This window comes from Stappia sp. 28M-7, assembly GCF_014252955.1.
GTDB lineage: Bacteria > Pseudomonadota > Alphaproteobacteria > Rhizobiales > Stappiaceae > Stappia.
The window spans coordinates 454240-679448 of sequence record NZ_JACMIA010000001.1; the positions used below are offsets into that span (position 1 = coordinate 454240).

The 225209-nt window shown below is 66.8% G+C and carries 208 protein-coding genes, 1 tRNA gene and 1 pseudogene (2 of these 210 only partly in view); 112 read left to right on the forward strand and 98 right to left on the reverse strand.

What is annotated here, in order from left to right; translation table 11 throughout:
- Both H7H34_RS02055 and cobA read right to left on the reverse strand, forming a co-directional pair.
- Positions 1-40, reverse strand: the beginning of a protein-coding gene (locus H7H34_RS02055) for a cobyrinic acid a,c-diamide synthase CobB (protein ID WP_185924078.1). It extends 1274 nt beyond the left edge of the window; only the first 40 of its 1314 coding nucleotides appear in the window; the start codon lies at positions 38-40; its stop codon lies beyond the left edge, outside the window.
- Position 41: 1 nt separating this feature from the next.
- A complete protein-coding gene (gene cobA / locus H7H34_RS02060) occupies positions 42-980 on the reverse strand; it encodes a uroporphyrinogen-III C-methyltransferase (protein ID WP_185924079.1) in 939 nt (312 codons plus the stop codon).
- A 78-nt stretch (positions 981-1058) separates the two neighbouring features.
- Here cobA and H7H34_RS02065 point away from each other — a divergent pair, with 78 nt between their 5' ends.
- Both H7H34_RS02065 and H7H34_RS02070 read left to right on the forward strand, forming a co-directional pair.
- Positions 1059-2189: a cobalt-precorrin-5B (C(1))-methyltransferase gene (locus tag H7H34_RS02065; protein ID WP_209006133.1), complete on the forward strand. Its 1131-nt coding sequence runs from the start codon at positions 1059-1061 to the stop codon at positions 2187-2189.
- Positions 2186-2932 carry a cobalt-precorrin-6A reductase gene (locus H7H34_RS02070; RefSeq protein WP_185924080.1) on the forward strand — a complete coding sequence of 249 codons (747 nt, stop codon included), beginning with the start codon at positions 2186-2188 and terminating at the stop codon, positions 2930-2932. The genes H7H34_RS02065 and H7H34_RS02070 overlap by 4 nt, the downstream gene beginning before the upstream one ends.
- A gap of 4 nt (positions 2933-2936) precedes the next feature.
- On the opposite strand, the gene H7H34_RS02075 is transcribed toward H7H34_RS02070, so the two are convergent.
- The gene (locus H7H34_RS02075) at positions 2937-3710 is read right to left on the reverse strand and encodes a WecB/TagA/CpsF family glycosyltransferase (protein ID WP_185924081.1); all 774 of its coding nucleotides are present in this window, start codon (positions 3708-3710) and stop codon (positions 2937-2939) included.
- 252 nt (positions 3711-3962) lie between these two features.
- Here H7H34_RS02075 and H7H34_RS02080 point away from each other — a divergent pair, with 252 nt between their 5' ends.
- Together H7H34_RS02080 and H7H34_RS02085 are read left to right on the forward strand one after the other, a co-directional pair.
- Positions 3963-5969: a GumC family protein gene (locus H7H34_RS02080; RefSeq protein WP_185924082.1), complete on the forward strand. Its 2007-nt coding sequence runs from the start codon at positions 3963-3965 to the stop codon at positions 5967-5969.
- Positions 5970-6021: 52 nt separating this feature from the next.
- Positions 6022-7239 (forward strand): UDP-phosphate alpha N-acetylglucosaminyltransferase, encoded by a 1218-nt coding sequence (locus H7H34_RS02085; protein WP_185924083.1) that lies wholly within the window; start codon positions 6022-6024, stop codon positions 7237-7239.
- Here H7H34_RS02085 and H7H34_RS02090 read toward each other — a convergent pair.
- Both H7H34_RS02090 and H7H34_RS02095 read right to left on the reverse strand, forming a co-directional pair.
- Positions 7206-8351, reverse strand: coding sequence for a glycosyltransferase family 4 protein (locus H7H34_RS02090; protein ID WP_185924084.1), 1146 nt, complete (start codon positions 8349-8351; stop codon positions 7206-7208). The genes H7H34_RS02085 and H7H34_RS02090 overlap by 34 nt on opposite strands.
- Complete coding sequence (locus tag H7H34_RS02095) at positions 8348-9457, reverse strand: polysaccharide deacetylase family protein (protein ID WP_208996862.1); 1110 nt, start codon at positions 9455-9457, stop codon at positions 8348-8350. The genes H7H34_RS02090 and H7H34_RS02095 overlap by 4 nt, the downstream gene beginning before the upstream one ends.
- 355 nt (positions 9458-9812) lie before the next feature.
- Here H7H34_RS02095 and H7H34_RS02100 point away from each other — a divergent pair, with 355 nt between their 5' ends.
- The 4 genes from H7H34_RS02100 to H7H34_RS02115 are packed head-to-tail and all read left to right on the forward strand — an operon-like array spanning position 9813 to position 15226.
- A complete protein-coding gene (locus H7H34_RS02100) occupies positions 9813-11006 on the forward strand; it encodes a glycosyltransferase (protein WP_256431569.1) in 1194 nt (397 codons plus the stop codon).
- Positions 11003-12400: a lipopolysaccharide biosynthesis protein gene (locus tag H7H34_RS02105; RefSeq protein ID WP_120270309.1), complete on the forward strand. Its 1398-nt coding sequence runs from the start codon at positions 11003-11005 to the stop codon at positions 12398-12400. Before H7H34_RS02100 ends, H7H34_RS02105 begins: the two co-directional genes overlap by 4 nt.
- Positions 12387-13439 carry a glycoside hydrolase family 5 protein gene (locus H7H34_RS02110; protein ID WP_185924086.1) on the forward strand — a complete coding sequence of 351 codons (1053 nt, stop codon included), beginning with the start codon at positions 12387-12389 and terminating at the stop codon, positions 13437-13439. Before H7H34_RS02105 ends, H7H34_RS02110 begins: the two co-directional genes overlap by 14 nt.
- A complete protein-coding gene (locus H7H34_RS02115) occupies positions 13415-15226 on the forward strand; it encodes an alpha/beta hydrolase (protein ID WP_185924087.1) in 1812 nt (603 codons plus the stop codon). The genes H7H34_RS02110 and H7H34_RS02115 overlap by 25 nt, the downstream gene beginning before the upstream one ends.
- Here the strand turns inward: H7H34_RS02115 and H7H34_RS02120 are convergent.
- The 5 genes from H7H34_RS02120 to H7H34_RS02140 are packed head-to-tail and all read right to left on the reverse strand — an operon-like array spanning position 15211 to position 21096.
- Entirely contained in the window at positions 15211-17688 is a 2478-nt protein-coding gene (locus H7H34_RS02120; RefSeq protein ID WP_185924088.1) for a glycoside hydrolase family 2 protein, read from the reverse strand. The two genes, H7H34_RS02115 and H7H34_RS02120, sit on opposite strands and share 16 nt — an antisense overlap.
- A gap of 40 nt (positions 17689-17728) precedes the next feature.
- The gene (locus H7H34_RS02125) at positions 17729-18736 is read right to left on the reverse strand and encodes a DUF1839 family protein (protein WP_185924089.1); all 1008 of its coding nucleotides are present in this window, start codon (positions 18734-18736) and stop codon (positions 17729-17731) included.
- A 2-nt stretch (positions 18737-18738) separates the two neighbouring features.
- Entirely contained in the window at positions 18739-19650 is a 912-nt protein-coding gene (locus tag H7H34_RS02130; RefSeq protein WP_245164943.1) for an amino acid--[acyl-carrier-protein] ligase, read from the reverse strand.
- A 13-nt stretch (positions 19651-19663) separates the two neighbouring features.
- Positions 19664-20845 (reverse strand): acyl-CoA dehydrogenase family protein, encoded by a 1182-nt coding sequence (locus tag H7H34_RS02135; RefSeq protein ID WP_185924090.1) that lies wholly within the window; start codon positions 20843-20845, stop codon positions 19664-19666.
- Complete coding sequence (locus H7H34_RS02140; protein ID WP_067337794.1) at positions 20845-21096, reverse strand: acyl carrier protein; 252 nt, start codon at positions 21094-21096, stop codon at positions 20845-20847. Before H7H34_RS02140 ends, H7H34_RS02135 begins: the two co-directional genes overlap by 1 nt.
- 413 nt (positions 21097-21509) lie before the next feature.
- On the opposite strand from H7H34_RS02140, the gene pcaF reads away from it, so the two are divergent.
- Complete coding sequence (gene pcaF, locus H7H34_RS02145; protein WP_185924091.1) at positions 21510-22715, forward strand: 3-oxoadipyl-CoA thiolase; 1206 nt, start codon at positions 21510-21512, stop codon at positions 22713-22715.
- A 136-nt stretch (positions 22716-22851) separates the two neighbouring features.
- On the forward strand, positions 22852-23142 hold the full coding sequence (locus tag H7H34_RS02150) for a PilZ domain-containing protein (RefSeq protein ID WP_158592741.1): 291 nt from the start codon (positions 22852-22854) through the stop codon (positions 23140-23142).
- A gap of 2 nt (positions 23143-23144) precedes the next feature.
- Here the strand turns inward: H7H34_RS02150 and H7H34_RS02155 are convergent, their stop codons facing one another.
- The 4 genes from H7H34_RS02155 to H7H34_RS02170 form a co-directional block, all read right to left on the reverse strand.
- The gene (locus tag H7H34_RS02155) at positions 23145-23963 is read right to left on the reverse strand and encodes a hypothetical protein (protein ID WP_185924092.1); all 819 of its coding nucleotides are present in this window, start codon (positions 23961-23963) and stop codon (positions 23145-23147) included.
- Positions 23960-25030, reverse strand: coding sequence for a glycosyltransferase family 4 protein (locus H7H34_RS02160; protein ID WP_185924093.1), 1071 nt, complete (start codon positions 25028-25030; stop codon positions 23960-23962). The genes H7H34_RS02155 and H7H34_RS02160 overlap by 4 nt, the downstream gene beginning before the upstream one ends.
- Positions 25030-25428 (reverse strand): 6-pyruvoyl trahydropterin synthase family protein, encoded by a 399-nt coding sequence (locus tag H7H34_RS02165; protein ID WP_185924094.1) that lies wholly within the window; start codon positions 25426-25428, stop codon positions 25030-25032. The genes H7H34_RS02160 and H7H34_RS02165 overlap by 1 nt, the downstream gene beginning before the upstream one ends.
- Before the next feature lie 114 nt (positions 25429-25542).
- On the reverse strand, positions 25543-26574 hold the full coding sequence (locus tag H7H34_RS02170) for a zinc-dependent alcohol dehydrogenase (RefSeq protein WP_185924095.1): 1032 nt from the start codon (positions 26572-26574) through the stop codon (positions 25543-25545).
- 105 nt (positions 26575-26679) lie between these two features.
- Here H7H34_RS02170 and mdoH point away from each other — a divergent pair, with 105 nt between their 5' ends.
- The 4 genes from mdoH (at position 26680) to H7H34_RS02190 (ending at position 32204) form a co-directional block, all read left to right on the forward strand.
- Positions 26680-28575, forward strand: a complete 1896-nt coding sequence (gene mdoH, locus H7H34_RS02175) for a glucans biosynthesis glucosyltransferase MdoH (protein ID WP_120270300.1) — start codon at positions 26680-26682, stop codon at positions 28573-28575.
- A gap of 156 nt (positions 28576-28731) precedes the next feature.
- A complete protein-coding gene (locus tag H7H34_RS02180) occupies positions 28732-29226 on the forward strand; it encodes a hypothetical protein (protein ID WP_185924096.1) in 495 nt (164 codons plus the stop codon).
- Between the two features lie 57 nt (positions 29227-29283).
- Complete coding sequence (locus H7H34_RS02185) at positions 29284-30576, forward strand: CaiB/BaiF CoA transferase family protein (protein ID WP_185924097.1); 1293 nt, start codon at positions 29284-29286, stop codon at positions 30574-30576.
- Positions 30573-32204 (forward strand): thiamine pyrophosphate-binding protein, encoded by a 1632-nt coding sequence (locus H7H34_RS02190; RefSeq protein ID WP_185924098.1) that lies wholly within the window; start codon positions 30573-30575, stop codon positions 32202-32204. The genes H7H34_RS02185 and H7H34_RS02190 overlap by 4 nt, the downstream gene beginning before the upstream one ends.
- Positions 32205-32231: 27 nt before the next feature.
- On the opposite strand, the gene H7H34_RS02195 is transcribed toward H7H34_RS02190, so the two are convergent.
- The gene (locus tag H7H34_RS02195; RefSeq protein ID WP_185924099.1) at positions 32232-32708 is read right to left on the reverse strand and encodes a DUF302 domain-containing protein; all 477 of its coding nucleotides are present in this window, start codon (positions 32706-32708) and stop codon (positions 32232-32234) included.
- A gap of 195 nt (positions 32709-32903) precedes the next feature.
- The gene (locus H7H34_RS02200; RefSeq protein WP_185924100.1) at positions 32904-34064 is read right to left on the reverse strand and encodes a YeeE/YedE family protein; all 1161 of its coding nucleotides are present in this window, start codon (positions 34062-34064) and stop codon (positions 32904-32906) included.
- Between the two features lie 272 nt (positions 34065-34336).
- On the opposite strand from H7H34_RS02200, the gene H7H34_RS02205 reads away from it, so the two are divergent.
- Both H7H34_RS02205 and H7H34_RS02210 read left to right on the forward strand, forming a co-directional pair.
- Positions 34337-35719, forward strand: coding sequence for a tetratricopeptide repeat protein (locus tag H7H34_RS02205; RefSeq protein WP_185924101.1), 1383 nt, complete (start codon positions 34337-34339; stop codon positions 35717-35719).
- Positions 35720-35864: 145 nt separating this feature from the next.
- On the forward strand, positions 35865-37145 hold the full coding sequence (locus H7H34_RS02210) for an OpgC family protein (RefSeq protein WP_185926404.1): 1281 nt from the start codon (positions 35865-35867) through the stop codon (positions 37143-37145).
- 73 nt (positions 37146-37218) lie between these two features.
- Here H7H34_RS02210 and H7H34_RS02215 read toward each other — a convergent pair whose 3' ends face one another.
- The 4 genes from H7H34_RS02215 to H7H34_RS02230 form a co-directional block, all read right to left on the reverse strand.
- Positions 37219-38076 carry a CE1 family esterase gene (locus H7H34_RS02215; RefSeq protein WP_185924102.1) on the reverse strand — a complete coding sequence of 286 codons (858 nt, stop codon included), beginning with the start codon at positions 38074-38076 and terminating at the stop codon, positions 37219-37221.
- A gap of 133 nt (positions 38077-38209) precedes the next feature.
- Positions 38210-38332 (reverse strand): DUF2474 family protein, encoded by a 123-nt coding sequence (locus tag H7H34_RS02220; RefSeq protein WP_185924103.1) that lies wholly within the window; start codon positions 38330-38332, stop codon positions 38210-38212.
- Positions 38332-39339 (reverse strand): cytochrome d ubiquinol oxidase subunit II, encoded by a 1008-nt coding sequence (cydB, locus tag H7H34_RS02225; protein WP_185924104.1) that lies wholly within the window; start codon positions 39337-39339, stop codon positions 38332-38334. Before cydB ends, H7H34_RS02220 begins: the two co-directional genes overlap by 1 nt.
- Before the next feature lie 4 nt (positions 39340-39343).
- The gene (locus H7H34_RS02230; protein WP_120270290.1) at positions 39344-40750 is read right to left on the reverse strand and encodes a cytochrome ubiquinol oxidase subunit I; all 1407 of its coding nucleotides are present in this window, start codon (positions 40748-40750) and stop codon (positions 39344-39346) included.
- 316 nt (positions 40751-41066) lie between these two features.
- Between H7H34_RS02230 and H7H34_RS02235 the strand changes: the two genes are divergently transcribed.
- Positions 41067-41837, forward strand: coding sequence for a sterol desaturase family protein (locus tag H7H34_RS02235; protein ID WP_185924105.1), 771 nt, complete (start codon positions 41067-41069; stop codon positions 41835-41837).
- A 16-nt stretch (positions 41838-41853) separates the two neighbouring features.
- Here the strand turns inward: H7H34_RS02235 and H7H34_RS02240 are convergent, their stop codons facing one another.
- Positions 41854-42672 carry a potassium channel family protein gene (locus H7H34_RS02240; RefSeq protein ID WP_120270288.1) on the reverse strand — a complete coding sequence of 273 codons (819 nt, stop codon included), beginning with the start codon at positions 42670-42672 and terminating at the stop codon, positions 41854-41856.
- 218 nt (positions 42673-42890) lie between these two features.
- Here H7H34_RS02240 and H7H34_RS02245 point away from each other — a divergent pair, with 218 nt between their 5' ends.
- Positions 42891-43181 carry a hypothetical protein gene (locus H7H34_RS02245; RefSeq protein ID WP_120270287.1) on the forward strand — a complete coding sequence of 97 codons (291 nt, stop codon included), beginning with the start codon at positions 42891-42893 and terminating at the stop codon, positions 43179-43181.
- 16 nt (positions 43182-43197) lie between these two features.
- Here the strand turns inward: H7H34_RS02245 and H7H34_RS02250 are convergent, their stop codons facing one another.
- The 4 genes from H7H34_RS02250 to H7H34_RS23350 all read right to left on the reverse strand — a co-directional run bounded on the left by H7H34_RS02250 (position 43198) and on the right by H7H34_RS23350 (position 47328).
- Positions 43198-44247, reverse strand: a complete 1050-nt coding sequence (locus tag H7H34_RS02250; protein ID WP_120270286.1) for a dipeptidase — start codon at positions 44245-44247, stop codon at positions 43198-43200.
- 128 nt (positions 44248-44375) lie between these two features.
- A complete protein-coding gene (gene mtnA, locus H7H34_RS02255; RefSeq protein WP_185924106.1) occupies positions 44376-45479 on the reverse strand; it encodes an S-methyl-5-thioribose-1-phosphate isomerase in 1104 nt (367 codons plus the stop codon).
- A gap of 206 nt (positions 45480-45685) precedes the next feature.
- Positions 45686-46000, reverse strand: coding sequence for a heme-degrading protein HmuQ (gene hmuQ / locus H7H34_RS02260; RefSeq protein WP_120270284.1), 315 nt, complete (start codon positions 45998-46000; stop codon positions 45686-45688).
- Positions 46000-47328: a DUF2325 domain-containing protein gene (locus tag H7H34_RS23350; RefSeq protein ID WP_185924107.1), complete on the reverse strand. Its 1329-nt coding sequence runs from the start codon at positions 47326-47328 to the stop codon at positions 46000-46002. Before H7H34_RS23350 ends, hmuQ begins: the two co-directional genes overlap by 1 nt.
- Positions 47329-47636: 308 nt before the next feature.
- On the opposite strand from H7H34_RS23350, the gene hemP reads away from it, so the two are divergent.
- The 5 genes from hemP to H7H34_RS02290 all read left to right on the forward strand — a co-directional run bounded on the left by hemP (position 47637) and on the right by H7H34_RS02290 (position 53916).
- Complete coding sequence (gene hemP, locus H7H34_RS02270; protein ID WP_120270282.1) at positions 47637-47867, forward strand: hemin uptake protein HemP; 231 nt, start codon at positions 47637-47639, stop codon at positions 47865-47867.
- Between the two features lie 507 nt (positions 47868-48374).
- Positions 48375-49457, forward strand: a complete 1083-nt coding sequence (gene pheS / locus H7H34_RS02275) for a phenylalanine--tRNA ligase subunit alpha (RefSeq protein WP_120270281.1) — start codon at positions 48375-48377, stop codon at positions 49455-49457.
- Positions 49454-50128: a phenylalanyl-tRNA synthetase subunit alpha gene (locus H7H34_RS02280; RefSeq protein ID WP_185924108.1), complete on the forward strand. Its 675-nt coding sequence runs from the start codon at positions 49454-49456 to the stop codon at positions 50126-50128. Before pheS ends, H7H34_RS02280 begins: the two co-directional genes overlap by 4 nt.
- A 70-nt stretch (positions 50129-50198) precedes the next feature.
- The gene (pheT, locus tag H7H34_RS02285; RefSeq protein ID WP_185924109.1) at positions 50199-52619 is read left to right on the forward strand and encodes a phenylalanine--tRNA ligase subunit beta; all 2421 of its coding nucleotides are present in this window, start codon (positions 50199-50201) and stop codon (positions 52617-52619) included.
- A gap of 190 nt (positions 52620-52809) precedes the next feature.
- Positions 52810-53916, forward strand: a complete 1107-nt coding sequence (locus H7H34_RS02290; protein WP_185924110.1) for a nucleotidyltransferase family protein — start codon at positions 52810-52812, stop codon at positions 53914-53916.
- On the opposite strand, the gene pabB is transcribed toward H7H34_RS02290, so the two are convergent.
- Together pabB and H7H34_RS02300 are read right to left on the reverse strand one after the other, a co-directional pair.
- Positions 53844-55730, reverse strand: a complete 1887-nt coding sequence (gene pabB, locus H7H34_RS02295) for an aminodeoxychorismate synthase component I (protein ID WP_185924111.1) — start codon at positions 55728-55730, stop codon at positions 53844-53846. The two genes, H7H34_RS02290 and pabB, sit on opposite strands and share 73 nt — an antisense overlap.
- Before the next feature lie 115 nt (positions 55731-55845).
- Complete coding sequence (locus H7H34_RS02300; protein ID WP_185924112.1) at positions 55846-56871, reverse strand: class I SAM-dependent methyltransferase; 1026 nt, start codon at positions 56869-56871, stop codon at positions 55846-55848.
- Positions 56872-57058: 187 nt separating this feature from the next.
- Between H7H34_RS02300 and H7H34_RS02305 the strand changes: the two genes are divergently transcribed.
- Positions 57059-59059, forward strand: coding sequence for an SLC13 family permease (locus H7H34_RS02305; RefSeq protein WP_185924113.1), 2001 nt, complete (start codon positions 57059-57061; stop codon positions 59057-59059).
- Positions 59060-59095: 36 nt separating this feature from the next.
- On the opposite strand, the gene H7H34_RS02310 is transcribed toward H7H34_RS02305, so the two are convergent.
- A complete protein-coding gene (locus tag H7H34_RS02310) occupies positions 59096-59695 on the reverse strand; it encodes a cytochrome b/b6 domain-containing protein (RefSeq protein WP_371811341.1) in 600 nt (199 codons plus the stop codon).
- On the reverse strand, positions 59692-59994 hold the full coding sequence (locus H7H34_RS02315; protein WP_120270274.1) for a PepSY domain-containing protein: 303 nt from the start codon (positions 59992-59994) through the stop codon (positions 59692-59694). Before H7H34_RS02315 ends, H7H34_RS02310 begins: the two co-directional genes overlap by 4 nt.
- A gap of 138 nt (positions 59995-60132) precedes the next feature.
- Here H7H34_RS02315 and H7H34_RS02320 point away from each other — a divergent pair, with 138 nt between their 5' ends.
- The 3 genes from H7H34_RS02320 to H7H34_RS02330 are packed head-to-tail and all read left to right on the forward strand — an operon-like array spanning position 60133 to position 62551.
- Complete coding sequence (locus H7H34_RS02320; RefSeq protein WP_199681482.1) at positions 60133-60465, forward strand: PepSY domain-containing protein; 333 nt, start codon at positions 60133-60135, stop codon at positions 60463-60465.
- Positions 60465-61130, forward strand: coding sequence for a response regulator transcription factor (locus H7H34_RS02325; RefSeq protein WP_185924114.1), 666 nt, complete (start codon positions 60465-60467; stop codon positions 61128-61130). Before H7H34_RS02320 ends, H7H34_RS02325 begins: the two co-directional genes overlap by 1 nt.
- On the forward strand, positions 61127-62551 hold the full coding sequence (locus H7H34_RS02330; protein WP_185924115.1) for a sensor histidine kinase: 1425 nt from the start codon (positions 61127-61129) through the stop codon (positions 62549-62551). Before H7H34_RS02325 ends, H7H34_RS02330 begins: the two co-directional genes overlap by 4 nt.
- A 28-nt stretch (positions 62552-62579) precedes the next feature.
- Here H7H34_RS02330 and H7H34_RS02335 read toward each other — a convergent pair whose 3' ends face one another.
- Entirely contained in the window at positions 62580-62999 is a 420-nt protein-coding gene (locus H7H34_RS02335) for a cupin domain-containing protein (protein WP_185924116.1), read from the reverse strand.
- 134 nt (positions 63000-63133) lie between these two features.
- Here H7H34_RS02335 and H7H34_RS02340 point away from each other — a divergent pair, with 134 nt between their 5' ends.
- Positions 63134-63727 (forward strand): TetR family transcriptional regulator, encoded by a 594-nt coding sequence (locus H7H34_RS02340; protein ID WP_185924117.1) that lies wholly within the window; start codon positions 63134-63136, stop codon positions 63725-63727.
- Between the two features lie 87 nt (positions 63728-63814).
- Here the strand turns inward: H7H34_RS02340 and H7H34_RS02345 are convergent, their stop codons facing one another.
- Positions 63815-64360, reverse strand: coding sequence for a hypothetical protein (locus tag H7H34_RS02345; RefSeq protein WP_185924118.1), 546 nt, complete (start codon positions 64358-64360; stop codon positions 63815-63817).
- Between the two features lie 178 nt (positions 64361-64538).
- Positions 64539-65177 carry a class I SAM-dependent methyltransferase gene (locus H7H34_RS02350; RefSeq protein ID WP_185924119.1) on the reverse strand — a complete coding sequence of 213 codons (639 nt, stop codon included), beginning with the start codon at positions 65175-65177 and terminating at the stop codon, positions 64539-64541.
- A 111-nt stretch (positions 65178-65288) separates the two neighbouring features.
- Between H7H34_RS02350 and H7H34_RS02355 the strand changes: the two genes are divergently transcribed.
- The gene (locus tag H7H34_RS02355) at positions 65289-66179 is read left to right on the forward strand and encodes a LysR family transcriptional regulator (RefSeq protein WP_120270267.1); all 891 of its coding nucleotides are present in this window, start codon (positions 65289-65291) and stop codon (positions 66177-66179) included.
- Positions 66180-66485: 306 nt separating this feature from the next.
- On the opposite strand, the gene rplT is transcribed toward H7H34_RS02355, so the two are convergent.
- The 3 genes from rplT to infC all read right to left on the reverse strand — a co-directional run bounded on the left by rplT (position 66486) and on the right by infC (position 67933).
- Positions 66486-66845 carry a 50S ribosomal protein L20 gene (gene rplT / locus H7H34_RS02360; RefSeq protein ID WP_120270266.1) on the reverse strand — a complete coding sequence of 120 codons (360 nt, stop codon included), beginning with the start codon at positions 66843-66845 and terminating at the stop codon, positions 66486-66488.
- A 39-nt stretch (positions 66846-66884) separates the two neighbouring features.
- A complete protein-coding gene (gene rpmI, locus H7H34_RS02365; RefSeq protein ID WP_120270265.1) occupies positions 66885-67082 on the reverse strand; it encodes a 50S ribosomal protein L35 in 198 nt (65 codons plus the stop codon).
- A 308-nt stretch (positions 67083-67390) separates the two neighbouring features.
- Complete coding sequence (gene infC, locus H7H34_RS02370) at positions 67391-67933, reverse strand: translation initiation factor IF-3 (protein WP_120270264.1); 543 nt, start codon at positions 67931-67933, stop codon at positions 67391-67393.
- A 431-nt stretch (positions 67934-68364) separates the two neighbouring features.
- On the opposite strand from infC, the gene H7H34_RS23355 reads away from it, so the two are divergent.
- The gene (locus H7H34_RS23355; protein ID WP_185924120.1) at positions 68365-70341 is read left to right on the forward strand and encodes a methyl-accepting chemotaxis protein; all 1977 of its coding nucleotides are present in this window, start codon (positions 68365-68367) and stop codon (positions 70339-70341) included.
- 30 nt (positions 70342-70371) lie between these two features.
- Here H7H34_RS23355 and H7H34_RS02380 read toward each other — a convergent pair whose 3' ends face one another.
- Positions 70372-71544 carry a glycosyltransferase family 4 protein gene (locus tag H7H34_RS02380; protein ID WP_371811342.1) on the reverse strand — a complete coding sequence of 391 codons (1173 nt, stop codon included), beginning with the start codon at positions 71542-71544 and terminating at the stop codon, positions 70372-70374.
- A gap of 133 nt (positions 71545-71677) precedes the next feature.
- Between H7H34_RS02380 and H7H34_RS02385 the strand changes: the two genes are divergently transcribed.
- The 4 genes from H7H34_RS02385 (at position 71678) to lepA (ending at position 77086) form a co-directional block, all read left to right on the forward strand.
- Positions 71678-72496, forward strand: a complete 819-nt coding sequence (locus H7H34_RS02385; protein WP_120270261.1) for an alpha/beta hydrolase — start codon at positions 71678-71680, stop codon at positions 72494-72496.
- Positions 72497-72679: 183 nt separating this feature from the next.
- Positions 72680-73717, forward strand: coding sequence for a patatin-like phospholipase family protein (locus H7H34_RS02390; protein ID WP_185924121.1), 1038 nt, complete (start codon positions 72680-72682; stop codon positions 73715-73717).
- Positions 73718-73852: 135 nt separating this feature from the next.
- Entirely contained in the window at positions 73853-75157 is a 1305-nt protein-coding gene (gene mepA, locus H7H34_RS02395) for a penicillin-insensitive murein endopeptidase (protein ID WP_371811343.1), read from the forward strand.
- Positions 75158-75280: 123 nt separating this feature from the next.
- The gene (lepA, locus tag H7H34_RS02400; protein ID WP_120270718.1) at positions 75281-77086 is read left to right on the forward strand and encodes a translation elongation factor 4; all 1806 of its coding nucleotides are present in this window, start codon (positions 75281-75283) and stop codon (positions 77084-77086) included.
- A gap of 19 nt (positions 77087-77105) precedes the next feature.
- Here lepA and H7H34_RS02405 read toward each other — a convergent pair whose 3' ends face one another.
- The gene (locus tag H7H34_RS02405; RefSeq protein ID WP_185924122.1) at positions 77106-78713 is read right to left on the reverse strand and encodes a B12-binding domain-containing radical SAM protein; all 1608 of its coding nucleotides are present in this window, start codon (positions 78711-78713) and stop codon (positions 77106-77108) included.
- Between the two features lie 439 nt (positions 78714-79152).
- On the opposite strand from H7H34_RS02405, the gene H7H34_RS02410 reads away from it, so the two are divergent.
- A complete protein-coding gene (locus tag H7H34_RS02410) occupies positions 79153-79353 on the forward strand; it encodes a cold-shock protein (protein WP_120270258.1) in 201 nt (66 codons plus the stop codon).
- A 116-nt stretch (positions 79354-79469) separates the two neighbouring features.
- Here H7H34_RS02410 and H7H34_RS02415 read toward each other — a convergent pair whose 3' ends face one another.
- Entirely contained in the window at positions 79470-80636 is a 1167-nt protein-coding gene (locus tag H7H34_RS02415; protein WP_209006135.1) for an MFS transporter, read from the reverse strand.
- Between the two features lie 242 nt (positions 80637-80878).
- Between H7H34_RS02415 and glpK the strand changes: the two genes are divergently transcribed.
- The 5 genes from glpK (at position 80879) to H7H34_RS02440 (ending at position 86175) form a co-directional block, all read left to right on the forward strand.
- Positions 80879-82375 carry a glycerol kinase GlpK gene (glpK, locus tag H7H34_RS02420; RefSeq protein ID WP_185924124.1) on the forward strand — a complete coding sequence of 499 codons (1497 nt, stop codon included), beginning with the start codon at positions 80879-80881 and terminating at the stop codon, positions 82373-82375.
- Positions 82376-82536: 161 nt separating this feature from the next.
- The gene (locus H7H34_RS02425) at positions 82537-83475 is read left to right on the forward strand and encodes a bifunctional helix-turn-helix transcriptional regulator/GNAT family N-acetyltransferase (RefSeq protein ID WP_185924125.1); all 939 of its coding nucleotides are present in this window, start codon (positions 82537-82539) and stop codon (positions 83473-83475) included.
- Positions 83472-84386 (forward strand): DMT family transporter, encoded by a 915-nt coding sequence (locus H7H34_RS02430; RefSeq protein ID WP_185924126.1) that lies wholly within the window; start codon positions 83472-83474, stop codon positions 84384-84386. Before H7H34_RS02425 ends, H7H34_RS02430 begins: the two co-directional genes overlap by 4 nt.
- Before the next feature lie 146 nt (positions 84387-84532).
- Positions 84533-85255: a hypothetical protein gene (locus H7H34_RS02435; protein WP_185924127.1), complete on the forward strand. Its 723-nt coding sequence runs from the start codon at positions 84533-84535 to the stop codon at positions 85253-85255.
- A 143-nt stretch (positions 85256-85398) separates the two neighbouring features.
- A complete protein-coding gene (locus H7H34_RS02440) occupies positions 85399-86175 on the forward strand; it encodes a DUF1194 domain-containing protein (protein WP_185924128.1) in 777 nt (258 codons plus the stop codon).
- Positions 86176-86184: 9 nt separating this feature from the next.
- Here H7H34_RS02440 and H7H34_RS02445 read toward each other — a convergent pair whose 3' ends face one another.
- The 3 genes from H7H34_RS02445 to H7H34_RS02455 are packed head-to-tail and all read right to left on the reverse strand — an operon-like array spanning position 86185 to position 88866.
- Positions 86185-87051, reverse strand: a complete 867-nt coding sequence (locus H7H34_RS02445; protein ID WP_185924129.1) for an SDR family oxidoreductase — start codon at positions 87049-87051, stop codon at positions 86185-86187.
- A 25-nt stretch (positions 87052-87076) separates the two neighbouring features.
- Positions 87077-87925, reverse strand: coding sequence for a TrmH family RNA methyltransferase (locus H7H34_RS02450; protein ID WP_120270250.1), 849 nt, complete (start codon positions 87923-87925; stop codon positions 87077-87079).
- Positions 87922-88866, reverse strand: coding sequence for a class I SAM-dependent methyltransferase (locus tag H7H34_RS02455; RefSeq protein ID WP_185926408.1), 945 nt, complete (start codon positions 88864-88866; stop codon positions 87922-87924). Before H7H34_RS02455 ends, H7H34_RS02450 begins: the two co-directional genes overlap by 4 nt.
- A 288-nt stretch (positions 88867-89154) precedes the next feature.
- Here H7H34_RS02455 and H7H34_RS02460 point away from each other — a divergent pair, with 288 nt between their 5' ends.
- From H7H34_RS02460 to H7H34_RS02475, 4 genes are all read left to right on the forward strand, one after another.
- Positions 89155-89892, forward strand: coding sequence for an SRPBCC family protein (locus tag H7H34_RS02460; protein WP_185924130.1), 738 nt, complete (start codon positions 89155-89157; stop codon positions 89890-89892).
- A 125-nt stretch (positions 89893-90017) separates the two neighbouring features.
- On the forward strand, positions 90018-90509 hold the full coding sequence (locus H7H34_RS02465) for a (2Fe-2S)-binding protein (protein ID WP_120270924.1): 492 nt from the start codon (positions 90018-90020) through the stop codon (positions 90507-90509).
- A gap of 226 nt (positions 90510-90735) precedes the next feature.
- Complete coding sequence (locus tag H7H34_RS02470) at positions 90736-93105, forward strand: xanthine dehydrogenase family protein molybdopterin-binding subunit (RefSeq protein ID WP_185924131.1); 2370 nt, start codon at positions 90736-90738, stop codon at positions 93103-93105.
- Positions 93106-93242: 137 nt separating this feature from the next.
- Positions 93243-94043: an FAD binding domain-containing protein gene (locus H7H34_RS02475; RefSeq protein ID WP_185924132.1), complete on the forward strand. Its 801-nt coding sequence runs from the start codon at positions 93243-93245 to the stop codon at positions 94041-94043.
- Positions 94044-94146: 103 nt separating this feature from the next.
- Here H7H34_RS02475 and H7H34_RS23255 read toward each other — a convergent pair whose 3' ends face one another.
- Both H7H34_RS23255 and H7H34_RS02485 read right to left on the reverse strand, forming a co-directional pair.
- Entirely contained in the window at positions 94147-96582 is a 2436-nt protein-coding gene (locus H7H34_RS23255) for a methyl-accepting chemotaxis protein (protein WP_208996908.1), read from the reverse strand.
- Between the two features lie 200 nt (positions 96583-96782).
- Positions 96783-98498, reverse strand: coding sequence for a methyl-accepting chemotaxis protein (locus H7H34_RS02485; RefSeq protein WP_185924133.1), 1716 nt, complete (start codon positions 98496-98498; stop codon positions 96783-96785).
- Positions 98499-99022: 524 nt separating this feature from the next.
- Between H7H34_RS02485 and H7H34_RS02490 the strand changes: the two genes are divergently transcribed.
- The gene (locus tag H7H34_RS02490; protein WP_120268410.1) at positions 99023-99256 is read left to right on the forward strand and encodes a (2Fe-2S)-binding protein; all 234 of its coding nucleotides are present in this window, start codon (positions 99023-99025) and stop codon (positions 99254-99256) included.
- On the forward strand, positions 99246-99731 hold the full coding sequence (gene bfr, locus H7H34_RS02495) for a bacterioferritin (RefSeq protein WP_185924134.1): 486 nt from the start codon (positions 99246-99248) through the stop codon (positions 99729-99731). The genes H7H34_RS02490 and bfr overlap by 11 nt, the downstream gene beginning before the upstream one ends.
- A gap of 14 nt (positions 99732-99745) precedes the next feature.
- On the opposite strand, the gene H7H34_RS02500 is transcribed toward bfr, so the two are convergent.
- The 4 genes from H7H34_RS02500 to H7H34_RS02515 form a co-directional block, all read right to left on the reverse strand.
- Positions 99746-100381, reverse strand: a complete 636-nt coding sequence (locus H7H34_RS02500; protein ID WP_185924135.1) for an ATP-binding cassette domain-containing protein — start codon at positions 100379-100381, stop codon at positions 99746-99748.
- Positions 100378-102060, reverse strand: coding sequence for an ABC transporter permease (locus H7H34_RS02505; RefSeq protein WP_185924136.1), 1683 nt, complete (start codon positions 102058-102060; stop codon positions 100378-100380). Before H7H34_RS02505 ends, H7H34_RS02500 begins: the two co-directional genes overlap by 4 nt.
- 31 nt (positions 102061-102091) lie before the next feature.
- Entirely contained in the window at positions 102092-103339 is a 1248-nt protein-coding gene (locus H7H34_RS02510) for an ABC transporter substrate-binding protein (RefSeq protein ID WP_185924137.1), read from the reverse strand.
- Positions 103340-103443: 104 nt separating this feature from the next.
- Positions 103444-103929 (reverse strand): Lrp/AsnC ligand binding domain-containing protein, encoded by a 486-nt coding sequence (locus H7H34_RS02515; protein WP_067220041.1) that lies wholly within the window; start codon positions 103927-103929, stop codon positions 103444-103446.
- A 158-nt stretch (positions 103930-104087) separates the two neighbouring features.
- Between H7H34_RS02515 and putA the strand changes: the two genes are divergently transcribed.
- Positions 104088-107231, forward strand: coding sequence for a bifunctional proline dehydrogenase/L-glutamate gamma-semialdehyde dehydrogenase PutA (gene putA / locus H7H34_RS02520; protein ID WP_185924138.1), 3144 nt, complete (start codon positions 104088-104090; stop codon positions 107229-107231).
- A 26-nt stretch (positions 107232-107257) separates the two neighbouring features.
- On the opposite strand, the gene hrpB is transcribed toward putA, so the two are convergent.
- The 4 genes from hrpB to H7H34_RS02540 form a co-directional block, all read right to left on the reverse strand.
- Positions 107258-109759, reverse strand: coding sequence for an ATP-dependent helicase HrpB (hrpB, locus tag H7H34_RS02525; protein WP_185924139.1), 2502 nt, complete (start codon positions 109757-109759; stop codon positions 107258-107260).
- Positions 109756-110811 carry a glucokinase gene (glk, locus tag H7H34_RS02530; protein ID WP_185924140.1) on the reverse strand — a complete coding sequence of 352 codons (1056 nt, stop codon included), beginning with the start codon at positions 110809-110811 and terminating at the stop codon, positions 109756-109758. Before glk ends, hrpB begins: the two co-directional genes overlap by 4 nt.
- Complete coding sequence (locus tag H7H34_RS02535; protein WP_256431572.1) at positions 110811-111221, reverse strand: methylglyoxal synthase; 411 nt, start codon at positions 111219-111221, stop codon at positions 110811-110813. The genes glk and H7H34_RS02535 overlap by 1 nt, the downstream gene beginning before the upstream one ends.
- 217 nt (positions 111222-111438) lie before the next feature.
- A complete protein-coding gene (locus H7H34_RS02540; protein WP_120268418.1) occupies positions 111439-112311 on the reverse strand; it encodes a DUF1194 domain-containing protein in 873 nt (290 codons plus the stop codon).
- A 578-nt stretch (positions 112312-112889) separates the two neighbouring features.
- Here H7H34_RS02540 and H7H34_RS02545 point away from each other — a divergent pair.
- The 19 genes from H7H34_RS02545 to H7H34_RS02630 all read left to right on the forward strand — a co-directional run bounded on the left by H7H34_RS02545 (position 112890) and on the right by H7H34_RS02630 (position 131556).
- The gene (locus tag H7H34_RS02545; protein ID WP_209006136.1) at positions 112890-113867 is read left to right on the forward strand and encodes a sugar-binding transcriptional regulator; all 978 of its coding nucleotides are present in this window, start codon (positions 112890-112892) and stop codon (positions 113865-113867) included.
- A 36-nt stretch (positions 113868-113903) separates the two neighbouring features.
- Complete coding sequence (locus H7H34_RS02550) at positions 113904-114896, forward strand: BMP family lipoprotein (RefSeq protein ID WP_185926410.1); 993 nt, start codon at positions 113904-113906, stop codon at positions 114894-114896.
- A 79-nt stretch (positions 114897-114975) separates the two neighbouring features.
- Positions 114976-115971 (forward strand): BMP family ABC transporter substrate-binding protein, encoded by a 996-nt coding sequence (locus tag H7H34_RS02555; protein ID WP_185924141.1) that lies wholly within the window; start codon positions 114976-114978, stop codon positions 115969-115971.
- Positions 115968-117506 (forward strand): ABC transporter ATP-binding protein, encoded by a 1539-nt coding sequence (locus H7H34_RS02560; RefSeq protein ID WP_185924142.1) that lies wholly within the window; start codon positions 115968-115970, stop codon positions 117504-117506. The genes H7H34_RS02555 and H7H34_RS02560 overlap by 4 nt, the downstream gene beginning before the upstream one ends.
- Positions 117503-118609, forward strand: coding sequence for an ABC transporter permease (locus H7H34_RS02565; RefSeq protein ID WP_120268422.1), 1107 nt, complete (start codon positions 117503-117505; stop codon positions 118607-118609). Before H7H34_RS02560 ends, H7H34_RS02565 begins: the two co-directional genes overlap by 4 nt.
- 13 nt (positions 118610-118622) lie before the next feature.
- Positions 118623-119591: an ABC transporter permease gene (locus H7H34_RS23260; RefSeq protein WP_120268423.1), complete on the forward strand. Its 969-nt coding sequence runs from the start codon at positions 118623-118625 to the stop codon at positions 119589-119591.
- Positions 119592-119611: 20 nt separating this feature from the next.
- Positions 119612-120022: a cytidine deaminase gene (gene cdd / locus H7H34_RS23265; protein ID WP_209006137.1), complete on the forward strand. Its 411-nt coding sequence runs from the start codon at positions 119612-119614 to the stop codon at positions 120020-120022.
- The gene (locus tag H7H34_RS02575; protein ID WP_185924144.1) at positions 120019-120831 is read left to right on the forward strand and encodes a purine-nucleoside phosphorylase; all 813 of its coding nucleotides are present in this window, start codon (positions 120019-120021) and stop codon (positions 120829-120831) included. Before cdd ends, H7H34_RS02575 begins: the two co-directional genes overlap by 4 nt.
- Positions 120824-121600 (forward strand): deoxyribose-phosphate aldolase, encoded by a 777-nt coding sequence (gene deoC / locus H7H34_RS02580; protein ID WP_185924145.1) that lies wholly within the window; start codon positions 120824-120826, stop codon positions 121598-121600. The genes H7H34_RS02575 and deoC overlap by 8 nt, the downstream gene beginning before the upstream one ends.
- A 4-nt stretch (positions 121601-121604) precedes the next feature.
- The gene (gene deoA, locus H7H34_RS02585) at positions 121605-122927 is read left to right on the forward strand and encodes a thymidine phosphorylase (protein WP_185924146.1); all 1323 of its coding nucleotides are present in this window, start codon (positions 121605-121607) and stop codon (positions 122925-122927) included.
- A gap of 84 nt (positions 122928-123011) precedes the next feature.
- Positions 123012-124232 carry a phosphopentomutase gene (locus tag H7H34_RS02590; RefSeq protein ID WP_185924147.1) on the forward strand — a complete coding sequence of 407 codons (1221 nt, stop codon included), beginning with the start codon at positions 123012-123014 and terminating at the stop codon, positions 124230-124232.
- Positions 124233-124299: 67 nt separating this feature from the next.
- Positions 124300-125163: a phytanoyl-CoA dioxygenase family protein gene (locus H7H34_RS02595; protein ID WP_185924148.1), complete on the forward strand. Its 864-nt coding sequence runs from the start codon at positions 124300-124302 to the stop codon at positions 125161-125163.
- Between the two features lie 3 nt (positions 125164-125166).
- Entirely contained in the window at positions 125167-126189 is a 1023-nt protein-coding gene (locus H7H34_RS02600) for an adenosine deaminase (protein WP_185924149.1), read from the forward strand.
- 143 nt (positions 126190-126332) lie between these two features.
- Positions 126333-126962, forward strand: coding sequence for a uracil phosphoribosyltransferase (gene upp, locus H7H34_RS02605; RefSeq protein WP_067220079.1), 630 nt, complete (start codon positions 126333-126335; stop codon positions 126960-126962).
- A 48-nt stretch (positions 126963-127010) separates the two neighbouring features.
- Positions 127011-127775 carry an SDR family NAD(P)-dependent oxidoreductase gene (locus tag H7H34_RS02610; RefSeq protein ID WP_185924150.1) on the forward strand — a complete coding sequence of 255 codons (765 nt, stop codon included), beginning with the start codon at positions 127011-127013 and terminating at the stop codon, positions 127773-127775.
- A 49-nt stretch (positions 127776-127824) separates the two neighbouring features.
- A complete protein-coding gene (locus tag H7H34_RS02615) occupies positions 127825-128748 on the forward strand; it encodes a ribokinase (protein WP_185924151.1) in 924 nt (307 codons plus the stop codon).
- 148 nt (positions 128749-128896) lie between these two features.
- Entirely contained in the window at positions 128897-129409 is a 513-nt protein-coding gene (locus tag H7H34_RS02620) for a retropepsin-like aspartic protease family protein (RefSeq protein WP_185924152.1), read from the forward strand.
- A 93-nt stretch (positions 129410-129502) separates the two neighbouring features.
- Complete coding sequence (locus H7H34_RS02625; RefSeq protein ID WP_185924153.1) at positions 129503-130528, forward strand: aldose epimerase family protein; 1026 nt, start codon at positions 129503-129505, stop codon at positions 130526-130528.
- Positions 130525-131556, forward strand: a complete 1032-nt coding sequence (locus tag H7H34_RS02630; protein WP_185924154.1) for a histone deacetylase family protein — start codon at positions 130525-130527, stop codon at positions 131554-131556. Before H7H34_RS02625 ends, H7H34_RS02630 begins: the two co-directional genes overlap by 4 nt.
- 8 nt (positions 131557-131564) lie before the next feature.
- Here the strand turns inward: H7H34_RS02630 and H7H34_RS02635 are convergent, their stop codons facing one another.
- Positions 131565-132182, reverse strand: coding sequence for an HAD family hydrolase (locus H7H34_RS02635; protein WP_185924155.1), 618 nt, complete (start codon positions 132180-132182; stop codon positions 131565-131567).
- A 104-nt stretch (positions 132183-132286) separates the two neighbouring features.
- Between H7H34_RS02635 and H7H34_RS02640 the strand changes: the two genes are divergently transcribed.
- The gene (locus tag H7H34_RS02640; RefSeq protein WP_185924156.1) at positions 132287-133351 is read left to right on the forward strand and encodes a phosphate/phosphite/phosphonate ABC transporter substrate-binding protein; all 1065 of its coding nucleotides are present in this window, start codon (positions 132287-132289) and stop codon (positions 133349-133351) included.
- A gap of 7 nt (positions 133352-133358) precedes the next feature.
- Here the strand turns inward: H7H34_RS02640 and H7H34_RS02645 are convergent, their stop codons facing one another.
- The 3 genes from H7H34_RS02645 to H7H34_RS02655 are packed head-to-tail and all read right to left on the reverse strand — an operon-like array spanning position 133359 to position 135078.
- Positions 133359-133973, reverse strand: a complete 615-nt coding sequence (locus tag H7H34_RS02645; RefSeq protein ID WP_158592663.1) for a TadE/TadG family type IV pilus assembly protein — start codon at positions 133971-133973, stop codon at positions 133359-133361.
- Positions 133974-133975: 2 nt separating this feature from the next.
- Positions 133976-134548 (reverse strand): TadE/TadG family type IV pilus assembly protein, encoded by a 573-nt coding sequence (locus H7H34_RS02650; protein ID WP_185924157.1) that lies wholly within the window; start codon positions 134546-134548, stop codon positions 133976-133978.
- Between the two features lie 50 nt (positions 134549-134598).
- Entirely contained in the window at positions 134599-135078 is a 480-nt protein-coding gene (locus H7H34_RS02655) for a pilus assembly protein N-terminal domain-containing protein (RefSeq protein ID WP_185924158.1), read from the reverse strand.
- A 396-nt stretch (positions 135079-135474) separates the two neighbouring features.
- On the opposite strand from H7H34_RS02655, the gene H7H34_RS02660 reads away from it, so the two are divergent.
- The 9 genes from H7H34_RS02660 (at position 135475) to H7H34_RS02700 (ending at position 144526) form a co-directional block, all read left to right on the forward strand.
- On the forward strand, positions 135475-135654 hold the full coding sequence (locus H7H34_RS02660; RefSeq protein WP_067339852.1) for a Flp family type IVb pilin: 180 nt from the start codon (positions 135475-135477) through the stop codon (positions 135652-135654).
- Positions 135655-135871: 217 nt separating this feature from the next.
- Positions 135872-136378 carry an A24 family peptidase gene (locus H7H34_RS02665; protein ID WP_185924159.1) on the forward strand — a complete coding sequence of 169 codons (507 nt, stop codon included), beginning with the start codon at positions 135872-135874 and terminating at the stop codon, positions 136376-136378.
- 202 nt (positions 136379-136580) lie between these two features.
- A complete protein-coding gene (gene cpaB / locus H7H34_RS02670; protein ID WP_120268441.1) occupies positions 136581-137357 on the forward strand; it encodes a Flp pilus assembly protein CpaB in 777 nt (258 codons plus the stop codon).
- Between the two features lie 39 nt (positions 137358-137396).
- Positions 137397-138806 carry a type II and III secretion system protein family protein gene (locus tag H7H34_RS02675; protein WP_120268442.1) on the forward strand — a complete coding sequence of 470 codons (1410 nt, stop codon included), beginning with the start codon at positions 137397-137399 and terminating at the stop codon, positions 138804-138806.
- Positions 138807-138817: 11 nt separating this feature from the next.
- The gene (locus H7H34_RS02680) at positions 138818-139579 is read left to right on the forward strand and encodes a CpaD family pilus assembly protein (protein ID WP_185924160.1); all 762 of its coding nucleotides are present in this window, start codon (positions 138818-138820) and stop codon (positions 139577-139579) included.
- Between the two features lie 19 nt (positions 139580-139598).
- Complete coding sequence (locus tag H7H34_RS02685) at positions 139599-140921, forward strand: CpaE/TadZ family protein (protein ID WP_245164947.1); 1323 nt, start codon at positions 139599-139601, stop codon at positions 140919-140921.
- 46 nt (positions 140922-140967) lie between these two features.
- Complete coding sequence (locus H7H34_RS02690) at positions 140968-142485, forward strand: TadA family conjugal transfer-associated ATPase (protein WP_120268444.1); 1518 nt, start codon at positions 140968-140970, stop codon at positions 142483-142485.
- Positions 142478-143503, forward strand: a complete 1026-nt coding sequence (locus tag H7H34_RS02695; protein ID WP_185924161.1) for a type II secretion system F family protein — start codon at positions 142478-142480, stop codon at positions 143501-143503. The genes H7H34_RS02690 and H7H34_RS02695 overlap by 8 nt, the downstream gene beginning before the upstream one ends.
- A 42-nt stretch (positions 143504-143545) precedes the next feature.
- Complete coding sequence (locus tag H7H34_RS02700; protein ID WP_120268445.1) at positions 143546-144526, forward strand: type II secretion system F family protein; 981 nt, start codon at positions 143546-143548, stop codon at positions 144524-144526.
- A gap of 115 nt (positions 144527-144641) precedes the next feature.
- Here the strand turns inward: H7H34_RS02700 and H7H34_RS02705 are convergent, their stop codons facing one another.
- On the reverse strand, positions 144642-145469 hold the full coding sequence (locus H7H34_RS02705; RefSeq protein WP_120268446.1) for a tetratricopeptide repeat protein: 828 nt from the start codon (positions 145467-145469) through the stop codon (positions 144642-144644).
- Between the two features lie 200 nt (positions 145470-145669).
- On the opposite strand from H7H34_RS02705, the gene H7H34_RS02710 reads away from it, so the two are divergent.
- From H7H34_RS02710 to H7H34_RS02725, 4 genes are all read left to right on the forward strand, one after another.
- A complete protein-coding gene (locus H7H34_RS02710) occupies positions 145670-147061 on the forward strand; it encodes a leucyl aminopeptidase family protein (protein ID WP_185924162.1) in 1392 nt (463 codons plus the stop codon).
- Positions 147062-147169: 108 nt separating this feature from the next.
- The gene (locus H7H34_RS02715; RefSeq protein ID WP_067339870.1) at positions 147170-147520 is read left to right on the forward strand and encodes a MarR family transcriptional regulator; all 351 of its coding nucleotides are present in this window, start codon (positions 147170-147172) and stop codon (positions 147518-147520) included.
- A gap of 61 nt (positions 147521-147581) precedes the next feature.
- Entirely contained in the window at positions 147582-148463 is an 882-nt protein-coding gene (locus H7H34_RS02720; protein WP_120268448.1) for a C40 family peptidase, read from the forward strand.
- Between the two features lie 421 nt (positions 148464-148884).
- Complete coding sequence (locus tag H7H34_RS02725) at positions 148885-149268, forward strand: response regulator (protein ID WP_185924163.1); 384 nt, start codon at positions 148885-148887, stop codon at positions 149266-149268.
- Positions 149269-149301: 33 nt separating this feature from the next.
- Here the strand turns inward: H7H34_RS02725 and H7H34_RS02730 are convergent, their stop codons facing one another.
- Together H7H34_RS02730 and H7H34_RS02735 are read right to left on the reverse strand one after the other, a co-directional pair.
- Entirely contained in the window at positions 149302-150246 is a 945-nt protein-coding gene (locus H7H34_RS02730) for a 2-hydroxyacid dehydrogenase (protein ID WP_120268450.1), read from the reverse strand.
- A 430-nt stretch (positions 150247-150676) separates the two neighbouring features.
- Positions 150677-151942: a DNA recombination protein RmuC gene (locus H7H34_RS02735; RefSeq protein ID WP_185924164.1), complete on the reverse strand. Its 1266-nt coding sequence runs from the start codon at positions 151940-151942 to the stop codon at positions 150677-150679.
- A gap of 205 nt (positions 151943-152147) precedes the next feature.
- On the opposite strand from H7H34_RS02735, the gene def reads away from it, so the two are divergent.
- The 5 genes from def to truA all read left to right on the forward strand — a co-directional run bounded on the left by def (position 152148) and on the right by truA (position 155875).
- Entirely contained in the window at positions 152148-152666 is a 519-nt protein-coding gene (gene def / locus H7H34_RS02740) for a peptide deformylase (RefSeq protein ID WP_120268452.1), read from the forward strand.
- A 41-nt stretch (positions 152667-152707) separates the two neighbouring features.
- A complete protein-coding gene (locus H7H34_RS02745) occupies positions 152708-153340 on the forward strand; it encodes a MarC family protein (RefSeq protein ID WP_120268453.1) in 633 nt (210 codons plus the stop codon).
- Positions 153341-153427: 87 nt separating this feature from the next.
- The gene (fmt, locus tag H7H34_RS02750; RefSeq protein WP_185926411.1) at positions 153428-154363 is read left to right on the forward strand and encodes a methionyl-tRNA formyltransferase; all 936 of its coding nucleotides are present in this window, start codon (positions 153428-153430) and stop codon (positions 154361-154363) included.
- A gap of 96 nt (positions 154364-154459) precedes the next feature.
- Positions 154460-154987, forward strand: a complete 528-nt coding sequence (locus tag H7H34_RS02755) for a GNAT family N-acetyltransferase (RefSeq protein WP_185924165.1) — start codon at positions 154460-154462, stop codon at positions 154985-154987.
- Positions 154988-155017: 30 nt separating this feature from the next.
- Entirely contained in the window at positions 155018-155875 is an 858-nt protein-coding gene (gene truA / locus H7H34_RS02760; protein ID WP_185924166.1) for a tRNA pseudouridine(38-40) synthase TruA, read from the forward strand.
- On the opposite strand, the gene H7H34_RS02765 is transcribed toward truA, so the two are convergent.
- From H7H34_RS02765 to H7H34_RS02775, 3 genes are all read right to left on the reverse strand, one after another.
- The gene (locus H7H34_RS02765; protein WP_185924167.1) at positions 155788-156705 is read right to left on the reverse strand and encodes a DUF2189 domain-containing protein; all 918 of its coding nucleotides are present in this window, start codon (positions 156703-156705) and stop codon (positions 155788-155790) included. The genes truA and H7H34_RS02765 overlap by 88 nt on opposite strands.
- A 140-nt stretch (positions 156706-156845) precedes the next feature.
- Positions 156846-158024, reverse strand: coding sequence for a succinyl-diaminopimelate desuccinylase (gene dapE, locus H7H34_RS02770; RefSeq protein WP_185924168.1), 1179 nt, complete (start codon positions 158022-158024; stop codon positions 156846-156848).
- Between the two features lie 49 nt (positions 158025-158073).
- Entirely contained in the window at positions 158074-158502 is a 429-nt protein-coding gene (locus H7H34_RS02775) for a DUF805 domain-containing protein (RefSeq protein ID WP_120268458.1), read from the reverse strand.
- Positions 158503-158707: 205 nt separating this feature from the next.
- Between H7H34_RS02775 and H7H34_RS02780 the strand changes: the two genes are divergently transcribed.
- Positions 158708-159373 (forward strand): class I SAM-dependent methyltransferase, encoded by a 666-nt coding sequence (locus tag H7H34_RS02780; RefSeq protein ID WP_199681134.1) that lies wholly within the window; start codon positions 158708-158710, stop codon positions 159371-159373.
- Positions 159374-159404: 31 nt separating this feature from the next.
- On the opposite strand, the gene dapD is transcribed toward H7H34_RS02780, so the two are convergent.
- A complete protein-coding gene (gene dapD / locus H7H34_RS02785; RefSeq protein ID WP_067339890.1) occupies positions 159405-160265 on the reverse strand; it encodes a 2,3,4,5-tetrahydropyridine-2,6-dicarboxylate N-succinyltransferase in 861 nt (286 codons plus the stop codon).
- Between the two features lie 164 nt (positions 160266-160429).
- Here dapD and H7H34_RS02790 point away from each other — a divergent pair, with 164 nt between their 5' ends.
- Complete coding sequence (locus tag H7H34_RS02790) at positions 160430-161335, forward strand: EamA family transporter (protein WP_185924169.1); 906 nt, start codon at positions 160430-160432, stop codon at positions 161333-161335.
- 34 nt (positions 161336-161369) lie between these two features.
- Here the strand turns inward: H7H34_RS02790 and H7H34_RS02795 are convergent, their stop codons facing one another.
- From H7H34_RS02795 to H7H34_RS02810, 4 genes are all read right to left on the reverse strand, one after another.
- On the reverse strand, positions 161370-161894 hold the full coding sequence (locus tag H7H34_RS02795; protein ID WP_185924170.1) for an alkylphosphonate utilization protein: 525 nt from the start codon (positions 161892-161894) through the stop codon (positions 161370-161372).
- 173 nt (positions 161895-162067) lie between these two features.
- Positions 162068-163084, reverse strand: a complete 1017-nt coding sequence (locus H7H34_RS02800; protein WP_185924171.1) for a zinc-binding alcohol dehydrogenase family protein — start codon at positions 163082-163084, stop codon at positions 162068-162070.
- A gap of 5 nt (positions 163085-163089) precedes the next feature.
- A complete protein-coding gene (locus tag H7H34_RS02805; RefSeq protein WP_120268461.1) occupies positions 163090-163446 on the reverse strand; it encodes a cupin domain-containing protein in 357 nt (118 codons plus the stop codon).
- A complete protein-coding gene (locus tag H7H34_RS02810; RefSeq protein ID WP_185924172.1) occupies positions 163443-164546 on the reverse strand; it encodes an alkene reductase in 1104 nt (367 codons plus the stop codon). The genes H7H34_RS02805 and H7H34_RS02810 overlap by 4 nt, the downstream gene beginning before the upstream one ends.
- Before the next feature lie 132 nt (positions 164547-164678).
- Between H7H34_RS02810 and H7H34_RS02815 the strand changes: the two genes are divergently transcribed.
- Positions 164679-165599 carry a LysR family transcriptional regulator gene (locus tag H7H34_RS02815; RefSeq protein ID WP_185924173.1) on the forward strand — a complete coding sequence of 307 codons (921 nt, stop codon included), beginning with the start codon at positions 164679-164681 and terminating at the stop codon, positions 165597-165599.
- On the opposite strand, the gene H7H34_RS02820 is transcribed toward H7H34_RS02815, so the two are convergent.
- From H7H34_RS02820 to rpmH, 9 genes are all read right to left on the reverse strand, one after another.
- Positions 165559-166458: a DUF817 domain-containing protein gene (locus tag H7H34_RS02820; protein WP_185924174.1), complete on the reverse strand. Its 900-nt coding sequence runs from the start codon at positions 166456-166458 to the stop codon at positions 165559-165561. The two genes, H7H34_RS02815 and H7H34_RS02820, sit on opposite strands and share 41 nt — an antisense overlap.
- Positions 166459-166473: 15 nt before the next feature.
- Positions 166474-167211, reverse strand: a complete 738-nt coding sequence (locus tag H7H34_RS02825; RefSeq protein ID WP_185924175.1) for a pyrimidine 5'-nucleotidase — start codon at positions 167209-167211, stop codon at positions 166474-166476.
- Positions 167208-168122 carry an acetylglutamate kinase gene (gene argB / locus H7H34_RS02830; protein ID WP_371811344.1) on the reverse strand — a complete coding sequence of 305 codons (915 nt, stop codon included), beginning with the start codon at positions 168120-168122 and terminating at the stop codon, positions 167208-167210. Before argB ends, H7H34_RS02825 begins: the two co-directional genes overlap by 4 nt.
- 112 nt (positions 168123-168234) lie before the next feature.
- Entirely contained in the window at positions 168235-170430 is a 2196-nt protein-coding gene (locus tag H7H34_RS02835; protein ID WP_185924176.1) for a sensor domain-containing phosphodiesterase, read from the reverse strand.
- A 241-nt stretch (positions 170431-170671) separates the two neighbouring features.
- Entirely contained in the window at positions 170672-171340 is a 669-nt protein-coding gene (gene yihA / locus H7H34_RS02840; RefSeq protein ID WP_185924177.1) for a ribosome biogenesis GTP-binding protein YihA/YsxC, read from the reverse strand.
- Positions 171341-171423: 83 nt separating this feature from the next.
- Positions 171424-172062, reverse strand: a complete 639-nt coding sequence (locus tag H7H34_RS02845; RefSeq protein WP_185924178.1) for a CatB-related O-acetyltransferase — start codon at positions 172060-172062, stop codon at positions 171424-171426.
- A gap of 300 nt (positions 172063-172362) precedes the next feature.
- Positions 172363-174228, reverse strand: coding sequence for a membrane protein insertase YidC (gene yidC, locus H7H34_RS02850; RefSeq protein ID WP_185924179.1), 1866 nt, complete (start codon positions 174226-174228; stop codon positions 172363-172365).
- An 18-nt stretch (positions 174229-174246) separates the two neighbouring features.
- Positions 174247-174693, reverse strand: coding sequence for a ribonuclease P protein component (gene rnpA, locus H7H34_RS02855; protein ID WP_371811345.1), 447 nt, complete (start codon positions 174691-174693; stop codon positions 174247-174249).
- A gap of 36 nt (positions 174694-174729) precedes the next feature.
- Positions 174730-174864, reverse strand: coding sequence for a 50S ribosomal protein L34 (gene rpmH / locus H7H34_RS02860; RefSeq protein WP_067220180.1), 135 nt, complete (start codon positions 174862-174864; stop codon positions 174730-174732).
- Between the two features lie 401 nt (positions 174865-175265).
- Between rpmH and H7H34_RS02865 the strand changes: the two genes are divergently transcribed.
- The 5 genes from H7H34_RS02865 to H7H34_RS02885 all read left to right on the forward strand — a co-directional run bounded on the left by H7H34_RS02865 (position 175266) and on the right by H7H34_RS02885 (position 180376).
- Positions 175266-176102 carry a DUF547 domain-containing protein gene (locus H7H34_RS02865; RefSeq protein ID WP_185924180.1) on the forward strand — a complete coding sequence of 279 codons (837 nt, stop codon included), beginning with the start codon at positions 175266-175268 and terminating at the stop codon, positions 176100-176102.
- Entirely contained in the window at positions 176092-176940 is an 849-nt protein-coding gene (locus H7H34_RS02870; RefSeq protein ID WP_371811346.1) for a TVP38/TMEM64 family protein, read from the forward strand. Before H7H34_RS02865 ends, H7H34_RS02870 begins: the two co-directional genes overlap by 11 nt.
- A 60-nt stretch (positions 176941-177000) precedes the next feature.
- Positions 177001-178431: a dihydrolipoyl dehydrogenase family protein gene (locus tag H7H34_RS02875; RefSeq protein WP_185924181.1), complete on the forward strand. Its 1431-nt coding sequence runs from the start codon at positions 177001-177003 to the stop codon at positions 178429-178431.
- A 103-nt stretch (positions 178432-178534) separates the two neighbouring features.
- The gene (locus H7H34_RS02880; protein ID WP_209006139.1) at positions 178535-180109 is read left to right on the forward strand and encodes a sensor histidine kinase; all 1575 of its coding nucleotides are present in this window, start codon (positions 178535-178537) and stop codon (positions 180107-180109) included.
- Between the two features lie 190 nt (positions 180110-180299).
- A tRNA-Arg gene (locus H7H34_RS02885) sits at positions 180300-180376 on the forward strand.
- A gap of 114 nt (positions 180377-180490) precedes the next feature.
- Here the strand turns inward: H7H34_RS02885 and H7H34_RS02890 are convergent.
- The 3 genes and pseudogenes from H7H34_RS02890 to H7H34_RS02900 form a co-directional block, all read right to left on the reverse strand.
- Positions 180491-181006, reverse strand: a pseudogene (locus tag H7H34_RS02890) (replication initiator protein A); the annotation flags it as partial.
- The gene (locus tag H7H34_RS02895) at positions 181007-181276 is read right to left on the reverse strand and encodes a helix-turn-helix transcriptional regulator (RefSeq protein ID WP_185924182.1); all 270 of its coding nucleotides are present in this window, start codon (positions 181274-181276) and stop codon (positions 181007-181009) included.
- Positions 181277-181481: 205 nt separating this feature from the next.
- Positions 181482-181703, reverse strand: coding sequence for a helix-turn-helix domain-containing protein (locus H7H34_RS02900; RefSeq protein ID WP_092715099.1), 222 nt, complete (start codon positions 181701-181703; stop codon positions 181482-181484).
- Positions 181704-181838: 135 nt separating this feature from the next.
- Here H7H34_RS02900 and H7H34_RS02905 point away from each other — a divergent pair, with 135 nt between their 5' ends.
- Positions 181839-182144, forward strand: coding sequence for a DNA -binding domain-containing protein (locus H7H34_RS02905; protein WP_185924183.1), 306 nt, complete (start codon positions 181839-181841; stop codon positions 182142-182144).
- Between the two features lie 2 nt (positions 182145-182146).
- On the opposite strand, the gene H7H34_RS02910 is transcribed toward H7H34_RS02905, so the two are convergent.
- The 4 genes from H7H34_RS02910 to H7H34_RS02925 form a co-directional block, all read right to left on the reverse strand.
- Positions 182147-182656: a DUF2285 domain-containing protein gene (locus tag H7H34_RS02910; RefSeq protein ID WP_185924184.1), complete on the reverse strand. Its 510-nt coding sequence runs from the start codon at positions 182654-182656 to the stop codon at positions 182147-182149.
- Between the two features lie 70 nt (positions 182657-182726).
- Positions 182727-182930, reverse strand: coding sequence for a transcriptional regulator domain-containing protein (locus H7H34_RS02915; RefSeq protein WP_185924185.1), 204 nt, complete (start codon positions 182928-182930; stop codon positions 182727-182729).
- A 307-nt stretch (positions 182931-183237) separates the two neighbouring features.
- Complete coding sequence (locus H7H34_RS02920) at positions 183238-184080, reverse strand: DUF932 domain-containing protein (RefSeq protein ID WP_185924186.1); 843 nt, start codon at positions 184078-184080, stop codon at positions 183238-183240.
- Positions 184081-184460: 380 nt separating this feature from the next.
- Entirely contained in the window at positions 184461-184778 is a 318-nt protein-coding gene (locus H7H34_RS02925) for a DUF736 domain-containing protein (RefSeq protein ID WP_185926414.1), read from the reverse strand.
- A gap of 889 nt (positions 184779-185667) precedes the next feature.
- On the opposite strand from H7H34_RS02925, the gene H7H34_RS02930 reads away from it, so the two are divergent.
- Together H7H34_RS02930 and H7H34_RS02935 are read left to right on the forward strand one after the other, a co-directional pair.
- A complete protein-coding gene (locus tag H7H34_RS02930) occupies positions 185668-186555 on the forward strand; it encodes a hypothetical protein (RefSeq protein ID WP_185924187.1) in 888 nt (295 codons plus the stop codon).
- A 340-nt stretch (positions 186556-186895) separates the two neighbouring features.
- On the forward strand, positions 186896-188272 hold the full coding sequence (locus tag H7H34_RS02935; RefSeq protein WP_185924188.1) for a hypothetical protein: 1377 nt from the start codon (positions 186896-186898) through the stop codon (positions 188270-188272).
- Between the two features lie 162 nt (positions 188273-188434).
- On the opposite strand, the gene H7H34_RS02940 is transcribed toward H7H34_RS02935, so the two are convergent.
- Positions 188435-190528 (reverse strand): ParB/RepB/Spo0J family partition protein, encoded by a 2094-nt coding sequence (locus tag H7H34_RS02940; protein ID WP_185924189.1) that lies wholly within the window; start codon positions 190526-190528, stop codon positions 188435-188437.
- Between the two features lie 521 nt (positions 190529-191049).
- Here H7H34_RS02940 and H7H34_RS02945 point away from each other — a divergent pair.
- The 3 genes from H7H34_RS02945 to H7H34_RS02955 are packed head-to-tail and all read left to right on the forward strand — an operon-like array spanning position 191050 to position 193896.
- Positions 191050-191844, forward strand: a complete 795-nt coding sequence (locus H7H34_RS02945; RefSeq protein WP_185924190.1) for a helix-turn-helix domain-containing protein — start codon at positions 191050-191052, stop codon at positions 191842-191844.
- Positions 191819-193354 (forward strand): GNAT family N-acetyltransferase, encoded by a 1536-nt coding sequence (locus H7H34_RS02950; RefSeq protein WP_185924191.1) that lies wholly within the window; start codon positions 191819-191821, stop codon positions 193352-193354. Before H7H34_RS02945 ends, H7H34_RS02950 begins: the two co-directional genes overlap by 26 nt.
- Positions 193351-193896 (forward strand): ATP-binding protein, encoded by a 546-nt coding sequence (locus H7H34_RS02955; protein WP_185924192.1) that lies wholly within the window; start codon positions 193351-193353, stop codon positions 193894-193896. The genes H7H34_RS02950 and H7H34_RS02955 overlap by 4 nt, the downstream gene beginning before the upstream one ends.
- Positions 193897-193923: 27 nt before the next feature.
- Here H7H34_RS02955 and H7H34_RS02960 read toward each other — a convergent pair whose 3' ends face one another.
- Positions 193924-194724, reverse strand: a complete 801-nt coding sequence (locus H7H34_RS02960) for an HNH endonuclease (RefSeq protein ID WP_185924193.1) — start codon at positions 194722-194724, stop codon at positions 193924-193926.
- A gap of 410 nt (positions 194725-195134) precedes the next feature.
- Here H7H34_RS02960 and H7H34_RS02965 point away from each other — a divergent pair, with 410 nt between their 5' ends.
- A complete protein-coding gene (locus tag H7H34_RS02965; protein ID WP_013654810.1) occupies positions 195135-196340 on the forward strand; it encodes an IS256 family transposase in 1206 nt (401 codons plus the stop codon).
- An 82-nt stretch (positions 196341-196422) separates the two neighbouring features.
- Positions 196423-198666, forward strand: a complete 2244-nt coding sequence (locus H7H34_RS02970; protein WP_185924194.1) for a hypothetical protein — start codon at positions 196423-196425, stop codon at positions 198664-198666.
- Positions 198667-198982: 316 nt separating this feature from the next.
- Here H7H34_RS02970 and H7H34_RS02975 read toward each other — a convergent pair whose 3' ends face one another.
- Positions 198983-200164 carry a Shedu immune nuclease family protein gene (locus tag H7H34_RS02975; protein ID WP_185924195.1) on the reverse strand — a complete coding sequence of 394 codons (1182 nt, stop codon included), beginning with the start codon at positions 200162-200164 and terminating at the stop codon, positions 198983-198985.
- A gap of 206 nt (positions 200165-200370) precedes the next feature.
- Here H7H34_RS02975 and H7H34_RS02980 point away from each other — a divergent pair, with 206 nt between their 5' ends.
- Together H7H34_RS02980 and H7H34_RS02985 are read left to right on the forward strand one after the other, a co-directional pair.
- A complete protein-coding gene (locus tag H7H34_RS02980; RefSeq protein WP_185924196.1) occupies positions 200371-201345 on the forward strand; it encodes a hypothetical protein in 975 nt (324 codons plus the stop codon).
- 47 nt (positions 201346-201392) lie between these two features.
- The gene (locus H7H34_RS02985; RefSeq protein WP_245164949.1) at positions 201393-202370 is read left to right on the forward strand and encodes a DUF4365 domain-containing protein; all 978 of its coding nucleotides are present in this window, start codon (positions 201393-201395) and stop codon (positions 202368-202370) included.
- Here the strand turns inward: H7H34_RS02985 and H7H34_RS02990 are convergent.
- Entirely contained in the window at positions 202328-203818 is a 1491-nt protein-coding gene (locus H7H34_RS02990; RefSeq protein ID WP_185924198.1) for a DUF6035 family protein, read from the reverse strand. The genes H7H34_RS02985 and H7H34_RS02990 overlap by 43 nt on opposite strands.
- Before the next feature lie 76 nt (positions 203819-203894).
- Between H7H34_RS02990 and H7H34_RS02995 the strand changes: the two genes are divergently transcribed.
- Together H7H34_RS02995 and H7H34_RS23670 are read left to right on the forward strand one after the other, a co-directional pair.
- Positions 203895-204350 carry a hypothetical protein gene (locus H7H34_RS02995; RefSeq protein WP_185924199.1) on the forward strand — a complete coding sequence of 152 codons (456 nt, stop codon included), beginning with the start codon at positions 203895-203897 and terminating at the stop codon, positions 204348-204350.
- A 361-nt stretch (positions 204351-204711) separates the two neighbouring features.
- Positions 204712-205335, forward strand: coding sequence for a M24 family metallopeptidase (locus H7H34_RS23670; protein ID WP_209006140.1), 624 nt, complete (start codon positions 204712-204714; stop codon positions 205333-205335).
- A 292-nt stretch (positions 205336-205627) separates the two neighbouring features.
- Here H7H34_RS23670 and H7H34_RS03005 read toward each other — a convergent pair whose 3' ends face one another.
- From H7H34_RS03005 to H7H34_RS03015, 3 genes are read right to left on the reverse strand one after another with little or no spacing between them, the layout of a single operon-like run.
- Entirely contained in the window at positions 205628-206188 is a 561-nt protein-coding gene (locus tag H7H34_RS03005; protein ID WP_185924200.1) for a GNAT family N-acetyltransferase, read from the reverse strand.
- Positions 206185-209352 (reverse strand): multidrug efflux RND transporter permease subunit, encoded by a 3168-nt coding sequence (locus H7H34_RS03010; RefSeq protein ID WP_185924201.1) that lies wholly within the window; start codon positions 209350-209352, stop codon positions 206185-206187. Before H7H34_RS03010 ends, H7H34_RS03005 begins: the two co-directional genes overlap by 4 nt.
- Positions 209353-209364: 12 nt before the next feature.
- Complete coding sequence (locus H7H34_RS03015) at positions 209365-210543, reverse strand: efflux RND transporter periplasmic adaptor subunit (RefSeq protein WP_245164952.1); 1179 nt, start codon at positions 210541-210543, stop codon at positions 209365-209367.
- Positions 210544-210708: 165 nt separating this feature from the next.
- Here H7H34_RS03015 and H7H34_RS03020 point away from each other — a divergent pair, with 165 nt between their 5' ends.
- Entirely contained in the window at positions 210709-211380 is a 672-nt protein-coding gene (locus H7H34_RS03020) for a response regulator (protein ID WP_185924203.1), read from the forward strand.
- A gap of 46 nt (positions 211381-211426) precedes the next feature.
- Positions 211427-212491 carry an ATP-binding protein gene (locus tag H7H34_RS03025; RefSeq protein ID WP_245164954.1) on the forward strand — a complete coding sequence of 355 codons (1065 nt, stop codon included), beginning with the start codon at positions 211427-211429 and terminating at the stop codon, positions 212489-212491.
- 26 nt (positions 212492-212517) lie between these two features.
- On the opposite strand, the gene H7H34_RS03030 is transcribed toward H7H34_RS03025, so the two are convergent.
- A complete protein-coding gene (locus H7H34_RS03030) occupies positions 212518-213156 on the reverse strand; it encodes a DNA alkylation repair protein (RefSeq protein WP_185924205.1) in 639 nt (212 codons plus the stop codon).
- Positions 213157-213315: 159 nt separating this feature from the next.
- Complete coding sequence (locus tag H7H34_RS03035) at positions 213316-213996, reverse strand: class I SAM-dependent methyltransferase (protein ID WP_185924206.1); 681 nt, start codon at positions 213994-213996, stop codon at positions 213316-213318.
- Positions 213997-214180: 184 nt separating this feature from the next.
- On the opposite strand from H7H34_RS03035, the gene H7H34_RS03040 reads away from it, so the two are divergent.
- Complete coding sequence (locus H7H34_RS03040) at positions 214181-214624, forward strand: Rrf2 family transcriptional regulator (protein WP_185924207.1); 444 nt, start codon at positions 214181-214183, stop codon at positions 214622-214624.
- On the opposite strand, the gene H7H34_RS03045 is transcribed toward H7H34_RS03040, so the two are convergent.
- On the reverse strand, positions 214580-215014 hold the full coding sequence (locus tag H7H34_RS03045; protein WP_185924208.1) for a hypothetical protein: 435 nt from the start codon (positions 215012-215014) through the stop codon (positions 214580-214582). The genes H7H34_RS03040 and H7H34_RS03045 overlap by 45 nt on opposite strands.
- Positions 215015-216492: 1478 nt before the next feature.
- Here H7H34_RS03045 and H7H34_RS23370 point away from each other — a divergent pair.
- The gene (locus tag H7H34_RS23370; RefSeq protein ID WP_245165214.1) at positions 216493-217131 is read left to right on the forward strand and encodes a ZinT family metal-binding protein; all 639 of its coding nucleotides are present in this window, start codon (positions 216493-216495) and stop codon (positions 217129-217131) included.
- Positions 217132-217197: 66 nt separating this feature from the next.
- Here the strand turns inward: H7H34_RS23370 and H7H34_RS03055 are convergent, their stop codons facing one another.
- Both H7H34_RS03055 and H7H34_RS03060 read right to left on the reverse strand, forming a co-directional pair.
- Positions 217198-218268, reverse strand: coding sequence for a D-alanine--D-alanine ligase family protein (locus H7H34_RS03055; protein ID WP_185924210.1), 1071 nt, complete (start codon positions 218266-218268; stop codon positions 217198-217200).
- A gap of 140 nt (positions 218269-218408) precedes the next feature.
- Positions 218409-219305: a LysR family transcriptional regulator gene (locus H7H34_RS03060; protein WP_185924211.1), complete on the reverse strand. Its 897-nt coding sequence runs from the start codon at positions 219303-219305 to the stop codon at positions 218409-218411.
- Between the two features lie 87 nt (positions 219306-219392).
- Here H7H34_RS03060 and H7H34_RS03065 point away from each other — a divergent pair, with 87 nt between their 5' ends.
- Positions 219393-220136: a sulfite exporter TauE/SafE family protein gene (locus H7H34_RS03065; RefSeq protein WP_185924212.1), complete on the forward strand. Its 744-nt coding sequence runs from the start codon at positions 219393-219395 to the stop codon at positions 220134-220136.
- 29 nt (positions 220137-220165) lie between these two features.
- Entirely contained in the window at positions 220166-220501 is a 336-nt protein-coding gene (locus H7H34_RS03070; protein WP_185924213.1) for a hypothetical protein, read from the forward strand.
- Between the two features lie 2 nt (positions 220502-220503).
- On the opposite strand, the gene H7H34_RS03075 is transcribed toward H7H34_RS03070, so the two are convergent.
- Positions 220504-221412, reverse strand: a complete 909-nt coding sequence (locus H7H34_RS03075; protein ID WP_185924214.1) for a LysR family transcriptional regulator — start codon at positions 221410-221412, stop codon at positions 220504-220506.
- A 187-nt stretch (positions 221413-221599) separates the two neighbouring features.
- On the opposite strand from H7H34_RS03075, the gene H7H34_RS03080 reads away from it, so the two are divergent.
- A complete protein-coding gene (locus H7H34_RS03080) occupies positions 221600-222784 on the forward strand; it encodes an MFS transporter (RefSeq protein ID WP_185924215.1) in 1185 nt (394 codons plus the stop codon).
- Between the two features lie 52 nt (positions 222785-222836).
- Here the strand turns inward: H7H34_RS03080 and H7H34_RS03085 are convergent, their stop codons facing one another.
- The 3 genes in view from H7H34_RS03085 to H7H34_RS03095 are tightly spaced (at most 22 nt apart) and all read right to left on the reverse strand, a layout consistent with a single transcriptional unit that may run on beyond the window.
- Positions 222837-223556 carry a GntR family transcriptional regulator gene (locus H7H34_RS03085; protein WP_185924216.1) on the reverse strand — a complete coding sequence of 240 codons (720 nt, stop codon included), beginning with the start codon at positions 223554-223556 and terminating at the stop codon, positions 222837-222839.
- Between the two features lie 22 nt (positions 223557-223578).
- Positions 223579-224745 carry an alpha/beta hydrolase family protein gene (locus tag H7H34_RS03090; protein WP_185924217.1) on the reverse strand — a complete coding sequence of 389 codons (1167 nt, stop codon included), beginning with the start codon at positions 224743-224745 and terminating at the stop codon, positions 223579-223581.
- Between the two features lie 18 nt (positions 224746-224763).
- On the reverse strand, positions 224764-225209 hold the 3' end of the coding sequence (locus tag H7H34_RS03095) for an ABC transporter ATP-binding protein (RefSeq protein WP_185924218.1). The gene runs 649 nt beyond the window's last position; only the last 446 of its 1095 coding nucleotides appear in the window; its start codon lies off the right edge, out of view — the gene reads right to left on this strand; the stop codon is at positions 224764-224766.

Consider the following 225209-nt stretch of genomic DNA (forward strand, 5'->3'; position numbering starts at 1 on the left):
CGATGACGAGGCCGCTGGCCGGCCCGGATCTGGTGTTCATGTCAGCCGCCGCTCGCCGGCCGTGCGGTGGTCGTCTCGCGCAGGTCCAGCGGGTCGGGGTCGAGCTCCCGTCCTTCCAACGCGCCGAGCCAGTCGAGCCCGGCACGCAGCCGCACCACTTCGCCCACCACGACGATGGCCGGCGGTTCCAGCCCGGCGGCTTCCGCATCGGCGGAGGCGCTGGCCAGCGTCGTCTCCAGCACCTTCTGGTCGGGCAGCGAGGCATTGCAGACGATGGCGACAGGTTCCTCGCCCTGGCGTCCGCCGGACAGCAACTTGGAGACGATCAGGTCGAGATGCTTCATCGCCATGTACATGACGATCACCGGAGACCCGCGCGCCACCGCGTCCCAGTCGATGGCCGAGGGCGTCAGGCCGGTCTGGTCGTGACCGGTCAGGAAGGTGACGGCCTGGTTGGTGTCGCGATGGGTGGCGGGAATGCCGGCATAGGCAAGGCCGCCGATGCCGGCGGTCACGCCGGGAATGATGCGGAACGGCACGCCGTGCGAGACCAGCGTCAGGGCTTCCTCGCCGCCGCGGCCGAAGACGAACGGATCGCCGCCCTTCAGGCGCAGAACCCGTTTTCCGGCCCGTGCGTAGTCGACGAGCTTCAGCGAAATGTCGCGCTGCTTCGGGCTCGGCTTGCCGCCGCGCTTGCCGGCATAGTCGATGATCGCGTCCGGCCGGGCGAGGCCGAGGATCGAGGCATCGACCAGCGCATCGTGCACGATGACGTCTGCCTGGGCGAGGCCGTTGAGGACATGCAGCGTCAACAGGCCTGGGTCGCCCGGTCCGGCGCCGGCCAGCCATACCCAGCCGGGCAGGAAGTCCGGCAGCGGAAAGCCGCGCCGGGCCAGCCCTTCGAGCGCTTCACTGAGCGGCGGGCAGGAATTGGGCGCCACGGTCGGGGCGGGCTGATCTTTGTGCTTCTCGTTTGACATCCTGATCGTTTTTACGCCGCTCCGCCCGCCGCGCCAAGGTCGGTTGACGTCGGCTTCCATAGCAATTGCGACCTTGCCATGCGCGCCCCTATAGTCCGGCGCATGAACCGCAAGGAAACATCCGCGCTTCGCCGGGGCTGGACCACCGGCACCTGTGCGACCGCCGCAGCCAAGTCGGCCTATCAGGCCTTGCTGACGGGCGTGTTTCCCGATCCCGTCGAGGTGACCCTGCCGAAGGGCGAGCGGCCCGCCTTCGCCCTTGCGCTGGAGGAACTGGGGCAGGGCTTTGCTCGCGCCGGCATCGTCAAGGATGCGGGCGATGATCCCGACGTCACCCACGGCGCGACGGTGATCGCCAGCGTGCGCCTCGCGCCGGTCGGCTCGGGCGTCCTGTTCCGCGCCGGCGAGGGGGTCGGCACGGTGACGCGCGCCGGCCTGCCGATCCCGCCGGGCGAGCCGGCAATCAATCCGGTGCCGCGCGAAATGATCCGCGGCGTCATTGCCGAGGTGGCAGCCCTGTTCGGTGCGACCGGCGATGTCGAGGTGGAGATCTCGATCCCCGGCGGCGAGGCGTTGGCGCAGCGCACAATGAACCCGCGCCTCGGCATTCTCGGCGGCCTTTCGGTCCTCGGTACCACGGGCATCGTGCGCCCGTTCTCCTGCGCGGCCTGGATCGCCTCGATCCATCGCGGGGTCGATGTTGCACGCGCCGCAGGCCAGTCGCATGTGGTCGGAGCCACCGGCTCGACCTCGGAGGACGCGGTGAAGGCCCGCTATGATCTTCCCGAGATGGCCTATCTCGACATGGGCGATTTTGCCGGCGGCCTGCTGAAGTATCTGCGGGCCCATCCCGTGCCGCGGCTGACGCTGGCCGGGGGCTTTGCCAAGTTCGTCAAGCTGGCGCAAGGAGCGCTAGACCTGCACTCGGCGCGCAGCCAGGTGGACTTTGCCGCGCTCGCCTTGCTGCTGGAGCGGGCCGGGGCACCGGCGGAGATCGTCGAGGCGGCGAGGGGCGCCAACACCGCCAAGGAGGTTCTCGACCGCGCCGAAGCCGCTGGCATCGATGTCGCCGCCGAGGTCGCGCGCGGCGCCCAGGCTGCCGCCCGGGCCGTGCTGCGCGACGCGCCGGTCGATGTCGAGGTGCTGGTGGTCGACCGGGCCGGGGCCGTCGTTGCGCACCGTCCGTTCGATGCGGAAGGCGCTGCATGAGCCTGCCGCTCCCCGTCCTTCTGTTGGCCGGCACCGGCGATGCGCGGGCCCTTGCCGGCCGGCTTGCCGATGATCCCCGTTTTGCGGTCACAGCGTCGCTGGCCGGCGCCGTCGAACGGCCCGAGGCCTATCCGGTTCCTGTTCGCATCGGCGGCTTCGGCGGGGCGGAGGGGCTGGGCGCGTGGCTGCGGGGCGCGGGCATCGCTGCAGTGGTCGATGCCACCCACCCTTTCGCCGCGCGCATCTCGGCCAATGCCGTTGCAGCCGCGCGTATCGCCGGCATTCCCCTGTTGCGGCTGGAGCGTCCGGCCTGGCAGGCGGAAGGGGGCGACGACTGGCAGGAGGTTGCCGATCTGGACGAGGCGGCCGCAATTCTGCCGTTGCGCGCAAGGCCCTTTCTCGCGGTCGGCCGCAAGGAAATCTCGCGCTTCGCCGCGCGCCGCGATCTCGACTGCCTGATGCGGATGATCGATCCGCCGGAGGCCGGCACCCAGCTGCCGCCGGGCCGGCTGGTGCTTGCCCGTCCCTCCAGGGACGTGGATGCGGAGGTCGCCCTCTTGCGCGAGCACGGCGCGACCCATGTGGTGACGAAGAACAGCGGCGGCCCTTTCGGCGAGGCGAAGCTGCTGGCCGCTCGTCGTCTCGGCCTGCCGGTGGTGGTGGTGCGCCGGCCGGTTGTTGCCGGCGGCGAGGTGGTCGAGGAGGTCGCTTCCGCGCTCGCCTGGCTGGAAGCGCGGCTTTGATGCCTCAGGCGCGGGCGGACTTTCCCGACAGCTTCAGGCACAGGATCTTCCACAGATAGCGGATGATGCCGCTCGTATAGCGTTGGCCCAGACGCTTGGGCTCCTGCCACAGGCGGTAGACCCACTCCAGCCCGTTGTGCCGCAGCAGCGAAGGCGCGCGCGTCACCTCGCCGGCGGTGAAGTCGAACAGCGCGCCGACGCCCAGAGCCAGCGGCACGTCGAGATCGCTCCATAGCCGGTTGATGAGAAATTCCTGGCGCGGATTGCCCATTGCCACCAGCAGGATGTCGGGGCGGGCGGCGTTGATGTCGGCAATGATCTCCGGGATCTCGTCCTCGCCGAAATACCCGTTGCGCCACCCGCAGATGGTGATTGTGGAGTGGCGGGCGGCGAAGACACCGGCGGCCTTCTCCACCACTTCGGGCCGGGCACCGAACAGATAGACGCGGGTGCCGTGAGGTGCGGCGTCCAGCAGTGCGGGCACGAAGTCGGTGCCGTTCAGATTGTCCTCGAAACCTGCGCCGGACAGAACCCTTGCGCCGATTTCCGCGCCGATCCCGTCATTGAGCACGAGGAACTGGGCGAGCGCCTTGGCGAAGGCCGGATCGTCCATCGCCAGCAGCAGGCCGTGGGCATTGGCAAAGGCAACGGCAAGACGGGTGCCGGAGCCGGGAACGGCAAGCAGGCGGCGGATCGCGTCCGTGCGGCTGAGGCGCGCGATGGCCACCGGGCCTATCTGCACGCTGTCCTGGTCTGTCTTGGCGATTTCGCGCGTCATCCGCTTCCGTCCGTTGCCTTCGCCCGGCACTGTCACAGGTATGGGGTGTTCCGATCAACAGCAGTCTAACGATACTCCGCAGGAATTGGGGCAGCATGAACACCCGGTTAACCGCGCGGACGGGCTCGCTGTTTGCAGCTGCCCTTTGGGGAAATGTTAACCATGACGGACGAGACTGGAGAACATGCCGGCCATGTGGCGTGGCGGTGAGCCGGGCCTCCGGCGCGTGAGAACAGCGATGGCTTCCCGAGCATGATCGATATCTACCAGATCCCCGGCATTCTGAAGAAGCGCATGATCTGGCTGATCATCCTGCCGTTGCTCTTCATGACCCTTGCGCTCGTCTATCTGACCATGCGCACCCCGAACTATCGGGCGGTGGTCGAATTGCTGATCGAGCCGCAGGCGCTGCAGATCGTCGGCAACGAAATCGTGTCGCGCCAGGGCGGAGACAGCGTCCAGCGTCTGGCCATCGACAGCCAGACCTATGTGATTCTCTCCAATTCCGCGCTCAACGAGGTCATCGACAAGCTCGACCTGGAGAACGACCCGGCGATCCTGCCGAAGTCCGGCGGACTTCTGTCGCGGCTCCTGGGCAGCGGCAAGGAGCCGTCGGCGCAGGACCGGCGCGCGGCGGCCGTCAACGCCCTGCGCGAGCGCCTCCAGGTGATGCGCATCGAGAACTCCTTCGTCTTCAACATCTTCATGCAGCACCCCGACCGCTTCAAGGCTGCCGAGATCGCCAACGAGGCGGCCCGCATCTATCTCGACGAGCAGCGCACGCGGCGCACCGAGTCCACCTTGCGCGCCTCGGTCGAACTGCAGGCCCAGGCGGATGGCTTGCGCAAGCGCGTCGAGGAAGCCGAGGCGAAGGTCGAGGCCTTCCGCGCCGAGAACGGCCTGATCCGTACCAGCGAGCGCGGACTTGTCGTGGGGCAGCGGTTGCAGGAGCTGAACTCGCAGCTCACCCAGGCGCGGGTGGAGCTGGAGGGCGCGCGTGCCAATGCCGAACTGCTTGCCGGGCTGACCGCCGATGCCATCGAGGGCGGCTCCCTGCCGGTCCGCCTCCAGACCTCGACGCTCGGCTCCCTGCGTGTCCAGTATGCCCGTATCGCCGAACGCGAGGCGCAGGCGGCAACGACGCTCGGTGCCAATCACCCCCAGCTGCGCGAGCTGCGCTCCCAGTTGACCAACACGCGCGAGATGATCGACGACGAGCTCAGCCGGGTTCGTCGCTCCGCCAATGCCGACCTGCAGCGCGCGGAAGCCAATGTCGCGGCGCTGGAAACCCAGCTTCAGGGCGTGACCTCCACCAGCGTCGACCAGAGCAGGGCCGAGATCCAGCTGCGCCAGCTTGAAAGCGAGGCGGACTCGCTCGCCACCGTCTATCGCGCCTTCCTCAGCCGGGCGAAGGAACTGGACGAGCAGAGCAGCATCGACACCAGCAATTCCCGCATCATCTCGCCGGCGGTGGCGCCGCTTCGCTCGATGGGCCCCTCCGGCCTTATCGTCCTGCTGGCGGCCGGCGTCTTCGGCACCATCATGGCGGCCGGTTGTGCCGTCGGCTGGGAGATCCTCAACGGCAAGCTCGGCTCGGAGCGCGAGCTGGTCGACATCACCGGCGTTCCGCTCATCGCCAGCATGTCGGTGCCCGGTACCCGCCGCGGCCTGCGTAAACGCGCCGACGACAACGTGGCGGAGCGCCAGTTGGCCGTCACCCGCATCGCCTTCGCGCTGCGCCATGCCTTCGAGAACGAGCGGCCTGCGCATGTGCTCGTGCTGGCAACCGGCAGCGGGACCGATATCGCACCGCTGTCGCGCGCGATTGCCGCCAGCCTTTACGACATGGGCGAGGATGTACTGTTGGCCCGTCCGGGCGACGGGACGGAGCGTCTGGCGGCCCCGTCCAGGACCACCGCCGTCGCCGAGGCGGGAGGGCGTTCGCGACTGTCCGCCCGTCGCCGGCAGGCCGAGACCGCCGCGCTGGCGCCGGCCGCGCCCTTTACCGTGGAGCGGCTGGACGGACGTGCCGGCCGGGCGGGTGTCGACGCCTTCGAGACCACGGGGGACGAGTTCCTGATCATCGACGGCGGGTCGGCGCTGTCCAATCCTCACCTCCCGATGCTTCTCGACTACAGCGACGCGATCCTGCTGGTCACCCGGGTCGGCGACACGGCCCGCTCCGATCTCGACCGCACGCTCGCCCTGCTCAAGCCCTGGGAAGAGCGGATGATCGGCAATGTCGCGCTGGCGGCCTGAAACGTCGGGCGGTCCCGTCTGGAGCAGACTTCCTGCTGCACGGCCGACCGCGGTGCGTCGGCCCGACACCTATGACCTGTGGATCCGGGCCGCCGGCCTGCTGGTCATCGGCACCATCGTCTTCAACTTCTTCCTGGCGTTCCTCAACACCCGCGTGATGGGGGTGTCGCAGAACATCGTGATGCTGGCGGAGCTTGTGCTGATCGCCGGCGCCATGATCCTGGCCGCCGACCGGCGCGCCGGGCTCTATGCGCTGCTGGCCGTCTATCTCGCCTATGTGGCGCTGATCCTGGCCTTGCGGCCCGAACTCGACCTGAAGGCGATCCGCGACGGGCTGATCCCGATCGCGTTCTATTTCCTGGGGCGCCGGGTCCGGGACATCGAGAGCGTCGACCGCATCGTGCTGCTGTCGGCAGGCATCGTTGTGGCAATCGGCTTCTTCGAGTATTTCCTGCTCGACGTCTTCATCGCCAATGTCAACGTGCTGAAATACTACATCTCCCGCGGCACGCTGGAGGTCGGCGACAACCTCATCGAGGATTCTTCGCTCTTCATCAGCGGCACCCGCATGCAGGGCCGCAACCTGCTGCCGTTCCTCGGCACCCACCGGGTGTCCTCGGTCTTCCTCGAGCCGGTGGCGATGGGCAATTACGGCGCCTTCCTGGTGCTGTGGGCGGTTTTCCGCAAGGACATGACCCATCGCTGGCTGCTTCTTGCCGCAGCCTCCATCGTCATCGTTCTCGGCGATGCGCGCTTCGGCATGATGGTCTGCTTTGCGCTGATCGCGGTGATCATGGTCTACCGCGTCATTCCCCGGCTGATCTGGGTGCTGGTTCCGGCCTTCATCACGCTGGCCATGGCCGTCTACGGCATGTCGACCGATGCGCTGCGCTGGGAAGACGATCTGGGCGGGCGCTGGCTGCACGCCTCTTGGCTGCTGCTCAAGCTCGACACGCAGGGCGTGTTCGGCATTTCCAGCTATGGCGGCTTCCTGGAGGATAACGGCTATGCCTATTCGCTCCACCAGCTCGGTCTCATCGGCATCGCCGGCCTGTGGTCGCTCTACATTTTCGCGCCGGTGCGCTCGCCCGATGCCTGGCGCTTCCGCGCCCCGCTCGTGACCTATATCTGTCTGCTGATGGTGGTCTCGGCTTCGTTCTATTCGATCAAGACCGCCGGGCTTCTGTGGTTCTGCGCCGGTGCCGTGGACGTGTGGCGCGGCTTTGCAGCTGGCCGTCAGCGCTTCGAAGACCCGAGCGCCTCGCGGTAGAAGTCCGCGTAGCGCTCGGCCGTGCTCTCCCAGGAATAGGTCTGCGCCACGGCCATGACCTCCTCGCGCAATCCCTTCGGATCGGCGGCAAGCCGGTCATGGGCAGCGGCAAGCGCGTTGGCCGCCTGCTCCGCATCGCCGAAATCCGTCAGCGCGATCCCGGGATGGCGCTGCGCGAAGGCGGAAAAGGCGGCATTGGGTTCGACCACCGGCACCAGGCCCGCGCTCATTGCCTCGATCAACGCGATGCCGAAGCCTTCATAGACGGAGGCGCTGGCGAACAGGCTCGCGCGGCCCGCGATCTCCCGCATGGCTGCATCGTCCGGGCCGACATGCAGCCGGGCCCGGCCTGCGAGCCCGCGTTCGCCGATCATCGCCTCCACGTCCTTGCCGCTCCAGTCGAACGGCGTGCCGACGATGTCGAGCGTCCACGCCGGATCGCGCCGGGCGAGGACCGCGAAGGCGTCGAGCACCCGGTCGATGCGCTTGTTGTGCGACAGCCGGCCGATGCTGACGATGCCCTTCACCGGGGCCTTGGCGCCCGCATCGCCGAGCTTGGAAAGGTCGACGCCGTTCTCGATCAAGCGCACCTTGCTGGGCGCGATGGCGTCGAAGCGCTCGTAGTCGCTCTGGCTGCAGCAGGCGATGCCGCGATAGGCGGTCGCGGAAAGCCGCGTCAGGGTGTTGAACCAGACCGTCTTCAGCCCGCCGGCCGTGCCGGAGTGGAAGAAGCCGCCATGGGTGGTGGCGACCAGTGGCCTGCGGTGGAACGGGGCGGCAAGGGCGAGCGCATCGAAGAAGAAGTCGATGGCATGGACATGCACGAGATCCGCGCCGGCAATGGCCTTGAAGATCCCTGGTGTGACGGGATAGCGCGTCGATCCGTGCCAGGGCAGGCGGATCACCTCGATGCCGTCGATGATCTCGCGCGCCGGCAGCTGCTCTCCCGTTCCGCCGCGAAACACCCGGTCGCAGGTCACGATCCTGACGCTGGCGAAACGGTCCTTCTGGCGGGCGGCCAGGCTTGCGACGAAGTCTTCCAGCCCGCCGACGCTCGGCCTGTACTGGCGCACCACATGCACCAGATGGAGCTCGCCGTCTTGCCGTGTCATGCGGCGGGGGCCGTCACGCCGGCCAGCGGATTGCCGCCGCGCGTAGCGAGTGCGCGGAACAGTCCGTCGATGCCGCATTCGGTGTAGGAGGCGGAATCGGTCGTGAACTCGGCATTCTGCCGCGGCAGGGTGAACATGTGGTCGGCATGGGCCGGGAACAGGCAGCCGGGCGTGGTGGTCACGGCGGTACGGAAACCCGCCTCGCGCGCGACCCTCGGCTCGCGCTCGCCGGAGAGCGACGGCGGGCCGTAGGGATAGGCGAAATGCGGCACCTCCCGGTCCAGCAACGCTTCCAGATAGGCCTTGTTGTCGGCGATGTCGGCGCGCAGCTCGTCCTCGTCCAGCAGGGCAAGGGCGCGGTGCGTCGTGGTATGGGCGCCGATCTCGATCAGCGGGTGCCGGTCGGCTGCCCTGACGCCGGCATCGTCCAGCACGTAGCGGGCGACGACGTCGGCAAGGCAGATCCCGTGCGCCTTGAATGTCGGGCCCAGCATCTCGGCCCGGCGGAAGTCTTCCCAGACCCACGCGACGGCGCGCCGCAGCCCGGCGATCTTGCTGTTGATGTCCCGGCAGGTGAACCGCTGCTCCATCGGCTCGATCTCGATCCGCTCGCGCGAGCGGAACAGCTCGGTCAGACCCAACCACCAGGCATTGATGGTGCGGGTCATCATTTCGGTCGGCACATAGATCGTGGCCGGCGCGGCGTATTTCTCCAGAATGGGAAGGGCAAGGTCGATGTTGGAGCGATAGCCGTCGTCGAAGGTGAGAACCGCGAAGGGACGGGGGTCGTTCTGGGCGATGCGCCGTGTCGCCTCGTCCAGCGTCACCACTTCCCGCTTGCGCCGCCGCAGTCCGGCCAGGATCCGCTCGAAGTCGCCGATCAGGCAGCCCTGGTCGAGATTTGCCCGGGTGTCGCGGGTAAAGTGGTGGAACATCAGGATGACGCCGGACCCGCCGTAGCGGTACCCGATCAGCCGGGTGAGACGGCTTTTTGCCAGCATGCGCAGCCCGAACGTCTTGATCCGCCGGCGTGTCCGCTCGCCGGTCGTCAGCTGCGGCGTAACGGTCGGTACGGCTTGCAGCAGGCTGTGTGTTCGTGCCGTCATCTTGTGGCCATCCTGTTGTGCAGGAAGTCTGTCGTTTTCGTGTCTTGTCTGGTCGAAAGCTAGCCGCAGACCATGAACGTCAGGTTGCAGGCACCGCGTCTCTCTTTCGTTTCGATTGCCATGGTAAAGCAAATTTGAAGGCAGGTGCCGATCCCGGTCTCTTGTGTTGCGGCAAGCTCCGGTTAACGCCATTGGCCGGAAACCGCACCCCGTTTGTGCCGGACCTCGCCGCGAACACGGCCGATTAACATGTTTTGGCTAGTCAGGTGGTGAGTTGAAACCAGCACGTACCAGACCCACGGAAATGCCCGGGCCGATGCGAATTTTGATGGCTTGCGCTGCCTTTCCTCCTTTCATGGACGGCGGAGGGCCCATTTCAGCCCTGATGCTGGCCCGCATGCTTGCGGGCGAGGGGCATGTGCTGCGCGTCGTCAATGTCGCGGACGAGGAGGCGCTGGAGCAGGCCGACGGTTTCGAGGTCCGGCGCATTCGCCCGCCCAACGTCTACTGGAACTACCGGCGCCCGCGTCCGACCTGGAAGAAGATCGCCTGGCATCTTTTGGAAAACGGCAACCCGCGCGCCTTCACGGCGATGCGCCGGGAGATTGCGGACTTCCGTCCCGACGTTCTGCTGACCGACAGCATCGAGAACATCAACGTCGCCTCCTGGGCGGCGGCCCGCTCGCTCGGCGTTCCGGTTGCGCATACGCTGCGCAGCGCCTTCCTGATGTGCTGGCGCGGCGTGATGCAAACGTCCGACGGGCGCAATTGCGACGGCCAGTGTTCCACCTGCTGGCTGACCTCGCTCGGCAAGCGGCACTTCACCCGCTATGTCGACGGGCTGTGCGGCGAAAGCCGGGAAGTCATCGAGCGCCATGTGTCGGCCGGCTACTTCCCCAACGCGGTGACCCGGCGCATTCCCGGCGCCATCGATCCGGTGCCCGGCGCGACGGCGCGGCGCTTTCCGGCGGACCGGCCGCTGCGCGTCGGCTTCCTCAGCGTTCATACCCCTTTCAAGGGACTGCAGGTTCTGGGCGAGGCGGCGGCGCGGATCGCTTCCGCGCGCCCGGTGGACTATGTCATTGCCGGCACCTCGCCGGACGGCAGCGATGCGAGGGAGCTGACGCGGGGCTTTCCCACGGACAGGACCCGGTTCCTCGGCTGGGCGGACCCGGCGACCTTCTTCCCGCAGGTCGACCTGCTGGTCTTTCCCTCCATCGGCCGCGAGGCCTTCGGCCGGGTCGCCATCGAGGCCTTCGCCCATGGCGTGCCGGTGCTCGGCTCCGACCTTGGCGGCATTGCCGAAACCGTCATTCCGGACCATAACGGCTTCCTGTTCCCGGCCGGCGATGCAGCATCGCTTGCCGGGCTTATCGAGCAGGTCGCCGGCGACGGCGCCCTCTTCGAACGTATTTCGCAAGGAGCGCTCGCCTCTGCCGAGCTCTACTACCGGCCGCAGATCGCGGCAGCCTATACCCAGTTTCTGGAGACTGCAGTGGAACATGCGGCAGCGCGCGCCAGCGGTGTGCGGGAGCAGGTGGCCTCATGATCGAGCGGATCCGAGCGATCGCCGCCGGCAAGGGCTTTCGGAAGATCTTCTGGTCCCTGGTCAGCCGGGGCAGCAGCACCGTGCTGAGCTTCGCCCTGCTGTTCGTGGCGAGCCATGTGCTCGATACGAACGAGTACGGCCTCTACATCTTCCTCTTCTCCGTGGGGTCCTCGCTGGGCCTGATCGCGGTGTTCGGCCAGCAGGTCCTGCTGGTGAAGCACTTCCGACTGGCGACGCATGCGCGCGGGGAAACCAACCAGTCGCTCCTCTACTACAATGCCTTGTGGCTGGGCATCGGCTGCGGCGGACAGGTGCTCGCCGCCCTCGTCATCTGGCTGTTTTCCGACCGGATTCCCTATCCGTACGACCACCTGCCCATTGCCTTGCTGTTCGGCGCGATCTTCACGCTCAGCGAGTACATGCAGAGCTACTTCATCGTTCATGCGCGGATCGTGCTGGCCCTGGTTCCGCGGGAGAACCTCTGGCGCCTGCTGTCCTGTGTGGCTCTGGCCGTGCTTGCCTGGGCAGGCTTGCTGCAGACAGGTGCGCTCGCCATCGAGATCGTCACCGGCCTGCTCGCGCTGATGGTCGGCTACCAGTTCGTCCGCTTCGTCGCCCATGAAGGGCTCGGCTTCCTGCATGCACCCAGTGCGCGCGCCGAGGTGCCCTCGGGCGAATGGCGGCGCGAGACGCTGACTTTCTCCGCCAACGGCTTCTTCTCCGCAGCGGCGCTGTATTTCGAGACGATCCTGATCGGCGTTGCCATCGGGCTCGACATTGCCGCCTTCTATTTCGTCGCTACCCGCATCGCCTCCCTGCTGATCCTGCCGGTGCTGGCGATCGATACGGTCGGCGTGCCGCTAATCTCCGCCCGCTTTCAGGAGCGGGACCACGAAGGCGCACAAAAGCTCGTCTCCATGCTCTCGGCCGGCAGCTTCGCCCTTGCCCTCATCGGCGGGGTGGTGCTGTTCGTGATCGGCCCCTTCGTGCTGCATCTCTTCGACCCGTCCTTCGTCGAGCATTTTCCGGTGCTCGTGCTGCTGTCCATCGGGGCAATCGCCCATGCCTTTTTCGGCCCCGGCACCTGGCTGATGATGATCGGCGGCGGCGAGGCGCATCTGCTCAAGGCGCGCAGCGTGGTCTTTGTGGTCTATCTCGGATTGCTGTTCGTGCTGGCCAGCCAGTTCGGGCCGGAGGGCGTTGCCATGGCCGGCGTCATCGAGCTGGTGACGCTGCACCTGATCTCGCGGCGCTGGGTCCTGCGCCACTGGCAGGTCGACAATGCAGCCATTTCCTTCCTGACCCTGCGGTGGCGCGAGAAGCGCGCGGCCGCCCGGCCGGTGAGCGAGGAGGCGGCCCAGGCGGCGGGAGCAGGAGACAATGGGCGTTCGTGAGTTCGTCACCGCGGGCGTTCTCGCCTCGCTGTTGCTCGGCCCGGCTGGTGCGAACGCCGCCGAGTGCCTGCGCGGGGCCAATGCCGCCGGAGCCGAGTTCGGCGAGGTCCTGCCCGGCGAGTTCGGCCGCCACTACATCTACCCCTCGGCCGAAACCCTGCGCTACCTGCGATCCAAGGGCATGAACGTCATCCGCCTGCCGTTCCGCTGGGAGCGACTGCAGAAGAAGCAGTTCGCCGAGTTCGACCCGGCCGAGCTGAAGCGGCTTCAGGAGACGGTCGCCACCGCCACCGGTCTCGGCCTGACGGTGGTGCTCGATCCCAGCAACTTCGCCATGTATTACCAGAAGAACATCGGCGGCGAGGACGTGCCCATCGAGGCCTTTGCCGACTTCTGGCGCCGGCTCGCGCCGCTCTTTTCGGGGCGCGACGACATCATCTACCTGATCATGAACGAGCCGGCCTTCGTCACGGCGCAGCAATGGCTGCCGGCGGCGAACGCGGCCATCGCCGAAGTGCGCAAGGCCGGCGCGGACAATTTCATCCTCGTGCCCGGCACGATCTGGACAGCGGCCGTGCACTGGTACGCGGACCAGGAAGGTGGCTCCAACGCCGAGGTGATGCGCGGCGTCGTCGACCCGATGAACCACTACGGCTTCGACATCCACCAGTATCTCGACGACGACTATTCCGGCACCAAGACCGCTTGCAACAAGGTGGACGAGGCGATTGCCGGGCTGGAGCGCGTCACCGCCTGGATGGAGGAAACCGGCAACCGCGCCTTTCTCGGCGAGTTCGGCGGCCATGCCCGCCCCGACTGCTATCGCGGCCTTGCCCGTGTCGTCAGCCTGCTGAACTCGCGCCCCGACATCTGGACCGGCTGGACCATCTGGGCCGCCGGCGACTGGTGGGGCGATTATCCGCTTTCGGTCCAGCCGCTGGAAGACGGCCTCGACCGGCCGCAGATGGTGGCGATCGAGCCGTTCATCGCTCGCAAGACACCGGAGGAGCGCACATGCGAGGCGCTGCGCCGCCGATGAAAGGTCTTGCCCTCGCCCCGCGCCTGCCGGTGGCCTTCGCGGGAACGGTCGGCCTGCTTGACCTGGCCGGCGGCGATGTCGGCGTGGTGATCTGCGAGCCTTGGGGCTACGAGGCGCAATGCGCCCGCCGCGCCCTGCGGGTCCTGTCCGATCGCCTGTCGGCGCTGGGCTGCCCGGTGCTGCGCTACGACCAGCCCGGCTCCGGCGATGCGCTCGCCTCCGCCGCCGATATCGGCGGGCTCGCCCCGTTCGACGCCGCGCTCGCCTCCGCTTGCGAGACCTTGTTGCGGGACACCCGCGCCACCCGCGTCGTGCTGGTCGGTCTCGGCCTGGGTGCGGCCCTGTGCCTGCGCCATGCGGGCGCCCATCCCGACACCGTAGCGGGCCTCGTGCTGCTGGCGCCTCCGGCCAAGGGCCGCATGTGGCTGCGCGAGTTGCAGGCCCGCGCCGTGATGATCGGCGAGGTCACCGGCTCGGCCCCGGCGCCCGGGCCCGGTGAGGCTTTGCGCATCGCCGGCCTGCCGATGTCCGACGCGCTGGCCGCCGAGCTGCGCGCGCTCGATCTGACCGCGCTCGATCAAATGCCCGCCTGTCCGGTTCTGGCGCTGGCGCGCGAAGGACGCGCCGCGGAAGGGACCTTGTGCGAGACGCTTGCCGCTGCCACCGGCGGCGAAGCCGGCATCATGACCGGCTATGACGAGCTGATGACCGACCCGACCGGTTCTCTCGTGCCGGAGGCAGACTACTCTCGCGTCCTGTCCTGGGTGCAGAGCCTGCTGCCGCAGGCTGCTGGTGTCGCTCCCGTTACCACCGATGGCGCGCCGGTGCTGCCTGCCGCCCGGCTTGCCGGGCCGTCCTTCACGGAGACGCTGTGCCTTTTCGGCCCGCAGGAGACGATGGTCGGCGTCTGGTGCGCACCGGCCGATCCGGACCCTCAGGCCCTTCCGGTGATCCTGCTCAATGCCGGCGGCAATCCGCGCGCGGGCTGGGCGCGCGGTGGGGTGGAGCTTGCCCGTGCGCTCGCGGCCTCCGGCGTCCCCTCCTTCCGCTTCGACATTGCCGATATCGGCGACAGCCGGCCGCTGCCCGGCGGGCCGGAGGTGGTCCACTATCATGCGGGCCTGCCGGCGCAGCTCTCCGCCGCCATCGACCTCTGCCAGGCGATGGGCGGCGGCGATCGCGTCGTGGTCACGGGCAATTGCGGCGGCGCCTATCTGGCGCTCAATGGCGCGCTCTCCGACACACGCATCGCCCATGTGGTCGCGGTCAACCTGCAGCGCTTCTTGTGGGACCCGCGCGACGACGTTGCCGAGGTGCTCCGCTTCGGCCACAGCTCGGCGAGCGAATACGGCCGCAAGCTGTTTGACCCCAGCAAGTGGAAGCGGGTGCTCGCCGGAAAGTCCGACCCGCTCGGCATCCTGCGCAGCCTTGCCGTGCGGGCCTGGCGGCAGGGCGAGCGGCGTCTTGCGCCCTGGCTCTTCGGTCTGGCACCGTTCTCGCGGCTCTATCGTAAGGTGCATGCCAATCTCGCGGCGCTGTCTTTGCGCGGCGTTGCCATCGTCCTCGTCTTCAGCGAGGGCGATCCGGGGCTGGTGCAGCTCGACACGTTCTTCGGCGAAGGGTGGAAGCGTCTGGCCGCCTATCCGAATATCGATGTCGTCATGATCCCGGATGCCGACCACAATCTTACGCCCGAGGCCGCCCGTCTGGCCCTGCGCGAGCAGGTGATCGGCGCGGCCCTGGCCGAATCCATGAGTGAAGCCGCGGGCGCTCAGCCCGCCGCGTAAGGCACCGGCTGCCCGCCGAGCGGCAGTAGCACGCCCTGCGGCCTTGCGTCGGTGGGGGCGCCCGCTCGGCGGCGCAGCATCACCGTCTTCACATGCCCCGGTGCCAGGTGGAACCAGTTGTCGAGCGCCAGGAACGCCTCGTCGCGGATCGACACGCTCTGCGCGATCCGGTCGCTCGAAAGCTGCAGGCACCAGCCGCCGTCAGGCGTTGCCACCGCCTCGGCGACGATCTTCGCCCCGCGCGCCAACGCCTTGCGCCCGAGCGGAAAATGGAAGGCCTCGTCCAGCACCGCACCCGTTTCGGGATCGAGAATCCGCACATGCACGCAGTCATGCGAGGGCGGGCCGAAGCGGAAGGCGTAGGTCGTGTCGAAAAAGGCGCCGATCAGCTCCGTTGCCGGCAGGCTCTCGCTGCCATGGGCGGGAATGTCGAGGGTCTTGTTGCCGCCGGCGACGGTCATGTGTCCCTCGCGCAGGCACGCGATCTCGACCCGTAGCGCCCGCGCGTCGGGCCTGTCGTTCTGCAAGTGGATGTCGAGCCCGTTGGTGCCTTCGTCGGTCACGGTGAGGCGCATCGGAGCGAAGGCCCGGCGCAATCCGTGCCAGGCGGATTTCGGCGTGCCGTCGCTGCCGATCACGCCCCAGCCGGCGCCCGGCATCAGGTCCTGGAAGGTCCACACGAGCGCGCCGCCGCAGCCCGATCCCTTGCGCCGCCATTCCGCGAAGGTGGTCTCCATGACTTCGGCCACGGCCGCCCGGCCGTGGTCGAGATAGGAAGCCGGATCGCCATAGCGCAGGTCGAGCGGTTCGGTGCCGTAGAGCTCGCGGACATAGTGGTCGCGCACGTCCTCGAAGTCCCAGCCGACATCCCGGTCGCGCGGCACGCCGCGCTTCCAGTCCGGATGGTGGCAGGGAGCCAGCTCGGAGACGGCGCCGGGCTCCGGTACATTGGAAAAGGCGAGGCATTCGCCGGCAAAGCGCACATTCGCACGCCTTGCATCCTCCAGCGGCCTGCGATAGGCGCCGACGCCGTAGTAATGGGCGATTCCCGCATTGGGCGAAAACGGCATGGCCCCGCCGCTCGGCGAGTTCGGCACATAGGGCACGTCGGGCCGCGCGCTTGCCGCCGCACCCGGCAGGATCTCCTCGGTCAGCACCCCGCGCCAGCGTTCCTCGGGCAGGCCCATCATCGCGCCCTGCTGGTGCATCTCGCTGCCGCCGCAGATGACGGCAAGCGATGGTGAGGCGCTTGTCCTGCCGAGCAGGTCCGATGTCTCGCGGGCGACTTTCGCCGCGAAGTCCGGATCGCTCGCCGGATAGTCGAAATTGGCGAAGGGCAGGTCCTGCCATACGAGAATGCCGAGTTCGTCGCACAGCTCGAAGAAGGCAGGGCTTTCCGGCGCCATCGTTCCGCCGATGCGCAGCATGTTCATGTGCGCGTCGCGCGCCAGCTCCAGCCAGGGGCGATAGGCATCAACGGTGCCGGGCAGGGCGCAGATGTCGGCGCTGGTCCACACCGCACCGCGGCAGAACACCGGCACGCCGTTGACGAGGAGGCCGAAGCCGTTGACGTCCGGACCCCGGTCCACCTCGATCCGCCTGAAGCCGGTGCGTGCCAGCAGCACCTCGCGCCCCTCGCAGACCAGCCGGACCTCGTGCAGGGCGGGCGTGCCGTGGGTATGCGGCCACCAGGGTTCGATATCGGGAAGCTCCAGCGTGGCGGCAAGCTTGCCGTCGGCCTGCTCTTCCAGCGGCGCCTCGATGCCGGCACAGGCGATGCGTGCGCCTGGCGCAAGCCCGTCGCCGGGCCGCAGCGAAACGGTGAGCTGTCCGGTGCCGTCCTCGCTGAGAGCGGTGCGGACGGAAATGTCGTGCAGCAGCACATCGGAGCGAGCGGTGAGCGTCATTCCTCGCCAGGGACCGACCGCATGCACGCTCGGGCACCAGCCCGGCATGTGGCCGAGCAGCGTGGTGCGGACCATCCTCAGGCCCGGCTCGTCGGCAAGGCGCGTGCGCCAGCGCGCGCGCGGGCCCTTGCGGGCGAAGTGCGGCGTCAGCGCGCGAAAGCAGAAGACCAGCTCCGCCGGGCCATCGAGGCCGAATTCGACCTCGAGCGGCTGATACATGCTGTCGGAGGTCAGCAGCGGCGCATCGCCGATCCAGGCCTCGCAGACCGTCGCCAGCCCGTCGCAGCGCAACACATGCGTCCCGGACTTGGACGGTGCGATCCGGCAGCGATACCAGACGTCCTTGTCGTGCAGCGGCGTCGGCGCCTCGCGCGAAAAGCGGCCGGCCGCCTCCAGCGCGGCCGCCGCCGTTCCAGGCACCTGTGCCGGCACCCAGTCTGCCTCGACGTTCATGTCGGAGGGCGTCGTCCAGGCATACGCCGGCGTGACGCAGAGCTGCCAGTCGGCACCGGCGAGACGGTTCGCGGCCTCGGGGAGGGTGGCAAGGTCGATCATCTGGCTCCCCGATATCGGGTCTGGCCGCACCGTGTGCGCGTCACGCGGCGAGCATGCGCAGGCGTGCGGGGAGTTTCTCTTCCAGCCCCGCCATCAGCGTGTCCCAGGCCGTGGCCGCCGGGGTCAAGGCCTCGCCGAGACCCGCGAAGCGCTTGCGCGCCAGCGCCCGTGCCAGCTGGAACTGCAGCGTCTTGCAGCATTCGGAGATGGCGCGTGCAGCCTCCGCCTCCGCCGCAAGACTGCCGTCCTCGGCGAGCCAGTCGAGATGGCTTGCCGCCAGCTCGAAATTGGCGCCCGCCTGGCGCAGCGTGTTGAACGCGTATTTGTGGAAGGCCTCGAAGGGACGCTCCGACAGGGCCTCGATCTCGGCTGCGAAGCTAGACGCATAGGCGGCAAAGGGATTGTCCTTCGGCCGTCGCGCCAGATGCCCGGCGAGCAGCTTCCAGGCGATCTCGCGCGGATTGCCGGCCAGGGAAGCATCGGGCGCCGTCTCGGGCAGCTTGGCGAACTCGGTATAGGGCAGGAAGGGCAGGCGCTGCGCATGCGTGCCGCGCTGGAATACCCCGTCGAAATCCTCGCCCTCCAGTTCGAAGAAGCCGGCATTGTGGAAGTAGCGCAGGCGCTTGGCATCTTCGTCCAGCGCGGTGATCGCCACCGTCGTCTTGCCGTGCTCGATCCGGTAGCTGACGCCCTGCGTGTCGGGCAGGAAATAGCTGTCCACCTCGACGAGGCACAGCCGGCCGCGGGCGATCTGCGTCGCCACATGCTGCTCGACCGGCTCGTAAACCGCCAGTTCCGTCGCGCGGATGCCGTACAGGGTTTCCAGGTCCTCCAGCGGCACCTTGAAGAAGGTGAACTGGTCGCCCTCGAAATCCTGCGCCACGGTGAAGCCGAGCATCGCCTCCACCGGCAGGCCGAGCGCATGCAGCACCTCGATCCAAAGATCGACATAGCAGTTTGTCTCCGGCCACATCCGGCCTGCGTCGTGCAGGGGATGCGGCCGGTAGCCGTCGGCCCGAAGGGCGGAGAGCCTGTCGAACGCGGGCATGGTCAGCCCCACAGCGCCTTGCGCACGTCCGCGGGCCAGTCGGCCGTGTCCAGCCCGTGGCGGGCGAACAGCGCGAGCGCGATCCGCTCCAGGCCGAAGCCGACGCAGGCCGTGTGGGCGGTCTCGCCATCGGCGGTCTTCAGGCCCCAGGTCGTGCCGAAGTGGTCCTGGTGGTAGTTGAAGCTGAGGCAGGCGGTCTTGTTGGCCGACGAGGTCACCGGGATCAGCAGCTCGAATTTCAGCTTCTGCTCGCGCTGGCTGTTGCCCATCATCTTGCCGGCACGGCCGAAGAACGGATCGTTCGCCGTGTCCAGCTCGACATCGAGGCCGACGGCGGAGATCAGCTTCTGCCCGCGCTCCATCCAGTCCTCGCGGAACTCCATCACCTCGTCCGGCGTGCCCATGCGCACGAACTCGCGCATGCGGAACAGCTGCATGCGGGCCGGGTCCTTGGACGGTTCATGGCGGAAGCAGTAGGACTGCAGGTCGAACAGCCCGCCGCCGGCCGGCAGCGGTCCGCGCTTGGACACCACCGGATAGAGCGGGTAGCAGGCGGCCGGCGTCAGCACCACGTCGGTGCCCTTCTGGCCTTCCGTCCAGTCGCCGCCCTCGGCGATGCACTGCAGCAGGTTCATGTGATCGAGCTCGCAGCCGCAGAAGCTGTGCACGGTGCCGGCCAGCTGCGGGAAGCTCTTCATGTAGCCCGAGCCCTCGAAATGGGCGCGGTTCATGCCCGGCGGGAAGCGGATCACCTCCGGGCGCGCGTCTGCCGGCGCATGGGCGTCGATCAGCTTCTCGAAGCGCGCGATCACGTCCTCGAAGGCGCCGCTGCGGCCGTAGAGGCCGTCGATGCCGGTGTCGATCAGCAGGCCGGCGGCAAGCAGCCGGTCGAGCAGCGAGCTCTGCATGTCCATGGTTCCCTCCCGATCAGCCATAAAGGCTGGTGTCCTGCTTGTGCACGAGCAGCATGGTCGACGTGTTGCCGAGGATGCGGTCGTTGGAAATCATCAGCTGGGCCGAATGCGCGTCGCGCAGGTGCCGGCCGAGGCTGAAGGGCGTGCCGTTCTTGTAGGCGAGGATGCCGCAGATCAGCATGCAATGATTGATGATCGACAGGATCGTCTGCGAACTGGCGATCTTCAGGTTGTTCATCGCCACGGCAAAGCTCATGGCCGAGAGCTTGTCCTCGTCCAGCCGTGCCGCGTCGTATTTCTCGATGGCTGCCACGATGCTGGCCTTGACGCCCTGCAGCAGGGCCGAAGCCTCCGCCACGCGCAGCGCGCCGGGGGGCGTCTGGTCGGGGCTGCGGCGGGCGGCAGCACGCACGAAGGCCTGCGCCTTGGCGAAGGCATCGGCCGCGATGCCGTACCACACCGCACTCCACAGGATGTGCGAATGGGCGAGCATCGACTGGGCAGCGATCTCGGCAAAGGGCCGGGGCAGGATCTGCTGCGCCGGAGCCTCGCCCTTGAACAGGAACCCGTCCGAGCAGGTGCCGCGCATGCCCAACGTGTCCCACACATGGGTGCGTTCGAGCGTGTACTGGTCCTTCAGGAAGACGGTCATCACCTGGTCGCTTGAGGCAGCCTGCGGGTGCGCGCGCGATGTGATGAGGATGGCGTCGGCTTCCGTGCCGTAGGAGATGACGGTGGCATCCTTCTGCAGCCGGCAGGTGTCGCCCTCGACCTCGATCGCGCAGATCGAGTTGCGCAGGTTGCCGCCGATGCCCCCTTCCGTGGTCGCCGAGGCCAGCAGCAGCTGCTCCCCCGCGACCCGGCTCATGAAGGCGCGATGCCAGGTGTCGCCTTCGCCGTGGCTGACGAGGCTGGAAACCTTGATCTGGTGCATGGCGAAGACCATCGCCGCGGCCGAGCACGCCTGCCCCAGGATCGTGCAAAGCTCGGAAATCTCCGCGACCGATGCACCGTCGCCGCCCAGGTCCGTCGGGATCTGGCAGCCGAGCAGCCGCTCCTGGCGCATGGCGTCGACCGCCTCGCGCGGGAAGCGCGCCTCGATGTCGACCGCATCTGCGTGGGTGGCGGCGATCGCTGCCACTCGCCGCATGCGCTCGAACAGCGTCATCGCCATTGCGGAGCCGAGCGCGTTCATCACGCCACCTGCTCGCCCGGTGCGAGTTCGGCCACTGCCGAAGAGATCGCGCCGATGCTGGAGAAGGTCTTGCGGTTGAGCATGGTCTCGGGGAACTCGATGTCGAACCGCTCCTCCAGCGCCAGCATCAGCTGGACCGAGGCGAAGGACGACAGGCCAGCGGCATAGAGATCCGCATCATCGGCAAGCGTGGCGACATCCACGGGAAGCTTGCCGTGACTGGCAATGATCTTCCTCACGTCCTCGGTAATCGGCATTGTCGTTCTCCTGTAAATTCGGCGCTCTGCTAAATTGTTTCTGCTTCTTGTGGCGGTGTTGGACGTGTTGTCGCATGTTCGAATTGAAAATATCTAAACTTGAATACAGACGCCGTCGCGAAATTTGTTAAGGTTAAAATTGAACTTCTCCTCCGCGCCGGGCCGTCCTCGCCGTGCACAGGGACACGCTATATCAGCAAGCCCTGCGGGCAGGGCGGAAAAGACGTCTTCTCTTCGCAGCCACCGTCTGCTGGTGGCCGTCCTGCGCCGGAAGTTGGCGCTGCTCGTTTTAATTGACCGTCCGGTCGATCAATTATTAAATGCCGGCGATGGGCGTTGACGCCTGCCCGCATGGCGGGGAAAAAGACGCCGGCAACAACGGCCCGGCCGGACCAGGGAGATTTCTGATGCGCAATGCCTATATCGTCGATTACGTCCGCACGCCGATCGGCCGCTTCGGCGGTGCGCTGTCCTCGGTCCGGGCGGACGATCTGGGCGCGGTGCCGATCCGTGCGCTGATCGAGCGCAATGGCGGCGTGGACTGGGCGCGCGTCGATGACGTGATCTATGGCTGCGCCAATCAGGCAGGCGAGGACAACCGCAATGTCGCGCGCATGGCCGCGCTTCTTGCCGGCCTGCCGGTCGAGGTGCCGGGCACCACGGTCAACCGCCTGTGCGGCTCGGGCATGGACGCGGTGATCATGGCCGCGCGCGCCATCCGCACCGGCGAGGCCGATCTGATGATCGCCGGCGGTGTGGAGAGCATGTCCCGCGCGCCCTTCGTCCTGCCCAAGGCCGACAGCGCCTTTTCCCGCCATGCCGAGATCCACGACACCACCATCGGCTGGCGCTTCGTCAATCCCGTGATGAAGGCGCAATACGGCATCGATTCCATGCCCGAGACGGCGGAAAACGTCGCCGAGGACTACAAGGTCGCGCGTGCGGATCAGGACGCCTTCGCCGCCCGCTCGCAGGACCGCGCCGTCGCGGCCCAGGAGAACGGCCGCCTTGGCCGCGAGATCGTCCCCGTGACCATCCCTCAGCGCAAGGGCGATCCGGTCGTCGTTGACCGCGACGAGCACCCGCGCGCCGGTACCACCGCCGAAAAGCTCTCCAAGCTGCCGACCCCGTTCCGTCAGGGCGGTTCGGTGACCGCCGGCAATGCCTCCGGCGTCAACGACGGTTCTGCCGCGCTGCTGATCGCTTCCGAAGAGGCTGTGAAGGCCTATGGCCTGACGCCGATCGCCCGCATCATTGGCGGGGCGGCGGCCGGCGTGCCGCCGCGCGTCATGGGCATCGGTCCGGTGCCGGCGACGCGCAAGCTGATGGCGCTGCTGGGGCTGTCGATTGCGGATTTCGACGTGATCGAGCTGAACGAAGCCTTCGCGGCGCAGGGGCTGGCGGTGATGCGCGAGCTGGGGCTGGCGGACGACGCGGCGCATGTCAACCCGAATGGCGGCGCCATTGCGCTCGGCCATCCGCTCGGCATGTCGGGCGCGCGCATCGTCGGCACGGCGGCGCTGGAGCTGGCCGAACGCGGCAAGTCGCGTGCGCTCGCCACCATGTGCATCGGCGTCGGCCAGGGCATCGCCTGCGCTATCGAGCGCGTCTGAGGCCTTAGTTATCTGGGAAGAAACTTCCCGCAGTCTCTTGACGGTCGGCGGTCCGCGGGCGGACAACCGCACTGAGATTCCGGAAAATGGGGCAGACCGCGGCGGGTTTCGCCGCGGCCGGAATATGGAGATCGACATGGAAGACGGCGCGGACGATCCACGGCGCAGCAGCCGGGTGAGAACGCTCAAGCAGGGAAGACTGGTGCTGCAGGGCAAGGGAGGGTTCGGCATCGATTGCCGGATCGTCAATCTCTCGCCTCATGGCGCCCGGCTGAAGCTGGAAACGCCGCTGACCCGCAGCGAGGCCGTCGACCTCGTCTTCCTTCCTGAGAATATCCGGACCCCGGTCAAGGTCATCTGGCAGGAGGAAAACCAGATGGGGGTGGAGTTTTCCGAACCCCTCACCTGGCTGAAGAACCTGACCTGATCCTAGCTGCGGGGCAGGGCGGCAAGGTCGAAATGGCCGACCCGGGTCACCAGCTCGCCTGCCCGGATCTGCTCCAGTCGCAGGGCCAGCCACGCCTCCAGCGCAGCGGCATCCGCGCCGGTCTCGCGTGCCGCCTGCGCCCAGCCTTCCACCAGCATCGTCTGGAATGCGGTTTCCCCGGGCAGTGCCTCCCAGTCGGCGGCGCCGTCCGTGACCTGCAGGCCCGCCTTGCGGAACGCGGCTGCGGCATGGGCATGGGCTTTCGGCCCCAGCGCCGGCCCGAAGCCCTTGTCGCTGCCCTGATGCGCCCGCATCGCCGCATGCACGGTCTCGTCGAAGGGATGTTCCGGCTCCAGCGCCTGCCGTCCGTCATAGGTCAGCATGGCGAGGAACGGCAGCCCGCGCGTGGCCAGCGTCTCAGCCAGCCCGTCGATCCACTGCGCCGACACGAGGTCGAGAAAGGCGGAGGTGGTCACCGCGTCGATGCCGTCCAGCAGCCCGGCCGGGAGCCCCGGCGCCAGGTCCGCCGCGACGATCTCCGCCGCCAGTCCGTCGCGTTCGGCCATGTCTGCGGCCAGTGCCATCAATGCCGGATCGTGCTCGGCAAGGCGCCAGCTGGTGGGAAAGCGCAGATGCGGATGCAGCGCGCGCATCGTCGCGCCGGTGCCGGCGCCAAGGTCGAGGATCACCAGCGGCGCGTCGCCCTTCCTGCGCGCACGGGTCTCGAGGTGGCCGAGAAAGGCCTCGCGCACGGCCGCATTGCGGGCCCGCAGGTCCGCCGGTTCGCGCGCGGAAAGCCAGTCGCCGGAAAAGCCGCTCATCTTGCAATCTCCGCAATCAGGGCGGCGAGCCGCCGGGCCTGGTCCTGCCAGCCGGGAAGGCCCTGCGCATGGGCGCGCGCCGCCTGTGCCATTGTTTCGGTGCGCCGCGGATCGTCCGCCAGCTGCCGGATCGCCGCACCCACGTCGTCCGCGTCGCCGGCCTCGCACAGGATGCCTGCCGCACCCGGAACGGTGTCGCGTACCGCGCCGGCGCCGGTCGCGATGACGGGAAGGCCATGCGCCATCGCCTCGACGAAGGCCATGCCGTAGCCCTCGTAGAGCGTGGTCAAGGCGAATGCATCCGCCTGGGCATAAAGCGCCTCGAGCGCCGCCTTCGGCAGGGCGCCGTGCAGGCGCACCTGCCGCGACAGGCCGAGCCGGTCGATCTCCGCGCGCACCCGGCTCGCGTGGGCCGGGTCGAGTTCGGCGCTGCCGGCGATATCGAGGGTGATCCGCGTGTCGCCAAGGCCGGCAAGGGCTGCCAGCAGCGTGGGATGATCCTTGCGCGGCACCAGCGAGCCGACGCACAGCAGTCGGAACGGATCGCCCGGTTGCCGGCGGATCCGAGTGGGCAGCGGCGGCAGGACAAGACCCGGCTCCAGCACGCTCACCTGCTCGCTGGCGACGCCGAACTCGGCGATGACGGCGCCGGCGGTGGCCGCGCTTGTCGTCACCACGTGGCGCGCCAGTGCCAGCGCCCGGCGCTCGCTGGCATGCAGCTCCGCCGCCCGGTCTGCGGGCACGCCGCTCTCATGGGCCAGCGGATGGTGGACGAGGGCGATCAGGCGCAGCCGCTGGGCATGCGGCGCGGCGATGGCGTCCATCACGCCGAAGGCCAGCCCGTCGATCATCACCGCCTCGCCATCGGCAAGGCCGGCGAGAAGGCGTTCGCCGGCTTCAAGCGTGGCCGGCGAGGGCGCAGGATAGCCCTCGCCGAGCGTCAGCGCGGTTGCCTCGACGCCGATGGCGGCCAGGGCCGCGAGCAGCTCGCGGTCGTAGACATAGCCGCCGGTCGGCGTCTCCAGCCGGCCCGGATAGAGAAAGGTGAGCCGGGCTGCGGCCGTCATCAGATCTTGCCTTCGTACCAGGCCCGTGCGGCATGGGACTCGTGCAGCGTCACGCGGATCGAGGTGAGCTCGCTGCCCGGACGGCCGAGACGGTTCTCGCGCGCGGCCTTGGCCAGCGCGTCGAAGATGTGACGGCTCAGGAACTCGGTGGTCGTGTTCTTGCCCTTGAACTCCGGCACGTCGTCGAGATTGCGGTAGTTCAGCGGCGTCAGCGTTTCCTTGAGCACTTCGTGCGCACGGCCGATGTCGATGACGATGCCGTTCTCGTCGAGCTCCTGCGAAAAGAACGCGGCGTCGACCACGAAGGTCGCACCGTGCAGCTGCTGCGCGGGGCCGAAGACGTCGCCCTTGAACGAATGGGCGATCATGATGTGGTCGCGGACTTCGACGGCATGCATGTGTCGGGATCTCCTGTTGGAACCGGGCGGACGCGCTTCTGGCTTGGGGACAATACGCAAGGCGGCCGCATCCGGGTCGGTGCGGCGCGCATGTGACGTCAAATTGCGCCGACTTCAGGGCGCGGCAGCCGGTCCGTCGTTGTTTTGCACGTCGTTTTCCGCTCCATGGCGGATCGGCTGCGCCAGCACCGGCACCCGGCCGGCGAAGATCTCCGGAAGCCGCTCGGCGGCCTGCGCGATGGAAATCGGCGGCGAAATCAGCGTATCGAGTGCCGGGTCACACAGAAGTGACAGGGCGGTCTCCATGCGCCGGCGATAGGTCCAGCGCGCCTGCCGGTCGGGCGGCAGGCTGCCGACCTGGCTGGAACGCAGCGTCAGCCGCCGGCTGTGGAAGCCGCCGCCCAGATGCGCGGTCACCGGCTTGGCGCCATACCAGCTCATCTCCACCACCTTCGCCTCGCGTCCGGCCAGCGAAAGTGCGGTGTCGAGGCCGGATGGGTGGCCCGAGGTGTGAAAGACGAGGTCCTGGTCGAGCGGGGCATCGCCCGGCAGGGCGAAGGCTGCGCCCAAGGCATGCGCATGGCGTTCCTTCGCCGGATCGGTGTCGACCACGGTGACCCGCGTGCCGGGCAGGCGGGCGGCCAGATAGGCGACCAGCAGCCCGACGACCCCGCCGCCGACCACGGCAACGTGATCTCCCGGTGAGGCGCCGCCGTCCCATAACCCGTTGAGCGCGGTTTCCATATTGGCCGCCAGGATCGCCCGCCGCGCGGGCACGCCGGCAGGAATCTTCACGGCGGCGGAACCGGAGACGGTGAAGTGAGTTTGATGAGGATGGAGAACGAAAACGGTTTCGCCGGTTCGCGCCGGATCGCCCTCGACGATTTCGCCGACACAGGCGTAGCCATATTTGACCGGAAAGGGGAAATCCCCCTCCTGGAAGGGTGCGCGCATGCGCTGCCATTCGCTTTCCGGCACCGCTCCGGTGAAGACGAGGCGCTCGGTACCAAGGCTGATGCCGCTCCACAAGGTGCGCACCAGAACCTCGCCCTCAGCCGGCCTCCGTACTTCTTGCAGGCGCAGTTCCAGCGTCTCCGGGCCCGTGGTCCAGAGTGCTTGTGCATCGCAAGAAAATTTATTTGGCATGCTGCGCTGCGTCACAAATCCTCCTTAGTCCGAGGCAACGTATAGCGCAACAGAAGGGGCTGGGCATCCGCTATCGCCGACCATCTGTTTACGAGGCTGTGTTTCATGTTCCAGAGCAGGTTGCCGACTTACCTCACACCGGATTCCTCCGGCACCGGCGTCATTGCGCCGTCCCCGGACCTTCACCAGGCTGCGCCCGCAGATGCCGCAAGGCTCGCGCGCCGGCGCGCCGTTTTCGCCACTCTCGTCCTCGCCTCCATGGCCGGATTGACCACGTTGCTGGGCATCGCCTTTTCCGGCGACGGCGGCGTCACCTGGGCCGAGTGGCTGATGATCGCCTGCTTCCTGCTGACCTTGCCCTGGACGGCAATCGGCTTCTGGAACGCGGTGGTCGGCCTTGCGGTCATGCGCCTGTCGCGCGATCCGCTGGCTACCGTCTCGACCCTGCGCCCGGGTGATGTCACCCGCGACAGCACGTCGTCGACCGCGATCCTGTCCTGCATCCGCAACGAGGATGTCGACGATGTCGCCGCCTCGCTCGATGCGATGGCCGCCGATCTCGTGCGCTCCGGCCGGTCCGCCGGCTTCACGCTCTATGTCCTCAGCGACACCAATGTCGAGGAGATCGCCGGCCGCGAGGAGCGCGCCTTCGCCGAGCTCGCCGCGCGCTGGGAGGGCCGTCTGCCGGTTCTCTACCGCCGCCGGTCGGAGAACCCCGGCTTCAAGGCCGGCAACATCCGCGACTTCCTGGACCGCTGGGGCGCGGCGCACGACTATGCCATCGTCCTGGATGCCGACAGCTTCATGTCGGCCAGGACCATGCTCGACATGGTCGCGCGCATGGATGCCAACCCGCGCGTCGGCATCCTGCAGACGCTCGTCGTCGGCATGCCGACCACCAGCGCCTTCGCCCGCATTTTCCAATTCGGCATGCGTCTCGGCATGCGCTCCTACACGCTGGGCAGCGCCTGGTGGCAGGGCGATTGCGGTCCCTATTGGGGCCACAACGCGATCCTGCGCGTCGCGCCCTTCGCCGAGCATTGCCACCTGCCCAAGCTCCCGGGCAAGGGGCCGCTGTCCGGCTGGGTGCTGAGCCACGACCAGGTCGAGGCGGTCCTGATGCGCCGTGCCGGCTACGAGGTGCGCGTGCTTCCCGTCGAAAGCGAAAGCTTCGAGGAGAACCCGCCCAACATGCTGGAGTTCATCCGCCGCGAGCTGCGCTGGTGCCAGGGCAATCTCCAGTACATCAAGCTGCTCGGCCTGCCGGATCTCAAGCCGGTCAGCCGTATCCAGCTGGTGCTGGCGATCCTGATGTTCGTCTCCGCCCCCGCCTGGCTCACCTTCATGGTCACCGGTGCGTCGCTGGTTGCCTTCGGCAGCGGCGAGCTGATCCGCTTCGACCTGACGGCCGGCTTTGCGCTGTTCCTCATCGTCATGACGATGATCTTCGCGCCGAAGATCGCGACCTTCCTCGACATTCTTGCCGACCGGAAGCTGCGCAACGCCTTCGGCGGCGGTCTGCGGGTGACGGCAAGCTGGGTCGCCGAGCTGGTCTTCTCCATGCTGATGGCGCCGATCGTCGCCGTCGCCGTGACCCTGTTCGTCGCCGGCCTGCCCTTCGGCAAGGCCATCGGCTGGGGCGCGCAGATCCGCGACAACCGCACCCTGCCGCTCGGCCTGTGCGCGTCCAAGCTGTGGCCGCAGACCCTGTTCGGCCTCGCCGGCTTCACCTTTGCGTTCACCGTGACGCCGGATCTGGTCTGGCCGCTGCTGCCGGTCATCCTCGGTCCGTTTCTGGCCGTGCCGCTTGCCCGCCTGACCTCGGGCGAGACCGCCGGCCGCCTGGCGCTCGCCTCGCATCTGTGGCGCCTGCCGGAAGAGGTCACGCCGGCCGAGTGCCTGTTGCCGCTGCGTCTTCCCGCCCATGCCTCGCTCGGCGTCTCCTTCGGCGGGGCGCATGGCGGCGCCATGGCGCCGGATCTCGCCCGCGTCGACGGCTGAGCTCGGCTCTTGCGTCCCGGCGGATCACTCCGGCCTCTCGCCGTGGTGATCCGCCGTGCCCATCCTGTCGCGGGCCGTTGATTTGAGCGGATCGCGCCTTTGCGTCACTTTGTCCCTGCCGCCGGGCGCGCCGCCCGGCCACGGGAGACAGATGCCATGCAATCTCACGCCGCCCCGGCCGACGCCGCTGTCCGCTTCTTTCCGCCGCTCACCCTGGCAACCTTCGTCACCGCGCTCATCGCTGGCGTGCTTGCCGACGGCACCTGGGAGATCTGGGCAAGGGTGATCACGCCGCTATGGGTCGGCGGTCCGCTGCAGCCGGCAGCCCTCGTCCAGTCGGTTTTCGGCTTCAGCAGTTTCGCGCTTGCCGAGGCGATCCACCTCGTCGTCGGCGTGGTGTTCTATCCGCTCGGCTATCTCTTCATCGCAAAGCCCATCGCCGACCGCTTCCTGCCGTTCCTGCCCTGGCCCGTCGTGGCGCTGGGCTATGGCGTCGGCCTGTGGGTCTTCGCGCTCTACATCATGGCGCATCTGTTCGCCGGCCTGCCGCCTTTCCTGAACTTCATCACCTTGACCTGGGCTTCGCTCATCGGTCACCTCCTGTTCGGGCTGGTCGTCGGCATCGTGGTGCGCTGGCGGTTGCCGGCATGAGCCGTCCCCGTTCCGGCCTCCGCCGTTCCTGTCGCCCCTGTTCCCTAACGAGGTGAAATGACGTCGTCCGATACCGCTTCTTCCCCTGCCGATCCGGCTCCCGGCGGCAGGGGGCCGCTTGCCGGAGTGAAGGTGCTCGACCTGTCCCGCATCCTCGCCGGCCCCACTGCCACCCAGCTGCTCGGCGATCTCGGTGCCGATGTGGTCAAGATCGAGCGGCCCGGCAGCGGCGACGACACCCGCGGCTGGGGACCGCCCTTCCTGCGCGATGCGGACGGCAACGAGACCCGCGAAAGCGCTTATTACCTTTCCTCCAACCGCAACAAGCGTTCGCTCGCCGTCGACCTGTCGAGCGAGGAGGGCATTGCCCTAGTGCGCCGGTTGGCGCGCTGCGCCGATGTGCTGGTGGAGAATTTCAAGGTCGGCGACCTTGCCCGCCGCGGCCTCGGCTACGAGGCGCTGTCGGCGGAAAATCCGGGTCTCGTCTATTGCTCGATCTCCGGTTTCGGTCAGGACGGCCCCTATGCGCACCGGGCCGGCTACGACTTTCTCATCCAGGGCATGGGCGGGCTGATGTCGCTCACCGGCCGGCCGGATGCGGAAGGCGGCGAGCCGACGAAGGCGGGCGTCGGCATCGCCGACGTCATGTGCGGCATGTACGCGTCCAGCGCCATCCTCGCCGCGCTGCATCACCGCAGCGCCACCGGCGAGGGCCAGCATCTCGACATCGCCCTGTTCGACACCCAGGTCGCCTGGCTGATCAACCAGGGCGTCGCCTGTCTCACCGACGGCAATGTGCCGCCGCGCCGGGGCAATGCCCATCCCACCATCGTGCCCTACAACGCTTATCCGGCGCGCGACGGGTCCTTCATCCTCGCCGTCGGCAACGATGCGCAATTCGCCCGCTTCTGCGAGGTGGCAGGCAAACCGGAGCTTGCCCGCGACCCGCGCTTTGCGCGCAACGCCGACCGGGTGCGCAACCGGCTGGAGCTGGAGCCGGAGGTTGAGCGGCTGACGGTGACCCGCGACCGCGCCGACTGGATCGCCGCGCTGGAGGCGGTCGGCGTGCCCTGCGGCCCGATCAACGATGTCGGCGAGGTCTTTGCCGATCCGCAGGCCGTTCATCGCGGCATGCGCATCGAGATGGAGCACCCGCTCGGGCCCGACGGACGCGTCGCGCTGATCGGCAACCCGCTGAAGCTCTCGCGCACGCCCGTCACCTATCGCCGTGCGCCGCCGCGCCTTGGCGAGGGCGGCGGCGAAGCGCTGGCCGAATGGCTCGGAGAGGACGACAATGGCATCCGGGCGCTCGCGGAAAGCGGCGCCATCGTGCTGGCGGAGACGGAATGAGCGGGACGGGAGCGGACTTCATCGCCGCAAAGCTGCGGCAGGCCGGCTGCACCCATGCCTTCGGCATGCCGGGCGGCGAGGTGCTGGCGCTGATGGGCGCGCTGGAGGAGGCGGGCATCGCCTTCCAACTGGTGAAGCATGAGAATGCCGGCGGCTTCATGGGCGAGGGCGTCTGGCATGCGCAGGCCCGCGCCGGGCGCGAGGCGCCCGCCGTCCTGCTCGCCACCCTCGGGCCCGGCGTTGCCAACGCGGTCAACGTGGTCGCCAACGCGCTGCAGGACCGGGTGCCTCTCGTCTTCCTGACCGGCTGCGTCGATGCCGGCGAGGCGGAAACCTACACCCATCAGGTCTTCGACCACGGCGCCCTGCTGCGCCCGGTGGTCAAGGCGAGCTTCCGCGCCGCCCCCGGCGCGCTCGGGGCGATGATGGACAAGGCGATCCTCACCGCGCTGGAAGGTCAGCCCGGTCCCGTCCATGTCGATGTGCCCATCGGTGTCGCGGAAGACGCCTGCGGGGAGCGGCTAGCCTCCCTCCCGCCGCGCGTGTCGCCGCGCGATCTTTTGCCCACGGGTCCGTCGCTGGAGGCGGCGCGCGCGCTGCTTGCACGCGCCGAGCGTCCCATCGCCATCGCCGGCGTCGATGCGGTCAACGAGGATGCGGGCGCAGCCATCGCCGCCTTCTGCCGGGCGCACAACGTGCCGCTCATTACCAGCTACAAGGCCAAGGGCCTGCTCGACGAGGCCGATCCGCTGGCGCTGGGCGGTGCCGGCCTCTCGCCGCGTGCCGATGCGCACCTGTTGCCGCTGCTGGCGGCTTCCGACTGCATCCTGCTTCTCGGCTACGATCCGATCGAGATGCGCATCAACTGGCGAAACCCGTGGCCGGCCGATGCGCCGGTGGTGGAAATCGCTGCCAGCCCGCGCCGGCACGGCATGCATGCCGTCCGTCATCTCCTGCCCTGCGGCGTTGCGCCGGCGCTTGCCGCATTGGGTGAGGGGCTTGCGCCGCGTGCCACCTGGCCGGGCGGGGAGATCGCGGCCGCGCGCGCAGCGCTTGCCGGCCAGTTCGCACCCGAGCCCTCGGGTTGGGGTCCGGCCGCCGTGTTCCATACCCTGCGGGACGTCTTGCCGGCTGAGACGGTGGCGACCGCCGACAGCGGCGCCCATCGCATCCTGGTCTCGCAGGTCTGGCGTGCCGGCTTCCCGCGCGCCATGCTGCAGTCCTCGGCCCTGTGCACCATGGCCTGCGCCCTGCCGCTCGGCATCGGCCATGCCATCGCCGAGCCGGAGCGTCCGGTGGTCGTCTTCGTCGGCGATGCGGGGCTGGAAATGGGGCTCGGCGAGCTCGCCACCTTGCGCGACCTCGGCCTGCCGGTTCTGGTCTGCGTTCTGGTCGACGAGAGCCTTGCCCTCATCGAGCTGAAGCAGCGCGCCAGCCAGCGCCCCAATGTCGGCGTCGACTTTGCGGGCACGGACTTTCCGGCCCTTGCCCGCGCGCTCGGCGGCCACGGTGTGTGGGTGGACGATGCCGAAACGCTGGCCCGCGAGGCGCAGGCGGCACTTTCCCGCGACACCTACACCCTGCTCGCCTGCCGCATCGGCCGGCGCGCCTATGACGGCAAGTTCTGAGGGGCACCGGACAAGCGGCGGGCGGCCTCACTCCTTGCCTGCCGCCCGCTCGCCGATTGTCCGGAAGATGAGGTCGAGTTCGCCGGCGAGGGCCGCCAGATCCTCGCCGCCTTCCTCCATGTAGGGAGCGAAGACCCGGCTCGGCTCCTTCCACGAGAGCGTCGCCGTTCCCTCTGCGGTCTCCGTGACATAGAAGCGGATCGGCGCCTCGATGCCGGCAGCAATGCTGGCCTTCAGCATCCGCCGGGCGAAGTCGTTGCGATAGACGCCGATCACCCGGTTGCCCGGGATGGTGATGCCCTGCATAGCCGCCCCGTCGGAGGCGCTCGCCTGCGTCACCAGCCCCATCTTTTCCGCCGCGACCGCGTCTTTCAGCCGCTCTACCAATTCGGCGAAGCCGTGCTGCGTCTCGATCACCGTCCAGCCCGGGCGCGGGGCGATCTGCGCATGCGCGGTGGCGGCAAGCAGCGGCAGCAGGGTGAGGCAAAGCAGCAGCGGGCGCATCGGTTCGGCTCCGGTCGCAAGGAGTGAAAGAGCCTTGAGCCTAGCCCGTGCGCGCCGCCCGCGCCCTGCACGAGCGCTTGAGCCGCGATCACGATTGTCGGAGCCTCCCGGCATTCCGTGGCGGAGGCACCAAAGCAAAAGGGCCGGAACGCGCTGCGCGTTCCGGCCCTCGTGCCGATGTCGTACCTGGCTGTCTCAGCCCATGCCGAGCTTCAGGCGCAGCCGCGTGCCGACCAGGCTTCCCATGAAGCCGAAGACCAGCCACAGCCAGCCGTGCAGCGAGCCGGAGGCGATGCCGCCGAGATAGGCGCCGATGTTGCAGCCATAGGCGAGCCTTGCGCCGTAGCCCATCAACAGGCCGCCGAGGATCGCGGTCGCAAGGTCGCGGCCCGACAGCTTCCACACCGGCGCATACTTGCTGGCGAGCGCTGCGGCCGCCATGGCGCCGAACAGGATGCCGAAATTCATCACCGAGGTCGCATCGGCGAAGACCGAGGCCTCCAGCGCGCCCTTCTGCCACTGCCAGTAGGGCCAGTCGGTGACGGTCACGCCGACGCCCTGCAGGATCTTGGCGCCCCACAGCGCGAAGCCCGAGGTGATGCCCCATGGGCGGCCGAGCACGATGAAGGTGGCGATGCCGACCAGCGCGATGGCGATCGCGCCGAGGGCCAGCGACCACGGGCCGGTCAGGAACGAGACGGTGGCGCGCGGCTCGGCAAGGCTACCATGCGCTTTCTTCTCCATCCGCACGCTCCACAGCGCGATCAGCGCCAGCACGGCAGCGGTCGCGGCATAGGCGCCGAGCGGGCCGAACTCGCTCACCAGGGAGACCGCCGGCAGCTTGGGCAATTGGCCCCACAGGTGCATGTGCGGGGTCGCGGCGACCGAGCCGGCGATGAAGGCCGCCAGCGTCACCATCATGCGGGTCGAGCCGCCGCCGGCGGTGAACAGCGTGCCGGAGGCGCAGCCGCCGCCCAGCTGCATGCCGACGCCGAAGGCGAAGGCGCCGATGGCCGCGGCGATGCCGAAGGGAAACACGAATCCGCCGGTCGGCATGCCGAAGGAGGCACCCCAGGCGATCAGCGGGAAGGAGACCGCGGAGGTCAGCAGGATCAGCAGGAACTGGGCCCGCAATCCGCCGCCGCGCTTCTCCGTCACCAGCCGGCGCCAGGCCGCGGTGAAGCCGAAGCTGGCGTGGTAGAGCGCAAGGCCGGCGAAGCCGCCGATCACGACGGCGGCACCGAGCCGCCAACCGCCGGCATTGGCGGCGAGCACGGCAACGCTCGCAAGGCCGGCGAGCGAAAGCGCCAGCACGTTGCGGTTGGGGCCGGAAAGGGTTTGGGCGAGGCTTGTCATGATCCTCATCTAGCGCGAGCGCGAGCGTTTGCGAAAGGTATCGCATTCCACGACCGGGCGCCTCGGCGCAAATCGGGTTCCGCCATTTCGCCTTCTTTGGAAGATACGTCTCCTGACGGGGAGTGCTGTACACGCCGGCCGCAAGCTTTTGTGTTTTGCTTGTCATCGGAGCGGGCGGGACACTGCTGGGGCTGACAGGACCCACGTCCGCTGCCCGGCTTTCATCGCCGGTCTGCGGCAGGCGGCTTCAAGGCCGCCGGCAGGATGCGACGATGACACTCACCGACGCCTATGGCTACCCGCTCACCCTCTCCCATGCCGGCGCGTTGACGCCTTGGCGGGGAGTGGTGCGCGCTTTCCTCTCCCACGGCTGCGCGACGCCCGATCTCGTTGCCGAGACGCTGCGCCTTGCCCCGGACTTCGCCTTCGGCCACGCCGCCCACGGCCTCTTCTGCATGCTGCTCGGCCGGCGGGAGCTGGTCGCCGTCGCCGCCGAGGATCTGGAGCGCGCGCGCACCGCCTCGGCCGCCGTCGGGGTCAGCCCGCGCGAGGCCGCCGTGGTCAATGCGCTCGGCGACTGGCTCGCCGGCCATCCCGCCCGCGCGGCCGCCCGGCTGGATGCGGCCCTTGCCGATCATCCGGCCGACCCTCTCCTGATGAAGCTCGTCCACGCCATCCACTTCGTGCTGGGCGATGCCGGCGGCATGCGTCGCTCGCTGGCCGGCGTCGAGCAGGCCTTCAACGCCGATCATCCCGAGCGCGGCTACTTCCTCGGCTGCCAGGCCTTCGCGCTGGAGGAGACGGGCGACTACGCGCTTGCCGAGCGCCTCGGCCGCGAGGCCGTGGCGCTTGCGCCGGACGATGCCTGGGGCCTGCATGCGGTCGCCCATGTCTACGACATGACCGCGCGGGCGGAGGAGGGGCGTGCCTGGCTGGAGGCCAACACCGCCGCCTTCTCCCACTGCAACAATTTCCGCTTCCACGTCTGGTGGCACCTGGCCCTGATGTATCTGGAGCGCGGCGACATCACCCGCGTGCTGGAGCTCTACGACGAGGAAATCCGCGCTGAGCGCACCGACGACTATCGCGACATCTCCAACGCGGCCTCGCTGTTGGTGCGGCTGGAGATCGAGGGCGTCAATGTCGGTGGCCGCTGGGACGAGCTCGCCCGCCTTGCCGAGGCGCGGGTCGACGACCGCTGCAACATCTTCGCCGATCTCCACTACATGCTGTCGCTGGAAGGCGGCGACCGGCGCGAGGCTGCCGACGCGATGATCGCCTCCATGGGCGCCCATGCCGGGGAAGAGACCGACATGGGCCGCATCGCCGCCGCCGCCGGCATGCCGGCCGTCCTCGGTCTGGAGGCCTGGGCACGCGGCAACTACTTCTCCGCCTTCCGCCATCTCGACCGTGCCCGCCCGCAGCTCTTCCGCATCGGCGGCAGCCACGCGCAGCGCGACGTGTTCGAGCGGCTGGCCATCGAGGCGGCGCTGCGCGCCGGCCTTTGCATCGATGCGGAACGGCTTTTGCGCGAGCGCGTTACCCTTCGAGGCGGGATCGACCGCTTCGCGGAAGTCCGGCTGGAACGGGCCGAGCGGATGCGACGGGCCACCCGCCTGATGCAGGACGAGGCGCTGCGGGCGATCCCGGCGTGAGCGGTATGGGAAAACCGCGGGAATTCGGTGCAGCCAGGCATGCCTGGGGTTGTTCTGCCCTTATTGGGCCATGATCGGCGGGTGAAAGAACCCGCCTCGCCGGCAGGCTCGCCGGCGGCAGGAAGAGGATCTTCTGCTCGTGAACATGCATGTTTCGCCGGCCCTTAGCCCCCCGCGTCCGCGCGATCCAAGGCTCGATTTCTTTCGCGGCCTCGGCATGTTCATCATCTTCGTGGCACATCTGCCGGGCAACACCTGGACGCTGTGGATCCCGGCCCGTTTCGGCTTTTCCGACGCGACCGAGATCTTCGTCTTCTGTTCGGGCATGGCCTCGGCACTCGCTTTCGGTAAGGTCTTCGATCAGCACGGCTGGCTGATGGGCATCGCGCGCACCGGCCACCGGATCTGGCAGGTCTATTTCGCCCATGTCTGCCAGTTCCTGGTCATCGCCGCCGGTCTCGTGTGGATCCAGCAAAGCGGCTATCTGTCGGAGTGCTGCGGCCTGAGCGAGGACTATGTCGCCTCGCTCAACCTGTGGCCCTTCTTCGAGCAGACGGGCGAGGCGCTGCCGGGCCTGCTGACCCTCACCTATGTGCCGAACTATTTCGACATCCTGCCGATGTACATCGTCATCCTGGCCTTGATGCCGGTGGTGATGGCTTTCTCCCGCATCTCGCGGTGGGCCGTGTTCGCCCTGATGGCCGGTCTCTGGCTGGCAGCGGGGCAGGGGCTGCTCGATCTCCCGGCAGAGCCCTGGTCGGACCGGCCCTGGTTCTTCAATCCCTTCGCCTGGCAGCTCGTCTTCTTCACCGGCTTCGCCTTCATGCGCGGCTGGATCCCGGCTCCCCCGGTCTCGGCGGCGCTGGTCGCCCTGTCGGCGGTCGTCGTGCTGGCCTCCGTGCCCTTCGCCTGGCACGTCGCCTACAACGAGGTGCCGGAATTCCTGGCTGTCCGCGACGCGATCACGCCGCTGTGGGACAAGACCACCTTCGGCGCCTTCCGCTATCTGCACTTCCTTGCGCTGGCCTATCTCGCCTGGGTGGCGGTCGGCGCGGGCGGCGCGCGCCTGCTTGCGGAAAATCTCTGGGGCCGTTTCGTGAATGTCGTGCGGAAGGTCGGCCAGCAGTCGCTCGCCGTCTTCCTGGCCAGCCTGGTGCTGGCCCAGGCCATCGGCATCCTGCGCGACATGGCCTGGGGCCGCGGCGATCCGCTGGCCGAGTTCCTGGCCAATATGGGTGGCTTCGCCGGCCTGATTGCCGTTGCCTATCTCGTCTCCTGGTACAAGAAGCAGCCCTGGCGCCGCTCGCCCGCCGGAAAGTCGGGACCGGGGCCGAAGTCCTCCGACGGCGGCTCGGCCAGATCCGAGCGCAGCCCGGCCGCCCGTGCCGCGCAGCCGGCCCGGACCGACCCGGCCATGACGAACTAGGAAAGATCGGCCGGGCGGGGCGAGGATATCCCGCCTGCCCGGCTCGGTCCTGATTTCGGCGCCAGCTTCAGCCTCAACCGGTCCAGCCGCGCCGCTGCGCGATCAACTGCCAGCCCTGCTCCACCCATTCGGCGCGAATGCTGTGCCCGCCCGCATGCAGGCAGACTTCCAGAAGACCCGGACCCGCGCTCGCCTCCTGCAGCTGGCAGGATAGGCCCTGCGCCGGTGCCTCCTGCGGAAACGCGGGCGCAAGCCCCGCCTGCCGCTGCCACAGGGCAAGGCTCTTGGCGACGTCCGACTGCCGCCAGTGCTCGCCGATGGCCCGGCCCTCCAGCGGCACCGTCTGGTCCGCCGTGCCGTGCACATGCACCAGCATCGGCACGGGCGAGGGGCAGGCCTCCGGCACCGGATCCCAGAACGCTCCGGCCACCGCCACATATCCGGCGAAGAGCTCGCCCTCGCGGCAGGCGATGTTCCAGGCCATCGAACCGCCCATCGAAAAGCCGGTCAGCACGGTCTTCTCGCCGGCAATGCCGAAGCGGTCCTTCAGATCCGCCGCCAGCGCCCGGAAGAAGGCGAACTCGTCGCGCAGTTGCCGGGGCGCGCCGGGATAGGACCAGGTGCCGCCTTCCCCTTGCGGGGCGACGAAGGCAACACCCAGCCGGTCGGCAAGCCGGGCCCAGGCGCTGTTGCGCATCTCGGCTTCTGCCGAGCCGCGCCAGCCGTGCAGAAAGATGATCGCTCCCTTGGGCGCTCCGCCTTGCGGCAGGCGGATGCGGTATTCGCCCCCCGCAATGGTGCAGGGTGTCTCGATGCCGCAGCCCGGCGCGGTGCCGGCGGAGGCGCCAGGGGGGACTGAGAGCACCAGGCCGCTCAGAACGGCGGCGGCGAGCGGGGGAAAACGGCGTGCGAAAGAGGCGGGACGGAACATCGGCAACTCCCGGCAGGACGGATGCGGGCCCCAGCATGAGCCCGTATCCTCCCTCTCGGCAAGCGTGTGCTGCCTGCCGCCCCTCACGCTTCGGTGAGGGGCGCCGGTCGCCCGGGTTTGCAGCTTGCCGAGCTTAGAGGATCGCCCAGCGGATCAGGCTGGCGATCACGAACAGCGTCGCCACGCCCGCCAGCCACAGCCCGGCGAACCAGGCGAGCCGCTGATAAAGCGGCCGCTCGGAGCCCTCCCGCGTCATCAGTGATACCCCTCGTCCGGCCGCACCTTGCCGCGGAACACCCAGTAGGCATAGCCGCTATAGGTCAGGATCATCGGGATCAGCACCACCGCCCCGATCAGCAGGAATTCCAGCGAACTGTCGGGAGCGGCCGCCTGCCAGATGGTGATCGAGGTCGGCACCACATAGGGGAACAGGCTGACGCCCAGGCCGACGAAGGTGACGAGGAAGAGCCCGAGGCTGGCCAGGAACGGCATCCCGTCGCGGGTCGAGCGCAGGCTGGTGAACAGCAGCACGGCGAGCGCGGCCACGAAGATCGGCACCGGTGCGGTGTAGAAGATCTGCGGGACCTCGAACCAGCGCGCGGCGAATTGCGGATGCAGCGCCGGCGTCCACAGGCTGACCACGGCGATCATCGCCAGCAGCAGCCCGCCGAGGACCCTCGCCTTGTCGCGGAAATGCTCCTGCATCGGGCCTTCGCACTTCCACACCAGCCAGGTGGCGCCGAGCAGCGCGTAACCGATCACCACGGCAAGGCCGGTGAGCAGCGAGAACGGCGTCAGCCAGTCGAGCCAGCCGCCCGCATAGGCGCGCCCTTCCACCTCGATGCCCTGAATGATGGCGCCGAGCGCGATGCCCTGCGCCAGTGCGGCGGTCAGCGAACCCAGGAAGAAGGCGACGTCCCAGACCCATTGCCGGTGCGCCGGTGCCTTGAAACGGAATTCGAAGACGACGCCACGGAAGATCAGGCCGAACAGCATCGCCATGATCGGCACGTAGAGGGCGGGCATCAGCACCGCATAGGCCAGCGGGAAGACGGCATAAAGCCCGCCGCCGCCCAGCACCAGCCAGGTCTCGTTGCCGTCCCACACCGGGGCGACGGAATTCATCATCACGTCGCGCTCGGCCTTGGAACGGGCGGTGGGAAACAGGATGCCGAGGCCGAGGTCGAAGCCGTCCAGCACGACATAGAGAAACACGGCGGTGGCGATCAGCAGGGCCCAGATGAGGGCGAGGTCGAAGATCATGGCTCTACTCCGCCGGCTTGGGTTCGTCTGCATAGGCAGGGGCGGGCGTCACGCCCGCCGCGCGGGTCGGCTCGCCCCTTTGCGGCCCTTGCGCATCGCCGCCCGGCCTGTGGCCCATGGCTTTCAGGATGTAGCCGGTGCCGATGCCGAAGACGATGAAATAGACCACGATGAAGACCAGCAGCGAGGTCGCGACCGCCGGTGCGTCGACCGGCGAGATGCTGTCGCTGGTGCGCAGCAGGCCGTAGACCGTATAGGGCTGGCGGCCGACCTCGGTGGTGATCCAGCCGGCCAGCACCGCGATGAAGCCGGTCGGCCCCATCAGCAGGACGGCCCGGTGGAACAGCGGCGTCTCCGCCAGCGTCCCGCGCCAGCGCAGGTAAAGGCTCCACACGCCGATGCCCAGCATCAGGAAGCCGATGCCCACCATCACGCGGAAGGAGAAGAAGACGATGCTCGCGTTCGGCCAGTCCTCGCGCGGGAAGTCCTTCAGCCCCGGCACCCGCCCGTCGAGCGAATGCGTCAGGATCAGGCTGCCGAGCTTGGGCACCTCGATCCGGTAATGCGTCTCGGCCGCCTCCATGTCGGGGATGCCGAACAGGATCAGCGGCGCGCCGTTCTCGCCCTCGAAATGGCCTTCCATCGCGGCGATCTTGGCCGGCTGGTGCTCCAGCGTGTTCAGCCCGTGCATGTCGCCGGCCATGATCTGCACCGGGGTGACGATGGCGGCCATCCACATCGCCATGGACAGCATCACCTTGGCGCCTTCGTTCCCGCGCTCCTTCAGGAGGTGCCAGGCGCCGACCGCGCCGACCACGAATGCGGTGGTCAGGTAGGCGGCCAGCATCATGTGGACGAAGCGATAGGGGAACGAGGGGTTGAAGACGATCTCGAACCAGTTCTCGGGGATGAACTGCCCGGCCTCGTTGATCGAATAGCCTACCGGCGTCTGCATCCAGCTGTTGGCCGACAGGATCCAGAAGCCCGACAGCGCCGTGCCGAAGGCGACCATCGCGGTTGCCATGAAGTGCAGCCGCGGTCCCACCCGGTTGAGGCCGAACAGCATGATGCCGAGGAAGCCGGCCTCCAGGAAGAAGGCGGACAGCACCTCGTAGCCCATCAGCGGCCCGATCACCGGCCCGGTCTTGTCGGAGAAGACCGACCAGTTGGTCCCGAACTGGTAGGTCATCACGATGCCCGAGACGACGCCCATGCCGAAGGCGACGGCGAAGATCTTCAGCCAGTATTTGAAGAGCTGCAGGTAGACCTCGCGCCGGGTCGCCAGCCACAGGCCCTCCAGCACCATCAGGTAGCTGGCGAGGCCGATGGTGAAGGACGGGAAGATGATGTGAAACGACACGGTGAAGGCGAACTGGAATCGCGCCAGGTCGATTGCGGAAAAGTCCATCATACTGGCTCCTTCGCGGGTCTGGCCGGGACGTTGCGACCCTTGCTCGTTCCGCTGGCTCTTGCCCCGCCGGGATGGGCAGGCGGGGTCCTCGGTCCGGAAACTTGCGCGCGCACCGGGGCTTGGCCATGCGACCGATTGAAGCCCGCTGCCTGCCCGCTGGCAACCCCCAGGGCCGGAAATGACCGGTTCCGGCCTTTCCCGGCGTCCGGCGGGCCGGCCTTGCGCGAAATGCCGCAACGCTTGCCGGCCCGCGCCCTTTCGGGGGCGATGCATACCGGCTAGATTGCCGCTACGAAAACTTGCGGCAGGAGGCTGGATGATTTGGCTTCCGATCGGCTGGTCGGGATTTCTTGAAGTCTGGGTGGCGTCCTACGCCGTGCTCTTGCTGCTGTATCTGGGGTTCGGGCTGGCCTTGGTCGCTGCAAACCGCCGCCATCCGGAATGCCGCATCCAGGAGACGCGGCGCTCGGACCGGGCCGGCGCCGAAATCCGCCACAGCCTCGTCGCCCTGATCTCGGTGTCTGGATATTTCGCGGGCGGTCTCTGCCTGCAGGCCAACGGCTATGCGCTGTTCCAGCCGGGAGAGCTGACGGTGCTCTCCTTCCTCGGCTGGTCCTTGGTCTCGGCCATTGCCTATGACACCTGGTTCTACTGGTTCCACCGGGCGATGCACACCAGGGCGCTGTTCCGTTTCCATGCCCTGCACCACCGCTCGGTCACGCCCACGCCCTGGGCCAACAATTCCGATGGGTTCCTCGGCACGGCGGCAGAGCAGGCCTATTTCCTGGTGGCCCCGCTGGTGCTGCCGATCCCGCCGCTCGTCTTGATCCTGCACAAGATCTACGACCAGGGCAGCGGCATGATCGGCCATTGCGGCTTCGAGTATGTCGCCTCGCCGGGTGCGCGAAGGCCCTGGCCGCTGGTCTGCACCACCTTTCACGACCAGCATCATTCGAATTTCCGCTGCAATTTCAGCAACACGTTCTCGGTCTGGGACCGGGTGATGGGCACGCTGCACCCGTCCTACGACCGCAGGGTCGAGGAGATGGAGCATCCCTCGCGCAAAGGTCCGGGCGGCGCGGCCTGAACGCGGCCCGACCGGCTCAGCGCCAGTCGCCCTCGGTCGGGATGTTGAGCGATATGCCGCAATGCTTGCAGTGGACGGCGTCCGGATCGTGCCGGCTCAGCCCGCATTCGGGGCATTTGTGGGCGACCTTCAGCGGCCGGAAGATCGTCTGCACCAGCCGCAGGAACAGCCCGACGCCGACGATCATGATCAGGATGGTCAGCAGCCGCCCGTATTCGTCGGTCATGATGATGTCGCCGAACCCGGTCGTGGTCAGCGTCGTCACCGTGAAGTAGAGCGCGTCGAGAAAGGTATTGATGCCCGGGTTGCGGCCCTTTTCCAGCACATGCACCGCCGCCGAGACGACGAAGATGAACACCGTCAGGTTGACCAGCGCCTGGATCACCTGCTCGTTGCGGCGGAAGAACGGCATGTGCCCCTGCAGCTCGCGGATCAGGTGATAGGAGCGCAGCAGCCGCAGCATGCGCACCACCAAGAGCAGGGCCAGCCCCTCCACGACCGCGCTGGCGAACAGCGAGGCGATCACCACCGCATCGGCCAGCGCCATGAAGCTGACCATCGCCTTGAGCGGCCGGCTGGCTGCGGCCAGCCGCAGCAGGTAGTCGGCCAGCATCACCGCGCCGATGACGTAGTCGAGCCGATTGTCGGTGTCGCTGAGGCCGAACAGGATCGAGGCGAAGAAATAGCCGATGGCGAGAAAGTCGAAGAGCAACAGCCCCATCCGCCAGCGCCGCGAGCGGGCCGAACTGCCGAAATAGAGCCGGCGGACGGCGGATCGGAAACGGGTGAAGGGCGGGTCCTGCGGCTCGGCGTCCGGGCGTGTCTCGGCGGTCATGGCGCGATCATGCGCAGCGCCCCGGCCGGTGGTCAATCGTCCCGGTTCCCGCGCCGCCGGCGGGGCGGACCTGCGGGAACGCAGCGGGCATAAGGGATTCTACACATTGGGCCTTTGGCATTGAGGCTTTTGACTCCGAAGCGAATCGGAGCAAGGTTTCGTTAACCATTTAAGCGGCGGCGGGCCCGACCTGCCGCAGGGTATTTCCGGGGAGCGTCATGTCAGCCTTTGTCCAGTCCCTGCCGACCTTGAACGACAGCCTGCGTTTTGCCGAACAGCATGTGGGGGACATCCTGCACACGCCCAAATCCCGGGACGGCGCGGCCTATCGTTTCATCGTGCGCGGGACGGGACGCTTCGGCAACGGCGCGCGCAGCGGCAGCCCGTGCGAGGTTCTGGCCGCCACCCGCCGCGAGGCGGAGCTGCGCCGCCTGCATGCGGTCGCCACCAGCATCGCGCAGTATCTGGAAGAGCGCATCGCCGCCGAAAGCCCGCTCGGCGACGAGTGAGACAGGCGCGCGCCCCTCAGTTCCAGGTCCGCTCCAGCACCGACAGCCAGTTCTTCCAGGCGATCTTCTCGATCAGCTCCTCGCCGTAGCCCGCCTCGCGGAAGGCCTGCAGCAGCACCGGCAGGCCGGACACGTCGCCGATGGCGCGCGGCACCATGCAGCCGTCGAAATCCGAGCCCAGCGCCACCCCGTCCTCGCCGAGCCGCGACAGCAGGTGGTCCGTGTGCCGCACCATCACCTCCAGCGGCGTGTCGGAGATGTTGGCCCCGTCCGGCCGCAGGAAGGCGACATGGAAGTTGAGCCCGGCAAGGCCGCGGCTTTCGGCGATGGCGTCTAGCTGCCGGTCGGTCAGGTTGCGGGCCGAGGGGCAGACCGCATGGGCGTTGGAATGGGAGGCGACGAGCGGCCGGTCGCTGATCGCCGCCACGTCCCAGAAGCCCTTTTCGGTCAGATGCGACAGGTCGACCATGATCTTCAGCCGGTTGCAGGCGCGCACCAGCTCCTTGCCCGCATCCGTCAGTCCCGGTCCCGTGTCGGGGGAGGAGGGGCAGGTCATCGGCACCCCGTCGCCGAAGATGTTCGGTCGGCTCCAGACCGGGCCGAGCGAGCGCAGGCCGGCGGCGTGCAGCACCTCCAGCGCGGTCATGTCGGCGTCGATCGCCTCCGCGCCTTCCACATGCATCACCATGGCGAGCTTCTTGGCCGCCATCGCCGCGCGGATCTCGTCGGCATCGCGGCAGATTCGCACCTCGCCGGCGCTTTCCCGCTCCAGCCGCAGCGCGCGGGCGAACATGCGCAGCGTGAAGGCGAGCGCGTCCGGCTGCGCCACCTCGGCGAAGTTCGCCGGATCGTCCGGGTCGTAGCGCACCTTCAGCGCATCCCCCAGCTGCGAGGGGACATAGATGGCGAAGAGCCCGCCGGCGAAGCGGCCGTGGCGGGCGCGCGGCAGGTCGATGTGATCGCGCGCCGCGCGTTCGAAGAACGAGCGTTCGCGGGCCGTTCCGGCGCCGAGCTCCAGCTTGAGCAGCGTGTCGTTATGGCCGTCGAAGACGGGGATCTGGCTCATTCGGATGTCGTGTCCTGGGAGAAGGGGCGTGCGAGGCTGGCTGAAAGGCCCGGAACCGTGCCCGGGCCGTTGCCGCCAGTGTCGCCGCCCCTTGCCCGCGGCGCAAGAGGGCGTGCCCCCTTGCGCGGTCAGGACGCGGCGCGGCGCTCCGGGAAGAGGCTCGCGAGCCCGTCGGCGCTGGCCGCGCAGATGCCGCGCTCGGTGATCAGGCTCGTCACCAGCCGTGCCGGCGTCACGTCGAAGGCCGGGTTGGTCGCCTCCGTCGTCGGCGGCGTGATGGCGATGGTCTCGCTGCGGCCGTCTTCCGTCAGGCCGGTCAGGTGCGTCACCTCGCGGCCCGAGCGCTCCTCGATGGGGATCTCGCGCAGGCCGTCGCGGACGGTCCAGTCGATGGTCGAGGAGGGCAGGGCGACATGGAACGGCACGCCGTTGTCATGGGCCGCGAGCGCCTTCAGATAGGTGCCGATCTTGTTGCACACATCGCCCGTCGCCGTGGTGCGGTCGGTGCCGACGATCACCATGTCGACCAGCCCATGCTGCATCAGGTGGCCGCCGGCATTGTCGACCACCAGACGGTGCGACACCCCGTGCCGGCCCAGTTCCCAGGCGGTCAGCCCGGCGCCCTGGTTGCGCGGCCGGGTCTCGTCCACCCACACATGCACGGGGATGCCGGCATCGTGCGCCTGGTAGATCGGCGAGGTCGCCGTGCCCCAGTCGACGGTGGCCAGCCACCCGGCATTGCAATGGGTCAGGATGTTCACCAGTTCGCCTGGGGCCTTGCGCGCGGCGATCTCGCGGATCAGCGACAGCCCGTGCCGGCCGATGGCGTGGTTGACCTCCACATCCTCGTCGCAGATCTCGCCGGCCTTGGCCCAGGCGGCGGCCGCGCGCTGGTCTTCGGGCAGCGGGGCGACGCTTGCGGTCACCGCGTCGAGCGCCCAGCGCAGGTTGATCGCTGTCGGCCGTGTCGCCGCCAGCATGGCGGCAGCCTGTGCCAGACCCGCATCGGAGGGGTCGCGCGCCAGCGCCATGGCCAGGCCATAGGCGGCGGTGGCACCGATCAGCGGCGCTCCGCGTACCCACATGTCGCGGATCGCCGTCGCGGCGGCCTCTGGCGTCGCCAGTTCGGTCGTGACGAAGCGGTGCGGCAGCTGCGTCTGGTCGATGATGTGCACCGACCGGCCATGCTCTGCCGGCCAGATGGAGCGATGGGCAACGCCGTCGATCTTCATGACATCTCCGTTTCGATGGGCCGGCCGGGCAGGGGCACCCGCCTTCCGGTCGCCTTTCTTTCGGGGAGCTAAAGCATCTTTCTCGCCGCTTTGCCACCCGCGCACGGCGAAGCGGCGGTGCGGGGAGGGGAAAACGGAACGGGGCAGGCCCCTTGCGGAACCTGCCCCTGAAAGGACACCGAACCCGTGTCTGCGGAACGGGCTCGTCAGGCCTTTTCGGCCAGCACCGTCTCGAAACCCTCGAATTCCGGATGGCCGAGATACAGCGGCTTGTTGTCGCCCGCGCCCTTGTGGGCATCGCGGAAGGCCTGGCTCTTGGTCCAGGCAACGAAGGCATCCTTGTCCCGCCAGATCGTGTGCGAGGCATAGAGCGTATGGTCCTCGCGGTCCGGTCCCTTCAGCAGGTGGAACTCGACGAAGCCGTCCATCGTGCCCAGATGCCGGTCGCGGTTGCGCCACACCTCCTCGAAGGCATCCTCGTTGCCGGACTTCACGCGAAAGCGGTTCATAGCAATGTACATCAGGCGGTTTCTCCCTCTTCTGACACTGGCCCCTGCAGGGCAAACTGTGCCGCCGACCGCTCGCCGACAAGGTCCTGCAGGGCCTTGCGGAACGCGGTCTGGCCTGTGCTGCGCAGCGGCACGAAAGGCTTGTTGAGCTTCTGGCAGATCTTCTTGGCCCGCAGGCAGGCGTCATGGCTGACGCAGTTGACCGGGCAGAAGACGCAGTCGACGGACGGCAACAGGTGGTCGAGGCGCTGCGGTGCGTCCTCCACCCCGCCGTCGTGGTGGACGAATGTGGTGTTGAAGGCCTCGGCAATGCCGCGCAGCCGGTCGCGGTGGCCGTGCATGCCGCCGACATAAAGGATCGCCTTGGGCCGGGCCGTCGCCTCGCCCTGTCCTGGGAGCGTGCCGACCGCAGAGCCGACGACGGCGAAAGGGGCCGGGCTTGCGGCGAGGCCCGCCATCGGCCGCGCCTGCCGTGGCATGAGCTGGGGCGCGGGGCGCCGGGTCTCGTCGTCGATCTCGCGCAGCCGCGCTTCCGCCTGGCGTGCGCGCACCCGTGCCGATTGCAGGGCACGTCCGGCCTTGTCGAGCCGGCGGCGCAGGGAGGCTGCGTCCGGTGCCGTCTCAGCCGTCTCCGGCTGGCGCGCCTCGTCCGCCGCCCGTCCGGCCTTCAGCTTGGCCAGCGCCGCGCGCAGCTCGATCAGTTCCCGGTCGCGCTGGGCCAATGCCTCGCGCAGCCCGCTTTCCACGCGCCGTGCCCGGTCCTCGGCCTCCTGCAGCTGGTCGCGCAGGGTTGCGGCCTCCTCGTTCTTCTGGCGGAACGAGGCTCCGGCCAGATGCGACCACATGTGTACCTCGCCGAAGATGCGCGCTCGCAAGGCGCCCGGCACGTGCTGGTGCGTCATGAACGCCCAATAGGCGGGGCCGACCTGACCCCGGTCGCACATGTCGCGCCACAGGGCTTCCAGCTCCGCCGCCGTGCGCGCCCGGCCGACCCGGCGCAGCGCGCCCTCGAAGCGGCCGTCGAGCAGTTTCTGAAAGGCGCGGGAGAAGGCGCAATCGGTGGTCGACAGGCGCACGAAATGGCCGTGCACGTCGTAGTCGGGCGTGTCGGGGGAAACGTCGATGCCGGTCTTTTTTGCGGTCCGGCGCAGGTCGGCGACGCTGGCGCAGGTGCCGACGATGGAACAGTGGACGCTGTCGGCCTGCTCCCACAGCGCGATGCGCTTGCGTGCGGCCTGGGCATCGCTCCCGATCTCCTCGCAGGCGAGCGGGGCGCGTCCCGAATGCGCGGCGACCGCGGTCTCGATCGCCTTTCGCAGCTTGTCATCCCTGGCGCACATGGAGCCGTGCCCCTTCCTGAAACAGGTTGAAAACGCTTGGTCACGATTCGGCTGGTCAAGAGCGTGGCTTGCTGTCCGTCGAGGGAGTGGACGGGTAGCTGGCTGGCGCTTGGATCTCCGTCTGCCGTCTCCGGGCACAGCGAGAGGCGAAACGGACATTGCCTTTCGTATAAAACATGAGTATTTCAGTCAAGAATATTCTTGCGAACGGTTCGCAAGTTTAGAGCTATTCCAAACCACGGACGGCTGAACCGGAGTTTCCGGCCATTCTCGTCCAGGGCCCAAGCGATCGAAGGAGCAAGTCGATCATGTCCCAGTCTGCGAACCCCGCCTCTCAGGCCCAGGCCGCCGCCTGCCGGCGGCCGCGCACCCAACAGCGCACCCTGACCCTGCCGAAAACGGCGAAAGTCTCGCAGGAGCCGCTGGAACTGGACAGCTCCGCCCTGTTCCAGGGTGCCCGCGAGGTCCATATCCGCCACAAGGACATGGTCTACCGGCTGTCGATCACCCGCTTCGAAAAGCTGCTCCTGACCAAATAGGTCTGCGGCGGGGCCTGCCCCGCCCTCCCGTCTCCTGCCGCGAGCCTCCCCCGCGAGAGCTGCCGGAGCCGGCGCCGGATGCGTGCCTTGGTGCGCTTCCGGCGCTTGCCTTCCGCCCACCGATCTGCGAAGGAAAGAGCCTTCGAACGGCAACCCGGCAGGACCAGACGTGGCTCTCGGTTACACTCCGGCCGCCCTTTCCGCGGCACCGACGTGCCGGCCTTCATCGGCCGGCCGCGATCTGCTGCCGGGCGAACGTCTCCATGCCGCACGTTTCCGCATCCTGCAGTCCCGCCTGATGCATCAGGGCCCGGCCTGCGGTCGATTTAGGCGGCTGCCGAGCTGACCCCTGTGCCGGGTTCCGTGTCCGGTTCCCGGCCCGTTCCTGTTGCCGGTCTTCGCTCCGCCGCTGGAAAGCGGCCGAAAGTCTGGTAAAAGACCCCCGAATTTCCCTTCACACGTGCCGCGCCGGCATGCCGGCCGCGCGCCGCCAGTCACGACGGTGCCATGTCCGAACTGCAATCCCTTGAAACTGCGATCCTCGCGGCCATCGCGTCCGCGTCGAACGAGGCCGAGCTGGAAGAGGTGCGCATCGCCGCCCTCGGCAAGAAAGGGTCCGTGTCCGAGAAGCTGAAGACCCTGGGCTCCCTGTCGCCGGACGAGCGGCGCGAGATGGGCCCGGCGATCAACGGCCTCAAGACCCGGGTCACCGATGCGCTCGCCGCCCGCCGCGAGCTGCTGCAGGATGCCGCGCTCGACGCGCGCCTGGAGACCGAGCGGGTCGACGTCACCCTGCCGTTGCGCGCCGCTCCGGCCGAGGCCGGGCGCATCCACCCGGTCAGCCAGGTGATCGACGAGCTGACCGCGATCTTCGCCGACATGGGCTTTTCCATCGCCGAAGGCCCGGATATCGAGACCGACCACCTCAACTTCACCCAGCTGAACTTCCCGCCCGACCATCCGGCGCGCGAGATGCACGACACGTTCTTCCTGCCCGAGAAGGCGGACGGCGAGCGCATGCTGCTGCGCACCCACACCTCGCCCGTGCAGATCCGCACCATGATGTCGCAGGAGCCGCCGATCCGGGTGATCATCCCGGGCCGCACCTATCGCTGCGACAGCGACCAGACCCATACGCCGATGTTCCACCAGGTCGAGGGCCTGGTCATCGACAAGAGCAGCCATATCGGCCACCTGAAATGGGTGCTCGAGGAGTTCTGCAAGGCCTTCTTCGAGGTCGACGAGGTGCGCATGCGCTTCCGCCCGTCCTACTTCCCCTTCACCGAGCCGTCGATGGAGGTCGATATCGGCTGCGACCGCTCAGGCAACGAGGTGAAGATCGGCGAGGGCAACGACTGGCTGGAAATCCTCGGCTGCGGCATGGTCCATCCCAATGTCATCCGCAATTGCGGCCTAGACCCGGACGTCTACCAGGGCTTCGCCTGGGGCATGGGCATCGACCGCATCGCCATGCTGAAATACGGTATGCCGGACCTGCGCGCCTTCTTCGACGCGGATGTCCGCTGGATCGAGCATTACGGCTTCCGCCCGCTCGACCTGCCGACCCTGTTCGGAGGCCTGTCGCGATGATCGCCCGTACCCTCGTTTCGCGCCTTCGTGCGCTCGTGCTGCCGCTGCTGGCGCTCGCCGTGCTGGTCCAGGGGCTTGCTGCGCCCCTGACCGCGGCTGCCCAGACGGCCCAGCCCGTCTCCTTCGTCGAGGCCTGCGCCGGCAAGTCGCAGGAGCGCGGACGGCTGCGCTATTGCGACGACTATTTCCGCGAGTCGCTCGGCCCTCAGGCGGACACGATCCTGTATCTGCGCGACCGCATCACCACCTTGCGCGCCAGCCAGGAAGTGAATGCGGAGAGCAATTACGAGAGCTTCCTCACCGCCGTTGCCATCGTCGCCTTCCTGTCGATCGCGACCATGGTTCTGGTCACCGCCGAGCGCCGCATTTCCGGCATCGCCAAGTGGTCGTCGGTCACCTCGGCCGCCGGCGTGCTGGTGATGGTGGCGATCCTGACGCTCGGCTGGCTCGACAAGTACCGGGCCGAGGATGCGGCGATGCTCGAGCTCGGCCTGCTGCGCGACCAGGTGGAGGTCGAGGCCTCCCACGCCATCGCCACCGGGCGCGGCATCGACGAGGCGACGATCCATCGCTGGACCGACCGCCTGCACGAGATCGGCATCCGCTTCGCCAACAATTACGGCAGCGCCTCCATCGTCCCGGACCTGGACCGCTTCACGCCGCAGAACTGACGCGACACGCACCGGCGCGCGGAGCCCCGCCGCGCCGGTCCCGCCAAGACATTCGAAGAGACGCAAGACCATGAAGTTCACCCTGTCCTGGCTGAAGGAACACCTGGAGACCGACGCCACCCTCGACGAGATCGTCGAGGCGCTGACCCGCGTCGGTCTGGAGGTCGAGGATGTCGCCAACCCGGCCGACCGCCTCAAGCCCTTCACCATCGCCAAGGTGCTGGAGGCCCGCCAGCACCCCAATGCCGACCGCCTGCGCGTGCTCACCGTCGATGCCGGCGACGGCCAGCCGCCGCTGCAGATCGTCTGCGGTGCGCCCAATGCCCGCACCGGCCTCGTCGGCGTGCTTGCCCGCCCGGGCGACTATGTGCCCGGCATCGACGTGACCCTGTCCGTCGGCAAGATCCGCGATGTCGAGAGCTTCGGCATGATGTGTTCCGAGCGCGAGCTGGAGCTGTCCGACGCCCATGACGGCATCATCGACCTTCCCGACGACGCCCCGGTCGGCACCTCCTACGCCGCCTATGCCGGGCTCGACGATCCGGTCATCGAGATCGGCCTGACGCCGAACCGCCCGGACTGCACCGGCGTGTCCGGCATCGCCCGCGATCTTGCGGCCGTCGGCCTCGGCAAGCTGAAGGAAAACCGCCCGGCCCAGATCCCGGGCCAGGGCCCATGCCCGGTCGACGTGCGGCTGGAATTCGGCGACACGCCCCCGCTCTGCCCGACCTTCGCCCTGCGCCTCGTGCGCGGCGTGAAGAACGGCCCCTCGCCGGAGTGGATGCAGAAGCGGCTGAAGGCCATCGGCCTGCGCCCGATCAACGCGCTGGTCGACATCACCAACTACGTCACCTTCGACCGGGGTCGCCCGCTGCACGTCTTCGACGCGGCCAAGGTCAAGGGCGACCTCGTCGTGCGGCGCGGCCGCGAGGGCGAGGAGCTGCTCGCACTCGACGGACGCACCTACAAGGTGGACGACGGCATCTGCGTCATCGCCGACGACAACGGCCTGGAATCGCTGGCCGGCATCATGGGCGGCGAGCTGTCCGGCTGCACCGACGAGACCACCGACGTCCTCATCGAATCGGCCCTGTGGGACGAGACCAACATCGCCCGCACCGGCCGCCGGCTCGGCATCAACACCGATGCCCGCTACCGGTTCGAGCGCGGCGTCGATCCCGCCTTCTGCGTGCCGGGCCTCGAGCTTGCCACCCGCCTGGTCATGGACCTGTGCGGCGGCACGCCGAGCGAGGTGAAGCTCGCCGGCGCCGTGCCGGAGACGGACCGCAGCATCGAGTTCCCCTATGCCGAGGTGAAGCGCCTGTCCGGTCTCAAGCTCTCCGAGGCCGAGATCAAGGGCGTGCTCACCCGTCTCGGCTTCTGGGTCACCGGCACGGGAGACACCGTGCGCGTCGCCCCGCCGTCCTGGCGCCCGGATGTCCACGGCAAGGCCGATCTGGTCGAGGAGGTCGTGCGCATCGTCGGCCTCGATTCGGTTGCCTCCACGCCGCTGCCGCGCGGGGCTACCGTTGCCGGCCGCATGCTCACCCCGGCGCAGGTCCGCCGCTCGCAGGCCCGCCGGGCGCTGGCCGTGCGCGGCATGAAGGAAGCAGTCACCTGGTCCTTCATTCCGCAGGATCAGGCCGAGGCCTTCGGCGGCGGCTCGTCCGTCCTGCGCCTTGCCAACCCGATCTCCGCCGACATGTCGGACATGCGCCCCAGCCTCGTGCCGGGTCTGGCCACGGCGGCGCAGCGTAATGCCGATCGCGGCTATCCGGACGTCGCCCTGTTCGAGGTCGGCCAGGTCTTTGCCGATGACACGCCGCAGGGACAGTCGATGGTCGCCGCCGGCCTGCGCCGCGGCACCGCGGTGATGACCGGTGCCGACCGCCACTGGGCCGGCAACGCGCCCCAGGTCGGCGTGTTCGACGCGCGCGCGGATGCCGAGGCGGTCCTGGCCGCCATCGGCGCGCCGGTCGACAAGCTGATGGTCTTCTCCGAAAGCGCGCCCTGGCTGCATCCGGGCCGCTCCGGCGAGCTGCGCCTCGGCCCCAAGACGGTGCTGGCCCGCTTCGGCGAGCTGCACCCGCGCATCGCCCGGGCGCTCGATCTCGACGGCCGGCTCGCGGTGTTCGAGGTCTATCTCGACGCGGTGCCGCTGCCCAAGGGCAAGGCCAGCCGTTCCAAGGGCGCCTTCGCCGCCTCGGACCTGATGCCGGTGCGCCGCGACTTCGCCTTCGTAGTCGAGGAGGCGGTCACCGCCGACCGGCTGCTCAAGGCCGCGCGCGGCGCCGAGAAGACCCTGATCAGCGATGTCACGCTGTTCGACGTCTATCGCGGTGCCGGCGTTGCCGAGGGCCACAAGTCGCTGGCCATCGACGTGACGCTGCAGCCGCGCGAGCGCACCCTCACCGAGGAGGAGATCGACGCGGTCGGCGCCAAGATCCGCGCCGCGGTGGAAAAGGCGACCGGCGGCACCCTGCGCGGCTGACGTCGGCGCCTGCCGCTTGTGCTGCCGCCCCGGATCGGGCGGCGGCCATCACGGGACTTGCGCCGCGCGGGCGTGCCCTTCATCCTTGCGGGCAAGGGGGCGACGCGCGGCGTATTCGCCTGCGGCGATCGGCGTGCGCGTGCATTGCCGTCGGCGCGAGACTGCCTGCGCATCAGGAGAGGGTCATGCGATGAAGCCGGCGCATGCCGTGCCTCCCGCCCTTGGCCAGGGCCTTGCCTTCGGGCGCACCACGCTGGGCGATCCCTCGCTGACGGGCGAGGACGACCGCAGGCGGATCCTGGAGCTCATCCTGCGCACCGATCCGGTGGTGATGCGGGTGCTGCGGATCGCTCGCGGCCTTGCCCTGCCGGACTGGCGTCTGGCCAGCGGCGCCATCTACCAGACCGTCTGGAACGCGCTGACCGGCCGTCCCGCCGGCCATGGCATCCGCGATTTCGATCTGCTCTATTTCGACGGCGCCGACACCAGCTACGAGGCCGAGGACCGGGTGATCACCCGTGCCCGCCCGCGCTTTTCCGCCCTGCCGGCCCCGGTGGAGATCCGCAACCAGGCGCGCGTGCCCCTGTGGTTCCGGCAAAAGCACGGCATCGACTATCCGCCGCTCTCCTGCACCGACGAGGCGCTGGTCAACTATGCCGCGCGCACCCATTCGGTCGCCGTGCGGCTGGAGGCGGACGGCCGTCTGTCGCTCGCCGCCCCGTTCGGCCTCGCCGACATCTTCGCCATGCGGCTGGTGCCGAACCCGGTGCTCGACAATGCCTCGACCTACATGGACAAGGCGCTGCGGATGAAGGCCGCCTGGCCGGAACTGGAGATCCTGCCCTGGCCCTCCGCCTCCAGGTCGCGCGATCCGGCGGAGTCCGCCGCACGGCCCGTGCCGGAGAGCACGCCGGCAGACAGCCGGGACGAAGTGCAGGTCGAAACGCGAGATGAAATGCGGGACGAAATGCGGGACGAAAGTCAGGGGGAGGCCGATGCGCCGGCCCCGGCACTGTCCCACCGCGAGGCGCTGCTGCGGCAAAGCCCGTTCCGCCGCCATCTGGCCGGCGACCGGTATGCCCGCCTCGTGAAAGGCGACTTCCGGCCACAGATCGTGCGGGGCGAGCCTGCGGATGCGGACGGGCGCGAAGGCAGGGGCGAAGGCAAAGGCGCGGATGCGGCACCAGCCCCGGACCGGGACCCGGCCGGGCCCGTGATCCGTGATCAGCCGGCGGCCAGCGTTGCCCGCGACTGGATCCGCGTCTCCACCAGCCCGCGCAGCGAATTCCCCAGATAGATCTTGTCCGCGCGGGCCAGGTCCTCGGGCCGCAGGTCCGCTTCCACCGCGCGCCCGGTGTCCAGCAGCGCCTGCCGCAGCGTGCCCGGCAGCAGCCCGTGCCGCAGCGCCGGCGTCAGCAGCCGGCCGCCGCGCGCGAGGAAGAGGTTCGTGAAGCTTCCTTCGGTCAGAAAACCCTCGGCATTGGCGAAGATCACCTCGTCGCAGCCGGTGGCGGCGCAAAGCCGCGCCCGCGTGCCGTCATAGGTCTCGCGCCGCGTCGTCTTGTGCAGCAGCAGCGGATCATCGGCCGCCATCGTCACGTCGGCGAGCACCGCCGTCCAGCGCGAGACAGCCGGCGGCAGCTCCCGGTCTTCCAGTGACAGCTTTCCGCTGCCGGCCAGCTCCAGCCGCACCCGCCGCGGCCCTTCGAAAGCGCCGGCCCGGCCTGCCAGCAGCGCCCGCCCGGCCTCCACATCGAGCGGAAAGCCGAGCCGCGCGGCGCTGTTGATGAGCCGGCTAAGATGTCGCTCCAGCAGCAGATATCCGCCCAGCGGATCGCCGGTCTCCGCCGGGTGCCAGGCCATCGTCTCGAACAGCGAGAAGTCCGGCGCCCGTCGCTCCAGGAAGGCGAGTTTCAGCCGGCACTCGTCGTATTCCGGTGTGCTGGCGGAATCGAACACCAGCCCCGATCCCGCGCCGGCCTCGAACCGGCCGTCCGCCTCCACCGCCAGGGTGCGGATCGCCACGTTGAAGCGGAAGTCGCCGGAGGGCTCCAGATGGCCGATGCCGCCGGTATAGATCCCGCGCGGACCGCTCTCCAGCCTATGGATGATCTGCATCGCCGACAGTTTCGGTGCTCCGGTGATCGAGCCGCAGGGAAACAGCTCGCGCATGCAGGCGGCGAACCCGGTCTCTGCCGGGACCTCGCCCTCCACGGTCGAGGTCATCTGGAACAGCGTCGCATAGGGCTCGACCTCGAACAGGCGCGGCACCTCGACGCTTCCCGTTTCCGCGATGCGCGACAGGTCGTTGCGCATCAGGTCGACGATCATCACGTTCTCGGCCCTTGACTTCGGGTCGCTCGCGAGCGCCCGCGCGATCCGCCGGTCTTCCTCGTCCGCCCGCCCGCGCGGTGCCGTGCCCTTCATCGGCCGCGTGGCGATGCGCGTGCCGCGTCGCTCCAGGAAGAGCTCGGGCGACAGCGACAGCACGGTATGGGTGTCTGTGCGCAGGTATGCCGCATGGCCGACCGGCTGCGACAGCAGCAACCGGGCGAACAGCCGCGCCGGCTCGCCGGTGATCTGCCCGCGCGCCCGCATGGTCAGGTTGGCCTGGTAGATATCGCCCTTGGCGAGATGACCGCGCACGGCGGCAAAGGCCGCATCGTACTCCTCGCGCGTCAGCTCGAAGCCGTCGACACGGGCATCCGTTCGCCCGCATCCCTCTTGCGCGATGCCGCCGGCACCGATCCGCTCGAGCGCCTCGCCCATACCCAGCTGCTCGGCCGCCTCATAGACGCCGAAGCGCACGAGCTCCAGCGCCGGGTCCTTCGGCGCCAGCGGCCGCAGCTTGTCCTCGAAGGCGAAGCCCGCCTCATAGGCGATGTATCCGGCAACGTGGAAGCCCGCGCGCGCGGCCGCTTCGGCCTCGGCGAGTGCGGCTTCGACCTCGCTTACCTGCCGGCAGGCGATGATCCGCCGCGGCCGGTCGAACAGCAGCGCCGTTCCCGCCTGCGCATCGAAAAGCGCCAGCGTGCCGGGAGCTGGTTGGGGAGCTGTATCGGGAGCCGTTGCGGGGGTTCCCGCCGCGCCCGTGTCGCCGCTCTCGTCCATGTTCTGCCGGCCTCGTCCTGTCAGCCCGTCCCTCCGCTGGCCCTCTTAAGTCAGTTGCCCCGCGTTGCATAGCCGCCGGCGCGACACGGGACCCGCCCGTTTGCGCCGTCCGGCCTCACACGGCGGCGATGACGAAGGTCATCAAGGTGCCGTAGGTCTCGCACATGCGCGCGTGCACCTTGTCGAGGATGCGGCGCGGTGAGCCCATCAGCCGGCCCATCAGGTGGTCGCGCGGATAGCGGTAGAGCTTGCCCAGCAGCCGGACGATGCCGCGCTTGCCGGTCACATGCGCAACGCCCGCATGCTCCGCCGTCAGCGTCTTCCACAGCATCTCGTAGTTCGCCGGTATCGGGCGCGGCATGTCGCAGAACGCCGCCCCCGTCTTGCGGGCGATCAGCGTCGTGCTGCTGCTGCTTTCGGGCAGGATCTCGAAGCCCGCCTTCAGCACCATCGCCTTCAACGTCTCGTGGCTGAAATTGTGGATATGGGCGTAGTGGAAGCGGGTCCAGGGCGCGTGGCTGGCCTGGGAGATGTCGGGCACGGCAACGCACAGGATGCCTTGCGGCCGCAGCAGCGTGTTGAGGAAGCGCAGCGAGGCGAGCGGGTCCGGCAGGTGCTCCAGAACGTGGTTCAGGTTGAGAATGTCGAAATGCTCGCGCGGCAGGTCGGCCTGCTCGTAGTTGCAGTTCTGGACCGGCAGGCCGAGTTCTTCGCGCGTGTAGTCCGCATAGCCGGTGTTCGGCTCCACGCCCGCCACCTCGAAGCCCGCCTTGCGCGCCATGTAGAGGATCTCGCCGCTGCCCGAGCCGATGTCGAGGAAGCGGCGCTGCTGCGGGCCGACCAGCGCGGCCAGCTGCGCCACCCGCTGATACGCGCCCGGGGCGTAGCGGTAGACATGCTTGAGCTTCGGCTTGTGGGTGCCCTTGTAGGCCTTGCGGTAGTCGTCGGCGTAGAACCGCTGCAGCTCCTCGGGCGAGGGGATCGGATGGCTGTGCACCAGGCCGCAGCCGGTGCAGATCACGGTGGTCAGCTTCTGGAACCCGCGCCCCACCAGCGAGACGATCCGTCGTTCGCGCGTGCCGCAGATCGCGCAGTCGCATCCGGCCTTCAGCTTCTGGCCGGTCTTCATCGTATCCCTCACCTTGCCTCCCGCACTGTTCTCCCCAACGAGAGGGGGCGATGGATCCCTCCCGGTGCTTTTGCGGAAGAAAACTAGTAATTCTGACGAGCTTGTAAAGCCTCCCTGACGCGGCGTCACGACTTCCCGTGTTTCCGTGCAACCTTCGGGCCGCTAAACAGTTTTCTGGAGCAACCCTTCGGAGCAGCCCATGACCGGCGACCAGATCGCGATCCTTGTTATCCTCGCTCTTGCGATGGCCGCCTTCCTGTCCGGCCGTCTGCGTCACGACATGGTGGCGATGGGCGCGCTCATCGCCTGTGTCGCCGCCGGCCTGGTTCCTTCCGAGGAGGCCTTCTCCGGTTTCGGCCATCCGGCGGTAATCACGGTCGCCTGCGTGCTGGTGCTCAGCCGCGGCCTGCAGACCTCCGGCGCGGTCGATGTGCTGGCCCGCACCGTGCTGCCGGACAGCGCCGGGCGCACGCTCAGCCTTGCCGCGTTGACCGGCCTCGGCGCCGCGCTCTCCGGCTTCATGAACAATGTCGGCGCCATGGCCCTTTTGATGCCGGTGGCGCTGCAGCTCGCCCGCCGGCTCGACATGACGCCCGGCCGCATGCTGATGCCGCTCGCTTTCGGCACCATTCTCGGCGGCATGACGACGCTGATCGGCACCCCGCCGAACCTGATCGTCTCGGGCTTCCGTGCCTCCGCCGGCGGGGGCGGCGGCAGCTTTTCGATGTTCGACTTCGCGCCTGTCGGCCTTGCCGTGGCGCTGGCCGGCCTTGCCTTCATCGTCACGGTCGGCTGGCGCCTGGTGCCGGTCACCCGCGCGGCCGCCGGCGAGGCCTTCGAGGTCGGCTCCTACCTGACGGAAGTGCGGGTGGAGGAAAAGGGCAAGGCCGACGGCATGAACCTGCACCAGATCGAGGCCGAGCTGGACAAGGCCGATGCCCAGATCGTCGGCCTGGTGCGCGGCGGCCTCAGGGTCAGCGCCCCGCGCGGCAACCGCCGCGTCCAGGGCGGCGACGTCCTGGTGCTCGAGGCGGATGTCGAGGGCATCGCCGAGGCGCTGTCCAAGCTCGACCTCAAGCTGGAGGAGCAGGTCAAGGCGCGCGACGAGGAACTGGAGAAGAAGGAGCGCGTGCGCGAGAAGGAGGCCCGGCGCGAGGAAGACGAGCAACGCCGCCGCGAGATCGACGAGGCCGCGAGCCTCGGCGACGTGGCGCTGGAGCCGGAGCCCGAACCGGTCGAGCCGGAAAGCCCGCAGGAGAGCGAGACGGACGCGGACAAGAGCGAGGCGAGCGAGGGCTCCGCTGAATCGGACGCGCGCGAGGTCCGCCGCGACACGGAAGCCGAGGAAGTGGTGCTGCGCGAGCTGGTGGTGCGGCCCGAATCGCCGCTGGTCGGCCGCTCCGCCCGCGACCTTGCCCTGCGCAGCCGCTTCGGCGTCAACCTGCTCGGCGTTTCGCGCAACGGCCGCCGCTCCACCTCGCGCCTGCGCACCCTGCAGCTGCAGTCGGGCGACCTGCTCTTGATGCAGGGACCGGCCGACGTGCTGGCCGAATTCGCGGCGGAGACCGGCTGCGTGCCGCTGGCCGAGCGCGAGCTGCGCATTCCCGACAAGCGCAAGGCGCTGCTCGCCGCCGGCATTCTCGGCCTGTCGATCCTCGCCACGGTCATCGGCCTGCTGCCTGCGGCCGTGTCCTTCGCCGCCGGCGTGCTGGCCTCCATGCTGCTGCGCACGGTGCCGCTGCGCTCGGTCTACACCGCCGTCGACTGGCCGGTGGTGGTGCTCCTCGCCGCCCTCATTCCCGTTGCCGGGGCGATGGAGGCGACCGGCACGGCCGAGCTCATCGCCACCTTCCTGGTCGGCACCCTGGCGCAGGGCCACCCCGTCGCAGCGCTGGCGATGGTGCTGGTCGTCACCATGTTCCTGTCGGATGTCATGAACAACGCGGCGACGGCGGCCGTCATGTGCCCCATCGCCATCGGCATCGCGGCGACGCTCGGCGTCAACCCGGATGCCTTCCTGATGTCGGTGGCCATCGGCGCCTCCTGCGCCTTCCTCACCCCCATCGGCCACCAGAACAACACGCTGATCCTGGGGCCGGGCGGCTTCGGCTTCGGCGATTACTGGCGCCTCGGCCTGCCGCTGGAGCTGATCGTGGCGGCGGTGGCCGTGCCGACGCTGCTCCTCGTCTGGCCTTTGTAAGGTCGGCGAGGAGCAGGGCGGGCGGGATCGCAGGTCTCAGGCGCGCTTGCGGCCCGTGAACATCGCTGCCACCAGGTTTTCCCGGTGCTCGAAACTGGCCAGCAGCACGCCGGCCACATGCAGGAAGATCAGCGCAAGCGTGCCGTTCGCCAGCACCTCGTGCAGCTCTTCCAGCCACCTCGCGTCGCGATAGGCCAGCGTCTCCATCATGTAGCCGGTGACGCAGATGCCGGCGATGGCCGCGATCAGCGCCAGAACCATGGCTCCCCCGGCCGGATTGTGGCCCAGGTGCCGCCGCGCCTTCAGCCGCAGGCTGTCGGCGAGAAACCGCAGCACCTCGCCCGGCGGGCGCACGAAGTCGGCAAAGCGCGCATGCTGCGGGCCGGCAAAGCCCCAGATGATGCGCAGGGCCAGCAGCGCGGCGATGGTGTAGCCGGCGATCTCGTGCACCTGCTGCACCTCTTCCGCCGTCGCATAGGCGAGGGCGAAAGCCCCCACCAGCGACCAGTGGAACAGGCGCACCAGCGGATCCCAGACCCGCACGGTCCCGCCTGCTTCCGGGGCCGCATCCGCGCCAGCCGGCGTGACGGACGGCATCGCGCCGTCCGTTTCCGCCTGGTTCAGGGGGCTGTTCATCCCCGCTTGCCGCGCGTGTCGTCCCGGCGCAGGATCTCGCCGGTCACCGGATGCACGTCGGCCTCGATGCGCACGCCGTTGGCGTCGTGGCCCTCGACCTCGTAGACGCCGTCGTCGATCTCGACCTCGCGGATCGTGTAGCCGGCGGCTTCCATCTTGGCGGTGACGTCGGCAAGGCTCATCCACTGGTCGCGCGGGGCGTCGATGCCCCAGCGGTTGCGGCCGTCGTCGTCGCCGGCCAGGGCCAGGCCCGGGGCGGCGGCAAGGGCGATGAGGGCGATGGCAAGGGTCTTCTTCATGATGGTCTTCCTGTCTTTGCGGTGCCGCGGCCCGCTGTCGAACCGCGAATGTCGCCATCATGCCCGGGCCGCCCTGACGCCTCGCCGATGCGCCTCGTCAGGCAATTGTCAGGATCGTTGCGCTACAGGGGGAAGGTCATGACCGCACATCCCACCCGCCGCCGTTTCCTCCTTGCCCTTGCCGCAGCGCTGCCCGTTCTGGCCGCCGGCGCATGGCCGGTCGTCTCGATCGCCGACGACGACGATCACGAGCGCGCCCGCCGCCTGCTGCGCTCCGGCGAGATCCGCCCCTTGTCTGAAATTCTCGCCAGCGTCGAAAGCAGCATAGGCGGCCGGGTGCTGGATGTTGACTTCGAGCGCGACGACGGCCGCTATGTCTACGAGCTCAAGATGGTGATGCCGTCCGGGCGCGTGCGCGAGGTCACCGTGGACGCGGCCACCGCCCGCATCATCGAGATCGAGGACGATTGATGCGGCTTCTGCTGGTGGAGGACGACGAGCGCATCGCCCGCGATGTCGCGGCCGCGCTGACGGCCGCCGGCTATGTGGTCGAGCGTGCCGCCGACGGCGAGGACGCCTGGTTCCTCGGCGACACGGAGGATTTCGACCTCGTCGTGCTCGATCTCGGCCTTCCCGTTCTCGACGGACTGTCGGTGCTCAAGCGCTGGCGCGGCGCCGGGCGCACCATGCCCGTGCTGGTGCTGACCGCCCGCGGCGCCTGGGCCGAGCGGGTCGAGGGCATCGATGCCGGCGCCGACGACTATCTCGCCAAGCCCTTCCGCATGGAGGAGCTGGTCGCCCGCGTCCGCGCGCTCATCCGCCGCTCCGTCGGGGTTGCCACCCCCGCCATTGCCGCCGGCCCCTTGATGCTCGACACGCGGCAGATGCGGGTTGCCCGCGATGGCGTGCCGCTCGCCCTGTCGCCGCTCGAATACCGCCTCACCGCCTATCTCATGCACCACAAGGGCCGGGTCGTGCCGCCGACCGAGCTGCTGGAGCATCTTTACGGCGACGACGATGCCCGCGACGTCAACGCGCTGGAAGCGGTGGTGGCGCGGCTGCGCCGCAAGCTCGGGCCGGATGCCATCGAGACCCGGCGCGGCTTCGGCTATCTCGTTTCGGACGCGCCCGCGTGACGCCGCCTTCCCGCTCGCGGGGCGCAAGACGGCGCGGCTCGCTGCGCCTGCGCCTCATCCTGGCCGGCGCCGTCTCTGTGCTCGCCGCGCTGGCGCTCGCCGCCGCCGGTCTCCTGGTGCTGTTCGAACGTCATGTCGAGCGGCGCATCGACCAGGAGCTGTCCGTCCATCTTGACCAGTTGGTTGCCGGCCTCGACCGCGCTCCCGACGGCGCGCTGGTTCTCGTGCGCCCGCCCGGCGATCCGCGCTTTGCCGTGCCGCTTTCCGGCCTCTACTGGCAGTATCAGGGCCAAGATGCGGGCCAGGGGGTGCTTCAGGGCTCCATCCAGCGCTCGCGCTCGCTCTGGGATGTCGAGTTGGCCTTGCCGGCGGAGGAGAAGGGCGATCCGCTGCCCCATCGCCACACGATTGCCGGTCCCGGCGACACCCAGCTCCTGCTGCTGGAGCGGGTGGTCGAACTGCGCGGTACCCCGGTTCGTGTCGCCGTTGCCATCGACCGGCGCGAGATCGACGAGGCGACGCGCGCCTTCGGCCTCGATCTTGCGCCCTATCTTGCCGTGCTCGCCCTGTTCCTGATGGCCGCTGCGGTCGCGCAGGTTTCCGTCGGCCTGCGGCCGCTTGCGGCCGTGCGCGACGGACTGGCCGCCATCCGCTCCGGTCGCCGCGCGCGTCTGGGCGACGATTTTCCCGACGAGATCCGCCCGCTCGCCGGCGAGCTGGACGGCCTGCTTGCCGCCCGCGAGGCGCAGGTGGAGAGCGCCCGCGCCCGGGCCGGCGACCTTGCCCATGGCCTGCGCACCCCGCTGCAGGTGCTTGCCGGCGATGTCGAGCGCTTGCAGGCGCGGGGTGAGACCGAGATCGCCGCCGAGATCGAAACCGTCGCGCTGTCGATGCGCCGTCATGTGGAGCGAGAGCTTGCCCGTGCCCGCCTCGCCTCCGGCCGGGGTACGGCAACGGCCGCCCCTGCCGCTGTGGCACGCGCCGTCGTTGCCGTCGTCTCGCGCACGCCGGCCGGTTCCCGGCTCGACTGGCAGGTGGAGATTGCCGAGGATGCGCGCCTTGCCATCGATCCCGACGATCTGGCCGAGGCGCTCGGCAATTTGGCCGAAAACGCCGCCCGCCACGCTGTCGCCCGGGTGCGCTTCACCCTGGACGAGGCTCCGGGCGAGCAGGGCGGGGAGGCGCCTGGCCTTGTCCGGCTCGCCGTGCGGGACGACGGGCCGGGCATTCCGGCGGACCTGATCGGCGGGCTCACCGCACGCGGGGGCCGGCTCGATCTTGCCGGCGGCAGCGGCGCGGGTCTCGGCCTTGCCATCGTCTCGGAGATCGCCGAGGCTTGGGGCGGCAGTCTCCTCATCGAGAATCGCGCCCCAGGCCTTGAAGCGGCCCTGTGCCTGCGTCCCGCGCCGTCCGGCACCTGAGGACGGCGGGCCTCAGACCTGATGCGCGTCAGGCCGGCGGCGGCAGGATGGTCATGCCGGTCGCGCCGGCCACCTGCATCACCTTCGCCACATCCGGCGGTCCGTCCATCGGCGCGGGCGCTGCCGTCCCCTCGGCCACCGGTGTGCCCAGTTCCGTGAAGAACCGCTCGTGCATGTGGCCCGGCGCGTTCAGGATCAGCACCCGTGCCGGCGTCGTGCCGCGTGCCGTGAAGGCATGCACCGCCCCGTCGGGAATCGGCACATGGCTGCCCGGCCCGGCGACGCGCGTCTCGCCCGCCACCATGAATTCGATCTCGCCTTCCAGCACGTAGAAGGCTTCCGTCTCGCCGGCATGATGGTTCGGCGGGGCGCCCAGTCCCGGCGGCACCACGGCTTCCACCAGACAGTACTTGCCCAGCGTGTCGCCGGGAAAGGCATGAAATTTCATTAAGATGCCGAGTGTCTCATACGTTCTGGCGCGAGTGTCTGCCACGGCCTGTCCTCCACTTGTGAGAGAGTTGGAATGGCCTTATGATACATAAGTCTTTTTATGAGACAAGTGTCTTATTATGAGGAATCAGAGTGGCAACTCGTGAACGCACGTCCCAGAAGAACCGCACCCGCGAGGCGATCCTTGCCGGTGCGCGTGCCCTGATCGAGCGCGGCGAAGCGGTGACGGTCACGGCCGCGGCGGCCGAGAGCGGCATCTCCAAGGCGACGGCCTATCGCTACTTCTCCGATCCGGCGGTGCTGGCGGCCGAGGCGGGCCTTGCGGTCGAGGTGCGCGACTATGCGGAGATCGTGCAGGGCTGCGACACCCCGCGTGCGAAGGTGCTGGCCGTCAGCCTCTACATGTTCGATCTGGCGCTTGCCCATGAGGCGGCCTTCCGCCAGTTCCTGGCGCGCAATCTCGATTGCTGGCTGGCCGAAGGGGGCGGGGAGGCGACGCGTCGCGGGGCCCGCCGTGTCGCCATGTACCGGCAGGCCCTGTCCGAGGTCCGGCCCGCCCTGCCGGCGGACCGTCTTGCCGTTCTGGTCGGCGCGCTGTCGGCGGCAACCGGCACCGAGGCGATGATCGCGCTCGACGACGTTGCCCGCCTGTCGCCGGACATGGCCCGTCAGGCCGTGCGCGAGACCACCGAGGCGCTGCTCGACCGGTTTCTCGGCGCGCCGTGAGGAGGAGCGATCTGGTTCGAGATCATCGACGAAATGCAGAAGGGACTTGAGTTCTAGTAATGACTACTCTGCAGAAATCTCAAAAGATCAATTCTGTACGGGCCTTAGATAAAGAGAGATCCCTGGATTTTTTTGAGCGAATTCATTTATATTTGTAAGAAGATGGTGCATTATTTTTCGGATAAGATCCATTGCTTCAAGACGGTCCCGGAAATCGTGAAAAACCAATCCTTCATCAAACTGTAGATGCGGAATATGGTACGTAAATTCATTAGTGTTACGCTTGTGAATATCCAGGCGGACATGCGCGAAGTTCTCGTCTGAGTGTGCGTACACCTTGTTTCTAAGGTCAATTATTCGTCTGTGCATTATTTTTTCATTGTCAGAAATTTTTACGCCAATTCTTTTCAACGGAAGATTTTGGTAGCGCCCTTTACTGTTTGTGAATGCTCGCCCATATGAAATAATAAAAGCAGTCTCAAAACATTTAATCTTTCGGAGTTCGATTTTTGAATATTTTGCGCCATCATCAACTTCGTCATTCAAAAAGGTAATCGCACTCAGGGCGGTTTGCAAATCGGCGTGCGCGATTACAAGCCTCTTTAAGAGATCGATATTTTCTTCGGAACTCAATTTCGCCCCCACCGAACGAACTGCCTCAATTCCATATCATGCTTGGGGTGCGTCATTCCACGTTGCCCTGCTCGACATCGCCCGCCTGTCGCCGGACATGGCCCGTCAGGCCGTGCGCGAGACCACCGAGGCGCTGCTCGACCGGTTTCTCGGCACCGTTTAGGGCGCGCTTTGCGCCTCAGACCTTCCGTGCCACCAGGAACCGCGCCTTGCGCGAGGCCGGGTGCAGGTCGGCCTCCAGGATCTCGAAGCCGGCATCGACCACCGCCTTGTCCAGCTCGGCGATGGTGAAGAAGCCGACATGCGGCGCCTTGCCGACCAGCTGCATCGCCTTGATCAGCGGCAGCATGTACCAGCCCCAGCTCTTCAGGCAGACGGTCTTGGAGATCAGCAGTCCGCCGGGCTTCAGCCGTGCTTTCAACGCGGCGAGCGCCTTCGGCAGATCCTCCGCCATATGCAGCATGTTGAAGGCCAGCACCGCGTCGAAGGGCGGGGCGCCGGCGTCCAGCTCCGCCTGTCCGGCCTCCATGACGCTGGCCTTGCGGAAGAAGAGGTTTCCGGCCCCTGCGGCCGCCGCCTTCTCGTTTGCGATGGCGATCATCTGCGCCGAAATGTCGGTGCCGAGATAGCTGCCCGTGCCTGCGGCCAGCTGCAAGGCCGTCGTGCCCGTGCCGCAGCCGACCTCCAGCACACGGTCCTGCGGCATCAGCCGCGCGGCCGTCGCCTCCAGCGTCCGCCGGTAGGACGCCTCGTCCTTGATCGGGTCGGCGGCATATTTGCGGGCCGCCTTGTCCCAGAAGTCGTCCTGCCTGCGCATCTCGTGGCTCCGCTGGTGCCGGGGCGGCCCCTTGCCGCCCGGCTTTCGATGTAGCGCGGCCAAAAACCAAATGAAATTGCATAAAAACGCAGCGTCGTTATACGTTTTTGCATGAATTCACGCGCCAACTTCGACTGGAACCGCCTGCGCGCCTTTCTCGTCACCGCCGAGGAAGGCTCGCTTTCCGCCGCCGCCCGCATCCTCGGGCTGACCCAGCCGACGCTGGGTCGCCAGGTCGCCGCGCTGGAGCAGGAGCTCGGCGTTGCCCTGTTCGAGCGGGTCGGCCGCTCCCTCAGCCTGACGCGCTCGGGGCTGGAGCTGCTGGAGCACGCCCGCGCCATGGGCGCGGCAGCGGGCCGCGTCTCGCTTGCCGCCTCCGGGCGGGTCGAGGCGGTGGCAGGGGAGGTTTCCGTCACCGCCAGCGACGTCATCTCCGCCTGGTTGCTGCCGCCGGTGCTGGAGCGCCTGCGCGAGGCCGCGCCCGGCCTGTCGCTGGAGATCGTCGCCACCAACAGCCTGCGCGACATCCGTCGCCGCGAGGCCGACATCGCCATCCGTCATGTCGAGCCGCAGGACGGCGAACTGATCGCCCGCCGGATGCCCGACATGCAGGCCCGGCTCTACGCGTCGCGCGATCTCATCGCCCGCCGGGGCGGGCCGCCGCGCGATGCCGCCGCGCTGTCCGCCTGGCCCTTCGTCGGCTTCGAGCGCTCCGAGCGCTTTCGCCTGGCGCTCAACGCCCAGGGCCTGTCGCTGACCCAGGACAGCTTCCCGCTCGTCAGCGAGAACGGCGTTGTCGCCTGGCACTACGTTCGCGCCGGGCTCGGGGTCGGCGCCATGATCGAGGAGGTCGCCCGCCTCGCGCCGGAGGTCGAGTGCCTGCTGCCCGAGCTTCCCGCGATTCCCGTTCCGGTCTTCCTGGTCACCCACCGCGAGCTGCACACCAGCCGGCGCATCCGGATCGTCTTCGACCATATCACGGCGATGCTGGCCGGGGATTAGCGACGCGGCGCGCGGGGATATAGGCGAGGCGGGCACCCGGCCCGGCAGGCAGGCCCGGGCGGTGCCCCCAGCGCCCGCCGCGCGCACTTGTCCCCGCCCTATCCCCGTTTGCGCAGACGCGGGCGATTTGGCGAGATTGCGACGATTGAGACGCGGAACGCCGATATTGAGACGGGATTTTGCAAAATCCGTCTCGCAATTTCTCAAGTTCCGGCACGCCGTCCGGGCATACAAAAAGGGCGCGCCGTTGGCCGGCGCGCCCTTCGAAACCGTGTGGTCTGCGCGGTGCAGACGAACGCTCGCGCCTTAGGCTGCGAGGGCGCCCTTCGCCTTCTCGGTCAGCTCCTTGAACGCATCCGGCTCACGGATGGCGATGTCGGAGAGGACCTTGCGGTCGATCTCGATGCCGGCCTTGTTGAGGCCGTCGATGAAGCGCCCGTAGGTCAGGCCGTGCTCACGGACAGCGGCGTTGATGCGCTGGATCCAGAGCGAACGGAAGTTCCGCTTGCGAACCTTGCGGTCGCGATAGGCGTACTGTCCGGCCTTCTCGACAGCCTGCTTGGCGACGCGGATCGTGTTCTTGCGACGACCGTAGTAACCCTTGGCGGCCTTGAGGACCTTCTTGTGCTTTGCGTGGGCGGTAACGCCCCTTTTGACACGCGACATGGGATTTAACTCCTTGAAAAGTCTAGAACGCCGTCAGGCTCAGCCGTAGGGCAGGAACTTCTTGACGATGCGGGCATCGGGCTCGGCCAGAGTGGTCGTGCCGCGCGCGTTGCGGATGAACTTGGTGGAACGCTTGATCATCCCGTGACGCTTGCCCGCCTGAGCGGTCTTGACCTTGCCGGTCGCGGTCAGTTTGAAGCGCTTCTTGGCGCCGGACTTCGTCTTCAGCTTGGGCATTTTGCATCCTTTCTCGACCCGGCAGTGCTGATCCGCCGGTTGTTGTTGGAAGCCGTTTTATGAGCCGCCACGGCATGCCCTTTTGTCGCGGGCTCCGGTCGTAACACGACCGGTCCCGTGAAGCCGGGCGGCTCGGGACAGGGGCTTATAGGCAAAGCCGCCGGGAAACGCAAGCGCTCCGGAGGCCTGTGGCGGCCCTGCACGGTTCCGGCGCAGGACTGCCCCCTGAAACTGCAGAACCCGGCCCCTTTCGAGGCCGGGTTCCGCGAAAAACTGCCGCTTGTCGCGGCCGCGTCGGATGGCAGGCTTCAGCGCGCGATCGGCGCCAGCACCATCACCATCTGGCGGCCTTCCAGACGCGGGTGGGATTCGACCTTGGCGAATTCCGCCGTCTCGTCCCGCACCTTGTTGAGCAGCGCGATGCCCAGGTCCTGGTGCGCCATTTCGCGTCCGCGGAACCGCAGGGTGACCTTCACCTTGTCGCCCTCGTCGAAGAAACGCTTCATGTTCCGCATCTTCACCTCATAATCATGGGTGTCGATGTTCGGACGCATCTTGATTTCCTTGACCTCGACGATCTTCTGGTTCTTGCGCGCCTCTGCTGCCTTCTTCTGGCTCAGGTACTTGTACCTGCCATAGTCAAGGATCTTGCAGACGGGCGGCGAAGAGTTCGGAGAAATCTCGACAAGGTCCAGACCGGCCTCTTCGGCCATCCTCAAGGCGTCTTCCGTGGGCGTGACACCGAGGTTCTGTCCATCCTGATCGATGAGCTGGACTTCCCGAACGCGGATCTCTTGGTTTGTGCGCGGGCCTTCCTTGGTCGGCGGCGGTGCGCGGTATGGACGGCGAATGGTCGCAATCTCCTCTAACGTTTCAACGACTTGGCTAAACCGGCCGCAGCCGGCGACTTGCCCTGCAACACGAATACCCCGAACGCCGGGCGTCGGGGAAGCCTGTGTGCGCCGCAGGACGCCATCACCGGAAAATCCAGTGAAAACGGCCCTGAGTCAACCGCTTTCACGCAGCGGCCGCGGGCGGCAACCCGCATCCTGCCTATTGTCACTCCAGGTTGATTGTCTTCGTGACGTATACTTTCCCGATAAATTTAGCCAACATTGAACTTTTTAAGTAATAAAATCAGAAGTTGTGCCTCTGTCCAGTATTAACGTCATGTTCAATTCTGTCTGCAATGAACTGCATGGGGGAATGAAAAGACTGTCCGGACGTCCGCGTGCAGGAGCGCGTCACCGACAGATCATCCGTCGTTGCAGGAGAGTGTACTGTGTCCTTCCCGTTCTTTCGCTCTGGCGTGCCGATGGCCGCCCGTGTCGGCGTGCTTGCGGCAATCGCGGTGATTGCCGTCGCCGTCCTCTCCTTCACCCACTACGCCGGCGACAGGGGCATGAGCACGGCGCTCGACCGGCTTTCGGACAACCGTGCTCTGCAGTCGCTGGCCGCCAGCGTCGCCAACGAGACGCTGCAGATGCGCCGCCGCGAAAAGGACTTCCTGCTGCGCCGGGACGAGGCGGACGTGGCCCGCTACAACGCGTCCGTCGCAACCGCGCTCGAGGAACTGGATGCCATGACCCGGCTCGATGCGGCCGCCCCCGTGCTCGACCGTATCGATACGGTCCGCAGCGAGGTCGAGGCCCATCGCGACCAGTTCGCCAAGGTCGTCGAGGCGTATCGCGTCATGGGCTTCGACGAGAAGAGCGGCCTGCAGGGTGAACTGCGCGGTGCCGTGCATGCGGCCGAAACGCAGCTGAAGGCGGCCGACCTCGACACGCTGACGGTCAAGATGCTGATGATGCGCCGGCACGAGAAGGACCTCATGCTGCGCGGCGACATGAAATATGTCGGCGAGGTCGAGGCCCGCCGTGCCGAGTTCGATGCGCTGCTTGCCGCCTCGCCGCTCGCGGCTGCCGAGCAGGGTGAGATCGCCAAACTGATGGATGCCTATGTCGGCGGCTTCAAGGCCTATGCGACGATCAACGCGACCATCGGTGCCGAGACCGGCGTCCTGGCTGAGATCTTCGCGCGGCTGACGCCCGAGGTGGAAGCCGTCGAACAGGCGGCGGAGGACGGGCTTGCGGCAGCGGAAGCCGATCTTGAGGCAACCCGCGGCACGGTCTCGATCGTCTTCGTCGCCAGTGCTGTCGCCACGCTGGTCATCGCCCTTGGTCTTGCCTGGTTCCTGGGCCGTGGCATCACCCGCCCGGTGATCGGCCTCACCGGCGCAATGCGCTCGCTCGCCGATGGCGACACCTCGGTCGAGATTCCCGATGCCTCGCGGCACCTGGAGATCGGCGCGATGGCCCGCGCGGTGGAAGTGTTCCGCGCCAACGCGATCCGCAACCGCGAGCTGGAGGCCCAGCAGGCGGAAAACGAGAAGCGTGCCGCAGCCGAAAAGCGCGAGGCGATGGAGCAGCTTGCCCGCGACTTCGACGCCAGCGTCGGCCGCATCGTCGGCATGATTTCGCGGGCCTCGCACGACCTGTCGACCGCCTCGCACACCATGGCCTCCCTGTCGGAAGACGTCGACACGCGCTCGGCCAACGTCGCGGCGGCCTCCGAACAGACCGCGGCCAATGTTCACACGGTCGCTGCTGCAACCGAGGAGATGAGCGCTTCGATCTCCGAGATCAGCGCCCAGATCCTGCGCACCTCGGACTCCACCCAGCAGGCGGCGAACGAGATCCAGCGCACGAGCGGGCAGATGGAAGCGCTTGCATCCGTTGCCAACCGCATCGGTGAGGTCGTGTCGATGATTTCCGGCATCGCCGCCCAGACCAATCTTCTGGCGCTCAACGCCACGATCGAGTCGGCCCGCGCGGGCGAAGCGGGCAAGGGCTTTGCGGTGGTCGCGGGCGAGGTCAAGGCCCTGGCCGGCGAGACCGCGAGGGCAACCGACGGCATTTCCGGGCTGGTCGCCGAGATCCAGGCCGAAACCCGCACCGCGGTTGCCGCCATCGACGGAATCGGCCGCCTGATCTCCGACATCAACGGCACGGCAACGGCCATCGCCGCGGCGATGGAAGAGCAGGGCGCCGCCACCCGCGAGGTGTCACGCAATGTGGTCGAGGCCGCCTCGGGCAGCCGCGCGGTCTCCGATGGCATCTCGGGCGTCAGCACCGCCTCGCGCGAGAATCGTCACGCGGTGACCACGGTGACGGCCGCCGCCGAGACGCTGTCGGGTCAGTCGGAAGAGATGCGCCGGGAGGTCGAGCGCTTCCTCGCCCATATCCGAAACGCCGCCTGACGCATGCACTCTCCCGCTGGCGCTTGCGCGTCAGCGGGTCTTCGCCAGCCTGTCGTAGACGGCGAGCGTTGCCTCGCACATCGCCTCGACCGTGAAGTCGCGCCGCACATGGGCGAGCGCCCGTGCGGCCAGCGCCTCGCGCGCCTGCGGCGCGAGCGCCAGCATTTCGGCGAGCGCCGCGGCCAGTGCGGCGGGATCGTTCGCCGGCACGCGCCAGCCGGTGCGTTCGTCCTCGGCGACATCGGGCGGCGCCAGTACCGTCTCGGGCACGGCGCCAAGGTTCGTCGCGACCACCGGCACGCCGGCGGCCTGCGCCTCGACGGCAGCCCGACCGAAGGCTTCCGGCTCGATCGAGGCGACCACCGCGACATCGGCCATTGCAAGGCCGGCGGCAACATCCGCACAGTGGCCGACCAGGCGCACCCGGTCTGAAAGGCCGGCGTTGGCGATTCGCGTCTTCAGCTCCGCCACATAGGTTTCCCGGCCCTGGGCATCGCCGGCCAGGATCGCCGTCCAGCCGGCGGGCGCCCCGGGCGAGGCGGCGAGCCGCGCCAGCGCGTCGATCAGCACCGTCTGGCCCTTCCAGTGGGTGAGGCGGGCAAGGTTGAGGATCACCCGCTCGCCGTCCTGAAGCCCCCAGGCGTCGGCGAGCGCCTGCCGGCGCTCGGTCGAGACCGAGGCCGGATCGAGCGCGGCAAGGTCGGAGCCGCGGTGAATGACGGTGATGCGCTCTTTCACGAAAGGATGCCGCTCGGCGATCAGCGCGGCCGTGTAGCGGGAGTTGGCGATCACCGCATCCCCTCGGGCCATCACGGAATTATAGAGGCCTTTCAAGGCGTTCGTCTGATTGTAGATGCCGTGATAGGTGGTGACGAAGGGAAGTTCCAGCCGCCGCGCCGCGATCAGCGCTGCCCAGGCCGGCGCCCGCGAGCGGGCATGGATCAGGTCCACCCCTTCCTTGCGGGCAAGGCGCGTCAGCGCGCCGGCATTGCGCCAGATCCACAGCGGCGACTTTCGCGCCACCGGCAGGGTCACATGCTCGCCGCCGACAGCCTCCAGCTCCGCCACCAGACGGCCGCCGCGGCTGGCGACGATGGCCCGGTGCCCGGCCGCCACGAGCGCCCGCGCCACGTCCACTGTCGTGCGTTCGGCGCCGCCCGTCTGAAGGTCCGGAATGACTTGCAGCACGGTTCGGCGGGTCACGAGGGCTCCTATCGGATGGGGCAAGCGAAAGCCCGGCGCGGACTTTTCAAGGCACGCGAGCTGTGCCACATCGGGCGGCAATCAGGCAAGACACTCAGACCAAGACACTCAGGCAAGGCAGGCGGAGGCAGCAATGGACGGGCAGGCTCAGGATCAGGTGCGCCATATCGAGGTCGGCGCCGACAGGCGGCGCATCGCCGTGCTGCGCGAGGAGGGCGAACCCGGCCGCTGCGGCGTCCTGTGGCTTTCCGGCTTCAAGTCGGACATGGCCGGCACGAAGGCCGAAGAACTGGCCGCATGGGCCCGCTCGACGGGCCGCGCCGTGACCCGTCTCGACTATTCCGGCCACGGCGTCTCGGACGGCGAGTTCGAGGACGGCACGATCTCGCGCTGGGCCGAGGAGGCGCTGGCCGTGCATGCCGCCTTCTGCCGCGAGCCGACCATCGTTGTCGGCTCGTCCATGGGCGGCTGGATCGCCCTGCTGCTGGCCCGGGCGCTGGTCGCCCGGCCGGTTGAGGCCGCGCCGCTTGCCGGCATGGTGCTGATCGCCCCGGCGCCGGACTTCACCGAAGAGCTGATGTGGAAGCACGAGTTCACCGACGAGATCCGCGAGACGATCCTGCGCGAGGGCCGTTTCGAGCGCCCGTCCGAATATGACGACAGCCCGTATGTGATCACCCGCGCCCTGATCGAGGACGGCCGCGACAACCTGCTGCTCGGCGGCCTCATCGAGACCGGTTGCCCCGTCACCATACTGCAGGGCCAGCGCGACGATGCCGTGCCCTGGCGCCATGCGCTGCGGCTGACCGAATGCTTGGCGCTGGACGATGTGGTGCTGACCCTGATCAAGGACGGCGACCACCGGCTCTCGCGTCCGCAGGACATCGAGCGGCTGATCGCTGCTGTCGAGGTGCGGGCGAGCGAAGCCGAGGCCGGCGCCGGCGGCGCCTGACCCGGACGGACGGGTGAGGGCAGGGCTGCTGCATTGCTATGCCTGTTCTTTTTGCAGGACGGGTCATCGCTTTGTCTTATTTCGCGCAAAGGCTTGAGCAGGCATGATCGGTCCTGCGCAGCCGGCCGGGGAGCGCCCCGCGGGTGAACGCGCGGGCGGACAGCAAGCGGAGGCACGCAATCCATGGCAGCAGCACGCAGGCGTTTCATCCTGGCGATCGACGGAGGCGGCATTCGCGGACTGATCCCGCTGCGGATCCTCGAGACGCTGGAAGCGCGGCTGCGCATGCTGGGCAAGACCGAACCGCTCCATCGCTATTTCGACATGATCGGCGGCAGTTCCACGGGCGGGCTCATTGCCGCGGGCCTTGCCGCACCGCGTCCGGACGACACCAGCGGTGCGCCGGCGGCCAGCATTTCGGACCTGCGCCGCTTCTTCGAGGTGGAGGCGCGCGAGGTCTTCCGCCGCAAGAGCCTGTTCGAGCGGTTCGTTGCCAACCCGCGTGCGATTCTCGACGAACGCTACGACGAACGGCCGCTGGAACGCATCCTCAAGGAGCAGCTCGGCTGGACCTCGCTGCAGTCGGCGCTGACCCGCGTGGTGCTGACGGCCTACGATCTCGGCCGCCGCGAGGCGGTGTTCATGACGAACGGGCGCCAGAGCGACGGCAGCCGGCCGGACGACTACTATTTCTGGCAGGCGGTGCGGGCGACCACGGCCGCTCCGGTCTATTTCGAGCCGATGCGCGCGGAAAACCTGACCCATGGCGACGAGCGCACGCTGATCGACGGCGGCGTGGTGATGAACAACCCGGTGCTGGCGGTCTGGCTGGAGGCGATGAAGCTCGGCTGGAAGCCGGAGGAGATCACCATCCTGTCGCTGGGAACCGGCGCCGATACCCGACGCTCCTGGAGCTTCCGCGAGGCCGCGTCCTGGGGGCCTCTCGGCTGGCTGCTGCCGGCGAACGGCGTGCCGCTGCTCTCCGTTCTCTCGCACGGCCAGGCGACCACCGCCGCCTATCAGGCGCAGCGCCTGCTGCCGGCCGCCGGTATCGGCGAGGTGGTGCGTCTCGACGGCGACCTGCCGGCGGGGGCGGAAGCGATCGACAACACCCGTCCGGGCAACATCATCGAGCTGAACGGCGTTGCCGACCGGATCATCCGCGACAACACGCTGCTGCTCGACCGGTTGGCGCAGGAGATGAGCGAGTGGCCGGAATAGCGAGTGTTCGCCCCGCACCGCGTCCTTTTTGGATTTATGGTTAACCGTTCGTAAACGCTCCGGCGCGAGACTGGATATGACCCTCGGCGCAGTGTGCCGGCGGGCAGGGCCAGCGCGGAACGAAAGGAGCCGGCCATGACACGCATGCGTGCATCAGCCATGTCCTCGAGCAACCGGTCTTGCGGAGCTACGCCGCACCGCGACCGCCGACCGCTCCTGCTCGCGCTCCTGGCCTCCGCCTCCATCGCGGGCCTTGCTCTCCTCTTGCCGGCGCCCGCGGGCGCTGCTCCCCTGCCGCGCGAGAAGCCGGCGAGCCTGATCGCCGCCGAGGCCATGTCGCGGCTTGAGGAACGGCGGGTCACGACGACGCGCGTCCTGCCGGCGACCGATATCGGCGGCCTCGTCGATGCGCGAACCGGCGCCGTCGCGCCGGCTGCCCCGTCCGGCGAGGTCTATTCCAGCTTCGCATCTCCGCCTTTGCCGCGTCCGGCCCCGGCGGAGCGTCCTGTGGCGGTTGCCGCCGCGCCCATGCAGCTGCTCTCCGCCCCGCCTTCCGCTTCGCAGGCGGCCGTGTCGCAGCCCGCCCTGTCGCCCGCCGCCGTGCGGCCGACCGCCGTTGCCAAGGAGCTTTTCGGCGCCATGCGCGCGCCCGCGCCGCTGGCCGCCCGGTCCATCGGCTCCTATGCCAAGGGCTGCCTTGCCGGGGCGACGGCGCTCGCCGTCGACGGGCCGGCCTGGCAGGTCATGCGCCTGTCGCGCAACCGCAACTGGGGCCACCCGCAGCTGATCGACATGTTGCAGCGCCTGGCCGGCGACGCGCCGGCGCTCGGCTGGAACGGCCTGCTCGTCGGCGATCTCGCTCAGCCGCGCGGCGGGCCGATGATCTCCGGCCATGCCAGCCACCAGATCGGTCTCGATGCGGACATCTGGCTGACGCCGATGCCGGACCGCACGCTGTCGCGCGAGGAGCGCGAGAGCATGTCGGCCGTCTCCATGCTGAAAGGTTCGTCCGAACTGCCGGGCGCCGACCGGGGCGTCGATCCGGCGAAATGGAGCGCCTCGCGCGCGCGGCTCATCCGCCGTGCCGCGCAGGACCCGCGCGTCTCGCGCATCTTCGTCCATCCCGGCATCAAGCAGGCGCTGTGCCGCTTCGAGACCGGCGAGCGCGGCTGGCTGCGCAAGGTCCGGCCCTGGTGGGGGCACCACTATCACTTCCATGTGCGCATCGCCTGTCCCGAGGGCAGCATCGGCTGCAAGGACCAGGACGCACCGCCGCCGGGAGACGGCTGCGGCCAGGAACTGGCCTGGTGGCTGTCCGACGAGCCCTGGGTGCCGAAAAAGCCGAAAAAGACCGACAAGCCGGCCGCACCCGCGAAGAAGAAGCAGATGACGCTGGCGGCCCTGCCCAAGGCCTGCACCGAGGTTCTGGTGGCGCGGTAGACGGACCCGCGCGCCGCTCTTCGGCATCTTGTCCGTGGCGGCGTGGACCCGTCCTTGTCTTTTTCGATGATGCGCCGCGCAATCCGCTTTGCCGGCGCATCCGGCGATGGTAAATGGGCGCGCATGAGCACGCAGAAAATCTCCGACATCCGCAACTTTTCCATCGTGGCGCATATCGACCACGGCAAGTCGACGCTGGCCGACCGTCTGATCCAGATGACGGGCACGCTGACCGAGCGTGAGATGAAGGAGCAGGTGCTCGATTCGATGGACATCGAGCGCGAGCGCGGCATCACCATCAAGGCGCAGACCGTGCGCCTGATCTACAACGCCAAGGACGGCAAGCAGTACAAGCTGAACCTCATCGACACGCCGGGTCACGTCGACTTCGCCTATGAGGTCTCGCGCTCGCTGGCCGCCTGCGAGGGATCGCTGCTGGTCGTCGATGCCAGCCAGGGCGTCGAGGCGCAGACGCTCGCCAACGTCTACCAGGCCATCGACAACGATCACGAGATCGTGCCGGTGCTCAATAAGGTCGACCTGCCGGCGGCCGAGCCCGAGCGCGTCAAGGAGCAGATCGAGGACGTGATCGGCCTCGACGCCTCCGAAGCGGTGATGATTTCGGCCAAGACGGGCCTCGGCGTCGAGAACGTGCTGGAGGCGATCGTCAACCGCCTGCCCGCGCCGGAAGGCGATCCGGGTGCGCCGCTGAAGGCGCTGCTGGTCGACAGCTGGTACGACGCCTATCTCGGCGTGATGGTGCTGGTGCGCATCATCGACGGCTCGATGAAGAAGGGCCAGAAGGTCAAGATGATGGGCACGGGCGCGGCCTACGAGATCGACCGGGTCGGCGTCATGACGCCGAAATTCCTGTCGGTCGACGGCCTTGGCCCCGGCGAGATCGGCGTCATCACTGCCTCGATCAAGGAAGTGGCGGACACGCGCGTCGGCGACACGATCACCGACGACCGTAAGCCCTGCGCGCAGGCGCTGCCCGGCTTCAAGCCGGCGCAGCCGGTGGTGTTCTGCGGTCTCTTCCCGGTCGATGCCAACGACTTCGAGGACCTGCGCGCGGCGATGGGCAAGCTGCGCCTGAACGATGCCAGCTTCTCTTTCGAGATGGAGACCTCGGCGGCGCTCGGCTTCGGCTTCCGCTGCGGCTTCCTCGGCCTGTTGCATCTGGAAATCGTCCAGGAGCGTCTGGAGCGCGAATTCGATCTCGACCTGATCGCCACCGCGCCTTCGGTCGTCTATCGCATGCACCTGACCGACGGCACGCTGAAGGAACTGCACAACCCGGCCGACATGCCGGATCCGGTGAAGATCGACACGATCGAGGAGCCGTGGATCCGCGCCACGATCATGACGCCGGACGAGTATCTCGGCGCGATCCTGACGCTCTGCCAGGAGCGGCGCGGCGTGCAGGTCGACCTCAACTATGTCGGCAGCCGCGCCATGGTCACCTACGACCTGCCGCTGAACGAGGTGGTGTTCGACTTCTACGACCGGCTGAAGTCGATCTCGAAGGGCTACGCCTCCTTCGACTACCAGATTACCGACTATCGCGAGGGCGACCTCGTGCGCATGTCGATCCTGGTCAATGCCGAGCCGGTCGATGCGCTTTCCGTGCTGGTCCACCGCTCGCAGGCCGAGCGGCGCGGCCGCGCCATGTGCGAGAAACTCAAGGATCTGATCCCGCGGCACATGTTCAAGATCCCGATCCAGGCGGCCATCGGCGCCAGGGTCATCGCCCGCGAGACCATCGCGGCCCTTCGCAAGGACGTGACCGCCAAGTGCTATGGCGGCGACGCGACGCGCAAGCGCAAGCTTCTGGAAAAGCAGAAGGAAGGCAAGAAGCGCATGCGTCAGTTCGGCAAGGTGGAGATCCCGCAGGAAGCCTTCATCAAGGCCCTGAAGATGGATTCCTGATCCCGCGTCCCGTCGCCGCCTACTCGGCGGCGACGAGGGCCGGCTGCTCCCAGTTGCCTTCCTCGATCTCTGCGATCTGCTCGTCGATGCGCTGCAGGACGAAGCGCGAGAACGGGCCGAGGTGCACGTAGAGTGCCACCATCTGCAGCATCGGGTTGAGCGCCCGCGGATTGTGCCGCAGCGTGTAGGCGATCATGCGCCACAGATGGCCGCGATGCTCGGGCTTGTGCAGGGTGATCGACCAGACCAGCCGGCCCAGCTTCTTCAGGTCGCTGAAAAGCCGCGCATTCATCACGTCGCCGTTCGGCCCGCTCATGTCGAGCATCGAGACCATTTTGCGCAGCCGGGCGAAATAGGCGCCGGGCGAGTAGACCCGCTCGATGACGCGCCGGTAGTCGGCCAGGATCTGGGCGCGCGGGCGCAGGGTCTCGAAATTGAGCCCGGCCGTGCACTGGTCGCCCTTGATGTCTTCGGCATCGGCGATGTCGAACTCGGCATGCAGCCGCCCCTGGGCTGCCAGGCGCCGGGTGAGCTGGGTGTTCGGCAGGGCGTAGAGCAGGCCCGTCATCGCGACGGGAATGGCGGCCTCGTCGATCAGGCCGGCGATCTCGTCCGCCACCCGGTCGCTCTCCTCGTCGAAGCCGACGATGAAGCCGCCGATGACGAAGATGCCCGCTTCGTAGATCTTGTGCACGCTGGCGGCGATGTCGCGGCGCGTGTTCTGCTTCTTGCGGGTGGCGACCAGCACGTCCGGGTCCGGGCTTTCGATGCCGACGAAGACGACGAAGAAGCCGGCCTGCTGCATCATCTTGAGCAGCTCCGTATCGTCCGCCAGATTGAGCGAGGCTTCGGTGGACAGCTCGAACGGGCGTCCATGCGCCTCCTGCCAGGCGATGAGGTCCGGCAGGAACGCTTTCACCGCCTTCTTGTTGCCGATCAGGTTGTCGTCGACGAAATCGACATGGCCGCGATAGCCGAGGTCGTAGAGTGCCTGCAGTTCCGCCAGGATCTGGGCGCTGCCCTTGGTGCGCGGCTTGCGGCCGTAGAGCTCGATGATGTCGCAGAATTCGCAGGTGAACGGACAGCCGCGCGAGAACTGCACGTTGACCTGGACGTAGTCGGAAAACTTCAGCAGGTCGAAGCGCGGGACCGGCGTGGTGGTGACATCGGCCTTGAATTTCTCAGCCTCGAAGGTGCCGTGCCGCTCGCCGCGCTCGAACGCCGCGACGAAGTCGCCGAAGATGCCCTCCGCCTCGCCGACGACGCGAAAGTCGGCCTGGGCGTAGTGGTCCGGGCTGGAGGTAACGTCCGGCCCGCCGACGACGACGGGAATGCCGGCCGCCTGGCACAGCGCGATGATCGCCAGCGTGTCGCGCTGCTGCGGCAGCATCCCGCCGGTGAAGACGACATCGGCCCAGGCAAGGTCCTCGTCGCGCAGTTCCGTCGTGTTGCGGTCGACCAGCCGTGGCTCCCAGCTTGCCGGCAGCATGGCCGCGACGGTGATCAGGCCGAGCGGCGGGGCCGGGTACTTGGCGCCGACCAACGTGCAGGTTTCCTGGTAGTTCCAGAAAGAGCCCGCCTGAAAGCGCGGGTACAGAAGCAGGACGTTGATGGCCGGTCGCGACATGGATCCCTCAAGGATGATGCGGAGCTTTGGTCTTCTCGGTGCAGACTATCAGACCCGGCGAGGTTTGTTGTGTCCTAACGGCATCTGGTCAGGGGATTTGGCGCTCTCTTTCGCTGCCCGGTGCGATGCTCCGGCGGAAGACCTTGCAAAATGGAATTCGCTCACCATTTGTTAACAGTGCCTGTTCATGATTGATTGACGATCACGCGCGCCGAACGGTGTCGCAAGCCTGTCACCCTCTCATTGCATAAGGAGGGTAGGGCGTTTTCGAAAAACGACCCGAAACGACGTTGGCGCAACTCGTCATGCGTCGGTGCGACACGTTCCGCACCGCGATGGACCTTTCGCAGCCCGGCACTTCGCGATGGCGAAGGCGAGCGCGAGGCACTCGCACCGATTGGTGCAAGGTAAAACAAGAACGATAAGAAAGAGACTGACTATGGAACTTGGTAATGTGAAGTGGTTCGACATCAAGGCCGGTATCGGCGCGATCGAGCCCAACGAAGGCGACTATGTTCACGTGGACATGGCGGCGCTGCGCAAGTCGGGTGTCCCGAGCCTTAGCGAAGGCCAGCTGGTGGTCTATGACCTCGCCTATCTTCGCGGCCACACGGTCGCCGAGAACTTGCGCGTCCTGTAACGCGCCCGGCGGCCGGGAGGACCCGGCCGAAGACGACCTTTCACGCAAGGCTTGCGTGATGCGCGAAGCGCCGATGCCCGGACAAGGCACGGCGCTTTTTGCGTTTCAGGGGCGGCTCAGATCTCCTTCGTCCGCGACAGGCGCCGCAGCCGCAGCATCGCGATCAGCCCGGCCGCCGGCCCCAGCGCCAGCAGGGCCAGAAGCACCGCCCAGCCCGAGTGCTCGGCGATCACCGGCGCGGCCTGTACCGTGACGAAGGTCAGCGCGAAGCCGATGGCCGTCTGCAGGGTCATCAGGCTGCCGGCCTGTTCCGGCGGGGCGAAGTCGGCGACGAGGGCCGAGAACTGCGGCGAGTCCGGGATGATCGAGGCGCCCCAGAGCAGAAAGATCGCTGCCAGCAGCCAGACCGGCCCGCCGAAGCAAAGCGCTGCGGCTATCGCGCTGGCGAAACTGACCGCGAGCGCGATGATCGCCACCGTGTCCTTGCCGATCCTGTCGGCGAACCAGCCGCCGACGATGCAGCCGAGACCGCCGAGCGCGATGGCGGCGAAGGTGACGATGCGGGCGAGCGCCAGCCCTTCGCCTTCGCCGAGCACGGGCACGAAGGCGGCGGCCATCGTCACCCCGGCCCAGGTCCACATGGCATAGAGCTCCCACATATGGCCGAAATAGCCGGCATAGGCGAGGCGGATGCGCCGGTCCGTCCAGGCGCGGCGGATCACCGCCGGATCGAAGCGCGGGGAGGTCGCATGATGCGGCCCGAGCCGTACGGCGAGCGCAAGGCCTGCCGCTATGAGCGAGGCGGCGGAGGCGATCAGCACGGTCGCCCGCCAGTCGGCGCCGCCGCCAAGTGCGATCACATGCGGCAGAGCCGAGCCGAGCGTCACGGCGCCGACCAGCAGGCCGACGAGAAAGCCGCGATCCCTCAATCCCCAGCCGACGGCGATCTTCATGCCCACCGGATAGACGCCGGCAAGCAGCGCACCGGTGGCGACCCGCGCCAGGATCGCCCCCGTGCCGCCGATGGGCAGGATCAGCAGAGCCGCATTGACCAGGGCCGCAAGCGCGGCGCAGGCAGCGAAGAGGCGCCCGGGATGCAGCCGGTCGGGCAGGCCGAGAATGGCGGAGGCGAGCGCGCCGATCACGAAGCCGATCTGTACCGCGCTCGACAGCAAGGCCTGGCGCACCGGCGTGATCGGATGCTCGGCCAGCATCTCGGGCAGGATCGCGGCGGAGACGAACCACAGCGACAGCGCCGCGATGACCGCCAGGGCCAGGAGCAAGAGCGAGCGTGTCTTGGGCGCAAGGAACATGGCGGAGCGGCGGCTGGTCGGAAGACTTGCCGGCGATCCGGCGGGGCGGCAGTCTGGCGACAGTAACAGCGGCCGGGCCTTGCGTCGATGCACCGCCGCGCCTGACACGACGCCGGCGGGAGATGGCGGGTTTTCGGGTTGTCGGTTTTCTGCTTCGTTTGACTGTCGATTTGGGGCAATAAGGAAAGAAAGCGAACATTTGGAGGAAACGCGTGAGCGGCGCATACATACTCGCGATCGACCAGGGCACCACCTCGAGCCGGGCGATTGTCTTTGATGGCGCATTCCGGTCTGTTGCCGTCGGGCAGCAGGAATTCGTCCAGCATTTCCCGCGTTCCGGCTGGGTCGAGCATGAGCCGGAGGACCTGTGGACCTCGACGCTTGCCGTCTGCCGCGAGGCGCTTGCCGGCATCGACGGCGGGGCTTCGGTCATCGCCGGCGTCGGCATCACCAACCAGCGCGAGACGACGCTGGTGTGGAGCCGCAAGACGGGCGAGGCGGTGTGCCGCGCCATCGTCTGGCAGGACCGCCGCACGGCCGAGACCTGCGCTGCGCTGAAGCGCGAGGGCCACGAGGAACTCTTCACCCGCAAGACCGGCCTTTTGCTCGACCCCTACTTCTCCGGCACCAAGCTGGCCTGGATCCTCGACAATGTGGACGGCGCGCGGGAACGCGCGGAAAGCGGCGAACTGCTGTTCGGCACGGTCGACAGCTGGCTGATCTGGAAGCTGACGGGCGGCCGGTCGCACGTCACCGACGCGACCAATGCCTCGCGCACGCTGCTCTACAACATCGACGAGAACCGTTGGGACGAGGAGCTCTGCGGCCTGCTCGGCGTGCCCATGTCGATGCTGCCGGAGGTGAAGGACAGCGCGGACGAGTTCGGCACGGTCGATCCGGAGCATTTCGGCGCGGAGTTGAAGATCCTCGGCGTTGCCGGCGACCAGCAGGCGGCAACCGTTGGCCAGGCCTGCTTCCGACCCGGCATGATCAAGTCGACCTACGGCACGGGCTGCTTCGCGCTGCTCAACACCGGCGAGACCCGGGTGGCCTCGCAGAACCGGCTGCTGTCGACCATCGCCTACCGTCTTGACGGGCAGACCACCTACGCGCTGGAAGGCTCGATCTTCGTCGCCGGCAGTGCCGTGCAGTGGCTGCGCGACGGGCTCGGCATCATCGGGGCGGCGGCAGAGAGCCAGAAGCTGGCCGAAGCTTCCGACCCGGCGAACCGCCTCTATCTCGTGCCGGCCTTCGTTGGGCTCGGTGCGCCCTATTGGGACCCGGATGCACGCGGGGCGATCTTCGGCCTGACCCGGGCAAGCGGTCCGGCCGACTTCTGCCGCGCGGCGCTGGAGAGCGTCGGCTACCAGACCCTGGACCTCATCGAGGCGATGCGGGCCGATGCGGCGGACATGGACACCGACGACATCGTACTGCGCGTCGATGGTGGCATGACTGCCTCGGATTGGACGATGCAGTTCCTCTCCGATCTGCTTGCCGCGCCGGTCGACCGGCCGCAAGTGCTGGAGACGACCGCGCTGGGGGCGGCTTGGCTTGCCGGCTACAAGGCGGGCGTGTGGCCGGGAATGGAGGAGTTTTCACGCTCCTGGCACCTCGACCGCCGCTTCGAGCCGCAGATGGAGGAAGGCGAGCGGGCGCGCCTCCATGCCGGCTGGCAGGACGCGGTGCGCAGAACCCGCAGCACCTGACGCGAGGCTGGTCGCCCAGCCTGAGAACCGACAGGAAACGACGCGCAGTCCCTAAGGCTGCGCGTTTTTCGTTCTGCGTAATTCCGCCACGGCCATTTCCGTTGACCAACGCATGCGATCCGATATCTTGACTGAAGCAACACTATTGAGAGATCGGCAACATGTTGGACTCTGCCGTGCGCGACGAGGACGTCGCTGCCGTCCGTCAGTTCAATCGCTTCCACACAAGGCTGGTGGGCGCGCTGAACGAGCGCATGCTCGCCACCGACTATACGCTTGCCCAGGTACGCATTCTCCATGAACTCGCCTGCGCCCGCCCCGATGCGCCGCCTTCGGCGCGCGAGTTGGGAGATGTCCTGCAGATGGATGCCGGTTATCTCAGCCGGCTGCTGTCGGGACTGGAGAGCGACGGGCTGCTGGTCCGTACGCCTTCGCCGGAGAACGCCAAGCGGCTGGCGCTGGCCTTGAGCGATCGCGGGCGCGAGGTCTATGCCGGGCTCAACGAGGCATCGACCAGGGAAGTCGGGGTGCTGCTGGCGCCGCTGTCGCAGGAAGAGCGCAGCCAGGTCACCGGCGCCATGGCCCGCATCCGCCGGCTGCTGGGCGACACGCCGGACACCCGCACCTTCATCCTGCGCGATCCGCGCCCCGGCGATCTCGGCTGGATCGTCCACCGGCAGGCCGCTCTGTATGCCAAGGAATACGGCTTCGACTGGACCTTCGAGGGGCTAGTCTCGGAAATCGCCGGCAAGTTCATCGCTGAGTTCGATCCGGCCCATGAGCGCTGCTGGATCGCCGAGATGGAAGGCGAGATCGTCGGCTCGGTCTTCGTCGTGCGCCAGGACGAGGAGGTCGCCAAGCTGCGCATGCTCTATGTCGACCCGGCAGCGCGCGGACGCGGGCTGGGCCGGGCGCTCGTCGATGAGTGTCTGCGCTTTGCCCGCAGCGCCGGCTACCGGCGCATGGTGCTGTGGACCAACGACATTCTGGTGTCCGCGCGGCGCATCTACGAGGCGGCCGGGTTCGAACTGCTGGAGGAGGAGCGGCACCGCAGCTTCGGCAAGGACCTTGTTGGCCAGATCTGGGGGCGCAACCTGTGAACGGGCCGATCTTCGCCTCGATCTTCACCGGCCTGCAGGTCGGAGCCACGCTGGTGGCGAGCGAGGCGGTGGTCGCCGAAGTCGGCGCCGGGCGGCTGGGTTTCCTGCGCTATGCCATCGCGTTGCTGATCCTGGTGCCGGTCGCGCTGCTCTCGTCCGGCACGCCGGTCTCGCGGCGCGACATGCTTCCCGTGGCGCTGATTGGCATCGGCCAGTTCGGCGTCCTAGTGGCCCTGCTCAACGTGGCGGTGTTGCATACCGGCTCGCCGCGGGTGGCGCTGGTGTTCGCGACCCTGCCCATTGTCACGCTGGCGCTGGGGCTGCGCTTTGCATCGGGGCGCGTTTCGCCGCTGGAGCTCGCCTCCATCGTGCTGTCGGTGATCGGCGTCGTCTTCCTGCTGGCGGGCGAGGCCCTGACTGGCCGCATGCTCGCCTCCGACTGGATCGGCGTCGGCTGCGCGGCGCTGGCGACGCTGACCGGTGCGCTGTGTTCCCATCTCTACCGGCCGTATCTGCAGCGCTGCGGCGTCGCCAAGGTCAGCGTCATCGCCATGCTTGCCTCGCTGGTGCCGCTCGGTGTCATGGCGCTTTTCGAAGGGCAGGGCCTGCCGATGGCCGACTGGTCGCGGCAGACGCTGGTTCTGGTCGGTTTTGTCGGCCTGTCGAGCGGCGTTGGTTTCCTGCTCTGGCTCTATGCGCTGAGCCGGCTGCAGGCCGCGGTGGTGACGGCCTTTCTCGGTCTCAGCCCAGTGACGGCGGTGATCCTGTCGGTGGTGTTCCTGGGGGCGGCGCCAACGCTGACGCTCGCCGTGGCCATGGTGCTGGTGGTCGGCAGCCTTGCCACGACGGCCTTCGCGCAGCGCCGTGGGCGAAAGATGCCGCCCCTGCCGGCAGGAGGCGGCGGAGGTTAGGGTGTTTTGCACTCATTGAGGGCATTACCTAGAGTAAAATTCGTCTCCTGATTGAAAATAGCTCGTGATCGGGATTGAATGCCTCCCGGGGTTTCGCTTGCAGAGACCCCAGGGTGCTTCATTCATGCATTTTTCAGGAGACGATCATGTCCGCGACCAGCCATTCCTTGCATGCGTTGCCGCTTCCCTACGCCGGACTGCCCTATGTCGACGATGTCGAGCGTTTCGATGAGACGGGAGATGGGCATCTGTTTTCGAAGATTGCCGACATTCTTGTCGAGGCTGGCCTCGAAAACACGTTCGGCGTCAGTCTGCTTCATGTTCACTTCACGCTCGGAGCCGGCGAAGTGGTCTGGGAAAGCCACGACAGGCGCGCCAATACTCTCTCGACCGGGGTGTGTGCGCAGGCCTCCGTTCTCTCCCGTGGCGGCCTGCCGACCTCGTGGCGGTTTCTGGACGGCCGCTGGCTGCCGCTTGCCTTCGCGCGTCACGGGCTGGGCGAGGCGGACCTGTCGCGGGCTGCGGCCGCGATGGAGCGGATCGGGCGCGTGCTGGAAGAGACCGGGCAGGCGGGGCGGTTCGGCCTTTGTCTGGCACAGGGCGGGCTTCGCTCCTGGCCGCTGCGCATCCATGTGGAGCGCACCGACGAGGCCGGGCGGCGCCAGGTCCTGGCGCCCGAATGGCTGCCGCTGCGCGACCGCGGGCAGGATCTCGACACATCCTGGACGTTCCGGCCGTCGTTGCTGGCGCGGGCCGGCATTGTCCGCAACTCCGGCAAGCGGTGCCGCACCAAGTGCAAGACCACATGCCTTGTCGGGAGCGTCCACGGCCCCTGGCACGAGGGAAAGACGCATGAATCCGGTGCGTGACCCAGGCGCCAAGGCGGCTGACCTTTGCTAGCCACAGCCGGCTCGGGCTGGCGATAATGTGAAGGGCTGCCGATTGTTTGGCCTTTCGGCTCCGCCGCGGGCCGTGTTTGACTGAAGGTCCCGGACGTTCAGGAGACACGGCCATGCGCGCATTCGCCTGCCTTGCCCTTTCCCTCCTCGTGGCGCTCGCCGCGCCGGTCCACCGGGCAGGTGCCGAGGAGCTCGACCTGGAACTGGTGCTGCTCGCCGATTCCACCGGCTCCATCGATGATGCGGAGATCCGGTTCCAGCGGCAGGGCTATGCCGACGCGATCACCGACCCGATGGTGCTCTCCGCGATCCTCGACAACGTCTACGGCAAGATCGCGGTGACCTATGTCGAATGGGGCAACGACGTCTCGCAGGACGTGGTGGTCGCGTGGACGGTCATCGACGGACCGCAGGCGGCGCAAGACTTCGCGCAGAAGCTGATGGCTGCGCCGCGGCGCGCCTTCGGCCGCAATGCCATCGGCTCGGCCCTGCTGAAGGGCAAGCAGCTGATCGAGGGCAACGACTACACGGGCCTGCGCCGTGTGATCGACGTTTCCGCCGACAGCGCGAACAGCTGGAGCGGGCCGCCGCTGGAAACGGCCCGCGCCGAGGTGGTTGCCTCGGGCATCGTTATCAACGGTCTCGCCGTGCTGTGTCGCCACTGCTCCGGCCGGCCGGTCTCCTACGATCTGGAGGCGGCCTTCGCCGAGCGCATCATCGGGGGGCCGGGTTCCTTCGTCGTCTCGGCCGATTCCACCGCGACCTTCGCCGATGCGGTCCGCAAGAAGCTCATCCTGGAAATCGCCGCCATCCCGCCTCGGCGCAATCTTGCAGCACTCGAGGGACCGAAGGTGCGCTTCGGCGCGGCAGGCGAGACGGCGGTGGACTGACGCGGCGGCTCAGCGCCAGCCGTCGCGGTGGAGGGCGTCAAGCGCGGTCCGGTAGTCGGGATAGCGGAACGTGTAGCCGAGCTCCCGCTTCACGCGCTCATTGGAGACGCGCTTGTTCTCGCCATAGAAGGAGCGGGCCATCGGCGACAGGTCGGCGGTCTCGAAATCCTGCTCCGGCGGCGGCGCAACGCCCAACAGCTTCGCCGCATAGGTGATCACGTCCTGGGGCGGCGCCGGTTCGTCGTCGGTGACGTTGAAGATACGCGTCGCCGGGGTGGCATGGACCGCCGCCTCCAGCGCACCGGCAATGTCTTCCACATGGATCCGGTTGAACACCTGGCCCGGCTTGATCAGCCGGCGGGCGGTGCCCTTCTCGAAATTCATGAAGGCATTGCGGCCCGGACCGTAAATGCCAGACAGGCGGAAGATCTGGACCGGAACGTCATGTTCCGCTGCAAAGGCGAGCCAAGCCTCTTCCGCCTCGACCCGCTGGCGGGAGCGCCGCGATACTGGCCGGCAGGGCGTTTCCTCGTCGACCCAGCCCCCGTCGTGATTGCCGTAGACGCCGACGGTGGAGAGGTAGCCCACCCAGTTCGGGCGCGCGGCGGCAAGGTCGGCGGCGTGATGGGCAAGCACCGGATCGCCGGCCTCGCCCGGCGCGATGGAGACGAGCACATGGGTGGCATCGGCAAGCGCCTCGCGCACTGCCTCGCTGGGCGCAGTGCCGTCGAAAAGGACGGGCACAATGCCCCGCTCGGCAAGCCGCGCGGCCTTCTCCTCGCTTCGCGTAGTCGCCGTGATCGTCTCGCAGCGGCTGGAGACGCGTCGGACGAAAGCATCCGCCGAATAGCCGAGGCCGAAGACGAAAAGGCGCATGGTTCAGGCTCCCGAAAAGGTCTGATCAGGTGAGTGAGAGGTCGCCGCGACGGATCTCGTAGAGCATCACGGCAGTCGCGACCGCCAGATTGAGGCTGTCGGCCTGGCCTGTCTGCGGAATGCGAGCGAGCGCGCTGCAGGCCTCCGCCATCTCCTGCGGCAGGCCGGACTGCTCGTTGCCCATCAGCAGCAGCGACGGGCGGCGATAGTCGATGGTGCGATAGTCGGACGAGCCCTTGAGATGGGTGCCGACGACCGTGCCCGGCCAGCGTGCGGCGAGCTCGCGAAAGCCCTCGCGGGTGAGGCGGGCCAGCGGCACATGGAACAGCGATCCCATGGTGGCGCGCACCGCCTCGACGGCGAAGGGATCCGTGGTGTCGCCGACCAGGATGACACCGGATGCCCCGACCGCGTCTGCGGTGCGGATGATGGTGCCGAGATTGCCAGGGTCGCGCACCTGGTCGAGCGCCACCCACACGCCCTGCGGCGCAGCGGCGAAGGCTTTCTCCAGCGCGGAAGCGGAGAGCAGGCGCTGCCCGTAGACGCCGACGACCATCTGCGGATTGTCGCGCCGGGTCATCGCGGCCAGTACGGCGGTGGAGACCTCCAGGATCGTGGCGCCGCGCGCCCTTGCGGTCGCTGCGACCTCGCGCGCCGGGGCGCTGTCGCGCGCCTCCGGGCCGAGCACCAGCATGTCGACCTCCCAGCCGGCAGCCAGCGCGTCGGTGGCAAGCTTCAGCCCTTCGGCGACGAAGCGCCCGCTCTTCTGGCGGTGCTTGCGCTGGGCGATCAGCGCCTTGATGTCCTTGACCAGCGGATTGGAGAAGGAGGTGACCTGCTTGACCTGTCCGGGACGCGGGAGGTTCGTGCTCATGAGGCGCTCCAGCGGCTGTAGAGCGAGGTGGAGAGCGCGCGGCTGCCGCCTTCCTCGCGCAGCACCAGCTCGCCGGAGGCAAGCACGCCGCCGCGCCGCGACAGGGTTTCGGCCATCAGCTCGTGCAGCGACAGGAAGCTCGCGCGGATCGCATAGGCCGTCAGCACCAGGAAGTCGGCTTCCGGCGACAGGATCTCCTCGATCATCGGCATCAATGCGGGCAGGCTTTCATAGAGGTCCCAGACCTCGCCCTTCGGGCCGCGGCCGTATTTCGGCGGATCGAGCAGGATGCCGTCGTAGCGGTTGCCGCGCTTGACCTCGCGGGCGACGAATTTCACCGCGTCCTCGCAGATCCAGCGCACCGGCAGGTCGTCCAGCCCGGACATCGCCTGGTTCTCGCGCGCCCAGCCGATCGCCTTCTTGGAGGCATCGATATGGGTGACCTCGGCCCCGGCCGCGGCCGGTACCAGCGAGGCAAGGCCGGTATAGCCGAACAGGTTGAGGATGCGCATCGGCTTGCCGCCGGCCGCCTTGCGGGCGGCCACCCGCTCGGCCATCCACTGCCAGTGCGCGGCCTGCTCGGGAAACACGCCGACATGGCGGAACGACATGAACCGGCCGAGGAAGTGGACGTCGTGAAAGCGCATCGGCCAGGTTTCGGGCAGGTCGCGGTTCAGCCGCCAGCGGCCCGGGCCGTCGTCCTCGTCATTGCCGGTGAACACGGCATCGGCCGACAGCCAGCGCTTTTCCGGCAGGCGCGGTGCGCCCATCGCCTGGGGCTCCGGCCGGTCGACGACGATGCGGCCGTAGCGCTCCAGCTTGCGTCCGTGCCCGAAGTCGAGCAGCGCGTAGTCCTCCCAGCCGCGTGTTTCCAGCATCAGCGGCCAGCATGCGGCCGGCGGCTTGCCGGCAGGGGCGGGAGCGGGATCGGAGCCGGGCATGGCGGAGCGAGCGGACACGGGAACGAACTGCCTTTTCGTACGGCCCGGCGCCGCGCCGGGCAAGATCTGGCGCCCACCGTCGCGCGGGTGCCGTTTCCGTTGGCCTTAGGGCGGTTCATGGCGCGGGTCAATCTCCTCGCGTCGCCCGCGCACTGCTGCGCTGCACCAAAGAGAAGTTTGTAGCTGATTTTCTTTCAAGCACTTGAAAGGTGTGATCGGCTTGGCCAAGCTTAGGGAAAGGGTCGGCGTTCCGCAGGGCGCGCGCCGAAGAGAGGGATTGGCGTTTCCATGGATTTGGTTGGCGAGTATCGGATTTTGGCGGGTCGCGGGGCGGTTTGGGCCGCGCTGAACGATGCGGATGTTCTGCGTCGGTGCATTCCCGGTTGCGAGGAGCTTGAGAAGGTTTCGGATCGGGAGATGACGGCGACGGTCGTTGCGAAGATCGGGCCTGTGAAGGCGACGTTCAAGGGCGCGGTGACGCTTGAGAACCTGAACCCGCCTGAGAGCTACACGATTGTCGGCGAGGGCAAGGGCGGGGTTGCCGGCTTTGCCAAGGGCGCGGCGGATGTGTCGCTGGCCGAGGACGGGGCCGAGACGGTGCTGAGCTACACGGTGAAGGCGCAGGTCGGCGGCAAGCTGGCGCAGCTTGGCAGCCGTCTGATCGTGTCGACGTCGCGCAAGATGGCGGACGAGTTCTTCGGCAAGTTCAAGGAGATCGTGGAGGGCGGCGCGGCGTCGGGCGAGACTGGTGCTGCTGCTGGCGCTGGTGCTGCGGCGTTTGCGGACGAGCCGGATGCGGGCGAGATCGAGGCGGCGAAGAGCGCGGCTTTGTCGCGGCTTCCCGGCGATGTCGGCGAGGCGGTCTCTGATGCGGTGCACGAGGCGGAGGAGCGGGTCGTGAAGACGGCGCGCGAGGTCGAGACCGAGGTCGAGGCGGCGGCGGGCCGGGGTTTTCTCGGCGGCCCGATGGTGTGGGGGCTTGCGGCGCTTGCGGTGGTGATCGTGATCCTGGCGCTGACACGGTGAGGTTGGCGCGCTGAGTTTGGCGCGCCGGTGTTGGCGCGCACTGGTTTGGGCAACAGGTTTGAAGATGGCCGGCCGGGTCCTGAAGGGGCGTTGGAACAGGCCTTTTGGAACGAGGGAGGATTTGCATGGCCGAAGTGAGCATGGTCGTGAACGGGCGGACGGTGACGCGGACGGTCGAGGACCGGACGCTTCTCGTTGAGTTCCTGCGCGAGGGTCTTGGCCTGACGGGGACGCATGTGGGCTGCGACACGTCGCAATGCGGGGCGTGCGTGGTGCATGTGGACGGCAAGGCGGTGAAGTCCTGCACGATGCTTGCGGCGCAGGCCTCGGGGTCGGACGTGACGACGATCGAGGGTCTTGCGTCCGGGGGTGAGCTGCACCCGGTGCAGGCGGCGTTCAAGGAGCATCACGGGCTGCAGTGCGGCTTCTGCACGCCGGGGATGATCATGGCGGCGGTGGACATGATCGCGCGCCATGGCGGGGGACCGCTGGACGAGGCGACGATCCGGGCCGAGCTGGAAGGCAACATCTGTCGCTGCACGGGCTACCACAACATCGTCAAGGCGATCGCGGCCGCGAGCCAGACGATGGCCGGGATGAAGACGGCGGCCGAATAGGGCGCTGAAGCCGCCCTGCCGGTGCAAGGCCCGCGGCCGTTCTGGGGCGTTCTGGGGGGAACGGCCCTGCGGCGGGCCTGCCGGGCAGGGTGTCCGGGCGCATCGTCCGGATCAGGGCTTCGGGCCAGAACTTCGGGCAAGGACAGTTCGAGCAAGGACAATGTCGAAGCGGAGTGCGGCGCGGCGAGGAGGCCGGCGGCCGCGGGCATCCGCGAGGGAGGACGAGATGGCAGGTTCGGTTGAAGGTATCGGCGCGCGCGTGCAGCGCCGCGAGGACAAGCGCTTCATCACCGGCAAGGGCCGCTACACGGACGACATGACGGTGGCGGGCATGGCGCATGCGGTGTTCGTGCGCTCGCCCCATGCTCATGCGAAGGTGGTGTCGATCGATGCGGATGCGGCCCGGGCCATGCCGGGCGTGATCGCGGTGCTGAGCGGGCAGGAACTGGTTGCGGACGGGGTGGGCAACCTGATCTGCGGCTGGATGATCCACTCGAAGGACGGCAGCCCGATGAAGATGGGCGCCTGGCGGGCGCTGGAGAGCGAGCATGTGCGCCATGTCGGCCAGGCGGTGGCGGTGGTGATCGCCGAGACGCGGGGCCAGGCGCGCGATGCCGCCGATGCGGTGGAGGTCGAGTACGAGCCGCTGCCCGCGGTGGTGGATGCGCTGGACGCGCTGAAGGACGGCGCGCCGCAGCTGCACGAGGAAGCGCCGGGCAACCTGATCTACGACTGGGAGATCGGCGATGCGGCCGCCACCGAGGCGGCCTTCGCCTCTGCGGCGCATGTGACGCGGATGGAGATCCGCAACAACCGGCTGGTGCCGAACCCGATGGAGCCGCGCGCGGCCCTTGCCCAGTACGACGAGGCGGACGAGCACTACACGCTGTGGACGACCTCGCAGAACCCGCATGTGGCGCGTCTGGTGCTGTCGGCCTTCTACAACATCGCGCCGGAGCACAAGCTCAGGGTGATCGCGCCGGATGTGGGCGGCGGCTTCGGGTCGAAGATCTACATCTATCCGGAAGAGATGGTGTGCCTGTGGGCGTCGAAGAAGACGGGCGTCCCGGTGAAGTGGACGTGCGAGCGCACGGAGGCGTTCCTGACGGACGCGCATGGCCGCGACCACTACTCGGAAGCGGAGATGGCGCTGGACGCGCAGAACCGGATCCTTGGGCTTCGGGTGAAGACGGTGGCGAATCTCGGCGCCTACATGTCGCTGTTCTCCTCGTCGGTGCCGACCTATCTCTACGCGACGCTCTTGTCTGGCCAGTATGCGATCCCGGCGATCCACTGCAACGTGAAGACGGTCTACACCAACACGGTGCCGGTGGATGCGTATCGCGGGGCGGGGCGGCCGGAGGCGACCTACCTGCTGGAACGGATGATGGAGACGGCGGCGCGCGAGGTGGGGATGGACCCGGCCGAGTTCCGGCGGGCGAACTTCATCCGCTCGTTCCCGCACCAGACGCCGGTGATCATGTGCTACGACGCGGGCGACTACGATGCCTCGCTGGAGGCGGCGCTGTCGGCGATCGACTATGCGGGCTTTGCGGCGCGCAAGGCGGAGGCGGCGCGGCGGGGCAAGCTGCGCGGCATCGGGCTGTCCTGCTACATCGAGGCGTGCGGCATTGCGCCGAGCCAGGCGGTCGGCTCGCTGGGAGCGGGCGTCGGCTTGTGGGAATCGGCGGAGGTGCGGGTGAACCCGGTCGGCACGATCGAGGTGCTGACGGGCTCGCACAGCCATGGCCAGGGCCACGAGACGACCTTTGCGCAGCTGGTGGCGGAGCGGTTCGGCGTCGGCCTCGACACGGTCGCGATCGTGCATGGCGACACGGACAAGGTGCAGTTCGGCATGGGCACCTACGGCTCGCGCTCGGGCGCGGTCGGCATGTCGGCGATCGTCAAGGCGCTGGACAAGGTGGAGGCGAAGGCGAAGCGGATCGCAGCGCACCTGCTTGAGGCCTCGGAAGGGGACATCGCGCTGGAGGGCGGCACGTTCAAGGTGGCCGGCACGGACAAGGAGCTGCCGTTCTTCCAGGTGGCGCTTGCCGCCTATACGGCGCACAACCTGCCCGCCGGGATGGAGCCGGGCCTGAAGGAGGGGGCGTTCTACGACCCGACCAACTTCACGTTCCCGGCCGGCACCTATGTGTGCGAGGTGGAGGTGGACCCGGAGACGGGCAAGGTCGAGATTGTCGACTTCGTTGCGGCGGACGACTTCGGGACGATCATCAACCCGATGATCGTGGAAGGGCAGGTGCATGGCGGTCTGACGCAGGGCATCGGCCAGGCGCTGCTGGAGAACGCGTCCTATGACGCGGACGGTCAGCTGCTGTCGGCGTCCTACATGGACTACACGATGCCGCGCGCCGACGACGTGCCGTCCTACCGGCTGATGACGACGGTGACGGCGTGCCCGGGCAACCCGCTGGGGATGAAGGGCTGCGGCGAGGCGGGGGCGATCGGCTCGCCGCCGGCGGTGATGAACGCGATCACCGACGCGATCGGCACCAACGCGCTGGAGATGCCGGCAACGCCGCAGGCGGTGTGGGCGGCGCTGAAGACGGTCCGGCCGGCACAGGCCGCCGAATAGGGCAGCGGAGCAGCACGGCGGAACAGACGCCCACGCAATCCTTGAGGACGGCGCTCCCGGACGGCCCTAGGCCCCGGGGGCGCCTCACCAGACGAGCAAGAGGCCCGGTCGGAACTGCCGGGCGAGGGAGAACCGGGATGTACGAGACGACCTATCACCGGGCGACGAGCGTCGCCGATGCGGCGGCGAAGATCGCCGGCAGCGAGGACGGCAAGATCCTGTCTGGCGGCATGACCTTGCTGCCGACGATGAAGCAGCGGCTGGCGGCGCCGTCCGATCTTGTCGACGTGACGCATGTCGCCGACCTGAAGGGGATCGCGGAGACGGGCGGTGCCTTGCGGATCGGGGCGGCGACGACCCATGCGGAGGTTGCCGGCTCGCAGAGCGTGCGGCGGCTGGCGCCGGGGCTTGCGGAGCTTGCCGGCCATATCGGCGATCCGCATGTGCGCCACCGCGGGACGATCGGCGGATCGATCGCCAACAACGACCCGGCGGCGGACTATCCTTCGGCGATGCTGGCCTTGGGGGCGACGATCGTCACCGACAAGCGCCGGCTTGCGGCTGAGGAGTTCTTCACCGGCCTGTTCGAGACGGCGCTGGAGGAGGGGGAGATCGTGACGGCGGTAGAAATCCCCGCCTGCGCGGCCTGCGCCTATGCCAAGTATCCGAACCCGGCCTCGCGCTATGCGATGGCCGGCGTGTTCATTGCCCGCACCGAGGACGGGGTACGGGTCGCGGTGACGGGCGCCGGGTCGAACGGCGTCTTCCGCCACGAGGGGCTGGAACAGGCGCTGTCGCAGAGCTTCACGCCGGAGGCCGCGGCCGCCGTCGCAACCGAGGCCGACGACCTCATCTCAGACATCCACGGCTCGGCCGAATACCGCGCAAACCTCATCGCCGTCATGGCCAAACGAGCAGTCGCTAAACTCGCAGGCTGACAAACCACGCCGCACGTCGACGGGGCTACCCAAAGCAAACAGCCCGGGTGGATAAACCGCCCGGGCTGTTTTTTGTTCTCAAGCCGCTATCGGCTGACCGGGATCAGGCCGCTGCGACGTCGTTCAGGAAGCGGTCGATCTGGGCGCGCAGCTGACGCGTCTTCTCGCCGACATCGCTGGAAGCGACGAGAACCATGTCCGCCGAAGCGTTGGTTTCGGCGACCGCATTGGCCAGTTCGCCCATGTTGCTGGTGACCGACGTGGTCCCCTCGGCCGCGTTCTGGACGTTGCGCGAGATCTCGTTGGTCGCCGCACCCTGCTGCTCGACGGCAGCGGCGATGGCGGAGGTGTAGCTGTCGACCTCCTGCATCGTCTGGGTGATCGCGGCGATGGCCTCGACGGCCTCCTTGGTCTCGCCCTGGATCGCGGCGATCTGGGCGCCGATCTCCTCGGTTGCCTTGGAGGTCTGGTTGGCCAGTTCCTTCACTTCGGCCGCGACCACGGCGAAGCCCTTGCCGGCTTCACCGGCACGCGCTGCCTCGATGGTGGCATTGAGAGCCAGCAGGTTGGTCTGCTCGGCAATCGCCTGGATCAGGGTCACGACCTCGCCGATCTTCTGCGCGGCGGCTGCAAGACCCGAGATCTTCTCGTTGGTCTGGCGGGTGCCATGGCTCGCCTGGTTGACGACCTCGGTGGTCTGGCCGACCTGGCGGGCGATCTCGGCGATGGACGCGGCGAGTTCCTCCGCGGCGGTGGCGACGCTTTCCACATTGTGCGTGGCCGCGCCGCTTGCCTGGGTGGTCTCTTCCGCGCGCCCGGCGCTTTCGCCGGCAATGCGCGTCAGGTCACGAGCGGTTGCTTCCATGCCGGCGGCGGTGTCGCCGACGGACGACAGCAGTTCCTGGACCTGCGCCCGGAAGGAGCCGATCAGCTCGTCGACGCGTGCCTGACGAGCGGCGGCGGCCTGCTGCTCGAGTTCCTGCTCTTCCCGCATGCGGGCACGCTCGCGGGCATTGTCGCGGAACACCTCGACCGTGCGGCTCATCGCGCCGATCTCGTCGCCGCGCTCGGTGCCGTCGATTTCCACATCGGTATCGCCTTCGGCAAGCCGGCCCATGATCTCGGTCAGGCGGCGCGTCGGGCGGGTGATGGCGAGCGACAGGACGATGGCGACGGCAATGCCGAGGCCGACGACGCTGGCCAGCGTGACCACGATGGTCCAGAAGCTGGCAGTGCCCGAGCCGGCAGCCCGCTCGGCCTGCTCGCTGGCGAGCGAGGTGATCTGGCGGCGCATGTCGGCGGTGACGCCCGCGAGCTGCTGCGAGGACGTACGGACGGCCTCGAGGCTCTTGAGCATGTTCTCGAAAGACGTGCGGTAACCGTCGATCTCGGTCTGCGCCAGCTGCACCTTCTCGGCGACCCCCGGGAACTGGCTGGCCGAGGCGGCGAGCGTTCCGGCAACGAAGCTGAGTTCGGAGATGTCGCGCATCACGACTTCGGCATTGGTGTCGCCGAAGCCGGACAGGAAGCCGAGCGTCGTCGACTTGACCGCAAGGGCCTGCCGCGACAGGTCGCTGGCATTGGCCGAGACGAGGTCGACCTTGATCAAGGCGATGTCGCGGGACTGGACATCCTGCTGGATCGCATCGATGGCCTTGTAGGCGGACGTCTGGACATCCTTGGCCGCCGCGACGATGTCTTCCAGCGTCTTGTTGACCTGGCCGCGCAGCTTGTGAACATCGGCGAAGGACGTGGTGCCGGCCAGCGTGGTGAACTGCTCCTGCAGTTCGGCGGAGCGGCTCGCCAGCAACTCGACGCTTGCCTGGTCGACGCCGTCGACGCGAGCATTGGTCAGCGCACGCGCATTGTCGCGAAGCTTCTGGGCTTCGGCCATTGCCTCTTCCAGCAGGCCGTCGGCGGTCGAGGTGGTTGAACGCAGGAACATGTACTGGGTGCGCAGCGCCTCTTCGCGCAGTGCCACGACGAAGCGGATGATGTCATCCGCCTTGCGCCGGGTGGCGGCAGCCCGCAGGCTCTCGCGCTTGGCATCGCGGCGGACGATCTGCATGTCGCCGTTGATCTGCTTGGACAACTCGCCGAGGCGGGCAATCGAGGCGGCCAGTTCGCCGTTCAGTTCCTGCTGGCGGCTGGTCTCCGAGCCTACATCGGCGAAGTTGTTGCGCATGACCGAGACGGCCTCGATGGCGGCAGACACTTCGCTGCTGGCGGTCGCATCGCTGGCGACGGACGCCTTCAGTGCCTCGAGCTCCTTGGCGAGATCGCTCACGGCGGCTTCGGTCTTTTCAGCGTCCTCCGCCTTGCGGCTCTGGAGGAAGGTCTCGCGAGCGGCGGAGACCTCCTGCAGGCTGGCGACGACACCGGTTGCGATTCTCGACGTGTTCATCTGGCTGGTCAGGCCGCCGATGGCCATGGTGCCGACACCGCCGAGAACAGCCGCAAGAAGCAGTACGATTGCAAAGCCGCCACCGATCTTGGCGGCAAATCCGAGATTGCCAATCAGGCCCAACAGCCGGGACATAAACTACCCTCCACACCCGTTCGTTGTGGAACCCTAGGCGTGCGTCGGTGAATCTTCGGTAAAATCCGGGGGAATTTTCTCCGGAAAACAACTTAAGCGATTCCAAGGGCTTGAAAAGAAACGGCGCGCCTACGGAGAGGCGCGCCGCATGTCGTTGGACAAAATCGCCGGTTGTCGCCCGTCGACGGCGAAACCTGTGCCTATGCAGCGGCCACGCGGGCCAGGAACCGGTCGATTTCGCCGCGCAGGGCGTCGGTGTTGCGGCTCATGGCGCCGGAGGCGTCGAGGACGTTGTCGGCGGCGGCCGACGTGCTGTCGACGGTGTGGGCGAGCATCTCCATGTTGCGGGTCACGGCGCCGGTGCCTTCGGCCGCCTGCTGCACCGAGCGGGAGATGTCGCTGGTGGCGGCACCCTGCTGCTCGACGGCGGAGGCGATGGAGGCGGTGTAGCCGTTCACTTCCTGCATGATCTGGGCGATCTCGCCGATGGCGGCGACCGCCTCGCCGGTCGAGCCCTGGATCGCGGCGATCTGGGCGCCGATCTCCTCGGTCGCCTTGGAGGTCTGGTTGGCCAGCTCCTTGACCTCGGCGGCGACGACGGCAAAGCCCTTGCCGGCCTCGCCGGCACGGGCCGCCTCGATGGTGGCGTTCAGCGCGAGAAGGTTGGTCTGCTCGGCGATGGCCTGGATCAGCGAGACGACCTCGCCGATCTTGTGGGCGGCGGCGGCAAGGCCCGCGACCTTCTCGTTGGTGGAGTGGGTGCCCTGGGTGGCCTGGTTGACGACCTGTGTGGTCTGGCCGACCTGGCGGGAGATCTCGGCGATGGAGGCGGAGAGCTCCTCGGCGGCGCTGGCCACGGTCTGGACGTTGCCGGTGGCGGCGGAGCTGGCCTGCGAGGTCTCGCTGGCGCGCTCGGCGCTTTCCTGGGCGGAGGCGGACAGGGCGCGGGCGGTCTCGTCCAGCCCGCTGGCCGTTTCGCTCACCGTGCCGATCAGCGCCTGCACCTTGTCGCGGAAGTCCGCGATGAGCTCGTCGACTTCGCTCTGGCGGCGGCGGCTCTCGCCGACGAACGTCTCGCGGTCGGCCGCCAGCTTTTGCCGGTCGAGGGCGCGAGCCTTCAGCACGTCGATGGCCGAGCCGAGCTGGCCGATCTCGTCCTTGCGGGCGGTATAGGGCACTTCGACGGCGAGATCGTCATCGGCGATCCGATGGGCGACCTCGGCGAGCTGCGGGATCGGCTTCAGCAACCGGCGTGTCAGCAGTGCCATGCCGCCAACCGCAACGACAATGATCGGCAGGAAGGCGAGAGCCAGCTTGCTGGTGACCGCATCCATCAGCGCGTTGATCGTCGCCTTGCGCACGCCCGCATAGAGAATGCCGGAGATCTCGCCGGACGGCGCATAGATCGGCGCATAGATCGTGTAATAGGGCGTGCCGAGGATCACCGCTTCGCCGCGGAAGGTCTGCCCCTTGGTGACAACCGGATAGACCGCACCGTTCTGGCCGAGCGGGGTGCCGACGGCACGGTTGCCGTCCGGCTTGATGATGTTCGTGGTCTTGCGCCAGAAATCGCGGCTTTCAGGGTCCCACTTGAAGACCGTGACGGTTTCGCCGGTCATGCGTCCGATCTTGTCGATCATCGAGTGATCGGAAATCTCGTCGGGAATGCTCTCCATCACGACGCGATCGACATTGCCGTCCGCTCTCCAGGTGACGGTCGTGCCGGGCATGTCGCCGGAGACGATGGTCGCGGCAACGCGCAAGCTCGCATCCTGCCGGGTGACGGCATCGTGCGTGATGCGGTCAGAGATCACCATGTACATGACCGTACCGACCGTACCTAGAGCGAGCACGATCATAAGCGCGGCGGCCATCGATACGATGGAGACCAGATTGAGGCGCGAAAGCAGGCCCATCACCGTTCTTCCCTTCCTTGCAGGATCATTTCCGTTTCTCTAGGGAAAGAGTTATGGGCGGGAAGTGTAAAATTGTTGTTATTGTCTTGAGCGGTTGAATTGACAGGAAAAACGCCCCGAAATGGTGTTGCGTTGCAGCAAGAGGCGTCCTTTCCCGCATGCGCATGCCGCAAGGTCCCGGCCTTGTCGAACCGGTCAGGGCGCGCGTCGAGCGCGGTTAGCGGGAGGTCTATATTGATCTCATTCTACGCAAATGGATCTGCGGGGAAGGAAACCTGCGGGGGCGGTGCATGAGGCGGTCGCTGCACCGCTGGGTCGAGCCAGACTGTTGATGCCATTGGAAGAAATTGTGCGTTGCGAACGCCTCGAAGCAAATGATGTCGTGACAGCGGGACGGCATCGCGACATCGTATTTCGACATGCGCAAGGCAACGGGTTTGCATCGCGTCGGAGCGTCCCATATGTAGTGTCGAAAGTTCAACTTTACGAAGAGGGCCGGTCGGAGAGGCTGGCCGGGATCCAACGTGATCGTCTGTTCCTGCAATGTCCTGACGGACAAGGAGTTGCGCAAGGCCGCGCGCGAGCTGCAATCGGGTCCCGACCGCGTGGTCGTGACGCCCGGCGCAGTGTTCCGTGCGCTCGGCAAGCGCCCGCGTTGCGGCAGCTGTTTCAGCACCGTCATACCGATCATTCACGAGGAAGCACCGGCGGACAAGGGCACGCCGCCGGCAGCGGGGGAGAACCGCGATGAAGGGTGATGCCAGGGTAATCGAGTATCTCAACAAGGCCCTTCGGCATGAGCTGACCGCCGTCAACCAGTACTGGCTGCATCATCGCATGCTGGAAGACTGGGGCTACGGCAAGTTGGCGGCAAAGGAACTTGAGGAGTCGATGGAGGAGCGTGCGCATGCCGACCAGCTCATCGAGCGGATCCTTTTCCTGGGCGGCTTTCCCAACATGCAGAGCCTCGATCCGCTGCGCATCGGTCAGTCGCTGAAGGATGTGATGGAGGCGGATCTCGCCGGCGAGTATTCGGCCCGTGCGCTCTACAAGGAGGCGCGCGAGGTGACGCTTGCGGCCGGCGACTACGTCTCGAAGCTTCTCTTCGAAGAGCTGTTGGCCGAAGAGGAAGCCCATATCGACTACCTGGAGACGCAGCTCCAGCTGATCGAGCAGATCGGCATCGAGCGCTACGGCCTGTTGCAGTCTGCGCCTGCCGAAGCGGCAAGCTGACCGCAAGGCCCGTCTCAGCCGTAGTCGACGACCGGACCGGCGGCGGCCTCCGCATCCGCCCGGTCGTGGGTGACGAGAAGTACGGGCAGGCCGCGCTCGCGCGCCTTGGCGAAGACGAGCTGACGGATCTGATCGCGCAGCGCTGCATCCAGCCGGGAGAACGGTTCGTCGAGCAGCAGCGCTCGCGGCTGCGATTCCAGCACGCGCATGAGGGCGACGCGAGCCTTCTGGCCGCCTGAGAGAGTGGCCGGGTCGCGGGCTTCAAAGCCGGCAAGTTCGACATCGGCAAGCGCGGCAGCCACGGCCTGCCGCCGGCTCACACGCCCGTGCAGCGCAGCCGGCAAGGAGAAGGCGATGTTCTCGCCGACGCTCATATGCGGAAACAGCAAGGGATCCTGAAACAGCAGCCCCAGCCGGCGCTGGTGCGGCGGCAGGCCGGTAAGCTCGGTCTCGCCGGACAACACCCGGCCGCAGGCGCTGAAGGCCGGATCGAGGAAGCCGGCCGCGTGGGCAAGCAGCGTCGACTTGCCGATGCCGGAGGGGCCCATCACCGTCAGCACTTCGCCCGGCGCAATCGCGCGGTCGAGCGAGATGAGATCGCGCCCCGCGAGCGTGATCCGGACCTTGTCGAAGATGAGGGCATCGGTCATGCGGTGGTCTCGTTCTCCCGCCGGCGCCGATGGGCGACACCGGGAACTGCCGCTGCCAGCAGGAAGGCGGCGAAGGGAAGCAGCATCTGCAAAAGCGCGTAAATGCCGACCAGCTGCCGGTTGCCGCCGGCGGCCAGCGCCACGGCCTCGCTCGTGACTGTCGACACCCGCCCCCCGCCGATCAGCAGCGTCGGCAGATACTGTGCGACGGAAACGGCAAAGCCGAGTGCGGTGGCGGTCGCCACCGCCTTGCGCGCCAGTGGCAGGCGGACCCTCCAGAAGGTGCGGGCGGGCGAGGCGCCGAGCGCCCCGGCCATATGGCCGTAACGGGGGTCGACCGCGCGCCAGGGGTCTGACAGCGCGAGAAAGACATACGGGAGCACGAAGACCATATGGCCGAGCGCGACGGCAAGGAGGGTGTCGTGCAGCCCCGCCATCAGGAACAGGACCTGCAGGCCGAAGACGAAGGCGATCTGCGGCACGATCAGCGGCAGGTAGAGCAGCGGCAGCGACCGGTGACGGATGGTGCGGCCGTCGCGCGTTTCGCCCTCCAGGCATGCGAGCGCGAGCGCGATCGCCACGATGACCACCGGCAGCGCGATGGCGATGGTGGTGGCGATGGCGTTTCCCGCCGCGCTCGCGTGCATCGTCCAGGCGCGAAGCGTCAGGACGTCGGGCAGGGGATCGGGAAACCGCCAGGGGCCGGCCACCGACCACAGCGCCAGAAGCGCAAGGCCCGAGAGCATCGCTGCGGCGAGCAGCGCCATGGCGCTTCCGGAAACGGCGGCCGCCAGATGCTCCGCCGCGCTGCGTCGGCCGCTCTCGATCCAGCGGCGGCCGAGACTTGCGGCAAGCCGCTCGCCGATCATCCACAGCAGGATGGCAAGGAGGCTGAGGCTGAGCTGCGCCAGAGCACCGGCCGAGGCCATGAAGCGCAGCGACAGGTCGGGGTCGTTCATCCATCCGGTCAGGCGCACGGCCAGCGGCGGCGGTGTGGTCGGTCCGAGGATCAGCGCCACGTCGACGACGGACGTGGCGTAGGCAAGCACGGCGAAGACCGGCAGGCGGATCTGCGGATAGATGCGCGGCAGCACGGTGGTGAGCCAAGCAGCAACCGGCGCATAGCCGAGGCTCGCCGCCACCCGCCGGCTGCGCACAGGGTCTGCCTGCGGCAGGGCGGCAAGAAGCATCAGGAACAGGAACGGGATTTCCTTCGCCATCAGTCCGAGCGTCATCGTCAGCCCGAGTGGGTCGCCGACGATCAGCACGTCGGGCGGGCGCTGGAACCCGGTTGCCCAGGGCGACAGCAGCCGCATGACGAAGCCGGAAGGGGCGATGAGGAAGGCTAGGCCGAAGGCGGCGGCCGCATGCGGCACGGCCATCAGCGGCGACAGAAGCCGGCGTATTATGCAGAAGAAGCGGGTGCCCTCGAAGGCGGCAGTGAACAGGACAACGGCCGCGAAGGCGCCGAATGTCGCCGCCAGCCCCGTGCCGAGCGACAGGGCCGCAGACAGGCCAATGCCGGGTTGGGCGAGGAACATGCGCAGCGGCGCGAGCGACACGGTGTCGCTGCCGAGCGCCGGCACATAGCCGGCAGCCGGCAGCAAGGTGCCGAAGAGCCCGGCCGCCACCGGCCCCAGCATCAGCGTCAGCGCCAGGACGGGTGCCAGCCTCAACATGACCGGCCGGGCCTTTCAGTCGGCTGCCGACTCACTGCGAGGCGTAGCGAGCGGTCCAGGCGCGCTCCAGCTCCACCATCCAGCTGGCGTGCGGCTCCTCGATCACCGGCCCGAGCTCCTCTGGAGACAGGGTGGCGATGCCGAGATCCAGCGCTGCGAAGCGCTCGCGCTCCGCTGTCTCCAGCCGTTCGACCGCGAGCACGGTCGGGTCGCCCCAGATCGCCGGGTCCTGCTTGCGCGCCTGTGCTTCCGGCGACAGCAGGAAGTCGGCAAGGACGAGGGCGCCGGCCTTGGCGCTAGCATTGAAGGGGATGGCGAGGAAATGGGCGTTGCCGATGGTGCCCCCGTCCAGCACGAAGGTGCGCACCGTGTCGGGCAGTTCTCCGGCGGCGATGGCCGCGGAGGCGCCTGCCGGATTGAAGGTGAAGGCGATGTCGATCTCGCCGTCGGCCAGCAGCTGGCGCAGGGCCGGTTGGTTCTGCGGGAAGGCCCGGCCCTGCCGCCACATGTTGGGATGCAGCGCATCGAGATAGGCGAAGAGCGGGGCGACATCGGCCTCGAAGCTTGCCGGGTCGACGGGGCGCGACAGCTTCGCCCTGTCGGCGATGGTGGTGGCCAGCACCTGCTTCAGGAAGGTGGAGCCGTGGAAGTTGGGCGGCTGCGGATAGGTGAAGCGGCCCGGATTGGCCTTCACATGCTCAGCCAACGCGTCCAGCGTCTTCGGCGGCTCCGCCAGTGTTGCCGTGTCATGCATGAAGACGAGCTTGGCCATGCCCCACGGGCTTTCCTGGCCGTCGGTCGGTTCGGTGAAGTCGGTGACGACCGCCGGCTTGTTCTCCACGTCGACCAGCGGCCAGTTCTGGAGCTTTGTCGCCCAGCCCGGCGACATGAGCAGGCCCGCCTTCTTCAGCGAAGCGAAGTTCTCGCCGTTGATCCAGACGAGGTCGACGGCACCGCCGCTGTCCTGGCCGGCGGCCTTCTCGGCGACGATGCGCGCGACCACATTGGCGGTGTCGTCGACCTTCACCTGCTCCACCGTGATGCCGTGGCGCTGCTGCAGCTGTTCGCCCGCCCAGGCGATATAGGCGTTGATGCGCGGCTCTCCGCCCCAGGCGTGAAAGTAGACGGTCTGCCCTTTTGCCTTTGCCAGCACATCGGTCCAGTCGGCCGGATCCACGGCCTCGTCGGCGCGGCTTGCGAAAGGTGCGAGCGGCAGGGTCAGCGCTGCGGCCAGCAGGGCGCCGCGCACAGGCCGCGACAGCAGGCGGATGATGGTCATCTGGAGTTCCCCTTCCCGTTTCGCATGGTGTCGCAAGCGCTTGCGATGACGGTCAACACACGGCTTCGTGACGCCGCCGTGCCTGCTTCCGACGTCGCCGGCAGCTACAGGGGCAGCACGTGCGTGTCCTTGATCTCTTCCATCACCGCATAGGTATGCGTCTCGCGAACGCCGGGAAGATCCAGTACCGCATCCGCCAGCAGCTTGCGATAGGCGGCCATGTCGGAGACGCGCGCCTTCACCAGATAGTCGAAGCCGCCGGCCACCATGTGGCACTCCAGCACCTGCGGCACGCGCTTCACCGCCCGCGCGAAGGCGTCGAAAACGTCCGGCGTCGTCCGGTCGAGCTTGACCTGCAGGAACACCAGGAGCCCCTGGCCGAGGCGCAAGGGGTCGAGCTCGGCGGAAAAGCGCAGGATGTATCCCTCGCGGATCAGCCGCTTCATCCGTTCGGCCGTGGCGGTCGGGGAAAGGTTCACCTTGGCGGCAAGGTCCGTGGTGGTGATGCGCCCGTCGACCTGCAGCACTTCGAGGATACGGCGGTCGATCCGGTCAAGTTCCGTGGATTGTGCGGCAGTTTCCGATTTCACGGGTTATATTCCATTATGAATGCCAATCTTTGCCGGAATTCACGGCATATACGGCAGTATAATGGGATAAATCCCCGGGAGGCGAGCGTTTCTTCGGGGGTAAAGCGGCCGGACGGATCGTCCGCCGCCTGCGTGTCCTCCCTTGTCCTGGAGCCGTCATGAGCCCTGCCCCGGAACGTGCGCCTGCCGCGCTGTCGCAGACCGATCTGTCCCCCTTCCGCGCAACCTTCGCGCCGTCTGACGAGAGTGCCGTTCGCGGCCTGCTCGGCAAGGTCGCCTTCGACGAGGCCACCGAGGCTCGGGTCGACGACATCGCCTCCGGCTACATACAGTCGATCCGGTCGGCCATCGGCGGTCTCGGCGGCGTCGAGGACTTCCTGCGCGAATACGGCCTGTCGACCCGTGAGGGCCTGGCGCTGATGGTGCTGGCCGAGGCGCTGCTGCGCGTGCCGGATGCGGCCACCGCCGACAAGCTGATCGAGGACAAGCTGGCCGCCGCCCGGTTCGACGAGTCCGAGGGTGGCCCATCCGACACCTGGCTGGTGTCCGCCTCGTCCTGGGCGCTTGGCGTCACCTCGCGCCTGCTGCATCCAGGCGAGCAGCCCAACACGATCCTCGCCTCGCTGGTCAAGCGCATGGGCATGCCAGCGGTGCGTGCGGCGACGCGACAGGCGATGCGCATCCTCGGCCACCAGTTCGTGCTCGGCGAGACCATCAAGGGCGCCTTGTCGCGGGCGAAGGGGCAGGAAGCCAAAGGCTACCGCTATTCCTACGACATGCTGGGCGAGGGCGCCCGCACGGCCGGCGACGCCGAGCGCTACTTCCGATCCTATGCGGATGCGATCGAGGCCATCGGTGCGGCCGCCGGCAAGGGCGAACTGCCCGCCCGTCCCGGCATTTCGGTCAAGCTCTCCGCGCTGCATCCGCGCTACGAGGCGGTGAAGGGCACGCGGGTGCGCGATGAACTGGTGCCGCAGCTGCTCAAGCTCGCCCAGGCGGCCAAGCGCCACAATCTGAACTTCACCGTCGATGCGGAAGAGGCCGATCGGCTGGAGATCTCGCTCGACATCTTCGCGGCTGTCGCGGCCGATCCCTCGCTCGCTGGTTGGGACGGCTTCGGCCTTGCAATCCAGGCCTACCAGAAGCGGGCACTGGAGGTGGTGAATTGGATCATCAGCCTCGCCGAGCGGCTGGATCGCCGCTTCATGGTGCGCCTCGTCAAGGGCGCCTATTGGGACACCGAGATCAAGCGTGCCCAAGAGCGCGGCCTGGAGGACTTCCCGGTCTTCACCCGCAAGGCGGCAACGGACCTCTCCTATCTCGCCTGCGCCCGGGCGATGCTCGGCGCGCGGCCGCGCATCTATCCGCAATTCGCCACCCACAACGCGCTGTCGGTTGCCCAGATCATCGCCATGGCGGGCAACGAGGGCGGCTTCGAGTTCCAGCGCCTGCATGGCATGGGCGAGAGCCTGTACAAGGCCGTGACCGAGCGTGACGGGCACCCCTGCCGCATCTACGCACCGGTTGGCGGCCACCGCGACCTGCTCGCCTATCTGGTTCGCCGCCTGCTGGAAAACGGCGCCAACTCGTCCTTCGTCTCGGCGGTGGGCGATTCCTCCGTGCCGATCTCGCGGCTGCTGGCCCGCCCGCATGACCTCTTGGCCGGCGGCACCCGCGCCCGCAACCCGCGGATCCCGATGCCGGCCGCGCTCTACGGCGACAGCCGCAACAACTCGAAGGGCCTGGAATTCGGCCTTGCCCGCGACCGCTCCCGGCTGGTCGAGGACATGGCAAAGGCCCCGCGTCAGGTCGAGGGCGCAGGCCCGCTCTATCCGGGCGCCAAGGCGCGCGGCAACGAACGCTCGGTCCTGTCGCCGGTCGATGGCGCGACCCGCGCGGGCACCGTGCGCGAGGCCTCGGCGGACGAGGTGCCGGCGATGTTCGATGCAGGGCTGAAGGGCTTTGCCCGCTGGTCGCGCACGCCCGTCGACCAGCGCGCGGCGGCGATTGCCCGTCTCGGCGACATGCTGGAGGCGGAAACGCCCAGGCTGATGGCGCTGCTCGCCCGCGAGGCCGGAAAGACCTTGCCCGACGGCCTGGCCGAAGTGCGCGAGGCGGTCGACTTCTGCCGCTACTACGCGGCCGAGGCGGTGAAGCAGTTCGGCGAAGGCACCTTGATGCCCGGACCGACCGGCGAGGAAAACCGCTACCGTCTGCGTGGCCGCGGCGTCTTCGTCTGCGTCTCGCCCTGGAACTTCCCGCTGGCGATCTTCCTCGGCCAGATCACCGCGGCGCTGCTGGCCGGCAATGCGGTCATCGCCAAGCCGGCGGAGCAGACCCCGCTGATCGCCTTCGAAGCGGCGAAGCTGATCCATGCGGCGGGCGTGCCGGAAGACGTGTTCATTCTTGCGCCGGGCGGGCGCGAGCTGGGCGCGGCGCTGGTCGCCGAGCCGCGCGTTGCCGGCGTCGCCTTTACCGGCTCGACCGAGACCGCCTGGGCGATCAACCGTTCGCTCGCAGCCAAGCGCGGTCCCATCGTACCGCTGATCGCCGAGACCGGCGGCATCAACGCCATGTTGGTCGACGCGACGGCACTGCCCGAGCAGGTCTGCGACGACGTGATGATGTCGGCCTTCCGCTCCGCCGGCCAGCGCTGCTCCGCGCTCCGCCTGCTGTATCTGCAGGAAGATGTCGCGGACAAGCAGCTGGAAATGCTGAAGGGCGCGGCGAGCGAGCTGTCGCTCGGCGATCCGGCGGATCCGGCGACCGATATCGGCCCGGTGATCGATCTCGATGCCCGAGACCGCTTGCTGACCCATGTCGAGGAGATGCGCCGCAGCCAGAAGGTCCTGTACGCCGGCGAGGCGCCCGGCGGCACGTTGGCGCGCGGAACCTGGGTGGCCCCGCATATCGTCGAGCTGGACCGGCCCGACGCGCTGACCAGGGAGACCTTTGGCCCGATCCTGCATGTGGTGCGCTACAAGGCGTCCGACCTGCCGAAGATGCTGGAGACCATCGCAGCGACGGGCTACGGCCTGACGCTCGGCGTGCACAGCCGTATCGACGCGACAGTGGCGGCCGTCGTCGACCGGCTTTCGGTCGGCAATGTCTATGTCAACCGCAATACCATCGGCGCAGTGGTCGGCACCCAGCCCTTCGGCGGATCAGGCCTGTCCGGCACCGGCCCGAAGGCCGGTGGCCCGGCCTATCTCGGCCGCTTCGCGCTCGAACAGGTCGTCTCGATCAACACGGCGGCGGCCGGCGGCAATGCCAGCCTGATCGCCATGGCCGAGGAAGACTGAAAGACGCCGACCGGGCCAGGCCCGCGCTACTTGCGCGGTTTGGCCCGGTTGGTCGCGGACGCCGACAACGGATCGTCCGGCCAGGGATGCTTGGGATAGCGCCCCTTCATTTCCGCTTTCACCGCGGCCCAGGATCCGCGCCAGAAGCCGGGCAGGTCGCGGGTGATCTGGATCGGCCGGTGGGCCGGCGACAGCAGTTCCAGGATCAGCGGCACGCTGCCTCCCGCAATTGCCGGATGCCGGTCGAGGCCGAAAAGCTCCTGCACACGGATGGGCAGCGTCGGTCCTTCCTCGCGATCGTAGTCGATCGGGACATGCGATCCCGAAGGCGCGGAGAAATGGCTCGGCAGCAGCCGGTCGAGCTCACCCAGCCGGTGCTGCGGCAGCAGGGCCGCGAGCGCATTGCCAAGGAGCTCCGCATCGAGCGCCGATGCGCTGCGCACCCCCGCGAGATAGGGGCCGAGCCACGCGTCCATGGTTTCGCTCAAGGCATCGTCGCCAAGGTCCGGCCAGGCCTCGGCTTCGGCGGCCGGCAGCAGCCCGCGCAAGGTCACGACGCGGGCGCGCAGGGCCGCCTGGGCCTTGCTCCAGGGCAGGGCGCGCGCGCTGCGCGCCTTGAGGAAGGCAAGGAGAGCTGAGGCGACGGCTTCCGGATCGGGATTGGGTTCGACAGCCTCGCGCAGCACCAGCCGGCGATAGCGGCGCAACCGCCGCGCCCGGACAGAGCCGGAGGCCTCGCAGGCGACCTGCACCTCGTCCTCGATCTCACCGGCAAAAAGCTGTTCGATCTCCTCGCGCGAGATCGGCGCAGCGAGAAGGATGCGTCCGCGCGCGGCATTGCCTTGCAGGTCGGCGACGACGAGAAACGGCTCGCGGGCCAGCGGATCGGCTTCGTCCAGGCGGCCGCCCCTGCCATTGGCCATGCGAAAGCCGCCGCGCCCATCCTGTGCCTGCGCCACCCGGTCGGGATAGGCAAGTGCCAGCAGCCTGCCTGCCGCTTCCGTGTCGCCCGCCGCGGGCGGCTCCGTCTTTGCCTTCGATCCCTTGGCGATCAACGACTGCCAGCGCTGGGCCATGCCGCGGGCGGCCGTGCTGCGCGGATCGCGGGCGCGGCGAAAATCCATCAGGCGGTGGCGCAGATCCGCCGAGCGCCCGCCGAGCCCTTGTTCGGAGAGGAGGGCCGCAATCTCGCAAGCAATCCGGCCGTTCCCGGTTTCGCCTGCCCGCACCAGCATATGTGCAAGCCGAGGCACCAGGGGCAGGGCGCGCATGCGCTCACCCTCCGCCGTCAGCCGTCCCGTGCCGTCGAGCGCTTCCAACCGCTGCAACAGGCCGACGGCCTCGCTCCAGGCGGCCGCCGGCGGCTGGTCGGGAAAGCGCAAGCTGCCGGGATCGCTCACACCCCATGCGGCCAGGTCGAGCGCCAGGCTGGAGAGGTCCGCCTCCAGAATTTCGGGCCTGTCGTCTGCCGGCAGCGATGCGGTCTGCGCCTCGTCCCACAGGCGATAACAGATGCCCGGCTCCATGCGCCCGGCACGGCCGCGCCGCTGGTCGGCGGCGGCGCGCGAGGCACGTACGGTCGCGAGCCTTGTCAGACCGGTTGCTGGCTCATGGACCGGCACGCGGGCGAGGCCGCTGTCGATGACGACGCGCACGCCCTCAATGGTCAGCGAAGTCTGGGCGATGGAGGTGGCGAGCACCACCTTGCGCCGGCCGTTTGCCGCCGGGCGAATGGCGGCATTCTGTTCGGCGCCGGTGAGGGCGCCGTAGAGCGGGGCAAGATCGGTATCGGCCGGCAGTTGCGGGCCGAGCAGGTCGACTGCACGGCGGATCTCGCCCTGCCCGGGCAGGAAGGCGAGGATCGAGCCGGTCTCTTCCGCCAGCGCTTTGCGCACCGCAGATGCCACTTGAGCTGCGATGTCGCGGTCGCCGTCGCGCCCGAGATAGCGGGTCTCGACCGGAAAGCTACGTCCCTTGCAGTGGATCACCGGCGCACCGCCGAGATGGCTGGCAACGCCTGCCGCATCGATGGTCGCGGACATCGGCAGGATGCGCAGGTCCTCGCGCAGGGCCCCTTGGGCGTCGAGCGCCAGGGCAAGGCCGAGATCGCCGTCCAGAGACCGCTCGTGGAACTCGTCGAAGAGAATGCAGGCAATGCCCGAAAGCTCGGGGTCCTCGAGGATCATCCGGGTGAAGACGCCCTCGGTGACCACCTCGATGCGCGTGCGGGCCGAGACCTTCGTCTCCAGCCGCACCCGGAGGCCGACGCGCCCGCCGACCTCTTCGCTGAGCAGCGAGGCCATGCGGGCGGCGGCGGCGCGGGCCGCGAGCCGCCGGGGCTCCAGCACGATGATGCGTCCGTCGCCGCGCCATTTCGCGTCGAGCAAGGCCAGCGGCACGACCGTGGTCTTGCCTGCGCCGGGTTCGGCCACAAGCACGCAGGATGTGTGCGTATCGAGCGCGGCGAGCAGGTCCGGCAGCACCGCATCGATGGGAAGCGGCGGGCGCGTTGCGGCAGTCTCGCTCATTCCGGGGTCGCGGCAGGGCCTGTTGCGCCGCCGAGGCTCCAGTGCCGGCCCTCAAGCTCCACCGCAAAGAGCGTCGGGGTGCGGGCAAAGCTTGCAAGGCCCTCCAGCGCCGGATTGCTGTGGCGGATCAGGAAGGTCGGGATCGTGGCGAGCAGCGCGGAATGCGGGGCCTTTGCCTCGAAGGAGGCTCGAAAGGCGGGATGGGCCAGGTAGGTGTCGATGCGGCCGGGAATGCCGCCGCCGAGAAAGACGCCGCCGCGCGCCAGGAAGGTGAGGGCGAAGTCGCCGGCCACCCGGCCGAGCGCCCGCACGAAGATGTCCATCGTGCGCAGGGCGATCTCGTCGCCGGCATCGGCGGCCTCGGTCACGTCGCGCGGGCGCTCGAAGGCGCGCTCGGTCCCTGCCTCCGCCGCCACGGCCCGCGACAGCCGCAAAAGGCCGGCCCCGCTGATGATGCGTTCGGCGCCGATCCGCCCCTCCTGCCGCTCGATATGCGGCCACACCCGGTAGTCGGTCTCGGAGACGGGGCCGAGCTCCATATGTCCGCCCTCGCCGGGGATCGGGATCCAGGTACCTGCGGTGTGGATCATCGCAGCCGCACCGAGGCCCGTGCCGGGTCCGAGAACCACCTTGGCTCCGTTCGCCTGTGCCGTCCCGCCGCCGATCTGGCGGACGTCGTCGCCTTCCAGTCCCGGCAGGGCCAGCGCCTGCGCCTCGAAGTCGTTGAGCACCACGACGCTTTCCAGGCCGAGCCGGCGGATCAGATCCAGCGGTTCGATCACCCAGTCGGCATTGGTCATGGGAATGCGGTCGCCGGTGACCGGGCCCGCCACGGCCAGCACCGCGGTACGCGGCATCACCGAGGTGTGGTCCAGCACCGTGGCGATGGCGGCCTCGGCAAGGCCGGGAAAGCCGGCGGTCGGCACCGAGCCATAGACGCTGGTCGCCGCGTGGGTGTCGGTGACCATCGCGAAGCGCGCATTGGTCCCGCCGATGTCGGCGACCAGCACGGGAAAGCGAAAACCGCGGAGACTGGGCGGGGAAAGGGTCATCACGCCTGGGGTATGATCTCGGGAGTTGTCGAGGTGGTGGGCAGGCCGGCAAGGCGCGCCGAGCGCAGCAGGATATCGGCCGTTGCCCGGTTTAGCGCCATTGGGATGTTGTAGACGAGGGCGAGGCGCATCAGGGCCTTGACGTCGACATCGTGCGGCATGGGCGACAGTGGGTCGACGAGGAAGATCAGCCCTTGCAGCCGTCCTTCGGCGATCATCGCGCCGATCTGCTGGTCGCCGCCGAGCGGGCCGCTTTTCAGCCGTTCGATGGTCAGGCTGGGACAGGCATCGAGGATCCGTCCGCCCGTGGTGCCGGTCGCGACCAGGCGAAAGGAACCGAGCTTGTCCTCGTGCGACCTAGCGAAGGCGACCATCTCGTCCTTGCGCGCGTCATGGGCGACCAGCGCCAGTGCAGGCTTGGCGGGACGGGTGTCGGGCAAGGGGCTCGCGGGTCCGGTCAATGCGTTCCTGTTCGCTCTTCAAGGTCAGGTGCGTAAGCGGATATGTATCCTTTCCAAGGATGTACCCGCTTACGCGCCGGGTGGAAAGCCGGTCCTGCCCGGCTTCTCCTTGCGGGCCCGTCCGCAAGGCACCCTGCCTGCCGTTGCCAGCAGGACAGTGCGGGGCTCAATCGTAGAGCCCGCAATTGACCGGCTTGCGTCCGCTCGCCCGGTGCACCAGCGCGGTCTCCGGCATCAGGCCGGCGATCTCCAGAACCAGCTTCATGCGGATGGCGTCGGCAAACTGCTCGCGCGAGCGCACCGGAATGAAGAAGTGGCCGGGGCCACCGATCACGCAGTCCTCGTAATAGGCGTCGACATTCAGCATGGACTGCCAGGCATCGCGCTCGGACTTCATCATCAAGGGAAGCCCGTTGATGGTGATGCCGGCGGCGATGGCCTGGTCGCGGAACAGCGCGACCTTGCCGCCCTGGTTGTTGGGCCCGTCCCCGGAAATGTCGATGACCTTGCGCAGGCCCTCGAACCGGTTGGCGGCGACCATGGCGGTTGCCTGCGACAGGGCAGAAGCAATGGAGGTGCGCTGGCGCTGGCGCAGCGGGGCCTCGGCGATCTTGGCGGCAAAAGCCGCTGCGGAAGGGGCGTCGGTGATCACCGACCAGTCGGCGACGATGAACTGCTCGCCCGCGCCGCCCCATTCCATGTAGGTCACCGCGATCCGGCCGGTCGGGCCATAGCGGATCGCGTCGATCACCTGCGGAGAGGTGAGGGCGGCGACATAGCCGGCGCGCTGGACCTCCTGCTCTTCCCTGTCCATCGACTGGGAGATGTCGACAGCCAGAACCAGCTCGACATCGACCTCGCGATCAGGGTCGTAGCCATAGCCGAGCAGCGGGGCGTTGCCGGCCGCTGCGGCCGAAAAGGTCGAAAGTCCGGCAAGGACGAGGGCGGAGAAGAGCCAGCCGGCGAGTGCAAGGCACGAGCGGGCGATGCGGTCAGGCAGGCTGTGTCCTGCCGTCGGGGAGAGACGTGGCACGCACATGGTCGAAACTCCTTCAACCGATGAAGGGCTCCCGCCTTGTCCGACGCTCCTCGTTGCGTGCCTTATCTTGCGTCCGTTCCCTCTCCCGACCGCACCCCTGCGGCCTCCTTCCGGCGCTCTGGCGACAAGGACAGATCAGCAAGAGCCGTGCCAGACGCTACGGAAAGCAAAGACCTGTGCGAGGGAGGGCACTCCGACGGCGGCTGATCCCGAGTGGCACCCTGTGCGCCTGCCAATAGCTCATGGCGATCAGCCGGTTAAGAAGCTGGTCCGGCGATTCTCCAGCAGCATGACGTCACGTTTTCCGGGTCGGACGGTGCCTGCCCTTTCGGCAAACTGCGGCGATCTGCAAGAAACCTGGGCAGTTCCTGCCGGGCGGTCGGCAAAATTTGCCGGGCTCCGCCAGCTTCTCTTGCGAAGGCGCTTGACCTCGGCTGGGGGCTCAGGCAGTCTGAATGAAAGAAATCTCAAGAGCTGAAGAAATTTTCAGCCACGGGTGAGGGGGCCGGCGTTTCGTTCCGACGCGGCATGCGCTGCGCGGTGGCCGTCCCTGTTGATGCGGGACGACGGACACGGGCATGCAGGCTGGCGACTGGACAACAGACATGGCGATCCGCGCCGCGTGGATGTCCTTCGTCGGCGGAGCGACGCAGGGCGAGATCGCGGCGCGTCTCGGTATCTCGACAGCGCGTGTCCACCGGCTCATCGCCCATGCTCAGAAGACCGGGCTCGTTCGCTTCCAGATCGCCGACCGGCCCTCGGACTGCCTGGAGATCGAGGCGGCGCTGGTCGATGCCCATGGCCTCTCCTCCTGTCTGATCGCTCCCGATATCGGCGGCGGCGACGATGCGTCCGCGATCCGGGCCATCGCTGAGGTGGCCGGCCCGCATCTTGCCAGTCTGCTTGCCAATCCCGCGCTCGTCCAGCTCGGCGTCGGCATGGGGCGCACGCTGAAGGCCGCGGTGGAGATGATGCCGCGCATCCAGCGCCCGGATCTCAGTATCGTTTCGATTTCCGGCTCGCTGACGCGAAAGCTCTCCGCCAACCCGTTCGACGTCGTCCAGCAACTGGCCGAACGCACGGGCGGCGAAGGCTACTATCTGCCCGTGCCGTACCTCGCCGAGACCGTCGCGGAGCGCGACACGTTTCTCGGCCAGCGCAGCGTCCAGGCGCTTCTTGAGCGTGCGCGCGCTTCCGATCTCTTCGTCATCGGCATCGGCTCGGTGGAGGATGACGGGCATCTCATCAGCCGCGACCTGATCTTGCGCGAGGAGCAGCGCGACCTGATCGCGACCGGCGCGGTCTGCGACCTGATGGGGCGTTTCATCGGCCGCGACGGGCGCCTTGTGCCGGCCAAGCTCGGCGACAAGGCCGTCGGGCTACCCTTCGAGGCCGTTCGCGGCGCGCGCATCGTCGCGCTCGCCGGCGGGCTCGGCAAGCTTGAGGCCACGCGCGCGGCGTTGCGCGCGGGGCTGATCACGGACCTGATCGTCGACGAGAGCCTGGGCCGGGCCCTGGCCGTCGCGGAAGGAGCCAGACAAGCCCGCTCGGCATGACGCCGACGGGAGAACAGGTGGAGGTAAGTCATGGTGATGAAAAGCGTGATCCTCGGGGCCGCAGCGGCAGTCCTGCTCGCCGGTACGGCGCTGGCCCAGGATATCCAGCCGGCGGTCGTCTATGATCTGGGCGGCAAGAACGACAAGTCCTTCAACGAGGCGGCCTTCATCGGCGCCGAGAAGTTCAAGGCCGAAACCGGCATCGACTATCGCGATTTCGAGATCCAGAACGACAGCCAGCGCGAACAGGCGCTGCGCAACTTCGCGCGCCGTGGCGCCAACCCGGTGATCGCCATCGGCTTCTTGCATGCCAATGCGCTGGAGAAGGTCGCCAAGGAGTTCCCGGATACCAAGTTCGCCATCGTCGATATGGTCGTCGATCTGCCGAATGTCCGCTCGATCCTCTTCAAGGAGCATGAGGGCTCCTACATCGTCGGCAAGCTGGCGGCGATGGCCTCGCAAAGCGGCAAGGTCGGCTTCGTCGGCGGCATGGACATCCAGCTGATCCGCAAGTTCGCCTGCGGCTACAAGCAGGGCGTCAAGGAAACCGATGCCGACGCCGAGATCTTCGAGAACATGACCGGCTCGACGGGGGCTGCCTTCAACGATCCGGTCAAGGGCGGCGAGCTCGCCAAGTCGCAGATCGACCGCGGCGCGGACGTGATCTACCACGCCGCCGGAGCCACGGGTCTGGGTGTGCTGCAGGCCGCCGCAGATGCCGGCAAGCTCGGCATCGGCGTCGACAGCAACCAGAACGCCGTGCATCCGGGCAAGGTGCTGACCTCGATGCTGAAGCGCGTCGACGTTGCGGTCGAGAAGGCCTTCACCGACGCCAAGGACGGCAACTGGACCTCCGGCATCTATTCTCTGGGCCTTGCCGAGGGTGGCGTCGACTGGGCGCTGGACGACAACAACAAGGCGCTGATCACCGAGGAGATGAAGTCCGCGGTCGACCAGGCCAAGGCCGACATCATCTCCGGCAAGATCGTCGTCCACGACTACATGGCGAGCGAGAGCTGCCCGTTCTGACGGGAGAAAGCGCGCCGCGGGCATGGCTCGCGGCGCGCGTTGCCCTGAACCGCAGGGCAGACAACGCGGGACAGCGGTCATGGCGCGTATCGTGAAGACGCTTGCAGCCTTCGCCCTGGTTGGCGGCCTTGCCGTGGCGCCTGCCCTCGGCGAGCCGGCGCTGGTCTATTCCGTCGGCGGAAAGTTCGACGGTTCGTTCAACGAGGCCGCCTTTCGCGGAGCCGAGCGGTTTTCCGCCGAGACCGGCGAAAGCTACCGGGACTTCGAGATCGCCCGCGATGCCGACAGCCTGCAGGCGCTGCGGGGCTTTGCCTCGCGCGGCGCCGAGCCGGTCGTTGCCATCGGCTACAACCAGGCTGCCGCGGTCGCGTCGGCGGCGAAGGACTTCCCGCAGACGGATTTCTCCATCATCGACATGGTGGTCGAGGCTCCCAACGTGCGCTCGGTCGTCTTTCGCGAGCATGAGGGCTCGTACATCGCCGGCCTGTTGGCGGCGATGGCTTCGAAGACCGGGACCATCGGTTTCGTCGGCGGCATGGACATACCGATCATCCGCCGGTTTCTCTGCGGCTACCGGCAGGGAGCGGCCTCAGTCTCCCCCGACATCCGCGTTATCTTCAACATGACCGGCGACACGCCGGCAGCCTTTGCGGATCCGGCTCGCGGAGCAGAGCTTGCACGCGGCCAGATCAACCGCGGCGCCGATGTGATCATCCAGGCAGCTGGCGGCACCGGTATCGGGGTTCTGCAGGCCGTGGCCGATGCCGGGGTTCTCGGCATCGGCACCGACAGCAACCAGAACGGCCTTTATCCGGGCCGGATCCTCACCTCGATCCGCAAGCGTGTCGATGTCGCGGTCTACCGCAACTTCGCCGATGCCAAGGCCGGTACGTGGAGCGCCGGCATCGAGGTGCTCGGCCTTGCGGAAGGCGGCATGGACTGGGTGATCGACGACAACAACCGCGCGCTCGTCACCGCGCAGATGGAGGCGGCGGCCGGCGAGGCAGCTGCACGGATCGCAGACGGCACGATCACCGTGCATGACGCGGCCAGCGAGGGGGAGTGCCCGCTGTGAGCGACCAGCTTGCCATCGAACTCGTCGGCGTCGACAAGCGCTTCGGACAGGTCCACGCCAACAAGGACATCCATCTCAAGGTCCGCAAGGGCTCGATCCACGGCATCGTCGGCGAGAACGGTGCGGGCAAGTCGACGCTGATGTCGATCCTCTACGGCTTCTATCATGCCGATTCCGGCGAGATCCGCGTCGACGGCAAGCCGGTTTCGATTCCCTCCAGCCAGGCGGCGATCGCGCTGGGCATCGGCATGGTCCATCAGCATTTCATGCTGGTGGAGAACTTCACCGTGCTGGAGAACATCATTCTGGGCGCCGAAGGCGGGGCGTTGCTCGCCGGCGGCGTGTCCAAGGCGCGGGCCGAGCTGAAGCGCCTTGCCGACGACTACGATCTCAAGGTCGATCCCGACGCCCTGATCGAGGATCTTCCCGTCGGCCTGCAGCAGCGGGTGGAGATCCTCAAGGCGCTGTTCCGCAGTGCCGATATCCTGATCCTGGACGAGCCGACCGGTGTCCTCACCCCGGCGGAAGCCGACCATCTCTTCCGGATCCTGCGCGTGCTGCGCGACGAGGGAAAGACGGTGCTGCTGATCACCCACAAGCTGCGGGAGATCATGGCGGTGACCGACGAGGTTTCGGTCATGCGACGCGGCGAGATCGTCGCCACCCGCCAGACCTCGAAGACTTCGATGGGCGAGCTTGCCGAACTGATGGTCGGCCGCCGGGTCCTGCTGGAGGTGGAGAAAGGGCCGGCCGAACCGGGACGACCGGTGCTCACGGTGGAGAACCTCACGGTGCGCGATGGGCGCGGCGTGGACGTCGTGCGTAACGTCTCGCTGGAGGTGCGCGCCGGCGAGATCGTCGGCATTGCCGGCGTCTCCGGCAACGGCCAGTCCGAGCTGCTGGAGGCGATTGCCGGCATTCGCGCCGTGACTTCGGGAACCGTCACTGTCGACGGAACGCGGGTCGATCTTTCACGCGGAACCAAGGATCCTGCTGATATGCGCGAACTCGGGCTCGCGCATGTGCCCGAGGATCGCCATCGCATGGGGCTGGTGACCCGCTTTCCCGAATGCGAGAACGCCATTCTCGGCTATCACCGCGACCCGTCCTACGGGCGCGGTCCCTTCCTCGATTTCGACCGCATCCGCAAGGCGGCGAAGGTCGAGATCGAGAAATACGACATCCGCCCGGCCGACTGCATGTTGAAGACGGCCAACTTCTCCGGCGGCAACCAGCAGAAGATCGTGCTGGCGCGGGAGATCGAGCGCGATCCGGTCATTCTGCTTGTCGGCCAGCCGACGCGCGGTGTCGACATCGGCGCCATCGAGTTCATTCACAAGCGCATCGTTGCGCTGCGCGATGCGGGCAAGGGTGTCCTTCTGGTGTCGGTCGAACTCGACGAGATCCGCGCGCTGGCAGACCGGGTGCTGGTCATGTTCGACGGGCAGGTGGTCGGCGAGCGCGCACCGGAGACAGCGGAAAGCGAGCTGGGCCTGCTGATGGCGGGTGCAAGCGGACAGGAGGCGGCGGAATGACGGCGGGACAGCTTCCGCGCTGGGTCGACTACGGGCTGATGCCGGCGCTCAATGTCGCCGCTGCCTTTCTGGTCTCGGGCCTGGTGGTGCTGCTGATCGGCGAGAACCCGGTCGAGGCGGTCAAGGTCCTGGTGTGGGGCTCTCTCGGCTGGAACGAGGGCATCGGCTTCACCCTGTTCTACGCGACCAACTTCATCTTCACCGGCCTTGCGGTGGCCATCGCCTTCCATGCGGGCCTGTTCAACATCGGCGGCGAGGGGCAGGCGTATCTGGGCGGCCTCGGCGTCGCCCTCGCCTGTCTTGCGCTCGACCGGTACGTCCCCTGGTGGGTGACGCTTCCCTTCGCGGTGCTGGGCGCTGCCGCCTTCGGCGCGGCCTGGGCCTTCATCCCGGCGCTCCTGCAGGCCAAGCGCGGCAGCCATGTCGTCATCACGACGATCATGTTCAACTTCATCGCCGCCTCGATGATGGTCTACCTGCTGGTCAACCTGCTGTCGAAGCGGGGATCCATGCAGCCGGAAACCCGGACTTTCGAAAGCGGCGGCCGCCTGCCGCTGCTGCAGGATGTGCTGCCCGGAACGGACTTCGGATCCGCGCCGGTGAACCTCTCCTTCCTGTTGGCGCTCGCCGCCTGTCTGCTCGTCTGGATCGTCGTCTGGCGCACCCGGCTCGGCTACGAGATCCGCACCTTCGGCGCCAACCCGGTCGCGGCCGTCTATGCCGGCATTTCGCCGCTGCGCATCACCGTCGTCACCATGCTCATGTCGGGCGGTCTCGCAGGCATGATGGCGATCAACGAGATCATGGGCTCGCAGCACCGGTTGCTCATCGAGTTCGTGGCCGGCTACGGCTTCGTCGGCATCGCCGTCGCACTGATGGGCCGCGCACATCCGATCGGCATCGTCTTCGCCGCCATCCTGTTCGGCATGCTCTATCAGGGCGGCGCGGAACTGGCCTTCGAGATGCCGACGATCACCCGCGACATGATCGTTGTCATCCAGGGGCTGGTGATCCTGTTCGCCGGGGCGCTGGAGCACATGTTCCGCCCGGTGCTGCTTCGCATCTTCGGCGTGCTGGCCGCCCGGCCGGCGCCGGCCGCGTGAGGGGAGGGGAGAGATGTTCGAAACCCTGATCTTCGTGCTCGACAGCACTGCCCGGCTTTCCACACCGCTGCTGCTTGCGGCCCTTGCCGGCCTGTATTCGGAACGGTCCGGCATTTTCGACATCGGCCTTGAGGGCAAGATGCTGGGCGCGGCCTTCGCTGCCGGCGCGGCGGCCGCCGTCAGCGGGTCTGCCTGGATCGGCCTTGGCGCCGGCATTCTCGTTTCGGTGGCGCTGGCGCTGGTGCACGGCTTTGCCTGCATCACCAATCGCGGCAACCAGATCGTCTCCGGCGTTGCCATCAACTTCCTGGCAATGGGGCTGACCGCCCTGCTCGGACAGGCCTGGTTCGGCCAGGGCGGGCGCACGCCGGCGGTGAGCGGGGACGCCCGCTTCGGCGACGTCACATGGCCCTTCGCGGCGGAGCTGCGCGACGTCCCGGTGATCGGCGGGCTCTATTCGGAGCTTCTGTCTGGCCACAACATCCTTGTCTACGCCGCCTTCCTCGCCGTGCCCTTCTCCTGGTGGGTGCTCTACCGCACGCGCTTCGGACTGCGCCTGCGCGCAGTCGGCGAGAACCCCGGCGCGGTCGACACGGCCGGCATCTCCGTCACCTGGCTGCGCTATCGCGCCGTGATCTGCACGGGCATCCTGTGCGGCTTCGCCGGCACCTATCTCTCCATCGGCCAGTCGGCGAGCTTCATCGCCAACATGACCGCCGGCAAGGGCTTCATCGCCCTGGCAGCCCTGATCTTCGCCAAATGGAAGCCGGTGCCGGTGATGTTCGCCTGCCTGCTCTTCGGTTTTCTCGATGCCGTGGCGATCCGCCTTCAGGGCCAACAGGTCCCCGGCATCGGCGAAGTTCCGGTGCAGGCGATCCAGGCCCTTCCCTACATCCTGACCGTGGTTCTGCTTGCCGGCTTCATCGGCAAGGCGGTCCCGCCGCGCGCCGGCGGCACCGCCTATGTCAAGGAACGCAGCTGAGCCACGGCAACGAGGACGACATGAGCTGTTTCGACGAATTGTTCGCCGCCGCCAGTGCGGCCCGAGAGAATGCGCATGCGAAATATTCCGGCTTTCGCGTCGGCGCTGCCGTTGTCACCCGCGACGGGCGCATCTTTGCCGGTTGCAACGTGGAAAATGCCAGCTTCCCGGAAGGCTGGTGCGCGGAAACCAGCGCGCTCGGGGCGATGGTGTCCGCCGGCGGCCGGCCGGGCGACGTGGTCGAGGTGCTGGTCACCGCGAAGGCGGCGCTGTGCACCCCTTGCGGTGGTTGCCGCCAGAGACTTGCCGAGTTCGCCGGCGACGACGTGCCGGTTCACATCTGCGACGACACCGGGCTGCGCCGTACGCTGACCATGGCGGACCTGTTGCCGGCGCGGTTCGTTCTCAAGGACGAGGAGAGGGACATATGAGCGGCTTCGGGCCGGAATGCGCGGAGATCGTCCGCGCCGCAAGACCCGGCGACTACCGTGTCGCAATGGTGTTGGGATCGGGTCTCGGCCAACTGGCCGACGAGGTAGAGGATGCCGTGCGCATTCCCTATTCCAAGCTGCCGGGATTTCCTGTCTCCTCGGTTTCCTCCCATGGCAGCGAGCTGGTCGCCGGTCGCCTCGGCGATGTGCCGGTGGTCGTCCTGTCCGGCCGCGCCCATTACTACGAGGGCGGGGGAGCGGACGTCATGCGCACGCCTCTGGAGGCGCTGAAGGCGCTCGGCTGCGACACGCTGCTGCTCACCAACGCGGCCGGGTCCCTGCGCCAGGAGTTTGCGCCCGGCACGCCGATGCTGATCAGCGACCACATCAACTGGTCTGGCCTCAACCCCTTGATCGGCGAGGAAAGCGACCGCCGCTTTCTCGACATGAGCGCTGCCTACGATCCCGACTTCCGCGCCCGTTTGCGGGCGCTCGCTGCCGAAGAGGAGATTTCGCTGGGCGAAGGCGTCTACATGTGGTTTTCCGGCCCCTCCTTCGAGACGCCGGCGGAAATCCGCATGGCGAAACTGCTGGGAGCGGATGCAGTCGGCATGTCGACGGTGCCGGAAGTGATCCTCGCCCGCTATCTCGGCCTGCGCGTTGCCGCGATCTCCACCATCACCAACTATGGCGCCGGCCTGCAGGCGCACGGCCTGTCGCACGAGGAAACCAAGTCGACGGCGCTGATTGCCGTCGACGCGCTGAAGCGGCTGATCCGCCGCTTCGTCAAGGATCTTGGAAATGCCTGACATGACACCTGTCGAGGTGGCGCAGCGCGCGCTGCCGCTGGTCGACCTGACCAATCTGGACGAGACCTGCACCACCGCCGACATCGACGCGCTTTGCGCTCGCGCGGCCACGCCCCATGGTCCCGTCGCGGCGGTCTGCATCTGGCCGCGCTTCGTGACCCAGGCCGCGAGCCTGCTCGCCGGCTCCGGCGTGCGCGTTGCGACCGTCGTCAACTTTCCGCAAGGCGGTGATGACACGCTGGCCGTCATTGCCGAGACGCGGCAGGCGATCGCCGATGGCGCCGACGAGATCGACCTCGTCATGCCGTACCGTGCCTTTGTCGCCGGACGGCGCGGCTTTGCCGAGACGCAGATCGCCAGGGTGCGCGAGGCCTGCGGCGACCGGCTGCTGAAGGTCATTCTGGAGACCGGCGAGATCGGCGATCCGCTGCTCGTCCACGCGGCCTCGCTCCTTGCCATCTCGGCAGGCGCCGATTTCATCAAGACCTCGACCGGCAAGGTGAAGGTAAATGCCACGCTGGAGACGGCGGAGATCATGCTGACCGTGATCGAGGAGATCCGCCGCGAGGGCGGCCCGGAGATCGGTTTCAAGCCGGCCGGCGGCATTCGCACCGTTGCGGATGCGGCCGCCTATCTCGCGATCGCCGACCGCATTCTCGGGGCCAACTGGGTCGCCGCCTCGCATTTCCGCTTCGGCGCAAGCGGCCTGCTCGATGCCCTGCTTGCCGCGCTCGACGGGCGCGAGCCGACCAACGCCAAGGGATACTGACCTCATGCTGGCGCAGGAACTGATCCGCAAGAAGCGCGACGGCGGCACGCTCGCCCCGGAAGAGATCGCCTTCTTCGTCAAGGGGCTGACCGACGACAGCGTGTCGGAAGGCCAGGTTGCGGCGCTCGCCATGGCCGTCTTCTTCCGCGGGTTGTCGCTGGACGAGCGCGTGGCGCTGACACTTGCGATGCGCGACAGCGGCACGGTGCTCGATTGGTCCGACATCGACGCACCGATCATCGACAAGCACTCGACCGGCGGTGTCGGCGACAACGTCTCCCTGATGCTGGCGCCGGCGCTTGCCGCCTGCGGGGCGGCGGTGCCGATGATCTCCGGCCGCGGCCTCGGTCACACCGGCGGCACGCTCGACAAGTTCGACGCCATCCCCGGTTACAAGACGCAGCCCGACAATGCACTGTTCCGCAAGGTGGTGCGCGAGGTCGGCTGCGCCGTGATCGGCCAGACGCCGGATCTGGCCCCGGCCGACAAGCGCTTCTACGGCATTCGCGATGTGACGGGGACGGTCGAGAGCCTCGACCTCATCACCGCCTCGATCCTGTCGAAGAAGCTCGCCGCCGGCCTGCAGGGCCTCGTTCTCGACGTGAAGTGGGGGACGGGAGCGTTCATGGCGACGTTCGACGAGGCGAAGGCACTGGCCGAAAGCCTGGTGACCGTCGCCAATGGCGCCGGCTGCCGCACCAGCGCGCTACTCACCGACATGAACGAGCCGCTGGCCTCGGCTGCCGGCAATGCGGTCGAGATGCGCAATGCCGTCGACTTCCTGACCGGCCGCGCGATCGACAACCGACTGTTCGACGTCACGGTGGCGCTTGGTGCCGAAGCCCTCGTTCTCGGCGGTCTTTGCGCCGATGCCGGGGAGGGCGCCGAGAAGATGCGCGAGGCCTTCGCCAGCGGCGCGGCGGCCGAGCGCTTCGCCAAGATGGTTTCGGCCCTCGGCGGCCCGGCGGACTTCGTGGAAAAGGCAGAAGCCTATCTGGCTGCAGCGCCCGTGGAACTGCCGGTCTATCCGCAGGAGCCCGGTACCGTCGTCGCAGTGGACACGCGCGCCATCGGCGTTGCCGTCGTCGAGCTGGGAGGTGGGCGGCGCCGGGCCAGCGACGTGATCGATCCGGCGGTGGGTCTGGTGCATCTGGCCGGCATCGGGCATTCCGCCGACAGCGATGCGCCGCTTGCCATCGTCCATGCCGCCGACGAAGCGTCGGCGCGCCGGGCGGCGGAGGCGGTACGCGCGGCCTATCGGCTCGGCTCGCCGCGCGACGTGGAGGATCGGCCCGTCGTCGTGGAGCGTATCGCGCCGTCCGCTTGACGGCGGCCCGGATCGGGAACCGGGTTTTCGGAACTGCAATGGGGCGGGGCACAACCGCCCGGCAACGACAAACGGGGAAACCTCATGGCACGCGCGATCCTGTGCGTCTTGGACAGTTTCGGTATCGGCGGAGCGCCGGATGCTGCCCGCTTCGGCGACGAGGGGGGCGATACGCTCGGTCACATCGCGAGCGCCTGCATGCGTGGGCAAGGCGACCGCGAGGGCCTGCGCTCCGGTCCGCTGTCCCTGCCCAACATGACGGCGCTCGGCCTCGCCCGTGCGGCGCAACTGGCTACCGGCAAGGTGCCGGAGGGCATGGACGGCTCCGTCGAGCCGGTCGGCATCTTCGGCGCCGCGAGCGAGACCTCGCGCGGCAAGGACACGCCGTCCGGCCATTGGGAAATCGCCGGTGTGCCGGTCGCCTTCGACTGGGGCTATTTCCCGGATACGGTTCCGACCTTTCCGGCCGAACTGACCCAGGCGATCATCCGCGAGGGCGGGGTGCCGGGCATCCTGGGCGATACCCACGCCTCCGGCACGGTGATCATCGCCGAACTCGGCGAGGAGCATGTGCGCACCGGCAAGCCGATCTGCTACACCAGCGCCGACTCCGTCTTCCAGATCGCCGCGCACGAGGAACATTTCGGCCTTGAGCGGCTGTATCGTCTTTGCGAGACGGTGCGCCGTCTGGTCGATCCCTACAATATCGGCCGGGTGATCGCGCGGCCCTTCATCGGCGATGCCGCCTCCGGCTTCGAGCGCACAGCAAACCGGCGGGACTATTCGGTGCTGCCGCCGGAGCCGACCTTGCTCGACCGTGCGGTCGCGGAAGGACGCCGGACGCTGACCGTCGGCAAGATCTCCGACATCTTCGCCCATCAAGGCGTGTCGGAAGTTCTCAAGGCGGCCGGCAACGACGCGTTGTTCGATCGCACGCTGGAGGCGATGGACAAGGCCGTCGACGGCGATCTCGTCTTCGCCAACTACATCGACTTCGACAGTCTTTACGGCCACCGGCGCGACGTGCCGGGCTATGCGGCAGCGCTGGAGGCGCTGGACCGCAGGCTGCCGGAACTGCTGGAGCGGCTGCGGCCGGATGACCTGCTGATCCTGACCGCCGATCACGGCTGCGATCCGACGTGGCGCGGCACGGACCACACCCGCGAGCGGGTGCCGGTGATCGGCCTCGTCAAGGGGGGCGAGCCGAAGGAAATCGGCGTTCGTGACACATTCGCCGATATCGGCGAGAGCATTGCGGCACATCTGGGCATCGCGCCCGGAAACCACGGGACGTCCTTCCTCTGAAGCCCGCCCTCCCGCTAAACTGGAGGGGCCGACTCGGCATTGCCGATGCCCCGAAATGGAGACGCGCATGACCGCACGGTCCTTTTCCGCACCGAGGGACGGAGTTCTGACCCCGGAGATGCAGGAGGCCTATGCGCAGGACGGCTTCCTCGTGCTGACCGGCTACAAGTCGGCGGAGGACTGCGATGCGCTGAAGGCCCGCATGTCCGAGCTGATCGACGCCTTCGATCCCGAAGAGCATGCCTCGGTCTTCGAGACCGGCGCCCAGAGCCATGCCCGCGACCGTTATTTCCGCGAAAGCGGCGACAAGATCCGCTTCTTCTTCGAGGAGGAGGCCTTCGACGAGGACGGCCGGCTGCAGCGCGACAAGCATGTGGCGCTGAACAAGGTTGGCCACGCCCTGCATGATCTCGATCCGGTGTTCGAGCGGTTCTCGCGCGATCCCCGGCTTGCCCGCACGGCCGAGGGTCTTGGTCTTGCCGCGCCGCTGCTGGCCCAGTCCATGTATATCTTCAAGCCGCCGGAGATCGGCGGCGAGGTCAACTGCCACCAGGATTCCACCTTCCTGCACACGGAGCCTTTGTCCTGCACCGGCTTCTGGTTCGCGTTGGAAGACGCCGACGAAACCAATGGCGGCCTGCTCGGCGGTCCGGGCGGGCATCTGGCGCCGCTGCGCCAGCGCTTCCACTATGACGGCGAGGCGCTGGTGATGGAGCCGCTGGACGATACGCCGCTGTCCGGCGACGTGCCGCTGGTCGCCCCCAAGGGCACTTTGGTCGTGCTGCACGGTCTGGTTCCGCACCGCTCGGCGCCGAACCGTTCGCCGCGCTCGCGCCATGCCTATGCTCTGCATCTGGTCGACGGGGCCGCCCGCTGGTCGCCCGACAACTGGCTGGTGCGGGCACCGGAAAACCCGATGCGTGGGTTTTAAGGCATGCCGGCAAGCGCCAGCACGCAGCCCCTGCTCCCCAAGGCGGAGCTGCATGTGCATGTCGAGGGCGCGGCGACCGCCGATCTCGTGCGGCGCCTGGCCAAGCGCCACGGTCAGGATATCGAAGGGCTCTTCGACGAGCGCGGCCGCTATCTGTGGAGCGATTTCTCGCAGTTTCTTGCAGCCTATGACCGCGCGAGCAGGGTCTTCCGCACGCCGGAGGACTATGCGTTGCTGTCCGGTACCTATCTGCGCATGCTGGCGGCGGAAGGGGCGATCTATGCCGAGCTGACGATCTCGCCGGACCATGCCGCCGGCGCGGGCCTGTCCTATCGCGACTATGTCGCCGGCCTTGCCGAGGGCATCGAGCAGGCTCGTGCCGACATCGGCATCGAGGCGAGGATGATCGCCATCGGCGTGCGCCATTTCGGGGCCAGTGCGGTCGAGCAGGTGGTGAGGCAGGTCATTGCCGCTCCGCATCCGCTGGTCACCGGTTTCGGTCTTGCGGGCGATGAGCGCGAGGGCCACGCAGCGAGTTTCGCGCGCGCCTTCCGCATGGCCGGCGAGGCCGGGCTCGGCCTGACCGCCCACGCGGGCGAGGTCTGCGGCCCGGAAAGCGTGACCGCCGCTCTCGATTTCCTGCGCGTGCGGCGCATCGGCCATGGCGTGCGCGCCGTGGAAGATCGGGCCGTGGTCGAGCGGATCGCGGAAGAAGGCATCGTGCTTGAAGTCTGCCCCGGCTCCAATCTGGCACTCGGGCTCTATTCCAACCTGCGCTTCCATCCGGTCAACCTGCTGCGCCGCGCCGGCTGCCGCATCACGCTGAATTCCGACGACCCGCCGTTCTTCGGGACCACGCTGGGACACGAGTATCGCAGCTGCGCCGAGACCTTCGGCTGGCCGGAGGACGAGCTTCTGGCGATCACGCGCAATGCGATCGCTGCCGCGTTCTGCGACGAGGACACGCGGCGGCGGCTGGTCCTGCGCCTGTCGGACCACGTGGGTCTGCGCGGCGGCGGGATCTGAGAAGGGAAGTCGGTGGACGGTACGGATGCGGCGATCTTGCGCCTGTTCCGCTTGCCCGCCGGTTGATCTATGACAGGACAGGGAGCCGGTGGGGGCTTTCCGGGGGCGGCGGCCTCCAAACAGAGCGAGCGGAGAGGCGCGAGATGAGCGGAGCAACCGTAATCGATCACCCGATGGTGCAGCACAAGCTGACGCACATGCGGATGAAGGAGACCTCGACCCAGGGCTTCCGCCGCCTGCTGCGGGAAATCTCGGTACTGCTGACCTATGAGGTGACCCGCGATCTGCCGATCACCACGGTAGAGATCGAAACCCCGCTGCAGACCATGTCCGCGCCGATCATCGAGGGCAAGAAGCTGGTCTTCGCCTCGGTCTTGCGCGCCGGCAACGGGTTGCTGGAAGGCATGCTGGAGCTGGTGCCGGCTGCCCGTGTCGCCCATATCGGCCTGTACCGCGACCCCAAGACGCTGCAGCCGGTCGAATACTATTTCAAGGCGCCGGAAGACCTTGCCGAGCGCCTCGTGGTTGTCGTCGACCCGATGCTGGCAACGGCCAATTCGGCGATTGCCGCCGTCCAGCGGCTGAAGGAACGCGGCGCCACTCAGCTGCGTTTCCTCTGTCTCCTGGCTGCGCCGGAAGGCATCGAGAAATTCAATGCCGCACATCCGGACGTGCCGATCTTCACTGCCGCCATCGACGAGCGGCTGAACGAGAAGGGCTACATCGTGCCCGGTCTCGGCGATGCCGGCGACCGCATGTACGGCACCAAGTAGCGCCGCAGTCCGGCGGCGCCGGTGTCTTGAGCTGACGGGAGAAGCGACATGACAGCGGAGGCGGTCTATCCGGACCTGAAGGGCAGAACCGTATTGGTGACCGGCGGGGGCGGCGGCATCGGCGCCGAGATCGTCCGCCAGTTCGCCGCGCAGGGCGCCCGTGTCGGCTTCATCGACGTCGGCGAGGAGGCGTCCCGCCGTCTCGTTGCGGAACTGGAAGGGGGCGGCGCAGCTGTCCGCTTCGTCCGTGCCGATCTCACCGATGTCGAGGCGACCCGCGCGGCAATCGCCGAGCTGCGCGAAGCGCTCGGCCCCATCTCCATCCTGGTCAACAATGCGGCCCATGATGAGCGCCACCGGCTGGAAGAGGTAACGCCCGAATACTGGGACAGCCGCATGGCGGTGAACCTCAAGCACCAGTTCTTCTGCTCCCAGGCGGTGGTGGGCGACATGCGCGCGCTTGGCGGCGGCGCCATCGTCAACATGGGGTCGATTTCCTGGATGATCGGGCAGGGCGGCATGGCCGGCTACACGGCGGCCAAGTCTGCCGTCGTCGGCTTGACGCGTTCGCTCGCCCGCGATCTTGGTCCGGACAACATTCGGGTCAACTGTATCGCGCCGGGGTGGATCATGACCGAGCGCCAGATCGCCCTGTGGCTCGACGAGGCCGGCGAGCGCGAGATCATGGAACGGCAATGCCTCAAGCGGAAGCTCGTGCCGGCGGATGTGGCCCGGGTTGTGCTGTTCTTCTGCTCGGATGCGGCGGCCGCCTGTACCAACCAGACCTATATCGTCGACGGCGGCTGGATCTGAGCCCGCCAGAGACGTTGCTATCGTCCGCCAGACCGCAGGAGCAGGCCCCGTGATCACCGTATTCGGCTCCATCAACCTGGATCTCGTCGTCTCCCTGCCGCGCCTTCCCGCGCCGGGCGAAACCGTGGTCGGTCCCGACCACCAGACCTTCGCCGGCGGCAAGGGCGCCAATCAGGCGCTGGCGGCAGCGCGCGCGGGGGCGCAGGTCCGGATGATCGGCGCGGTCGGCCGCGACGCTCATGCCGAAGCCGCGCTCGCCAATCTCGAGCGCGCCGGGGTCGATCTCTCTGGCGTCCGCCATCTCGACGGGACCACCGGCATCGCCATGATCGGGGTCGACACGAAGGGCGAGAACCTCATCATGTGCGCCAGCGGCGTCAATGCCCGCGTCGTCGCGGACTGGCTGGACGGCCGGTTGGCGCGAGGCGATCTGCTGGTTCTCCAGCGCGAGCTGAGCCCGGGGCCGATTGCCGAGGCCATCACCCGTGCGCGGCTGTGCGGAGCGCGTGTGCTGCTCAATGCAGCTCCCTCCGGCGATGCGGAGCTTGCCCGTCTGGTGCCCGATGTCGATGTCGTCGTCGCCAATTCGGTCGAGGCGGCCGAACTCGCCGGTGTGCTCGGCGCGGGCGAGACGCCGGTGCCTGAGGCGCATTGCGCAGCGCTCTCCGGCGAAGAGCGTCTTGCCGTCGTCACCCTGGGCGCGCGCGGGTTGATCGCGCAAAAGGGCAATACACGCTGGCAGGTTTCGGCGCCTGCCGTCGAAGTGGTCGACACGACCGGTGCGGGCGATGCCTTCGTCGGTGCTCTTGCCGCAGCCCTCGACCGAGGGGCCGAGATCGGCCGCGCCTTGCTGGAGGGCACGGCCGCCGGGGCTCTGGCTTGTACGGCGAACGGTGCGCAATCCTCTTCGCCCGAGGCCTCCGCCATTGCAGCGCTTGCCGACACGCTCGTGTGCGAAACGCTGAACGCCTGAGCACCGCCGATCCATCGAATTTTATCGTTCCGGGTAGTGAACCGGAAACCGCGTTTGCATGTGCCGCGCGGGCCTTCATCCCTTGCTAAGCGCTGCTGTGGGATCGTTCCCGCCTGATCTTGACTGGTTAAGGGCAGGGGGAGGAGCCATGGCACGCTATCTGATGATCGCCGTAATCGTCGTTGTTGCCGCGTCTTTCGCGCCCGATCTCCTGCGCGACTATCTCCAGCAGGCGCCGATCGTGGCGGCGGCTCGCGAGGAGGCGCCCGAGCCTGCGGCAACGACTGGTCCGCGCACACTCGTCCTCAAGGCCGGACGCAACGGCCATTACGAGGTCAGCGCCCATATCAACGGACGTCCGGTCCATTCCCTGATCGACACCGGCGCGTCGACGCTGGCCCTTCCCTCCGAGGTCGCGGCCCTGTCCGGCGTTCGCCCGGCCCGTGCCGACTATGTCGTCAAGGTGCGCACGGCCAACGGTATCGCGCTTGCGGCACCCGTCACCTTGCGAGAGCTGCGCCTGGGAAGCATCCGCCTCAACAATGTCGAGGCGCTGGTCATGCCGGAGGGCGCGCTGGAACTGCCGCTAATCGGCATGTCCGTGCTTGGACGCCTTGCCAAGGTCGACATCCGCTCCGGCACGATGCGGTTGATACAGTAGCCCTTGCGGGTGATTTCGCAGCCCGTCCCGCTATAGTGTCCTCCGCCTGCGCATCAGCGCCGGGCCTGCCAGGGATTGCGGGAACCACCTGAAATGAGCGTCAGTCAGTTCGGCCAGCTTGCCGATGGAACGCCGGTCGAGCGCGTCGCCATTGCGCGCGGCGGGCTGTCGGTCAGCATCATGACGCTGGGGGCCGCCATCACGGATCTGCGAGTCGGTGGCCGCGGCGTGGTGCTCGGCTTCGACGACCTTGCCTCCTATCTCGCTCATTCGCCCTATTTTGGCGTGATCGCCGGCCGCCACGCCAACCGCATTGCCGCAGGGCGCTTCCGGCTGGACGGCAGGGACATTGAGCTCGAGCGCAACGAGGGCGGACGCCACCACCTGCATGGCGGGGCAAAAGGCTTTGCCCGGCGGCTCTGGTCTCTGCGGGAAGCCGGGCCCGACCATGCGGTGCTGGCGCTGACCTCCGAAGATGGCGATGCGGGCTATCCGGGCCGTGTCGAGGCGAGCGCCCGCTACGAGATCCCGCCTGCCGGCGACCGGCTGCGCATCGTGCTGGAGGCGGTAACCGACCAGTCGACGCTGGTGAACCTTGCGACCCACAGCTACTTCAACCTCGACGGCTCGCCGGACATCGGCGGTCACCTGCTGCAGATCGAGGCCGATGCCTATCTGCCTGTCGACGGCGAGGCGATCCCGACCGGCGAGGTGCGCCCCGTTGCGGGAACGCCGTTCGACTTCCGCCGCCTGCGCCGGATCGATGGACATGGGGGAGATATCACCCATGACCACAATTTCTGCCTCTCTGCCGTGCCAACCTCCGAACCGCGCCCTGTTGCACGCCTTGTCGGGAGGGAGAGCGGTATCGCCATGGACGTAGTGACGAGCGAGCCCGGCCTCCAGTTCTACGACGGCTACAAGCTCGCCGTAGCCTGTCCGGGGTTGGAGGGGCGCATCTACGGGCCGCGTGCGGGTCTCTGCCTGGAGCCGCAACGCTGGCCGGACAGTCCCAATCATCGGCACTTCGCCGGAGCCGTCCTGCGACCGGGCAAGCTCTACCGGCAGGTGACGGAGTATCGATTTTCTCAGGTCGGGCATGAGGATTTGAAGCCATGAAGACCGTATTTTCCGCCGGCCAGCTGGCCCACGATCCCAAGCAGGAAATCTCCGACGGCATGTTGAAGCCGGCTGTCGAGATCCCCTCCCGCGCCGAGATGGTTCGCGAGGCGGTGCTGGCGCGTGGCCTCGGCGAGCTGCTGGAGCCGGATGATTTCGGCATGGAGCCGCTCGCCCGTGTCCATGATGCCGGCTATCTCGCGTTCCTGGAGAGCTTCTGGACCCGCTGGACCACCGCCGGGCGCTGCGGCGAGGCGTTTCCCTTCGTCTGGCCGGTGCGCGGGCTCAACATCGATCCGGTGCCCGATCACATCGACGGTCTGCTCGGCCGCTATTCGTTCGATGCCGGCACGCCGCTCGGCGAGCACACGTTCGCGGCAGCGCGTGCCAGCGCCAATTCCGCGCTGACCGGCGCCCGTCTCGTTGCCGGCGGCGAGCGCGCCGCCTTCGCCCTGTGCCGCCCGCCCGGCCATCACGCGGCGGCCGATTACTACGGCGGCTACTGCTTCCTCAACAATGCGGCGATTGCCGCGCAGTGGCTGCGCGATGCCGGCGCGGAGCGCGTCGCCGTGCTTGATGTCGATTACCACCACGGCAACGGCACCCAGTCGATCTTCTATGAGCGTTCGGACGTGTTGTTCCTGTCGATCCATGCCGATCCGCGCGAGGAATATCCCTACTTCCTCGGTCATGCGGCCGAGACGGGTGCCGGCAAGGGCGAGGGCTTCAACGCCAACTATCCGCTGGAACTGGGCGCCGACTGGGATGTGTGGTCGCAGGCGCTTGCCGCATCGCTCGATCGCATCGGGGCTTTCCGCGCCGATACGCTCGTGATCTCTCTCGGCCTCGACGCCTATGAGAAGGACCCGATCTCGCGGTTCCGCCTCGTCCACGACGATTTCACGCGCATGGGTGCTGCCCTTGCCGCCGCCGGCCTTCCGACCCTCTTCGTCATGGAAGGCGGGTATGCGGTCGACGCGCTCGGCACCAACTGCGTCAACGTGCTGGAGGGGTTCGAGGCCGGCTGACCGCCGATCTAGAGCGGGAAACCGTGCTCGATCAGGGCAGCTCTCAGCGCGGGGGCATCGGTAAAGTGGATGGCATGCATGCCCACGGATCGTGCCGCTGCGACATTGGCCGGGCTGTCGTCGATGAAGACGGTGCGCTCCGGGGTGAGGTCGTTGCGCGAAAACAGCACCTGGTAGATCCGCGGATCCGGCTTCACCAGCCGCTCATGCGCGGACACGACCACGTCGATGAAGCTGTCGGCAAGGAACGGGAAGCGGTCTTCGCACTCGGCGAATTTCTCGGACGAAAAATTCGTGATCGCATAGAGCGGGACACCCGCCTGCTTCAGTGCGGTAAGGATCGCGACGCTGCCCGGCACCTCGCCCGGCACCATTTCGTGCCAGCGCGTGTCCCAGGCCAGGATCTCCTCGCGGCGGTCGGGACGCCGCGCCAGCGCCTCCGCGATGCCCTCGGCAAAGCTGCGGCCCCGGTCCTGCTCGAGATTCCACTCTGGCGGCAGCACCTCGGCGAGAAATCGGTCGGCATCCGCCTCGTTCTGGAAGATGCTGCGATAGAGCAGGCGCGGATCCCACTGGATGAGGACGTTGCCGATGTCGAAGACTACGGTGTCGGGGCGGTTTGCCATGCAGGGATCTCGGGATTGCGGGCGCTGCGGCCCTGGAACACACTGACGGGATGAGAAGACTGGCGCGACGATCCGGTTCTGGGCAAGAGGCAATCGGCGGAGCGGTGCGCCTGTCCCGCAGCTTTTTCCGTTGTCTTGTCGTGGTGCTGCTGGGCGCGCTGGTGTCCGGCGCATCGGTCGGGAGGCTTTCGGCCGAGGACACCGCGCTGCCGCGGCCGGACGGTCCCGCCTTCCTGCCCTGGCAGGAGGAGGTTGCCCCTCCCGATGACCCCGAAGCCGGCGCCGGGCAACCGGCTCCGACAACGCCTTTCGATCCCGCACGTCTTGCCCTGATGCCGGAGCTGCGCGTCGGCATCGTCATGGATCCGGCCGCCGGCGACTTCGGCCGCGCCGCGCCGTTCCGTGAGCTGCTTGAGGCGGGGCTGAGGCTTCCGGTGCTGCTGATCGCCTATCGCGACCTGTCGCAACTGCAGAAGGCGGTCATGACGGGCGAGGTGCACTATGCGCCGCTGTCCGCATCCGCCTATGCGGCGGCCCAAGGGGAATGCGGCTGCCTGGAGCCGCTGGTCGCCCCGCGCGAGGCGGACGGCGGGACGGGCTGGCATGCGATTGTGCTGGCGCGGGCCGGCGAAGGGATCGACGGGCCTGCGGACGTCGCCGGTCGGCGCATCGCCACCGGACCGCGCGAGGCGGTCGGCAGTCGCCTGGTCCAACTGGCCGGCTTGTCGGCGGCGGGTGTCGATCTGGAAGGGCAGGCAGCCGACGCGCTCATCGCTCATGACGATCCGCTTTCGGCGGCGCTGGCGCTGGTGCGGGGCGATGCCGATGTCGCCTTCGCCTGGTCCTCGCTGCAGGGCGAGGCGGCGGCGGGCTACTCGCGCGGGACCTTGCGGGACCTTGCCGAACGGGGCATCGAGATTTCCGGGCTGAGGATCGTGTGGGCCTCCGGCGCCATTGCCGGCGCGCCGCACGTGGTTCGCCGTGACGTGCCGCAGGAGATCCGCGGCGTGCTTGCGGCGATCATGACCGGGCAGGGGGCGGTAGACGCTGTTTCTGACGAGGGTTTTGTTGCCGTGGGCGCGCAGGATTACGCGCCCGTTCTCGCTGCCTTTCCGCCGGATTCCGGAACGCCGCGCGGCCGCCTCGAGCCGGTGGGAGGCGGCAACTAGGCAGGCCTCAGCTGCAACACTCGACGCTCGTGCTGACGCGCGGGCGCATGTAGTAGGTGTCGCTGAGGGTGATCGTGGCGCTGTTGAACACGTCCTTCAACACCGCTGCGAAGGTCGGACGATGCTCGTATTCGGCATGGGCGACGACCAGATAGGTGCCCTTCTGGCTGGTCAGTTCCGGCGGCAGCTTGATCGGCGGCGCGGAGTTGGCGCCCCACTGGGCGGTATTCATCGCCCGGCTCCATACCACACGCGGCTGGTTCACTTCCTTCATCCAGACACTGGCGACCACCACCTTGAGCGGTGCTTCCGGATAAGGGTCGAGCACGGCACGCGACAGCTTCAGCAGGTCTTCGACCTCGGAGGCTTTGAGTTTGTCGGCCTGGGCCACCAGGTCGGCGACGGAACTGGCGGCCTGGCTGATCTTCCGGTCGAGCGTCAGCGCCGAGTTCAGCTCGGTGACGCCGAGAAACAGGGCCAGCATGAAGGGGAGCACCAGCGCAAATTCGACCGCGGCGACGCCGCGCCGGTCGCGCATCAGGCCGCTTGCGATCCGCGTGGCGGCCTTCCTGACGATGCGGCGCGGTTCCTGCTGCCGCTCTTGCCGCTTCGGGCTGCTCATGGTCACTTGCTCGCCTGTTGGGTGGTCCAGGGGAAGGGTTCGTTGCGGAACACGGCGGTCGCCACCAGCAGGCGGTCGCCCGAGCTCAGGTCGCCATAGGCGGTCTTCATCATCGACGACAGCATGGGCCAGCGATAAAGAGCCCTAACCACGATGATCTGGCCGGCCTCGCCGTGGTTGTAGCCGGTGTCTGCGACCAGTTCGCCGTCGCGGATCAGCGGCTTCGGCGTGAAGGAAGAGAAGTCCTCGATCCGTTCGACGTCGATGGTCAGCCGGTCCGAACTGATCGGGAAGCCGGCAAGACGTTCCAGCATCGATTCCTTGAACTTGTCGGCATCGAAGCCCTGGGCATGCGCCTGCCCGGTGCGGATCATGCGCGATGCGTCCATGGTCGCATTGCTGAGCACCTGGTTGGCGAAGAAGGCCAGGCCGATCTCGATCACCCCGAACAGCAGCATCAGGAACGGAATCGCGACGAAGGCGAACTCGATCGCCGTCGTGCCTTCGCGGTCCCTCACCACCGCGCGCAACGGGCGCAATCGTGCGAAGCGAGGGAGAAGGCGATCTCTCAGCATCTGGTAGCCACTCGTGCTCGGAAAGCGGTGAAAGGCGGGGTCATGGCGGGTCAGTTGGAAACGCCCGCCGCCTTTTCGGACATGTCATTGCGCTGGCTGGACTGCTTGCTCAGCAACTCGTAGCCGGCATCGCTGTCGCCCACGCGCATCACCGGCTCGCAATTGGGCGCGCAGGAGTAGCTGAAGCGTTCGCCCTTGCGCTGGACGGTGACCGTTTCGCCTGATGCGGCGGAGACCGTGATCACCTCGTCGATGATCGGCTCGCCGTTGCGGTCGAGGATGACGAGGTTGGTCGTGCCGTAGAGCTTGCCGGTCACCACCACCGTCTGGCGATCGTACATGGTGACATCGGCGATGGCCGGGTTGCCGACGATGACAGTGTCCGCAGGCGCGTCGATGCGGAACACCTTCGCCCGGTCGGTCATCACCTGGACGCCGCTCTCCTGGGCGTGTGCGCCCGCCACGGGAAGCGCGGCGAGCAGCGCCGCGACCGTGATCGACGCAAAAAAAGCCTCGCGAAAATGCGACATGGGTAAGCTCCTCAGCGAAATTTCCTTCGTGAGAGTGAAGGATATTGGTGAAGGAAGGGCTAACGCCCGGTCCCGTCCGAAGCGTTCTGCGAGCATCGTTAATGTCCGGGGCTTTCCCATCATGGGCATGCCGCCAGCGGATTCTTCGGCACGGCGCCGTCCTTTGCGGCATGGCATGTGGATGAGGGCAAGGGGCGAGCTTGGTTAAAATGTAAGAGAATGTATTTTTGAAGAATTAACTATAAGGTTGCTCAAGTCGAACTTGCCGATGGGCGGTTGTGAATTTAACCTTGTGGCAAGGTGTGGTTCCTATAGTGGCAACATCTTCGAGCGACCGAAATAACAACAAGGTCGACGAGGTGGTGCAGACAAACAAGTGAAGTGTAGGAGCCAACCATGCAGAAGTTTCTCGCTCGTTTCGCCAAGGATGAATCCGGCGCGACCGCCATCGAATACGGCCTGATCGCCGGTCTGATCGGCGTTGCCATCATCACTGCTGTCGGCCTGGCCGGCGACTCGATCACCGCGATGTTCACTCGCGTTTCGACCGAGCTGAACGCTGCCGCCACGCAGTAAGCACGGCTGACACGGCACCTCGGGTCCCGGCATGTCTTTGCCGGGGCACGGTGGACTGCCATCGATGCGGGCGGCCTTGGCCGCCCGTTTTCGTTTCCGGTCCAAAAGACTGCGCCCATGAAAGGGCGTGCCGGACGCGGGCGCGTCAACCGGCGCTTAAGCGTTTCGGCGACATGATGCGAAAGCCGGAGAGGCCGGCAGTCGAGGGAGCGTTGGAATGTTCGAAGCGGCGATCCTGGTCGTGTTCCCCTGTCTGGTGGCCTTTGCGGCCGCGTCCGACCTGTTCACGATGAAGATTCCCAACAGCGTCTCCCTGATGCTGGTGGCCGGGTTCGCGATTATCGCGCCCTTTGCCGGCATCGGTCTTGCGGATACCGGCTGGCATCTGCTCGCCGCCGGTCTGGCGCTGGCCGCCTGTCTCGTGTTCTTCGGCTTCGGCTGGATGGGCGGGGGCGATGCCAAGCTCATCACTGCCTTGGCGCTGTGGTTCGGCATGTCGCAGGACCTCCTGCAATTCCTCGCTCTTGCCGGCATTTACGGGGCGGTTCTCACGCTGCTGATCATCGGCTTCCGCCGCATCGTTCTGCTGCCTGGCATTGCCGGCCGCACCCAGTGGCTTTTGCGCCTGCATGACAATGCCCGCGGCATTCCCTACGGCATCACGCTGGCTGCCGCCGCGCTGCAGGTCTATCCGCACTCGGCCTGGTTCGCCCTTCTGGTGTAACGGCGAAGCGTCGTTTCAAATATTAACGATTCCTGAACGCAGAAAATCTCCGGGTTTCATTTTGCGAAAGATTAAGCATACGTTCAGCAACATTGATCACGTCTGATTAACCATGTCTTGACCATTTGCCCGTCACAGTAGTCGCATGATGACCGAGGGCGCATCCGCGTCCGGTCCGCTACGATCCATGCGGGTATTGGCAATGAAGATCGCACGTTTCGCCATTCTGGGAATTTCGCTCGCCGCCGGTGTGTTGGTGGCGCGGATGGTGATGAGCAACAATCCAGAGCCGCCGGCCGCGCCGGTGGTGGTGACCGAGACGGTGGAGAAGGACGAGGTCCTTACCGTCGTCAAGGACATCGCTCTTGGCGAACAGCTGTCTGCGGGCGACCTGTCCTGGGCCAGCTGGCCTCGCGACCTGGCGCCTGCGACGGCGGTTCTGCGCTCCCAGCGACCCGACGCCATCACCGAAATCGCAGGCCGTATCGCCAAGGCGCCCGTCTATCAGGGCGAGCCGGTGCGCGAGGAGCGCCTGATCAGCAGCGATCGCGGCTTCATGTCGACCATTCTGCCCAAGGGCAAGCGGGCCATTGCCGTTTCGGTCGAGGCGCTGACTGCCGCTGGCGGCTTCATCCTGCCCGGCGACAAGGTCGACGTGATCCTGACGCGCCAGTCGTCAGGCCGGTCCGGCAATTCATTCACCAGCGAGACGATCCTGCAGAACGTGCGGGTGCTGGCCATCGACACCACCACCGCCGGTGAGCGGGACGAGAAGGCGCTGCCTCCCGGGCAGACCGCCACGCTGGAGCTCGAACCGGTCCAGGCCGAGGTCGTCGCCCAGGCTTCCCAGCTCGGTACGATCGCCCTCGTGCTGCGCTCGGCCCAGGATTCTGCCGATGACGCCGATCCCGGCCTCGTTGGCGGCGGTGTGAATTTTGTGAAGTTCGGCGTTGCCAGCCAGGCCCGGACCCAGCGGTAAGCGGGATAGGGCGCGGTGATGACGGCAAGGAGTATTCGGATGTTGGCTCAACGTTTCTTCCGGATCGGTACGGCGATCTGCCTTGTCCTGACCGGCCTTGCCGGACTGGATACCGCGCGCGCCGATGGCTATCCAAAGGCGGTGACCATCCAGGCCGGCGAGCGGGTGGCCGGGCGGTTGCTCAAGGTCGGTCTCGGCCGTTCCGTGGTGATCAATCTCGGCGAGGAGGTGAGCGACGTCATCGTCTCCAACCCGGAGGTGGCCGATGCGGTGGTCCGGTCCTCGCGCCGGGTCTTCATCCTCGGCAACAAGGCGGGGCAGGCGAGCCTGTTCCTGTTTGGCCGGGCCGGCAACCAGATCGCCAGCTTTGATCTCGCCGTCGAAAACGACACGACCGACCTCAACATGATGATCCGCCGCGCCATACCGGGCGCCGACATCACGGCCGAGTCGGTCAATGGCAACCTCGTCCTGAGCGGCACGGCCTCCAGCACCGTCGAGGCTCAGCAGGCGGCGGATCTCGCAGCGCGCTTCTCCAAGGTCGAAGGCAGTGCCTTGCCGGTCCTCAACATGGTCTCGGTGAGCGGCAAGGACCAGGTGCACCTGAAGGTGACGGTTGCCGAGGTCGAGCGATCGATCATCAAGCAGCTGGGCGTCAACCTGTCCGGTACCATCGGCATCGGCAACTACAGCGCCAATTTCAACAGCTCGCCCGGCTACTCGGTCAACTCCAACATCATCGGCCGCCCGAATGCCGGTGGCGGGTTCCTTGCCGGCGGCGCGAAGCTGAACGCGGACCTGCAGGCGCTGCAGCGCGACGGCGTGATCCGCACACTGGCCGAGCCGACACTGACCGCGATTTCTGGCGAAAATGCCAGCTTCCTGGCTGGCGGCGAGTTCCCGATCCCGATCGCCGAGGACAACAACAAGCTCACCGTCCAGTTCAAGAAGTTCGGCGTCGGCCTCGACTTCACTCCGGTGGTCCTGAGCGAAGGGCGCATCTCCCTGCGCATCAAGACCGAGGTCAGCGAGATCACCCAGGAGGGGGCGGTTTCGATCGGCTCCCTGGTCATTCCCGCGCTCAAGGTTCGCCGGGCCGAGTCCACCGTCGAGCTGCCTTCTGGCGGAACGCTGGTCATGGCCGGCCTGCTGAAGGAATCCTACAAGCAGGACCTCAACGGCGTGCCCGGTCTGATGCAGGTGCCGATCCTCGGCGCCCTGTTCAAGAGCCGCGACTTCCTGCGCCAGGAGACCGAACTCGCCGTCTTCGTGACGCCCTACACCGTCCGTCCGACGGCCCGCTCGGAGCTTGTCGAGCCGACCCGCAACCTGGCGCCGGCGACCGATGGCGAAACGATTTTCCTGAACCGTCTCAACCGCATGTACCGGGTATCCGGCGATCCTGGACAGGGCGCCTACCATGGTCAGGTCGGCTATATCTACGAGTGAGGACCGGTCCCATGCAGTCTGCATCCGCAAAGCGCGTCGCCGCTTCCGCAACTCGGGTCCGTGCGCTCACGTCGACCCTTGCCGTTCTCGCCGCGCTGCTGGCGGCCGGCTGCCAGACGCAGCAGCCGACAGCCGAGGCGCTCGCGACCAATGATTACCGCCTGCGCCACCCCATCGTGGTGACGGAAGGGGTGAAGACGCTCGATCTGCCGGTGGGAAGCGACATGCGCCGCCTGTCGCCGCAGCTGTCGGCCGTCGTCACCAGCTTCGCGGCCGAGGCCCGTTCGCGCGGTGGCGGCGCGATGGAGATCATCGTGCCCTCCGGCGCCTACAACGAGGCGGCCGTTCATGCGGTGCTGCCGCAGATCCGCAAGGCGCTGGTGCAGGGCGGCGTGTCGCCCAAGCGTATCGCCACCCGCGGCTACCCGGTCCAGGATCCGGGCATCTCCGCGCCGGTGCGCCTGGCCTATTCCGGTCTGCAGGCCAAGACGGGTCCTTGCGGCCAGTGGCCCGACAACATCACCGGGGGCGGCGACGGGATGCGCCACAACCCGCATCTGAACAACACGCAGTATTACAATTTCGGCTGCGCCGCGCAGTCCAACCTGGCCGCCATGGTCGACAATCCGACGGACCTGCTCTACCCGCGCGCCTCGACGCCGGCCGACCAGCTCCGCCGGGGCACGGTCTACGGCAAGTATCGCGCCGGCGAGCAGACGGCGACCGACTACAAGGAAGGCGACGGTTCGCGCGTCTCCGACGCGACGAACTGATCCCGGAGGAGCTGGACGGATGAACACCCTCGCTTACGACATGCCGCTGGACGAGGACGGGTATCCGCGCGAGCCTGCGATGGGAGACCATCACGCCGTCGCCGTGCCCGCCGATACGCTTGACATCAAGGCGGTGCCGCGGATCGCCATCCAGGCCTTTTGCGAAAGCGAAGACATTGCCCGGATGATCGAGAGCGCCGCTCAGGACCGGCGCATGGCCAAGGCTCATGTGAAGGTACACAAGGGCGGGCTTGCAGCGGCCATCGACTTCTACGGCTCCGCGCCGACGCCGAACCTGATCCTGCTGGAGACCCGCACGGAAGCCTCCAAGCTGATCCAGGGTCTGGAACAGCTGGCGGAAGTCTGCGACGCCGGCACCAAGGTGATGATCATCGGCCACGTCAACGACGTGAAGCTCTACCGCGACCTCATCCATCGCGGGATCAGCGACTACCTCGTTGCGCCGATCAACCTGTTCCAGCTGATCGGCGCCATCGGCGAGCTCTACGTCAATCCGGACGCCGAGCCGCTGGGGCGGACAATTGCCTTCGTCGGCGCCAAGGGGGGCGTTGGTTCGTCCACTGTTGCGCACAATGTCGCCTGGTCGATCGCCCGCGTCTACGAGAGCGACGTGGTGCTGGCCGACCTCGACCTCGCCTTTGGCACGGCCGGCCTCGACTTCAACCAGGATCCGCTGCAGGGCGTCTTCGAGGCGGTCTCTTCGCCGGAGCGCCTCGACGAGACCATGCTCGACCGCCTGCTGTCGAAATGCGCCGATCGCCTCAGCCTGCTTGCAGCGCCCGCTTCGCTGGAGCGGACCTACGATCATGGCGAGACGAGCTTCGATGGTCTGCTCGACATCATGAAGCAGGGTGCGCCGGCAATCGTGCTCGATCTGCCGCATGTGTGGTCGGGCTGGGTCCGCCGGATGCTGGCCGCCGTCGATGAAGTGGTGATCGTCGCAGAGCCGGATCTGGCCAACCTGCGCAACGCCAAGAACATGATCGACACGCTGCGCCAGCTGCGACCCAACGACTCGCCGCCGCGCCTGGTGCTGAACCGGGTGAACGTGCCAAAGCGGCCGGAGATCAAGGCCGCCGAGTTCGCCGACGCGCTGGAGCTCACCGCGGCCGCGGTGGTGCCCTTCGATCCGCTGCTGTTCGGCACGGCCGCCAACAACGGCCAGATGATCGGCGAGCAGGACGAAAAGCACGCCACGACGGAAATCTTCAGCCAGATCTCGCAGCTGGTCACCGGTCGCGGCGAAGTGGCGAAGCCCAAGGGCCTTGCGCTCGGCTCGCTGGTCTCCCGCTTCCTGAAGAAGGGCAAGGCCGCCGGCTGACCGGCGGCCCGGCATGTTTCTTCGAGACGATTGAAAGCAGGTAACGATGTTCGGTCGACGTGGCGCTTCCTCAGGTTCACAGACGTCCCGCCCCGCGGCGCCGCCCATGCAGGGCGAGCCGCAGGTCGCGCCGGCTGCACCGCCGCCGCCCGTCGCGGCCGAACCGGCACGGGCTCCCGCAGCACCGTCCGCCGCCGCAGCTCAGCCCGCTGTTGCCGCAAAGCCTGCGCCGGCCGCGCCGCCGGTCGCCGAGCCGCGCGCGCCGCAGCGGTCGGAAGGCTATTACGCGACCAAGTCCTCGATCTTCAACGCGCTGGTCGAGGCGATCGACCTGTCGATGCTGACCCGCCTCAGCGCCGAGGACGCGCGCGAGGAGATCCGGGACGTCGTCAACGACATCATCGCGCTGAAGAACGTGGTGATGTCGATTTCCGAGCAGGAAGACCTGCTGGAGGACATCTGCAACGACGTTCTCGGCTATGGCCCGCTCGAGCCGCTTCTGGCGCGCGACGACATCGCCGACATCATGGTCAACGGCGCCAACACGGTCTACATCGAGACCCAGGGTCGGATGCAGCAGACCAGCGTGCGCTTCCGCGACAACAAGCAGCTGATGAACATCTGCCAGCGGATCGTCAGCCAGGTCGGCCGCCGCGTCGACGAATCCAGCCCGATCTGCGACGCCCGTCTCGCCGATGGCTCGCGTGTCAACGTGATCGCGCCGCCGCTGGCGATCGACGGGCCGACGCTCACCATTCGTAAGTTCAAGAAGGACAAGCTCACCCTCAAGCAGCTTGTCCAGTACGGCTCGGTTTCGCCCGAGGGTGCGACGGTGCTGGAGATTATCGGCCGCAGCCGATGCAACGTGCTGATTTCCGGCGGTACGGGTTCGGGCAAGACGACGCTATTGAACTGCCTGACGGCATATATCGATTCCACCGAACGCATCATCACCTGTGAGGACGCGGCGGAACTGCAGCTGCAGCAGCCGCATGTGGTGCGCCTTGAAACCCGCCCGCCCAACCTGGAAGGCGAGGGCGAGGTGACCATGCGCGATCTCGTCAAGAACTGCCTGCGTATGCGTCCCGAGCGGATCATCGTCGGCGAGGTGCGCGGACCCGAGGCCTTCGATCTGTTGCAGGCGATGAACACCGGCCACGACGGGTCCATGGGCACGCTGCACGCCAACAGCCCGCGCGAGGCGCTCTCGCGTCTGGAATCGATGATCACCATGGGCGGCTTCTCGCTGCCGTCCAAGACCCTGCGCGAGATGATCGTCTCGTCCATCGACGTGATCGTCCAGGCACAGCGCCTGCGCGACGGCTCGCGCCGCATCACCCACGTTTCGGAGGTGATGGGCATGGAAGGCGACGTGATCATCACCCAGGATGTGTTCCTCTACGACATCCTCGGCGAGGACGCGAACGGCAAGCTGATCGGCCGTCACCGCTCCACCGGCATCGGTCGCCCGAAATTCTGGGAAAAGGCGCGCTATTTCGGCGAGGAGCACCGCCTTGCCGCCGCCCTCGACGCGGCCGAAGCCCCGGAGCCCGGACATGGCTGACCTGCAGTCCTTCCTGACGCCGCAAGTGACGATCGTCGCCATTGCTCTTCTGGCGACGCTGTCCATCGGCGGCATCATCTACGCCCTGTTCGAGCCGCAGCTGAGCGGGCGCGCGGCGCGCGAGAAGCGGCTGAAGTCTGTTTCGACCCGTAACAACGCCGCCATCGATGCCACCCGCCGTGCGGTGCGCGACGGCGACCGCCGGCGCAAGTCCGTGCAGGACCAGCTCAAGGAATTCGAGGCGCGCGAGAAGAAGAAGCAGCAGCGCGCAGCGCGCCTGACGCTGGACGAACGCATCGACCAGGCCGGCCTGACCTGGTCGATGCGCGGCTTCATCGTCTTCTCGCTGATCTGTGCGCTGGTGCTGGGCTTTGTCGGCCTGCTCGCCTCCGGCTCGCTGATCGTCACCTTCGGCCTGATGTTCGTCGGCGCGTTCGGCGTGCCGCGCTTCTATCTCGGACGCCGCCGCAAGAAGCGGATCGCCGCCTTCCTGAACGAACTGCCCAATGCCGTCGACGTCATCGTGCGCGGCACCAAGGCGGGCCTGCCGCTCGGCGAGTGTATCCAGATCGTCGCCGCCGAGGCGCGCGAGCCGATCAAGACCGAGTTCCGCCGTATCGTCGAGGCCCAGACCATGGGCATCACCCTGGCAGAGGCGATCTCGAAGCTGCCGAGCCGCATGCCGGTCGCGGAGGCGAACTTCCTCGCCATTGTCGTGATGATCCAGGCGCAGTCGGGCGGTTCTCTGTCCGAGGCGCTGGGCAACCTGTCCAAGGTGCTGCGCGAGCGCAAGGCGATGAAGGGCAAGATCGTCGCCATGAGCCAGGAGGCCAAGTCCTCCGCCGCGATCATCGGCTCGCTGCCCTTCCTCGTTGTCGGTGTGCTGTCGCTGACCAGCCCGTCCTACATGATGCTTCTGTTCACCGAGCCCACCGGCAACATCATCGTCGTGGGCAGCGGACTGTGGATGCTGACCGGCATCTTCATCATGAAGAAGATGATCGCCTTCGACTTCTGATCTGCCGTTTTCGGGCAGGAACGACGGACACGGAAAGAGACCATGGGACTGGATTTCTCCAATCTTCTCTCCCAACAGGCGATGATCGCCATCCTGACCATGGTTGCGATCGCCGGCACGCTGTTTTCGCTCGTCGTGCCGCTGCTGGAAGGCGACAAGCTCAAGACCCGGATGAAGTCCGTGGCACTGGAGCGCGAGCAGATGCGCGCCCGCGAGCGCGCACGCCTGGCCGACGACAAGGCGAATGCGCGGGTTTCCCTGCGGAACAAGCCGAAGAAGCAGATGCAGAACATCGTCGACCGGCTCAACCTGAAGAACCTGTTGTCGGACGACGAGACCAAGCTGCGGCTGACCCGTGCCGGCTATCGCGGTGTGCGCCCGCTCTACACCTACCTGTTCGCGCGTCTTGTGATGCCGGTTGTCCTGCTCATCGTCGCGCTGTTCTACACCTTTGTGGTGCTCAAGCTGGACCAGCCGGCGATGGTCAAGGTGTTCATCGCCTGCCTTGTCGCGTTCATCGGTTTCTACGCGCCGGATCTTTATCTGAAGAACAAGATCCAGAACCGCCAGCTCTCGATCAACCGAGCCTGGCCGGATGCGCTCGACCTGATGCTGATCTGCGTGGAATCCGGCATGTCCATCGAGGTCGCCTTCCGCAAGGTGTCGGAGGAGATCGGCATCCAGTCGATCCCGCTGGCCGAGGAACTGACGCTGACCAATGCCGAGCTCTCCTATCTCGGCGACCGGCGCATGGCCTACGAGAACCTTGCCAACCGCACGGGCCTGGAAGGCGTCAAGAACGTCTCGCTGGCCCTGATCCAGGCCGAGCGCTACGGCACGCCGGTTTCCACCGCGCTGCGCGTCATGGCCGACGAAAACCGGCTGCAGCGCATGCAGGCGGCGGAAAAGAAGGCCGCGGCCCTGCCGCCCAAGCTCACCGTTCCGATGATCGTGTTCTTCCTGCCCGTGCTGCTTGCCGTGATCATCGGCCCGGCGATCATCCAGGCTGTCGCGACCTTCTGACGGCACGCCTCAAAGGCACCCCGGTAACGCCAATCCGGAACGAATGAAAAAGCCACCCGGAGGGGTGGCTTTTGTCGTTTCGGCTGCGAGAACAGGGGGAGGTGAAGATGGCGCGTCAACCGCCGGACTTTTTCTTCTTCTTGTCCTGCGCCGCAATCTCCGCCCAGGAATTGCGCTGCGACAGCATCGACTTGAGATAGGCGATGTTCTGTGCCGCCTGGGCCGGGTCGATCTCGGCGGTGGCGACCTGTTCGGCCTCCTGGAAGCGGCCCTGCAGGCCGATTGCCAGCGCCAGGTTCTGGCGGATGCGGCTGTCGGCCTTGGGGCTGGCGGCGGCGCGGCGCAAGACGCCCTCCGCCTCCTTGGCTTCGCCTTCCAGCAGGTAGGACATGGCAAGATTGTTGAGCAGGCTCGGCTCGTCCGGAGCGATCTTGAGCGCCTGATTGTAGAGATCGCGCGCCTGCTGGGTGTTGCCCATCTGGTCGTGGATCGCGGCCGCTGCAGACATCAGCCGCCAGTCGGGGCGCGTCGGGGTCTGAGCGCCGTTGATCACCTGCAGCGCTTCCGGCAGCCGGCCATTCATCGCCAGAACCTTGCCGTAGGCGGCGGCGATGTCGCGGTCGCTCTGATGGGCGATGATCGCCTGGCGCAGCACTGCTTCGGCCTGGTCGACCTGACCGTTGCGGCGCAGGGCGGCGGCATAGTTGAGAATGTTTTCGCGGTCCTTCGGCGAGCGCTGATAGGCTTGGCCCCAATAGCCGACCGCCTGCAAGGCGGCGCTCGATCCGGGGGCGGCATAGCCTTGCGGCGCGCCGGAATGGGTGCCGACGCTGCGCTTCGAGGAGGCGCAGCCTGTCAGCGCGACCAGGGCCACCATCGAGGCCGCGAGCATCAGGCGCGGCGCGGCGGCGGGACGGGGAAGGGCGTGGCGCGTGGATGGCATGTGCCGGGCTCCTGGACACGGACGGACGTTGGACTTGCAGAATGCGCAAGCTCATCAATACGTCGTTAACCCTAATGCTTCGTTAAACGGCGGTCCCGGAGGTGGTCCCGCGGGCAGATGCCCGGCGATTGCCGCTGCCTGCCCTTCGTGCTTAAAACGGAACTCCGATCTTCTTCTCCCGCCAGACAAGGACCCCGCCCGTGCGCGCCTCGCTGATCGCCCATTCCCCCGATGTTGCAGCCATTCCCGTCCATGCCGTCGACCGCGATGAAGCGCAGACGGTGCTTCAGGGACTGGGCGCGCGGGCCGAGGCCTTCGCCGCGGCGAGCGGGTTCGACGGGGCGGCCGGACAGCTGCTTCTGGTTCCAGGTGCCGAAGGAGCGCTTGCGGCCGTGCTTTTCGGCGTCGCCAATGCGGCTGCGCCCGGGTTTGCCGTGGGCGATCTCGCCCGCAAGCTGCCGGGCGGCGACTTCCGTCTGGAGATTGCGGCGGAGGCGCAGGAGGAAGCCGCTCTCGCCTTCGCGCTCGGCTCCTACCGGTTCGAGCGCTACCGCAAGCCGTCGACCCGCTCGGTGCCGCGGCTGATGGTGGGCGAGGGCGTCGACCTGGAGCGGGTCGGCCTCATCCTCGACGGCATGACGCTCGCCCGCGATCTGGTCAACACGCCGGCGAGCGATCTCGGTCCTGCCGAGCTGTGCGATGCGGCGCAGCGCCTCTTCGCCGATCACGGCGGGCGGGTGCGCGTCATCGAGGGCGAGGCGCTGCTCGCCGAGGGCTTCCCGATGGTCCATGCGGTCGGCCGGGCGAGCGACCGCGCGCCGCGGCTTGTGGATGCGACCTGGGGCGAGGAGGGGCATCCGCGCGTCACCCTGGTCGGCAAGGGCGTCGTCTTCGACACCGGCGGCCTCGACATCAAGCCGTCCAGCGCCATGGCATTGATGAAGAAGGACATGGGCGGTGCGGCTGCCGTTCTGGCGCTGGCCTCGATGATCATGGCAGCCGGCCTGCCGGTGCGCCTGCGCGTCATTGTTCCGGCGGTCGAGAACGCGATTTCCGGCGCGTCCTTCCGTCCCGGCGATGTGCTGCCGAGCCGCAAGGGCCTCACCGTTGAGATCGGCAACACCGACGCGGAAGGCCGGCTGATCCTTGCCGACGCTTTGGCGCTCGCCGACGAGGAGGAGCCGGAGATCCTGATCGACATGGCGACGCTGACCGGCGCCGCGCGCGTTGCTCTCGGCCCCGACCTCCCGCCCTTTTACACCGACGACGAGGCCTTCGCGGCCGAGCTTGCGGACCACGCGACTACGGTGCGCGATCCGCTGTGGCGCCTGCCGCTGTGGCGCCCCTACGAGAGCTATCTGGAAAGCCGGATCGCCGACATCAATCACATCAACACCAGCGGTGCGGGCTTCGCCGGCTCCATCACCGCCGCGCTGTTCCTCTCGCGTTTCGTTGAAAAGGCGCGGGTCTGGGCGCATTTCGACATCTATGGCTGGAACCCGGCCGACCGTCCGGGCCGCCCGCTGGGCGGTGAGGCACAGGCCGCGCGTGCGCTCTTTTCGCTGCTCGCCGCCCGCTACCCGGGAAACTGAGGCGGCGCGCTTTCCTGCCTCGTTTCGGTGTTTGTATAACGGAACCGAAACGAATTGCCTGTCACTATGGGGCAAGGCCGGCAACGGCACAGCAGGCATGGGTGAGGGATGGGTATCGACTTGCGGCCGTCGCAGGCGCTGCGACTCTGGCACGATGTGACGATGTCGCTGGTCACCGACGGCGACAAGGACCTCACCTCGCGCCAGATGGCGATCCTGATGACGGTCTATCTGGAGCCGCCCCCGCACACGGTGCGCGGACTGGCTGCACGTCTCGACGTCACCAAGCCGGTGATCACCCGCGCGCTCGACACTTTGGGTGCGATGAAACTGCTGTCGCGCCGCCGCGACGAGGCCGACCGGCGCAATGTCGTGGTGACCCGCACCGTTGCCGGGGCGCTCTATCTGGAGCACATTGCCGACACCATCGTTGCCCGGGCCGCCGAGATGCCCCGCTGATCCCAGGCGGTGTACCGGGCAGCCCGATGCCCGAAGCGCCAGAAGAAGCCCGGACCGCCGCATGACCAGCGAACCCGCCGCCGCCCTCGATCGCCGCATCCATCCCGTTCGCCCCGATCTGGCGGCAAGCCGCTATCGTGGCCAGGTCGTGGCCGAGCGCTTCGCCGACCCGCTGCCGGTCCGCATCGCGGTCGCCTCGGCGCCGCTGCGCCCCGCGCCGGATGCGGCCCGCTCCATTGATACCGAAGCGCTCTACGGCGAGAGTTTCGATCTGTACGAGATCCGCGACGACGGCTGGGCCTGGGGGCAGCTGGCGACCGACGGCTATGTTGGGTACCTGCCAGCGGCGAGCGTGGGCGAGGCCGGCGCGCCCGCCACTCACCGGGTCTGCGTGCCGCGCAGCTATCGCTATCCGGAAGCCGAGCTGAAACGCCCGCCGCTCTCGCTCCTGTCGCTTGGCGCGCGCGTGCGCGTCGTCGGCGCAGCAGTGACCCGCGGCCTCGACTACGCGTTGCTCGACGACGGCAGCGCCATGGTCGCCCGCCATCTGATGCCGCTCGGCGAGACCGTGACCGACTGGGTGGCAGTGGCAGAGGGGCTGCTTGGAACGCCCTATCTGTGGGGCGGGCGTACCTCGCTCGGCCTCGACTGCTCGGCGCTGGTGCAGCTGGCGGCGGCGGAAGCGGGCCACGTGCTGCCGCGCGACAGCGACATGCAGCAGGCCGGCGCCGGCGAGGCGCTCGACATCTCCGGCGGTCTGCCGAAGCTTGAGCGCGGCGACCTGCTGTTCTGGAAGGGCCATGTCGGGATCATGAGCGATCCGGGCACCTTGCTGCATGCCAATGGCTACACGATGAGCGTTGCGCTGGAGCCGCTGGAGGCCGCGCTTGCGCGCATCGCGGCGACTGAATGGGGTGCGCTGACCGCCTGTCGCCGGTTGTAGCAGCGCGCGCAACGGCACGCGTTGCGGGCGGTCTTCTTGGGTTTCCGTGTGTCGGATTTTCCGGTTGTTCGGATTTCCAAGTTGTTTTGGAAATTTGCTTTCCCTTCCTTAGAAGGAAACGCCTGAAATTGCCCGGTTTCCCTAGCGCATCTGCTATGCAGGGAATGCAGTTGTAGCGACTCTGCAGCGCGATTATATCAGCTGCGACGTTGGGCGGCAGTTTTCGCCCCTATGAAGCGGGCAGCGAAGAAACCCCACGGGTCAATCCGAAACATCGCCGTCCGAACATATCAGCAAAATTGGATGTTGCGTCAGACTTCCCGAGGGGAGCTGACGGCGACGTCTTTTGCGTTTTACGGACAACCGGTCGCTCATGCTTCATGTCTTGCCGCACGCGGTTTTCCTTCACGTTGAAGACAACGTGAACGATGCCCTAGCCTTCCGTCTGGCGCTTGAAGGAGCGACGGGCAACATTCGCGTCCGCCGTGTCGGATCCGTGGAGACGGCGCTCGAGCTGCTGTCGACGCCGGATGCCGCCGCCGGCCCGCCCTTCGATTGCGTCGTGGCTTCGCTGGACCTGCCCGAAGGACGGGCGGGCGACCTGGCCCGGCGCGTGCGCCAGCGCCACGACAGCGCGACGCTGCCGTTGTTCGGTCTGACGCGCGGCGCGCCGCCGGTGGCAGCTGGCGACGAAGACTGGTTCGACGCGGTTCACCAGAAGCCCGCGACCCCTCGCGAGATGAAGCGCATCGCGCGCGAGATCGTCGACCTCTGGTTCTCTCGCGCGCGTCGGTTTCATTGCTAGTCTATTGAAAATAATAATCTTATAGTTTCGGCGTCAGTAGCCGGTCGCCTTGTCGACGGTGTTGCGCAAGGTGCCGCCCGCCTCGAAGGTGCGGATCTGCTCGGCGACATAGGCCGAGATCGCCTCCGGGTCGCTGTCGGCGGCCACATGCGGCGTGATCACCACATTCTCAAGCTTCCATAGCGGGCTGTGCGACGGCAGCGGCTCGGTCTCGAACACGTCGAGGCTGGCGCCCTTCAGCGTGCCGTCGGTCAGCGCGCGCACCAGGTCCGCCTCGACCTGGCTGCCGCCGCGTCCGGCATTGATGAAGACCGGTCCGCCGAGCGCCCCGTCGCGCGCCAGCCGCGACACGAGGCCGTAGTCGATGAAGCCGCGCGTCTCCGGCGTCAGGGGCAGCAGGTTCACCAGAATGTCGGTGCGGGCGAGGAAGGCATCGAGCTCGCTCTCGCCGGCATAGCTGACGACCCCGTCGATCTGCTTGGGCCCGCGCGCCCAGCCGGCAACGTCAAAACCAAACCGCACCAACATCTTGGCCGCTTCCGCGCCGAGCACGCCGAGACCGAGAAGGCCGACCCGCACGTGCCGCGCAGCCGGCTGCTCAAGGTCGCGCCACAGGCTTTCGCGCTGCTGCGCGGCGTAGGCCAGATGCTGGCGATGGTGCAGCAGGACCTGCAGCGCCACCCACTCGGTCATGCGTGCGGTCAGGTCGGGGTCGACCACCCGAACCATCGGGACATCCGGCAGGCCCGGCTGCGCCAGCAGATGGTCGACGCCGGCGCCCAGCGAAAAGATCACTTCGAGATTGGGGCAGGCCGCCAGGACCTCCGCCGGGGCCTTCCAAGCCAGCGCGTAGCGGATGTCGGCCGGATCGCCGACCGCGTCCGGCCAGGACCGGATCTCGTGCTCCGGCAGGTAGCGGGCAAGGCGCAAGGCCCAGGCGGCGGGGTTCCAGCCCTTGACGGCGATCAGCAGGCTCATGGCGATCCTCCAAAGCGATTGTTTCTCTCTCTTAGAGCATCTTCCGCCGCGCCTTGCAGCACCGGGATCGAAAAAAGCACCGCAAAGCCAAGCCTCTGGCGAGGAAGGTGCCGTAGCGGCGGGCTTCTTTCCGTGTCGAAATCCGGGTCACGGATGCGGTACGCGCCGATATCAAATTTCGAGAGAAATTTTGCAAAATTCCGTGCTGAAATCGGACGAAATTGATTTTTCCGTCTCAAATCCGCGGTTTGCGCAGAAGGGACAGATGGACGTGGGAGGCACCGAGGATGCGGTCTCCTGTTTCCCTCCGCCGCCTGCCTTTATCCCCGTCCTGTCCCCGGTGCGGCGCCGGCCCCGGCTGTCGGCGCATGCTGGCTGTTATCCCCGCAGGGGGCGGGCTGGCGTATGATGCGCGGCAGGTAGGACGGCGTCAGTCGGCGGCGTACGGATCGTGAAGTCCGGGCAGGGGCAGGGGGCGTGCCGCCTCGTCCCGGTGCCCGCGCGGCTCGGCCGCCGGCGCGCCGGCCCGGTCCGTCCGGTCGGTGGTGCCGTCTAAAGCCTGCTCGCCGCGCGGCGGGGCGAGATCGAGATCGCCGATGTTGCGGCCGCGCTTGCCGATCTTGTCGGTCGAAATGAGGATTTGCTCGATGTCGCGGCCGGCCTGGCCGAAATGCTGCTGCAGCTTGCGGACCCGCTCGTCCAGCCGGTCGACATCGGCGACGAGATGGGCGACCTCGGCCTGGATCCGGTGTGCCTCCTCGCGCAGCCGCGCATCGCGCAGCACCGACTGCACCACCTGGATCGACAACAACAGCAGCGAGGGGGAGACGATGACCACCCGGACTCGGTGTGCCTTCTGGACGAGATCGGAAAAGTGCTCGTGGATCTCGGCGAAGATGCTTTCGGACGGCACGAACATGAAGGCCGTGTCCTGGGTCTCGCCTGGAATGAGATAGCGCTCGGCAATGTCCGTCAGGTGTTTGCCGATGTCGCGGCGAAACCGGGCGCGCGCCTGCTTCAGCGGTTCCGCTCCTTCCGCCTGCTTCAGCTCGTTATAGGCCTCCAGCGGAAACTTGGCGTCGACGACGAGGGGCGGGGCGCCGTTCGGCAGATGGATCAGGCAGTCGGGCCGCACGCGCGTCGACAGGGTCGCCTGGAAGCTGAAGGCGCCCGGCGCCAGCGCATCCTGGACGATCGCCTCCATCCGGCCCTGGCCGAAGGCGCCGCGCGCCTGCTTGTTGTCGAGGATAGACTGCAGCGCCCCGACCTGACCGGACAGGTCGCGGATCGTTGCCTGCGCCCGGTCGATGACGGCCAGCCGCTCGTGCAGGTGGCGCAACCCGTCATGGGTCCGCCGGGTGGTCTCGGCCATCGACTGGCCGAGCTTGTGGCTCATGCCGTCGAGCCGCTCGTTGACGGCGCGCATCAGGTCGCCCTGCCGCGAGCCGAAGACCTCGGCCATGGTCTGCATCCGGCCGGTCATCTCGGACTGGACCTTGAGCAGGTCGGCGATCCGCGCCTCAAGCTCGCGCGCGTGTTCGGCCGCCCGCCATTCGGCATCGCGCGCCCGGCCCGCCTGCCGCGACACCGAGACGAGCGTCAGCACCGCCGCGCCGAGCAGCAGCAAGGCGGCGCCGACCAGCGCCTCGCCGAGCGACACGGGCCGGCCGAGCAGGGTGAAGAGAATCGTCTCCATGGAAACAAAGATAGAACATTTGTCGCCGCCGCGAAACGGCGCAGGCGCGTGGGGCGGCAACCGGGCACAGCGAGCGGGCAGAGGAGCGCCGGGCGTGCGCATGACGCCGGCGGCTCTCTCGCCAGGGGCCGTAAACCGCGGAAATCGTGCGTTCCGGGCGCATCCGCGCGTTGACGCGGGCGGCCTTCTCCCATATTTCAGCACCATGACGAAACGAGACATCATCATCCTGCCGGATCCCAAGCTGCGCCTGGTCAGCGAGCCGGTCGCCAGCGTCGACGACGCCGTGCGCCAGCTGGCCGACGACATGCTGGAAACCATGTACGACGCGCCGGGCATCGGGCTGGCCGCGATCCAGATCGGCGTGCCGACGCGCATGCTGGTGCTGGACGTGGCGCGCGAGGGCGAGACGCCCGCGCCGATGGTGGTGATCAACCCCGAGATCGTCTGGGAATCCGACGAGCGCTCCGTCTATCAGGAAGGCTGCCTGTCGATCCCGGAATATTACGAGGACGTGGAGCGGCCGCAGCGCATCGGCCTGCGCTTCCTCGACCGCGAGGGCGCGCAGCGCGAGATCGAGGCAGATGGCCTGCTCGCCACCTGCCTGCAGCACGAGATCGACCACCTGAACGGCGTGCTGTTCATCGACCACATTTCCAAGCTGAAGCGCGACCGCGTCGTGAAGAAGTTCCAGAAGCAGGCGCGGCTGACCGAAAAGGCCTGAGCCGCGCTGCAGCCTGAACCTGCGACCCGGGAGCCGGACGCATGGACATCGCCTTCTTCCTCAAGGTCTTCGCGGCGCTTTTCGCGATCATGAGCCCGGTCGCCAACCTGCCGGTGTTCCTGGCGCTGACCGGCGACCGTGATGCCGCCGGCAAGCGCGCCGTCGCCCTGACCGCAACGCTCGGCCTCGTCGCCGGCTCGCTCGTCGTCTTCTTCGGCGGCGAGGCGCTGCTGTCGCTGTTCGGCATCAGCATCGACGGCTTTCGCCTGGCCGGCGGGCTGCTGATCCTGCTGATCGCCCTGTCCATGCTGCATGGCGGCGAAAGCAGCGCGCAGGCCGGCACGGACGCAGAAAAGCAGCATCACCAGAGCGTCGACAATCCGGGCATCTACCCGCTGACCGTGCCGATGCTGCTGGGGCCCGGTTCGATCTCGACCATCGTCATCTTCCGCGAGCAGGCGAGCGGAGCGGGGCAGCAGGTCGCCCTGGTGGCGGCGCTCGCCGCCATGGTCGCCGTTCTCTCGGTCACCTTTCTCGCCGCGCCGCTGCTGGCGCGGGTTCTGGGGCGCACCGCGATCAGCATCATGAGCCGGCTGATGGGCATGATCCTGGCCGCCATTGCCATGGAGATGATGGTGACGAGCCTCAAGGCCCTGTTGCCCGGTCTTGCATGAAGCGCCTCGCATGAAGCGCCTCGCCTGATACGTTCAAACCCCTGAAAGCCGAGCCCTGCTCGCCCATTCGAAGGAGAAATCATGACCTTGCGCATCGTCTTCATGGGAACGCCGGAGTTTTCCGTTCCGACCTTGATGGAGATCGTCGGCCAGGGTCACGATGTCGTCGCCTGCTACACCCAGCCGCCGCGCAAGGCGGGCCGGGGTATGGAGGAGCGCAAGTCGGCAGTGCATCAGGCGGCCGAGACGCTGGGCATTCCGGTGCGCTGCCCGCAGTCGCTGAAAAGCGAGGAGGAGCACGCCGCCCTTGCCGAGCTCGCCCCCGATGCGGCCGTCGTCGTCGCCTACGGCCTGATGCTGCCGCAGGCGGTGCTCGACATTCCGGTGCATGGCTGTCTCAACCTGCATGCCTCGCTGCTGCCGCGCTGGCGCGGTGCGGCCCCGATCAACCGCGCGATCATGGCCGGCGACGCGGAAACCGGCGTCGAGGTGATGCGCATGGAAGCCGGGCTCGACACCGGTCCGGTCTACATGGCCGAGAAGCTGGCGATCGGACAGGACATGACGGCCGGCGAGCTGCACGACCGCCTGTCGGTGCTGGGCGCCGACCTGATGGTGCGCGCGCTCGCCGCCCTGCCGCGCGGCGGCCTGGTGCCGACGCCCCAGGCGGAGGAGGGCGTCACCTACGCCCGCAAGCTCGACAAGGCCGAGACGCGGATCGACTGGACGCGGCCGGCCCGCGAGGTGCACGACCATGTGCGCGGGCTCTCGCCCTTTCCCGGTGCCTGGTGCGAGGTGGAGATTTCGGGGCGCAGCGAGCGGGTGAAGGTGCTGCGCAGCGCGCTGGACGAGAGCGCCTCGGGCGAGCCGGGCACGCTGCTTTCCGCCGGCGACGAGCTGCTGGTCGCCTGCGGCAGCGGCGCGGTGCGTCTGGTGCAGCTGCAGCGCGCCGGCAAGAAGCCGATGCCGGCGGCCGAGTTCCAGCGCGGCGCCCAGCTCAGCCCCGGCACCCGGCTTTCGTGAACGGGGTCATCCATCGCCAAGCGGCCGCCGGGCAGGCTATGATGCCGGCCAAAGCAGATCGCTGTCAGGTGCCGCAAGGCCGAACGGACCATTCAGATGACCCATCCCGCGCTTGAACCCCAGATCCGTCCCGCCACGCCCGCCGACGAGGCGGACATTTCGCTCGTCACCGCCACCGCCTTCGGCCAGGAGGGCGAGGCACGGCTGGTCGACGAGCTGCGCTCCTGCGGCGCATTGGTGCTCGAGCTGGTGGCGGTCGACCGGGACGGGCGCGTCGTTGGCCATGTCGCCTTCTCGCGGGTGACGGGAGCGGGCGCCGGGCACCGTCTTGCCATCTCGTGCCTGGCGCCGGTCTCGGTGAGCCCGGACCGGCAGCGCGGCGGCGTCGGCTCGGCGCTGATCCGCGCCGGGATCGAGGCCTTGCGCGAGCAGGGCGAGGACCTGGTGCTGGTGCTGGGACCGCCCGCCTATTACCCGCGCTTCGGCTTCGACGTGGAGCTTGCGAAAAAGGTCGCGGGCCCCTATGCGGGGGCAGCCTTCCAGGCGCTGGCGCTGACCGAGGCCGCACGGGCGGCCCTGCCGATCGAGGTCACCTTCGCCACGCCCTTCGAGGCCTTCGAGTAACCGCGACAACCGGCGAGCCGTTTTCGTTCCATGCCCCGCTACAAGCTGACAGTCGACTATGACGGCCGCCCTTTCGTGGGCTGGCAGAGGCAGGACAACGGTCCCTCCGTGCAGGGGGTGATCGAGCGGGCGGTGAAGGCGTTTTCCGGCGAGACGGTGACCATCGGCGGCGCGGGGCGCACCGATTCCGGCGTGCATGCGACCGGGCAGGTGGCCCATCTCGATCTGGAGAAGGACTGGCCGGCGGCCACCGTGCTGGGCGCGCTCAACTTCCACTGCCTGCCCGATCCGGTGGCGATCCTCGCCTGCGAGAAGATGCATGAAGGCTTCGATGCCCGCTTTTCCGCGATCCGCCGGCACTACCGCTATCGCATCGTCAACCGGCTGGCGCCGCTGACCCACGACCTGGGGCTGGCCTGGCATGTGAAGAAGCCGCTCGATGCGGCGGCGATGCATGAGGCGGCGCAGGTCTTCGTCGGCCATCACGACTTCACCACCTTCCGCCATTCGCGCTGCCAGGCGAAGAGCCCGTGGAAGACGCTGGAAGCCTTCAGCGTGCGCCGCGAGGGCGAGAGCATCATCGCCGAGTGCTCGTCGCGCTCCTTCCTGCACAACCAGGTGCGCTCGATGGTCGGCACGCTGCGGCTGGTCGGCGAGGGCCGCTGGGGGCCGGGGGATGTGGCAAAGGCGCTGGCGGCGTGCAACCGCGAGGCCTGCGGCCCGGTGGCGCCGCCCGACGGGCTCTACCTGACACAGGTCGACTATCGCCCGGCGGAAGAGGACGCGGCCTCGCTTGCCGCCTATCGTGCCGGGCTTGCCGCCGGTGCGGGGGAAGCTGTCGTCGAGGATGGCGACGAGGCGGTCGGGGACGTGGTCTCCGGCGGCTGAAGGCCGGCCTCGTCCTCCTGCGGGGCGGGCGGCACCAGCTTGCGATAGAGATGCCAGGTGGTGTGGCCGAGCACCGGCAGGGCGACGAGCAGCCCGGCGAACAGCGGCAGCATCGACACGATCAGCGTCGCGGTGACGACCAGCGCCCAGCCGATCATCGGCTTCGGGCTGGTGACGACCGCGCGCACGCTGGTGATCATCGCGGTGATGAAGTCGACGTCCCGGTCGAGCAGCATCGGGAAGGAGACGACCGTCAGCGAGAACAGGATGATCGACAGCACCGCGCCGATGGCATTGCCGATGACCAGGAACATCAGGCCTTCCGGCGTCGTCACCACCACCTCGACGAAGGCGCCGAAGGAGGCGAACGACTTGAAGCCGAGGAACAGGGCGAGCAGCAGCCGCACCTGATACATCCACATGATCTGGACGAAGAGCACGACGAAGGCCATCCAGGCGATCTCGCGCTTGCGCTGCGCCCAGATGACGCCGAGGACGCCCGGCCAGTCGAGCGGCTCGCCCGTCTCCAGCCGGCGGCTGACCTCGTAGAGGCCGACGGCGATGAACGGGCCGATCAGCCCGAAGCCGATCGCCAGCGGATAGCTGAGATAGCTCATGTGCAGGGCGGAGGCGGTGAGCAGCACCAATATGCCGCCGAGGGCATAGACCGCGCCGAAGAACAGGCCGAAGCGCGGCGCCTTGCGGAAGTCGCGCATGCCCGCGCCGAGCGCATCGACGATGGCATCGAAGCCGATGGCGTTGACCCGCGTCGGGTCCGGCCGCCGCACAGGCTGCCCCTCGCTCGCGCTGTTGCCCTGTTCGCCCGTCATTGCCTGCCTCCCCCTCGCATTCTTGTTTCCCGATACTGCAACCGGCAGCTCTACTGAAACAAGAACGCGCGCGCCCGTCACCTTCGCAAAGATACTTGGCGTCAGGTGCTCGCAGTGGGAAAGCGGGAAAAGCGTGTCGGTTAGCCGGCGAAATAGCTGTCGAGGAAGCGGCGATAGATGGCGGTAAGGCCGTCCAGCTCGGCCAGCGGCACGCGCTCGTCGACCTGGTGCATGGTCTGGCCGACCAGGCCGAACTCGACCACCGGGCAATAGTTCTTGATGAAGCGGGCATCCGAGGTGCCCCCGCCCGTCGACAGGTCGGGCCGGCGGCCGGTCTCTGCTTCCACAGCATCGGCCAGCGCGTCGATCAGCTCCGCATCGTGGGTAAGGAAGCTGTCGCTGGAATCGCTGGTGAAATCGAGTTGCCAGTCGCAGGTCAGCCCTTCGACGCCGGCAAGCTCGTTGCGCAGATGCGCCTTCAGGCTGTCCACCGACCAGGTGTCGTTGAAACGGATGTTGAAATTGGCGACCGCCTTGCGCGGGATGACGTTGAAGGCGGTGTTGCCGACATCGACGGTGGTGATCTCCAGGTTCGACGGCTGGAAGCGCTCGTTGCCGGCATCGAGCACGAGAGCGTCGAGGCGGGCGAGCAGCGCCAGCATGTCGGAGACCGGGTTCTTTGCCAGATGCGGATAGGCGACATGGCCCTGCACGCCGGTGACCGTGACGATGCCCGACAGCGAGCCGCGCCGGCCGACCTTGATCGCATCGCCGAGCTGCGCCGGATTGGTCGGCTCGCCGACGATGCAGGCGTCGAACCGGTGGCCGCGCTCGGCCGCCCATTCCAGCAGCTTGACCGTGCCGTTGATCGCCGGGCCTTCCTCGTCGCCGGTGATCAGGAAGGAGATGCGCCCGCCGAGCGCATCGCCCTTGTCCGCCACATAGGCGATGGCGGCGGCAGCGAAGGCGGCGATGCCGCCCTTCATGTCGACCGCGCCGCGCCCGTGCAGGATGCCGTCCTCGATGCTCCCGTCGAACGGGCCGTGTCGCCAGGCGCCCGCATCGCCCGCCGGCACCACGTCGGTATGGCCGGCAAAGGCAAGGTTCGGACCCTTCGTGCCGATGGTGGCGAAGAGGTTTTCCACGTCCGGCGTGCCGTGGTCCGAGAACACCATGCGCTCGACGGTGAAGCCGGCTGCCGTCAGCCGCTCGTCCAGCAACGCGAGCGCGCCGCCCTCGGCCGGTGTCACGGACGGACAGCGCAGCAGGTCGCGGGCAAGGGTGGCGGCGGCAGAAAGGGGCTGGTCGGTCACGGGCATGCGGCTTTCGGCTGGCAGGGGCTGGAACGGGACAAGGGGGAAAGGGGCGTCAGGTTGGTTTGGCCCAGCGGCTGTTGGGGCGCGGGCCATAGGCGTTCGGCCCCGGCTCGCCCGGCATCAGGCCGAGACCGATGACGAAGAAGAAATTGATCACCGGAACGAAGATCAGCACGGCGAGGAAACCGGTGAGGTTTCGGTCCTGCAGCCGCTTGATGGCAAGCGCGAGAACGACCCAGTGGCTGGCGAACAGCATGTAGGGCAGCAGCGGATGCGAATTGACGAAATCCTCCATCGTCACCACCGCCGTCTGGTCGCCCGGAATCTCCAGGGTCTGCACCCACAGACTGACCGGGATGGCGAAGACCGCCCACAGGAAGCCGAGCGCCAGCATGTAGGGTTCGCGCGAGACGCGCCCGATCGGACTGAAAAACAGCCAGAACGGCCCCAGCGGGCCCGGATATGCTTGCGGCTGCGACATGAAATTTCCTGGACGGGAGACTGTCTGCTGCCTTCGAAGTAGGCTGCCGGCGGCCGACAATCAAGCCGCTTCCCGGATTGTCCTGCCCATCGCGGCGTTTTGCCTGCCCGTTAATCGGCGGTTATGGGAATGCTGCTACGCAAAAGGCCGTGGTCGGACGTCTGCCCGCACCGCCGACGACGCAAGAACCGCCGGGAGAGTATCCGTGTTCAGCCTTTCGCCCGCCTCCTCCAGCAATGTCTTCCGCAAGCGACGGGTCCAGCGCCTCAAGGCGATGGTCGCCGACCATGTCGCGGCAAAGGGCCGTTGCCGCATCGTCGATCTCGGCGGCACGCCGGAATTCTGGCACGTCTGGCGCGACGAGATGAATTTCGACGGCGTCACCATCACCTGCATCAATCTCGGCTTCACGGCGGAGACGGACGGCAGCCTGCCGATCGAGCTGGTGCATGGCAGCGCCTGCGACCTGCCCGAGCATGCGGACAATTCCTTCGACGTCGCCTTTTCCAATTCGGTGATCGAGCATGTCGGCAGCTGGGCCAACAAGTCGGCCTTCGCCCGCGAGGCGCGGCGGCTGGCGCCGAGCCACATGATCCAGACGCCGAGCTTCTGGTTCCCGATCGAGCCGCATGCGCGCTTCCCGCTGCTGCACTGGCTGCCCGATCCGCTGGTCTACCGGATCCACCTGGCCATGCGTACGGGCTTCTACCCGCGGGCGGCCAATCTCGACGAGGCGATGGTGTCGCTGGAGGATGCGCGCCTGCTGGACGGGCGGCAGATGCGCTATCTCTTCCCCGACTCCGAGCTGGTGACCGAACGGTTCATCGGCCTGCCGAAGTCGCTGATGGCGGTCCGCCACGCCGTCTCCTGACGGCGCGGCGCAACGCGAAAGCTGGCTGCGATCAGGCGCGCAGCAGCTCGTTGATCGAGGTCTTGGAGCGGGTCTTTTCGTCGACGCGCTTGACGATCACCGCGCAGTAGAGGCTCGGGCCCGGCTCGCCGTTCGCCAGCGGCTTGCCCGGCAGCGTGCCGGCGACCACCACCGAATAGGCCGGCACCTCGCCGTAGAAGACCTCGCCGGTGGCGCGGTCGACGATCTTGGTCGACTGGCCGATGAACACGCCCATGCCGAGCACCGCACCCTCGCGGACGATGCAGCCCTCGACGACTTCCGAGCGGGCGCCAATGAAGCAATTGTCCTCGATGATCACCGGGCCGGCCTGAAGCGGCTCGAGCACGCCGCCGATGCCGACGCCGCCCGACAGGTGGACGTTGCGGCCGATCTGGGCGCAGGAGCCGACGGTCGCCCAGGTGTCGACCATGGTGCCTTCGCCGACATGGGCGCCGAGATTGACGAAGGACGGCATCAGCACGACGTTCTTGGCGATATGCGCCGAGCGGCGGACGATGGCGCCCGGCACCGCACGGAAGCCGGCCTCCTCGAAGTCGACGCCGCGCCAGCCGTCGAACTTGGACGGCACCTTGTCCCACCAGGTGGCATCGCCCGGACCGCCCTTGATGATCTCCATCGGGTTGAGGCGGAAGGACAGCAGCACCGCCTTCTTCAGCCACTGGTTCACGACCCAGTCGCCGCCTTCGGCCTTCTCCGCCACCCGCGCATGGCCGCGGTCCATCAGGTCGAGCGCGGCGTTCACCGCGTCGCGCACCGCACCCGTGGTCTGGGCGTTGATCGTGTCGCGGTCCTCGAAGGCGGCGTCGATGATGGAGGCGAGCTTCGCCTTGTCGGTATTGGCAGTGGTCATGCGCGCAGGTCTCCGGAGAATGTGTCTGGGAAAGCGTCGGAATTCTTCGCGCGGACCTAAGCGCCGCTCCTTCGCGAAGTCAAGGCCGGGCGGGCGGCGCGGGGGACCGGCCACTCGGCATTTTTGCCTGTTCCGTCCCGGCCGCTTCCTGTATGTGGCAGCGCATGGACTTGTGGATCCCCATCACGGTTTTCGCCGCCTTCTGCCAGAACGCCCGATCCGCCCTGCAACGCCACTTCACGGCGCGGCTCGGCACGACCGGCGCCACCTTCGTGCGCTTCGGCTACGGCGTTCCCTTCGCGCTGCTCTACCTTGCCGGGCTTCACTTCGTTGGCGGCATGCCGCTGCCCGAGCCGAACGCCTCCTTCGCGATCTTCGGCATGATCGGCGGCATCGCGCAGATCCTCGCGACCTTCCTGCTGGTCTACCTGTTCTCGCTGAGAAACTTCGTCGCCGGCACGGCCTATTCCAAGACCGAGCCGGTGCAGGCGGCGATCTTCGGACTGGTGCTGCTGGGCGAGACGATCACGCCGCTGGCGGGCGTCGCCATCGCCGTCGGCGTGGTCGGCGTGATCTTCGTGTCGCTGGCCGGAAAGCCGGTGAGCGCGGGCGCGCTGCTGACGGCGCTGACCGGGCGGCCGGCGCAGATCGGCCTTGCCTCGGCGGCGATGTTCGGCATCTCGGCCGTGTGCTACCGCGCCGCCTCGCTGGCGCTGGGCGGCCCGGGTTTCCTGATGCAGGCAGGCTTCACGCTGGCCTTCGTCACCGCGTTCCAGACGCTGGCCATGGTCGCCTGGATGAGCCTGCGCGAGCCGGACCAGCTGCGCGCCAGCCTGACCCATTGGCGCGGCGCCGTCTGGGTGGGGCTGGTGGGCGTTGCCGGCTCGGCCGGCTGGTTCACCGCCATGACGCTGGAAAAGGTCGCCTATGTGCGCGCGCTCGGGCAGGTGGAGCTGATCTTCACCTTCATCGTCTCGTGGTGGTTCTTCCGCGAGAAGCTGATGCCGGGCGAAATCGTCGGCACGGTGCTGATCGCCGGCGGCATCGTGCTGCTGCTGCTGGGCACCTGAGGGGCTCGGGAACCGGCCCCTCCGGAAACCCGGCTCAGGCCTTCTTGACGAACTGGCAGAGGATGACGATCCGCTGGCCCTCGACCTTGCCTTCCAGATGGTTGGCATTGTCGGGGACGAGGGCGATCTTGCGCACCGCCGTGCCGCGCTTGGCGGTGAAGCCCGCGCCCTTGACCGGCAGGTCCTTGATCAATGTGACGGTGTCGCCGGAGGCCAGCACCGTGCCGTTGCAGTCGACATGGACGATGGCGTCCTCGCCCTGTGCTGCGCCGCTGCCTTCCTCGGCCCAGGCCAGAACGTCGGGCTCCAGCCAGGCGATCTCCAGCGCCTCGCGTGCCCAGGGCGCCTCCGGGAGGCCCTTCAGCAGGCGCCAGGCCAGAACCTGAACCGCCGGCTCGGGGCTCCAGATCGCCTCATTGAGACACCGCCAGTGCGGCCCGTCCTGCGGCCCTTCCTCCACGCCCGCCCGGCAAACCGGGCAAAGCGGCACGCTGTCTTCGCGCGGGGTCACGGCAAAGGCGGACGCGCCTTCGGCATTGCAAAGGGCACAAGATGTCATGGGATGTCCTGTCGGCGGAGCATGGAAGAAGAGGTCAAAGGTGGCATAGGCCACCGGCGCCGCCGCGTCCAGCCGCACGAGCAGCGACACTTTTTCGCGAGCCGGCGTTTCCGGCTCGTCATGACTTCAGGGCCGGCGCCGGCAAACCCGGCAACCGGCCCATCCTGTCCGGGCTAGTTGGCGAACCCTTCCACGACGATCTTGCCGCGCGCCGTGCCGGTCTCGATGCGCCGGTGCGCCTCGCGCAGGGTGCTGGCGTTGATCGGCGAGAGCGTTTCGGCGAGCGTGGTGCGCAGCCGGCCCGCGTCGATCTCGCCCGCGACGAAATCCAGCAGCCGGTGCTGCTCGATCATGTCGGGCGTTGTGAACATCGCGCGGGTGAACATCAGCTCCCAGTGCAGGCTCGCCGCCTTGGTCTTCATCTGCTCCATCGGCATGGGCAGATGCGTGTCGTCGATGGTGACGATGGAGCCCTGCGGCCGGATCAGCTCGACCGCATCGAGCCAGTGACGCATGTCGTTGAAGATCGCCACGTGGTCGACATGCTCGATCCCGAGCGCGCGGACCTGCGGGGCCAGGGGCTCGCGGTGGCTGACCACGTGGTCAGCGCCGAGCTCTCGCACCCAGGCGATGGTTTCCGGGCGCGAGGCGGTGGCGATCACCGTCAGCCCGGCGCGCTTGGCCAGCTGGATGCCGATGGAGCCGACGCCGCCGGCCCCGCCGATGATCAGGATCGACCGTCCCGCATCTGCCCCGTCCCGGTCGATGCGCAGCCGGTGGAAGAGGGATTCGTAGGCGGTGATGGTGGTGAGCGGCAGGGCCGCCGCCTCGGCGAAGGACAGGCTCGACGGCTTGCGGCCGACGATGCGCTCGTCCACCAGATGGAACTCCTGGTTCGTGCCGGGCCGGGTGATGTCGCCGGCGTAGTAGACCTCGTCGCCGGGCCGGAACAGCGTGACGTCGGGGCCGACCGCCTCGACCACGCCGCTGGCGTCGTAGCCGATGACGCGCGGGGCGTCCTCCACCTTGTCCTTGGGCGAGCGGACCTTGGTGTCGACGGGATTGACGGCGACGGCGCGCACGGCGACGAGGATGTCGCGGCCCTGCGGCTCGGGCTTGGGCAGGTCGAGATCGATCAGCGACTGCGGATCGTCGATGGGCAGATAGCGGGTGAAGCCGACGGCTTTCATGCTTGTCATCCTTGTGGGTGCGGATCGAACTCGGCAGTGACGAAGACAAGCTCTGCCGTGCCGGTATTGGTCAGGTCGTGGACGAAAGTCTTGTGCGGGCCGAGATCGGGGAAATATCTCGTGTCGCCGGCCTGGTAGGTGACGTCGGCAACGCTGCCGTCGCCGTAGCGCGAGCGCCCCTGGCCGGCGGTCAGGGCGGTCCAGAAATACGGCCGGTCATGACGGTGCGCGGCAAGCGTCTCGCCGGGCGCAAGGCGCAGGTGCCAGACCCGCATGCCGCGGTCTTCCAGCACCAGGGCCGTACCGATGCGGCCGTTGGCCATGCCGGCCGCGATTTCGGCGTTGGAGAGCGGCATCGTCATGCTGCCGCCTCCCAGGCCGGATAGGTCGAATAGCCCTGCGCATCGCCGCCGAACAGCGTGGCCGGGTCGAACTGCGCAAGCGGCAGGTTCTCGTGCAAGCGCCGCGGCAGGTCGGGATTGGCGATGAACGGGCGGCCGAAGCCGACGAGATCGGCATGGCCGGCGGCAAGGATCGCCTGCGCGCGGGCGAGGTCGTAGCGGCCGGCGACGACGATGCGGCCCGAATAAGCCTCGCGCAGCGCGATGCGGAAGCTGTCCGGCGTCTCGGGCGCATCGTCCCAGTCGGCTTCCGCCAGATGGATATAGGCAAGGCCGATCCGGTCGATCTCGCGCGCGGCCATCAGCATGGTCGGCATGATCTCGTCGTCGGCCATGCCGCGCTGGGTGATGACCGGCGACAGGCGAAGACCGGTGCGGGCAGGGCCGATGGCGCCGGCCACCGCCTCCGCGACCTCGATGAGGAAGCGGATGCGGTTTTCCTGCGAGCCGCCGTAGCGGTCGGTGCGCAGGTTCGACGAACGGCGCAGGAACTGGTCGATCAGGTAGCCGTTGGCGCCGTGGATCTCGACGCCGTCGAACCCGGCGGCCACGGCGTTTTCCGCAGCGCGCGCATAGTCGGCGACGATGCCGGCGATCTCGTCGCTTTCCAGCGCTCGCGGCACCGGGCAGTCGGCCATGCCGGCCTCGCCGGTGGCCGGATCGACGATCCAGACCTTTGCATCGGGCGCCAGCGCGGACGGGGCGACCGGCTTGCCGTCGGCATGGAAGATCTCGTGGCTCATCCGCCCGACATGCCAGAGCTGCAGGAAGATGCGCCCGCCGGCCGCATGGACGGCATCGGTCACCAGCCGCCAGCCGGCCACCTGCTCGGGCGAATGGATGCCGGGGGTGAAGGAATAGCCCTGGCCCTGGGGCGAGATCTGGGTGGCCTCGCTGACGATCAGCGCCGCGCCGGCGCGCTGGGCGTAGTAGTCGGCCATCATCGCGTTGGGCACGTTGCCGGGCTGGGTGGTGCGGGCGCGGGTCATCGGCGCCATGGCGATGCGGTGCGGCAGCGTCAGCTCGCCGAGGGTCAGGGGATCGAACAGGTTGGATGTCACGGCTGGGTGCCTCCTGGACGTCGGAAAAGGATGCGGAACGGGTCCGCACGGTTCGTCCCGGATCTAGTCCTTGCGGCGATTTCGGATAATCGGCTAGCATCCGAAATTATAATTCGGGAGAACCGAATAAATATGCTCGACAATCTGGCACTGTTCCTGAGGATCGTCGAAAAGGGCGGCCTTGCCGCCGGCGGCCGCGATCTCGGCCTGTCGCCGGCCACCGTCTCCGAGCGGCTGGCTGCGCTGGAGCGGCAGTACGGCGCGACGCTGCTGCTGCGCACCACGCGGCGGATCGCCCTGACCGACGAGGGGGCTGTGCTGGTGGAGGGTGCGCGGCGGCTGCTGGCCGAGGCCGCGGAACTGCAGGACCGCATCCGCCACGGGGCGGAGCGGATTTCCGGCCCGATCCGCATGAGCGCGCCGGAGGATCTCGGCCGCCGGCGCATCGTGCCGATCCTCGATGTGTTTCTCGAAGAACATCCGGATGTGACCATCGATCTCGACCTGACCGACGGCTATGTCGATCTCGTCGGCCGGGGGATCGACCTGGCGGTGCGCCACGGCACGCTCGCCGACAGCACGCTGCGCGCGCGCTCGCTCGGCGGCAACCGGCGCGCGGTCTGCGCCTCTCCCGCCTATCTGGCGGCGCACGGGGCACCGGAGCATCCGCAAGACCTTGCCCGCCACGACTGCATCCTGATGCGCTTCGGCGGCAATCTCGACCGGGAATGGCCGTTCCTCATCGACGGCGAGATCCGCAGGGTCGCGGTGCGCGGCCGGCGCGTCGCCAATGATGGCGGCCTCGTGCGGGAATGGTGCCTGCAGGGGCGGGGGATCGCGCTGAAGTCGATCCGCGACGTCGACGAGGATCTGGCGAGCGGGGCGCTGGTGGAGCTGCTGGAGGGCTACGCGGCCGGCGGCACGGCGCTGCAGATCGTCTATCCGCAAGGCACGGTGCAGCCGCGCCGGGTGCGCGTGCTGATCGAGCGGCTGGCGAGCGAGTTGTCGGTGTTCACCGATCCGCGGCCGCAGGCTCCCGGCGCGGACGGTTGACCAGCGACACCAGCACGAAGGAGATGATCATCAAGAGCACCCAGGCGTTCAGCTTGGCGATGGAAACCAGCGTCCAGCCGTTGGCCTGGTCCGGATAGCTCCAGGCGCGGGCGAAGGTGCCGATGTTCTCCGCCAGCCAGATGAACAGCGCCACGAGGAAGAAGCCGAGCACCAGGGGCATGCGGTGCCGGTAGCGATAGACCGAGTAGTGCACCCAGGTCCGCCCGTAGAGCAGGAACAGGGCGGCGAACAGGCCGAGCCGGATGTCGATCGTGTAGTGGTGGGTGAAGAAGTTCACATAGATCGCCAGCGCGAAGAGCCATGTGGTCCAGAGCGGCGGATAGTGCGAATAGGCGAAGTCGAAGATCCGCGAGACGCGGGCGAGATAGCTGCCCACCGCCGCATACATGAAGCCGGAAAACAGCGGCACACCCTGGATGCGGAAGAAGCTCTCCTCCGGATAGACCCAGGACCCGGCGGCCGTCTTGAACACCTCCATCGCCGTGCCGACGACATGGAAGATCAGGATGACCTTGGCCTCGTCGAGGGTCTCGAACCGGGCGGCGAGCAGCCAGACCTGGATCGCCAGCGCGGCGAGGAAGAGAAAGTCGTAGCGCGCAAGCCCGACCTCTTCCGGATACCAGAAGCGGGTGGCGAGGATCAGCGCCAGCAGCAGCGCGCCGTAGATGCAGGCATAGGCCTGCTTGACGCCGAAGGCCAGGAACTCGACCCCGGCCCGCGCCAGCACCCCGCCGCCGAGGCGCCGGTAGACGAAGGGCAGGGTCCGGTGCAGGGCCTGCTCCGTACGGGAGGCCGCATTGGTCGGCCGCGCGAGCCGGCGCACAAGGTCAAGTCGCATCGCCCGTCTCCGCGCTCAGGCGTTCATCGCCCCGTGCACCGCGTTTAGGAACCCGGTCAGGTCGTCGGTGACGAAGTCGACATGGGGGGCGTTCTGTCCCTCCATCTCCCACTCCTCGCGGAAGACGCCGCGCGTGCCCTCGGGCACCAGAAGCACCGAGCGCATGCCGAGCTTGTGCGGCACCTGGAGATTGCGGGCGAGATCCTCGAACATCGCCGCGCGCGCCGGCGAGACGCCGGTCTTGTCCAGGAAGCGGTTGTAGGTCTCCAGGTTCGGCTTGGGCAGCAGGCCGGCGGCGACGATGTCGAAGATGTCGTCGAAATGCTCGGAAATCCCGAGCCGGGCCGCGGTGCGCTCCGCATGCGGCCGGTCGCCGTTGGTGAAGATGTACTTCCTGCCCGGCAGCCGCGCGATCGCCACGCCAAGGTCCGGATTGGGCTGGACCGGCGAATAGTCGATGTCGTGGACATATTCCAGGAAGGCGTCGGGTTCGATCCGGTGCTCGATCATCAGCCCGCGCAAGGTCGTGCCGTAATCGCGGTAGAACGCCTTCTGCTTCGCCCGTGCCTCGTCCGCCCCCAGCCCGAGGTGACGCGCGATATAGTCGGAGATGCGCGCGTCGATCTGCGAGAACAGGTCGGAGCTCGGCGGATAGAGCGTGTTGTCGAGGTCGAAGACCCACGCCTCCACGCCCATGAAGACCCGAAGATCCTGCTCGTGCGCGTGGGGGCCTTCGCCTGCCGTGATGCTCATGGACGCAGCAAGGTCCCGGCGCCCTGGTCGGTGAACAGCTCCAGAAGCACCGCGTGCGGCACCTTGCCGTTGAGGATGACGACGCCCTCGACGCCGCGCTCCAGCGCCTCGATGCAGGTCTCGACCTTCGGGATCATGCCGCCGGAGATCGTGCCGTCCTCGATCAGCGCGCGGGCCTGCGAGACGGTCAGCTCCTTGATCAGCTTGCCGTTGGCGTCGAGCACGCCCGGAACGTCCGTGAGGAATAGCAGCCGCTTGGCATCGAGCGCGCCGGCGATGGCGCCGGCGAAGGTGTCGGCATTGATGTTGTAGGTCTCGCCGTCGACGCCGGGGGCAACCGGCGCGACCACCGGGATCAGCTCTTCCTTCATGACCAGGCGCAGCACGGTCGGGTTGACCTCCGCCGGCTCGCCGACGAAGCCGAGGTCGAGGATCTGCTCGATCGCCGAATTGGGATCGCGCACCCGCCGCTGCAGCTTCTCGGCCGTGACCATGTTGCCGTCCTTGCCGCACAGGCCGACCGCCTTGCCGCCCTCGGCATTGATCAGGTGGACGATTTCCTTGTTGATCGAGCCGGCGAGGACCATCTCGACGATCTCGACCGTCGCCTTGTCGGTGACGCGCAGGCCGTTGCGGAACTCGCTCTTGATGCCGAGCCGGTCGAGCATCGTGCCGATCTGCGGGCCGCCGCCATGCACGACCACCGGCAGCACGCCGGCAAGGCGCAGCAGGGTGATGTCGCGGGCGAAGGCATTGCCCAGGGCCGGATCGCCCATGGCGTGGCCGCCGTATTTCACCACCACGACCTGATCGTCGTAGCGCAGCATGTGCGGCAGGGCGGTGGAGATGACCTTGGCGGGATTGATCGGGGCGGTTTCGGTCATGGACGCAGTGGCACCTCGGCTGGACATGAGGAACGGCGGACGGATATCCGCGCATCGACGAAGGTCTATAGCTGCTTTCCGATATGGGCTCAATTGCGGCCCGGCAAAGGCGCGCGATGCGAAAGCCGTGGGAAAGGCGTCAGGCGACGCTCGCCTTGAACTGCGAGGACGTGCCCCCGGCAATGGCCGCGGCCTGCAGCGCGGGGAGCGCCTCGCTCGCGCCGATCAGCTCGGCAATGCGTTCGGCCGCGACGGGCCGCGAGAAATGGAAGCCCTGCAGGTCGTTGCAGCCGATCAGCGCCAGGAAGCTCTTCTGCTCCTCGGTCTCGATGCCCTCGGCGGTCACCTTCAGTCCGAGATCGACGGCCAGCTTCACCACCGCGTGGGTGACGGTGTTGTAGTCGACCTTCTCGCCGAGCCCGCGCACGAACTGCCGGTCGACCTTGATCCGGTCGATGGGGAACTGCAGCAGATGGTTGAGCGAGCCGTAGCCGGTGCCGAAATCGTCGAGCACGATGGCAACGCCGAGCAGCTTCAGCTTGCGCAGCGTGTCGGCAACGTCGCCGCCCGGAGCCAGCAGGATGTTCTCGGTGACCTCCAGGTCGAGATTGCGCCCGTCGAAGCCGGTGCGCTCCAGGATCGAGCGGACCCGGTTGACCAGCCGCGGGTCGCGCAGCTGCCCCGAGAACAGGTTGACCGACAGGCGGAAGCCGTTCGGCGACGCCAGCACCCAGGGATGGGCGGTGCGGCAGGCCTCCTCCAGTACCCAGTAGCCGACATCGGCCGCCTGGCGGCTGCCGTCGAGCGCGGCGATGAAGGCCCCGGGCGGCAGCATGCCGCGCGTGGGATGGTTCCAGCGCATCAGGGCCTCGGCCCCGATCACCGCCTCGTCGCTGATGCGCACCACCGGCTGATAGAGCAGCTGGAACTGCTGCTGCTCGACCGCATCGACCAGCTCGCGCGCCAGCGTGTTGCGCTCGTCCGCCTCGCGCCGCATGGTCGTGTCGAACACCATGAAGCGCCCGCGGCCCTTGCTCTTGGCCTCGTAGAGGGCAAGGTCGGCATTGCCCATCAACTGGCTGAACGACCCGCCATGGTCCGGCAGCACGGCGATGCCCATGCTGCAGCCGCATTCCGAGCCCTCATGCGCATGCGCTCCCCCGACCGGGACCGAGATCGCCTGGGCAAGCCCGGCGGCATATTCGGCGATCGCCCCGTCGCGGGCGAGCGAAGGCTCGAGAATGGCGAACTCGTCGCCGCCGAGCCGGGCGACCGTGGCTTGCGGCCCGGCATGGGCGCACAGGCGCCGCGCCGTTTCCATCAGGAGCCGGTCGCCGCTGGAATGGCCGAACGTATCGTTGACCAGCTTGAAATGATCGAGATCGAGCAGGAACAGCGTTGCTTCCTCGCCGGTCTCCTCCCAGCGGCGGAAGGCATCGGTGACGCGGGTCTCGAAGGTCGCGCGGTTGGCAAGCCCGGTCAGCGGATCGTGGCGGGCGAGATGCTCCAGCTCGCGGGTCGCCGTCTCGATGTCGGTGATGTCGCGCGCCGTGCCGCGATAGCCGAGGAAGGTCCCGTCGGCGCCGAACACCGGCCGGCCGCTGATCGAGTGGAAGCGTTCCTTGCCTTCCCGGTGGCAACGGAAGCGCACGTCGCGGAAGGGCTGGTGGGCCTCCAGCATCCGGCGGTGCTCGGTCCAGAACTCGGGGCTTTCGCCGTTGCCGGATGGGGCTTCCCAGCGGGTCTTGCCGATGAAGTTCTCCACCTGGAGCAGATACCGGTCTGCGCTCGGCGACAGATAGGTGAAGCGGAACTCCGCGTCCTGCTCCCAGATCCAGTCGGAGGCGATCTCCAGGTAGTTGGAGAAGCGCGCGTCGCGTCTGCGGCTCTCCAGCAGGCGCACGGTGAGGTCGGTGAGATGGACGAGGCTGGCCAGCTCGTCCTCGCTCAGCCCTTGCGGGCGGATCTTGTCGTCGATGACGCAGAGCGTGCCGATGGGAAAGCCGTTTTCCAGCCTGACGGGACAGCCGGCGTAAAAGCGGTTGCCGCCATCCATCTCGACATAGGGAAAGTTCTTGAAGCGCGGGTCGGCGGTCAGGTCGGGAACGACGAGCGGCTGGTCGGCCCGGTAGGCGACGCCGCAGACCGAGGTGGCGGCCGGAACCCGCGTCGCATCGCTGCCGGTGCCGGCCAGCACGAAAACCTCGTCATCATGCACGAAGGTGACGAAGGACTTGCGGCAGCGGGTGATGCGGGCGGCGAGGCGGACGATCTCGTCCAGGGCTGGATCGGGAGAATGGCCGACGAGGTGCAGACTGGCCAGCTCAGCGCGCAACCGGGCATCCCCGGGTTGTCGCTCTGCCTTGCCGGACTTCCTGTCCGCGGCATTCCCGCTTTCCACTTGCATGCGGTTGTCCCCTCGATTCCGCAGGCATAGCGCACGTGACTTTACGTAGCGTTAAAAAATGAGAAGATTCGCGATCCGAGTCGACAGCAGCCCCTGCAACGGAGCCACAGCATCCTGATTTTTCGCAGGTCGGCAAGAGGCTGCGAGCGGCCCGCTGTCCGATTGGGGCTCAGCCTGCGGAAAGCTTGAGGATTTCTGCGCGAATTTCGCCAAGGCCGGTCGATTTTTCCGACGACGTGACGATGATCTGCGGATGCGCAGCCGGGCGCTTGCGGATCTTTTCGGCCGTTTCGTCGATGACCCGCTTCAGCTGACCGGGCTTGATCTTGTCGATCTTGGTCAGCACGATCTGGTAGTTGACCGCCGCCTTGTCGAGCAGGCCCATCACCTCCAGGTCGTTCGCCTTCAGCCCGTGCCGGCTGTCGATCAGCACGAAGACGCGGCGCAGCCTCGCGCGGCCCTGCAGGTAGGTGAAGACGAGATCGGTCCAGGCATCGACCAGCGACTTCGGCGCCTGCGCATAGCCGTAACCGGGCATGTCGACCAGGGTCACCGAGCTTTCCGGCGCGGCGAAGAAGTTGAGCATCTGGGTGCGGCCCGGCGTGTTCGACGTGCGCGCCAGTCCGTTGACGCCGGTGATGGCGTTGATCAGGCTCGACTTGCCGACATTCGACCGCCCGGCGAAGGCGACCTCGATCTCGCCCTCCGGCGGCAACTGTTCCAGATGCGCGACGCTGGTGACGAACCCCCAGGGGCGGCGGAACAGCAGGCGGCCGGCCTCGATGTCCTCCGGGGTGTGGGGACTGTCTGCGTCGGAGCGGTCGTCCGGCTGGCTCATGGCGGCGTCTGTCTCGGCTTGCGTGCGTTGGCGGCGCTGGATGCGCGGACCGGGCGGCGGCAGCGCCACCCGGTCCGGATGCTCTAGACGGCCCGCTCCAGCTTGTCGAGGTCCGCGCCGCGGATCGCAGCGAGATTCCGGGAGATCTTGTCCGCCGGCCAGTCCCACCAGGCGATGGCGAGCAGCCGTTCGATGACCTCTTCGGGAAAGCGCAGTCGGATGACGCGCGCCGGATTGCCGACGGCAATCGCGTAAGGGGGCACGTCGCAGGCGACCACCGCCCCGGCACCGATCACCGCCCCGTCGCAGATCGTGACGCCGGGCAGGATCATCGCCTCGCGGCCGATCCACACGTCGTTGCCGACGATGGTGTCGCCGCGATAGCCCACGCCCAGCTCCGCCATGTCGAAACCGTCCGACCAGCCCTCGCCGAAGATGGCGAAGGGATAGGTCGAGAAGCCGTGCATGGGATGGTTGGCACCGTTCATGACGAAACGGGCACCGGTGGCCAGCGCGCAGAAGCGGCCGATCAGCAGACGGTCGCCGATAAAGTCGAAGTGATAGAGCACGTTGCGGGTCTCGAACTCCGCCGCGTGGTCCTCGTCGTGATAATAGGTGTAGTCGCCGACCTGGATGTTCGGGCGGGTGATCACCGTGTTCAGAAAGACGGTGTGGGCCTCTCCCGACAGGGGATGGCGCGTGCGCGGGTTCGGTCCGTGCATGGGGATGTCTCCGGGATGAAATCAGGTCTCGCTCAGCCTTGGCGCAGCGTACCTCGGCCCGGAAAGGGCCCTGGCGCAGCGTTTCGGCAATGTCCGGGCGCGGAGCCGCCGTCCTCGGCAGCTGCTCGCGCCATCTTCAGGCGATCCTGTTCATCGACCCTCTCCCCGAAATTGGTTCGGATTTAATGGGTGTCCCGTGCCGCCGCCGCAACCCTTGTGCGGCGAGAGGAACGAAAATGGCCCCGGAGGGTTGCTCCGGGGCCACACTTCGACTTTGCGGTGCCTGCGATGGCGGGCGGATTACTTCGCCTTGGGCTTGTCGGCCTTGGCCTTGTCTGTCGCGGGCTTTTCTGCCGGCTCGTCCTTCTTTCGTCCGAAGGTGCCCCGCAGGTTGTCCCAGAGCTCCACCTTGACGCCCTGACGGCGCATGATGATCCACTGCTGGGTGATCGACAGGGAGTTGTTCCAGGCCCAGTAGATCACCAGACCGGCCGGGAACGAGGCCAGCATGAAGGTGAACAGGACCGGCATCCAGGTGAAGATCATCTGCTGGGTCGGGTCCGGCGGGGCCGGGTTCATCTTCATCTGGACGAACATGGTGACGCCCATGATCAGCGGCCAGATGCCGAGCATCAGCATCTGCGGCGGATCCCAGGGGATCAGGCCGAACAGGTTGAACAGCGACGTGGGATCGGGCGCCGAAAGGTCCTGGATCCAGCCGAAGAACGGCGCGTGCCGCATCTCGATGGTGACGAACAGCACCTTGTAGAGCGCGAAGAAGACCGGGATCTGCACCAGCACCGGCAGACAGCCTGCCAGCGGGTTGATCTTCTCCTTCTTGTACAGCTCCATCAGGGCTTGCTGCTGCTTCTGCTTGTCGTCCTTGTAGCGGTCGCGGATCTCGACCATCTGCGGCTGCACGAGCTTCATCTTGCTCATGGAGACGTAGGACTTGTTGGCAAGCGGGAAGAAGATCGCCTTGATGACGACAGTCACCAGCAGGATCGCCACGCCGAAGTTGCCGACCAGGCGGAACAGGTAGTCGATGAAGAAGAACAGCGGCTTGGTCAGGAAGTAGAACCAGCCCCAGTCGATCAGCAGCTCGAACTGCTTGATGCCGAGGTTCTCCTCGTAGGCGTCGAGCTTGGCCGTCTCCTTGGCGCCGGCGAACAGGCGCGTGGTGGCGCTCGCCGCAGCGCCCGGCTCGACGCGCAGGGCCGCACCCAGATAGTCGGCCTGGAAGTTGTCGGTCGCCTGGGCATAGGAGAACTGCGGCTGGAAGTCGCCGTCGCCCGTGGGAACGAGGGCGGCTGCCCAGTACTTGTCGGTGATGCCGAGCCAGCCCTGGTTGACGGCGGCCGGACGGATGCGGCCGCTCTCCTGCAGGTCGTCGTAGTCGACCTCGGACAGGCCGGCATCGCCGAACACGCCGATCAGGCCCTCATGGAGAATGTAGAAGCCGGCGGTGTGCGGCGTGCCGTTGCGCACGATCATGCCGTAGGGGTAGACCTGCACGGCCTCGGCGCCGGTGTTGCGCACGCGCTGCTCGACGGTGAACATGTAGTCCGCGTCGATGGAGATGACCCGCTCGAAGACAAGGCCCGCGCCATTGTCGAAGGTCAGCGTCACCGGGGTCTGCGGCGTCAGCGTCGCGCCTTGCGGAGCCTGCCACACGGTGTTGGCGTCCGGCAGGGCGACGGAGGCACCCGGATCGGCGGTCAGGCCGAAATCAGCGTAATAGGGGTTCGGCGCGCCCTTGGGCGAGAACAGCACGATGGTCGGGCTGTCCGGGTCGACGGTCTCGCGATAGTCCTTCAGGCGGATATCGTCGATGCGGCCGCCGACGAGATTGATCGAGCCGCCGACGCGCGGGGTGTCGATGGCAACGCGCGAGGAGGTTTCCAGCGCCTGTTCGCGGGTAAGCCCGGTGGCGACCGGGCCGGCGCTGCCGGGAACGCTCGCGCCGCCCTGGCCGGCGGCGGGAGCCGCGCCGGGCGTCTGCGGGGCCGGGGTTCCGTCGGCCGTGGCCTGCTCGCTCTGGGACGCCTGCTGCTGGGCAAGCTCACGCTGCTTGTCGAGCTGCGGCTGGGCGACGAAATACTGCCAGCCCAGCAGGACGATCAACGACAGGACGATAGCCAGGATCGTGTTACGGTTTTCGGCCATTGTCGGCGTTCACCTTCGTTATTCGCTGGAAGTTTCGCTGCGGCGGTCGCTGCCGCCACGACGCTGTTCGGGATTTGCCGGGGAAGGGCGCTTGCGGTGGCGCGGCCGCGGCACGTCTCCGCCCGAAAGCGGCGCGCGGGCCAGGCACTGCCCGATCTCCCGCACAAGGTCGCCGAAATCGGCGGACAGGGCTCCGCGCCGGCCGACCAGCACATAGTCGACATCGTCGCGCGCCTGCTCAGCGGCGGCGCGCACGGCAGCACGAAACCTGCGGCGGATGCGATTGCGCTCCACCGCGTTGCCGGTCTTCTTGGTGACCGTGTAGCCGATGCGCGGGCCGTCCTCGCTGGCGGCGGCCTGCATGACAAAAGCACGCCGAGAGGTCCGGCCGCCCTTTGCGACGGCCAGGAACTCGGCGCGCTTCTTCAGCGTCGGCAATGTTGTGCGCGGCGGGGGCTGGATCACCGAAACGACTCCTTTGCCCGCCCGCCCAGGCCTGCTTTACGCGCTCAGCCGCTTGCGGCCCTTGGCGCGACGGCGGGCGAGAACCTGGCGGCCGTTCTTCGTGGCCATCCGGCTGCGGAAGCCGTGGCGGCGCTTGCGGACGAGGCGGCTCGGCTGATAGGTGCGCTTCATTGTCTTCTTCCCGCGCGCTGAGGGGCGCGCGGCCCTGGTTATCGAATTTTTCTGGTGGTCGACCCCGGCCGGCCCAGGTCCTCAAGACCGGTCAGACGGAGGCGTCGTGGGCGCCGCATAAGTCAGCACGACCCGATTGCCGGGCTTATACGGGCCGAACCGGATGAAGTCAACGACAAGCGGTGCGTCGGGAGCGCGCAGGAAGCGCAGGTTTTCCCCTCTTTGCGCAAGTTTCCGCCTCGTCGGCGCCCGCGCCCGGCTCATGGCCGGCTCAGGATCGGCTCACGCGGGCCTCACGGGCCCCGCCCGCAGGTTCAATTCCCGGTGAGAGCAACCGATTCTGCGACCTCCCGGCCCCATATCGGCGTTAGAACTCCAGCAAGGCCAAGGGGAGAAGCGCGATGGCGTGGAGGCGACAAACCGTAAAGACGCAGGCGGATGCCGCAAACGATGCCGGCGGCACGCGTCTGTCGCGCCGCGTGGTGATCGCGGGAATCGGCGCAGCAGCCCTTGCCCGCTCGCCACGCGCCGAGGCGGCCGAACCCTCGCACGAGGCCTTCACCGAATTGCTGCAGCGCTACGTGGTGGCGGGCGGCGACGGCCTCAACCGGGTCCGCTATGCCCGCTTCCGCGAGGAGGGGCGCGCAGCGCTCGACCGCTATATCGAGAGCCTTGCCGGGGTCGCCGCCTCGCGCCTGCCGCGCGGCGAGGCCTTCGCCTATTGGGTCAATCTCTACAATGCGGTCACGCTGCAGGTGGTGCTCGCCCACTATCCGGTCGCCTCGATCCGCGACATCGACCTCGGCGGGGGCTTCTTCTCCCGCGGGCCCTGGCGCAAGGCCCTGGTGCGCGTGGAGGGGCGGGACCTGTCGCTCGACGACATCGAGCACGAGATCCTGCGAAAGCGCTGGCGCGAGCCGCGCGTGCACTATGCCGTCAACTGCGCCTCGATCGGCTGCCCCAATCTGGCGCGGCGGGCCTATCGCGCCCGCGACCTGGAGCGGATGCTGGACGAGGGCGCGCGCGCCTATATCAACCACCCGCGCGGGGTGGAGGCACGCGAGGGCGGCTTGCGCGTGTCGCGCATCTACAGCTGGTTCGACGAGGACTTCGGCAGCGAGCGCGACCTGCGCCGCCACTGGCGCAGCCATGCGGACGCAACGCTCGCCGCAAGGCTCGATGCTAACCCGCCGGTCATCGGTTACGACTACGACTGGAGGCTGAACGATGCGCGCTGAGGCGGAGACCTCGGCGGTCGCGGCGGACGGGGGGAAGACACCCATGGACAGCGGCAAGGGCGGGACGGGAAAGACCGGCGGGGCGGCACGCCGCCCCTCGCTGCGCCGTTTCCTGCCGCTGGCGGTGATCCTGGCGGCGATGGCGCTCGGCTATGCCTTCGGCCTGCACGAACATCTGAGCCTGTCCGAACTGATCCGCCGCCGGGCCGAGCTCGCCGGGCTCGTTTCCGAAAATCTGTGGCTTGCCGTTGCCGGCTTCGCGGCCGTCTATGTGTCGGCGGTGGCGCTGTCCTTTCCCGGCGCCTCGCTGCTGACCGTGCTCGGCGGCTTCCTGTTCGGCTGGGCCCTCGGCGGCACCGTGGTCGCCTTTGCCGCGACCATTGGCGCTGGGCTGATCTTCCTGGCCGCGCGCATGTCGCTCGGCGAGACGCTGGCGGCGCGCGCCGGGCCCTTTCTGTCGCGTCTGGCGGAAGGCTTTCGCGAGGATGCGTTCCATTATCTCCTGTTCCTGCGCCTTGCCCCGGTCTTCCCGTTCTGGCTGGTCAATGTCGCCCCCGCGGTCTTCGGCATGCGACTGCGGCCCTACCTGCTCGCGACCTTCGTCGGCATCCTGCCGGGAACCTATGCCTATGCCTTCATCGGCGCCGGGCTCGACAGCGTGATCGCGGCGCAGGAGGCGGCTGCGCCCGGCTGCGCGGCGGCCGGCACCTGCAGCATCGAGCTTTCCGCGCTGGTGACCCGCGAGCTGGTGCTGGCCTTTGCAGCGCTCGGGCTGGCGGCACTCATTCCCGTTGCCTTGCGAAAGTGGCGCGGCCGAGCAAAACCGCCCGGCACCTGACACCGCCAACCGATCGTCCGCCCGTTTCGTGTTTCCTTCCTGTTAGCAAGGGCCCAACCGATGTCCCGTCTCCTCACTCCCGATATCTGCGTCATCGGTGCCGGCAGCGGCGGGCTCTCCGTCGCGGCGGCGGCTGCCGCCTTCGGCGTCGACACCGTGCTGATCGAGAAGGGGGAGATGGGCGGCGACTGCCTGAACTACGGCTGCGTGCCCTCCAAGGCGCTGATCGCCGCCGGCAAGGCGGCGCGTCATGCTGAGGAGGCCGAGCGCTTCGGCATCACCGTGCCGCGCGTCGATGTCGATTTCGCCGCGGTCAACGACCATGTCCGCAAGGTCATCGCCACGATCGCCCCGCATGATTCGCAGGAGCGTTTCGAGGGTCTGGGCGTCACGGTGATCCGTGCGCCAGCGCGCTTTCGCGATTCCCGCACGGTGGTGGCGGGAGAGGCGGAAATCCGCGCCCGCCGCTTCGTCGTTGCCACCGGCTCCTCGCCGCTGGTGCCGCCGATCCCGGGCCTCGAGGGGGTGCCCTGGCACACCAACGAGACGATCTTCACCTTGCGCGAGTGCCCGGGCCATCTCCTGGTGATCGGCGGCGGGCCGATCGGCCTGGAACTGGCGCAGGCCCATCGCCGGCTCGGCGCCCGCGTCACCGTCGTCGAGGCGGCCCGCGCCATGCCGCGCGAGGACCCGGAGCTGGCCGCGCTCGTGCTGGAGCGGCTGCGCGCAGAGGGCGTCGAGCTGATCGAGGGGGCGAGCGTCACCGCCGTGTCCGGCACGGCCGGCGCGATCCGCCTCACGCTGGGCGAGGGCGACACGGCGCGGGAGATCGAGGGCACGCATCTGTTGCTGGCCGTCGGCCGCAAGGCCAATGTCGAGGGGCTGGGCCTGGAGGAGGCGGGCATCGCGTTCGACCGGCGTGGCATCACCGTGGGCGCGAACCTGCGCAGCTCCAACCGCCGGGTCTATGCCATCGGCGACGTCGCCGGCGGCCTGCAATTCACCCATGTCGCGGGCTATCACGCCGGGGTGGTGATCCGGGCGCTGCTGTTCCGCCTGCCGGCCAGGGAAACCCGCGAGATCATCCCGCGGGTGACCTTCACCGATCCGCAGATCGGCCATGTCGGCTTGAGCGCGGAGGAGGCGCGGGCCCGCTTCGGAACAGCGCGGGTGCGGGTGCTGGAAGCCGCCTTTGCCGGCAACGACCGGGCGCAGGCCGAAGCGCGCACGGACGGGCTGGTGCGGCTGGTCGCCGGGCGCGGCGGGCGCATCCTCGGGGCGAGCGTCGTGGGGGCGGGGGCGGGCGAGATGACCAACCTCCTGTCGCTCGTCGTCGCCCGCAAGCTGGGCGTGCGTGACCTCGCCGGTTTCGTCTCTCCCTATCCGTCCCTTTCGGAAGCGGTTCGCCGCGCGGCGATTTCCTATTATGCTGACAGTGCGCGCAACCCGTGGATTCGCCGCCTCATCCGCTTTCTAGCCCGGTTCGGCTGAGGCGAGGGGCACGGCGGACAGGCGGGACTGCGCCGGAAACGGGGCGTGGCGTTTTGGCCGACCGGCGGGCAGGCGGGACGGCAAGACAGCGACAGGGTGGCCATTGAGCGCACCGCATCATGACGAGACGTCCCGCGGGGACGCAGCGGCGCGAGGCCGGTCCGCGTCGCCCGATCCCGTGCGCGCGGCCCCGGAAGGCGCGGGCCGCCGCCGCCGCTGGGGCGGCCTGTCGGGCAAGCTGCTGATTCTCACCGTGCTCTTCGTGATGCTGAGCGAAGTGCTGATCTTCGTGCCGTCCGTCGCCAATTTCCGCAATACCTGGCTTACCGACAAGCTGACCATCGCCGGCGTTGCCGCCAGCGTGCTGGTGGAGGCCGACATGGTGTCCCCGGCGGTGCAGGCGGAGCTGCTGCGCGCCACCGGCGCGCTGGCCGTCGCCCTCGACGAGGGAGAGCGCCGCCGCCTCATCGCAATGGTCGAGACGCCGGGCGAGATCGACCGCACGGTCGACATGGGCAAGGCCGATGCGATGACCTCGGTGCTCGAAAGCTTCGCCATCCTGCTGTCCTCCGGCGACGGACAGATGCGCGTCATCGGCCCCACCCAGATGGGCATCGGCGGGCGGGTCGACATCGTCATGCCGGAAGCCAGTCTGCGCAACGCGATGTGGGCCTTTTCGGTGCGCATCCTGGCGCTGTCGCTGGTGATCTCGGCGATCACGGCGGCGCTGGTCTACCTGTCGCTGCGCTGGCTCCTGGTGCGGCCGATGCAGCGGCTGACGCGCTCCATGGCCCGCTTCCAGGCCTCGCCCGAGGATCCCACCCTGATCATCGCGCCCTCGCGCCGCGACGACGAGGTGGGCGATGCCGAACACAGCCTTGCGGCGATGCAGGCGACGCTGACCGAGACGCTGAAAAGCCGCCGGCAGCTCGCCGATCTCGGCCTTGCCGTCTCCAAGATCAACCACGACCTGCGCAACCTTCTCGCCTCCGCGCAGCTGTTTTCCGAGCGCCTCGAGCATGTCGCCGATCCGACCGTGCAGCGGCTGGCACCGAAGATCCTGGCGACGCTCGACCGCGCCGTCGGCTACACCAGCTCGGTGCTGGCCTATGGCAGTGCCCGCGAGGCGCCGCTGCGCCGCCGCCTGGTGCGGCTCGATCTGCTGGTGCGCGATGTCGGCGAGGTGTTGGGCCTGTCGGCGGACGGGGCTGTCGCCTTCGAGAACCGTGTCGGCGAGGGGGCGGAGGTGGAGGCCGATCCCGAGCAGTTGTTCCGCGTGCTGATGAACCTGTGCCGCAACGCGGTGCAGGCGCTGGAGCAGTCGGGCTCCGATATGCTGGTGCGCCGGGTGATCGTCGAGGCCGATTGCCGGGCAGGGGAGGTGGTGGTGCGGGTGCGCGACACCGGGCCCGGCGTGCCGCCGGCCCTGCGCGAGAAGCTCTTTCGTCCGTTCCAGTCCGCCGCCCGGCGCGGCGGCACCGGTCTGGGGCTGGCCATTGCCGCCGAGCTGGTGCGCGCCCATGGCGGCGATATCTGCCTGGTGGAGCGGGCGGGGCCGGGCGCGGAGTTCGAGATCCGCCTGCCGCGCAGCGCCCCGGACGATCCGGCAAGTGGCGGGCAGGACAGGGAAATGGCGGAATCCGGCCGCGTTGCAGCCTCTCTCGACACAAGCGGATGAGAGCGTCCCGGCAGCTTATCAACAGGCTGTGGGGATACGCAAAAAAGTCGAAGAAAAAACGCGTGCGGTCGCTTGCAATCGGCGTAGGACCAGAGTAGAGATTGCGCCCTGTCCGGAGGCGATGCCACGGACGGACCGCCTCGCCTCGTGTCTGACGCTTCTCGTCTGATGCGGCGGCATGATGGCCTAAGCACCGGTAGCTCAGCTGGATAGAGCACCAGACTACGAATCTGGGGGTCGGGAGTTCGAATCTTCCCCGGTGCGCCATTTCCCAACAGAACCATGAACGCCGAACGCCGCCGTTTCCGCGCCAGAAGCGGCGACCAGCGTTCAAGGCAGTTCCGAATTCGACACGATGATGCGAACCACGGTGTGGGCGACCTCGACGCGGCCGGCGCGCGTCGTCATCTCCTCCCACTCGTTGATCCACGAGAATTGCCGACGCCGCCAATGCGGGCCGTTGCGGATCGTCGTGGCGATGACAGTGGATTGCAGGCGCGCGAGCGCGGCCTTCAGCAGCACGTATTGGCGGTTGCCAGTCGGCCGCCCGATGGCGCGCAGCAGATGATAGGGCGTGAAGCGGAAGAAGCGCGAGGTGCGCAGGCCGTCGTTCTCGGCCGCGACGATCTGCGAGGCGGCCCATATCAGCACGTCGGCGTCCCAGATGGTCGCCATGCCGTGTTCGGGCATGGCGAGCACCTGCACCTCGACATCGGCCGCCTTGTAGAGAATGGGTTTGGTGCGCGGCGTCTTCGCCAGCGAGAAGAAGGGTCGTTCCATGAGGTCGCGCTGGTCGCGCGGGGCGGCATCGCCGGTCGCCACCACGAAGGGGTTGAGATGGCTGCGCTCGCTCGCATCGGTCGGCTGCGCGGGTCTATGATCGTCGTCGCGCAGCATTCAGCACTTGCCCCGCTCTTCGGGCGTCAGCGGACGCGCGGGGAAAACCGTGCCGTCCGTCGTCTCGCGGGTGGATTTGCGGGTGCCGATCTCCGACCAGGATTCGAGGTCGTGGACGGTGTAGAGGACGCGCCCGCCAATCTTGCGATAGGTCGGGCCGGTTCCGTAGGTCCGGTGTTTCTCAAGGGTGCGGATGGAAATGCCGAGGAAGCGGGCAGCTTCCTGCGTGCGCAAAAGTCGTGGCGGCAGGCCCGCCAAGGGGTTGGCCATGGGATCACCTCTGGAGTTCGTCGTTAATGCGCGCCGCAGACAAAGCGGCGGGCTACGGCGAACCATGGCGAGGGATCGGCGGCGGGGGTAGCGTGCCGCATTTGCGCTCACGCGCTGGCGGCACCCCTCTGGCTGTTGTGGCTGGGATTGTCGTACGGTCGCTCGGCGGACCTAGCCAGCGACGTTCGGCCCTGTGATCGGCCTGCTATTTTGGCGCGCCGACCTTCTTCAGTAATTCGCCGGGCTCGATCTCAAGGGCATCGGCAATCTGGCCAAGGACGGTGACACTGGCAGATACGTCGCCACGCTCGATCGCACCGACATAGCGCATACTCAGGCCCGCCCGATCGGCGAGTTCTTCTTGCGTCAGCTTTTTATCATGACGTGCCCGACGCAGATTCCTCGCCATGACCTCCTTGAGATCCATGACAAGAGGGGAACCAGCATAGGAACGATCATTCTAGGAACGATCATTCCTATTCGTATCAAGCCATGCTATTCATCGGGTTGTCCTGAACTTGCTTCATTATGTCCGCGTTCCCGATGCATAAGGGCAGAATTCATGCCTGAACGGCCTCAGCTTGATCCAGATGTTGAAGATGAGGCTCCCAGCGGGCCAGATATCACAACCTATGACGAACAACACTACGTCACCTATCTGCGGCTGTTGGATGCCAGCCGAGACGGCGCGGACTGGCAGGAGGTCGCGCGCATCGTCCTGCACCGCGACCCCATCGCTGAGGAAGCGCGCAGCCGCCGTTGCTGGGAAAGCCATCTTGCCCGCGCGCAGTGGCTCTCAGGCTCAGGCTATCGGCGCATTCTGGAACAGGCGGTCGCACTGGCTGCGCGCGGTGGCGGGCAGGCTTAGGCTTATTTGCTCACAGCCTTGATGGGATAATGCAGGAGCAGCCGATAGCCGCCGCGCATCATCTTGATCCCGTGAGCGACGAGGCGACGGGCCTTATTCTTGCGCGGGTCGCCCTCGAAATCCTCTTTAGTGCCGCTGAAACCAAGCAAGACTTCGGCGACGGTGCGGTAGCTTTCGCCGCGCAAACGCGCGTCGAGCGCACGCAGGGATAGAATGTGCCACTGCCGAAGCTGCTCCGGCAGCGCGCGAAAATCAGGACCGGGCGGTCGGCCTTTGAGGGAGCGCCAAAGCCTCCGGGCGGCGTGAGCGCGCAGGTCGTAGAGGTCGTCCATCGGTAGGACTGTTCCATAGAAAGTCGCGGCGTCAGGAACGGCGTGGGGCAACCAGAATTGATGCGCTACGCCGTCGACCAGCCAGATGCCATGCCAGCCATCTGCGGCCTGGCGCAGATCGAGGCCGTCGAGATGCGCCAGCGTTATGATCGGCTCCGTTTCGCTGTCGTGATGCTGCACGGGAGAGAGCCATATGGCTTGCGGCTGAAGGCTTGGGCTCCAGAACAGCGATTGCCGATCCGATGGGGTTTCAGGATCGGTCGGAAAATCGCAGCCCCCAGCGTTGCATGAAGGCTTCCAACCGCTCCGGGTCTGGCTCGTGCGACGCGGTTATGGTTTGAAACTCGCGACGATACTCGTCATCGCGGCGAAGATATTCCCAGGCGAAACCGGCGGCGGGGATGCTCCTGGCAAATCTGTATGCCGCCGGAGAACGCCAGTCGATGCTCAGCATGGCGCTTCCTCTCTACACCTGACACACGCAAAGCAACGCCCGGATAGAGAACTTCAGGCATCGGTTGAAGCAACTGTAGCCGCGCTTTCGCGATAACTAGATCGGCTAACGCGATCAATTTCTTGGTTATTTTCTTCTTAACAGTGCCTACGTGTTTCTGCGAGACGGGCGTAGCCCGGCGAGCGCGGCCATGTTCTCGGGCACGGCCGCACCGCCGATCCGCAACGCCGGATCGGCGCGATTTTTTCCGCCACCGTGATCGCCGGGAGAGGCAGGGCGGCCGGGCCGGCGGCTGTCGCGTTCAGGGTCAAAGCCCCTTCAAACGCTGCATACCCTCCGCCAGCGTCCAGAGCGCGCGATTGAGGCCGACATTCTGGTCGATGCCGTTGATGGCGCGGGTCTGGGTGCGACGAATGCGGCCGTCTGACGCCTGGCGGCGTCCCCGCAATCCGCCCCGGATGAGATTTTCCTGAATGACGTTGAACGTGCTCCAGACGCTTTGCCCCGCATCCTCATGCCGCCGGGGCATGATGATCTGGTCCGGCTGAACCGGGCTTTCCTCTTCGCCGTAGCGGGCGACAAGGCTCGCCTCGGCCAAAACGCGCTGTTCGTCCCGCGAAAGCCGCGTTTCCTTCATGGTCTCGCTGGCGTCGATGAGGCGCGGGAAATCCTCGGCGACGGTATAGACGCCCTCGATGATCTGATCCTGAATGCCGCCCTTGTGGGGAACGCGGATTTCCTCGAAGCGCTCGCCCGCGATCATGCTGTTGGTGCAGACGAAACGCAGCATTCCGGCGAACATTTGATAGGCGCTCGTCCCATCATGGCTGTTCACGATGATGACTTCCGCCGCCTCCGGCTTGCCGATCCCGCCATCACGGCGCAGGCGCAGCATATGCTTGGCGTGGCCGTGATGGCTCCCGTCACGCGGAACCGACTGCACGGCGAAGAACGGGAACCAGCCCTCCCGGCGCAGCCCCTCCACGATGTCGATGGTGGGAACGTAGACGTAACGCTCCGAACGGCTGTCATGGGCCTCGCGGGCGAAGATGGACGGGACGTGCCGAAACAGGGCCTCATTGTCGAGCGGTTCGCGTCCGCTGATCTGGTGAGCATTGCGGCCGAACCGGGTGGCGAGCTGGTGATACATGGTCTTTCCTTCTGAGGGCTTGGGTTGAAGCGCAGCGCTGCGCTGCAACCCTGGCCGTCAGCGAGACCGGGGTAGAAAGGTGCAAGGGCGGCCGGGCCGCAGGGGGATCACCCGACCTGCACGGAACGGAGGAACGACGTGGAGGAAGGTTGGGGAGACCGGCCCGGCCGAGCGTCAGCGCTCCCTTGCGCCGCGCGAGGGCAGCGCCCTTAGCCAGGCTGCCGGCTGAAGCGCAGGCGCAAGCCGGAAAGAAGATCCGATCGGGATGCCGAAAATCTGAAAATCGAGATCCCTGATCCCGATCTCCCGGTTCCTTGAAGGCGGCGGACATGAGCATAGAGAAGCCCCGCTTGGCTAGCGGGGCTTCTGGAAGGCTGGCCTCAGTCGCCGTTGCGGCGGGACCAGATGAGGTTGTGGCCGCTGCCGTCTTCAGCTTCGACCAGGCTGGCGTAGAGCGGGGCCGGGAAGCTCGGATCGTCCAGCTTGACGGAGAGGTATTCGCGGCTGCTCTCGCGGGCGGTCTTCCTCCAGGCCGCGCCGAACTCCGTGGCGCCGGCGAAGATGCGGAAGTCGGGGCCGCGCTCGCTTTCGCCCTCGGCGGGGACGAACTTGGCCTTGACATTGAGGGTCAGGGTCTTGACCGCGCCGGTGAAGCCCGCGCCGTTTTCGTCCTTGGTGAAGGTGCCGATGGTCGCCATTGTCGTATTCCTTTTCCTGTCGAGCCGCACCATTGCGACCTCGATGCGGGTCGTGCGACCGGGGACGATCGGCCCCGCACCCTTCAGGGCTGGAACGAAGTGGAAGGCGGCCGGCAACGGCTTTTTTTCTTCGCGATGCAAAGCCGAAGGCGGCGGAAAAAAGCTGGCGACGGACGTTGCGGGAGACGAGCGAGGCGAAGCCGGTCCTCGGTCAGACCCATGCCAATCGAGATCGCGGATGGAGCGCCCGTTTCAGGAAATTAGGGAATACGGCAATGGCGGCCATCCCTCCGCCTCACCGCTCGAGAACTGAAACGGCGTAAGTTTCACTGGTCATGCTCCGCCCCCTGATCTTCATCGTCACGGCCCGGCTCGCCTCCGGTGGACGTAATCGACGCTCGGCCGCGCTTTGCTCCCTCGCTGGATTGATCGCGTCTGGTGCTGCCGAGAGTCTGCCCGCGGGATGCAGCGTGAATGCCTTGGCTCGCCACGCCGATCCGGGTTTCCCGCGCTGATTTGCTGCCTGCCGTGTGATCGACCGGGCGGAGCTACCCTATCTCACTGGTGGCGATGCGATGGCGACTGAGGCCAGTCTTTCGGGAGCCTCACCTGTGCGGGGCGCTCGCGAAATGACCGCCGCCGCGCTCTTGCGTTATGGGATTGAAGCCGAATGGCGGAAACGCGCCATAGGCGTGGTTCCGGCGCAGCCGAAAGCCCGGCCCGAAGGACAACGCCAATGCTCCGTCCCAAGCTTTCCTCACCATAGGAAAGCAGCGCAGGTTCTGATTGCCGTCAGGAGAGCAGCCTTTGACTTATTTCTGGTAGAACAGCAGCGATGCGGCACCTATGCTCGTCAACGTGACGATGCCATGATTGGCGGAATTGAAGGATGGTAGATTATTTAGCGGAAATATTGGATCAGGAGAGGCCGGCGCTTCTGATCGGCAACGGCATTAATCGGTACAACAGCAACGCAAGCTCTTCATGGGACGAACTTCTTGCCGTGCTCGCCCGAAAGCAAGGCCTCACACTCACCGAGAACGATGCCTCGGAAATGTCGAACACTGAATTCTTCGACATCCTTGACCTTGCTCGCCCGAAAGAGGATCGAAGCAACCTACAGGAAGAATTCTGTGATCTGATGGCCAAATGGTCACCCGCCGACCACCACGCAAAGATCGTAGGTTGGGCACAGCGACACCGGGCACCGATCATCACCGTCAATTTCGACGAGAATCTTTCCAAGGCGGTCGGGGCGCGGTTTTTTCGACGTGGCGAACATTTCACCCACTACTACCCTTGGAATTGCTACTTTTCAGATCGAGAGATCGGCAATCCACGGTCCAGCTTCGCGATCTGGCACGCGCATGGCATGGTGCGCTACAAGACAAGCATTCGCCTCGGTCTCACCCATTACATGGGCTCTGTCCAGCGCGCGCGCCCCTGGGTCTACAACCGCAGCGGCCTGCGCGCCAACGCCAAGATCAGCGAAAAGTCTTGGCTGGGCTCGGATACTTGGCTCGAAGTGCTCTTCTTCTGCCCGCTGGTTCTGATCGGCTTTGGTTTCGGCAAGGACGAGAATTTCCTTCGCTGGCTTTTTCTGGAACGTGCCCGCCTGCACAAGCTGAGACCCGACTGGACAGCGAAGACGTGGTTCGTAGGCGTTGGTTTGACAGGTCGGCAGCATCGACGTCCATTCCTTGAGGGACTAGGCATGGAAGTTGTGACTGCTCCTCAGTATATCGACATCTACGAAAATCCGGCTTGGCAACGATAGTCTGGTCCGCATATCCGCGCAGCGGAGTGTCAGGGGCTCGCATTCCAAGGAGCCTCGATCCCGGTCGGGCTTCTCGCGAAATGGCACCGCCGACACCGCGTTAGCGGTTGAGGCCGAATGGCGGAAACGCGGCGCGGGCGTTGTTCCGGCGCAGCCGAAAGCGCGGCCCAAAGGGCAACACCTCGTTATCACTTTACGCGTCTCAACTTCTAAGCTGGGTGGAAACGGTAATTGACGAGTATAATCGCTGCTTTCGCCCCTTTGGGAGTCGAAGATCGATAGAAATAACGAGCACCGCCTCGACGTACTGCGCAGAACACGAGAAGTCGGAGATTGAGCAGTGTCCACTGCGCGTATGAACCCATACCGTTTTGAAATTCTGGCGATGTGGTCACGTGCCGTACCACAATTTGCTCCCACCGTTGAGTGCTCCGTGTGGGCGACAGACGATGAACGCCTACTTGGCGTCGTAATCATGGATCTGACGGACAGGGACTATAATTTCGTTATCCTCGCGCGTGATGAGCGTGGTCGCTTTCGGGCGGTGGACGTCGGCGAAACTTACTTTACCCGACGCATGGCAGACGTCGCCTTGGCGAAGCGGCTGCCAGAGATAAGCAATTTGGAGGATGCGGCGTTTGAGCAAGGAGACGTGTCCGGCCGGTCTCTTGATCTCTTTACACCGCTGGTGCCAGCCGATCGGCAGCATCCTGACTTTCTGACGCTCGCCAATGGGCCGGCATTCTCGGCCGCCCGCGAAGTGATCGCGGAAATGGCGAACGTTTTCGACGATCCCGACGGCAACTTCGTGAAAGATTTCCAAACGACGGGGTTCAATAGCCGATTGTGGGAACTGTATCTCTTTGCGGTGCTTGTGGAGGAAGGCTTTAAACTGGACAGACGTCATCCACAACCAGATTTCATCGCCTCGAAGGGTGCACAAACCATCGCCATTGAGGCGACAACCGTGAATCCAAGTGTTGGGGATGACGGGAAACCCGTGGACCCGCCGCGACCAGAAAGGCCCGAAGACTTGGCGGAACTTCTTCGGGACTACATGCCGATCAAATTTGGCAGCCCGCTGTTTCAGAAGCTGAAGAAGAAGGACTGGGAGCGAAACCATGTGAAAGGATTGCCGTATGCCATCGCAATAGCGGATTTCCATGGCCCGCAGACAATGACTTGGTCTAGCTCAGCACTCTCGTCCTACCTGTTTGGTTTGCAACTAGAATTCAGACCGACTCCCGACGGAGGCTTGTCGTGGTCCTATCTACCGATTGAGAAGCATACCCATAGAACGAAAAGTATTCCCTCGGGCTTTTTCGACCAACCTGATTCTGAGAACGTGGCGGCTGTGCTTTTCACAAACGCCGGCACTCTGCCGAAGTTCAACCGAATGGGCGCTCTGGCAGATTTTGGTCATCCTGACGTTCGACTAATCCGTCGAGGAACGGTACTCAACCCCGATCCACAATCCGCCGTGCCTTTCCAAGTCTCGATCGATATTGATGATCCAAGCTACCACGACGGATGGGCAGACGAGTTACAAGTCTTTCATAACCCACATGCGCGCTACCCGCTGGATCGTCGCTTGTTTCCAGCCGCCACGCATCATTTCTTGGAGGACGGCGAGATAAAGTCATATCGACACGCGCCAACGTGGCTCGGTTCTGTGACGCTGATCCTCATGCCAAGTGCGGACAAGGATAGCCATTAAACTTCCAAATCCTGTTCTGATCCTTCGCCCATCTGCTTGCAGATACACTCTTCTACACTTTAGACAGTTGAGGTCATCCGGCCGCGCGGTGGAGCCGCGCGGCCGCGATTACTGATGGACTGATGGAAAGCCGGGACCGCTCACGCGGCCCCGGCCTCTCTTTTATTCCGCTGCGACAGCGAAATGGTCATCGATCTGCGCTTCCGGCGCGGTCTCGGCGGCGTCGGTGGCGAAAGCATCGGACTGCTGTTCCGCAAGCCATGCGGGCCGTTCGGTGCGCAGCACGGGCGGGAGCCAGCCGGTCCCGGCCAGAAGCTGTTCGGCGGCTTCGGCCATCTCCACCTTCTTCTTGTCCGCGATCCGCTCCGCCGCCTCGTTGCCGAGGGCTTCGCGCACGGCGGCGAGGATATGCGTCTTCGTGACGCGACCGAGATAGGTCCGCACGGTGGGCGTCCAGTGCGCCCTCATGTCGAGCGTTACCGCCGTCGCCAGCTTGTCCGCTGTCTCATGGGCGCGGCGCTTGCTGCTCTCCCAAGGCAGCTTCACCGCATTGACGGTCAGCGAGGCGCAATGCGCCAGCAACGCCATGAGGCTCGCATGGTCGAGACCGGCGACGAAGCCCCACAGGTCGGCAACATCGCGCGGCATGTCCGCCGCCCATCCGGCATGACGGTCGTTCAGCATCTTCGCTGCCGCCGTGTCCTCGATGCCGTCCGCGTGGGCGGCGAGGTAATTGCTGGTCGGGCTGATTTCGAGGCAATGGGCCGTGCTGCCGCCCCGATAGTAGGTCTGCGCGGCGAGCGTATGGACCACGGCGATCAGCGCCATATCCGGTTGCTCGCCAAGAGCCAGGCGCAGGCCAAGGGTGCGATGCGCGGTCAGTTCGCGGATGAGCGAATCCGACAGCGGTTTTCCGTCATCCCCGGCTTCTTCTTCCGGTTCCGGCTCGCTCGCGGAAACGTCGCCGCCTTCGCCGTCCTGCTCGTCGCCGCCGATGATCTCGCCATCGCTGTTGACGCGCACCCCCTCGATGACGGTTTCGCCATCCTCGGCGGCTTCCGGCTCCGGGGCCTCGTCCTCGGCCCGGATGAAACCGCGTTCGATACGGGCTTCGCCGTTATGGGCCACCACGACGAAAACGCCACCGCGCGCGATCTCGTCGGGATCGTAGGCGTTGCGCATGGCGTCGATCCGCTCGATCTCGGCTTCAAGCTCCGCGAAGCGGGCGTCCACTTCGAGCGGGAGATCAATATCGGCGTCCTCCCATTCCGCCGTCAAGCGCTCAAGCTCGTCCTGCACGGCGTCATAGTCAGCGGCGCTCGCTTCCGAAAGCTCCACCGAATGCGGATAGACGCGCCGCATCCCATGGGCGTGGGGGAAGTCGAGATAGGCGGCGGTCCATTTCCAGCCTTCGGCCTCCCGCACCTCGGCGGCGATCCGTTCCAGCTTCTCGATGGCGAGCCGGCCCAGAAGCGCGGGGTCTTCATAGAAGCCACCACGATCCTCGGTAAACAGGTCGCGGATGATGTTGCCGCCCGCTTCCGTATAGGCTTGCGCTCCGACGAAGATCGCGCAGCGGTCCGTCGACGCCACATTCATCTTGGTCAGGTCGCGCCGGATGTTCGACGGATCGCGGTTATAGGACAGGTTCTCATAGACGTGTTCCTGCCGCGCGTGATCGTCGGTGATGGCAAAGGCCATCAACTGATCCAAGGTCAGTTCGCCGTCGCGATAGACCTGCAACAGCTTGGGGCTGACCGCGCCGAGACGCATCCGCTGCTTCACCACATGGGCGGTCACGCCGAACCGGGCGGCAATTTCCTCCGCGCCCCATCCGCGATCTTCCGAAAGCTCGCGAAAGCGCTCGAACTCATCGGCGGGGTGAAGGTTCTCGCGGGTGACGTTCTCGTCAAGGCTGATCTCCGCCGCATCGTTCGCCATGTCGATGACGCAGCGGATGGGCTCGGTCTTCTTGATCTCCTTGCGCTTGACGCGCGGCATCTGCGCCTGCCTGCGGCCTTCGCCGATGCTGACGAGATAGAAGCCGGTCGGCTCGCCGCGTGCATCAAGCTCCTGCTCCACCACCAGATTTTGCAGGATGCCCTTGGCGGCGATGCTCGCCGCCTTCGCCTCGATAGATGCCTCGCTGTGCGGGGTCTTGCGGGCGTTCTTCGGGTGCTTCTTGAGCTTGTTGAGCGGGATGAAAACCGTTGCGCCATTTTCGACGGTCGGGGCGGTGTTTGCAGTCGTGATCATGGTCTTTCTCCTATGGGCTTGGGTTGGAGCGCAGCGCTGCGCTGCAACCCTGCCCGTCGGCGAGACCGGGGGGGTGCAAGGTGCAAGGGCGACCGGGACGGAGGGGGATCACCCGGCCTGCACAAGCGGATCGAAGCGGTTAGCGAAAGCGAGAAACACGCATCCGCGCGGAAGGCTGGGGAGACCGTCCTGGTCGAGCGTCAGCGATCCCTTGCGCCGCGCCAGGGGGGCGGCGCCCCCAAGCAACCGGCCCGGCCGGAGTGGATGGGTGGCCGGACATCAAGAGTAAATCCGAATTGTGGAGGCGAGTGTGTAATAGCTGAAAGTCCTGACATCGTGATCGATGCTGCTTATTGGGCGGATGCATGGACAGAAATACAATTAGTTCGGTCGCTCTCCGCAATCACATCATCAGCTAAAACTGTAGCTCAAGATAGCATGTAAATTTCTTGTCTCTGCCTCAATATTCCTTTAAGGGAATATTGAGGCAGGGGTGATTCGGAGAGCGACGGTGTGGAATGATGTCGGGTGAGCGCGAATTTATTGACGCCGTCCGGGTTGGCGATGGCGACGCGGGACGCGTCGTGGGTCAATCTCTCAGGGCGTTGAGGCTGGCCGCGGGCTTTACCCAACTTGAGATGGCCAAGCGTTTGGGCGTTGGCCAAGCGGCGATCTCCAAGATCGAACAACGAGGCGATGTCCAGATCTCCTCGTTGCAGCGCTATGTCGAGGCTCTCGGTGCCAGCTTGCGCATCGATGCAGCATTTCCAGTTCATTCGGAGTTCGGAGTACGGATCCAGGCCGAGCTTGGCGGGGCCGTTGCCGACGACGATCAGTATGTCCTTCCGATTTTTGGCGATCGCGACGATGCCCGCCCTGCAATGAGGGACATCGTTATCAGCATAAAGCCGAACTATTCAGGCAAGATATTTGATGGCGTTAAGACCATCGAGCTGAGAAGGCGTTTCCCGTTGTCGGTAGCTCCCGGCGCTACTGCCTATATTTATTCTACGTCGCCAGAAATGGCTTTGGTGGGCGCTATTAAAATTGAGAACGTTGAACGCCTTGAACTCTCTGTCCTTTGGAAAAGGCACGGCCGATCTGCATCGATCAAGAAAGCCGATTTTGACGAGTACTTTAGTGGCCTGGAGGAAGGCTTTGCACTAAGACTGTCGACGCCGCGCCGATTTACGAGGCCGCTGACCTTGTCTGAATTGAAGGAGCGATTTGGATTTAAGGCTCCGCAGTCTTTCCTCTACGCGAAGCCCGACCTTCAAAAGGCGCTCCGGAATGAGCACACAAACATATCTGATTGATACAAATGTAATTATTCATCTGGAAGACAATAAAACCGTAGAGCCGGCCTTTTCCGCACTTACAAGCCTCGCCGCCAAGCACAAGGTCGATATTTTCGTGCACGAGGCGGCGCGCGATGATGTTGGCCGCGACAAGGATACCGCCCGCCGAGCGATATCTCTGAGTAAACTCGGCAAATTTCAAACCCTGTCAAAAGTCCGCGGCTTGACCGCCGCAGAGCTTTTGAACGCGTTCGGGCCTCTTCCGAAACACAACGACATAGTCGACGCGACCCTGCTGCATGCTCTTCACATCGGCGCCGTGGACTTTCTTGTCAGCCAGGACAGAGGCCTCCACGAGCGGGCCAGGCGCCATTCTCCAGAACTCGGTCGCCGGGTGCTCTATGTAGCAGACGCTGTTCAGCTCCTTCGAACGACCTATGAGCCGATCGAAGCGCCGGTGCGTTTCATAGATGAGGTCGTCGCTCACGCGATACCTCTGGCGGACACTATCTTTGACAGTCTCCGCGAGGACTATCCCGGTTTCGATAAATGGTGGACGGAAAAATGCGTAAAGCAGCGGCGCCTCTGCTGGATCATCGAAGACGACGGAATTGCCGGCCTTCTCGTCAGAAAGGATGAGACGGGCTCGGACACCGACGCCACGGAAAAAGCCAACAAGATACTGAAGATCTGCACGTTCAAGGTTCGGCCGGAAAGACGCGGCCTTAAGCTCGGTGAGCTGCTTTTGAAGAAGGTCTTCTGGTTCGCTCAAAAGAACAAATATGACCTCGTCTATGTCACCACATATGAAGGACAGACCTCCCTCATTGATCTTCTTGAGTATTTCGGGTTCACCCATACTGCGACAAAAGAGGACGATGAGAGGGTCTATGAAAAACGTATGGGCACGCGCGCACCCACGCCGACAGATGGCGACAATCACTTTGATGTCCATCGGCTGAATTATCCGCGCTTCGCCATCGTGCCGGACACCGCAGCGTTCGGTATCCCGATCAAAGAGGGCTACCACGATATCCTCTATCCGGATCTCAAGCAGCAGAACCAGTTGGATCTCTTCGGAGCGCTTGGGTTGGGAGGAGGTCCGCGGCGACCGGGCAACACAATTCGAAAGGTGTATCTGTGCCGGGCACCATCCAATTTGGGCCCGCCAGGTTCAATCCTGTTCTTCTATAAGGGCAAATCGTCGTCTTCACCGTCGCAGGCCATGTCGGCAATCGGAATACTCGAGGACATTCGTTTTGCGCGATCCACCCGGGAGCTGCTCCAGATGACAGGTGGAAGATCGGTATATAGTGAAAAGGACCTTGAGGGCTGGCAGGCATCTGCCGAATCGCCCGTCAAAGTCATCAACTATCTGCTTGCCGCCTATATTGATCCGGCTATCGGGCTGAAGCAGCTCCAAGAGACCAAGGTTATTGCGGAGCATCCGCCTCAATCGATCTTTCGCATACCGCGTCCTCGTCTGGATGACCTGCTTTCGCAGATCGACCTTGGATTTCAAGCATGAGCAAGCGGAAGGTTATTGCCTTGGCGGGTTTGTCAGGCGTCGGGAAATCGACACTTCTCGACAATGCACGACGAACGCTTGTTTTCGAGCACTTGCAGGCCAGCGATCTCATTAAGGCGGAGAAGCAGGAGCGCCAAGGTAGGCCTGTCGCCCGCGATCTTCTGCGCGAGGGAAATATCGACGACAACCAAGCCCTTCTGATATCCGGCTTCATGAGGCGCGCGCCGGAAGAAGGATTGATCGTTCTCGACGGTCACACCATCATAGACACCCCTGATGGCCTGGTGGAAATTTCGCCTTCGGTTTTTTCGGCGATCGATGTTTCCCGCTTCGTTGTCCTGGTCGATGACGTTGAAAACATCGCGTTGCGACGTTTATCGGATACACGGAGAACGAGACCCGTCCGATCACACGAGGAGCTCGCTGAACATCAGGAACGGTCCGTATTTGCGGCCTATCGTGCGGCGCTCGCCCTCAGTGTCCCTCTGTTCGTTGTCCCCTTGAACGAACATCCGGATATCGCAATGTTTCTCAACCGATAGTTCGGTCCCCCAATGGAGGTGGCGTTGCTATTTGGGCATCGCGGCAAGGCCGCCATGCCTGTCGGTGTACAGTGGACTAAGGCCGCCGGTCTGCTCAAGCCAACGCCGATAGCCGGAAATTTCGGGTCCTCCCATGTTGATCGCAAACTCCACCCCGAATATCGCTAGGACAAAGAACCACTCGCTTTGATCAGTCACAAGAAAATCGAACTCGTGGACGATCTGTTCTGCGTTGCCTTCGGGCCCGTATGTCTTTCCGTCTTGATGATAAATGGTCCTGATGTGAATGGGCCACGGGCTGACATAACCCCTCCTGGCATGATCGCGCAGGACATCAAGCTGAGCCTCGTCACAAAGGTAGGCAACACCTGCGGGAAACTCGACAAGACGCAAGGCCATCGCTTCCAGCGCGATCTTCGCTAGGAATCGCGAGACAATTGGCGTATCGGGGAGTTCTCCGGCCAGCGGAAACAGCATCGTTCCTTCCTTAGCCTGGAGAACCCTCGCGAGATCCGGCTCGGAAACCTGAACCGACGTGAAATCATACTTCGGATATCGTGTAAGAAGCGCCGGTATATCCGGTGTTATCAATCCGCTTATCGATGGGATATTGCCGCGCTTGCTTTCAAGATCCTGTTGGAAACGCAACTGCCGAACGGCTGGCAGTTCCAGAAACGGCTTTTCGACCTTTCTGGAAAAGTAGTTGTTGCAGCCGTCGCATACGATGCCTCTCGGTAAAACATGCCGCTTGTTCCCCAATGATTCAGGAATGACATGCTCGACGCTTTTCGAGGAAGCGGACGGATTCTTGCAGAAAATGCAACGCACAAAACTTCCCCAAGCAACGAGTTAATTAAATCCAATACGCGACATAGGAATATAGATGATTTTAATGAGCAACGTGAGTGTCACAAGCCACGCGCATCTCCGGTGCGGTTCATAGCACCGACCGAGCGCGCCGACACTCATGCCGTCCAGAGTAACTTTCTAGCTGTCTGACATCGGCCATCCGCTCACTCTTCGAGAAGGTCGAGCATCCCGTCTCTCCCAAATCCCATCGTGGTGGAGCAGTATTCAGTGCAGGGAATCAGTTGACAGTGCATAATTGCTGCTGATGTTAGCGTCCGAGGAGCTGGTGTAATTTCATCGCCGTCGGCGGTGTGATCCCAGGTGGCCATCGAGGTGTATGTTCGAGGTGGAGTTTGGCGACTTCAACCACGGCCCCTACGGAGACCCCGATGACCAAGACGAACATGGACCTGTCCGAGCTTCTGGCCAAGCACGATCAGGGCGACTTCTTGCGCGGCATTGCCGAAGCCGTGCTGCAACTGATCATGGAGACCGATGTGGAAGGCATCATCGGCGCCGGCCGGCATGAACGCAGCGGTGAACGCACGACCTGGCGCAACGGGTATCGAGAGCGCGCTCTCGATACCCGTTTGGGCACGCTGAACCTGCGGGTGCCGAAGCTGCGGCAGGGCAGCTATTTCCCGGGCTTCCTCGAGGCCCGCAAGACCTCCGAGCAGGCGCTGGTGGCGGTGATCCAGGAGGCTTGGATCGGCGGCGTCTCCACCCGCCGCGTCGACGAGCTGGTGCAGGCCATGGGGCTCAGCGGGATATCGAAGAGCACGGTCTCGAAGCTCTGCAAGGATATCGATGACAGGGTCGGGGAGTTCCTGAACCGGCCGCTCACCGGCGACTGGCCCTATGTCTGGCTCGACGCCACCTATCTCAAGGTCCGCCAAGGCGGGCGCATCGTGCCGGTCGCGGCCATAATTGCGGTGGCGGCCAACACCGAGGGCCGAAGGGAAATCATCGGCTTGGGCATTGGGCCCTCAGAGGCCGAGACCTTCTGGACCGAGTTTCTGCGTTCCCTCCGCGCCCGGGGGCTGAGTGGGGTCAAGCTGGTGATCAGCGATGCCCACACCGGCCTCAAGGCAGCCATTGCCCGGGTGTTCGAAGCGACCTGGCAGCGATGCCGCGTTCACTGGATCAGGAATGCTCTCGCCCACGTCTCGCGCGGCCAACACACCGTTGTCGCCGCCGCGATCCGCCAGGCTTTCGACCAGCCCGACCGCGCCCATGCGGGCGAAACCTGGCGCAAGGTTGCCGAACAACTGCGCCCGCGCTGGCCCAAGCTGGCCGATCTCATGGACGCCAGCGAGCATGACGTGCTGGCCTACATGTCCTTCCCGCGCCAGCACAGGACCAAGCTGCACAGCACCAACCCGATCGAGCGCCTGAACAAGGAGGTAAAGCGGCGCTCCGATGTCGTCGGGATCTTCCCCAACGAGGCCTCAATCATGCGCCTGATCGGCGCCGTGCTCTTCGAAGCCAACGACGAATGGCAGACCTCGAGCCGCTACATGATGGTCGAGGCCTTCGCCGAGATCGACAAGGAGGAGATCGACCCCATTCTCAGCATAACCACGAAAGCCGCCTGATCATGCCCTCAGGCCATCCAGGAATTTACACCAGCTTGACGGACGTGACCCTGCTGATCGCTGACTAACAACCGGGGGCGCCGTGGCTTCAAAAGGTTCGAAAAGAAAAGGCTTTTCTCGGGAGCAGGATGTACAGGACTGGCTAGAATCGATCGTCGCGACGGATATGCTGAGCGAGGTGATCGACGGGGCCGACGGCATCGAAAGTGCGCTTCGCTGGACCGAGTCCGACGAGTTCTGGCCGACCTTTCCGATCGACTATCTGACCCGCGTGGGCAATCTGCGCGCGGCACAGCGAGTGCTGGGATCGCTCCACTCGCTCGAACTCGTCAGCAAGAGCAATCGCAGCATCTCCCAGGAAAAGAGGGAGTCTCTCTTCGTCGATCTGCTCTATTGCACGCGAGCGACGTCGCAGTTCGTGCTGTTCGAAATCAAGAACCAGAAGGCGACCACACGCGAAGCCGTGTCCGAACTCATGGCCTATGAGCACGAGGCGCTGAACCACACGCCCTTCTCGAGTGCGAACGACATCATGATGGTCGTTGTCTCGCGCGATTTTCCGCCACTGCTCGAACATGCGGTGACCGGCCTCAATACATGGTCGCGGCGCCGAGTGCTGTGCCTGCGATTTGATGATAGCGGCGACAACCCGCGACTCGCCGTTCACATCCCCAAGGCTTGGAGCGCGATCGGCCAGAAGGGTTTGCCGTCGTCAGGAATGGTGACCGCTGCGATCTCATTCGAGCCGAGGAAGGACCTCGATGAGGGAGAGGTTCATGACATCTGCTCGACGGCAGTCGCCCTCATGGTGCGCGAGGCCGAACGGACAGGCGGATCGGGCTTCGCGATGGTGGTGCACAATCTACTCTATCCGGGCATGGCCCAAGGCCCGTTCCTCCTGCTGGTGGGCGCGGTCAATCCGTTCTGCTTTCTACGTGTCGCGGAGGAAGGCGGCTTTGTCGACAGGGCAAATTCACCGATCGCCGACTATGTGCTGAGCGACGAGCGCAAACACGATCTTGCGATGTCCTGGGACTGGCTATCTTGCGACGGCGGCGCAGCGACCGAATATCTAAAGGGATATGGCCGCGCGACCTGGGAGTCCTTTTCGACATGGCGCGAGATCCGGGATGTTCGGCGGTGGCGCGCCCCCAGCATCACCATGGATCGCCACCTCACGCCCGTTTCGGTCGATTTCTGGGGCGTGCTCGGCGACTTTGCGCGCGATCTGGTCCGTCACGTTGATCGCATGCGAAACTTCATGCCGGGCTTCGCGCGGCCCGGGATGGACTGGCGCCACCCCAAGTTCGGCGTCGCCATTCTCGATGAGATCGCGCTCGAAAGTCCGATCGACGGTGGTCAATGGACGTTTTCCGCGATCTTCGCGCTCGGCATCCGGATGGGACGGCTGAACGCGTTCGGCGCGCAATTTGCCGAGGCTGATGACGACCAGCGGCGAAAGCTCTTGGCGGCTGTTTTCTGGGCTGAAGCCGACGTTTTCGGCATGCTCCACGAGATCAGCCTTCGCTATATCTCGGCCAAGGAAATCGTCGAGCCCCCGCCCAGCTTATCGGTCGGTCGTTACGAGAGCGGCAGCGAAGTGTCGGCGAGTTTCTCGGCGTTCGCGCAGTGGTTCGTCGACCATTTCATCGGCACCGACGAAGCGTTTCTGGTCGAGGCGTTCATCACCGGCCTCAGGATTTATGCCGTCTTCGATCCGCAGTTCGACGTCTTCGGCGAAAATGCCGATGTCGCGGCCAGTCGTGAAGAGGCGACAGGGCGCGCCCGTCATTGGCTCAAATGGTCGGTCGTGTCCGCTCTGGGCGACGGACGGGATGCACGCGCTGCCGCACTGGCGATCAAGGCGAGTTTCGGCGATCGCATCCCGCTGGCGAAGGGCAAGGACGAGGCCTTCGAGGCAATTGATGGCTTTGGCTCGGACCTGCTTATTGACAAGCTGTTCCTTGAAATTCCTCGAATCATGGATAGCTGGCATCCGCAACTCGCGCACACGCTCGCGCCGATGGCATTGGTCGACCATGATTGGGACTGGTACCAAGAGCAGATCCTCGCCGCCCGGGCGCGAGGCGAGAAGAATCCATGCATCTTTCTCGGTGCCGGCGGCCAGTTGGGCATCGGCCGCATTCCAGACGAGCACTTGGCGCCGCATGTCGAGGATTGGCAAACCCATGTGCTGTTCGTGGACAATGAAGCCGGGTTCGAGATAACTCTGGTTGTTAGCTGGGCTAGCCTCCGCGCCGGCAACGCACCTGGCATGCGGCTGCGGGACGGATCGCCTGCGTTCGTTGGAGATAGTGACGAATGAACTACGGCGGTCAGCGAAAACACCTTCCCGCGTCGACATCTTCGTAAGCCCGTTCCATCTGGGGCGAGTTCGTCTTCAAACTCGGCATCGGCAGGCGGTGTTCTCGTCGATGGTCCCGATGCGCACGACGCCACGGACCGCCATCGCGACCATCGTGACGGCTTCACTGATGGTCCGATGGCTTCCGGTCGACTACGTGCATCTCCTAGGCCGTCTGTTGAGATCATGTGCCAGCAGAGATCTACTCGGCAGGGGGAAAAGACGACCTCCCTGGGGCGGACCTCGCTTGTGAGGCGGTTTGTGTCGCGCGTACGCCCTACAACGTGGCGCTGGTCTCTTCCTTGCGCTCCGCGTCGACGATAAAGCGCGCTCGCCCATACAGCTCATCGAATGTGATGATCTCCGGCCGTATCAGATTCCGCCGATAGAGCTCAAATGATCGGAATTTTCGCTCGTTGATCCCGTGCTCGGCCCGAAACTCGCCGAGGTTCCCGCAGATCACGAATGATCGTGGCTCGGTCGTGAACAATGTTTCCCCGGTGGGCTCCCCGGACGCGGTCGTGATCGCTTCATACGCCCGCCACTGTTCGAGGGCCGCCGACACCGTACCCTGTATCTGCGCGACGGCGCCAGCGAGCTCCGCTGAGGGTTGCCATACGCCGGAGCGATAACTGCTTGTCGACACAAGGTCGGTGTCATGCCGCTTGATTTCGACGAAGCACGTCGTGCTCAACATTGCGTGGGACTTGAGCAGAGCATCGACTCGCTTGCCCGGGCCTGTAATGCTGAAACCCCGAACGGTCTGCTCGAGCCTTCGGTCATCAAGCGGGCCGAATTGAATGAGCGAAAGTCCACAGCCGAAAATCCACGGGTTCGCCTCGAAGAATTTTTGCCAGACGTCTTCCGGACCTTTGGGGTGCTTTCGCAGGGCTGCCTCGAAATACGCCGGTTCGTTGAGCAGCCTTTTGAAAATGCGCAACTGCTTGCGCCGATAACCGAGGGCAACGATGTCCTCGCTGGTGATCTCGGTGCGTGCGAGGGCCGCGATCAGCTCCTGATTATCAACGGCCAGGCGCTTTACCTGCACAGGATTGAGAAGAAGCTCCTCAAGATCGGCGTCGGTGATGTTGATCTTTCCCTCGTTGGGGAAGTGCAGGCGCTTTATGTTGGACAGGAATTTGAGAAGGATGGCGACCTCACTTGGAAGGAAGGTGAAGTATTCGCGCGCCCGCCCGCTGGCTGTGAATTTTTGGATAGTGACGGTCTGGAACGACCGATCGTCCTCGACGAAGGTCGCCTTGATCTGAAACCGGCCGCCTGCCGTGGTGCGGAGCACGACCTCGTCCTTCACGGTCGCGTACTCGAAGCCCTCTCCGCCGTCGATATACTTGTTCGCTATACGAATCCGCTTGCCGTTCAACGTGGGGAAGGATGGCCCGACATAGGTCTTGTCGGTCCTACTTCTTTGAAAGATTGTGTGGTCGTCAGTATCTTCCATGCGCGACTCCTCGACACTTGTTACTTTACCAGAGTTCGTCGTAATTTCGTCAGAAATCATTGGAAATCCGACATCACTGTCCGATTCTGGTCGATGGGCTACGTCCCGCGGTAAACGCGGCGAGATAAGGCGGAGTCGGAGTGGTTCGCATCATAGCGACCACGTCATTGTCCCTATTTAACGGGACAGTTCGAAAATTGAGAAGAATGCGCAAATCGGGGGCAGACGTGGGAAAAGGGCAGTCGAACATCTCGGACTTCTTCAAAACGATGAAGGTCCGTTTCGAGAAATGTCTAGAACCAACACTTTCCTGCACTGAGCCGGCCATCAGCGCCCATTCCGTACAGAACGCGACCACCTTGAGCCTGATTGCCGAGCAAAACCATGTCTATGAGTTGCGAATGAGGGTCAGGAACGGCGGGCCGCAATGCGCCTTCGAGAAGGTCGGTCGCAATCAAGCGTCCACGTTTCCGGGTTTTTGCGGGCACCATGATACCGAGGTCTTTAAGCCTATCGACACGAAGCCTCTCTCACTGGAGGACATGGAGCAGCTTTTCCTTATCGCCTATCGTTCGGTCACGCGTGAGCTCCATACTGTCATGGAGGCCGCGATGCGTCTACAAACCACGCTTGAGCGGCAGATAGCGGCAGGAGTCGTACCGAAGGACGCGCCGTCGCCGGCGATGCTCGAAGCGACCGGTCACATGATGAAGGCCTGGGGCGTGTGGAAGCACCGCCTCGAATTCTACGACCGGCCGTTCATAAAAGGTCGGTTCGGTGACGTTCTCCATTCAACCTTCACGATCGAAGGCCGCAAACCCATCCTGGCGTCGTCCTCATTCTTCTCGGTCGATGACAAGGCATGGGGTAAGCGCTTTGCAGCCTTGACACTCAACGTTATTCCAATGTCGGCGACACAATCCACCGTGATTGTCAGCTATCCAAAGGAGCTATCCGGCAAGGCTCGCCGCTATGTCGCGCCCATTTTTCTGAAGAGCGGAGAAGAGCGGCTGTACGCTCTCTCGCACATGCTGGTTGACCGCGCCGAGAATTTCTTCGTGTCGCCGTCACATGTTGAAAGCTGGCCTGAAGAGAAGCGCAAGTCCATCGAAGACGCTTTTGTGGGCACGGTGATCCATGGCCAACCGGCGAAGCCATCGCCCGATCTCATGCTATTTTGATTGTGCGAGTGAGGAAAATGGATTTACCAAAGGCCGGAAGCACTTACATGCAGGAACGGCGCGGAATCGCCGCCGTACAGGGTTACGCAGCCAGGGCGGGACAGATTTGGCGCGAAACCGGCACCGGCGATGTGGGTATCGACGGGCAGCTTGAGTTTGTCACGAGGGAGGGATTCGCGACCGGGCGTACCGTCGCTGCCCAGGTGAAAGCGGGGCCCTCCTTCTTTCAGTATCGCACCGGGGCTGGCTGGAAATTCTATCCCGAGGACAAGCACCGAGCATATTGGGAGCAGTTTCCTTTGCCGGTCCTGCTCATTCTTCACAATACTGATACCGGCCACAGCTATTGGATCGATGTGCGGCAAGCCTTGCGCATTCCTGTTCGCGAAGAGCGTGCTTTTATCGAAGTTCCTGAGACGAACCTCCTTGAGAAAACAGATCCGGCGGCTCTCTTCGAGAACGCTGGCGTACTGAAGCAGCCCTTCATACCTGCAATTGAGGATGTGCTCACAAAACTCATAACGACTGTATCAAACGAGGGGACCTTTCCTCTCAGCTACTTCGATCTCTTCGTGCATGGGCTGACGAATATCTGCCGTAGCATCTATTACGGCATGGACCTCGTATGTAATGCCGTTGAGTACAATCTTGATGCACGAGGGTCCGAGTTCGGCATGGGCATGGGGGGGGCGGAGCACGAATTCACCTTCGGATTCGTGAAGTTCCTGCTCGCACAGAACCTCGCACAGATCGATTATTCGGATTGTCTCATCGATTGGGTAGACCGCGAAATGCAGCCTCACTTCGTGGCGCCTCTTACCTCAAGAGGCAGAGCGCTCGTCGCTTTGATCCACAACGAGGAGGCGCGACTCGTCGCGAGTGGCGCGCTGCCTGACGAGGGGCATCGCCATGTGGCACAGGAAGGCTTCTTCCAAATGGTGGCGCAGTCCTATTTTCCGAGATTTCCCAGGATCAGGCAGTTTCAGGAAGCGGTGACGATGGAGAAGGAAGTCGCCGGGGCATGAGTTGAGGAAGCAGGGCTGATTTTCTCAAGCTTTGCCTTCGTGCCCGGTATGAGTAAATCGACCAAAGGGATGGTGGCCGGATCAGGCGCAAAATCCGGCTCGCCCCTGCGTAGCGAGGCGCCAATGGCGCTCCGCCTGCGTTTCCATTTTCCGGTCCGATCCTGCTCATCCAGTAACTTTTCCCGCTCAAAGAGCCGAACTGCATGGCCGAAGGCGACGACATGCTGCGGATAGCCATCGGAGATCCGGTGAGCGACCTCCACAAGACGCCTGAAATTCCAGCCGACCGGGTTGCCTTCCTTTGCACTGGCCACGCCATTCATGAGCGCGATGAAGCCGCTGTCGTCATTAGGGGATGGCGGCAAAGAGATGCCGCGGTCATCGAGCGCCTTGCGTAGCGCGGCCCATGCATGAACGGCCGTCCTGTCAGGCGCACTATTGGGACTCCGCGAAAGCCAGAACGAAAACAACTCGCCTCTCAAGGCATCCATTGTTGCCTGTTCGCGCTCTTGCAGTTCCTTGTCGATCTCCGCACGAAGAGCCGCTGCCTGCCGGTCATAGTCGAAATGCCAGCAGCGCTGGGTTTCTTTCTCGCAGGTCAGCCCGTTGAACGGAACGACGTAGGACTCCCAATGATCCGTCAGGCTGTCGCCTTCCCGTACGGGCCGCCGGTAATGGCAACGCACATGAACTCGGCGTTCCGCCTCCGACAAGGCCGCGGTTTCCTCGTCAACGACGAGGATGTTTGAGTTGTTGGAAAATAACAGGTCGTCCGTCGTCAGGCGCCGATAGTCAGGATCGAAATAGCCCATGACCCAAACCAACAGCGCGCCTTCTTGTCTGTAGAAGGATCGGCGACCAGCGACCACGTCGAGAAACGTGGTCGAAAGCTGCACTTCAAAGGCCACTCTCCCCATAGGTCCGGTTACCTGAACATCGGGCTGGCGACGGCTATGGCGATCGTGGGACGATCGCCATTGATGCTCGCTCAGGATTTCCGAGAAGGAGGGATCCGCTGCGAGGCTGCGTACGATTAGTGCTTTGATCCGCTTATGCGGCTCGCTTTCGCGAACACCGTTATATTTACGAGCGAGAATTTCGTCGCGGGAGAGCGGGCTGCGCGTTTCGGCAGGACACGAACCGTCTTCGGTTATGTGCCGGAAGAAGAAGTGCTTGAGCTGGTTGGCGACGAGATAGACGGGAACGGAGCAGAGTGAACAACGGAAGCGAGGCTTTTCGGAAAGACGCTCTCGGACGCTGACGCGCTGCGCGATCAGCCCCTCATAGCGCTGCCCACCGATCCATACCCTCGCATCGACAAATTCGCCGGTATCGCAGTCAAGCACCTCGCGAATTGCCGGCTCCTCCACCGGCAACGCGGCGGCAAGCGGATCGAACGTGACGTTCCCGCCAACTACCGGCCGGTTCTGCTCCTCGTCGCCATCCATTGTCGCCAATCTCTAATTGAATGAGGCTAGCAGGATTCGGAGCTACCATGAACTGCGAACCCCGAAGGAGGAGCCGATGCCAAGCACGAAGAGAAAGAGGCCCGCGCTTAAGCTGCCGGCGATAAAGCCGGGCAACTGGCGTGGCGAAATTCTTGGAAGCTGCGAGGTCAATTTCGGACAAGTTGTTCAGCCCGGCCCACCTCGGCAGTCGGTCGAATTCACATACATGATAATGCCTGGAGTTTTTACCATGCCGGAGGTGCGGTTCACTTGGCCGGGCGTCATCATGATTATGACACCAACTCCCATGAAAACTGATTTTCCGGACGCAGGCTGTTTGCTCAAGGCCGAGCATCTTCCCTCGCTGCACCTGTCGCTTGAGGTCACACGCGGGCAATTTTCGGACATGCTGCGGATGCTGGAGACAAATCGTCTTAAGGATTTTCACTTCACCTTGGAGGATGAAGCCGACGGCTCTTGGCCAGTCTACAGTTGGGGAATGTCGGCAACGAGCGCCACAGGAGGGCATTAGAGGGCTATAGCGTAGACATAGTTCTCATCATCGCCCGGTGCGGCGCGCCATTTCCCAACAGAACCATGAATGCCGAACGCAGCCGTTTCCGCGCCAGAAGCGGCGACCAGCCTTCAAGGCAGTTCCGAATTCGACACGATGATGCGAACCACGGTATGGGCGACCTCGAGGCGTTGCGCGAACCGTGAGTTCTCGGAAGCTCCTTCACCCTGACGAGGGGTGAGAGGCCGCTGAGTGCGGAGTGTGATCTCGGTCGATTGAACCCGTCAAACCAACTGTCGGGCGATTACAATCTCAGGAAAATCCGGGATGATGGCGTGCGCGCCCAGCATCGGCCCCAGCATCAGCCGAAGCCGATATCGTGGCCGCGACCGCAGCGGAATGCCTGCGCAATGCCGGCTTTACCGCAGAGGTTCTTTTCGGATCCGGACGCGAATTCATCGGCTGGGGCCCTGCTGCATGGACCTATCATGCCCAACCGCCCAGGATCATCGAAGAGGGTGACGTCGTGCTTGCCGAAGTTTTCGCCTTCTACGGCATGTCCGAAACCCAACACCAGCCCGCCATAACGGTGGGAACGGCGCATCCGGAGTTTGAGCGGGCTGCAGCCGTTGCCCGAGCCTGTTACGAAGAAGGACTGCGGGTCCTGCGGCCCGGACGCACATTCGGCGAAGTGGTGGACATCATGGAAGCGCCCCTGCTCGCCTCCGGCGGCTGGCATGTCCCCCCTCTGATTCATAGCATCAACCCTACGGCCCGATCGGCTTCGGTTCGGCTCCCGGACCGGAATCCCTACCCGAAGCATCGGCGTACGGCTCGATCGGGCGCCTGCCCACGACCTGGCGCGATCTGCCGCTGCAGGAAGGCATGTCCTTCGCCTTCGAAACGAATTGTGCGTTTGGCAGGCATCTGGCAAATCTGGGTGGTACCGTTCTTGTCGGCCCGGACGGGGGCATCGAACTCAATCACAACTCCACCCATGTGATGAGAGCTGGTTGACACGAGGCAAGCGCCTGGTCGAACTCACGGCCAGGCGCTTGGCACGACAAAAATGAAGATGAGCACCAGGATCGAGATTCAGAGCAAGTCCTCGCAGCGCCTTTGCGAAAAGCTGGGCATGCGCCGGGAGGGCGTGTTCGTCGAGTTCGTCTCGTTCACCCGGGACAGGGACGGCAATCCGATCTACGAAAAACACCCTGCAATACGCCATCTTGCGCCGCGAGTGGATGTCCGGCGGGGCGGCTGCCGGCATGACGGGCTGATGCCCGCCTTGCGGGTCAAAAGCGCTTTTCGAAGCGGAACATTCCGCCATCGTCCGGGAGCGTTTGCTGGTCCGGTTTGCCGGGCTCCGGGTGGTTGGGCTCCGGGTGGTTGGGGTCCGGATGACGGGCGTTGTGGTACTCGACGATGTGGAACCCGCAGACATTGACGTAGAAGTGGATGTTGCGCTTCTCGAAGTAGGGCGTGTGCGTGGTCCAGACCTTGGTATCGGGATAGGCGGCCTCGATGGCGGCCCAGGCCTTTCGGCCGATGCCGCGGCCGAGTTCGCCGGCCCGCACGTAGAAGAAGTCGAGCGAGTTGTGCCCCGTCGCGACGTCGATGGAGACGACGGCACCGCCGACCCACCGGCCATCTTCCAGGATGCGGTGGACGACGGCGTTCGGAGCCTCGAAGGACGCCGCAACATCCTCGTCCGACGGGATCGGCCCGTCGTCGGCCGGTCCGAATGTTTCCTTCACCGCTATCGCGAAGGCCTCCTGAAGCTCCTTGCGAAAGCGGGGAAGGTCGGCGGGGCTGGCAAGGTCGAGGGTGATGTGGCCGGTCGGGGAGGCGGTCATGGCTGTTTCCCAGATGTTGCTTCGATGGCGGACGGCGTCAGGGAGCGTTCGGCCGATGCAGGGCGTGCCTCGGCCCGGTCCTTGCGCTTGCGGTCGGCAAGGCGCATCACGAGCGCGAAGAAGACCGGCACGAAGAGGACGGCAAGGACGGTGGCCGAGATCATGCCGCCGAACAGGCCGGTGCCCAAAGCGTTCTGCGTCTCCGAACTCGGCCCCTTGGCGATCACGAGAGGGACGATGCCCAGCGTGAAGGCGAGGGAGGTCATGACGATGGGGCGCAGCCGCAACCGGGCCGCCTCCACGGCCGCCTCGCGCAGCGTGTGCCCCTGGTCGAGCAGTTTGCGCGCAAACTCGACGATCAGCACCGCATTCTTGGCCGACAGGCCGATCAGCGTGATCATGCCGACCTTGAAGAACACGTCGTTCTCCAGCCCGCGCAGATAGACGGCCGCCACCGCGCCGAGGATGCCGAGCGGCACCACCAGCATGACGGAAACGGGAATGGCCCAGCTCTCGTAGAGGGCAGCCAGCACCAGGAACACCACGACCATGGAGAAGGCGACCAGAAGCGGCGCCTGCGCGCCGGACTGGCGCTCCTGGAACGACTGGCCGGTCCATTCCACGGCGAAGCCGGCCGGAAGCTGCGCGGCGATGCGTTCGATCTCGTCCATCGCGCTGCCGCTCGAAACGCCGGGAGCGGCGTCCGCGGAGATGCTGAGCGAGGGATAGCCGTTGTAGCGATTGAGCTGCAGCGGACCGACCGACCATTCCGGCGTCACCACTTCGTAAAGGGGAACCATGCCGCCCTGATCGTTGCGCACATGCAGCTTCAGCACATGCTCGACCTGCATGCGGTCCTTCGCCTGTGCCTGGACGATGACCTGCTGCAGGATCCCGGCGCGGGGAAAGTCGTTCACATAGGTGGAGCCGGTGGTCGAGGCGAGCATGTCGCTGATCGCCGAGAACGACATCCCCAGCGCGCCGGCCTTCTGGCGATCCACGCGCAGGTTGACGCTCGGCCCGTCCGGCAGGCCGTCGACGCGCACGTTGCGCAAAAGGGTGCTTTGACCGGCGAGCGCGACCAGCTTGTCGGCGGCGCCCAGCAGCGCGCCCGCGTCGCGCGCCGCGCGGTCGACGAGACGCAGCGAGAGACCCGATGTGCTGCCCAGTTCCTCGATGGCAGGCGGCTTCATCACGAGGACCTCGCCTTCCGTCGTCTCGCGCATCGCCTCCTCGGCCGCTGCGATCTCCAGCGCGGTGCTGCCGCTGCGTGCATCGAAGTCCCGCAGCGTCGTGAACGACATTGCCGCGTTGGGACCCGAGCCGGAAAAGCCGAAGCCTATGATCGAGAGGTTGTTGACGATGTCGGGTCGCGCCGCGGCGTGACGGTCGAAGCGCTCGACAAGCGCCCTGGTCCGCTCTGCGGTGGCATCGGCCGGCAGCGTGAAGGATGTCATGAACGTGCCCTGGTCCTCGTCCGGGACGAAGGCGGTCGGCAGCGTGCCGTAGCCCATCGCCAGCGCGCCGACGAGAGCGCCGTAGACCAGCATGACGCGGCCCGGCCGCTTCAGCAGCCAGCCGACCCAGGCCGTATACCGCCCGGTGAGCCGGTCGAAGCCGCGATTGAACCAGGCAAAGAAGCCCTTGCGGTCGTGTTGCGGTGGCACGGGTTTGAGGATCGTCGCGCAGAGCGCGGGTGTCAGGCTGAGCGCCAGGAAGGCGGAGAACAGGATCGAAACGGCCAGCGAGACCGTGAACTGGCGGTAGATCGCGCCGACCGAACCGCCGGCGAGGCCCATGGGCAGGAAGACGGCCGTCAGCACCAGCGTGATGCCGATCACCGCGCCGGTGATCTCGCGCATGGCGCGGCGCGTTGCCTCGCGCGGCGACAGGCCCTCGCTGGCCATCAACCGTTCGACATTCTCCACGACGACGATGGCATCGTCGACGATGATGCCGATTGCCAGCACCATGCCGAACATCGTCAGCACATTGATCGAATAGCCGATGGCCCACATCACGGCGAACGTGCCCAGCAGCGCGATCGGCGCGACGATGGCCGGGATCAGCGTGTAGCGGATGTTCTGGAGGAAGAGGAGCATGATGAGGAACACCAGCACCATGGCTTCGGCGAGCGTCATCACCACCTTGGAAATCGACAGCTTCACGAAGGGCGCTGTGTCGTAGGAGACGGCATGGACGATGCCCTCCGGCATCGACGCGGCGAGTTCGGCGAGGCGCGCCTTGACGCCCTCCGAGGTCGAGACCGCATTGGCTCCGGGAGCGAGCTGGATGGCCGCCGCCGTTGCGGGCTTGCCCCCGTCGAAGATCGAGAAGCCCATCGTCTGGGCGCCGATCTCGACCTTGGCGACATCGCCGAGCGTCAGCTTCGAGCCGTCGGGATTGGAGCGCAAGACGATAGCGGCGAACTCCTCGGGCGTTCGCAACTGCCCGTCGAGGGTGAGCGGCACGCTGATCATCTGGCCGGGTACCGTCGGCGCTTCGCCGAGGCGGCCGGGCGCTCCCTGGACGTTCTGGGACTGGATGGCCTGGACGATCTCGGCCATCGAGACCGCGTAGGAAACGAGCAGGGCCGGGTCGACCCAGATGCGCATGGCGGCCTCCGAGCCGAAGGACTGCACCCGGCCGACGCCGGGCACGCGCTTCAGCTCCGGCGCCAGGCCGCGCACCATATAGTCCTCGAGCGCCAGTGAATCGGCCTTGCCGTCGTCGGAGCGCAGCGAGACGATCATCAGGAAGCCCGACGTGACGCCCTCGACGGACAGGCCGGAACGCCGCACGGGCTCGGGCAGGCGCGGTTCGACCGCCTTGAGCCGGTTCTGGACATCGATCTGGGCGAGCTCCGGGTCGGTCCCGGGCTTGAAAGTCACGGTGATGCTGGCGTTGCCGGCCGAGTCGGACGAGGATTCGAAGTAGAGCACGTTCTTCACGGCCGCCAGCTCACGCTCGATCGGGGCCGTGAGGCTGTCGTTGATCGTCTGCGGGCTGGCGCCGGTATAGGTGGCGTAGATGCTGACGCTCGGCGGCGCGATCACCGGGAAGCGCGAGACCGGAAGCTGGGGGATCGCGACGAGACCGGCCATCACCACGAAGATTGCGATAACCCAGGCAAACACCGGCCGCTCGATGAAGAATTGAGGCATCGGATGGTCTCCTCAGGAGCCGCTCTCGGGCAAGGCCCGGCGATAGGGGACGAGCTTGAGCGGCTGCCCGGCCCGCGTGCGGTCCTGTCCCTGGACCACGACCGTCTCGCCCGGCTTCAATCCCGACAGGACGACGTACTGCCTGTCTATGAGCGCCCCGAGCTCCACCTCGCGGCGGCTGGCGGTCTTGTCGCCGGCGATGATCGTGAGGTGCGGCCGCCCCGAGGTGTCGCGGAGCACGGCTTCCTGCGGCACCGTCAGGGCATCGGCGTAGATGGCGCTGGGCACTCTGGCGCGCAGATACATGCCCGGCAGCAACTGGCGATGTGGGTTCGGCACTTTCACGCGCAGCGCGATGTTGCCCGTGCCGGGGTCGACCGTGCTGTCGGAGAACAGCAGCTTGCCCTGGAACGCGTAGGGCCTTCCGGTGATGGTGAGAATGTCCACCGGAAGGGCGCGGGCATCCTTGCTGCCGTCGCTTTCCAGCGCCTCTTCCAGCTGTTCCCACCGGATCGAGGGCCGGCGCACATCGAGATAGACGCTGTCGAGCTGCCGGACGACGGCAAGGGCGTTGGCGGTGCCGACGGACGCAAGGCCGCCTTCGCTCGTCAGCGCCTGGCCGATCCGCCCTGCAATCGGGCTTCGCACGGTCGCGTGCGACAGTTCGAGCTGGCGGCGCGTCAGGTTGGCCTTGGCCTCGGCGACGCTCGCACGGGCTTGCGCCAGTGCCGCCCTGGCATCGCCGAGGGCTGCGGCGCTTGCGGTCTGCGTTGCGGCCAGAGCCGAGATCCGCTCATGCTTGAGCGTTGCGTTGACGAGATCGGCCTCTGCCCGTGCCAGCACGGCGGAGGCTGCCTCGACATCGGCGGCAAAGGGCGCGGGATCGATCTCGAACAGAGGCTCGCCGGCGGAGACCTCCGCTCCCTCCGTGAACGTCACCTTCTGGATGATCCCGTTGACCTGCGGGCGGATCTCGGCCGTGCGCAGCGCCGAGACACGGCCGGGCAGCTCGTCATAGACGATCACCCGGCGCGGCTGCACCGTGAGGACGGAGATGCGGATGGGGGCGCTTTCTTCCTGTTGCCCCTTGTCGGTATCGGTCGTCGTGTCGTCGCCGCTCTCCATGCAGGCGGCAAGGGCGACTGCCGCCGCGGCGAGGAGGGCAAGCGTCAGGAGCGGGCGTAGGCGCATCGGTGCGATCATCCATCGAAGGGGGCGTGCCGTTTCGGGCGAGTTCGCCTTATCCGTCCGCCGGGTTGGCGCCATGTGGAGGTTGTGTTGCGATTTGATGGAGGAGTGCGAGGGATACTCGACGCGGGCCGCGCCTGATGGCATGCCTTGTCCATGGAGAACGCGATGGCAGCACTCGTACTGATAGCCGAAGACGACCAGGAGATTTCAGCGATCCTCGACGCCTATCTCGTGCGCGAAGGATTCCGGACGGTGCAGGCGCGCGACGGGCGCACGGCGCTGGAACTGCACCTCGCCTTGAAGCCGGATCTCGTTCTTCTCGACGTCACCATGCCGCGCCTCGACGGATGGGAGGTCCTGGCGGAACTGCGGCGACGCGGCACCACGCCTGCCATCATGATCACCGCGCTCGACCAGGACATCGACCGGCTGCAGGGTCTGCGCATCGGCGCAGACGACTATGTGGTCAAGCCCTTCAACCCGATCGAGGTTGTCGCGCGGGCGAAGGCGGTGCTCCGCCGGTCGGGCTTGGCCAGTGCCGCGGGCGTGCTGCGCGTCGGCGGCCTGGCAATCGATCTCGACGCCTACCGGGCGAGTTTCGACGAGGTGCCGGTTCCGCTGACGCTGACCGAGTTCCGGATTCTCGCGCACATGGCACGCAACCCGACCAGGGTCTTCACGCGCGACGAACTGCTGGACGCCTGCCTGCCGGGCTCGGATGCGCTCGACCGGACGGTGGACAGCCATCTCAGCAAGCTGCGGCGGAAGCTGGAGCAAGCGGGCGCGCTCGGCCTGCTGCCGGGCGTGCGCGGCGTCGGCTATCGCCTCTCGGCCTGATGCCATGAAGATGCGCGCGGGCCTGAGCCGACAGATCCTCCTTGCCATGTCCGCTATCACCGTGGTGGCCGGGCTGCTCGTCTTCTTCGGCACCTATCTCGCCTATACGGCGATCATCGCCTTCTATCCCCGGCTCGACACGGAGAGCGAGTGGCTCACGGCAACGGATCTCACGATCCTGGGCGCCGCCATCCTCGTTGCCCTGCCGATTGCCGCCGTCGTGGCCATGCGTCTTGCCCGCCGCATATTGGAGCCCCTGGAAACGTTGGCCCAAAGTGCCCGGCGGATCGCCGACGGCGACCTGTCGGTGCGGGTCCAGCCCGGCGACCGCTCGCTTGGTGAGACCGCCGGCCTGATCGACGACTTCAATTCCATGGCCCAACGGCTCGAGGACATGGCCACGGACATGGCGCTGTGGAACGCCACCATCGCGCACGAGCTGCGCACGCCGCTCACCATCCTGAAAGGCCGCCTCCAAGGCATGATCGACGGGGTGTTCGAACCGGACGAGCGCTCGCTCCGCGGCCTGATCCTCCAGGTCGACAGTCTGGCGCGGCTGGTGGAGGACCTGCGGACGGTCACGCTTGCCGATAGCGGGCATCTGGACCTCAACATCGAGCCGATACGTCTTGCGCGGGAGATCGAGCAGATCGCGGAGCTGCTGGCGCACGACCTGCACGAAGCCGGGTTCCACCTGAAGCTCGACCTGGAGGACGTGACCATCGCGGTCGATCCGACGCGCATCCGCCAGGCTTTGCTGGCTCTGGTCACCAATGCGCGGCGCTACGCCAACCGGGGCGCGATCACGATCACTCTTGCGGAAAGGGAAGGCGAGACGGTGCTCGGCGTCGCGGACGAGGGGCCGGGCCTCGAGCCCGAGATGGCGACACGCGTCTTCGATCCCTTCGTGCGCGGAGATCCGACGCGCTCCCGCGAGCTGGGAGGCAGCGGGCTCGGGCTGTCGGTGGTGCGCGCGATCGTGGAGGCCCATGGCGGGCGGCTGCGCTACCGTCCCTCGGCAAGCGGCGGCGCGCTGTTCGAGATGGTCTTCAAGGCCGCCGCCCAGGCCCCCGGCACGAGAACCGGAGAAATAGCGCCCGCCCGCCAATGAGGCGGCCCGGCGAGATCTTGCACGGTTCAGCCGGTTTTGGCCTTCGCCCCCGCCAGCAGCCGGGTCGCCAGCTTGTGGGTCTGCCTGGTCCCCCGCTCGTCGAGGTTCCAGTCGGCAGCGGCTCGTTCGACCAGCGCGGGATGCTTCTTGCTGATGTCCCGCAGCGCGTTTCCGACCGACTTTCTGAGATACTCGCTGTCATCGTTCCGGAACCGGCAGAGGAACCCGATGGCGACCTCCGGATGATCGCGGAAGTAGGGGCGGCCCGTCCAGATCCGGAGCCCCTCCGTCACCGCGCGGCGCACATTGGCGGATGGATCGGCGAGCCAGTCGGCGATGACGGGAAGGGCGGCCTCGTATCCCCTGTCCGAGCAATAGCGGTCGAACGCCTTGGCGAGGATTTCCTGAACCCGCCAGTCGCTGTCGAGACTGACCTGCTCCCTCAAGATCTGCAGCGCCTGCTGGTCCAATGCCGCCTGCCTGCCGAGGAGGAATGTTCCGATGCAGCGCGCCTGCGCGACATCCGAGCTCAGCAGCTGAAGAGCCACGTCCCTTGCCTCCGCAACGGAGGAGCGTGCGTGGATCTCGTCGGCTGCCGCCTCCAGGTCCTTGAAGCCATGCTGGGTTTTCCTCGAGCGCTCCACGAGCTGCTGAACGGTCTGCATGTGCTTGAAGGTTCCTGTGGTGGTGCTGGCGGGCCCGTCTGCAAAGTCCGGCCTCGATCTGTGCATCCTACACCGCGCCGGAGACAGGGCGATTGATCCATGTCGAATGGTGGAGGGATCCTCGATGCGGAAGCGCGGACGGCAGGCCAGGGACGGCGCTCAGTCGGCAAATGCGACCCAGCCGCGAAACGAGAAGGCGGCATAGAAGAGCGCCGGCGCCGCAAAGCCGGCCTGGCGCAAGAGCGCTTCCTCCTCGGCCGGGGAGAGCAGCGGCAGGCGGGCGGCCATGGTCTTTGCCGAGGAGAGTCCCTGCTCAGGCTCCGCGCCGCTCCGCCTTGGAAAAGCGATCGAGCGGGCCAGCCAACGCTCCGCATCGCCGTCCGGCGCGGCGTGATGCGCGGTGACGAGTGCGGCTCCAGGTGTCAGCCGCCGGCGAATTTCCCGGAGCGTGTGCAACCGCTCGGCCCGATCCAGAAAGTGCAGCGTCAGCAGGCATGTCGCGCCGCTGAAAGGACCGGCCGGTGCCCCGTCGACCGTACCTTCCACAAGCTCGACGCGGTCGGCATGGGCAGTGCATGTCCGCCGTGCGATGTCGAGCATGGCGGGCGAGGGATCGACGCCCGTGAAGCGCCAGTCGGGCCGCGCCTGCGCCATCGCATCGAGCTCCAGCCCGCCGCCTGCACCGACCACCAGGATACGCGCCGGGCCCGGCGCGCGCTCGCTGAGCAGAAGGGCCGTCATCCGGTGGAGATCGGCCAGTCCCGGCACCTTGGCCAGGGTTTCCTCAGGATAGCTGGCGACGGCGGCCGGGTTCGTGAACGGCGTGGAGTGTGTGCTCATGTTTGTGCCTCGAAGACCACCGGCCGATACATCGCCAAAGCCGCCGCCGCCGATGGCGAGGGCGTCAAACGTATCAGTTGAAGATACATAATTGCGGACATCTCATGTATCAAGATCTGTTACATGATATTCTCGGGATCTCGAGGGGGTGCATGCTGCACGCGAGCACGGAGGCGGGGAAGGCATGAACAAGGACACCAGGCTCTCGGACGTGCTGCATGTGCTGCTGCATATGGGGCAGTTCGACGAAGCGTTGACCTCGGATGTGCTGGCCAGAAGCATGGGGACGAACCCTGCAGTGTTTCGCAGGACGATGGCGGGCCTGCGGGATGCGGGCTACGTCAAGTCGGGAAAGGGCCATGGCGGCGGCTGGCAGCTGGCGCGCCCGCTCAAGGAGATCACCTTGCTCGCGGTCTACGAGGCGCTCGGCCGCCCGACCTTGTTCGCGATGGGAAACCGCAGCGATCATCCCGACTGCCTGGTGCAGAAGGCCGTAAACACCGCGCTTTCGGACACGATGAGGCAGGCCGAGGGCCTGTTCCTCGCACGGTTCGCTGAAGTGACGCTGGATATGCTGGCGCCGTCACGGCCGGTGCCGCTGGCCGTCCATGGGGCCGGGCCGGCCTGAGCGTTTGGATACACTGCGCGAGCGGGCCGGCAAGCGGGGGCTTGCCGGCGCGCGGCGCACTTGATCGGCAAGGACCTGCTCTGCGCCGCCGGCCGGCTTGGCCCTTGCCTGGTGATAGAGCCGGTTCCAATGGTTCCGCAGGCCGTCGTGCTCGCCTACCTTGAGGATCTTGCCGAGCAGCAGGAAATTCCGGCGCTGGGGAATGTGGATGCCCCGCCGCCAGTTGCGCAGGTTCTTCACCGCCGTGACGAAAGCGGCCGGGGTCCGGTTGCCGCTCGCCGCGCACAGCGCATCGGCTAGGTGCATGTTGTCGAGATAACCGCACTCCCTACACAGCGCATCCAGCAGGTCGTGCCAATGCCGGTACGCCGTCCAGTTCCTTGACGCCAATATTACGCTCCTCAAACCAGGCGAGTTCGCCGGGAGCATAAAGGCAGGTATCTGATATATCGAGGCAATCGCCCGATTTTTTCGCTTTCCCAAGACATCTCGTCCGTTCCGCGCCGGCCCGTTTCAGGAAAGCCGCATCGGTGAATTGTGTTTGTAACAGTATAACATCATTGACGGACGTAATAACATAACATAGTCGGTCATGAAGGCGCCGCACGGCGCCTCCCCGGGCAGGTACCGAAAGGCCGGTTCCCCAGACGGCCGGCCACCGAACAGCCGGTCACCGAAGGAGACACGACATGTTGCGACGACTAGGCTTCACCACGGGCGTTGCGCTCGTACTCACGGGCGCGGCCCTGGCGCAGGATGCGCCGAAGGATCCGGAGGACGTGACGCTCTATCGCGTCTTCGTGGGCGATCATGCCGATGCGAAGGTGACGGCCTTCGACCTCGACAAGCCGGACAATCGCTGGAGCTTCGAGACAAGCGGCCAGAACAAGCTCTACGGCGTCAACAACGGCGCGGCCGTGGTCGCCATCCAGTCCGACAGCGATACGGTGCATTTCTTCAAGAGCGGCATCAAACTCGACTCCCACGGCGACCATTCCGACATCGAGATCACCGATCCGGCGGCGCTTGAGGAGACCTTGAGCGGGCCGCGTCCGTTCCACCTGATCGACCATCACGGCAAGCTGGCGATCAATTTCGACCGCGGCGGCTATGCCGAGATCGTCGTGGCCAACGAGCTGTCGCACGGCGAGCTGGAGAGCCGCCGTATCCCGCAGGCGCGCGCCCATCACGGTTTCGTCGCGCCTCTCGGCAAGGGATGGGTGACGACGGTCGCCTCCGATGCGCCGGTCGAAGGCGACGCGGCTCCGGCACGACTCGGCCTGCAGGCGATTGCGGCCGACGGCACGCCTGTCGGCGAGGTCGCGACCTGCACCGGCATTCACGGCGAGGCCTTTTCCGGCGCCTATCTGGCGGCCGGCTGCAAGGAAGGTGTGCTGACGGTGACGCCCGACCGCGACGGGCTGAAATTCGCGATGCTGGACTATCCGGCCGATCTGCCGGCCGGCAAGACCACGGGCACGCTGCTCGGGGCGAAGAGCATGCAGGCCTTCCTCGGCAATTACGGCGCGGACGGTCTTGTCGTCATCGATCCGGTCGACGAGCCGCATTTCCGTCATGTCGCCTTGCCGTTCCGCCGCATCGACTTCGCGCTCGATCCGGCCGACGCCCGCTACGGCTATGTCTTGACGGAGGACGGCACGCTGCACCGGCTCGACATGCTGGGCGCCGCGCTGATCGAGGGCGCAAAGGTGACCGAGCCCTATTCCATGGACGGGCACTGGAACGATCCTCGCCCGCGGATCGCCATGGCCGGCGACGAGATCGTCATCAGCGATCCGAGGGCCGCCCTGGTCCGCCGGATCTCCAAGGACACGCTTGCGGAGATCGGCACGGTCGCGGTCGAGGGCATGCCCTACAACATCGCCGTCGTCGGAGGCAGCGGCAAGGCCCATGACAAGGCCCATGACAAGAGCGACGACCACGCCCATGCGCAAGGCCACAGCCATGGCGACGAGCAGATCTACAAGGGTTACTTCGAGGACAGCCAGATCGCGGATCGGCCGCTGTCCGACTATGCCGGCGACTGGCAGTCGGTCTATCCCTACCTGCAGGACGGCACGCTGGACCCGGTGATGGCGCACAAGGCCGAAAGCGGCGACAAGAGTGCCGAGGAGTACAAGGCCTATTACGAGGTGGGCTACCGCACCGACGTCGAGCGGATCACCATCGAAGGCGACACGGTCACCTTCTACAGGAACGGCGAGCCGACCTCGGCCCGCTATACCAGCGACGGCTATGAGGTGCTGACCTACAAGAAGGGAAATCGCGGCGTGCGCTTCATCTTCAAGAAGAGCGAAGGCGACGAGGCGGCGCCGCAGTACATCCAGTTCAGCGACCACCGGATCGCGCCGGCAAAGACCGATCACTATCACCTGTATTGGGGAGAGGATCGCGCCGCCGTTCTGGAAGAGCTGACGAACTGGCCGACCTACTACCCGTCCGGGCTTTCGGCCGGGGATATCGTCCGGGAGATGACCGCGCACTGATCGCGCGTCGGATCATGCCTGTTGCGCCCGGCCGGCAACGGCCGGGCGTTTTCGTTCAGGAAACGTCTAGCGACCCGCGCGGGCAAGGCCGTGCTCGACCAGCCGGTCGATCAGCTCGGCGTAAGGCACGCCGCTGGCCGCCATCACCTTGGAATACATGCTGATATCGGTGAAGCCGGGGATGGTGTTGAGCTCGTTGACGAGGATGCGCAGGTCGGCGGTGACGAAGAAGTCCGCGCGGGCCATGCCGTCGCAGCCAAGCGCACGGAAGGCGCGTGCGGCCATGTCCAGCATCTCGGCCTCGACCTGCTCGGGAAGTTCGGTCGGCACCATCAGGGCGGCCCCGTCCGCGTCGATATACTTGGCGTCGTAGCTGTAGAAGCCGTGGCTTTCGGCCGGCACGATCTCTCCCGGACGGGAGACGAACAGCGTGCCGTCGGGCCGCTCCAGCACGGCGCACTCGATCTCGCGGCCCTGGATGAACTCCTCGGCCAGCAGCTTGCGGTCGTGCCGGAAGCCCTCTTCCAGCGCTGCCGCGTAGCCTTCGGCGCTGGTGACCTTGCTGACGCCGACGGACGAGCCCTGGCGGGCCGGCTTGATGAATACCGGCAGGCCGAGCGTGCCGGTGAGCTCTTCGAAAGAGGGCACTGCGCCAGGATGCAGGGTCAGCGAACGGGCGGCGGACAGCCCGGCATCGCGGAACAGCCGCTTGGCGATGTCCTTGTCGAGCGCGGTGGCCGAGCCGAGAATGCCGCAGCCGGCCAGCGGCACGCCGGCGACTTCGGCAAGGCCCTGCACCGAGCCGTCCTCGCCGTGCAGCCCGTGCAGCACCGGGAACAGGATGTCGATGGGGGGCAGGTCGGCGGCAGACCCTTCCGCGGAAAGCGCGAGCACGCGGCCGTTGCCGCCGGGAACGAGCAGAAGCTGCGTGCCGGTTTCGGGGCGGGCGAGCTTTCCGTCCTCGAAGCGGCTCAGCAGCCACGAGCCACGGGGGGAGACGTAAACCGGCACGGCATCGTATTTCGCAGGATCCAGGGCGCTTATCACGTTGGTCGCCGACAGGATGGAAACGTCATGTTCGGCGGAACGTCCGCCGAAGAGCACGGCGATGCGCAGCTTGTTTGAAGAAGATCCCACGTATGGCTCCAGGAAATCGGTAAAGGGGAAGGCTGAGGTTGCGAGAATGCCCAGCCTGTCCGCCGATCAGGTCAAATGCAAGGCAGGCGGGCGGCGGATGTGCTTCGGTGCCTGTTCAGTCGGATCTTGCCGGTGGAAAGTCAACGCCGGCCCTGGTCATGCAGGTGCCGGGCGAGGCGCTGCGCCGCATCCGGCAGCCGGCTGGTCGTGCTGACGCTGATGGCGAGATCGCGCCGGGCCCAGCCGTCGGACAGCGGCAGCACGGCGATGCCCGTGCCCTCCTTGTGCCGGTGCGCGGCCGCCTCGGGCAGGATGGCGATGCCGGCGCCCGCGCCGACCATCTGGCACATGGCGTCGAAGCTGGTGACGCGGGCACGCACCTTCAGCGTCTTGCCGATGCGCGCGGCGTGACCGGCGATATGCCGTTGCAGCGCGCTGCCGCGCGACAGGCAGACGAAGGGGCGCCCGACGATATCGGCAAAGGCGAGCGCGGTTTCGCCGGAGCCGGCCGCCTCCGATGCCGCGAAGGCGACGACCAGTCGATCCTCGCGAAAGGGGAGCTTTTCCAAGGCTTCGGGAAGCTCGGACGCCGAGGCGATGCCGAGATCCGCGTCGCCGGCGGAAATCGCCGCGCCGATGGCCGCGCTCTCCATCTCCTCCACGTCGACGCTGATCGCCGGGTTGGCGCGCAGGAACCCGGCAAGCAGCTCCGGCAGGTGCTCGCTCAAGGCGGCGGTGTTGGAAACGAGCCGCAGCGTCCCGGTCAGCCCGCGGGCGAAGGGGGCGAGCTCGCTGCGCATCGCCTCCGCCTGGCGCAGGATCAGCCGCGCGTGCCCGGCAAGGCACTCGCCGGCCTGTGCGGTAATGACGCCGTGGCGCTGGCGCACAAGCAGCGGCGCACCGAGCGTATCCTCCATGGCACGGATTCGGGCGCTGGCGGAGCCGACCGTTAGGTTCGACAGCTCGGCGCCATGGGTGATGCTGCCGGCGGAAACGATGTTGAGGAACAGGCGAAGGTCGACCAGATCGAAACGCATGGGTCATCCCCAGCTTATGGATTTGCCAAAACCTAACTTTGAAACCTCCGCATTGCGAGCCCGCGGCGTTTGGCGCAGGTTCGCCGCATGACAATCTCGCTTCTCCTGCTCGTTGCCGTCGCCTTCGTGCTCGCCGGCTTTGCCAAGGGCGTCGTCGGCTTCGGCCTGCCGACCATCTCCATCGGGTTGCTGGCCATGGTGATGCCGCCCACCCAGGCGGCGGCGATCATGCTGCTGCCGTCCTTCGTCACCAACATCTGGCAGATGCTGCAAGGCGGGGCGCTGGGCGAGCTGGCCAGGAAGCTCTGGCCGATGTTGGTTGGCCTGTGCATCGGCACCTGGTCGGGCATGGGCTGGATGGAAGGGGCGGCCGGGCGCTACGGCACCTCCGTGCTTGGCATTGTCGTCTGTCTCTATGCACTGGTGACGCTGGCCTCGCTGAAGCTGACCGTGCCGCGTCGGCACGAACGGATCACCAGCCTTGTGGTCGGGATCGCCACCGGCCTGCTCAACGCGACGACCGGCGTGTTCGTCATTCCCGCCGTGCCCTACATGCAGGCGCTCGGGTTGGAAAAGACCCGCCTGGTGCAGGCGCTGGGCCTGTTCTTCGTCGTCTCGACAGCAGCTCTTGCGGTCAATATCGCGGCGAGCGGCGTGGTTTCCTCCGCGATGATGCCGCTTGCACCGCTGGCGCTGGTGGCGGCCTGCATCGGCATGTATCTCGGGCAGGCCGCACGCCGGCGCATGCCGGTGGCGACCTTTCGAAAGGCCTTCCTCGGTGGCCTGTTCGCACTTGGCATCTGGCTGATCGTCCAGCCGCTGCTTGTGTGACCGGCAGCCCTTTGCCAGGGGAGGACGGGTTGGTCGACATTCTGATCGAGACCCGGCGCGGCTGGCTGGCAAGGGACCGCGCGGCCTTCCTCGACAGTGTGGGCGGCGCGGTCGCCGCCGCGCTTGCCCCGGCCGTGCAGGCACCATCCGTCCGTCTGTTGGAGTATGACGAGGACTGCTTCGTGCCGCCCGTGCCCGGCCGCTCCGTCTTCACCCGCATCGAGATCGCGTTTGCCGCCGGCGGGCGGGAGGCGGAGGAGGCCGACCTGCGCCGCGCCGTGCTTGCTGCCGTGAACGGCTTCGGCCTGACGCCGCCGGACGTGCGGATCGTGCTGCTGCCGCTTCCGGCGCGCGGCGCGCCGTGAGTTCACCGCCCCTCGGCCAGGAACGTGCGCAGGCGCGGCGTCATGAAGTCGAGAAACGCACGCAGGCGATGGGGCAGCCGGTCGCCGCCGAGAAACAGGGCATGGATGTCCTCCGTGTCGCCCTCTACCGCATCCGCCAACACCTCGACCACGGCGCCGGATTTCAGGTCCTCGCGCACATGGAACTCGCCCATCCGCCCGAGTCCGACGCCGGCAAGAACCATGCGCCGCACGCTCTCGCCATTGTTGGCAAGCAGCGTGCCGGCGACGTTCCGCTCGATCATCCGCCCGCCTTCGCGCAGTGGCCAGACGGGCGCGGAGCGGCGAAAGTTGAAGCCGATGCAATTGTGCTGGGCAAGGTCCTCGATTGTCCTGGGCACGCCGTGCCGTGCCAGATAGGCGGGCGCGGCGATGATCTTGCGCGGCGCTGTGCCGAGCTTGCGGGCTGTCAGGCTGGAATTCGCCAGGGTGCCGACGCGAAAAGCGACGTCCGTGCGGTCGAGATAGAGGTCGACGATTTCGTCGGAGAGCGAGAGATCGATCACCACATTGGGATATTCGGCCCAGAAGGCAGGCAGAAGCGGCTCCAGCGCGACGATGCCGAAGCCGACCGAGGCGCTGACCCGCACGGTGCCATGGGGGCTTGCCGAGCCTTGCGTCAGGTCGCGCTCGATCTCCTCCAGGTCCGCCAGCAGCGCCTGGCTGCGCTCGTAATAGGCCCGGCCCTCCGCCGTCAGCGACAGGTGCCGGGTCGAGCGCTCGAGCAGCCGCACGCCGAGCCGCGTCTCGATCCGGCCGATCAGCTTGGAAACGGTCGACGGGGTCATCTGCATCTGCCGGGCCGCGGCGGAGAAGCTGCCGCTCTCCACCACCCGCAGGAACACCTGCATTTCGCCGACGCGATTGTCCATGGCGGCCTCATCTGTGAAACAGGTTCATGGATCATGTGCCGTTCGGGCTAATTATCAAGCGCTTTTGCCGGTCGTATGACTTCACCCATGAAAACGAGGAACGGATCCGGTGGGCTGCGCTGCCGTGATCCCGGCCAAGCGCACGCCCTTGCGGCAGCGCCGGCCGCTTCCGCATGAGGACAGAACCATGACCGCAATTCCCGACCAGCGCGGTTCGCGCTGGCCGCTGTTGGCGCTGGCGATCGGCGCCTTCGGCATCGGTACGACCGAATTTTCTCCCATGGGCCTGCTGCCGGTGATCGCCGACGGGGTGGATGTCTCGATCCCCACCGCCGGCCTGTTGGTGAGCGCCTATGCCATGGGCGTGATGGCCGGTGCGCCGGTGATGACGCTGCTCTTCGCCCGCTTCGGCAAGCGGACGGCGCTCATGTGCCTGATGGCGATCTTCACGCTCGGCAACGTCATGTCGGCGCTCTCGCCCGACTACTGGACGCTGCTGGCCTCGCGCGTCGTCACCAGCCTCAACCACGGGGCGTTCTTCGGTCTCGGCGCGGTGGTGGCCGCGAGCGTCGTGCCGCGCGAGCGGCAGGCAAGTGCCGTCGCGACGATGTTCATGGGCCTGACGATCGCCAATGTCGGCGGTGTGCCGCTGGCGACCTGGGTCGGCCAGCAGATCGGCTGGCGCGAGGCGTTCGCGGGCACAGCGGTGCTCGGCCTCGTCACCATCGCCGCGCTCTGGCTGGCCCTGCCGAAGGGTGCGCCGGGTCTGCGCCCCGATGTGGGGCGCGAGCTGCGGGTGCTGGTGCAGCCGCAGGTGCTGATCGCACTGCTGACCACCGTGCTGAGCTCCAGCGCGATGTTCACGCTCTACACCTATGTCGCGCCGCTGCTGGACGTGCTGACCGGGGCCTCGGCCACCTTCCTGACCCTTGCTCTCGTGCTGGTCGGGCTCGGCTTCACCTTCGGCAACTGGCTGGGCGGACGCGTCGCCGACTGGTCGTTGGACGGGGCGACGGCGATCTTCCTTGCCGCGCTGGCCGCGATCATGCTGGCAATGCCGGTGCTGATGGGTAGCCAGAGCGTGGCAGCGGTCACCCTGCTGATCTGGGGCGCGGCGGCCTTCGCCATCGTGCCGCCGGTGCAGATGCGGGTGATGCAGGCGGCGGCCGATGCGCCGGGCCTTGCCTCGTCGATCAATATCGGTGCGTTCAATCTCGGCAATGCCATCGGCGCTGCCGTCGGTGGCGCGGTGATCAGCCTCGGTCTCGGCTATGCCGCCGTGCCGATTGCCGGCGGCCTGCTTGCCGCCTCGGCGTTGGGTCTGGTCTGGATCGGGCGCAGAAGACTGGCCGCGCTCGCCTGCCCCGTGTGACGCGGCGGGTGGCCGGGCCGGGTTTTCCGGTCCGGCTGCCGCGTGCGCGCGCTCAGCGCACCGAGGCGGTCTTGGCCTTGGCGTCCACGGTGCCCGGATCGGGGAACATCCAGTCCTGCTTGCGCGGGGCTGTCTCGGGCGTGTCGGCGCTGATCCGGCGATAGGTGGCGCGTGAGGACAGAAGGTGGGCGCGCATTGCAGCCTCCGCCCATTCCGCATCGCCCGCCGACAAGGCCTCCACCAGATCGCCGTGCTGGCGGTTGCTGCGCATCAGCTCGGTTCGCGTCCAGCTGTTGAAGGTCGGGCTGACGACCGGCTTGCGGGCCACCAGATTGACCAGCTCGGCGAAAAAGGCATTGCCCCCTTGCGCCCAGATCACCCGGTGGAACCGGGCGTTGAGGTCGCGATAGAGGCGCCGGTCGGGCTCGCTCTCGTGGATCGCCTCGTCCATGCCTTCGTGGAGCTCGCGCAGCTCCTTCAGGAAGGCCTCGTCGGTGTGGCGCGCCGCCATGCCCACGGCAATCGGCTCCAGCGAGGCGCGGGCGGTGAAGATATGGATGACCTCGTTGGGGTCGACATCGACCACCACCGCCCGGCGATAGGCCTCGCGCCGGATCACGCCCTCGGCCTGCAGGCGGCGCAACGCCTCGCGGATGGGCGTGCGACTGACGCCGAGGCGGGCGGCAAGCTCGCTTTCGGGAAGGACATCGCCGCCGAGATAGGCCCCGGAGGCGATCAGCGCCCTGATCCTGTCGTAGATATCGCCCGCCATGGCCATTCCGATCCGGTTGTAGCTAGTCGTAACCTCGCGTCCTCAGCCATTCCGACACGATGCCGGTTGCCGTGGCAAGCCTTTCGGGCTGATTGACGAAGTAATGATTGGCGCCCTCCACGAGCTTCATCTCGCGGTCGGCGGAGCCGACGGCGGCAAAGACCGCGGCCGTGTGGGGCTGCGGCACGGCATCGTCCGCGCCGCATTCGATGGCAAGGAACGGCACGCTGATATCGCGGGCGGTGATCAGCGAGTTGGCGCGCGAATGGGCCGGCGACCACTGCGACAGCCAGCTGCGCAGGGTCGAGAACCGGCCAAGGCCCGCCGGGCCGCTGTTCACCGTTTCCGGGTGGCCGAGATAGCTCCAGCCCGGCTTGCGGCCGTTCGGCTCAAGCGTCGGATCCAGGAAGCGCGGGTCGGCCATGGTGCGATAGGTGACGAAGGCGCGCTCCATCTCCTTGCCGCCGCGCCGGCGCAGGTCATCGAGCCGCTCCAGAACGCCGTTGGTGATGCGCTCCATGCGCGCGGCCTGCGCGGCCCGGTAGCGGGCGACGAACTCCGGCGAATAAGGCTCGGTGCGGGCCTCGTAGCCCGGCCGGTAGAGGTCGAGTTCCGGGTCGCGGTCGTCGGGATCGGTCTCGTTGCGCATCGACGGGTCGAGCCATTCCTGCAGCAGCACCGCGCGCGAGGCGTGGGCGGCAAGGCTGAGCACCGCATCGGCCGGGATCAGCCCGGCGCCGGCCACGTCGACGGGATCGCCGGCCGGCGTGTGCGTGATGGTCGGCCGCTCGGCCTGCGACTGGTAGAGCATGGTCAGCGATCCGCCGCCGCTCCATCCGCACAGGACGATGCGCTCATAGCCCCAGTCTTCCCTGGCCGCACGGATATAGGCGCCGAGATCGAGCAGCACGTTCTCCATGATCAGCGCGGTGTCGTTGCGCTGGTAGCGGCTGCCGGCGCACAGGACATGGAAGCCGAGCTCGGCCATGGCCCGCGGCAGCGGCAGCAACTGCAGGGTGGAGGAGGGGTGCATGAAGACGAGCAGCGTGCGCGAGGGACGATCCACCGGGCGGATCAGCACCCCTTCCAGATGGGTCATGCCCTGCGAGCCGTTGAAGCCGTAGGTCTCGGTGAAGGCCTGCTTCGCCGTGAAGGCGATGTGTTTCCAGTCGAAGGCGAGGTTGCTCATCGCTTCTTGTCCTGTCGCTCAGCCGGCGGTCTGCGCCAGCAGTCCGGCATCTTCCGTTTCGGTGATGCGGCCCGCTTGCGGGCGTTCCAGCTCCGGGCGGGCCTTGGCAGCGCTGTCGTCGTGGATGTGGCAGCGCACCCGCTGACCGCCCGGCTGGTCGGTGAGGTCCGGCTCCACCGCCCGGCACAGCTCGGTCGCATAGGGGCAGCGGGACGAGAAGCGGCAGCCCGGCGGCACGTTCATCGGCGAGGGAACATCGCCGCGCAGCTCCACCCGCTCGGGCGCTTCGGCCGGGTCCATGCGCGGGATCGCCGCCATCAGACGCTGGGTATAGGGATGCAGCGGCTGGGCCAGAATGTCCTCGGCCCGGCCTTCCTCGACGATGCGGCCGAGATACATCACCGCCACATGCTTGCAGATGTAGCCGACGGTCGCGATGTCGTGGGAAATGTAAAGAACGGCAA

Bases quoted from the DNA above. Each gene is read 5' to 3' on its own strand.
- cobA (WP_185924079.1), bottom strand. From the start codon at position 980: ATGTCAAACGAGAAGCACAAAGATCAGCCCGCCCCGACCGTGGCGCCC.
- H7H34_RS02065 (WP_209006133.1), top strand. From the start codon at position 1,059: ATGCGCGCCCCTATAGTCCGGCGCATGAACCGCAAGGAAACATCCGCG.
- H7H34_RS02070 (WP_185924080.1), top strand. From the start codon at position 2,186: ATGAGCCTGCCGCTCCCCGTCCTTCTGTTGGCCGGCACCGGCGATGCG.
- H7H34_RS02075 (WP_185924081.1), bottom strand. From the start codon at position 3,710: ATGACGCGCGAAATCGCCAAGACAGACCAGGACAGCGTGCAGATAGGC.
- H7H34_RS02080 (WP_185924082.1), top strand. From the start codon at position 3,963: ATGATCGATATCTACCAGATCCCCGGCATTCTGAAGAAGCGCATGATC.
- H7H34_RS02090 (WP_185924084.1), bottom strand. From the start codon at position 8,351: ATGACACGGCAAGACGGCGAGCTCCATCTGGTGCATGTGGTGCGCCAG.
- H7H34_RS02095 (WP_208996862.1), bottom strand. From the start codon at position 9,457: ATGACGGCACGAACACACAGCCTGCTGCAAGCCGTACCGACCGTTACG.
- H7H34_RS02100 (WP_256431569.1), top strand. From the start codon at position 9,813: ATGGACGGCGGAGGGCCCATTTCAGCCCTGATGCTGGCCCGCATGCTT.
- H7H34_RS02105 (WP_120270309.1), top strand. From the start codon at position 11,003: ATGATCGAGCGGATCCGAGCGATCGCCGCCGGCAAGGGCTTTCGGAAG.
- H7H34_RS02110 (WP_185924086.1), top strand. From the start codon at position 12,387: ATGGGCGTTCGTGAGTTCGTCACCGCGGGCGTTCTCGCCTCGCTGTTG.
- H7H34_RS02115 (WP_185924087.1), top strand. From the start codon at position 13,415: ATGCGAGGCGCTGCGCCGCCGATGAAAGGTCTTGCCCTCGCCCCGCGC.
- H7H34_RS02120 (WP_185924088.1), bottom strand. From the start codon at position 17,688: ATGATCGACCTTGCCACCCTCCCCGAGGCCGCGAACCGTCTCGCCGGT.
- H7H34_RS02125 (WP_185924089.1), bottom strand. From the start codon at position 18,736: ATGCCCGCGTTCGACAGGCTCTCCGCCCTTCGGGCCGACGGCTACCGG.
- H7H34_RS02130 (WP_245164943.1), bottom strand. From the start codon at position 19,650: ATGGACATGCAGAGCTCGCTGCTCGACCGGCTGCTTGCCGCCGGCCTG.
- H7H34_RS02135 (WP_185924090.1), bottom strand. From the start codon at position 20,845: ATGAACGCGCTCGGCTCCGCAATGGCGATGACGCTGTTCGAGCGCATG.
- pcaF (WP_185924091.1), top strand. From the start codon at position 21,510: ATGCGCAATGCCTATATCGTCGATTACGTCCGCACGCCGATCGGCCGC.
- H7H34_RS02150 (WP_158592741.1), top strand. From the start codon at position 22,852: ATGGAAGACGGCGCGGACGATCCACGGCGCAGCAGCCGGGTGAGAACG.
- H7H34_RS02155 (WP_185924092.1), bottom strand. From the start codon at position 23,963: ATGAGCGGCTTTTCCGGCGACTGGCTTTCCGCGCGCGAACCGGCGGAC.
- H7H34_RS02160 (WP_185924093.1), bottom strand. From the start codon at position 25,030: ATGACGGCCGCAGCCCGGCTCACCTTTCTCTATCCGGGCCGGCTGGAG.
- H7H34_RS02165 (WP_185924094.1), bottom strand. From the start codon at position 25,428: ATGCATGCCGTCGAAGTCCGCGACCACATCATGATCGCCCATTCGTTC.
- H7H34_RS02170 (WP_185924095.1), bottom strand. From the start codon at position 26,574: ATGCCAAATAAATTTTCTTGCGATGCACAAGCACTCTGGACCACGGGC.
- mdoH (WP_120270300.1), top strand. From the start codon at position 26,680: ATGTTCCAGAGCAGGTTGCCGACTTACCTCACACCGGATTCCTCCGGC.
- H7H34_RS02180 (WP_185924096.1), top strand. From the start codon at position 28,732: ATGCAATCTCACGCCGCCCCGGCCGACGCCGCTGTCCGCTTCTTTCCG.
- H7H34_RS02185 (WP_185924097.1), top strand. From the start codon at position 29,284: ATGACGTCGTCCGATACCGCTTCTTCCCCTGCCGATCCGGCTCCCGGC.
- H7H34_RS02190 (WP_185924098.1), top strand. From the start codon at position 30,573: ATGAGCGGGACGGGAGCGGACTTCATCGCCGCAAAGCTGCGGCAGGCC.
- H7H34_RS02195 (WP_185924099.1), bottom strand. From the start codon at position 32,708: ATGCGCCCGCTGCTGCTTTGCCTCACCCTGCTGCCGCTGCTTGCCGCC.
- H7H34_RS02200 (WP_185924100.1), bottom strand. From the start codon at position 34,064: ATGACAAGCCTCGCCCAAACCCTTTCCGGCCCCAACCGCAACGTGCTG.
- H7H34_RS02205 (WP_185924101.1), top strand. From the start codon at position 34,337: ATGACACTCACCGACGCCTATGGCTACCCGCTCACCCTCTCCCATGCC.
- H7H34_RS02210 (WP_185926404.1), top strand. From the start codon at position 35,865: ATGCATGTTTCGCCGGCCCTTAGCCCCCCGCGTCCGCGCGATCCAAGG.
- H7H34_RS02215 (WP_185924102.1), bottom strand. From the start codon at position 38,076: ATGTTCCGTCCCGCCTCTTTCGCACGCCGTTTTCCCCCGCTCGCCGCC.
- H7H34_RS02220 (WP_185924103.1), bottom strand. From the start codon at position 38,332: ATGACGCGGGAGGGCTCCGAGCGGCCGCTTTATCAGCGGCTCGCCTGG.
- cydB (WP_185924104.1), bottom strand. From the start codon at position 39,339: ATGATCTTCGACCTCGCCCTCATCTGGGCCCTGCTGATCGCCACCGCC.
- H7H34_RS02230 (WP_120270290.1), bottom strand. From the start codon at position 40,750: ATGATGGACTTTTCCGCAATCGACCTGGCGCGATTCCAGTTCGCCTTC.
- H7H34_RS02235 (WP_185924105.1), top strand. From the start codon at position 41,067: ATGATTTGGCTTCCGATCGGCTGGTCGGGATTTCTTGAAGTCTGGGTG.
- H7H34_RS02240 (WP_120270288.1), bottom strand. From the start codon at position 42,672: ATGACCGCCGAGACACGCCCGGACGCCGAGCCGCAGGACCCGCCCTTC.
- H7H34_RS02245 (WP_120270287.1), top strand. From the start codon at position 42,891: ATGTCAGCCTTTGTCCAGTCCCTGCCGACCTTGAACGACAGCCTGCGT.
- H7H34_RS02250 (WP_120270286.1), bottom strand. From the start codon at position 44,247: ATGAGCCAGATCCCCGTCTTCGACGGCCATAACGACACGCTGCTCAAG.
- mtnA (WP_185924106.1), bottom strand. From the start codon at position 45,479: ATGAAGATCGACGGCGTTGCCCATCGCTCCATCTGGCCGGCAGAGCAT.
- hmuQ (WP_120270284.1), bottom strand. From the start codon at position 46,000: ATGTACATTGCTATGAACCGCTTTCGCGTGAAGTCCGGCAACGAGGAT.
- H7H34_RS23350 (WP_185924107.1), bottom strand. From the start codon at position 47,328: ATGTGCGCCAGGGATGACAAGCTGCGAAAGGCGATCGAGACCGCGGTC.
- hemP (WP_120270282.1), top strand. From the start codon at position 47,637: ATGTCCCAGTCTGCGAACCCCGCCTCTCAGGCCCAGGCCGCCGCCTGC.
- pheS (WP_120270281.1), top strand. From the start codon at position 48,375: ATGTCCGAACTGCAATCCCTTGAAACTGCGATCCTCGCGGCCATCGCG.
- H7H34_RS02280 (WP_185924108.1), top strand. From the start codon at position 49,454: ATGATCGCCCGTACCCTCGTTTCGCGCCTTCGTGCGCTCGTGCTGCCG.
- pheT (WP_185924109.1), top strand. From the start codon at position 50,199: ATGAAGTTCACCCTGTCCTGGCTGAAGGAACACCTGGAGACCGACGCC.
- H7H34_RS02290 (WP_185924110.1), top strand. From the start codon at position 52,810: ATGAAGCCGGCGCATGCCGTGCCTCCCGCCCTTGGCCAGGGCCTTGCC.
- pabB (WP_185924111.1), bottom strand. From the start codon at position 55,730: ATGGACGAGAGCGGCGACACGGGCGCGGCGGGAACCCCCGCAACGGCT.
- H7H34_RS02305 (WP_185924113.1), top strand. From the start codon at position 57,059: ATGACCGGCGACCAGATCGCGATCCTTGTTATCCTCGCTCTTGCGATG.
- H7H34_RS02310 (WP_371811341.1), bottom strand. From the start codon at position 59,695: ATGAACAGCCCCCTGAACCAGGCGGAAACGGACGGCGCGATGCCGTCC.
- H7H34_RS02315 (WP_120270274.1), bottom strand. From the start codon at position 59,994: ATGAAGAAGACCCTTGCCATCGCCCTCATCGCCCTTGCCGCCGCCCCG.
- H7H34_RS02320 (WP_199681482.1), top strand. From the start codon at position 60,133: ATGACCGCACATCCCACCCGCCGCCGTTTCCTCCTTGCCCTTGCCGCA.
- H7H34_RS02325 (WP_185924114.1), top strand. From the start codon at position 60,465: ATGCGGCTTCTGCTGGTGGAGGACGACGAGCGCATCGCCCGCGATGTC.
- H7H34_RS02335 (WP_185924116.1), bottom strand. From the start codon at position 62,999: ATGAAATTTCATGCCTTTCCCGGCGACACGCTGGGCAAGTACTGTCTG.
- H7H34_RS02350 (WP_185924119.1), bottom strand. From the start codon at position 65,177: ATGCGCAGGCAGGACGACTTCTGGGACAAGGCGGCCCGCAAATATGCC.
- H7H34_RS02355 (WP_120270267.1), top strand. From the start codon at position 65,289: ATGAATTCACGCGCCAACTTCGACTGGAACCGCCTGCGCGCCTTTCTC.
- rplT (WP_120270266.1), bottom strand. From the start codon at position 66,845: ATGTCGCGTGTCAAAAGGGGCGTTACCGCCCACGCAAAGCACAAGAAG.
- rpmI (WP_120270265.1), bottom strand. From the start codon at position 67,082: ATGCCCAAGCTGAAGACGAAGTCCGGCGCCAAGAAGCGCTTCAAACTG.
- H7H34_RS02385 (WP_120270261.1), top strand. From the start codon at position 71,678: ATGGACGGGCAGGCTCAGGATCAGGTGCGCCATATCGAGGTCGGCGCC.
- H7H34_RS02390 (WP_185924121.1), top strand. From the start codon at position 72,680: ATGGCAGCAGCACGCAGGCGTTTCATCCTGGCGATCGACGGAGGCGGC.
- mepA (WP_371811343.1), top strand. From the start codon at position 73,853: ATGACACGCATGCGTGCATCAGCCATGTCCTCGAGCAACCGGTCTTGC.
- lepA (WP_120270718.1), top strand. From the start codon at position 75,281: ATGAGCACGCAGAAAATCTCCGACATCCGCAACTTTTCCATCGTGGCG.
- H7H34_RS02405 (WP_185924122.1), bottom strand. From the start codon at position 78,713: ATGTCGCGACCGGCCATCAACGTCCTGCTTCTGTACCCGCGCTTTCAG.
- H7H34_RS02410 (WP_120270258.1), top strand. From the start codon at position 79,153: ATGGAACTTGGTAATGTGAAGTGGTTCGACATCAAGGCCGGTATCGGC.
- H7H34_RS02425 (WP_185924125.1), top strand. From the start codon at position 82,537: ATGTTGGACTCTGCCGTGCGCGACGAGGACGTCGCTGCCGTCCGTCAG.
- H7H34_RS02435 (WP_185924127.1), top strand. From the start codon at position 84,533: ATGTCCGCGACCAGCCATTCCTTGCATGCGTTGCCGCTTCCCTACGCC.
- H7H34_RS02440 (WP_185924128.1), top strand. From the start codon at position 85,399: ATGCGCGCATTCGCCTGCCTTGCCCTTTCCCTCCTCGTGGCGCTCGCC.
- H7H34_RS02445 (WP_185924129.1), bottom strand. From the start codon at position 87,051: ATGCGCCTTTTCGTCTTCGGCCTCGGCTATTCGGCGGATGCTTTCGTC.
- H7H34_RS02450 (WP_120270250.1), bottom strand. From the start codon at position 87,925: ATGAGCACGAACCTCCCGCGTCCCGGACAGGTCAAGCAGGTCACCTCC.
- H7H34_RS02455 (WP_185926408.1), bottom strand. From the start codon at position 88,866: ATGCCCGGCTCCGATCCCGCTCCCGCCCCTGCCGGCAAGCCGCCGGCC.
- H7H34_RS02460 (WP_185924130.1), top strand. From the start codon at position 89,155: ATGGATTTGGTTGGCGAGTATCGGATTTTGGCGGGTCGCGGGGCGGTT.
- H7H34_RS02465 (WP_120270924.1), top strand. From the start codon at position 90,018: ATGGCCGAAGTGAGCATGGTCGTGAACGGGCGGACGGTGACGCGGACG.
- H7H34_RS02470 (WP_185924131.1), top strand. From the start codon at position 90,736: ATGGCAGGTTCGGTTGAAGGTATCGGCGCGCGCGTGCAGCGCCGCGAG.
- H7H34_RS02475 (WP_185924132.1), top strand. From the start codon at position 93,243: ATGTACGAGACGACCTATCACCGGGCGACGAGCGTCGCCGATGCGGCG.
- H7H34_RS23255 (WP_208996908.1), bottom strand. From the start codon at position 96,582: ATGTCCCGGCTGTTGGGCCTGATTGGCAATCTCGGATTTGCCGCCAAG.
- H7H34_RS02485 (WP_185924133.1), bottom strand. From the start codon at position 98,498: ATGGGCCTGCTTTCGCGCCTCAATCTGGTCTCCATCGTATCGATGGCC.
- bfr (WP_185924134.1), top strand. From the start codon at position 99,246: ATGAAGGGTGATGCCAGGGTAATCGAGTATCTCAACAAGGCCCTTCGG.
- H7H34_RS02500 (WP_185924135.1), bottom strand. From the start codon at position 100,381: ATGACCGATGCCCTCATCTTCGACAAGGTCCGGATCACGCTCGCGGGG.
- H7H34_RS02505 (WP_185924136.1), bottom strand. From the start codon at position 102,060: ATGTTGAGGCTGGCACCCGTCCTGGCGCTGACGCTGATGCTGGGGCCG.
- H7H34_RS02510 (WP_185924137.1), bottom strand. From the start codon at position 103,339: ATGACCATCATCCGCCTGCTGTCGCGGCCTGTGCGCGGCGCCCTGCTG.
- putA (WP_185924138.1), top strand. From the start codon at position 104,088: ATGAGCCCTGCCCCGGAACGTGCGCCTGCCGCGCTGTCGCAGACCGAT.
- hrpB (WP_185924139.1), bottom strand. From the start codon at position 109,759: ATGAGCGAGACTGCCGCAACGCGCCCGCCGCTTCCCATCGATGCGGTG.
- glk (WP_185924140.1), bottom strand. From the start codon at position 110,811: ATGACCCTTTCCCCGCCCAGTCTCCGCGGTTTTCGCTTTCCCGTGCTG.
- H7H34_RS02540 (WP_120268418.1), bottom strand. From the start codon at position 112,311: ATGTGCGTGCCACGTCTCTCCCCGACGGCAGGACACAGCCTGCCTGAC.
- H7H34_RS02545 (WP_209006136.1), top strand. From the start codon at position 112,890: ATGCAGGCTGGCGACTGGACAACAGACATGGCGATCCGCGCCGCGTGG.
- H7H34_RS02550 (WP_185926410.1), top strand. From the start codon at position 113,904: ATGAAAAGCGTGATCCTCGGGGCCGCAGCGGCAGTCCTGCTCGCCGGT.
- H7H34_RS02555 (WP_185924141.1), top strand. From the start codon at position 114,976: ATGGCGCGTATCGTGAAGACGCTTGCAGCCTTCGCCCTGGTTGGCGGC.
- H7H34_RS02565 (WP_120268422.1), top strand. From the start codon at position 117,503: ATGACGGCGGGACAGCTTCCGCGCTGGGTCGACTACGGGCTGATGCCG.
- H7H34_RS23260 (WP_120268423.1), top strand. From the start codon at position 118,623: ATGTTCGAAACCCTGATCTTCGTGCTCGACAGCACTGCCCGGCTTTCC.
- cdd (WP_209006137.1), top strand. From the start codon at position 119,612: ATGAGCTGTTTCGACGAATTGTTCGCCGCCGCCAGTGCGGCCCGAGAG.
- H7H34_RS02575 (WP_185924144.1), top strand. From the start codon at position 120,019: ATGAGCGGCTTCGGGCCGGAATGCGCGGAGATCGTCCGCGCCGCAAGA.
- deoC (WP_185924145.1), top strand. From the start codon at position 120,824: ATGCCTGACATGACACCTGTCGAGGTGGCGCAGCGCGCGCTGCCGCTG.
- deoA (WP_185924146.1), top strand. From the start codon at position 121,605: ATGCTGGCGCAGGAACTGATCCGCAAGAAGCGCGACGGCGGCACGCTC.
- H7H34_RS02590 (WP_185924147.1), top strand. From the start codon at position 123,012: ATGGCACGCGCGATCCTGTGCGTCTTGGACAGTTTCGGTATCGGCGGA.
- H7H34_RS02595 (WP_185924148.1), top strand. From the start codon at position 124,300: ATGACCGCACGGTCCTTTTCCGCACCGAGGGACGGAGTTCTGACCCCG.
- H7H34_RS02600 (WP_185924149.1), top strand. From the start codon at position 125,167: ATGCCGGCAAGCGCCAGCACGCAGCCCCTGCTCCCCAAGGCGGAGCTG.
- upp (WP_067220079.1), top strand. From the start codon at position 126,333: ATGAGCGGAGCAACCGTAATCGATCACCCGATGGTGCAGCACAAGCTG.
- H7H34_RS02610 (WP_185924150.1), top strand. From the start codon at position 127,011: ATGACAGCGGAGGCGGTCTATCCGGACCTGAAGGGCAGAACCGTATTG.
- H7H34_RS02620 (WP_185924152.1), top strand. From the start codon at position 128,897: ATGGCACGCTATCTGATGATCGCCGTAATCGTCGTTGTTGCCGCGTCT.
- H7H34_RS02625 (WP_185924153.1), top strand. From the start codon at position 129,503: ATGAGCGTCAGTCAGTTCGGCCAGCTTGCCGATGGAACGCCGGTCGAG.
- H7H34_RS02630 (WP_185924154.1), top strand. From the start codon at position 130,525: ATGAAGACCGTATTTTCCGCCGGCCAGCTGGCCCACGATCCCAAGCAG.
- H7H34_RS02635 (WP_185924155.1), bottom strand. From the start codon at position 132,182: ATGGCAAACCGCCCCGACACCGTAGTCTTCGACATCGGCAACGTCCTC.
- H7H34_RS02645 (WP_158592663.1), bottom strand. From the start codon at position 133,973: ATGAGCAGCCCGAAGCGGCAAGAGCGGCAGCAGGAACCGCGCCGCATC.
- H7H34_RS02650 (WP_185924157.1), bottom strand. From the start codon at position 134,548: ATGCTGAGAGATCGCCTTCTCCCTCGCTTCGCACGATTGCGCCCGTTG.
- H7H34_RS02655 (WP_185924158.1), bottom strand. From the start codon at position 135,078: ATGTCGCATTTTCGCGAGGCTTTTTTTGCGTCGATCACGGTCGCGGCG.
- H7H34_RS02660 (WP_067339852.1), top strand. From the start codon at position 135,475: ATGCAGAAGTTTCTCGCTCGTTTCGCCAAGGATGAATCCGGCGCGACC.
- H7H34_RS02665 (WP_185924159.1), top strand. From the start codon at position 135,872: ATGTTCGAAGCGGCGATCCTGGTCGTGTTCCCCTGTCTGGTGGCCTTT.
- cpaB (WP_120268441.1), top strand. From the start codon at position 136,581: ATGAAGATCGCACGTTTCGCCATTCTGGGAATTTCGCTCGCCGCCGGT.
- H7H34_RS02675 (WP_120268442.1), top strand. From the start codon at position 137,397: ATGTTGGCTCAACGTTTCTTCCGGATCGGTACGGCGATCTGCCTTGTC.
- H7H34_RS02680 (WP_185924160.1), top strand. From the start codon at position 138,818: ATGCAGTCTGCATCCGCAAAGCGCGTCGCCGCTTCCGCAACTCGGGTC.
- H7H34_RS02685 (WP_245164947.1), top strand. From the start codon at position 139,599: ATGAACACCCTCGCTTACGACATGCCGCTGGACGAGGACGGGTATCCG.
- H7H34_RS02690 (WP_120268444.1), top strand. From the start codon at position 140,968: ATGTTCGGTCGACGTGGCGCTTCCTCAGGTTCACAGACGTCCCGCCCC.
- H7H34_RS02695 (WP_185924161.1), top strand. From the start codon at position 142,478: ATGGCTGACCTGCAGTCCTTCCTGACGCCGCAAGTGACGATCGTCGCC.
- H7H34_RS02700 (WP_120268445.1), top strand. From the start codon at position 143,546: ATGGGACTGGATTTCTCCAATCTTCTCTCCCAACAGGCGATGATCGCC.
- H7H34_RS02705 (WP_120268446.1), bottom strand. From the start codon at position 145,469: ATGCCATCCACGCGCCACGCCCTTCCCCGTCCCGCCGCCGCGCCGCGC.
- H7H34_RS02715 (WP_067339870.1), top strand. From the start codon at position 147,170: ATGGGTATCGACTTGCGGCCGTCGCAGGCGCTGCGACTCTGGCACGAT.
- H7H34_RS02720 (WP_120268448.1), top strand. From the start codon at position 147,582: ATGACCAGCGAACCCGCCGCCGCCCTCGATCGCCGCATCCATCCCGTT.
- H7H34_RS02730 (WP_120268450.1), bottom strand. From the start codon at position 150,246: ATGAGCCTGCTGATCGCCGTCAAGGGCTGGAACCCCGCCGCCTGGGCC.
- H7H34_RS02735 (WP_185924164.1), bottom strand. From the start codon at position 151,942: ATGGAGACGATTCTCTTCACCCTGCTCGGCCGGCCCGTGTCGCTCGGC.
- def (WP_120268452.1), top strand. From the start codon at position 152,148: ATGACGAAACGAGACATCATCATCCTGCCGGATCCCAAGCTGCGCCTG.
- H7H34_RS02745 (WP_120268453.1), top strand. From the start codon at position 152,708: ATGGACATCGCCTTCTTCCTCAAGGTCTTCGCGGCGCTTTTCGCGATC.
- H7H34_RS02755 (WP_185924165.1), top strand. From the start codon at position 154,460: ATGACCCATCCCGCGCTTGAACCCCAGATCCGTCCCGCCACGCCCGCC.
- truA (WP_185924166.1), top strand. From the start codon at position 155,018: ATGCCCCGCTACAAGCTGACAGTCGACTATGACGGCCGCCCTTTCGTG.
- H7H34_RS02765 (WP_185924167.1), bottom strand. From the start codon at position 156,705: ATGACGGGCGAACAGGGCAACAGCGCGAGCGAGGGGCAGCCTGTGCGG.
- dapE (WP_185924168.1), bottom strand. From the start codon at position 158,024: ATGCCCGTGACCGACCAGCCCCTTTCTGCCGCCGCCACCCTTGCCCGC.
- H7H34_RS02775 (WP_120268458.1), bottom strand. From the start codon at position 158,502: ATGTCGCAGCCGCAAGCATATCCGGGCCCGCTGGGGCCGTTCTGGCTG.
- dapD (WP_067339890.1), bottom strand. From the start codon at position 160,265: ATGACCACTGCCAATACCGACAAGGCGAAGCTCGCCTCCATCATCGAC.
- H7H34_RS02790 (WP_185924169.1), top strand. From the start codon at position 160,430: ATGGACTTGTGGATCCCCATCACGGTTTTCGCCGCCTTCTGCCAGAAC.
- H7H34_RS02795 (WP_185924170.1), bottom strand. From the start codon at position 161,894: ATGACATCTTGTGCCCTTTGCAATGCCGAAGGCGCGTCCGCCTTTGCC.
- H7H34_RS02800 (WP_185924171.1), bottom strand. From the start codon at position 163,084: ATGAAAGCCGTCGGCTTCACCCGCTATCTGCCCATCGACGATCCGCAG.
- H7H34_RS02805 (WP_120268461.1), bottom strand. From the start codon at position 163,446: ATGACGATGCCGCTCTCCAACGCCGAAATCGCGGCCGGCATGGCCAAC.
- H7H34_RS02815 (WP_185924173.1), top strand. From the start codon at position 164,679: ATGCTCGACAATCTGGCACTGTTCCTGAGGATCGTCGAAAAGGGCGGC.
- H7H34_RS02820 (WP_185924174.1), bottom strand. From the start codon at position 166,458: ATGCGACTTGACCTTGTGCGCCGGCTCGCGCGGCCGACCAATGCGGCC.
- H7H34_RS02825 (WP_185924175.1), bottom strand. From the start codon at position 167,211: ATGAGCATCACGGCAGGCGAAGGCCCCCACGCGCACGAGCAGGATCTT.
- argB (WP_371811344.1), bottom strand. From the start codon at position 168,122: ATGTCCAGCCGAGGTGCCACTGCGTCCATGACCGAAACCGCCCCGATC.
- yihA (WP_185924177.1), bottom strand. From the start codon at position 171,340: ATGAGCCAGCCGGACGACCGCTCCGACGCAGACAGTCCCCACACCCCG.
- H7H34_RS02845 (WP_185924178.1), bottom strand. From the start codon at position 172,062: ATGCACGGACCGAACCCGCGCACGCGCCATCCCCTGTCGGGAGAGGCC.
- yidC (WP_185924179.1), bottom strand. From the start codon at position 174,228: ATGGCCGAAAACCGTAACACGATCCTGGCTATCGTCCTGTCGTTGATC.
- rpmH (WP_067220180.1), bottom strand. From the start codon at position 174,864: ATGAAGCGCACCTATCAGCCGAGCCGCCTCGTCCGCAAGCGCCGCCAC.
- H7H34_RS02865 (WP_185924180.1), top strand. From the start codon at position 175,266: ATGGCGTGGAGGCGACAAACCGTAAAGACGCAGGCGGATGCCGCAAAC.
- H7H34_RS02870 (WP_371811346.1), top strand. From the start codon at position 176,092: ATGCGCGCTGAGGCGGAGACCTCGGCGGTCGCGGCGGACGGGGGGAAG.
- H7H34_RS02875 (WP_185924181.1), top strand. From the start codon at position 177,001: ATGTCCCGTCTCCTCACTCCCGATATCTGCGTCATCGGTGCCGGCAGC.
- H7H34_RS02895 (WP_185924182.1), bottom strand. From the start codon at position 181,276: ATGGCCAACCCCTTGGCGGGCCTGCCGCCACGACTTTTGCGCACGCAG.
- H7H34_RS02900 (WP_092715099.1), bottom strand. From the start codon at position 181,703: ATGGATCTCAAGGAGGTCATGGCGAGGAATCTGCGTCGGGCACGTCAT.
- H7H34_RS02905 (WP_185924183.1), top strand. From the start codon at position 181,839: ATGCCTGAACGGCCTCAGCTTGATCCAGATGTTGAAGATGAGGCTCCC.
- H7H34_RS02915 (WP_185924185.1), bottom strand. From the start codon at position 182,930: ATGCTGAGCATCGACTGGCGTTCTCCGGCGGCATACAGATTTGCCAGG.
- H7H34_RS02920 (WP_185924186.1), bottom strand. From the start codon at position 184,080: ATGTATCACCAGCTCGCCACCCGGTTCGGCCGCAATGCTCACCAGATC.
- H7H34_RS02925 (WP_185926414.1), bottom strand. From the start codon at position 184,778: ATGGCGACCATCGGCACCTTCACCAAGGACGAAAACGGCGCGGGCTTC.
- H7H34_RS02930 (WP_185924187.1), top strand. From the start codon at position 185,668: ATGGTAGATTATTTAGCGGAAATATTGGATCAGGAGAGGCCGGCGCTT.
- H7H34_RS02940 (WP_185924189.1), bottom strand. From the start codon at position 190,528: ATGATCACGACTGCAAACACCGCCCCGACCGTCGAAAATGGCGCAACG.
- H7H34_RS02945 (WP_185924190.1), top strand. From the start codon at position 191,050: ATGTCGGGTGAGCGCGAATTTATTGACGCCGTCCGGGTTGGCGATGGC.
- H7H34_RS02950 (WP_185924191.1), top strand. From the start codon at position 191,819: ATGAGCACACAAACATATCTGATTGATACAAATGTAATTATTCATCTG.
- H7H34_RS02955 (WP_185924192.1), top strand. From the start codon at position 193,351: ATGAGCAAGCGGAAGGTTATTGCCTTGGCGGGTTTGTCAGGCGTCGGG.
- H7H34_RS02965 (WP_013654810.1), top strand. From the start codon at position 195,135: ATGACCAAGACGAACATGGACCTGTCCGAGCTTCTGGCCAAGCACGAT.
- H7H34_RS02975 (WP_185924195.1), bottom strand. From the start codon at position 200,164: ATGGAAGATACTGACGACCACACAATCTTTCAAAGAAGTAGGACCGAC.
- H7H34_RS02980 (WP_185924196.1), top strand. From the start codon at position 200,371: ATGCGCAAATCGGGGGCAGACGTGGGAAAAGGGCAGTCGAACATCTCG.
- H7H34_RS02985 (WP_245164949.1), top strand. From the start codon at position 201,393: ATGCAGGAACGGCGCGGAATCGCCGCCGTACAGGGTTACGCAGCCAGG.
- H7H34_RS02990 (WP_185924198.1), bottom strand. From the start codon at position 203,818: ATGGATGGCGACGAGGAGCAGAACCGGCCGGTAGTTGGCGGGAACGTC.
- H7H34_RS02995 (WP_185924199.1), top strand. From the start codon at position 203,895: ATGCCAAGCACGAAGAGAAAGAGGCCCGCGCTTAAGCTGCCGGCGATA.
- H7H34_RS03005 (WP_185924200.1), bottom strand. From the start codon at position 206,188: ATGACCGCCTCCCCGACCGGCCACATCACCCTCGACCTTGCCAGCCCC.
- H7H34_RS03010 (WP_185924201.1), bottom strand. From the start codon at position 209,352: ATGCCTCAATTCTTCATCGAGCGGCCGGTGTTTGCCTGGGTTATCGCA.
- H7H34_RS03015 (WP_245164952.1), bottom strand. From the start codon at position 210,543: ATGCGCCTACGCCCGCTCCTGACGCTTGCCCTCCTCGCCGCGGCGGCA.
- H7H34_RS03020 (WP_185924203.1), top strand. From the start codon at position 210,709: ATGGCAGCACTCGTACTGATAGCCGAAGACGACCAGGAGATTTCAGCG.
- H7H34_RS03025 (WP_245164954.1), top strand. From the start codon at position 211,427: ATGTCCGCTATCACCGTGGTGGCCGGGCTGCTCGTCTTCTTCGGCACC.
- H7H34_RS03030 (WP_185924205.1), bottom strand. From the start codon at position 213,156: ATGCAGACCGTTCAGCAGCTCGTGGAGCGCTCGAGGAAAACCCAGCAT.
- H7H34_RS03035 (WP_185924206.1), bottom strand. From the start codon at position 213,996: ATGAGCACACACTCCACGCCGTTCACGAACCCGGCCGCCGTCGCCAGC.
- H7H34_RS03040 (WP_185924207.1), top strand. From the start codon at position 214,181: ATGAACAAGGACACCAGGCTCTCGGACGTGCTGCATGTGCTGCTGCAT.
- H7H34_RS23370 (WP_245165214.1), top strand. From the start codon at position 216,493: ATGCCCTACAACATCGCCGTCGTCGGAGGCAGCGGCAAGGCCCATGAC.
- H7H34_RS03060 (WP_185924211.1), bottom strand. From the start codon at position 219,305: ATGCGTTTCGATCTGGTCGACCTTCGCCTGTTCCTCAACATCGTTTCC.
- H7H34_RS03065 (WP_185924212.1), top strand. From the start codon at position 219,393: ATGACAATCTCGCTTCTCCTGCTCGTTGCCGTCGCCTTCGTGCTCGCC.
- H7H34_RS03075 (WP_185924214.1), bottom strand. From the start codon at position 221,412: ATGGACAATCGCGTCGGCGAAATGCAGGTGTTCCTGCGGGTGGTGGAG.
- H7H34_RS03080 (WP_185924215.1), top strand. From the start codon at position 221,600: ATGACCGCAATTCCCGACCAGCGCGGTTCGCGCTGGCCGCTGTTGGCG.
- H7H34_RS03085 (WP_185924216.1), bottom strand. From the start codon at position 223,556: ATGGCGGGCGATATCTACGACAGGATCAGGGCGCTGATCGCCTCCGGG.
- H7H34_RS03090 (WP_185924217.1), bottom strand. From the start codon at position 224,745: ATGAGCAACCTCGCCTTCGACTGGAAACACATCGCCTTCACGGCGAAG.